This is a genomic window from Pseudooceanicola profundi, assembly GCF_050897955.1.
GTDB lineage: Bacteria > Pseudomonadota > Alphaproteobacteria > Rhodobacterales > Rhodobacteraceae > Pseudooceanicola.
In genome coordinates this window covers 1,388,446-1,611,586 of the sequence record NZ_JBPAXZ010000001.1, presented here as the reverse complement: position 1 = coordinate 1,611,586, position 223,141 = coordinate 1,388,446, and the positions used below count along the sequence as shown (strand labels likewise).

Genomic DNA, 223,141 nt, shown 5'->3' with positions numbered 1-223,141 from the left:
CATCGCTGCGGCCGGCTTCGACGGGATCGAGATCTTCGAACAGGATTTCATCGCGGATATCCGGAGCCCGCGCGCGGTCGGGGACAGAATTCGTGCGGCAGGGCTGGACGTGATGCTGTTCCAGCCGTTCCGTGACTTCGAAGGACTGCCCGAACCGCTCAGGTCGAAGGCGTTCGACCGGGCCGAGCGCAAGTTCGACGTCATGCAGGAGCTTGGGTGCGATCTGGTTCTGGTATGTTCGTCCGTTCATCCGGCCGCGCTTGGCGGGATCGACAGGGCCGCGGCCGATTTTGCGGAGCTGGGCGCGCGCGCGGCACAGCGTGGCCTGCGGGTCGGGTATGAGGCGCTGGCCTGGGGCCGGCATGTCAACGATCACCGCGATGCCTGGGAAATCGTGCGGCGCGCCGATCATGACAATGTCGGGCTCATCCTCGACAGTTTTCATACGCTGGGGCGGGGGATCGATCCGGATACGATCCGGCGAATTCCCGGAGACCGCATTTTCTTTGTTCAACTGGCCGATGCGCCGGCTATCGACATGGACCTGCTGTACTGGTCGCGTCATTTCCGGAACATGCCGGGCGAGGGCGACCTGCGCGTGACCGACTTCATGCGGGCGGTCATGGCCACGGGATATGCCGGGCCAATCAGCCTGGAGATTTTCAACGATCAGTTCCGTGGCGGGTCACCTGCCACCATTGCCAAGGACGGGTTCCGGTCTCTGATAGGGCTAATGGACGAGGTCCAGCGCGTTGAGCCGCAGCTGGTGCCCGACCTCGCGCCGCTGCCTGCTCCGGTTGCGGTTCGGGACACGGCTTTTGTCGAATTTGCGGCCCGCGGCGCAGAGCTTGCCGCGCTGGAGACGCTGCTAGGACAACTTGGGTTCAGCCGGAGTAAACGGCATCTGTCAAAGGCCGTCACGCTCTGGCAGCAGGGGGATATCCGCATCATCCTCAATGCCGAGACAGAGGGGCATGCGGCCACGGCCTGGAATGCGCGGGGCACGACGGTCTGCGACCTGGGCCTGTCCGTCACATCGGCATCCGCAACTGTGGAACGAGCGACAGCCCTGGGCGCCAAGCCGTTTTCTCAGCCGCTTGGGCCGGGTGAGATGCCGATCCCGGCCATTCGCGGGCTGGGTGGCAGCGTCATGCATTTTATCGACGACGGCGCGCTGTCGGAGGTCTGGGACAAGGAGTTCCTGCCGGATGCCGCGTCAGAGATCGCCAGCCGCGTCGGCCTGACCCGGATCGACCATATCGCGCAGACGATGACCTATGACGAAATGCTGTCCTGGTCGCTGTTTTACACGACGCTTTTCGATATGGCCAAGGCGCCCATGGTCGATGTGATCGACCCGGACGGTCTGGTCAGAAGCCGCGCCATCGCGACGCCTTCGGGCGCGTTCCGCATCACGCTGAATGGCGCGGAAACGCACCGGACACTGGCCGGGTCGTTTCTGGCCAAGGGGTTCGGCGGCTCCGTACAGCATGTGGCGCTGGCAACCGACGATATATTTGCGACGGCCGATGCTCTTAGGAGCCTTGGTTTCGAGGCGCTGCCGCTGTCGCCGAATTATTTCGACGATCTTGCCGCGCGCTTCGATCTGGAGCCGGAGTTCCTTGCCCGCATGCGGCAGGAGAACATCCTGTATGATGCCGGCGATGACGGAGAGTTCTTTCAGCTCTATTCCCGCCCGTTCGCCGGACAGCTGTTTTTCGAAATCGTGGAGCGGCGGGGACAGTATGCCGGCTATGGGGCACCGAATGCACCGTTCCGCATCGCCGCCCAGAAACGCCTGCAGAAACCGAAGGGGATACCGGAAGTTTAAATTCGAAATAATGTACGACAAAAACAGTTTTGTAGTACATAACCTATGAGATGACACACCACGTCAAAGGGAGGAAACCAATGACACATCTGACCCGCCGCGCTGCACTTGCCGCGTCTCTTGCCGCCACAACAGCCCTTGCCCTGACGGGCGGGGCCTTCGCACAGGACAAGCCGACCCTGCGGCTGTCTTCGGTCGTATCCGACAACGATATTCGCGCCGAGGCCTTCGCCGAGATTGCCGAAGCCGTATCTGACACGTTCGACATGCAGGTCTTCAACGGCGCCACACTTGTCGCCCAGGGGTCCGAGATGACCTCCATCCAGCGCGGCAATCTGGAAATGGGCCTGATCTCGCCGCAGTCGATTGCGGAACAGATCCCCGCCTGGTCGATCGTCACATCGGCGTATCTTTTCAGTGATGCAGCCCATCTGGACGCAACGTTTGACAGTGATGTCGGCGCGGAACTGAATGCGATGGCCGCCGATGCCGGCCTGCACATCCTCGCCCCGGTCTATTTCGGGACGCGTCAGGTGAACCTGGCACCGGAGACCGAGGTGATGAAACCGGAGGATCTGAACGGTATCACCATGCGGATGCCCGGCGGAGATGCCTGGCAGTTCCTGGGAGAGGCCATCGGCGCCAACCCGACACCGCTCGCCTATGCAGAGGTCTACACGGCGCTGCAGACGGGGGCCATCGACGGTCAGGACAACCCTCTGCCGAACGATTACAACATGAAGTTCTACGAGGTGACGAGCCAGATCGTTCTGACCGGACATCTGATCGGCTTTGACGTTCTTACGATCTCCAAAAAGCTCTGGGACGGGTTCACGGACGAACAGAAAGAGGTTCTGCAATCCGCCGTCGATGCCGCAATCGAGAAATCGACCCAGCGTCACCTCGACCGGGAAGTCGAACTTGTGCAGTTCTTCAAGGATGAGGGGCTCAAGGTGTACGAGCCTGACCGCATCGCGTTCCGTGACTACGCTCAGAAGAAGTACCTCGAATCCGAGTTTGCTGCGAGCTGGCCCGAGGGCATGATCGGGCGCATCAACGCGCTTGCCGAGTAATCACACCAAGAAAATGGGCCGAGCCTGTCTGCCAGTCAGGCTCGGCGCCTTGGAATACGGATATGAATGCCAATTCAGCCAGACCGCTTCGCATCCTTCGCGGGATAGCAGATGCCGTGCCCGCCCTGTTGCTGGCCGCGATGTTCGTCTGTTTTATCATCCAGGTCTTTATGCGTTACGTCATGGGCAGCCCGGTCGGCTGGACGGTCGAGGTTTGCGTCATCGCTTGGCTCTGGATCCTGCTCTGGGGGCAATCGGTGTCGGTCACGGAACATGACGAAATCCGGTTCGATATTGTCTATGGCGGTGTCTCGGCCGGGACGCGGCGCTGGTTCCGGATCATATTTTCGATGTTCCTTGTCGGCATCTACGCTTGGTCTCTGCCTGCGCTGTGGGACTTCGTGACCTTTATGAAGATCCAGAAGACCTCCTATCTCGATATCCGGTTCAACTGGGTCTATTCCGTGGCGCTGATCTTTTCGGTCGTGTCGATCCTGCGATACATGTGGATCTTCTGGCAGGCGGCCGCCCGACAGAAGAGCGGGAGCCTGACGGATATCAGCTCCGGGCGCGAGGATGTCTCGCAATGAGCTGGGAATTCGGGGCCACCGTCGCCCTTATTATCGCCTCTGCCCTGATCGGTCTGCCGATTGGCCATGCCATGCTGGCGTCATCGGTATTTTACCTGATGCTGCAGGGGCAGGATATGTCCATCGCCTTTGAGCAGATGCTGACGGGGCTCTATGGGTCCTACGTTCTGCTGGCGATACCGCTGTTCATCTTTGCGGCTGATCTGATGAATGTCGGGTCGCTGTCGGACAAATTGCTGGATTTCTGTCGCGCTTTGGTCGGCCGGTTTCGCGGCGGGCTGGGCCATGTGAACGTGGTCTCTTCGCTGATCTTCTCTGGCATGTCCGGATCGGCGATCGCGGATGCTGTCGGCATGGGGCGGATCATCATCAACCTGATGACCAAGGACGGCAAATATCCCGGTGCCTATGCGGGCGCGATCACCGCCGCCTCGGCGATCATAGGGCCAATCATTCCGCCATCTATCCCGATGGTTTTGTTTGCGCTGGTCTCCGATACCTCTATCGGGTTCCTGTTCCTTGGCGGTGTCGTGCCCGGGCTGATCCTGGGCGTGCTGCTCATGGCGATGAACGCCTGGCAGGCGCGGCTCCATGATTATCCTGTGGAAGAGCCGGTGCCGCTGCGCGAACTGCCCCGCATCACGCTGCGCGCCGTGCCCGCGCTGCTGATGCCGGTGATCCTGCTGGTCGGGATTTACGGCGGCGTCACAACGCCGACGGAAGCCGCCGCCCTGGCCGCGCTGTATGCCTTTCTCGTGTCGACGGTGTTCTACCGCTCCGTCACGCTCAAAATGGCATATGAAACGGTCCGGCAGAGCGCAAAGTCCACCGCCGCCGTCGGGTTTCTGATCGCGGGGGCGCTGGCGTTCAACTATGTCGTCACCATTGAACAGGTGCCCAATGTGATCCGGGGTGCCCTGGGCGAAACCGAACTGACGCAGGTCAGCTTTCTGCTGATGGTCAATGTCATGCTGCTGGTCTTGGGGTGCCTGCTCGAAGCGAATGCAATTCTGCTGGTGATCGTTCCGATTTTCCTGCCAACCGCTGTCGCGCTCGGGGTGGACCCGGTGCATTTCGGTGTGATCGTGGTCGTGAACACGATGATCGGGCTGGCCACGCCCCCCTATGGGCTGTTGCTTTTTGTGGTCACCTCGATCACCCGCGCGCCGATCCGCGATACGATCCGCCACCTGTTGCCGTTCCTGGCGATCATGGTCGCCGGGCTGGCCATCATCACTTTCATGCCGAACCTCGTGCTGTGGCTGCCACGGCTCTACGGCTACGGCGGATGACCCTGCGGAGCTTTAAATGACTGATACCATCCTGATCATCAACGGTCCGAACCTGGACATGCTGGGGACCCGGCAACCCGAAGTCTATGGCTATGATACGCTTGCCGATGTTGAGGCGCTTTGTCTGAAAGCAGCAGAGGAGGAGGGTGTCGCCATCACCTTCCTGCAAAGCGACAGCGAGGCCGAGATCATGGGCTGGATCAAGCAGGGCCGGGGGAGGACGGCGGGGCTGATCCTGAACCCGGCCGGGTTCACCTCGACCTCCATCGCGATCCTCGATGCGCTGCTGATCTACGACCGGCCGATCATCGAGGTCCATATCTCGCCCCTGTTCCGGCGCGAAGAGTTCCGGCACCTCAGCTACCCGTCCAAGGCCGCCTCGGCCAAGATCGAGGGGTTCGGCATCCGGGGGTATGAATTCGCGCTCCGGAAGCTGGCGGAATGGGCGCGCGCCAAAGGCTGAGGGTCACTGGAAGTCGCCAGATGACAGGATATGTTCGACCCCGCTGCGGATATGCCGGGTCAGCAGGTCGACTGCGGCATCAGCCTGGCGACCGACAACAAGATCCCGCAGGTCGGCATGCTCCTGCGCGGCCGGTTTGCCCCGGAAATTGAGTGCGAGCATGTGGTAGCGCGCAAATCGGTCAAAGACGGAGGCATGCGTGCGGGCAAAGACCGGCCGGCGGCAGGCGGCGATGGTTGCGTAGTGAAACCCCCAGTCCGCGGCGACCCACTGTTCGACCGCATCCTCGGCCTTGTTGATCAGAAGCGTTTCGATCGCGGACAGTTTGTAATGCGCGGCGACGACAGAGGCTTCCCAGTCCAGATCGCCCTGCGCGATCGACTGTCGCAGCGCATCCGTTTCCAACAGTATCCGCAGCTCTGCCAGATCGCGCAATTCAGAGGCGCTGGCCTCGGCCACGCGAAAGCCGCGCTGCCCCTCGGCTGTCACCAGCTCTTCGACGGCGAGCCGGTTCAGGATCTCCCGCATGGCGGTGACACTGGCCTGATAGGTGTCGCGCATGCGGTCGAGCTTGAGCTTTTCGCCGGGCTTCAGTCGGCCGTTCACGATGTGAAGACGGATACGGCGGTGCGCGACCTCGCCGATCGTTTCGCCTTCCTTCGGTTCCGTCTCGAACCGGAGCGTCTGAGCCTTGGCCGTCATTCACATCTGCCCGCATCTGAATTCGGCCAAGTATCCGCGCCCGCCCGGGAAGTGTCCATATCGCCGCGGTGGTCAGCTGTCTGAAACCGGCGGATGGTGCCGGTCAGTCCGGCGTGAACGGGGCGCGGTAAAGTTCCTGCGCGATATCGTCGTCCAGCGGCGTCCGGTAGGTCATCAAAAGGTAGCCCAGAACCGAATAGAACCCGACGGTGGCAATCAGATCGATGACGGCGTGACGGCCGATGGCATCGGCCAGCCGGGCCTCGGCCTCGGGGGATAGCTGCCGCGCGTCTATCAGAGCATCGACCGCCTGCACGATCAGCGCATCTTCGCCCTCTGGCGTGTCGCGGATCGCAGCGATCCGGGCGTCGGACATGCCCAGTTTGCGCGCCCGGCTGACATGCTGGTCCCATTCGTAGCGCGATCCCAGCCGCGCGGCGGTCCGCAGGATCACAACTTCGGACCGGATCGGGCCCAGGGCCGATTGTTTGACGACATGCTGGCGCAGTGGCGCCCAGGCCCGCAAAAGGGCGGGGTGATGCGCCATGGTGCGGTACACGTTCAGCTGCCCTGCGAACCCGTCCAGCATGTCGGAAATTTCGTCGGGCCAATCCGCATCGGCAATCGGCGGGCAGGGGCTATCGGTCATCTTGGGCCTTTCCGGCAGCGAAGTAGGGCGCATAAAGCGACGGTCTGCGGTCTGCCCACAGCCCGGTGGCACTTCGGTACTGCGAAATCGTGGCAAGGTCGATCTCTACCTCAAGAACGGTTTCCTCATCGTGATCGATCCGGCCGAGCATGCTGCCGTCCGGACCCATGGCGCAGGATCTGCCGAAAAACCGTTGGTCGCCCTGCAGACCGGCCCGGTTGCAGGACAGAAAGACCACGCCATTTTCAACCGCCCGGGTATAGGCACGATGCACGAACAGGTCGGGATCTGACACAGGCGCCGCATCAGGACCAAAGGACGCCCAGACCGATGTTATGATCTGTGCGCCCTGCAGTGCCAGGGCGCGCGTGACCTCCGGAAAGCGGATATCGTAGCAGATCTGCATGCCGAGAGTTGTGCCAAGGGCCGGAAAAACCGGCAGCTCCGTGCCGGGGGAGAAGTACAATTTCTCGTTCTGCCACTGGTGCGTTTTGATGTAGGTTCCCGTGGTCCCGTCAGGACGAAACAGCATGGACACATTGTATATGACACCGGCGAGCCGGGTATCGCGCAGGCCCAGCCCGGCGATGATCGTGACCTGAAGTTCGGTCGCGAGGGCCGCCAGGGATGCGATGTCCTCTCCGCCCGGATCGGCGCAGGCGGCGGCCAATGCGGCACCGTAGTGGGGGACAGCGGCGTGGATCGGGCCACCGGGATACAGCGGCTCGACATATCCGGTGTTCGACAATTCGGGGAAGATGATCAGATCCGCTCCCCGTGCGGACTGGTTGCGAATATAGTCGCGCATGCGTCGGAAATTGCGCTCCGGGTCAAGCGGCGTGGCGTCAAACTGAACAAGGTGCGCGGATATCATGCGGGCTCCGTCATCCGGCGGCCGGTGGCAAAGTCCCAGCTGCGTCCCGGGGCCGCCTCCAGCAGGGCCCGAGTGTAATCGCTTTCCGGATGAGACAGAACCCGGGCCGCGGGGCCGTATTCCACAACCGTGCCGTGCTGCATGACAAGCACATCGTCGCAAATCTGTGCAGCTACTCTCAGGTCATGCGTGATGAACAGCAGGGCCAGGTTCCGTTTCGCCTGAACCTCTGCCAGCAGACCGAGGACCTGCGCCTGTACCGAGACGTCCAGCGCCGATACGGCCTCGTCCGCGACGATCACATCGGGGGACATCATCAGCGCCCGCGCTATTGCGATACGCTGGCGCTGCCCGCCGGAAAACTGGTGCGGATAGCGCGCCAGGGCATCGCGGGGCAGGCGGACGACCTCCAGCAGATCAGCTGCCCGGGCCAGGGCGCGGGCACGGCTTTCGCCGGCGTTCAGGGCACCTTCGATCAGGCTCTGCCCGATCCTGAGCCGTGGGTTCAGCGATCTGTTCGGGTCCTGAAAAATCATCTGAACGGCGCGCCGTGCCTCTTCCAGAGAGGCCTGCCCCTGCAGCGGTGCGACATCCTTTCCGTTGATCAGGATCGCGCCGCCAGAGGGGTCTTCGAGCTTTACGACACAACGCGCGAGGGTGGATTTGCCCGACCCGCTTTCCCCCACGATCCCGAGGGTGCGGCCCCGGTTCAGGGTAAAGCTGGCCTCCCTCACGGCCATGACGCGATGACCCGGGCGTCGCAGGATGCGGTCAACCAGCGGCCGGAACGCAAATGTCTTGGACAGGTCGACCAATTCCAGAACCGGGTCCTTTTTCGTCTGCTGGCGGGCTGTCCGGGGGGTCAGCGACGGAACGGCGGCCAGCAGGTCACGGGTGTATTGCGCGCGAGGCTGCGCAAGAACCTGGTCCACCGGGCCGGTTTCGATCACCTCCCCGTTCCGCATGACACAGACGCGATCGGCGATGTCGACGACAACCCCCATGTCATGGGTGATGAAGAGAACGGCCGTGTTCTGCTCTTCCTGCAGTTTGCGGATGAGATCGAGTATCTGCTTCTGGGTGGTCACATCCAGTGCGGTTGTCGGTTCGTCCGCGATCAGCAGGCCGGGTTTGAGGGCCAGCGCCATGGCGATCATGACGCGCTGGCGCTGCCCGCCCGAGATCTGGTGCGGGAAGCTGTCGTAGATGCGGGGCGGATCAGGCAGGTTGACGCTTTCAAAGGCAGCCAGAGCCGCCGCCCTGCGGTCGCCGGCGCGCATGCGGGTGTGGGTCCGGTAAATTTCGTCCATCTGCAGGCCGATGGTCAGAACCGGGTTCAGCGCGGTCATCGGCTCCTGAAAGATCATTGCCATCTGGGCGCCACGCAGGGCTTTGGTCCGGCTCGGGGCCGCGGCAATAATGTCTTCGCCGTGCAGTTCGACAGTCCCGGAGGTGACGCCAAGCTCGCCTTTGGGCAGCAGATCCATCGCCACAAGCGAGGTGACGGATTTGCCCGACCCGCTTTCGCCAACCAGGCAAAGTGTCTCGCCCGGGGCAATGTCGAAAGAGATATCCTTCAGGATGGCATTCGGTTGGCGCCCCGTCGTCGACACGTTCAGGCCGCGGACAGACAGGACAGGCGGGCGGGCGGCTGTCGGGGTCATCAGGCACGTCCTTTCATCTTGGGGTCAAGCCAGTCGCGCAGCGCGTCTCCCAGCAGGTTGATCGACAGAATACAGGCCGACAGGACGATGGCGGGCCAGTAGACGAGCCAGGGGTTCAGCGCGAAATACAGACGCCCCTCGGCCATGATGTTTCCCCATGTCGGGGTTTCGGTCCCGATCCCGACGCCCAGAAAGGACAGGGCGGCTTCCGTCAGGATGGCCGAGGCGTAGATATAGGTTCCCTGCACGATCAGCGGTGCAATCGTGGAGGGCAGGAGGTGGCGCCAGATGATCGTGAGCGGGCCGGTGCCCAGCAGCATCGCGGCCTCGACATAAGGTTCGGACCGGGTCGCCAGGACGCGCGACCGGACAAGCCGGACGACCTGGGGGATTTCGGGCAGCATAATCGCAATGATTACGGTCATCAGCCCTGCCTTGGTCAATGCGACAATGGCAATGGCCAGCAGAATGCCGGGGATTGCCATGAGCCCGTCCATGGCGCGCATCAGCACGGCATCCAGCCCGCGGAACCAGCCCGCCAGCAGACCCAGCGGCAGACCGATCAGAAGGGCGCCAGCCGTGACGCCTGCGCCCACCATCAGCGAAACCCGCGCGCCGTAGACGGTCCGGGAATAGAGATCGCGGCCAAAGCTGTCCGTGCCCATCCAATACACATCATCCGCAGGTTTCAGGCGCATCATGGCATTGAGCTGCGTCGGCTCGAAATTGGCCAGCTGCGGGGCAAAAAGTGCAAGCGCGACAATCGCAATCAGGGTGAGCAGTGCCAGCAGCGTCGTCCAATGCGGGGGAGAGCCCGTCAGGCGCCAACGGGGCACGTCGCGGTTATGTTGCGGAGCGGTCATTGGTAGCGGATCCTCGGGTCGGTCAGCGCGTAGGACAGGTCAATGGCAAGGTTGATCAGCACATAGGTGCCTGCGGTCAGTAGAATGATCGCCTGGATCAGCGGGTAGTCCCGGGCCAGAACGGCGTCGACAACAAGCCGTCCGAGGCCGGGAATGTTGAACACGGTTTCGGTCACGACGACGCCCGAGATCATCATGGCAAACCCGGTGCCCACGACGGTCAGGATCGGGATCGCCGCATTGCGCAGGGCATGCCGGAACAGCACGGTCGCCTCGGGCAGCCCTTTGGCGCGGGCGGTCCTGACGTAGTCTTCCCTGAGGACCTCCAGCATGGAGGCCCGGGTCATACGGGAGATCAGGGCGATATAAATGGACGCCAGTGCCAGACCGGGCAGGAAAATGCGGTGAGCAAAGGGCCAGAGCCCCTCTGCCGGCGGCTTGTAGCCCTGCACCGGGAACCAGCGCAGATGGACGGCAAAGATGCCGATCAGGACATATCCGATGACGAAGATCGGCACGGAGAACCCGATGACAGACATCATCATGACACTCCGGTCGGTCAGCCCACCGTGGCGCCATGCCGCCAGCACCCCCATGGGCAGCGCGACGAGGAGGGTCAGCGCCATTGCCACAAGAGCGAGCGCCACGGTCGGCCCCAGCCGCTGGCCTATCATCTCCAGCACCGGACGGTCCGAGATCAGGGAGCGTCCGAAATCGCCCTGCGCCATCTGACCGATCCAGGTCACGAACTGGACGGAAAGCGGTTTGTTCAGGCCAAGGCTTTCACGGATCGCCTCAAGCTGGTCAAGCGAGGCCTGATCACCCGCGATCGCCTGTGCCGGATCGCCGGGCGTCAGCCGCAGCAGCAGGAAAACAAACACCGCGACAAAGAACATCACGGGAATGGCCATCAAAAGCCGTTTCAGGAAATAGGTGAGCAATGCTCTCTTCCGATATGGGTAGCAGGCAGGAAAGGGCGGCCAAAAACCGGCCGCCCCGATAGAGGCGCAGGGTTATTTGCTGACGCCCCAGAACAGGGTGATCGGACCCGACTGGATGTCCTTGAGATCGGTCCGCCAGGCGGCAACCGATTTGAACTCTCCGGCGTTGAAGTAAAACGAGTCGTCCCAGGCGATCTGCTGTATTTCCTCGGCGATGGCCTTTTGCTCGGCCATGGTGCCGGCCGTCAGATAGGCTGCGCGCAGTTCTTCCATACGAGCGTTGACCGGCCAGCCGGCCCAGGTGTTGTCGTCGCCCGACCCGTTGATCAGGGAATGCACAAGCGGGTTCCAGATCCCGGCCACACCCCAGTAGGTAAAGAAGAAGTTCCAGCCGCCCTCGCTGACAGGTTGCCAGCCGTTCTTGCGCGACTGTAGCGTCGACCAGTCCATCGAGGCGACCTCGACCGTAAATCCTGCCTCGCGCATGCGGTCCGCTGCGACGATGGGCTGGGTGGTCAGGACCGTCAGATCGGTGGGCTGCATCATCAGAACCGGCGTGCCGTCGTAGCCGGACGCCGCCAGCATCTCCTTGGCCTTGGCCATACGGTCCTCTGCGCTGCCTTCCAGGTATTCGGCACCCACGTCAGAGGCGAGCGGCACTTCGCAGCCGTAGATGGACGGGCAGAGCTGATAAAAATCAGGATTGCCGATGGCTGTCTGCATGATGGTTTCCTGATCCAGCGCATACATCACCGCCTTGCGGACCTGCGGGTCGTCGAAGGGGGGCAGGCGGTGATTGAACCGTCCCGTCACCTGAGCGCCGAGCGGGTTCAGGATTCCGGTTTCGACATCTTCGTTCATGTCGAGCAATGGCAGCAGATCGATCGTGACCTGTTCAATCAGGTCCACGTCGCCGGACTGGATCGCGTTGATCGAGGTCTGCATGTCCGGCATGGCCTGCCACACGACCTTGTCGACATTCACAATTTTGGCGCCGGCGGTCCAGCTGGCGGGCTCTTCGCGGGGAATGTAGTCAGCATTTTTGACATATACGGCCTGATCGCCCGGGCGATATTCATCGGCCACAAATTTGAAGGGGCCGGAGCCTATGATCTCGGGGATCTGTTCGCCGACCGGCGTATCTGCCAGCCGTTTTGGCATCATGAAGGCCGGGATCGGCGAGGGTTTCGCAAGCAGTTCCAGCACCGGGGAGAACGGCGATTTCATCTTGATGACCAGCTCGCTGTCGGAGGTGGCCTCGATGCTGTCGACATATTTCATCATGGTCATGGCAGAGCCGTCACGCTGCGACCAGCGATTGAGGGAGGCCACGCAGTCTTCGGCGGTGACCGGCGTTCCATCATGCCACATCAGCCCGTCGCGCAGTGTCAGCGTATAGGTCAGCATGTCATCGGACACGGTGAAATCGGCCATCTGCGGCTGCGGCTGATAGTTTTCGTCCATGCCGAGCAGGGTCTCAAAGACCATGAAGCCATGGGTTCTGACAATCTGTGCCGTGCTCAGATGCGGGTCCAGCGACCTCAGCGGAGCCTGCATCACTGCCGTCAGGGTGGTTTCTGCCCAGGCCGGCAATGCGGCGACCGATCCGGCCAGCAGGGCCGCGGCCCCTAAGGTTTTAAAGTTGAAAAACATATGCTGTCTCCTTGTTGGGGTAGATTTTTTGGTCGGTTATTGGGGCAGGGGCGGTATGCGCGGCGCGTCCTGCCAGGGGTAGGCCGCACCGGTATCGAGCTGTCTGTAAGGGATCAGCCGGACATCGGCGGGGCCAAGATCGGGGGTATCGGCGACCAGGATCGCCTTGGCCCGCGGGGTGTAGAAATCTCGGAAATGGGTTTTCGAGCGCAGAAGGATCACGTCGTAATCCTCGGGCGTTTCACCGAAGATGTAGAAAGGATCGCCATCGACGGCAAAGGCGAAATGCGAGGTGACAGAGATCCGGACTGTCCCGACCTCGATCAGGGCAGTCAGACCGAGGTCGACCGGCGCCCCCTGCTGATACCGGCCGGAGACGGTGAACCGTTTTTCGCCAGCCCAGAGCACCCGGGCCGTCAGGCGCAGCGGCCCGCCGGTTTCCGGCGTGCTCTTGCCGCCCAGGGCCAGTGTCAGCTCGGCGCCGGCGCCGGCAGCGCAGGCGGCTTCCGCGCTCTCCGGGTCGCACAGGAACGGCACCATGACACGCCCGAGATCGGTCTCCAGAACGGCGCGCAGGCCGTGGGTGCTGTCGTTCATGCGGTCGGCATGTTCAAGAATGACCACCGGAGACCCGCCACCGCAGAGGCGCCCGGCCTCTGCCACGGCGTGATCCATCGGGCATACGGGAATGGCGGCCGATATTTCGGCGCGCGCGGTATGGAGTGCCGCAGACAGGCGCGCCGCCTTTTGTTCCGCCGATCGCTGGCCCTGCCAGTCGAGGCATATCACCGACATCCCGGTGTTCGGGCTGTCGGCATAGGCAAAGCCGCCCATGACCGAAATATCGCAATCTCCCGCCGCCTCTTCGGCGCGGGCCTGGGCGATCACACTGGCCAGCGGCTCCAGCGCGGTGGCCGACTGGATCGAGGGGATGACGACACCGGGCCGGGACACGGCGAGGCCGGGGCGGGCGCCGGTCTCGACCATCCGCAGCAGGGCCCGGGCCGCGCGTTCGCCGGTTTCGCCCATGTCGGTATGCGGCGAATGCCGGTAGGCCACCGCAATATCCGCGCCCTCCAAAGTCGCGGTATCGATGTTGCCGTGATAGTCCAGCGCGACGGCGATGGGCAGATCGGGCGCGGCAGCGCGGGCGCGGGCGATCAAAGTTGCCTCGACATCGGCAAAGCCAGGCGCCCAGCAGGCGCCGTGCAGATAGAGCACCAGCCCGTCCAGTTTGCCGGACGTCTTCAGGCCGGTCGCCAGCTCCTGGGCGTAGGCAAGCACGGCGGCATCTTCGGCGGGCCCGAGCGCGCCGAGCAGAGAATGAAACAGCGGGACCATTTCGGCGCCATGCGCCTCCAGCACCCTGAGCGCGCCGCCGGCCACTGTGTTCGTGCCGGCGAACTGGTCCGGGATGGCCTGGCCGCGGACGCAGACGCGTTCGAAATCCGCCAGCCGCGAGGTTCGCGGCACTGCCGTGACAGATTCCAGGTTGAACCCGGCAAAGGCAATCCGGCGGACCATCCGTCAGGCTCCGGTCGCGCTGCGTATGGCGACAGATACGCGGTCGACGATCTGGTCGATTTCGTCTTCGCTGCAGATATACGGCGGGGCAAGCAGGACATGATCGCCCCGCAGGCCATCTATCGTGCCCCCCATCGGATAGCAGAGCAGCCCTCCGGCCATTGCCTCCGACTTGATCTTTGCGTGAATTTTACGGGCCGGATCGAAGGGGGCCTTGCTGTCCTTGTCCGCCACGATCTCGATCCCGCGGAACAGGCCACGCCCCCGGATATCGCCGACATGGGGTGACTGGCCAAGCGCCGCGTCAAGCCCGGCCTGAAGCCGGTCTCCCAGCCGGTTGATCTGTGCCATCATGCCCGGACGTGCCAGAATTTCGACAACCTTGTCGGCGGCGGCGGCGGCGATGGGATGGCCGACATAGGTATGGCCATGCTGGAACTGACCGGAGCCGTCGCGGAACGCGTTGTAAATGGTCTGGGACAGGAGGACGCCACCAACCGGCTGAAAACCTCCGCCCAGACCTTTTGCCACGGTCACGAGATCGGGCAGGATGCCTTCGGCCTCAAAAGCGAACAGATGTCCCGTCCGGCCCATGCCGCACATCACCTCATCGAGGATCAGCAGCACGCCGTATCGGTCGCAGATCCGGCGGATGCGGCGGAAGTAATCGGCGACGGCGGGAACTGCGCCCAGCGTGGCGCCGACCACCGGTTCGGCGACAAAGGCCACGACGCGGTCGGTGCCCAGTTCCTGAATCTTATCCTCCAGCTCCTGCGCCAGCCGGGCGGCGTAGTCACCCGGCGATTCATCCGGGCGCATGTCGCGATAGGCGTAGCAGGGGGCGATGTGATGGGTTTCGGCCAGCAGCGGCTGGAACTGTGCACGGCGCGCGGCATTTCCGCCTGTGGCCAGTGCGCCGAGAGTATTGCCGTGATAGCTTTGCCGTCTTGCAATGATATGGCGCCGCTGGGGCTGACCGATTTCCACAAAATACTGCCTGGCCATTTTGAGAGCGGCCTCCGTCGCCTCGGACCCGCCCGACACCATGTAGAAATGGTTCAGGGGATCAGGGGCGAGCGAGGTCAGGCGTTCGGCAAGCGACTCGGCCACATCCGTCGTGAAAAACGAGGTGTGCGCATAGGCGATCCTGTCCATCTGCGATTTCATGGCATCCAGTACTTCGGGGTCGCCATGACCCAGGCAGCTGACCGCCGCACCGCCGGAGCCGTCGATATAACTCCGCCCTGCGTCATCGGTGATCGTGACGCCCTGGCCCGTTACTGCGCGGGGCAGATCCTGGCCGATTTTGCGATGCAGTAATTTGGTCATGTGTCCATCCGGCCTTCGATCCGGCGCGGCCCGGGAGAATCGCGGGCCGGCCGATGATGGGTTGACCGTTGCAGGCTGACGCAATGAATGCAACAAGTGTTTCACAAAATGATCTCAGGAAACAAATGCTCTTTTTTTGATGCTTGCGAAACGATTAAATCTTCATCGTCCGGCAAAACCGGCCGATTTTCTGCATAAGTGTTGTGTTTCTTCGCGATGCCCTGCACAAGAATGGAACGGGTAGAGCAAAGGTTGAAACAAATGTTGCAGAGGGATGCGCTGCGGGACCGGATCGTCGCGCGATACGAAGATATGTCGCCGCAACTGCAACAGGCGGCACGGTATATCCTTGAACATACTCAGGAAGTTGCTCTGGTCTCCATGCGGGAACTGGCGCGCAATGCCGGGGTGCAGCCGGCCACGATGACCCGGCTTGCCAAATTTCTGGACCTGCCCGGGTTCGACGACATTCGCAGCCATTTTTCCGACGCGCTCCGGCTTCGGGCCGAGGGTTTTGCAGCGCGGGCACGCGAAAGCGATGGCAGGAACGAGGCGGCGGGCAGTGGCCTGGCGCATGATATGCTGCAAAGTCTTTCAGCCCAGATCGCAAGGCTGAGCGATCCGGAGGCGGTGGCCAAACTGGAAGCAACGGCAGAGCTGCTGGGCGGCGCCCGGCGCATCTATGTGCTGGGGCTGCGCTCCTGTCATTCGGTCGCCTGGCATTTCCACTATGTCATGACGCTTCTGGGGGATCGGACCGTACATCTGGACGGCCCGGCCGGGACCGGGGCCGACGGATTGCTGCGTGCCGGGGCCGGTGATGTTCTTTTGGTGATCTCGATCAGCCCCTATGCGCAGCAATCGCTCGAACTGGCGGCTCTGGCGCGCGAAAAGGGCATGGCCGTGGTGGCGATCACCGACAGCGAGGTGTCGCCACTGGTCCCGATTTCGGACCAGGCCATTCTGCATTCGACGGAAAGTCGGACCTTCTTTCATACGCTGACCCCCGCGCTGGCGCTTTCAGAGGTGCTTTGCGGTCTTCTTGCCGCTCAGGATCGCGAGGCGTCTCTCAAGGCGCTGCAGGCTGCGGATCAGCACCTCGGGCGGCTGAATATCTACGCCAATTCCATTCCCCGCCGACGCATCTGAAAGGCCCTGTCATGCCGCAGACCCGCCGTATCGCCGTTGCCCGTCTCTGGCATGAGGCCAATTCTTTCAACCCGGTCATGACGACACTGGCGGATTTCCGGCAGCGCGAATGGACGAAGGGACCGGAGGCTCTGGCGGCGGCGCGCGGAACGGCAACCGAACTGGGCGGGCTGGTCCGGTTTCTGGAGACGCACCGGCATTGGGATGTCACGGTGTCGCGCTGTACCTCTGCGCCGCCGCTTGGCCCTGTCACGGATGCCGCGTTGGCAGAGATTACGGGCGAAATCCTGTCGGACCTCTCCGGGCAGGCCTGGGACGGTGTCTACCTGTCGCTGCATGGCGCCATGGTTGCCGAGGGCGATCTGTCGCCGGATTACCGGCTCATCTCAGAGGTCCGGCGTGTCATTGGCGACGCCCCGCTTCTGGGGGTCAGTTTCGATCTTCACGCCTGTCTCGATCCGTCCCTGATGCGGTCGGCAGATATCATGTCGGGCTACCATACCTATCCGCATGTGGACATGGATGCGGCGGCGCTGCGGACGCTTCAGGCAATGGAGCGTGCCTTCGAAGGCCAGTACCGGCCGTCGATCCGTCTCAGACAGCTCGATTTCGCGCCCTTGTCACATGGCATGCGGACGGCCTCCGGCCCGATGGCCGATCTGGTCCGTCTGGGCGACGCGACCCGTAGGGCCGAAGATTTGGAGGATGTGACCCTGTTTGGCGGGTTCACCTATGCCGACACACCCAACACCCGTGCGATCGTGACCGTGACACATCGGCCAGACCGCGATCCGCTGCCGGCGCTGGACCGGATGTCGGCTGAGTACAGCGCGCGGCGACGAGATTTCCAGATCGATCTGCCGGGGGCAGAGGCCGGGGTCGCCCGGGCTTTGGATCTGGTCGGCGAGGGGGCGCGATGGCCGGTGACACTGGTGGACACGGCGGACAACCCGTTATCCGGCGGGATCGGCGATACCACGGCGCTGCTGCGGGAATTGGTTGCCCGAGGGGCCGATCTGCCGGTTCTGTTCTGTTTCTTTTTCGACCCCGATCTGGTGGAGGCGGCGCATCGGTCCGGTGTCGGTCAGAGCATCGACTGCCTGCTTGGCGGGCGGATTGCGCCGGAGTTCGGCGCGCCGGTGCCGTTCCGGGGCGTCATCGACCGGCTGACGGACGGGCGGTTCTGCAATCGCGGCCCGTTCGAGTTTGGGCGTGAGGTCAATATGGGGCGGACTGCCGTGCTGCGGTCCGGGGCCTTGCGGGTTGTCATCACGGAGACCTGCCAAAGCGCAAACGATCCGGCCTGGTGCGATCTGCACGGGTTCGATCTGAGCGAGTTCGCCCTTTTCGGCATCAAGGCCAAGAACCATTTCCGCGCCGGTTTTGAACCGATCTGCGGCCCTATCATTGAGGTCGACTGCCCGGGGCTGGCGCCGGCGGATATGTCGCTTCTGCCGTATCGCCACGTGCCGGCGTCGTTTTACGCGCGAGACTGAGGCGGGCGGAGCTGCGCCCGGGCAGGATGGCTGCTCTAAAAGGGGCTCAGGCGGATGTCGCTATCGGTGAGGGCGGTCTCGCGGGCTGCGCGCGGATCTGTTCTGCGATCAGCTCGCACAGCACGACCTTGGCGATGCTTGGCGCGATTTCACCGCGTTCGGGAAGGGGAGAAAGCGGTGTGGCGATCAGCAGCGTTTCACACAGTGGCCGGAGGTCGGCGATCTGCCGGCCGGACACCGCAATACGATAGGCGCCGCGCGCTCCGGCCAGACCCAGCAGGCGCTCTGTCTGAGAGGTCAGCCCGGTCTCGGAAATCGTCATGTAGACGGTTTCCGGGCCGGCACCATGGATGATTTCCTCCGCGATCACGGGATCCTGGATGCCCCTGGCCGCCAGTCCCAGCCGGGAAAACCGGTATGCGAAGAGCTGAGCCACCATCCCAGAGACACCCGCGCCAAAAATGTCGATCGTGCGGGTGCTGCGCAGCCGGTCCGCGACCATTGAGATTTCGTCGGGGTCGGTGCCGTCTATCGTGGCGCGTACGGCCCCTGAAATACGCGAGCCGAGGTCGGTGACGCGCGCCTCTGCGCCGCTGCGATAGGCAATGTCCGAGGCCAGCGAGAGTTTGAATTCGTGGTAGCCGTCAAAGCCGAGCCTGCGGCAGAACCGGGCGATGCTGGCCTCGCCACTGCCGGAAAGTTCGGCCAGTGCGGACATCGACGCGCGCACGGTCGCCTCGGGTTCCTTGAGGATGAAATCGGCAATGCGGGCAAGCGCGTCTGGCAGGTCGCTGCGGCTCGACTCGATCAGGCGCAGGACATCGCGGGCCAGGGGGGCGGGCTGGGACATGGGTAACCTCACTTCTTTCGCGGGCGGACACGGGATCCGCCCCGACAGTTTACACAATCACAAACGATGGCACAGAATCTGTCACCCGGTCACATGGCCGGAAATGCCGCCCCGGTGAGGCGGGCGATGGCCGCGGGCAGGTCCCGGGCGGTTTCTGCGATCGTGCTCGCTCCGGCGGCGATCAGCGCCTCGTCATGTCCGGGGGTAATATGCCCGCCCCCCATGAAGCCGATCGCCCGTGCCCCAGCGGCGACCGCACCGGCAATGCCGGAGACGCTGTCGTCGATGACAAGGCATGCGGCAGCCACCGTTCCCATGCTGCGGGCGGCGAAGTGAAACAGGTCGGGTGCCGGTTTGCCCTGCGCGACGTCCTCGGCGCTGAACACGGACTTACCGAAATAACCCGCCAGCCCGGTATGGCCCAGGCTGATTTCAAGCCGCCTGTGATTGCTGTTCGAGGTGACGCAGACAGGGCCGGTCATCGATCCCAGCACCTGTTCGATGCCCTGCACGGGCTGCAGGGACGTCTGCAGGCGGCGGAACAGATCCGCGTCGGACCGGGACAGGTCTTCCGGCGCCAGGTCAACTCCGAAGGCGGCGCGGATCTCGGCGCGGGCACTGTCCTGGCTTTTGCCGGTGAACAGGCGGCTGGCCTCTTGCCAGGACATGGCGATCCCGTGGGTCGCTAGCAGATCGGCCATGCACTGCGCCGCGAGGGGTTCGCTGTCCACAAGAACCCCGTCGCAGTCGAAACAGATCAGCGGTGGAATTGCCGTCATGCGTTACCGTGCCAGCCCAAGCTCGGCGAGGTAGTCTGCCGACGGCCGAATGCCGCTTTTGTCGCGCAGTTCCATGATCAGGCGTGGGGCAGAGGACAGGCGTTCCAGCGCGGCAAAGACCGCGTGCCAGTTGACCGTGCCCTTGCCGATGGCCCAGTGCCGGTCGGCATAGCCGTCGGCATCCTGCAGGTGCACGTGATGCAGAAGATTGCCCGCGCGGTGTACGTAATAATCCACGGGCGGCGCGCCGGTGGAGCCATGGGCATAATGGGCATGGCCGGTGTCGATCGAGACCTGAACGGCGGGGCTGTCGAAACTGCGTGCCAGGTCGCAGCGCGCATCCGGGTCCTTGTCCTCGATATTTTCGAGAACCATCTGCACGTTCAGATCTTCGGCGCGTGCTATGACGGGGTCCAGCGTTTCATGCACAAGGTCGATCCGGTTTTGCCGCGCGTCCGGCAACATGTCGAGATTGTTGTAGCACCAGGTGGTATAGGGGCTGTGAATGACCATCTGCGTCGCGCCGAGCGCCTCGCAGATCGCCAGGCCCTGCTCCATCCGGCGTGTGACCAGCGCGCGCATATCGGGGTCGGGATTGGCGAGGGAGAGGCCCCAGAACGGCCCGTGAATGCCGAGCCGTCCGGTATATCCGTCCAGCAGCGCCCGGGCCCTGTCGACCAGCGGCTGCCAGTCGCCGTTGAGCACCTCTGCCTTGATGAAATCCTGAAGTTCGAGATCGCGCTGATCCGCGATCAGCCAGTCCCGGTGCGTCTCTAGCGTGTCGAGCGGCATGGCCGCGCCAAGTAGGGGGAGGGTGGTCATAGGGGCTCCGTCTGATCTGGCCCGACACGGCGGTTGGGCGAAGTGGGCGCCGGCGTGGAAATCCTGCGCGCTGCCCTCCGGCTAGGATGCGTTTGTGACAGGTTGATTACAAAACTTCACCTTTCTGTGGAAAACTGGAGTGATACTCCACATTTCGCGGAACGTTTATCAAAGCGTCGTCCGGTTGTCACATCCGCAGGGTCTCAACACCGGCAATGGGGCAGCGCGCTATCCGCGATGCCTCTTGCAGTTTCACATGGCCAACACGTCGCGGCCGATATCCAGGAGACAGAGAGATGATCCGACTTAATCGACGTCACGCCCTTGGCCTGATGGGGGCCACTGCCGGTGGCCTTATGCTGCCGTCCTATGTCCGGGCACAGGGCGCGCGCCCTTCGGTCACCGTTGCGGTGCAGAAGATCACCAACAACAACACGCTCGACCCGTGGAACGAACAGTCCAACGTCGGCGAGCGGGTGCTTTACCCCAACCTCTGGGAAGGTCTGATCCTGCGTGACTGGATGGGCAACCAGGGACCCGTTCCGGGCCTCGCGACCGAATGGAAGCGGATCGACGACCGCACTATCGAGCTGAAGCTGCGCGAGGGCGTCAAGTTCCATAACGGGGATGAGATGACCGCTGAAGACGTGGCGTTTTCCTTCTCCAAGGAGCGGCTGTTCGGCGATACCGAACCGGCCGGTGGGAAGACCGTTTTCGCCGAGGATTTCAAACCCGAGACGGCCAAGGACATTCCGGCCAACGTGCCGGGCATCGCGCGCCGCAAGCTGCCCTCGCTTGCCGGGGTCGAGATCGTCGACAAGTACACTGTGCGCTTCCACAATGCGACGCCCGATGTCACGCTGGAAGGCCGTCTTTACGCCGGTGGCCCGCAGATCCTGAACCGCCGTGCCTGGGACGAGGCCGCGACCTATGCCGACTGGGCGGGCAAGCCCGTCACCACCGGCCCGTATTATGTCGATGACTTCCGCCCCGACGTGTCGCTGACCCTGCGCGCGTTTGACGATTACTGGGGTGGCCGTCCGCCGCTGGATACCATCACCTTTGTCGAAGTGCCCGAGGTGGCCAGTCGTGTGAACGGCCTGCTGTCGGGCGAATATGATTTCGCCTGCGACCTGCCGCCGGATCAGATCGGGTCGGTCACCGGAACCGCCGGGTTCGAGGTTCAGAACTCGACCATCTGGAACCACCGGATTTCCGTCTTCAACACCGAAAACGAAATTCTGGCCGATCCGCTGGTGCGCCGGGCGATGACCCATGCGATCGACCGCGAGGCTATTGTTCAGGCGCTCTGGGGCGGGATGACAAATATCCCGGCCGGTCTGCAGTTCGAAAGCTTCCGCACCTCGGACATGTTCATCGAAGGCTGGGCGGCGCCGGAATATAACCCCGAGCTCGCCAAAGAGCTGCTGACACAGGCAGGCTACAAGGGCGATGCGATCCCCTATCGTCTGCTGAACAACTACTACACCAACCAGACCTCCAACGGTCAGATCATGGTTGAGATGTGGAAGCAGGTCGGCCTGAACGTCGAAATCGAGATGAAGGAAAACTGGGGTCAGATCCATGATCCGGCCGGTGTGAAAGGTGTCCGCGACTGGTCTGCCTCCAACACGATCAACGATCCGATCACGCCGATGGTTGTCCAGTTCGGCCCCAATGGGGAAGTTCAGCAGAAGAAAGACTGGACCAATGCAGAGCTGAACGAGCTGTCGCTGGTGATGGAGACATCGACCGATCGCGCCAAGCGCAAGCAGGCCATCGCCCGGATGCTGGAAATCGCCGAACGCGAAGATCCGGCTTATCAAGTGCTGCACCAGAACGCGGTGTTCACCGGCATGCGCTCGGACCTTGGCTGGAAGGCCGCGCCGGCCTTCGCGATGGACTTCCGGGCAGCGAACTGGCCGTCGTCGAACGGCTGATCTGACCGACGAGATTGTCCCCGGCACCAGCCCGGTGCCGGGGGCTTTCGCATGGTCTGACCATGCGACCGCGCAAGGAAACTCCAATGCCGAAAGGACAGGGTATGACCAATCTGGTCGAGATCCGCGATCTGCAGGTCGCCTTTGACGGTGTCTCCGTCCTGCATGGCATCGATCTGGATGTCGCTCCGGGTGAGGCGCTGGGGCTGGTCGGCGAATCCGGCTGCGGGAAATCCGTGACCTGGCTTGCCGCGCTTGGGCTTCTGCCAGCCAAGGCGCGGGTGTCCGGCCATGTCGCCCTGGGGGAGGTGACCCTGACCGGCGCGCCGCGGATGACGCTGGAATCTGTCCGGGGCGGACGGATCGCGATGATCTTTCAGGACCCGTCCTCCTCTCTGAACCCGGTGCTGCGGGTTGGCAAACAGCTGTGCGAGGCGCTGCGCCTGCACCGGGGGCTGACCGGCGTGGCCGCCCGGACCGAGGCGCTGCGCCTGATGGACATGGTCGGCATTCCCGACGCCAAAGGCCGGTTCAACCTTTACCCGCATGAGTTTTCCGGCGGCCAGTGCCAGCGCGTCATGATCGCCATGGCTCTGGCAGGCGAGCCGGACCTGCTGATTGCGGATGAGCCGACCACCGCGCTGGATGCGACCATTCAGGCGCAGATCCTCGATCTGCTGTCGCGGCTGCGGCGTGAGATGAATATGGGGCTGGTCTTTATCAGCCATGATCTTGGCGCCGTGGCGCAGGTCTGTGAACGGGTCTGTGTCATGTATGCGGGCCGCATAGTCGAAGAGGGGCCGGTGGCACAATTGTTCGACACGCCGCGGCATCCTTACACGCGGGGGCTCTTCGATGCGCTGCCCCGGATGAACGGGCCGCGCGTGGCGCTGACACCCATTGCCGGCACGGTGCCCGATCCGCGCAGCCTGCCCGAGGGATGCGCCTTCGCGCCGCGCTGCGCCCAGGCCCAGCCTTTCTGCCAGACGAGCCGGCCCGCGCTTTACCGGCAGCGGGACGGGCGTCACCTGGCATGCGCCTATCCGCTGCCCGAAGCCATGGACGCTCCGGCCGCGGCCCCTGGTAAAGCCAAAGAAGGAGCCGGCGCATGACCGCCCTTCTGGAAGCCCGCGATCTGGTCCGCGTCTATGAAGGGCGCAAGAAGCTCTTCGGTGCGCCCGTGCCCGTCCGTGCGGTCGATGGCATCAGCCTGCGCGTGAACCAGGGCGAAGTCCTGGGTATCGTGGGGGAAAGCGGGTCGGGGAAATCGACGCTGGGGCGGATGCTTCTCGGGGTCGATCCGTCGCAGGGCGGAGAGGTTCGCTATCGCGGAGAGCCCTTGCCGCCTTTTGGGACGCCGCAATGGCGCAGTCTGCGGGCCCGGATGCAGATGATCTATCAGGATCCTCTCGCCGCGCTGGACCGGCGCCTGACCATTGCCGATCAGATCAGGGAACCGCTGGAGATCCACCAGATCGGCGCCGAAGCCGACCGCAGGGCCCGCGTGGCTGAGCTGATGCGATCCGTCGGCCTGCGCCCCGATCAGGCGGGGCGCTATCCACATGAGCTGTCGGGCGGTCAGCGGCAGCGGGTCGTGATCGCCCGTGCGCTGGCCACGGAACCCGATCTGCTGGTCTGCGACGAACCCGTGTCGGCACTGGATGTGTCCATTCAGGCGCAGGTGGTGAACCTGCTGCGGGAGCTGCAGGGGAAGGGCGCGCTTGGCATGGTGTTCATCAGCCACGACCTGAAGGTCGTGCGCAATCTCTGCGACCGCGTGGCCGTCATGTATCTGGGGCGGGTGGTCGAAGAGGGGCCCTCCGAACAGCTGTTCGCCGAACCGCGCCATCCCTATACGCAGGCGCTCATCTCGTCGGTGCCGGAACCGGGGCGGGCGCTCGACAGCCGGGTGATCCTTCAGGGCGAGCCGCCGAACCCGGCGCGCCGCCCCTCCGGCTGTGCCTTTCATCCGCGCTGTTCTCTGGCGTCAGAGATCTGCCGCGCGGATGTTCCGCAACTGGATCAGGTCGGGCCCGGACAGATGGCGGCCTGCCACCATGTCGACACCGCCAGATTCGATGCCGCGTAAGGAGCCGTCATGATCCGCTTTGTCATCATCCGAATGTTCCGCGCGCTGATCACCGTTCTGGGCGTGATGACCTTTGCCTTTGTCGTGCTGCGCATGTCCGGCGACCCGGCCGAGGTCCTGCTGGGCCCTGATGTGCCGCAGTCCGTTATTGACGCGTTTCGCGCGGAATGGGGGCTGGATGCGCCGCTCTGGCAGCAGTACCTGAGCTATCTCAGAGCGATTTTTACCGGGGATTTCGGGGTCTCCATGCGGGACCGGTCCCCGGCGCTTGAACTGGTGCTGGAACGCATTCCCGCTACGCTGATGCTCACGATACCGGCGCTGATCCTGCAGCTGGGGCTGGGTATTCCGGCGGGTATCTATGCTGCGCTTCACCGCGACAGCATGGTGGACCGGGGGGTGATCTTTCTGGCCATCCTCGGGTTTACCATGCCGTCCTTTGTTCTGGGGCTGGTGCTGGTGCTGATCTTTGCCGTGACGCTGGGGATGCTGCCCTCCGGCGGCATGGGAACCTGGCAGCATGCCATCCTGCCGGCGGTGACCATTTCCATCGGCGGCATCGGTGTGCTGGCGCGCTTTTCGCGATCGGCGATGATCGAGGTGCTGGGCCAGCCCTATATCCGCACGGCCTCGGCTAAGGGGGTGACCTGGGGCAATGTGATCCGGGGCCATGCGTTGCCGAATGCCGCCGTGCCGATCGTCACCATCGTAGGCTTCATGGTCGGGTCGCTGATCGCGGGTGCTGTGGTGGTCGAAACGATCTTCTCCTGGCCGGGGATCGGGCGGTTGCTGATCGTGTCGGTGTCCAACCGGGATCTGGCGGTCGTGCAATGCATCCTGCTGCTGATCGCGGCCGCCATGGTCGTGTCAAACCTGATCGTCGACCTGCTGTATGGCTGGCTGGACCCCCGCCTGCGCGCCACCGCCGCCCATTGACAGGAGCGCCCTGATGACCCTCGCCACCCCCGCTGATACCACCCGCAACCCGCGCCGGATGAAACTGCCGCCGCTGGCGGTTCTCTTCGGCCTGACCTGGCTGGGGCTGATGGTCCTGACGGCGGTGTTTGCGGATCTGCTCCGGCCTTACGACATCACGCGGATGGACCTGATGGCGCGGCTGTCGCCTCCGGGCACGCCGGGGCACTGGCTGGGTACGGATGAGCTGGGCCGGGATGTGCTGGCGCGGCTGATCCAGTCCATCCGCGTCTCGCTGGTGATTGCCTTTGGCGCGACGCTGATTTCGGCGGTCTTTGGCACGACGCTGGGGTTCCTCGCGGCGCAGTTTCGCGGTCTGGTCGAACATTTCGTGGTCATGCTGGCCGATTTTCAGGCGGCGCTGCCGTTCCTCATTATGTCACTGGCTGTGCTGGCCTTTTTCGGGTCGTCCATGGTGCTGCTTGTCTGTCTCATGGGGTTTTACGGGTGGGAACGTTACGCGCGTATTGCCCGCGGGCTGGCCATTTCCGCCGGGGCGCAGGGCTATGCCGCTGCGGTTGTGCAGCTCGGGGCGACACCACGCAGAGTGTATATGAAACACATCCTGCCGAATGTGGCCTCGACCCTTATCGTGTCCATGACGCTGACCTTTCCAGAAATCATCCTGATGGAATCGGGCCTGTCGTTTCTGGGGCTGGGGGTGCAGCCGCCCGATACCAGCCTGGGCAATATGGTCGGGTTCGGCCGCGAATACCTCACGACGGCGCCCTGGATCATGCTCGGTCCGGCCGTGGTGATCATGCTGACCACCCTGTCGATATCGCTGGTCGGGGACTGGCTGCGCGACAAGCTCGATCCGACAATACGCTGAAGGAGAAGATCATGACCGCGATCACCGGACACAGGGGGGCGGGCGGCCTCCATCCTGAAAACTCTCTGACCGGCTTTCGCAGGGCGGCGGAGCTTGGGTGCGACGCGATCGAATTCGATGTGCATCCGACACGGTCCGGCGCGCTTCTGGTCATCCATGATGCGACGCTGGAGCGGACAACCTCCGGCCGGGGCGCGGTAACGGATCTGGATGCAGAGGCACAGCGAGATGTGCGGCTGAAGGGCAGTTCGGAGCCCATACCGACGCTGGATCAGGTTCTGGAGACGCTCGCGCCCTGTCCGGCCAAACTGCATGTCGAGATCAAGGCGGATGCGCAGGGTGACCGGTATCCCGGCGTCGTCGGCGCTGTCACCGAGCGCCTGCAGGCGCATGGGCTGGCGTCGCGCGCGGTCCTGACCTCCTTTGACCCGGAGGTGCTGGAGGAGGCTCGCGCGCAGCAGTCTGATATCGGGCGGTTGATCTCGGCCAATGAGGCCTGGATCGAACGCCACGGCGGGCTTGATGCGTTTTTCCGGCGGGTGGAGGGGCTGGCCGATCTGGTGGCGCTGCATCACGGCGTTCTGGGGCCGTCGTTCGACCGGGTGACCTCACGCTGGCCGATTGACAGGCTCTGTGTCTGGACGGTCAATGAGGCCGATGCGATTGCCGGCTGGCTTGATCGCGGTATCGGGCATCTGACTTCGGATCGGCCGGACCTTGCGCTGGCGCTGCGCGAGGCGCGGGCGCCCTTGGCAACGGCCGGGGCAGGCGATGGCGGGCAGGGCAGCCGCTGAGGGCTGGCCCGCGCCGATCAGGCAGCGGGCGCTTTGAGGGAAGCCAGACAGCCGACAAGTGCGGCGTGATCGGCATCGACCATCTGCACGGGCACGCCGTTCAGACTGTCGTAGGGCCGATAGGGGCGTGCCAGCGTTTCGACAAAGACCTGCCGGGCCGGTCCATCCAGAACGGCACGGGCAACGCCCCCGTAGATCGAGACGCCGGCCATCGGCATGAATGCGGTTGTGACGGTGCGGGTCATTTCGGCCATGGCGCGGGCGAAAACCTCTGGTGCGGCGGGGCCGAGACGGGCCTGCAGCCGGGCTAGGCCGCGGCCGGAAAAGAGGTCCTCTGATGTTTCGATGTCACCCGCCAAGTCAGGGGCATGGGCCGATATGCACGCGTGCACCGGAAGTGGAATGGCGGACTGGCCCATCTCCATGGACAGAACGACGGGGCCGGCGCGGCTGGTGCAGCCGGGGGCCACGTTGAAACCGGTCCCGAAGTTCAGAAGAACCCATTGTCCTCCGGGCTGCGCGACGCCCTTGTGCAGCACGGTCGTATCCGAGGCAGACAGATCGGGGACGGACCGTCCTAGCGCCACCAGATCGTTCATGACCTCGACCCGGCCGCCGTTGCATCGGTCGCGCAGCGTCGCGGCAGCGATCGTCCAGTCCCGGTTTGTCATGCGGATGTCGGTGCCGGTCAGCGGTCCTGCCGCAGAGAGCGCGATGGCAGACACCGGGCCCGCCTGGGACAGATAATGGTTGAGGGCATCGTCGAATGCAGCAAAGTCGTCATTGGGCAGGCGGAGCATGCTGTCGGTGTCGATCCGGCCATCGCGGACAAGGGCAAAGCGGGCGTTTGTGCCGCCGATATCTCCGACGAGCCAGGTCTCGGTCATGTCCGGTCTCCTTTTTTTCGGCGAGCATAGACGAAGGTCCGGAATTGAAAATGCCCTCGCGATACTTCCCGGCCGCGCCGGATCGCGATAGGGACAGAAAAAACGGAGACCCACATGACGCCAGAGGCCCGGATTGCCGCCGCCGCCGAAATCCTCGACAGGTTTCTTGCCGGGGAAGCGGCCGAAAAGGCGCTGACCGGTTGGGCCCGGAACAGCCGGTTTGCCGGCTCCAAGGACCGTGCAGCCATCCGCGACCACGTTTTCGACGCAATCCGCTGCCGGCGCAGTCTGGCCGCGCTTGGCGGGGCCGAGACCGGGCGCGGGCTTATGCTGGGGCAGCTGATATCGCAGGGCGCGGATGCCAGTGCCGTATTCACGGGGCAGGGTCATGCACCCGCTGTGCTGACCCCGCAGGAGTCCCGGCACATTGCGGCAACGACTGCCACCGATCTGGAGGACCTGCCCGACCCTGTCCGCTACGATATGCCGGACTGGCTCTGGCCGCTCTGGTGCGCGTCGCTGGGAGATCAGGCGCGGCCCGTGGCGGCGGAGCTTCGGCATCGGGCCGGCACGCATCTCAGGGTCAACCTGCAGCGGGCGGACCGCGCCGAGGCTCAGGCTCAGCTGTCGCGCGAAGGGGTGGAGACCCGGCCCAACCCGATTTGCGACACGGCCCTGAGTGTCGTTTCGGGGGCCCGCAAGGTTGCGGGGACGGAGAGCTACCGGTCGGGGCTGGTCGAGCTACAGGATGCCGCCAGTCAGGCACTGGCCGCGGCGGTCGATGTGCCGGAAGGTGGCCGCGTTCTGGATTATTGCGCTGGCGGCGGGGGCAAATCGCTGGCCATGGCGGCCCGCATTTCGGCCAATTACTGGGCGCATGATGCCAATCCGGGCCGGTTGAAAGACGTCCCGGCCCGGGCTGCACGGGCCGGGGTGACAGTGCATCTGACATCCTCGCCCCAGGGGCCTTTCGACACGGTTCTGTGCGACGTGCCATGTTCGGGCAGCGGATCCTGGCGCCGGGCTACCGAAGGGAAATGGCGACTGACGTCTGAGGAGCTGGGCGCGCTGACGGCGTTGCAATCCGACATTCTGGACCGGGCAGCTGACCTGGTCGCTCCGGGGGGCAGTCTGGCCTATGCCACCTGTTCGGTGCTGACGGCAGAGAATGACGATCAGCTGGCTGCGTTTCTGAAGCGTCGACCGGGCTGGACGATGACAGGCACAACATCCTGGCTACCCGGACCGGATTGCGACGGGTTCTATCTGGCCCAGCTCCGCCGTCCTGTCTGATCAGGCAGAGGACCGGTGTCCGGCCGTCACGGCCTGTCCTGCCAATTGAGGTGCGGAAATCGGGCAGGATGTGTATGATGCACTGCAAAGCCTGTGACGCGAGGCCGGCAGGCCTCTTCCGGGGGGAGCCCGGTGACGTCGCGGGGGCGCCGACGTTTTGGCAATGTCGACGGATGCACGCGGGGGCGACAAAAGCGACCGGGCCAAGGCAAGGTTAAGAAGACGAGGTTATGAAGGCGAGGTTAACCAGTGCTTAACCAATTCAGGGCATCCTGAGATCGGTTGATGAGGAGAAGAATGTCAAACGTTCAGGCACTGGCGGGCCTCACGGGCATGGATCGCGGCCTCCGGGTCGGAGAGGGTCTGCCGTATGAGATCGGCCTGCCGGCGCATCGACATGCGACGCGGTTCTTCATCGTTTCGATTGGTCTTCTGGTACTTGCATTGATCCTGTTGCTGTCTGGCGCGGCGCGGCCTGTGGCGATTTCGTCTTTTGCGGCGGGCGTCACTCTTCTGGCCGGCGCCGTGGCGATCCGCTGGCGCCGGCGGAGGCGGAGCCGGGGTGCCATGCCGGTTGAGCCCCTTGCAAAGACCCCGGCGGAGGCCGCCCTGCTGGACGCGCTGCCCTATGCCGCAATGGTGAGCGATGTGTGTCTGACACGGATGCTGACGAATGCCGCTTCGCGTGACCTTCTGGGGCTTGGCTCTGCAGAGAGCGGCGGATTGCCGGAAATGCTGCGGACGGTCATGCTGACGGCACTGGAAACGGCCGGCAAGGGGGCGCCGGCCAGCTGCATTCTGGACCTGCCGGGACAGGCCGTCAGCGCCCGCGCCGGGCCGGTCGAGGATGGGCGCTATCTGTGGAGTTTCACGCCGGTTGCCGATGACATGTCGCCCAAAACGGGGGCGGAGCATGGCGACTGGGACCGCTTCGAAAACCTTCCGGTCCCGTTGCTCCGGCTCAATGCCGACGGATATCTTCAGAAAGCCAATGCCCGGGCTGTCGCAATGATCGGGCCGGCCTGCCGCGCGGGCGTTCATCTGGGGGAGCTGACAGAAGGGCTGGGCCGGCCGATCAGCGACTGGCTTGATGAGGCCGCCTCCGGCTACCGGCTGGGCAGCCCCGAATTCCTGCGCGTCACCTCTTCTGAACGGGAGACCTTTGTCCAGATTACGCTGGAGCTTATGCAGGAAGGCGAGGATGTGTCGCTGCTGGCCGTTCTTCACGACGCGACGGAGCTGAAAACACTCGAGGCGCAATTCGTGCAAAGCCAGAAGATGCATGCGATCGGTCAGTTGGCCGGCGGGGTTGCGCATGATTTCAACAACCTGCTGACCGCGATCTCCGGGCATTGCGATCTGCTTCTGCTGCGCCACGATCAGGGGGATCAGGATTTTGCCGATCTCATGCAGATCACGCAGAACGCCAACCGGGCGGCCGCGCTCGTCAATCAGCTGCTGGCATTCTCGCGAAAGCAGACCCTGCGGCCCGTCGAAATCGACCTGAGGGAGACGGTGTCGGATCTGACCCATCTTCTTAACCGGCTCGTCGGGGAAAAGATCACGCTGAGCTTCAGTCACGATCCGATGCTGAATGCGATCCGGGCCGACAAACGGCAGCTTGAACAGGTTCTGATGAACCTTGTGGTGAATGCGCGCGATGCGATCACCGGCCGGGGCGAGATACGGATCATCACGGAGGGGCTTCGCGTCACGGAAACGCTGCATCGGGACAGGGCAACCCTGCCGCCGGGAGATTACGTGACGGTGAAGGTTGTCGATACCGGATCGGGCATCTCACCGGACAAGATTGCCAAGGTGTTCGAGCCGTTTTTTACTACCAAGCGACTGGGCGAGGGGACGGGGCTGGGCCTGTCCACCGCCTACGGGATCGTCAAACAGAGCGGCGGATATATCTTTGTCGACAGCACGGTGGGGGAGGGCACCAGTTTTACCCTGGTCTTCCGGGCCTATGTCAGGCCGTCGCATATGATCGAACCGGCCCAGCCGATCGCCGATCCGGCCAGCGCGCGGTTCTCCGAAGGTGTGATTCTTCTGGTGGAGGACGAGGCGCCGGTGAGGGCCTTTGCCGCGCGCGCTCTGAAGCTGCGGGGCTATACCGTGCTGGAGGCCGACAGCGGCGAGGCGGCGCTTGATGTCCTGAGCGATCCGGAGCTCAAGGTCGATGTCTTCGTGACCGACGTGGTCATGCCGGGCCTCGACGGTCCCAGCTGGGTGCAGCGCGCGCTGAAAAGCCGTCCGGGCGTGCAGGTCATCTTCGTCTCCGGCTATGCCGAGGATCATTTTGGCGACCACAAGATGCAGGTTCCGCACTGTATGTTCCTGCCCAAACCATTTTCACTGAGCGAGCTTACCCGCGCAGTCCAGGATGCTCAGGCCGGCGTTTCAGCCGATGCTCTGCCATAGATCAAATTCCGCGCTGTATTTGCGTCGAAGTTTCTGCTCGGTGTCGGCAGACAGGGTCAGCGGCAGGGTGGGAGAGACGTTCTCGCGGTTCAGCGTGATCTTGGTGGCGAGCCTGTCTTCCAGAAACCGGTGCAGCCCGGCGGGGTCTTCGTAGCGGAAGTAGCGCGTCACACAGGTGCCGTTTCCCGCGGGCTCCACGAATTTCGCCTGGCTTCCGACATTGGCATAGCCGGGCTGATCGCCGCGGCAGTATCCGTCGACAAATTCGTCGAAACTGACATCGAAGGTGTTATTCGGACGATCCCGCATGAAGGGGCGCCGCCGGTAGCGATACCACGATCCCAGCCAGTCGATCGGCTCCCGGATCACAGCCAGCACCTCCAGATCCTCGCTGATGAATTTCTCCAGCATCGGACGAAAGAACCTGTTGTAGCGAAATACCGGGGCGTGTTTCAGCTCAGGCGGGTCCGAAACCACCATATCCGCCAGCGGAGCCAGCGCCGTCTGCCAGGCGGTTGTCCCGGTTTTGGGAACGGAGAGGAAGACCAGCCGCGCCTTCGCAAATACAAGCATATGGGACCTTTCGCACTGCCGCCGGTCGTAAACTACTTCTTAATCCGACTCGGAAACAGTGGGGCCACGAAAGATTTTAGTTGAAATGTTCTCTTTTTGATCTCATCTTGGAACAAGAGGCGAACACCGGGCGGCGATTGCTGCCTGTCATCGGGTATGAAATAAGGGGCTCATCACAATGGCAACAGCAGATCTTCTCTCCATGGACAGAAAGCGCGACGAAAATAAGCAAAAGGCGCTGGACAGCGCGCTGGCGCAGATCGAACGCCAGTTTGGCAAGGGTTCGATCATGAAACTGGGCGGCAAAGACGCCATCCAGCAGATCGAAGCAACCTCCACCGGTTCGCTCGGGCTCGATATCGCGCTCGGGATCGGCGGGCTGCCCAAGGGCCGGATCATCGAAATCTATGGCCCGGAGTCGTCGGGCAAAACGACGCTGACGCTGCATTGCGTTGCGGAAGAACAGAAAAAGGGCGGCGTCTGCGCCTTTGTCGACGCGGAACATGCGCTGGACCCGCAATATGCGCGCAAACTTGGCGTCGACCTGGATGAACTGCTGATTTCACAGCCCGATACCGGCGAACAGGCGCTGGAGATTACCGATACGCTGGTACGCTCCGGTGCCGTGTCTATGGTCATCGTCGACTCCGTGGCGGCGCTTACACCTAAGTCCGAACTAGAGGGCGATATGGGCGACAGTTCCGTCGGCGTTCACGCCCGGCTGATGTCCCAGGCGATGCGGAAGCTGACCGGCTCCATCGCGCGATCGAACTGCATGGTGATCTTCATCAACCAGATCCGGATGAAGATCGGCGTGATGTTCGGTTCGCCCGAAACGACAACCGGCGGCAATGCGCTGAAATTCTATTCCTCTGTTCGGCTGGATATCCGCCGCATCGGTGGGATCAAGGAAAAGGACGAGGTCGTCGGCAATCAGACCCGCGTTAAAGTCGTGAAAAACAAGGTGGCCCCGCCGTTCAAACAGGTCGAGTTTGACATCATGTATGGCGAAGGCATCTCCAAGATGGGCGAGCTGCTGGATCTTGGTGTCAAAGCCGGCGTGGTTGAGAAATCCGGCTCCTGGTACTCCTATGGCGATGATCGTATCGGACAGGGTCGGGAAAACGCCAAGGCGTTCCTCAAGGAAAATGACGACGTCGCATGGGAAATTGAAGACAAGATCCGCGCCTCCCACGGTTTGGATTTCGGTGCCAGCGACGAAGAGGCGCCAGACGACGTCTTGGACGCCTGAGGCTTCGGATCGCCCGGTGCAGGGCTGGGCTCCGGGTACGTTTACTTATTTCATCTGACTAGACTCTGAAGAAGTCCGGGGCGGTGCCCCGGGCTTTGGCTTCAATCAGACGCGGCTGGTCGCAGGGCAGCGCATTTGCCTTTACCGCATGGCGCACACGGTTTATTCCCGGCCCAACCGGAAATCCGACCGAAAGACCGCCGACCATGACTGGCCTTGCCGACATCCGCTCGACCTTCCTGAATTATTTCAACAAGCAGGGGCATGAGATCGTGCCGTCCAGCCCGCTTGTTCCGCGCAACGACCCGACCCTGATGTTTGCGAACTCCGGTATGGTGCAGTTCAAGAACCTCTTCACGGGCGTCGAAACCCGCGATTACACCCGCGCCACCACGGCGCAGAAATGCGTGCGGGCGGGCGGCAAGCACAATGACCTCGACAATGTCGGCTATACCGCGCGGCACCATACGTTCTTTGAAATGCTGGGGAATTTCTCCTTCGGGGATTATTTCAAATCCGACGCCATTCCCTTTGCCTGGGAACTCGTGACCAAGGAATTCGGCATCCCCAAGGACCGGCTGCTGGTCACGGTTTATCAATCGGATGATGAGGCGGCGGAGATCTGGAAAAAGGTTGCCGGGATCAGCGATGACCGGATCATCCGCATCGGCGACAAGCCGGACGGGGGCAGTGACAACTTCTGGCAGATGGGCCCGACCGGGCCCTGTGGCCCCTGCACCGAGATCTTCTTCGACCATGGGGAGAAATTCTGGGGTGGCCCTCCGGGCTCTCCCGAAGAAGACGGCGACCGGTTCATCGAGATCTGGAACCTCGTCTTCATGCAGTTCGAACAGTTCGAGGACGGCTCGCGTCGCGATCTGGAAGCGCAGTCGATCGATACCGGCATGGGGATCGAACGGGTGGCCGCGCTGCTGCAGGGCACCAACGACAATTATGCGACCGACCTGATGCGGGCGCTGATCGAGGCGTCGGCCAACCAGACTTCCACCGATCCTGACGGGCCGGGCAAGACGCATCACCGGGTGATCGCCGACCACCTGCGCTCGACCTCCTTCCTGATTGCCGACGGGGTGATGCCGTCGAATGATGGTCGTGGCTATGTTCTGCGCCGGATCATGCGCCGCGCCATGCGTCATGCGCATCTGCTGGGCGCCAAGGATCCGCTGATGTACCGGCTGGTGCCGGAGCTGGTGCGCCAGATGGGCGAGGCCTATCCGGAGCTGCGCGCCGCCCAGCCGCTGATCACGGAGACGCTGAAGCTGGAGGAGACGCGGTTCCAGCAGACGCTCGATCGTGGGCTTAAGCTGCTGGATGACGAGCTGGAGCATCTGGCGGAGGGCGCGGCCCTGCCGGGGGCTGCGGCCTTCAAGCTTTATGATACCTACGGCTTCCCGCTCGACCTCACGCAGGATGCGCTGCGGGAGAAGGGGCGCACCGTCGATACCGACGGCTTCGACAGCGCCATGGCAGAACAGAAGGCCAAGGCGCGTGCCGCCTGGGCCGGGACGGGGGAGAGCGCCGATCTCGCCGTCTGGTTTGACATTGCCGATCAGCATGGCGGCACCGATTTCCTGGGCTACGATACGGAAATCGCGGAAGGTCAGATCCTCGCCCTCATCAAGGATGGGGCCGAGGTGACGGAGCTGAAGACAGGCGAGAACGGCTGGATCGTCACCAACCAGACGCCGTTTTACGGCGAGTCCGGCGGTCAGGTCGGCGATACCGGCTGGCTGCGGCGGCTGGAGGACGAAGATCAGGTCGCGACGGTCACCGACACCCAGAAGATGGGCGGCGGCAAGGTCTTTGCACATAATGTCACGGTCGAAGGCGGGACGTTCAAATCTGGCGATGCGCTGGCGCTGGAGGTCGATCACGACCGCCGCGCGACGATCCGCGCGAACCATTCCGCCACCCACCTGCTGCACGAGGCGCTGCGGGAGGCGCTTGGCGATCACGTCGCGCAGCGCGGCTCGCTTAATGCGCCGGAGCGGCTGCGGTTCGATTTCAGCCATTCGCAGGCCATGACCGCAGAGCAGATCGCGCAGGTTGAGCGGGAAGTGAATGCCTTTATCCGCCAGAATACGCCGGTCGAGACGCGGATCATGACGCCGGACGATGCGCGGGCGCTCGGGGCGCAGGCGCTCTTTGGCGAGAAATATGGCGACGAGGTGCGCGTCGTGTCGATGGGCCGGAAGGACACCGGCAAGGGACAGGACGGCAAAACCTGGTCGATCGAGCTTTGCGGGGGCACCCATGTGTTCCGCACCGGCGATATCGGTGCCTTTGCCCTGACGTCTGAGACGGCGTCGTCGGCCGGGGTGCGCCGGATCGAGGCGCTGACCGGGCAGGCGGCGCTGGCCGAACTGCGCGGTCGCGATGTGGCGCTGAGTCAGATCGAGGGCATGCTGAAGGCCGTGGGCGATGAGGCCGTCACCCGCGTGAAGGCGCTGATGGACGAACGCCGGGCGCTGCAGAACGAGGTCGCGCAGCTGCGCCGCGACCTCGCCATGTCGGGCGGGGCCGGGCAGGGCGCGGCGCCTGAGGCGCGGGAGATCAACGGCGTGAAATTCCTGGCGCAGGCCGTGTCGGGCGTGTCGGGCAAGGACCTGCCGGCGCTGATTGACCAGTTCAAGGCGCAGATCGGATCGGGCGCGGTGCTGCTGATCGCCGATACCGGCGGCAAGGCGGCCGTGGCGGCCGGTGTGACGGATGATCTGACCGATCGGGTTTCGGCCGTCGATCTGGTGCGGGCGGCCGTGCCGGAGCTGGGCGGCAAGGGCGGCGGTGGCCGTCCGGACATGGCGCAGGGCGGGGGGGCGGATGCCTCCAACGCCCCGGCCGCAATCAAGGCCGCCGAGGCCGTATTGGAAGGATAAGACATGCCAGCGCTCTGGATCGCCCACGTCACCGTCACCGACCCCGACAGCTATGCCAAATATGCGGAGCTGGCGGGGCCTGCCATCGCCAAACACGGCGGCAGCTTCATCGCGCGCGGCGGCAAGTTCGTGCAGCTTGAGGGGAAGGAGCGTCCGCGCAATGTGGTCGCGCGCTTCCCTTCGGTCGAGGCGGCGGTGGAGTGCTACAACTCGCCGGAATATCAGGCGGCGCTCGATCATGCGCGGGGCGCGTCGGAGCGGGAGCTGATGGTGGTCGAAACCTCCGAGTGAGGGGGGCTGGCCATTGGCGTTGACCACTGAGCGAGGAGCCGGGTGCGTACTTCTGTTAAAATTTGAGTATTTATGGAAAGATGAAGGGGGCGGTTGTGCCCCCTTCTTTAGTATGGGTTCTTCGGGCTGCGGTCGGCTGAGAGCGTTTGCTGGCGTCGCTGGACGAGCAGTTCGATTGCGTCGGCCAGGTGGATTTCGGCGATATTGTAGTCGCCGCGGTCGACCCGGATGCGATGCGCCTCGATCATGACATCGGCATGGGTGCAGCCGACGGGCGGTTCGAACCTGTAGCAGGCAAGCTCGATCAGCAGGCCCATCGGGTCTTTGAAATAGATCGAGTCCATGAAGCCGCGATCCTTGACGCCGGAATTGCCGATGCCGCGTTCCCGCAGCCTTTCGACTGCCTGGGAGAAGGTCGCATGCGAGACATTGAAGGCAATGTGATGGACGCAGCCCGGTTCCGTCGGGGTTCGGCGCGGGTTCGGCGTACGGTTTTCATTGGTGAAGATGGTGATCAGGCGTCCGTCGCCCGGATCGAAATACAGGTGCCCCTCGTCCGGGTCATCGAGATTGGGCTGGTCGAAAATGAAGGGCATGCCCAGCACGCCTTCCCAGAAGTCGATCGAGGTCTGTCGGTCGGCGCCGGTCAGTGTGATATGGTGCACGCCCTGGGTCTGAAGTTTGCGCATCGGATCCTCCTTGGTTGGCCAACAGATAGGGAACCGGGCGGATTTTGCCACGGATTTGGCTGTGCATCAGCGCGGAGGATCTGTTCGCCGGGCCTCAGGACAGGAGGGCGGCGAGGGCCACGAGGGCAATGCCAATGAGCGAGACGAGGTAGGCATAGCTGCGGATCTTCGGCACGCCGCGGGCGTAGAGCGGGAGGTAGGCCGCGCGGGTGAGCAGGTAGAGCAGGCCGCCCGAGGTGGCGAGCGCGCCACCTGACCCGCGGATCATGACCGCCAGCATGAGCGCGGCAAAGAAGGGCCAAGTTTCCATGTAATTCGCCTGGGCGCGTTTCAGGCGGCCGACAACCGGGGGCAGATCCGGGGCATCGCCGTCGCGGGGGCCCGCGTTCCAGTCGGCGCCGCGTTCCTTCGTCTCGGCGCCGATAGCCGCGAAGATATGGACAAATCCCAGCAGTATCGACAGCAGGAGGAGGGTGAGGGCCATGGCGCATCCTTTCGTTTCCCCGATTGTGGGGCAGGGCGGGTCCGGCGTCGAGGGGGGCGGCGCGATTGCGGACTGGAACTGTGCCGTATCGCGGGGTATCAGGGCGCCGGATCATGAGGGACCGTCCATGAACGATCAGATCAAGCCGCAGCCCGGTATCCTGGAGATCGCCCCCTATGTCGGTGGGGCGAGCCATGTTGCGGGTGTGAGCGATGCCGTCAAACTGTCGTCGAACGAAAACCCCTATGGCGCAGGGGAAGCCGCGCGGGAGGCCTATGCCCGCGCCGCCCATGATCTGCATCGCTATCCCTCGACCGATCATGCCGCGCTGCGGGCGGCGATCGGGGCGCAGTACAAGCTTGATCCGGAGCGGATCATCTGTGGTGTCGGGTCGGACGAGATCCTGAACCTGCTGGCCCAGTGCTATGCCGGGCCGGGGCAGGAGGTGGTCTATACGGAGCATGGCTTCACGCTCTACCCGATCCTGGCGCAGTCCGTGGGGGCGACGCCCGTGAAGGTGAAGGAGCGGGAGCGGGTCGTGGATGTCGATGCGATCCTGGCCGCCTGCAACGAGACAACCGCGCTGGTCTATCTGGCCAATCCGAACAATCCCACCGGCACGATGATCGGCGGCAATGAGATCGCGCGTCTGGCGCAGAGCCTGCCGCCGCAGGCGATCCTCGTACTGGACGGGGCCTATGCCGAATATGTCGAGGGGTACGATGGCGGCGCCAAGCTGGTGGAGCGGTCCGAAAATGTTGTGATGACGCGGACGTTTTCCAAGATCTACGGGCTGGGCGGGCTGCGGATCGGCTGGGGTTACGGCCCGGCGGCGATCATCGAGGTGCTGAACCGGGTGCGCCAGCCCTTCAACTTGTCCAACACGCAGCTGGCTGTGGCCGAGGCGGCGGTGAAGGATCAGGCGCATGTGGTCAAGAGCCGGGAGAACAACACCCGTCTCAGGGCCTGGCTGGCAGAGGCGCTGGCGGAACATGGCGTGCCTTCCGACACTTCCTGCGCCAATTTCATTCTGGCGCGGTTTTCCGACAAGGCGGAGGCGGAGGCCTGCGATGCCTATCTGAAATCGCAGGGTCTGATCGTGCGGCTGGTGGGCAGCTACGGCCTGCCGCACAGCCTGCGGATCACGGTGGGGGACGAATCCTCCTGCCGCCGGGTGGCGCATGCGATCGGGCAGTTCAAAGGTGGCGCGCGATGAGCCAGGTCTACGGGCGGGTGGCGCTGATCGGCCTGGGGCTGATCGCATCATCGATGTACTGGTCGATCAAACGTGGCGGCCTTGCGGGTGAGGTCACGGGTTTTGCACGGTCCGAGGCAACGCGGGAGACGGCGCGCCGGATCGGTCTGTGTGACCGGGTCTGCGACAGCGTGGCCGAGGCCGTGGAGGGCGCGGACCTCGTCGTGCTCTGCGTGCCCGTGGGCGCGATGGGGCCGGTCGCGGAGGAGATGGCGCTCCATCTGAAGGCAGGCGCAACCGTCTCTGACGTGGGATCGGTGAAGAAGGCGGTGATCGAAGCCGTTGCGCCGCATATCCCCGAAGGTGTGCATTTCATCCCCGCCCACCCGCTGGCCGGGACAGAGCATTCCGGTCCTGAAAGCGGCTTTGCAGAGCTTTTCGACAATCGCTGGTGCCTTTTGGTGCCGGTGGAAGGGGCCGACCCGGCAGCGGTCGCGCAGTTGCGCGCCTTCTGGGAGGGGATTGGGTCCAATGTGGAGGAAATGGATGCGGATCACCATGATCTGGTGCTGGCCGTGACCTCGCATACCCCGCATCTGATCGCCTATACGATGGTCGGCGTGGCCGATGATCTGCGGCGGGTGACGGATGGAGAGGTCATCAAATATTCCGCCGCCGGTTTCCGGGATTTTACCCGGATCGCGGCCTCCGATCCGACGATGTGGCGCGATGTCTTCCTGACGAACAAGGAAGCGACGCTGGAGATCCTCGGGCGGTTCACGGAGGAGCTCTTTGCGTTGCAGCGGGCGATCCGCACGGGCGACGGCGATCTGTTGCACGACTATTTCACCCGCACGCGGGCGATCCGCCGGGGCATCATTCAGGCCGGGCAGGACACGGCGGCGCCGGACTTCGGGCGCGGAAAGTCGGTCAAGTGAGACGGGCGCTGGCCGGTGCGGCACTGCTGCTGCTGGCCGTGCCGGTTCTGGCCGAGGTGCCCCGGTCTTCGCTGCGGCCTGTTGCCCGCGATCAGCTGGCGCGGGGTGTCATTGCACAGCCTGAAACCAAGCCGCGCCCGCCGGACCGGCCGGAAACCCTTGGTGTGACGCGCGAGGTGGAGGGCAAGAAATTCCGCCTGTTCGGCGCATTGCGTCCGAAATCGCGGACGCCTCAGATCGAAGAGCAGGGGCGTAAAAACGCCGCCGCACGCAAGCGCGGGGCGGTCTGCGGGGATCTGGATATTCAGGGCGTGGCGATCGGTGTCGTCGGCGGTCCGGGGGCCTGCGGCGTCTCAGATGCGGTGCGGGTCTCTTCGGTAGAGGGGGTGGCGCTGTCGACCCATGCGGTGATGGATTGTACGACCGCAAAGGCGCTGAAACGGTGGATCGACGGCGGGATGAAGCCTGCTATCGATGGCCGGGGCGGCGGCGTGGTCACGATCCGCGTGGCGGCGCATTATGCCTGCCGCAACCGGAACAACCAGAAGGGCGCGAAACTGTCGGAACATGCCAAGGGCAGGGCGATCGATATCTCTGGCTTCACCCTGCGCGACGGTACGACGATCACTGTCCTCGATGGCTGGGGCCGGAAATCCGACGGCCGGGCGCTGCGACAGATGCATCGTGCGGCCTGCGGCCCCTTCGGCACCGTGCTGGGGCCGGAGGCGAACCGGTTTCACCGCGACCATTTCCATTTCGATACGGCGCGGTACAGATCCGGCAGCTACTGCCGTTAACGCAGGCGGAATACGGGCGCAGCGGCAATCGGGAAAACCCCGAAATAGATCCCGCCGTTGCGCAGCGTCAGATCGGCATCCAGCGTGTCCTGACGCCCCTTGGAGGCCGCGACCGCGCCGAGAACACTGCGCAGGGTGCCGGATGTGCCTGCGGTGATCCAGCCGGCCGTTTCGGCCATTGTCAGAAGCTGCTCCCAATTGGTGAGTTTGACCGAGACATCGCCGGTCGCGACACCCTGCGGGTCGATATCGAGCGCGCCGTTCATCCGCAGCTCTGTCCCGGCCCAGGTCAGGCGCTGATCGGTCAGGGTGATCTGCTGCGGCTGCGGGCGGGCCACGTCCAATGCGGTGATGTCCCAGGGGCGGTCGAAGGTGACCGTGGCATCCAGCGTCAGCAGACCCGAAGGGGGTGGCCCCGACTGCTCCGTGGTGAAAAGGGCGACAAGTGAGGCGGGCAGGCGGACGCCCTGCGCCTCGACCCCGTAACGATAGGTGGTCTGAGCCTGACGTTCCGCCGCCAGGTGCAGCTCTGTGATCTCGGCCTGTTCCGCGCCGGAGAGTTTCAGCGCATGGCCTTCGACAACGGCGCGTTCCAGTTCCGGCACCGTGACCTGCGACAGGCGGAGGGAGGCGCGCAGAACATCGCTGGTCACATCGTATTTGCCATAGGGCGTGGCCACGGTCATCTCATGCGGGCCGACGGCAATCAGGTGGTAGGGCTGATAGGCCAGCGCGAGGATCTGGAAGATCGGCAAGTCCCAGGCGAGCCCGGTGTCCGGATCGGCCAGGCTTAGCCCCTGCCAGGTGGCATCGAACCGGTTGGGATAGCCGCGCAGGGCAAAATCGTCATATTCGGCGACCCAGCCTTCGGCCCGGCGCTGTTCAAACCAGAGGGTGAAGGTATTGCGGGCCTGCGAGGCGCCATAGACCCACCAGCCGGACCAGAGCAGCGCCGCACCGATCACGATGAAAAACAGTCGTTTCACGCTTGTCCCTTTTCCCCGGCGCCTCTCCCGTGTTTATAGGGCAAGCAGCAAGGAGGACCAGCGAATTGCCAACCTGGGTATTCGGTTACGGATCACTTATCTGGAACCCCGGTTTCACCCCGGCGGACCAATGTCTGGCGACGCTGGACGGTTTCCGGCGGTCTTTCTGCATGTCCTCCATCCACCATCGCGGCAGCGAGGCGGAGCCGGGGCTGGTGCTGGCGCTCGATACCGCCGAGGGGCATCATTGCCGGGGTCTCGCCCTCTGCATCCCGGAGGCGGAGGAGGCTGAGGTTCTGGAGGTGCTGAGGGAGCGGGAGCTGGTGTCCTCGGCCTATTACGAGACCACCGTGCCGCTCAGGCTGGATGACGGGCGCAAGGTCAACGCGCTGGCCTATGTCGTTGATCGCAGTCACGTCCAGTATTGCGCGGCCCTCACGCTGGAGGCGCAGGCCGAGATCATCGCCCGCGCCACAGGCGGGCGGGGGCCCAATCGTGACTACCTCTGGCAGACCTCGGACCATCTCCGCGAATTGGGGATCGGTGACGAGGAGTTGATCGATTTGTCGGAACGTGTGCGATATCTGGTAGATAGAGGCTTCACTTAAAGCCGGAATTCCCCTAGCGTCTGTCCGAGACAACAGTGTCGGGAGCCGTCCGAATGGACCGACCGGACCGCGAGGCCGAGCCGCAGTTTTCACAACCCGTGCGTCAGGTCATCCTGATGCTGATCGCTCTTGGCCTGGCGGTCACAGCCGGGGTGTTTGCGGCGCCCTCTGTCCTGCCGATCTTTGAATCGAACCCCTGGCTGAACGGCTTGATCGCCTTTGTCTTTGCCGTCGGCATCATCGCCTGTTTCTGGCAGGTGGTGCAGCTTGTCGCATCTGTCCGCTGGATCGAGGCATTCACCAAAGGCACTGTCGACGCGGAAGGCGTGCGGGCGCCGCAGCTGCTGGCGCCGCTGGCGACGCTTCTGAGATCGCGCAATAAACGGATGCAGCTGTCGTCGTCGTCCACTGCCTCTATCCTCGATTCCGTGGCGACGCGGGTCGACGAGGCGCGGGAAATTACACGCTACCTTGTTAATCTTCTGATCTTCCTTGGTCTTCTGGGGACGTTCTACGGGCTGGCCACGACGGTTCCGGCCGTGGTGGACACGATCCGGTCGCTTGCCCCGCAGGAGGGGGAGGGCAGTGTCGACATCTTCAACCGCCTGATGCAGGGGCTGGAGAGCCAGCTGGGCGGTATGGGGGTGGCCTTCGGCTCCTCGCTTCTGGGGCTGACCGGGTCGCTTGTCGTCGGGCTTCTGGAGCTTTTTGCAGGCCATGGTCAGAACCGGTTCTACCGGGAGCTGGAGGAATGGCTGTCGACCATCACGCGGGTTGGTCTGGCGAGTGCCGAGGGCGAGGGCGGAACCGATACGCAGGTGCTGTCTGCCGTGATCGACACGATGAACGAACAGATCGATGCCCTGCAGGAGATGTTCGCGCAGTCCGATGCCAGCCGTCAGGGGACGGATGAACGGATCGGGGCGCTGGTCGAAAGCATTGACCGGCTGAGCCATCGGGTGGGCGAGAACGCACCGCAGAACCAGGCCCTGATGCGGGTCGCGGAGGGGCAGGAGACGCTGGTCGCCCTGCTTCAGCAGCGCGGCGAAGGGGAAAACGTTCTGGATGCGGAAAGCCGGATGCGCCTTCGGTCTATCGATGTCCAGCTGTTGCGTCTGCTTGAGGAAATCTCTGCCGGCCGACAGGAGACGATGGCAGAACTGCGCACCGATATCGCCGCGCTGGCCAGAACTCTGGCGCCCCGCTCGTCGTCCGACCGTCGTCTGGACCCCGTGCCCGGGCGGGAACATGAGGGGTGAGTGATGGCCCTTTCCCGCCGCTCGGGTAACCGGTTTCAGGGGTCGATCTGGCCCGGCTTCGTCGATGCCGTCACCGGCCTGCTGATGGTCCTGACCTTTGTCCTGACGATCTTTATGGTGATGCAGTTTGTTCTGCGCGAAACGATCTCGGGACAGGAGAGCCAGCTGGATGAGCTGACGGCCGAGGTTGCCACGCTGGCGCAGTCTCTGGGTCTGGCGCGGGACCGGGCCTCGACGCTGGAAAGCCGGCTGGGCGAAACCTCTTCGGCCCTGTCGGAGGCCGAGAATGAGATCGCGCAGCAATCGGCGCTGATTGCCACGCTGACGCAGCAGCGCGCCCAGCAGGAAGCGGCGCTGGAGGCCGCGCAGGGCCGGATCAGCGATTTCGAGGCCCAGGTCGCGGCGCTGATCCTGCAGCGCAACGCCGCGCAGGATCGGATCGCGACGCTGAGCGGTGAACGCGACGATCTGATCACCGCTCGGGATGCGCTGAGCGCAGAGCGCGATGCCCTGACAGCCGAACGCGATGCGCTGGTTACGGCGCGGGATGAGCTGAGCTCTGAACGCGACGCGCTGACGACCGCACTGGCGGCCGCGCGCGAAGAGATCGACGCGGGGGCAGAGGCGGCGCGGCTCGCAGCCGCCCGGCGTGAAGCGCTGGAGGCCATGATTGCCGATCTCAACCGGCAGGCGACGGAAGGCGAGGCGCTGCGCGGGACGCTCTCTGATCGGGTGGCCGAACTGGAAGACACGCTGAGCGAGGAAGAGGCGGCCCGGCTGGCAGAGGCCGCCGCCGCCGAAGCGCTGCGGGAGCGGCTGAAAACGTCGGAGGCGGAGCTGACCGCCATGACCCTCGCGCTGGAACAGGAACGGCAGCGGGCGGAGGATACGCTGACCCTGCTGGCCGCCGCGCAGGAAGAAGGCAACGATCTGGATCTGCGGCTGGCGGAGGCGCTGGCACAGCTTGAGGACACCGGCGCACTGCAGGCGCAGCTCGGCGCGGTCAGGTCTGACAGGGATGAGGCGAGGCGCCAGCTGGAACAGGCGCAGACCGCACTGGAAGAGGAGCGGGCACAGGCCGCGGCGCGGGAGGCGGCGCTTTCGGAAGGGGCCGCAAGTCTGACCGACCGCGATGCGCGGATCGCTGAGCTGCAAAGCGCGCTTACCGCCAGCCAGAACGACCTGGCGCAGACCCGGACCCGACTGTCAGAGGTTCAGGGGGCGCTGGATCGGACGCAGGGCGAACTGGCCCAGTCACAGGCGGCACGCGACGCGCTTGAGGCAGAGGGGATTGATCGGGACGAGCTGAAACGCCGGCTTGCCGCGGCACTGGCCGCGAAACTGGCGGCGGAGCAGTCGGAGGCGGAACGACTGACGGAGGCCGAACAGCGGGCCGTTCTGCTGGCGCAGGCGAATGCGGCGCTGGCGGAGCAGGAGGCGGCCTCGGCCGAGGCGCAGCGGCAGACCGAGGTTCTCAACCGGCAGGTGGCGCAGATGCGTCAGCAGCTGTCGCAGCTTCAGGGGCTGCTCGACGATTACAAGGCGCGGGATGCCGCGAACCAGGTGCAGCTGCAGACGCTGGGATCGGATCTGAACGCGGCGCTGGCGCAGAAAGCCGCGGAAGAGCGCCGCCGCCGGCAGCTTGAAGAAGCAGAGCGCAAACGGCTGGAGGCGGAGCGTGCCCAGCTGGAGAAATACAAATCCGACTTCTTTGGTCTGCTCAGGGATGTCTTTGCCGGGCAGGAAGGCGTGCGGATCGTCGGCGACCGCTTTGTCTTTTCCTCCGAGGTGCTGTTCGATCCCGGGCGGGCGGATCTGTCGGAAAATGGCCAACAGCAGATTGCCTCCATCACCGCGACATTGCGGTCGCTGGCGGATCAGATCCCGGAGGGGATCGACTGGATCCTGCGGGTGGACGGACATACGGACAATGTCCCTTTGTCGGGGCTGGGTGAATTTGCCGACAACTGGGAACTGTCCCAGGCAAGGGCGCTGTCGGTTGTGCGCTACATGACCGAATTTCTGGGCTTCCCGCCGGGCCGGCTGTCGGCAAACGGGTTTGGTCAGTATCAACCCATCGCACCGGGCGATACGGAAGAGGCGCGCGCGGCGAACCGGCGGATTGAGCTGAAGTTCACCGAACGCTGAGATATCCCGACGGGCGGATGGCCGGTCGCCGGTCGGGCGAGCAGGATGTGCGCAGGCGGGCTGCGCCTTGCGTGATTAGCCGATCTCGGCGGTGACGACCTTGCGGGACAGCTCTTCCCCGTCACGCCGGAGCACGACGGTGCCGGTATAGGTGCCAGGAGATAGCGGAGCGTGCAGGCGTTTGCCGGAGGCCCGATAGGTCTGTGCCTTTGGCGCCTTGAGCACCTCGGTGTGTTCGAAGAAAGGCCCGTCAGGCCCGTCGATGCGCAAATCCATTTCGTCGCCCTTGCGGGTGCCAAACCCAAAGCCCCAGATCACCAGCGCGGGGGCATTTGCGGGTATGGCATCCAGACCGGCTGTCCCTGCCTTGACGTCGGCATAGTCCGGCACGCCGGTGGCAAAGCCCGCGTTCATCAGCCCGCCGGGCTGATAGGGCAGGTCCTCGGCCCAAAGCGGGGCCTCGGCTGCGCCGCAGCTGTCCGGCGCCGCGTCCGGGCGGAACGGGTCGATCTGCTCGCCGTCGTGGCGGACGGAGATGTGCAGATGTGGAAATTGTGTCCGGCCGGACAGGCCGACCTGGCCCAGGCGGTCGCCGGCCGCGACCTGCTGGCCTTTGCGGACGCTGACGGAGCCGCGTTTCATGTGGCAGTACTGGGTTTCCCAGCCGCCTGCATGTTCGATCACAACGCCATTGCCGCAATCTTTGCCGCCCAGATCGGCCTTGCCATCATAGAGCCGGTCCGGCACGCCGTCCCGTGTTCCCCGAACGCGGCCGGGGGCGGCCGCAAAGACATCGACGCCGGCCTGCATGGCGGCGATCGACGGTAGCCCGAAATCCGTCCCCTTGTGGCCGTCATAGCTGAGGCCGGCGCAGGTGTAGTCGCGGATGCCCGGGCCGGGATCGGAATCGACGTAATTCTGTATGAAACAGGTGTCACCGGGCTGGCAGTCCAGCGGGAGGGTCAGCGACAGAGGTTCGGCTTGGGCCGCAAGTCCGGCCGACAGGGCGGCAGACAGGGCGACTGGCAGGATAACGGGATGGCGCATTGGACTCTCCTGTCTGTCAGGCGGGGGATAGCAGATCCGGCGGCTTTCCGGGATCGCAAATGCGTGAGGTCGGCAGGCGGGCGCCGCTCCCGCTGACGCGGGACGCCCCGCCCGCCGTCCCGTAGAAAAAGGCGCCCGCAGGCGCCTTTTCCGGATCGGTTGTGGGACCGGTCAGTCTGCGGTCAGCAGGGGCGGTTTGTTGCCGGACAGGCGCGGTTTTTCCGGGCCGTCCATCCGCAGGTCGATCTTGCCATCTTTGACGCCGACCTTGACGTTGCCGCCTTTGGTCAGCTTGCCGAAGAGCAGTTCCTCGGCCAGGGGTTTCTTGATGTTTTCCTGGATCACCCGGCCCAGAGGGCGGGCGCCCATCTTGTCATCATAGCCCTTGTCGGCCAGCCATTCGGCCGCCGGCTTGGTCAGCTCGATCGTCACGCCGCGATCCATGAGCTGGGCTTCCAGCTGGAGGACGAATTTCTCGACCACCTGCATGATGACCTCTTTCGGCAGAGGTGCGAAGGAGATGACGGCATCAAGACGGTTGCGGAATTCCGGCGTGAAGGTCCGTTCGATGGCGGCGGTATCCTCGCCCTCCCTCCGGTCGCGGCCGAAACCGATGGCGGCCTTGGCCATGTCGGAAGCCCCGGCGTTGGAGGTCATGATCAGGATCACGTTGCGGAAGTTCACCGTCCGGCCGTTATGGTCGGTCAGCTGGCCGTTATCCATCACCTGCAGCAGGATGTTGTAGACATCCGGATGCGCCTTCTCGATCTCGTCCAGCAGCAGCACGCAATGGGGGTGCTGGTCGACGCCATCGGTCAGCAGGCCGCCCTGGTCGAAGCCGACATAGCCCGGAGGGGCGCCGATCAGACGGGAGACGGCGTGTTTCTCCATGTATTCGGACATGTCGAAGCGCAGGAGTTCCACGCCGAGCGTGTCGGCCAGCTGCTTGGCCACCTCCGTCTTCCCGACACCGGTGGGACCGGCGAAGAGGTAGTTGCCGATTGGTTTTTCGGGTTCCCGAAGCCCGGCGCGCGCCAGCTTGATCGCGCTGGAGAGCGCGTCGATGGCATTGTCCTGGCCGAAGACCACGCGCTTGAGCGAGTTCTCCAGATCCTTGAGCACCTCTGCATCGTCCTTGGTGACGTTCTTGGGCGGGATGCGGGCGATCTTGGCGACCACGGCCTCGATCTCCTTGGTGCCGATGGTTTTGCGGCGTTTGCTTTCCGCGACCAGATGCTGGGCGGCGCCGGCCTCGTCGATGACGTCGATGGCCTTGTCGGGCAGTTTGCGGTCGTTGATGTAGCGGGCCGAAAGCTCCACCGCCATCTTGATCGCGTCATTGGTGTATTTGATGTCGTGGTGATCTTCGAAATAGGGCTTGAGGCCCTTGAGGATCTTTACGGCATCTTCAACGGACGGTTCGCTGACATCGATCTTCTGGAACCGGCGCGACAGGGCGCGGTCCTTTTCGAAATGCTGGCGGAATTCCTTGTAGGTGGTGGAGCCCATGCACCGCAGCTTGCCGCCCTGGAGGGCCGGTTTCAGCAGGTTGGAGGCATCCATGGCACCGCCTGAGGTGGCGCCGGCACCAATCACCGTGTGGATTTCGTCGATGAACAGAACGGCGTCGTCGTGCTGTTCCAGTTCGGTGACGACGGCTTTCAGGCGTTCCTCGAAATCGCCGCGATAGCGGGTTCCGGCCAGCAGCGCGCCCATGTCGAGCGAGTAGATCGTTGTCTTCGACAGGACGGAGGGGGTTTCGCCTGCCACGATCTTGCGCGCGAGCCCCTCTGCGATGGCGGTCTTGCCGACACCGGGGTCACCCACGAGAAGCGGGTTGTTCTTGCGGCGGCGGCAGAGCACCTGAATGCAGCGCTCCACCTCATGTTCGCGGCCGATCAGCGGGTCGATATCGCCGTGGCGGGATTTGGCATTGAGATCGACGCAGTATTTCGCAAGCGCGCTTTCCTTGCTGTCGCCTTCTGGGGTGGAGGCGGCGGCCTGCGGGGCTGCTTCTTCCTCCTCTGCGCCGGTGACGGGGCGGTTTTCGCCGTAGGCCGGGTCCTTGGCCACGCCATGGGCGATGAAGTTCACCGCATCGTAGCGCGTCATGTCCTGATCCTGCAGGAAATAGGCGGCGTTGCTTTCGCGTTCGGCGAAGATGGCCACCAGGACGTTGGCGCCCGTCACTTCGGTCCGGCCGGAGGACTGGACGTGGATCGCGGCGCGCTGGATGACGCGCTGGAAGGCGGCGGTGGGCACCGCTTCCGACCCGTCGATGTCTGTGACGAGGTTCGAAAGGTCCTCCTCCACGAATTCGAGGAGCGTTTTTCGCAGTTCCTCGATATCCACGGAGCAGGCTTTCATCACCCGTGCCGCGTCGGGTTCGTCGATCAACGCCAGCAGCAGATGCTCCAGCGTTGCAAATTCATGTCGCCGCGCATTGGCCAGGGCCAGGGCAGCGTGGATTGCCTGTTCAAGCGTGTTCGAGAATGAGGGCACTCGCATGCTCCTTTTCGATAGGGTTGGAGCGCGGGGTGGTCGGCCCCGGCTTCAACCATGGCCTCATAGTGTTAAAGTTTGGTCGATTGCGGCCCATCTTCAAGGGTTTTCTGGTGCGTTCTCATCACATTTATCTGCTTGACAGCTTATCGGCCTCAGTTTGAAGCGTTTCAGAAGCTGTCTTTGCGGCGCCGGACCTCGGCAAAGACCTCTGCCGGGCTGGCGCCCTCCATCCCGACGGCCTTTTGCACCTCCGGGGTGTGGCAGCGCAGGAAAGGGTTGGTTTTCAACTCTTCGGCGAGTGACACGGGCACCGTAGGCTCTCCCCGGTTGCGCTGCGCCTGAACCTTTTCGGCGCGGGCAAGGTAATCGGGGTTCTCGGGTTCGATCGAGAGGGCGAATTTCATGTTCGAGAGCGTGTATTCATGCCCCGAGTAGATCATCGTCTCGGGTGGCAGGGCTGCGAGTTTCTGGAGCGTGGCGTGCTGCATCTCCATCGTGCCCTCGAAGACGCGGCCGCAGCCCCAGGCCATCAGGCTGTCGGCGGTGAAGACGGCCTTGGCCTTTGGAAAGTGGAAGGCGATATGGCCCAGCGTGTGACCGGGCACTTCGATGATCTCCGTATAGGCGTCGTCGGTGCCGCCGCTCATGTCCGGGGTCAGTTCCAGATCAAGCGGGGGCATCTTGGCGGCCTCCGATTTGGGGCCGGAGACCTTGGAGCCGAATTTCTCCCGGATCGCCGCCGCGCCCTGAGTATGGTCGGGGTGGTGATGGGTGATCAGGACGGCACCGATGCGCCATCCGCGGGCCTCTGCTGCGGCGATGATCGGCTCGGCCTCGGGGGCATCCACAACACAGACGCCATCGGGCCCGTTGACGAGATAGGCATAATTGTCCGAAAGGCAGGGGATGGTGACGATCTCAAGAGCCATGGAAAATGACCTCCGCGTTGTTATGGTGGGGGTAAGGAAACCCATCTAAGGGCGGCTTGCAATGCACCTGGACGTTCAGGACCTGCGCAATTTCTACTACCGGTCCACCCTGGGCCGGGCGGCCCAGACCCATGTGCGGCGGGAATTGCGGGCCCTGTGGCCGGAGGCCAAAGGGCAGACTGTTGTCGGGTTCGGGTTCGCGGTGCCGCTGCTCCGGCCCTATCTGGCGGAGGCAAAGCGGGTTGTCGGGCTGATGCCGGGGCCGCAGGGGGTCATGCCCTGGCCGGCCGGGATGGCCAATGTGTCGGTGCTGTGCGAGGAAACGGTGTGGCCGCTTGAGACTGGGCATGTCGACAAGCTGGTGGTCCTGCACGGGCTTGAGACGTCGGATTATCCGTCGGACCTGCTTCAGGAATGTTTCCGGGTGCTGGGGCCGGGAGGGAAGGTCGTCTTTGTGGTGCCGCACCGGTCGGGCCTGTGGTCGCGGTCCGACAGGACGCCCTTCGGATGGGGGCGCCCCTATAGTCTGAGCCAGCTTGAGGCGCAGCTGAAACGGCACTCCTTCCTGCCCGAACGCTCCGTGCAGGCGCTGTTTCAGCCGCCCTCGCATCGTCGGTTCTGGCGCAAGACGGGGCCGTTCTGGGAAAAGCTTGGCGCGCGGTTGGGCATGGTGATGTCGGGCGGCGTGCTGATCGTGGAGGCGTCGAAACGCGTTCACCTTCCCAGCGGGCCCGGTGAGCCGGTGCGACGGCGGGCCGGGCTGAAGGTGCTGGAGGGGCTGACCGCGCCGGCGGCAGAACCGGCGCGGCGGGTGTTCGGGATCAGGCCGGGATCGTGTGGCCGACGAGGCTGATATCGGTCACGTCAAAGGTCGTGACGCCATTCAGCACGAGCATCCGGGTCATTGTGTCGGCGGTGTCGTGGCTGATGGTGATCGTGATCTCCGTCGATCGGCCATCGGCAGAGAGGGCCGTGGTAATGTCACTGATCGCGTAACCCGAAGCCGGGTCGGGCATTTCGATCACCAGCACATCCTCGTCCAAATCGAAGTCGGTGATGGCCCCGACATCCTGATGTGCCGGAAAGGCGGTTGCGGCAACGTCGGCTTCGGCCGCGCTGCCTGCCTCGGGCAGACCGTTGAGGGTATCGTTGATCTCTGGCACGAAAAGGCTGTTGTCGAGCGTGAAGGTATCCGCGCCGTCACCGCCGGTCAGGGTGGCGTCGATCAGGTCTTCGCTATCGGGGTCAAGGCCATCCAGCACACCGGTCAGCGCGTTCACGGGCAGGGGCGCCCGCAGCAGGGTCAGGCTGTCGTTCCCATCGCCGCCAATCGCGGTGCCCGTGCTGTCAACGACCATCGTGTCATGGCCGGCGCCCCCGTAGGCAATGGCTTCGCCGTTCACGTCGATACTGTCAGCACCATCGCCGCCATAGACCTCGGACTCGTCAAAGGCCCTGATGGTGTCTTCGCCGACGCCGCCATAAAAGGTCGAATCTCCAAACGATGTCGCGAAATCAGCGCCGCTTTCGCCATAGCCTTCGGACGAGCCGAACAGGGCGAAGGTGTCGTTGCCCTGCTGTCCCCGCCCGATGGCATTGTCGCTGAGCGCCAGATAGTCGTCGCCGCTGCCGCCGATTGCCTGCGTATCGTCTTCGGCTTCGATATCGTCATTGCCGCCCTGGCCAAAGACACGTGCCGTGTCACTCAGCTCTATCCGGTCGTCGCCCGCCCCGGCATAGCCGGTCGCGGAATCGCTCAGGGTCATCAGGTCGTTGCCCGCCCCGCCGTAGGCCGAGGCAGACCTGGCCGCGATCACGTAGTCATTGCCGGCCCCGCCGGATGCCATGCCGTTGTCGCCATAGGCGGCCAGCGTGTCATCGCCCGCATCGCCGTATCCGGCGCCTGCGCCGCGCGTAATGACCGAGTCATCTCCGGCGCCGCCATAGGCATCGGCATCGTCAAAGGTTTCCAGGTAATCGTCGCCGGCATCGCCATAGATGACGCCGCTGCCATAACGGCTGACAGTGTCGTCGCCCTGGCCTGCGTGAAAGGCATCCGGCCCGTCATCTCTCAGAACGACGTCATCGTCGCCGTCGGTTGAGGCATCGGTTTCTTCAGAATTTTCAGAAGTATCAATCGCGGTCACAAGGCCGGCGATCAGAAGGAGGAATATCAATGTCATGGAAGGTGTCCGGAAGCGAGAGAGGCGTGAGCACGGTGGCGACCGGCGTCACGCATGCAGATTATCGTTTTTGGGACCAGCTCGGCAACTGGACTTCACACTCAAAAACAGTTGTGTCCCAAACGTGAACAATCCCGGGGAGCACCGCCGATAGCGCGAGCCGCCAATCTGCCAAAATGCCGCAGGCAGGCCGCGCGTCATGGGGTGTTTGCGGTAACGGTCGGACCGGTTGCGCGGCGGTCAGAGCGTGTCCCGGTTAAGGAATCGCTAAAGCAGCTTGGATCATACCGGCCCGGCGGCCGCGAAAGGGGGGGCGCGCCGGACCGTCGCAGAACCGCAATCGCCTGAAAACATTGGTTGCGGTATCAAGGTACCAAGCGGGTTGCTAGGTTAGAAATGCTCTGCTACACCCACGCCGATTTTGCTGCTTTGGCCTTGGCCGAGGCCTAACGCCCCCTGCCAGCGCAGCACTCGCGCCGAAGGGGCCAAGACATCGGAAGGGTGGACGTGTCCGAACCAGCTTCGATCTCCTCCGGCATCGCCGCGCGCTATGCCACCGCGATCTTCGAAATTGCCCGTGACAACAATGACCTCTCTTCGCTGGAATCTGGCGTCGAGGACCTGAACACGGCCCTCGCGGACAGCGCCGACCTGCGCGACCTTATTTCGTCGCCGGTCTATTCCCGCGAAGCCCAGGGCAAGGCAATCGCCGCCCTGGCAGTCAAGATGGGTCTGCCCGCAGTCCTGAAAAACAGCCTCGGCCTGATGGCCGAAAAGCGTCGCCTCTTTGTGCTGCCTCAGCTGGTCACCCAGCTGCAGGAGGCAATTGCCACGCACAAGGGCGAAGTCACTGCCGACGTCGTCAGCGCCAAGGCGCTTACGAAAACGCAGGAAGCAAAGCTTGAGAAAGTGCTGTCGGCCCAGGCCGGCAAGACCGTCAAGCTCAATACTTCCGTCGATGAAAGCCTCATCGGTGGTCTCATCGTGAAAGTGGGCTCGCGCATGATCGACACCTCGGTCAAGGCGAAGCTCGCATCCCTTCAGAATGCCATGAAAGAGGTCGGATAATGGGAATCCAAGCTGCCGAAATTTCTGCGATCCTAAAGGAGCAGATTTCCAACTTCGGACAGGAAGCCGAAGTTGCAGAAGTGGGCCGTGTGCTCTCGGTCGGTGACGGGATTGCCCGCGTCTACGGCCTGGACAGCGTGCAGGCCGGTGAGATGGTCGAATTCCCCGGCGGTATCCGGGGCATGGCGCTGAACCTCGAAGCCGACAACGTCGGTATCGTGATCTTCGGCTCCGACCGCGACATTAAAGAAGGCGACACCGTCAAGCGCACGAACTCCATCGTGGACGTTCCTGCCGGCGAGGCGCTGCTGGGTCGCGTTGTCGACGGTCTGGGCAACCCGCTGGACGGCAAGGGCCCGATCGCGGCCACCGAGCGCCGCATCGCAGACGTGAAAGCGCCGGGCATCATCCCGCGTAAATCCGTGCACGAGCCGATGGCGACCGGCCTCAAGGCCATTGACGCCATGATCCCGATCGGCCGTGGCCAGCGCGAGCTGATCATCGGCGACCGTCAGACCGGCAAGACCGCCGTGGCGCTCGACACGATCCTGAACCAGAAGTCCTACAACGACGCCGCAGGCGACGACGAGAGCAAGAAGCTCTACTGCGTCTACGTGGCTGTCGGCCAGAAGCGTTCCACCGTGGCGCAGCTGGTGAAGAAGCTCGAAGAGACCGGCGCGATCGAATATTCGATCGTCGTGGCCGCCACCGCGTCTGACCCGGCGCCGATGCAGTTCCTGGCCCCCTATGCCGCGACCGCAATGGCCGAGTATTTCCGCGACAATGGTAAGCACGCGCTGATCATCTATGATGACCTCTCCAAGCAGGCCGTGGCCTACCGCCAGATGTCCCTGCTGCTGCGCCGTCCGCCGGGGCGTGAAGCTTACCCGGGTGACGTTTTCTACCTCCATTCGCGCCTGCTGGAACGTTCGGCCAAGCTGAACGCTGATTTCGGCTCCGGTTCGCTGACGGCTCTGCCGGTCATCGAAACCCAGGGCGGCGACGTGTCCGCGTTTATTCCGACCAACGTGATCTCCATCACCGACGGTCAGATCTTCCTGGAAACGGAACTCTTCTACCAGGGTATCCGCCCGGCCGTGAACACCGGTCTTTCGGTGTCCCGCGTGGGGTCCTCCGCCCAGACCAAGGCGATGTCCTCGGTTGCGGGTCCGGTGAAACTGTCGCTCGCCCAGTATCGTGAGATGGCGGCATTCGCGCAGTTCGGTTCCGACCTCGACGCCTCCACCCAGCGTCTGCTGGGCCGTGGCGCGCGCCTGACCGAGCTGATGAAGCAGCCGCAGTACGCCCCGCTGACCAACGCAGAGATCGTGACCGTGATCTTCGCCGGCACCAACGGCTACCTGGACAACCTGCCGGTGTCCTCGGTTGCGCGGTTCGAGGCCGAGCTGCTGAAGTTCATGCGCACCACGAAGAAGGACGTCCTTGACTGGATCACCACCGAGGATCCGAAAATCAAGGGTGAGCCGGCGGACAAGCTGAAGGCAGCGATCGACGAATTCGCCAAAGATTTCGCCTAAAGGAGAGCGCTTATGCCTTCCCTGAAGGACCTAAAACTGCGGATCGAGTCGATCAAATCGACCCGCAAGATCACAAAGGCCATGCAGATGGTGGCCGCCGCGAAACTGCGGCGGGCACAGGATGCCGCCGAAAGCGCCCGGCCCTATGCCGAGCGCTTCAGTGCGGTCCTGGGGCAGCTGGCTGCCTCCGTCGGCGGGTCGGACACTGCCCCGCTGCTGCTGAAAGGCACCGGCAAGGATGACGTGCATATGCTCGTCGTCATGACGGCGGAACGTGGTCTCTGCGGCGGGTTCAACTCCAACATCGTGAAGCTGGCCAAGACCCATGCGCGCGAGCTCCTGTCCCAGGGCAAGACAGTGAAAATCCTCACGGTCGGCAAGAAGGGCCGGGAACAGCTGAAGCGTGACTTTGGCGACAAGCTGGTGGCGCATGTGGATCTGAGCGAGGTGAAGCGGATCGGCTATGCCAATGCGCAGGACATCGCCAAGGACCTGCTGGGCCGCTTTGTCGAGGGGGAATTCGACGTTGCCACGATCTTCTATGCGAAGTTCGAGAACGTCGTGACCCAGAAGCCGACCGCGCAGCAGATCATCCCCGCGTCCTTTGACGCGCCGGAAGAGTCGGATGCCGCGGCCACGCTTTACGATTATGAGCCCGACGAGGAATCGATCCTCGCCGATCTGCTGCCGCGCGGAGTTGCAACGCAGATCTTCGCGGCTCTGCTTGAAAACGGCGCGTCCGAACAGGGTGCGCGGATGTCGGCGATGGACAACGCCACGCGGAACGCGGGCGACATGATCGACAAGCTGACGATCGAATATAACCGTTCGCGTCAGGCCGTCATCACCAACGAACTGATCGAGATTATTTCGGGCGCGGAAGCGCTCTAACGGAACCGGAGACGAAACATGGCAAACGCAAAAGGCAAAGTGACCCAGGTCATCGGCGCCGTTGTGGACGTGCAGTTCGACGATCACCTGCCGGAGATCCTCAACGCACTGACCACCGACAACAATGGCAACAAGCTGGTTCTGGAAGTGGCGCAGCACCTTGGTGAAAACACCGTGCGCACCATCGCAATGGACGCAACCGAAGGTCTGGTCCGCGGCCAGGCCGTGGAAGACACCGGCGCGCCCATCTCCGTTCCGGTCGGCCCCGCCACGCTGGGCCGCATCCTGAACGTGATCGGCGAGCCCGTGGACGAGAAGGGCCCGGTCGAAGCGCAGGAATTCCGCCCGATCCACGCCCCGGCCCCCGATTTCGCCGATCAGGCGACCGAAGCCGAGGTCCTCGTGACCGGCATCAAGGTGATCGACCTCCTCGCGCCCTACGCGAAGGGTGGTAAAATTGGCCTCTTCGGCGGTGCCGGCGTGGGCAAGACGGTTCTCATTCAGGAACTGATCAACAACATCGCAAAGGTGCACTCGGGTCTCTCCGTGTTCGCCGGCGTGGGCGAGCGGACCCGTGAAGGGAACGACCTCTACCACGAGATGATCGAATCCGGCGTTCTGACCCCGGACAACCTGCCGGACTCGAAGATCGCGCTGGTCTACGGCCAGATGAACGAGCCGCCGGGGGCCCGTGCGCGGATCGCCCTGACCGGTCTGACGCTTGCGGAACAGTTCCGCGACGCAACCGGGACCGACGTTCTGTTCTTCGTCGACAACATCTTCCGCTTTACGCAGGCGGGTTCGGAAATGTCCGCACTTCTGGGTCGTATCCCCTCCGCCGTGGGTTACCAGCCGACGCTGGCCACCGACATGGGTGCGATGCAGGAACGGATTACCTCCACGAAGAACGGCTCGATCACCTCGATCCAGGCTGTCTACGTTCCCGCGGACGACCTTACCGACCCGGCACCGGCCACGACCTTTGCCCACCTCGATGCAACCACGGTTCTTAACCGTGCGATCTCCGAGCTTGGCATCTACCCGGCCGTGGACCCGCTCGATTCCACCTCGCGTCTGATGGACCCGCAGGTGATCGGCGAGGAGCATTACCAGGTGGCCCGTGACGTGCAGGGTATCCTTCAGCGCTACAAGTCGCTGCAGGACATCATCGCGATCCTCGGGATGGACGAACTGTCGGAAGAGGACAAGCTGACCGTTGCGCGTGCGCGTAAAATCCAGCGTTTCCTGTCGCAGCCGTTCGACGTTGCGAAGGTCTTCACCGGCTCTGACGGTGTGCAGGTTCCGCTGGAAGACACGATTTCCTCCTTCAAAGCAGTTGTGGCCGGCGAATACGACCACCTGCCGGAAGCGGCCTTCTATATGGTTGGCGGCATCGAGGATGTGAAAGCCAAGGCCGAGAAGCTGGCGGCGGAAGCCGCGTAAGGATCTGACAGATGGCAGATAACATGACCTTCAGCCTCGTGTCGCCGGAACGGAGCCTTGCCTCCGGCCCGGCCACCGCGGTGCAGATTCCGGGCACGGAAGGCGATATGACGGCGATGGCGGGGCATGTCCCCACCATCACCACGCTGCGCCCCGGTGTGCTGCATGTGGAAGGTCCGGATGGAGAGGATGATTACATCGTCTCCGGCGGTTTCGCCGAAATCTCTGCCGATGGGGTGACCGTTCTGGCTGAACGCGCGCTGCATCAGAAAGAGATGACCCAGGATATTTACACCGACTGGGTGAAAGAGGCGAAGGAGGCGCATGAGAAAGCCTCTGACGAGGATGCGCCGGCCGCAGCCAAGCTTCTGGCCGATATGGTGGCCATGGGCGGGCACATCGGACTGGACCCGAACCACGCGAATTTCTGACCCTTCCGGGTTGGACGGATTTGGAAGGCCCCGGAGAGGATCCGGGGCCTTTTGCTTTGCGGGCGTGAACCAAAGGCGCGCCTGCGGCGCATTCTGCTGTGGCGATCCTGCGGGGCAGGATCGCGGTGCCTCCGGCGGGAGTATTTGGGGAAAGATGAAGGGGCGGGTTGCGCTGTTTTTGGAAACAATGGCCCGAATTGATCTGGATTTTCGAGCAAAGCCCGCGAAATGAGGCGGGGAGAGAATTTGGTAAGCCGTTCAATTTTTAGGGAATTGGGGCCGCGGGCTGAACTATTTGCGGAGACAGCTGCCCGGGTATTACCTTTTTCTGCTCCTTATTGTCGCCGGAATTGTCCGCCAGAAACAAGATCGGACAGATGGGACTTAAGAGATGCAAAAGCTCAGTAACCAGTTCATTGGCGTGGATCAGGGAGAGGCGGTGGTCTTTTCCGATTTCGAAAATGGCGGGAATATGTGGACCGGGGAGGGCAGCCGTGAACGACGGCAGCGCGTGAATTTCACGGAGCGCTTCCGCGGCAGGCCGGCGGTGCATTGTTCCGTATCGCTCTGGGATGTGGATACTGCGACCAATGTGCGGGCGGATGTGTCGGCGGACAGTATCGATGCCGACGGCTTTGATATTGTGTTCCGCACCTGGGGAGACAGCAAGATCGCCCGGGCGCGGATCGGCTGGATGGCCATTGGTGCCGTCCGGCATGAGGATGACTGGGACGTCTGAGACGTCCCGCGACGCCGCTTTGCTTGCACCCCGGAGGCGGGCGGCGTATTGAGCGCGAAACGCGCGCTTAGAGGGGGCCTCCGATGGGGTTCAAGATGGGGATCGTGGGTCTGCCCAATGTTGGCAAGTCCACTCTTTTCAACGCATTGACGAAGACGGCGGCGGCGCAGGCTGCCAATTTCCCGTTCTGCACGATCGAGCCCAATGTCGGCGAGGTCGCCGTGCCCGATGCGCGGCTGGACAAGCTGGCTGGGATCGCCCAGTCGAAGCAGATCATTCCGACGCGGATGACCTTTGTGGATATCGCCGGTCTGGTGAAGGGCGCCTCGAAAGGGGAGGGGCTGGGCAATCAGTTTCTGGCCAATATCCGGGAGGTGGATGCCATCGCCCATGTGCTGCGCTGTTTCGAGGATGGCGATGTGACCCATGTGGAGGGGCGCGTTGATCCGGTCGCCGATGCGCAGACCATCGAGACGGAGCTGATGCTGGCCGATCTGGAGAGCATCGAGAAGCGCCGTGCCAACCTTGTCCGCAAGCTCAAGGGCAATGACAAGGAAGCGCAGCAGCAGGACCGGCTGCTGGCCGCCGCACAGGCCGTTCTGGAAGATGGCAAGCCCGCCCGCGTGGTCGATGTGGATGCCGAGGATGCCCGCGCCTGGAAGCTGTTGCAGCTGCTGACGACGAAGCCGGTGCTTTACGTCTGCAACGTGGCCGAGGAAGAGGCGGCGGAGGGCAATGCCCATTCCGCAGCCGTGGCGGAGATGGCGGCGGCCGAAGGCAATTCCCACGTGATCATCTCTGCCCGGATCGAGGAAGAGATCAGCCAGCTCGACTCCGAGGAGGCGGAGATGTTCCTGGGCGAGATGGGACTGGAGGAGGCGGGGCTCGACCGGCTGATCCGCGCGGGCTACGAGCTGCTGCATCTGGAGACCTATTTCACCGTGGGCCCCAAGGAGGCGCGCGCCTGGACAATCCGCCAGGGGACCGCTGCGCCTCAGGCGGCGGGCGTTATCCACGGGGATTTCGAAAAGGGGTTTATCCGGGCGGAAACCATCGCCTATGACGATTATGTGGCCTGTAACGGCGAAGCGGGGGCGCGGGATGCGGGCAAGCTGAGGGCTGAGGGAAAAGGCTACGTCGTCAAGGATGGCGACGTTCTGCATTTCCTGTTCAGTTCGTAAGGGGCGGCCGGGGTTTGCCGGGACAGTTTGACCGGGATGCGGTCCCGGTCACCCGGCGTAGCCTGCCAGGAATTCCATATCGGCGATAGAATACCGGCGCCCCCCGATTTCACAGAAATAATTGTCGCGGATGGCGGCCCGGTCGGGGTCAGCCAGGCCGGTGCCCTCCAGTTTTGCGCTATGCGACGCCATATGCACGTCCTTGTTGGCGAAATGCGGGATCGCGATATCGGCAGGCACTGCGAATGCCTCGCGGAAGGCGGCTTCGTCGGAGAGGAGTGTCTCCATCTTGCGCATGGGAACGCCGTGACCCAGAGCGGTCAGGTTGTAGGCGGTGACGTGATTGCAGGCGAAATAATAGAGCAGGTTGGGCAGGGATGTCGGGAGGTTTGCGGCGATCAGGGGCTGAAGGCCGGCGTTCAGCACCTGTAGAAAACTGTTCCCGTCGCCTTGCAGGACTTTTCGCGCGATCCAGGCGTAGCAGCTTTCGATCTGTTTTTCCGGCGTTCTGACGATCAGCCAGTAGTTCACCTCGCCGATGTCGCAGAGCGGTTTCATCTGCTGGGTTGCAAAGAGGGTGTGCACCGCGACGGGTGTCCTGCCGGCTTGTCTGCTTTCTGTCATGGCTGCCAGAAACTCCGCCGGGGTCTGGCGCGACAGGGCGAGGGATTCCTTCGTCCGGAAATTCTGCGATCCATGTGCCACATCATAGCCGGGCAGGCCGGACAATATGCTGGAGATGGAATGCGTTGCGCTAAAACCTATGGATTCTGCAATGATCATTAACACCACCCGTGACTGCTTGTTCGAACTGTGCCATGTGGGCGGCGCTATTGGTAGTGGATTTGGGCGGGCGGTGGCCTATTTGTAGAATATTGGCCCTGATTTTGTGCTGGGTCCCGGCAAGCGCGGAGATTTAGGGGGCTTCCGAGGGGGCGGTCCTCGGAAGACATTGATCAGGGGGCTGTGTGGCCGCAAAGCGTTGCAGGCTCTCCGGACACTCAGGCGTTGCGTCGTGGGGCGCGGTGGACGACCCGCGAGCACATGCGGCCCAGCCGGCGTTATCTGTTCTTCGTATCACGCCACTGGCGGAAGAGGTCCAGATTCTCGTCCTTGGTCGCGGGGTAAAGTCCGATAATCGTTGCGCCGTCTTTGACCCTTTCGACAACGAAATCCTCATAGGCCGTCATTTCGACAGCTTCATAGGCCACCTCATCCGCGATTTCTGCCGGGATGACGATGACGCAGTCATCGTCGCCGACGATGATATCGCCGGGAAAGACAGGCGCATCGCCGCAGCCGATCGGGCCGTTGATCTCAATCGCTTCGTGCAGGGTGAGGTTGGTCGGGCTGGACGGGGTCACGTGGTAGGCCGGGATATCCAGCGTGGCAATGGTGGCCGCATCGCGGAACCCGCCATCGGTCACAATTCCTGCGCCGCCCCGCATCATAAGCCGGGTGACGAGAATATCGCCGGCAGAGGCGGCGCGGGCGTCTTTCCGGCTGTCGATCACCATGACATGACCTTCGGGGCATTGTTCGATGGCGACACGCTGCGGGTGGTCGGGATTGCGGAATTCGACCAGCTGATTGCGATCCTCGCGGGCAGGCATATACCGCAGGGTGAAGGCGGGGCCGACCATATTGACGCCTTTGCCGCGGATCGGGTGCACACCCTGGATCACCTGATTGCGCAGCCCGCGCTTGAAGAGGGCGGTGGCGAGGGTGGCAACCGACACGCCCATCAGTCTTTCTCGGGTTTCGTGGTTCATTTGTCGGTCCTCCTTGACCGTTTGGCTGTGTTGGGGCCCTGAGATCGTCGGGCTTTCGTTCCCGGGCGGGCTGGCGGATGCGAGGCTTCCTCGCCTTTCTTTGTTGGCCCGGCGGTCGCAGGGGCGCCCCCTGTCCGGGGCGGTGGGGCGCTGCGACGGATCAGGGGATCGCGCGGCCAAACCTTGCGCCCGATTTGCCTGTTACAGCAGGTTGGGCGGGGTCCCGATCTGTTCCGCCGGTCAGATCAACCCGTTGGCCGAGAGGAAGGTCTGCAGCCTGTTCTGCTGCGTCTCTGTCAATGGCCAGGCCGAGGGTGGACGCGTCGGGCCGCAGTCCATGCCGAGGGCCTGCAGCGCGGCCTTCACGCCGGTCACATTGGTGCCGTTCATCTCTTCGGCGCGGATATCCTCAAAGGCGCGCATCTCGCGGATCAGGGAATTGGCGGTCTCGTAATCGCCGCCATCGAGCGCCGTATGGATCGCCATGGACCGCTCCGGCCAGACGTTGATCAGGCCGGAGGTGAAGCCGCGTGCGCCCACAGCATAGAGCGGCGGCGCCCAGACCTCTGCCAGACCGCCGACCCAGACGATGGAGGGATCGCAGGCGGCCTTGGCTTCGGCCAGTTTCAGCGGGTTGGGCGTGGCCCATTTCACGCCCTTGACGCCGGGCACGGAACAGAGATCGGCAATCGCCTTGGTCCCGATGGCGTCATTGCGCAGGTAGAGCATCATCGGCAGCCCGCCGGAGGCCTCGTGCACGGCTTTGACATAGTCGACCGTTCCGCGCGGCGCCACGAAGGGATCGGGCGGCTGGTGGATCATCAGCGCGGAGGCGCCTGCATCGGCAGAGGCCCTGGCCAGGCGGCAGGCATCGCGGATGCCGCGGCCGACGCCCGCCAGAACCGGAGCGCGGTCGCCGACCATCTCGCAGACAGCCTCGGCCATTGCGACGGCTTCGTCGGTCGTCAGGGCGTAGAATTCGCCGGTATTGCCGTTGACGACAGGGATGTGCATCCCGGCCGCCAGAGCCCGGTCGATGATCGGGGCGAGCTTTGCCGGGGCAATTTCACCCGCCTCGTCATAGGGGGTGACGAGAATGCCGGAAATGCCGGTCAGCGCCTTGTCGAGATCGTGGGCCATTGGGACCTCCTCAGAAAATGTCGGGCTCGCCCGCGACCTTGCCGAAGCCGCGTTCGAGGTAGTCGAAGTCGCAGCCCTTGTCGGCCTGCAGCACATGTTTGGAGAACATCCAGCCATAGCCGCGTTCGAATCGCGGCTTCGGCGGGGTCCAGGCGGCACGGCGCTTCTCCAGCTCCTCCTCCGGGACCAGCATGTCCAGCGTCCGGTTTGGTACGTCGAGCTTGACGATATCGCCGGTCCTGAGCAGCGCGAGCGGCCCGCCGACGAAGCTTTCGGGTGCTACATGCAGCACGCAGGCGCCGTAGGAGGTGCCGGACATCCGCGCGTCGGATATCCGCAGGAGATCGCGATGCCCCTGTTTGATCAGCGCTTTGGGGATTGGCAGCATGCCCCATTCTGGCATGCCGGGACCGCCCTGCGGCCCGGCGTTGCGCAGCACCATCACGGTGTCGGGCGTGACCTCGGCATTCTCGTCATCGACCCATTTCTTCATCTCGGGATAGCTGTCGAAAACGACGGCGGGGCCTTCGTGCTGGTAATATTTCGGATCGCAGGCGGCGGGCTTGATCACCGCGCCGTCCGGGCAGAGGTTGCCGCGCAGCAGCGCCAGCGAGCCCTCGTGGTAAACCGGGTTCGACAGCGGCCGGATCACGTCGTCATTATAGACAACCGCGCCTTCCAGGTTCTCGCCCAGGGTCTTGCCGGTCACAGTGATGCAGGACGTGTCCAGCCGGTCCTCCAGCTGCTTCATCAGCGCGCGCAGACCGCCCGCGTAGAAGAAATCTTCCATCAGGTAGTCCTTGCCGGAGGGACGGACGTTGGCGATCAGCGGCGTGGTCCGGCCAAGTGCGTCGAGGTCATCGAGGGTGAAATCCACCCCGGCCCGGCGCGCCATGGCGATCAGGTGCACTACGGCATTGGTCGAACAGCCGGTGGCCATGGCGGTGATGGCGGCGTTCTGGACGGAGGCGCGGGTGACGATCTTGTCAGGCGTCAGCTCTTCCCAGACCATCTCGACCACGCGGCGGCCGCAGTCTGCGGACATGCGCTGGTGGCCCGAATCGACCGCCGGGATGGACGATGCGCCCGGCAGGGTCAGCCCCATGGCGTCGGTGATTGCCGTCATGGTGGAGGCTGTGCCCATGGTCATGCAGGTGCCCGCAGAGCGCGCGATGCCGCCCTGGATGCCCAGCCATTCCTCATCGGTGATATTGCCGGCGCGGCGCTCGTCCCAGTATTTCCAGGCGTCCGATCCGGAGCCGAGGATCTTGCCCGCGTAATGGCCGCGCAGCATCGGACCGGCGGGCAGGTAGATCATCGGCACACCGGCAGTCAGCGCGCCCATGACGAGGCCCGGCGTGGTCTTGTCGCAGCCGCCCATCAGCACAACGCCGTCGAACGGGTGGGAGCGGATCATCTCTTCCGTCTCCATGGCCAGCATGTTGCGGTAGAGCATGGAGGTCGGCTTGGTGAAGGACTCGTCGACGGAGAGCGACGGCATCTCCACCGGCAGGCCGCCCGCCTGCGAGACACCCCGTTTCACATCCGCCGCGCGTTCGCGGAAATGGCTGTGGCAGGAATTGATCTCTGACCAGGTGTTGAGGATGCCGATGATCGGTTTGCCGCGAAATTCCTCCTCGGAAAAGCCCAGCTGCATCATCCGGGAGCGGTGCCCGAAAGATCGCAGGTCATCGGGGGCAAACCAGCGATCGCTGCGCAGGGCTCGCTTTGCCTGATTGTCCGAATTCGACATGACTATCCTCCCATCGGCGCCGGTGATTCACCGCTTATGTATGCGTATACATTTCAAAAGGTCAACGGGCGCTCGGATTATTATTTCAAAATAAACAGATATGAAGGCCTATTGACAGGAGATGGTCTGTCGTGGTCCAACTCACTGTATGCGCATACATTGCGTTGCTGGTCGTGGAGGAGCACGGGCGGCAATTGAACCAGCGGTCGGCATCGACCATCCCGGAGGAGCAAAATGAGACTTTCCCGCAGAACCCTTCTTGCCGCAGTGTCTGCCGCGGCGCTTGTCGCGCAGCCTGTTACGGCGTTTGCCCAGGACCTGCCCCGCAATATCCGCATGGTGATCGGGTCCAAATCGACCGGCGGCGACACCTATCAGAATTCCGCCATCGTTGCGGATGCGCTGTCCGAAAAACTGGGTGTGAACATCAAGGTCGACGCGGTCGGCGCGTCGGAAGCGTTCAAGGCGCTGGCACGTGACAAGCGCGGCACGACGATCATGATTTTTCATGACCAGTCCTATCTGGGCAATCTCTATGGCGTGTCGGGCTATGACGATCCCTTTGCCGGATATGTCGTCGGCCCGACCGTGGCGATCAACCCGGGCAATGCCTATCTGGTCCCCGCGAACAGCCCCTACCAGTCGATGGAAGACATCCTGAAGGCCGCAGAAGCCGGAACCAAGGTTCGCGTCGCCATTCAGCCGGGCGGTGTGTCTGAAATCGGGTTCTCGGCGATGAAGAACGCGGCCAAGGTCCGCGCGCCGGGGTCGGAAGAAAATATCGTTGCCGTGAACACGGGGTCCCAGTCCGACAAGAACCAGGCGATGTGGGATAACCTGGCCGATGTGATCAATGGATCGATCCAGGCCAATGAGCAGTTTACCCAGCTGCCTGCGGATGATCAGAAGGCCATGCGGTTCGTCTGGATCACCGCGCGCCCCGCGACGCTGGAACAGGCGCCGGAGGCCGGCATGGGCGGCACGACCCGCGACGACATGCTGGCCTATGCCAGCCCGGAAACCAGCGTGACGCTCAACGGGTCCGAAGATTTCACCTTCGATAAAGAGTTCTTCATGCTCTTCAACTCTGAGATGGACCCCGCGATCATCGAGACGATTGATGCCGCGCTGGGCGAGATCTTTGCGGAAGGCGAGATCCAGAAGCGCCAGAAAGAAGCGTTTTTCATCCCGAACTATCTGCCTGCGGCAGAGGCGCGTCAGCATCTGACGTCCAAACGGGATACCTACGGGAAAGTTATCGCCGACATTACCGAAGGGTCGTGACCGGCTGATCTGACCCAAGCGCCCGGCCGGGGTTCCGGCCGGGCATTTCCTGTTGCGAACCAGGGAGGAGACCATGGGCCGTTTGACCCAGGTGACGATCGATTTCGAGACGTCCCATCTGCTATTTCCCACCATCATCGCCATCGTGCTGGGCCTGCTGGGCCTTGCCATCGTCATCCGTGACCGCGGGCGCATCGCCGCCGCGGGCGGCTACTGGGCGGGGATCTGGCGGGATATGGACAAGCCGCGGTTCCTTGGCGCAATCGGGCTGAGCCTGCTTTACTTTTCGCTCATGGTGCCGGTCGGGGATATCTGGCCCAACACCGGGCGCGGTTTCCTCTACTGTTCGATCCCTTACGTCTTTCTGACGGGGGTCCTCTTTATGCATGACCGCAGCCCGCGCAGCCTGCTGCCGCTGGCCATCGTCGCTCTGGCCGGGCCGATTTTCGTCTGGTGGCTGTTCACCTATCCGCTTTTCCTGACACTTCCCTGAGGCCGCGATGTTCGAGATCATCACCCCTATGTTCCTGTCGCTGGTCATCGGCGGCACGCTGGTCGGCATCATTTTCGGCGCCATTCCCGGTATGACAGCCACGATGGCCGTGGCCGTCTGTCTGCCGCTGACCTATTCGCTTGGCCTGGAAAACGGGCTGGGGCTGCTGCTTGGCCTCTATGTCGGCGGCATCTCGGGCGGACTTGTTCCGGCGATCCTGCTGGGGATACCGGGCACGCCTTCGTCCATCACGACAACCTTTGACGGCTATCCCATGGCCCGCAGAGGGGAAGGGGAGAAGGCGCTGAGGATCGGCATCATCTCTTCCTTTGTGGGCGGTATCATCAGCCTGATCGTACTTGATCTTTTTGCGCCGACGCTGGCGGATTTCGCGATCAAATTCTCCTATGTCGAGAAATTCCTGATCATCTTTTTCGCACTCACCGTGATGGCCGCTTTGTCCTCGGATATGCTGCTGGGTATTTTTTCGGGCGTGCTGGGCATCTTTGTCGCGCTGATCGGAACTTACGACATCTCGAACGGCGGGAACGGCAAGCTGCGGCTGGTGCCTCCGGGAACGGAGTACTGGCTGGAAAGCGGGTTTTCCCTTCTGCCGGTTCTGATCGGGCTTTTCGGGCTGGCTGCAATATTGGAGCAGGCCGAGATCGGCGTGCCCAAGGGGCATTCCATCAAGGATATCGAGGTCGGGAAGTCCTCCGGTTTTTCCTTTTCGGTGTTCAGGGGGCAGGGGATCAACCTGACCCGGTCGTCGCTGATCGGCACCTTCGTCGGTATCCTGCCCGGCGTCGGAGGGTCCGCCGCCTCGATCATCTCCTACACCAATGCCAAGACATTCTCGAAACATCCCGAAACCTTCGGCAAGGGGGAGCCGGCCGGGATCATCGCCTCGGAATCGGGAAATAACGGTCTGACCGGCGGGGCGCTGGTGCCGCTGCTGTCTCTTGGCATCCCTGGCGATTCCACCACGGCGCTGCTGATCGGGGCCTTTACCCTGCAGGGGATTCAGGTCGGGCCGCTGTTCATCGGTAATAATCCGACGACATGGGACGCCATGATCATCGCCATGCTGATCGCCAATGTGGCCATGCTGGTGATGATGTATGTGGCGATCCGTTATTTTGCGCTGGTCGTGACCATTCCCAAGCACATCCTGTTTCCGGTGATCCTGATGATGTGCGTGATCGGGGCCTATACGATCAACTACGGCATCATGTTCGATGTCTGGACGCTATTGATTTTTGGGCTATTCGGCTGGCTGGCCGTCAAGCTGCGGCTGGAGATCGCGCCCTTTATCATCGGTTTCATCCTTGGGCCCTCGGCCGAGGTCTATTTCGTCAAAAGTCTCGAAAGTTTTGGCGATGTGACGATCTTTTTCACCAAAAGCTGGATCGCCGTGCTTCTGTGGTTGCTCATTATCGGGTCGGTCGCCGGGTCCGTCATCCTGTCGCGACGTGCGAAACGCGAACCTGCGGCGAGCTGACACTTGTAATCGGAGGATCGGGCCAGAACTATGCCGCTTATGGACGGAGAAACGGATCCCAGGCCGGACAGCGGCGACAGGCGCCAGCGGGCAGTGACGATGGAGACCGTTGGCAGGATTGCGGGCGTGTCGCAGGTCACGGTGTCGCGCGCGCTGAGCGATCCGTCGAAAGTGTCGGCCAAGACATTGCAGAAAATCCATGAGGCGATCGAGGCGACAGGCTTTGTCCCGAACGCGATCGCCGGGGCGCTGGCGTCGAACAAGAGCAAGCTGATCACCGCTCTGGTGCCATCGATCACCAATATCGTTTATTCGTCGATGATCCGGTCGTTCAGTCTGCGGATGCGCGACGCCGGTTATCAGATCCTACTGTCGGAAACCGGGTTCGACCCTGAGGATGAAGAACAGGCCATCGCGGCCCATCTGTCGCGCCGCCCGGATGCCATCCTGCTGACCGGGATTCATCATTCGGCCCAGGCCCGCAGGATGCTGCTGGCCTCGGGCCTGCCGGTTGTCGAGGTCTGGGATTTTACCGAAACTCCGATCGATATCTGCGTCGGCTTCCGCCATGCCGAGACGGGCTTTGCGGCAGCCGATTTCGCGGTCGCTCAGGGGTATGGGCAAGCTGCCGTGATTGCGGCCGGGGACGAACGGGCACGCCGCAGGAAAGACGCGTTTCGCACGCGGTTCGAAGAGAAAACCGGGACGACCGTCTGCGAGTTGAATTTCGAGGCCGGCGCGACGCTGGCGCGGGGCCGCGAGGGTCTGTCCTCCCTTCTTGACGAGATGGGGTTCCGCACGGGCGTGGTGTCCTGCAGTTCGGACATTCTTGCCCATGGTGTGATTGTCGAAGCCAAGGCGCGCGGGTTGCGCATTCCTGAAGACATAGCGGTTATCGGGTTCGGCGATCAGGAGTTTGCGGCAGATACCGAGCCGTCGATCACCACCATCAAGGTTGATCGTGAAGCATTCGGACGTTCGGCGGCCGATGCCATTCTGGCCCGGATAAACGGGGGCGGGCACCGGGTCGATGCGATCGACCTCGGGTTCGAGATTATCCGGCGCCGGTCCGCCTGACCGGTCTGCGACATGGCTCGGTTTCGGGCACAGTCGACCGCCGGTGTTCTGTCAGGGTTGGCATCCTCCCTGCGTGATGCCGCGTCGCTCAGGGCCCGAAACGCGACGGGCCCGGCTGTCCTGAATCGGGGCCGGGACTGCCGTTAAATTCCCGGCAGATAAGGAGAGCCCCGTTGTTGCGGGCCGGTCTGACCCCGCCGGCGGGACGAGATCTGTTGCATGGCAGGCCGCCATGCATGGTTGCTCGGGACTTGCCACTATTCGCCGGCCAGCGCGCGGCTCCAGAAATCCCATGATTTGGAGCATTGCGGGCAGACAGTTTTGCGTCGCGCGCGGTCTCAGGGTGGTCTGTTTTTGGGTGGAAGCGCCGAATTGGCTGAAAAAGCCTCTTGTTCAGCCTTGTTTGCAACGTTAGACGGATCGACGGAGACGTGGCCGAGTGGTCGAAGGCGCTCCCCTGCTAAGGGAGTAGGCGGGAAACCGTCTCGAGGGTTCGAATCCCTTCGTCTCCGCCAGAAACCCGTGTTTTTAGGGGTTTGGGAAGCCTAAACCACAAGGTTTCCACAGTTATGCCTTAGGTCCATCAACATCTGGCCCCAAGGGGCCGAGACCGGTGAGTACATTCGCCCGATCATCCTGTTTCAGGCGCAGAGTGCTTCCAAGACGGACCCAACCCGACTGAGTTGGGTGAAGATCGAGGAGCACCTGACGGGTGATCGACGGATCTCCGAAGAATTCTGATGACGGGTGCGCCGATCTCGGGCGGCTGGGGCTGACCTGCAATGCGGAGGGACGGGCGCTCTGAGGTGGGTCACACCGCCGCCACGCCCTGATCCTTCACGCTTTCCATGCTGACATAGGTAGAGGTCGCCGCGACATGCGGCAGGGCAGAGATCGTCTGGCCGAGAATGCGGCGGTATTCGGTGATGTCACGGGTCCGGACCTTCATCAGGTAGTCAAAGCCGCCGGCGATCATGTGACATTCCTCGATCTCCGGCACGTCACGGACGGCGTGGTTGAAGGCCGTCAGCGCCTTTTCCCGGGTATCGGTCAGGCGTACTTCGACGAAGGCCACGTGATCCACTCCCAGCCGCCGGGCGGAAAGCTGGGCGGAATAGCCGAGGATCACGCCCTCCGCTTCCAGCCGTTTGACCCGAGCGGCGACCGGGGTCTTGGAGAGGCCCACGCGCGCGGCGAGATCGGTCATGGAGATGCGGGCATCTGCGTTCAGAATGCGGAGGATATCCCGGTCTATGCGGTCCAGATCGGCCGCGATCTTCGCTTCGTTCATATCTTTCGCCTATAAAAGTGTTAAAATTCGTCCGATTTGACCTTCAATTTGGAGAATACAGGGAAAACGGCTTTCTTGAAGCCTGTATCATCGCACTATCTGTTTTCCTGAGGCGCGACATGATCGATTTCGACCTGCGGTGGGACCGCGATAAATTCCGCAATGAAGCCCAGCTGCTGGCAGAGCTGACCGCGCAGGCCGGGCTGGATGACGCGGCCCGGGCGGAGATTTCCGCCAATGCCGCCGGCATGGTCCGCGCGATCCGGAAGGAGGCCAAGACCGGCATTACCGAGGCATTCCTTGTCGAATACGGGCTCTCGACCGAGGAGGGTCTGGCGCTGATGCGGCTGGCAGAGGCGCTGTTGCGCGTGCCGGACCTTGGCACGATGGAGGCGCTGATCGAGGACAAAATTACCCCTGCCGACTGGGGCAAACATGCTGGTCATTCCTCGTCGTCGCTGGTCAATGTCTCGACCCGCGGGCTGCAGCTGACGCGGTCGCTGCTGGCGCCGAAGGATGACCTGACGGTGCGCGGTGTGCTGAAGCGGGTCAGTGAGCCGGTGATCCGCCGCGCGGTGGTGCAGGCGATGCGGGAAATGGGCCGCCAGTATGTGCTGGGCGAGACGATTGCGGGCGCGATGCGCCGTGCCGCCCGGCAGGAGGCGCGCGGTTACACCTATTCCTACGACATGCTGGGTGAGGCCGCGATGACGGCGGAGGATGCGGAGCTCTATGCCTCCGCCTATTCCCGCGCGATCACGGCCATCGCGGCGGCCTGCACACATGGCGATATCGGCCGTAACCCTGGGATCTCCGTCAAGCTGTCGGCGCTGCATCCGCGTTATGAGGTTGCCCAGAAGGACCGGGTCATGGCGGAGCTGGTGGCCTCGCTGTCGCGTCTTTGCCGTCAGGCCGCGAAGGCGGGTATGGGGTTGAATATCGATGCGGAGGAAAGCGAGCGGCTGGCGCTGTCGCTGGAGGTAATCGAGAAGGTTCTTGAGGATCCGGAGTTGGGCGACTGGCAGGGGTTCGGCGTGGTCGTGCAAGCCTATGGGCGGCGGGCAGGTCATGTGATCGATAGTATCTACGAAATGGCCGGGCGCAGCGGGCGCCGGATCATGGTGCGTCTGGTCAAGGGCGCCTATTGGGACGGCGAGATCAAGAAGGCGCAGACGGAGGGGTTGGAGGATTTCCCGGTCTTCACCCGCAAGGCGGCCTCGGATGTCAGCTATATTGGCAATGCGCGGCGGCTGATGCGGATGGCGGACCGGCTCTATCCGCAGTTTGCGACGCATAATGCGCATACGGTTTCTGCCATCCTGAAGATGGCGGCGATGGAGGGGCTGTCGACCGACCAGTATGAATTCCAACGCCTGCACGGGATGGGCGAGGTGCTGCATGACAAGGTGCGGCGTGACCATGGTACGCGTTGCCGGATTTACGCGCCGGTGGGGGCACATCGCGATCTGCTGGCCTATCTGGTGCGGCGGCTGCTGGAAAACGGCGCGAATTCGTCTTTCGTGAACCAGATTGCCGATACCTCCGTTCCGGCGGAGGATGTGACCGCCTGTCCCTTTGCGGAACTTTCCACGCCCGTGTCCCCGGATGAGCCGGAGGTTGTGCCACCGGCGGCGATGTTCGGGGCGGGGCGGGTCAATTCCAAGGGGTTTGATCTGTCTGACCAGATACTACTGAAAGAACTGTCGGAACAGAAATCTTGGGCCGTGGACGTCGCGCCGATCACGCGGGGCGACATCTCCACCCCTGTGGCGCGGCCCGTCACGAACCCGGCGACGGGCGCCGTCATCGGACAGGTGGCAGAGGCCACGGCAGAGGATGTCGCGCAGGCGCTCGACGCTGCGCGGCCCTGGGATGTAGCCCCAGCAGAACGTGCGCGGGTGCTGCGTGCGGCGGCCGATCTGTACGAACAGGATCATCAGGAGATCTTTGGCCTGCTGACGGCCGAGGCTGGCAAAACCCTGCGCGACGGCGTGGCGGAACTGCGGGAGGCGGTGGACTTTCTGCGCTATTATGCCGGTCAGGCGGAGGCGCTCGACGGCGAGGCGCGCGGGCTGTTCACCTGCATTTCCCCATGGAACTTCCCATTGGCCATTTTCACCGGTCAGATCGCGGCCGCGCTGGCTGCCGGCAATGGTGTGCTGGCGAAACCGGCGGAATCGACGCCGGCCATTGCCGCCTGGGGTGTTGCGCGGCTGTTGCAGGCGGGTGTGCCTGCCTCGGCGCTGCAGCTTCTGCCGGGCGCGGGGTCGGAGATCGGGGCTCAGCTGACCTCTGACCCGCGGATCGGCGGCGTGGCCTTCACAGGCTCCACCGCGACGGCCCGGCGCATTCAGGCGTCGATGGCTGAGTCCCTGGCCCCCGGCACCCCGCTGATTGCGGAGACCGGCGGGCTGAACGCGATGATCGTCGACAGCACGGCCCTGCCCGAACAGGCGGTGCGGGATATCGTGATCTCCGCCTTCCAGTCGGCGGGCCAGCGCTGTTCGGCGCTCAGGTGCCTCTATGTGCAGGAGCATGTGGCAGACCGGATCGAGGGCATGATCATCGGCGCGATGAACGAGCTGCGGCTGGGCGATCCGGCGCTGCTGACCACCGATGTCGGTCCTGTCATCACGGCAGAAGCCAAGGCGAAGATCGACGCGCATGTGGCGGCCGCGCAGGCGTCGGGTCAGCTGATCCACCAGATCGCCGCGCCCTCGGGCGGGCATTTTGTGGGGCCTGCGCTGATCCGGGTGTCGGGCATTGCGGATCTGAAGGAAGAGATATTCGGGCCGGTGCTGCATATCGCCACCTATAAGGCCGGGACGATCCCTGAGGTGGTCCGCGAAGTGAACGCCACGGGCTACGGGCTGACCTTCGGATTGCACACGCGGATTGACCGGCGGGTGGAGGAGGTCGCGGCCTCTGTCCATGCCGGGAATGTCTATGTGAACCGCAACCAGATCGGTGCGATTGTCGGGTCTCAACCCTTCGGCGGCGAGGGGCTGTCGGGCACCGGGCCAAAGGCGGGCGGTCCGAACTATGTGCCGCGTTTCCGCGTGGTTCGGGCGGAGCAGGCCGTGGGGGCGAGCGTATCCGCCCCGGACCTCACCGCGCTTATGTCCGGGGTTTCCCTGACCTCGGCGCCGGTGACGGCCACGGATCTGCCCGGGCCGACCGGTGAAGTGAACCGGCTGATGACCTTTGCGCGTCCGCCGGTGCTCTGCCTCGGGCCGGGGGCGGAGGTCGCTGCGGCGCAGGTGCAGGCCATCGAGGCCATGGGCGGCGTGGCCGTCGCGGCAGAGGGGCTGGAGCCTGAAGCGCTGGAACAGGCCGATGCGATCGGCGGGGTGATCTGGTGGGGGGCGGCGGACAGGGGCCGCGACCTGTCCAAAGCACTGGCCCGACGTGCCGGGCCCATCGTGCCGCTGATCTGCGACCGTCCCGATACCGCCCATGCGGTGATGGAGCGGCATGTCTGCATCGACACCACGGCAGCGGGCGGCAATGCGACGCTGCTGGCGGGCGGTGCGGGGTAAGCCTTACAGGATATCGGCGCGGGCCATGTCCGCGACCGCAAAGTCGATCAGGGCGCGCAGCTTGCGGGGCAGGGCGCGCCCTTCGAGATAGACGATGCTGACCGGCCCGCCTTCGCCCTCGTAATCCTCCATCAACCGCACGAGCCGCCCGGCGCGCAGGTCGTCGCAGATGGCAAAGCGCGGGGCAAAGGCGATGCCGTGGCCGGCCATTGCCAGCTCTGCCGAGGCGCGGGCGGAATTGGCGAGGAACCGGCCTTCGACGCGCACGACATGTTCTTCGCCGTCCCGGGTGAAGACCCATCGGCGCGGGATGCGGCGGTTGGTGTCGACGATACAGGCGTGCCGCGTCAGATCCTCCGGCACCGTCGGGGCGCCGTGCCGGGCGATATAGTCGGGGCTGGCCACGATCATCGTGCTGAGCCGCCCCAGCTTGCGCGCCTTGAGCGAGAGCATATCGGTCTGGCCGATCCGGAAGGCCAGGTCGATGCCGTCGCTGGCGAGGTCCACGTAGCGGTCGGTCAGGCGCAGGTCGAAGGTCAGGTCGGGATTGTCGGCCGCAAACCGGCCCAGCAGGGTGGCCACATAGATCTCGCCAAAGGTCATCGGGGCGGAGATGCGGATGACACCGGAGAAGCCCTTGGAGCCTTCGGTCACCTCCGCCAGCATCTCGTCAAACTCATCCAGCAGGGCAGGCGCGCGGGCCAGCAGGTCTTCGCCCGCAGGTGTCAGGCCAACCTTTCGGGTGGTGCGCTGGAACAGGCGCGCGCCCAGCCGCGCCTCCAGCTCTGCCACGTATTTGGAGGTCAGCCGGTTCGAGACGCCCAGCTGATCCGCGGCGGCGGTAAAAGATCCGGTCTGGGCCGTGGCCACGAAAGCCTTCAATTCGTCAATGATATCCATGGGATGAAATTCGGAACGATTTGTGGATGGTCATTCTATATCATCGCTATTTTGTTGAACGGCATCAAGGTTCATCTTCGTCGCATCCAACACGCGCCGGACGATCCCCAATCGCTCGCGGCCAGACCAAAGGACAGTACAATGACGACCTATTCCAATTCCGACTATGCCGCCACGGCGCTGCGCGTCTCCACCGGTATCCTGTTCCTCGCGCATGGGATGATGAAGATCACCGTCTTCACCATTCCGGGCACGGTGGGCTTTTTCCAGAGCCTCGGCCTGCCCGGGTTCCTCGCCTATCTGACGATCCTTGCCGAAGTTCTGGGCGGCATCGCCCTGATCGCCGGTGTGGCCACGCGGCTGGTGTCGCTGGCGCTGATCCCGGTGCTGCTGGGCGCGACCTGGGCGCATTCGGCCAATGGCTGGTCTTTCTCCGGTGAGGGCGGCGGCTGGGAATATCCGTTGTTCTGGACGGTGGTTCAGGCCACGCTAGTGCTGCTTGGCAGCGGTGCCTATGCCGTGAAAATTCCCGCGCTGCAAAAGACGCTGGGGCAGTTTGCCTGACATTCCGGGGCCGTCCGCCGCGGCGGCCCCAACAAGACCCGAAGGAGGTCTGACATGAGTACCGTAACCTCTCTGAACGAGCTGAAGACCCGGCTGGCGCCTTCGGACCGCATGCCGCTGGTCTTTCTGGGCCATGGCAGCCCGATGAACGCGATCGAGGACACGGCATACAGCCGCGCCTGGACGAAGCTGGGCCAGAGCCTGCCGCGCCCCTCGGCGATCCTTGTCGTCTCCGCCCACTGGATGACGAAGGGGACGACGCTGGTCGATATCTCCCGCATGCCGCGAACGATCCATGATTTCTACGGCTTCCCGGATGAGCTCTTTGCGCAGAAATACCCGGCCAAGGGCGATCCTGCGCTGGCCAAGGAGGTCGTGTCGCTGCTGGCCTCGCACCATGCCGAAGAAGACGAGACCTGGGGCCTCGATCACGGCGCCTGGTCGGTGCTGAAGTTCCTTTATCCCGAGGCGGATGTGCCTGTCTTCCAGGTCTCCATCGATATGTCGCGGGACCTCGACTACCAGCTGGAAATCGGCAAGACGCTGTCCGAGCTGCGTGACCGTGGCGTGCTGATCCTGGGCTCCGGCAACGTGGTGCATAACCTGCGCGCCATGCGGTTCGGCGGCAAGCCGCAGGATTTCGCACTGGAGTTCGACAATCTCTTTGCCGACCGGATGGAAGCGCGCGATTTCAACGCGCTGGCCGACCGGGGCAAGCTGGGCAACCTGCTGCGCATGGCGCATCCGTCGGTCGATCATTACCTGCCGGCGCTGACCATCGCGGGGGCGTCTGATGCGCGGGACGATCTGACCTTCATGACCGATACAATCGACCTTGGCTCCGTCTCCATGCGGTCCTACGTCTTTCACGCAGCCTGAGGAGAAGATTATGCTTGTGGATGGTGTGTGGCAGGAAAACTGGCAGCCGGTGCAGAAGGCGGACGAGAAGGGGCGGTTCGTGCGCCAGGTGTCGAGCTTTCGCAACTGGATCACGCCCGATGGCTCTGCCGGGCCGACGGGCGAGGGCGGTTTCAAGGCAGAGGCGGGGCGCTACCGCCTCTATGTTGCGCTGATCTGTCCCTGGGCGTCGCGGGCGCTGATGGGGCGCAAGCTGAAGGGGCTGGACGGGATCATCCCGCTGACGGTCGTCGCGCCCGCGCTGACCGATCAGGGCTGGGAATTCGGCGGCTACAGGGGCGCGGATGAGGATCCGCTGTTTGGCGCGCGCTATATGCACGAGCTCTATACCCGGGCCGATCCGACCTTCACGGGGCGGGCGACGGTTCCGGTGCTCTGGGACATGAAGCAGAATGTCATGGTGAACAATGAAAGCGCCGATATCCTGCGCATGTTCGACACGGCGTTCGAGGGGATCGTGCCCTCCGACCTGCGGCTCTATCCGGAGGCTTACGCGGCAGAGATCGATGCGCTGAATGCCACCGTCTACGACCGGCTCAACAACGGGGTCTACAAGGCGGGCTTTGCCAGCTCGCAAGGAGCCTATGACGAGGCGGTGGATGGTGTTTTCGCGACGCTCGACGATCTGGAGGCGCGGCTGACCGGCGATTACCTCTTTGGTGTGACGATCACGGAGGCTGATATCCGGCTTTTCGTCACGCTGATCCGGTTCGACGCGGCCTATCATGGGCTCTTCAAGACGAACCGGCGTCAGATCGCGGATTATCCGCGCCTCTCGGCCTATATGGAGCGGATCCTCACCCTGCCCGGCGTGGCAGAGACGGTGAACATGGATCACATCACGCGCGGCTATTATTCGATCAAGGCGCTGAACCCGACGCGGATCCGTCCGACCGGGCCGGCACATATCGCGGCCCTGCTGGATCGCGCCGGTGCGGCTGGTCTGTAAGCCCGCAGGGGGCAGCGCTGCGCCGTGAATTTGCGGGTGACGTCATGCCGCGGGCCGGGCGCGGCGGATTGCCAATTCCGGACGGGCTTCGTACTGTGATGGCGCAGCGATGGCGGCCGGGGCGCCCTGTCGCCGCGCCACACACTCCTCATCCGAAAGAAAGACTTCCTATGAATGCGCATCCGCTTTGGGCCCATGTCGAGGCTGTACAGGACCGGTTCCGGGCTCTCAGCGACAGGGTCTGGGCCACGCCCGAAACCTGCTATGGCGAAAAGCGCTCTGTCGCTGCTCATATCGAAGAGCTGCAGCACCATGGGTTCCGGGTGCAGGAAAATCTGGCCGGTATCGAAACCGCTGTCATGGGCGAGGCCGGAGAGGGCGGTCACGTCATCGCCTTTCTGGGGGAGTTCGATGCGCTCGCGGGGCTGAGCCAGCAGGCGGACCTGGCCGAGAAGGTGCCACTGGAGCCGGGCGCAAACGGGCATGGCTGCGGGCACAATTTGCTGGGGTCTGCCGCGATGATGGCGGCGACGGCGGTCAAAAACTGGCTGGAGGCGACTGGAACGCCGGGGCGCGTCCGATACTACGGTTGTCCGGCGGAGGAAGGCGGCGCGGCCAAGGCGTTCATGGTCCGGGATGGCGCGTTCGACGATGTCGATATCGCGATCTCCTGGCACCCGGGCAGTATCCCGGGGCTGTTCAAAGGCAGTTCCCTGTCCAATGCCCGCGTCGATTTTACATTTGAAGGCAAGGCCTCCCATGCCGCCGCCGCGCCGCATCTGGGGCGCAGCGCGCTGGACGCGGCAGAGCTGATGAGCGTCGGCATCAACTATATGCGGGAGCATATGCCCGATGAGGCACGGATTCATTATGCCATGATCGACGGCGGCGGGATTTCTCCCAACGTGGTGCAGTCTCATACCAAGGTCCGCTATGTTGTCCGGGCTGCCACCGCGCCGGAGATGCTGGCGCTGTTGGACCGGGTACGCAAAGTGGCGGCAGGCGCGGCGCTGATGACGGAAACCTCGGTGTCCGACAAGGTGCTGGCTGCCGTGTCGAACCTCGTTTTCAATGCGCCGCTGGGCGATCTGATGCAGGATCATCTGCACCGTCTTGGCCCGGTTCCCTTTACCGAGATGGACCGCGCCTATGCCGCGCGCTTTCAGGCGACGCTCAGCGAAGACGATATCCTGGCGGCCTATCGCTCGGCCGGACTCACAGAAGAGCATCGCATTCCGCTGGCCGATTTTGTCATCCCGCGCGAGGCGCCGGTGATGGAAATGGGCGGATCAACCGATGTGGCGGATGTCAGCTGGGTTGTGCCAACGGTCCAGATGTGGGGCGCCAACCACGCGATCGGCACGCAGCTGCACAGCTGGCAGGCCGTCGCGCAGGGCAAAGGCCAGCCCGCGATCCGCGGCATGGTCCATGCGGCATGCGTCATGGCGGCGACCGGGGCGGATGCGATCCGTGATCCGGAGCTGATCGCGCGCGCCAAAGAGGATCTCGCGCGTCGCGTTGGCCCCTCGGGCTATGTCTCGCCACTGCCCGCCAACGCCGTTCCGCCGGTTGCCGAAATGGCCTGATCTGACCCGGAACCGACGCCCAGCTGCCCTGGAGCGCACTGTCGCATTACCACGCGCCCGCTGCCACGGGACAGGTGTGCGCTGTCCTGCCGACTGGTGCGCGTTGCGCCCTTCGTCGCGATGTCATTTCTGGGCTTCGGGTCGGTCCGCGTCGCGCCAATGCGGCCCTGATCGGGTGTCTGGTCAGTGTTGAAGGCGCGCTCCTTCCAAGGCGCCATCCAGTCGCTGGACAGAGAGGGTCATCCACCGTTTTGCGCCCGAAAACACTGCGCCCCGTATGGTGATGCGCAATCTCCTAGTCGGATCTCCAGTCGTGTCACAGTGTGAAATTATGTTTGCTTGTTGACACATCAGCCCGAGCGACGTACCAATTTCAACAGCTGCTGCGTTGTCTGGGGAGGATCAACATGACGGCATTCAGGCTGGGCCCCTTTTCGATTCAGAGGATCGAAGAGGTGCTCGAACCGGGCTATTCTCCGGAATTCATGCTCAGAGGGTTTGAGCAGACCATGTTCGACCGGCACCCGGATGCCGGCAGCGACAGCTTTTACGACCGTGCCAGCGGTCGGTCCTGGAGCAGTATCCACTCCTGGCTCATCCGGGACGGCGAAACGACCATCCTTGTGGATAGCTGTTCGGGGAACGGCAAGGCGCGCGCATTGCCTGTTTTTGAACGGTTCCATATGCTCGACCTTCCCTATCTGGAAAACCTGGCCGCAGCGGGCGTCACGCCAGACGATGTCGATATCGTATTCTGCACCCATCTCCACATTGATCACGTGGGCTGGAATACCCGCGACACCGGAGGGCGGTGGGTCCCGACTTTTCCGAACGCACGATATATTTTCGGACGGGCGGAATATGAGCATTGGGCGCCGGGCGGCAAAGGGCCTGTGGCCTTTCCCGACAATGTGGCGGTCATTGCGGACAGCGTTACACCCTGCGTCGAGGCGGGCGTCGTAGATTTTGTCGATGATGGTGATTTGATTTACCCCGGCCTCACTGTGAAGGCCGCCCCCGGGCACACGGCGACGCAGCTGATGTTGTGTCATGACGAACCGGGCGCCGCTTTTGTCGTTTCGGCCGACGTGCTGCATCATCCGATCCAGATATATGAACCACATGTGACAAGCCGCTTTTGCGAAGATCCGGTTGCAGCAGAGGCCACCCGCCGGTCGTTGCTGGCATGGGCCGCCGACCGGAATGCGCTGGTGCTGCCGATGCACTTTGGATGGCCTCATGCCATCAGGGTACGTCGGCGCGGAGCCGGATTTACCTTTGTTACCGAAACTCCGGAGGCCCGCGTGGCCTGAGCGGCCTGCCGACCGAGCCGGCACAGACAGGCCGCCAGTGGCGGCAGAAAGAACGAGGTCCCGATGGGATATACGATTGTCGAAAAAATCCTTGCCCGCGTATCCGACCGCGACCACGTCAAGGCCGGCGACGAGGTCATGGCAAAGCCGGACTACGTGCATGCCTATGACTTTCCCGGCTATACCGACGTTTACTTCAAGCAGATGAAAGAGGATTTCGGGATCGAGAAGGTGGCGGAGCCCGAGCGCTACGCCATGTTCATCGACCACATGGTTCCGGCCTGCACGCCCAAGGAGGAAGAGCTGCACATCGGCACCCGTCAGTGGTGCAAGGAGAACGACGTGCCACTGTTCGAACGGCGGGGTATCGGGCATCAGGTCGCCTCGGAGGTCGGCTATGCCGTCCCGGGCGCCTTCGTGGTGCATTTCGACGGCCATATCAGCCAGCTCGGGACCTTCGGAACGCTCGCCATGGGCATCCGGCGCAATCTGCTGGAGGCGCTGGTCAAGGAACGTATCTCCATCAAGGTGCCGCAGACGGTGCGCGTGAACTTGCACGGAACGCTGCAGAAAGGGGTGATGGCGCGGGATGTCTTCCACCACCTCGTGCGGGAAATGGGGCCAGCCTCCTGTCGGTTTCAGGTGCTGGAGATCGGCGGACCGGGTTTGGATCAGCTCTCGACCGAGGGGCTCCAAACGATCACCGGGCTTGCCATGTTTACCGGGGCTGTGACGGCCATCGTCAACCCGGACCAGAAGCGGCTGGACTATGCCCTGCCTCGCGCCCGGAAGAAGCTGGACCCGGTTTATTCGGACCCGGATGCTGAATATTCGATTGTTCATGACATCGACATGTCGAACCTCGAACCGTTGGTGGTTATCCCGCCGACGCCGTCAAATACGCGGGAATTAAAGGATTATCTCGGGCTCGACCTCAATCTTGGCTACCTCGGATCCTGCGCCTCGGGCCGGATCGAGGACATTGCGGTGGCCGCGCAGATCCTTGAGGGCAAGACGGTGGCGCCCGGCTTCCAGCTGAACGTGGTGCCGACCAGTCAGGAGATCATGGCCGAGGCCGGTCGGCGCGGTTACCTGTCGATCCTGGCGGAAGCCGGTGCCTTTGTCTCGGCCCCGAGCTGTGACTACTGTTTCGGACGGATGGGAACCATGTCCCCGAACCAGCGGGCGGTCTCCACGGGTACGCTGAATGTACGGGGGCGTATGGGCTCGCCTGACAGCGAGATTTACCTCTGCAATGCCGCGACGGTTGCCGCCTCTGCCCTTGAAGGCAAGATCGCGGACCCGCGGAAATATCTGTGAGGAGGGCGCGATGAGTTTGGATAACCTGCGCGGTCGCGTCGCCTTTATCTTCGAGGAAGAGGATTTCGACGTCGACCAGATCGTCGGCGTGAAGAACATCAAGATCCAGGATCTCGATGAACTGGCCGCTGCCGCGATGGAAAGCTACGATCCGGATTTCGCCAGCAAGGTGCAGCCGGGCGACATTCTGATCGGCAATCACAATTTCGGCTACGGCCACCCGCATTATCCGCCCATGAAGGCGATGCGGCACCTCGGGATTGCCGGGGTCGTCTGCGAGAGCTTTTCGCCCGGCTACTGGCGGGGAGAGATCTCAATGGGGTTCCCGCAGGCGACCTGTCCCGGCGTGCTGTCGCATGTCAGCCGATGGGACGAGGTGGAGGTCGACTGGGATGCCAATGAATTTCGCAACCTGACGACTGGCACAACCCTGCCCATCGATCCGTTGTCGAATGCAGACCGCGCGATGCTCACCCATGGCGGGCTGATCGGATACCTTAAACGCCCGCAGGACGATGCGGCGCAGCCCAGTCAATGACCCGTCACTGAAAGGAAACTCTATGACCAATGATCTGAGAAAAGGTTACCGGGAGCGCCTGCTTGCACAGAAGACGATCTGGACGGGCGGCTGTTATGACGCGCTGTCCGCGAAGATGATCGAAAGGGCCGGGTTCGACGCGGTCATGACATCGGGCTTCGGCGTCTCAGCGTCCCTGCTGGGGATGCCCGATGCGGAGCTTTACACGATGACAGAAAACGCGGGCGTTGTGCGCAATGTGGTCAACGCGACCTCTATCCCCGTGATCGCCGACATGGATACGGGCTATGGCAATGCGATCAACGCGATGCGCTCGATCCGTGAATTCGAGAACACCGGCGTCTGCGCCGTCATCATGGAAGACCAGGTGGCGCCCAAGCGTTGCCCGATCTGCGTCAGCGGTGTTGAGGTCATCCCGGCGGAGGAAGCGGCCAAAAAGATCGAAGCTGCCGTGGAAGCCCGCCGCGACCCGAATATGGTGATAATTGCGCGGACCGATGCGGCGACACCGGAAGATGCTATCCGTCGTGCCAAAATGTACGTGGCGGCGGGCGCGGATGTGATCCAGCCGATCAGCGCCTGCTTCAAGACGTTCGAGCAGTTGCAGGCCCTGCGGGAGGCTGCGGGCGTACCGCTGTCGCTCCAGATCCTTGGTTGGCTGGAGAAGGACCTGACACCTGAACAGATCGAAAGCGTCGCCGGGATGGCGACCTTCGCGCTGGTGCCGCTGATGACCGCGGCGCAGGCAATGGCCGACAATCTGGCACAGCTGCGCAGGGATCTCACCTCGAAGAACCTGCCGCACGCCCGGATGGATCACCTCGACTTCATCGAGATGATCGGGTTCCCGGAGGTAGAGGAACTTCAGCTCAAATACCTGGAAACTGACGCAAAGACGCGCGCCGCCTGACCGGGGCGGCACCCGGTGCCAAGAGGGGGGCCGCGCATTGGCCCCCCTTCGGGCAGCCCGTGTCTAGGGCCAGAGCAGCGCCGCATATCCCAGATACCCCAGCACCAGCACCGCGCCCTCTCTGCGTCCGATGCGCAGCCCGGTTGCGGCAAAAACCAGAAGAAGACCCGAGACGCCAACCATGACCGGAGCGTCAAATCGCTGGATCTGGGCCGGCACGGTCGAGGGAGCGATCAGCGCCGTCGCACCGCCGATCCCAAGAATGTTGTAGATATTGGAGCCGACGACATTGCCGAAGGCCACATCGCCCTGCCGTTTCAGCGCGGCGATGACGGATGTGACGAGTTCGGGCATGGAGGTCCCTACGGCCACGATGGTCAGGCCGATCACGGTTTCCGATATGCCGAAGCTGCGGGCGATCGCGACCGCCCCGCTGACGAGAAAGGACCCGCCCAGAATGACCAGCGCCAGCCCCGCCGCGGCGATCAGCAGCGGGACGGCGACGCTGCGTTGACCGGCCTGCGGGGTCAGCGCGGGATCGGCGCCGGTGAGAGCGACGGTTTTGTCATGGACCGCACCGCCGCCGGAGGGGCCGCGTTCCTGCCGGATGACAAACCAGATGTAGCCGACGAGAACCGCCAGCAGCCCTGTGCCCAGACCGCGCCCCATCGGCACAAGTACAGCAAGTCCGGCAAAGGCCAGCGCCACCGACACCATCACCACCGCGTCCCGCCGCAGGGCGGACCGCGCGACAAGGATGGGGCAGATCAAAGCAGAGACCCCGGCGATCAGCAGGATATTGGCGATGTTGGACCCGACGATATTGCCAAAGGCGATACCGGGAGACCCCCCCAGCCCCGCCTGAACGGAGGTCACCAGTTCCGGCATGGAGGTGCCGAAACCGACCAGCGTCAGACCGATCACGAGGGGTGAGATACCGATGCGTCCGGCGACCTCCACTGCGCCACGGACCAGCAGCTCTCCGCCCGCCACCAGCAGGATCAGTCCGCCCAGAAGCGGAACCCAGGTTTCAGTCATGATTGGTTCTCTCCGTGCACCAGGGACGGTGCCGGTGAGAGATGGCGTGGCCGCCGGTCCTTCGCAAGCCGGGACGGGAAGGATATTTTCGCATCCAGACAGGCCACCTTCGGGGCAGGCGGGTCAGGTCAGGTAGGCTTCCAGAACCTCCGGATTTTCCCGCAGGTCCTGCGGCGGCCCTTCCACCAGGATTTCGCCGCGCCGCATGACGTAGCCGTAATCGCAGACCGACAGGGCAAGTTCCGCGTTCTGTTCGACCAGCAGGATAGACTGCCCCTGCCGGTGCAGTTCGACGATGGCGTCGAAGACGAGGTCGACGACCGACGGCGCCAGCCCCATGGATGGCTCGTCCAGCAGCAGCACCTCAGGTCGCGTCATCAGCGCCCGGCCGATGGCCAGCATCTGCTGTTCCCCGCCCGAGAGCAGCCCGGCATGCTGGCGCCGCCGCTCCTTCAGGCGGGGAAAGAGCGTGTAGACCCGCTCAAGGATCGCCGGGTCGTTGTTGCGGCCCGAGAAGGTGGAGAGGGTCAGGTTCTCCTCCACCGTCAGAGGGGCCACGACCATCCGGCCCTCGGGGACCAGCGCGAGGCCCGCGCGCACCACACGATGGACTGACCGGCGGGAGATATCGTGTCCGGCGAGGGTGATCTTCCCCTCGATCGGCCGGTGCAGACCGGCGATAGAGCGCAGGGTGGTCGACTTGCCCGCCCCGTTGGAGCCGAGGATAACGCAGAGCCGGCCCTTGCCGACCGAGAGGTCGATCCCGCGCACGGCCCGGATCGCGCCGTAGCTGGCGCTGAGTTTGCTGACTTCAAGCATGGGTTTTCTTCCGTCCGAAGTAAGCGGCCTGCACCTCCGGGTCGGCGAGGCAGGTCCGCGGGTCGCCCTCGGCCAGCTTCTGACCGAAGTTGATGACCGTGCAGCTTTCGCAGAACTCGGTGACGAGGCTCATATTATGTTCCACCATCAGCACGGTGAGGCCTGTGTCGCGCAGCTCCACCACAAGCCTGCCGATCTCTGAGGCCTCTGACTGGTTCATGCCGGCGGCGGGTTCATCGAGCAGGATAAGCTTGGGATCTGACCCGAGCGCGCGGGCGATCTCCACCCGCCGCTGTTCCCCGTATGACATGGTTTCCGCCAGCTCGTCGGCGCGGTCGGCCAGGCCGACGCGGTCAAGCAGCGCGAGCGCCCGCTGGCGGGAGCGTTTCCACGCCGCCTTGCTGGAGGGCAGGCCAAGGAAGGACTGCAACAGCCCGGTGTCGCGACCGAGGTAGCAGCCGGTCATGACCTGTTCCAGCGCCGACATACCGCTGAAGAGGCGCACGTTCTGGTAGGTCCGCGCGATGCCCAGGGCTGCGATATCATGCGTGGGCAGCCCATCCGTGCGGGTGCCATCAAAATGGATCTCGCCCTCTGTCGGGGTGAACATGCCGGTGATCATGTTGATCACAGTCGTTTTTCCTGCCCCGTTCGGCCCGATCAGCCCGTGCACGGCGCCGCGGGGGATGCCCATGCTCAGGCTGTTCACGGCGACCACGCCACCGAAGCGCATCGTGACCTCGCGCAGGTCATGCAACGCCGTCGTGTCGGGGCGGAGCTCTGTCAGCGTCGCGCTCATTCGGCGGCCTCCTTCTTGGTCAGGGGTGTGCTGCGGCTGGCTTCACGGTCACGGGCGGCGCGCCGCAGCTTGCGGGCACGCGGATCGACCAGCCCGCGGGGCAGGTAGATCATGATGACCAGAAGCACGACGCCTTTCGCCACATCCTGGATCGCCGGTACGATGGCCTGCATCGTCGTGGGCAGCGCGGTGAAGATGAAGGCGCCGACGATGGGCCCCATCCAGTGAAACGACCCGCCCAGCACGGTAGAGGCGATCATGGTAAAGGCCGCGCCCAGAAAGAAGGTATCGGCAGAGATATATTGCAGCGTCGTTGCCATGCCCGCACCGCCGATACCGCCGACCGCGCCTGAGATCAGAAAGGCGATCAGCTGGATGCGCCGGACAGAGATGCCCATGGTCCCGGCCGCCGCCGGATCCTCGCGCACGGCCCGCGTGGCAAGCCCGTACCAGGAGTGGTGCAGTCGGTAGAAGACGAGCGCGGCCAGGGCCAGCCAGACCAGCAGCTCCAGCACCGATACCCGCATTGGCACGAGCAGGCCGTTCACGCCGCCGGTCAGGGTGGGGGTGTTCAGGACAGTGACCCGCGTGATCAGCACCAGCGCAAGCGAGGCCAGCGCCATCCAGTGGGTTTCCAGCCGCAGGAAGAACCCGGCCAGTAAAGCGCTGGCGAGCGCGCCGGCAAGGCCCGCGACGAGGAAGGCCAGCCAGATCGGGCTGCCCGTCAGGGCAATCAGCTGGGCGGCGGAAAAGCCGCCCACGGCCGCGAAGACGATGGTGGTGAAGCTGAGGATCCCCGCCGACAGCACCGCGTACATACTGAGGGCGAAGAAGGAGTTCACCAGGCAGAAGGCGATGGTGACCGAATAGGCGTACCAGAAGTTTTCAAGTGCTTCCAAGGTTCAGGCCCTCACGAAGTTGCCGCTCCCGAACAGGCCGCGCGGCCGGAAGAACAGGAAGGTCAGGAGGAGGATATAGGTAAAGCCATCGCGGAAGGTCGAAGACAGGTACTGTGCGACGAAGACTTCGCTGATGCCCAGCAGGATGCCGGCGATGATAGTGCCACGAACGTCGTTGAACCCGCCGACGACAACCGCCGCAAAGCCCTTGAGCAGCAGCCCCTCGCCCAGCATGTAGCTAATATTTGAGGTGGCCGCCCCGCCCAGGACCCCGGCCAGGCCCGAGGTGGCCCCGGCCAGGAAGGCGGTCAGCAGGATGATCATCCGCGCATTGACGCCTGAAAGCGCCGTGGCTTCCTCGTTCCAGCCCACGGCGCGCATGGCGGCACCGATGCGGGTATGCTGGATCATGGCGTGAATGCCTATGCCAACGATAAGCATCGCGAGGATGATGATCACCTGCATCTCCGGTACCCGGATTGCGCCGATGGAGATCAGGCCATCCGGGTATTCGCCGGGCCGGAAGGCCCAGCTCTGGTGCCCTGTCGCCTCTCCGGCGAGGGCGTCGAGGATGATCAGGAAGGCGATGGAGGTGATAAGTGCCCCCAGCATGCCTCCCTTCCTGTTCCGGAGCGGCTGAAACCCGACCTGGTCGACGATGACGGCGATGATCCCGCCCCCGGCCACACCGATGGCCACGGCCACCGGGAAGGGCACGCCGAACCAGTTGACGGAGTAATACCCCAGGATAGCGGCCCAGCTTGCGTAGGCGCCATGCGCGGCATTGAGAATGCCAAGCGTGGCAAAGACCAGGCCGAAGCCGATGCCGAAGAGCGCGTAGAGCGATCCCAGCGAGATGCCGTTAATCAGCTGCTCCAGAAACAGGATCATGTCAGTCGGCGCCCCAGAGTTCGATCTGGCCTTCTGGCGTCCAGTTGACGATCAGGGTTTGCGGCGTGCGCGCTTGCCCGTTCTCGATCTCCTGGCCGTCGTAAAGGTTGTGGTCGATGCTCTTGGTGGCCCAGATCGCCTTCGCCAGGGCCTCTCTTTCGGGTTTGCCGTCAAGCGTCTTTAGGGCCTGGGCGATCAACTGGATCGCGGTGTAGCCCTGCGCTGCGTAGACATCCGGCAGGTTGCCATGCTTGGTCTGATAGGCTTCGATAAAGCCGACGGCCATGTCGCTGTCCGACACGCCAGGCTGAAAGGACAGGGCAAAGGGGATGCCGGCCACGGTGGTGCCCGATTTTTCAAAAATGGCGGGCGGAGAGATCACTTCGGAGGTCGCGATCTGCCCCTCGTATCCGCGCTGGCGCAGGGCGGTGATGATACCCACGGCGGCCTGCTGCGTTGTCATGACAAGGATCATGTCCGGGTTGGTGGCGATGGCCTGCGTGGCCGGGCCGGTGAAATCGGTGTCATTCCCGAGTGTCGTGATTTCGGCAACGGTTTCAGCGCCGGCACCTGCCAGAACCTCCTGCATCGCTTTGGCGCGGGCCATGAAGATGTCGTTGTCGCCAGCAAAGAAATAGGCAACGCTCTTTGGTTTGAGGTCGGCGACGAGCCTTTCAGACAAGGCCACTTCCTGTGGCCCGGGCAGCGCCACGACAGAGGAGACAAAGGGTTCCTGCGGCAGTCCGTCCCGGGTTGCGCCGTAGATGACCAGAGGCAGCTTCGAATTCATTGCGATCGGACTGACCGCTGCGGCAATAGAGCTTAGAATGCAGCAGGTTGCGGCCAGAACCCGGCGATCCGCGCCAAACTGGTTCATGGCCTGAACCGCGCGGGCGGCGTCACTGCCGCTATCCTTGACCTGAAGGTTTATCGTGACGCCTTCGCCGGCCCAGCCGTTTGCGTTGATCTCTTCCACGGCGAGGTCTGCGCCATTGTGAAACGAGACGCCCGCCGCGGCCAGCGGGCCGGTGTCATCACTCACAATGCCAAAACGATATTCGCCGGCGTCCGGCGCGGCGGCAACCGATCCGCCAAGGGTAAGACCGGCCGCGACGCCAAGCGCGACAGCCGTGTTCAAATGCTTTCCAAGTTTCATGTTTTCCTCCCATTGTGCCCAGCCCGCCGGGACAGAGAGAGGGAGCGCCGGATCCTCCAATCCGGCGCCGGGGCGCCCTGTGGGCGCTGATCCTTCCTCCCTTGTCCGCACAGGGTGCGGCATAGGCAGGAGCGTGGCAAGTTTCATCTGGTAAGTCAACTGGCAAAAAGCATGTCAACAGATGAAACGATCAGGCCGGGCCTTGTCCAATCTGTTGCGCGATCCGCCCGGCAGTTTGCTGAACTTGTTTCAGATAGGCTGGCTCACCGTCGCGAACCATCTGAGGGGTAAGTCCGGCGATGGAGATCGAACAGACCGGCAGGCCGTCATGTCCCATGACCGGCACGGCCAGCGCGGTCAGTCCTTCCACAACGTCGTCTACGGCGCATTCCCAGCCGCGACGGCGGATCAGGTTCAGGTGCGCGCGCAATTCCGCAAAGTCGATGATGGATTTCCGGCTCATCTGCTGCATCGAACCGCGAAACAGATGTTCGATCTGGTCTTCGGGCTGGTATGCGAGGAAAAGCTTGGGCGCGCCGCCACAGTTCAGGGGCAGGGTGCCGCCCACAGCCCACCAATGAACCTCGATTCCGCGCATGTCGTGGACACGATCCAGACAGACAGCCGCGCCCTCCTTGAAGACAGAGAGGAAGGCCGTGACACCAAGCGCGGCTGACAAATCTTCGAGAGCCGGGCGTGCAATTGCGCGGAGATCCTGCGAATGCTCAACATTCGCGGCAAGTTCACGGATGGCCCGGCCAAGACGGTATTGATGCGTGGTTGGGTCCTGACTTATGAAATCGCGTCCCATCAGGGTGATCAACAAGCGGCGTGTTGTTCCCTTGTCCAGTCCTGTTTGTGAACTGACCTCTGCCAGCGACTGCAATCCTTTGCCAGCAAATGAGTTTAAGACGTCCAGTGCGCGCGTCACCGCACGGACATTGGGGACGGAACTCTTTTTTTCCTGTTCTATCATCGGCGACCTTTCCAGAACCTCCGGAGCACCGGAGTCCAGCTGATGTTACAGGGTGAAATGCACATCGAAAAGGAATATGCGCCGGAATATCGTGTTGCATTGTGACATGAGTATTGTCAGTTGACATATCTCCCGAGCTCCGTTTTCGTTGGAAATGGCAAAGGGGAGGCGCCGCAATGACTGATATTAACACCCATATCCGGGCCGATGATTTTCTCGCGTTGGACGTGTTGTCCCGTGAGTTGGGCGAGGACATCGTAGATGCCAGCCTGCAGACACGGACCTATTATGCGAATGACGTGTTCTGGCAGCCGGGGATCGTCCCGCTTGCCGTCGTCTCTCCCCGGACCGCGCAGGAGGCAGCGCATGCCGTCGCGCTGGCCACAGGCGAAGGGCTATCGGTCGTGCCAAGGGGCGGCGGCATGTCTTACACCAAGGGGTATCTGCCCGACCGGACGGATGCCATCATCATGGATATGCGTCAGCTGAACCGGGTGACAGAGGTCAACGCGCCCGACAGGTTTGTTACGGCTGAGGCCGGCGTGACCTGGGCTGATCTGAACGCGGCATTGAAGGGCACAGGCCTGCGGACCGGGTACTGGGGGCCTTTGTCCGGTCTGAATGCCACAATCGGCGGGGCCTTGTCTCAGAACAGTGCCTTTTTTGGCTCGGCGCAAAATGGAACGGTGGCCGATTGGGTGATGGGGGTCAGCGTTGTGTTGGCCAATGGTCAGCTTGTCACGACAGGGTCGGGAGGGCGGCAGGCGACCCGGCCTTTCACACGATATGGCGGGCCGGATATGACCGGCATGTTTCTGGGCGACAACGGCGCTATGGGGATCAAGACCGGGGCGACATTATCCCTGATCCCGCAGCCGCCGGAGCAGGGATTCCTGTCTTTCGGGTTCAACACTCTGGCCGCGATGGCCGATGCCCAGGTCCAGATGGCCCGGACAGGGCTTGTTGCGGAAGGGTTCGGAATTGACCGGAACAAGGCGCGCCATTCTGCCAGTGTGAACCGGATATCTGAAAATCTGACAGCGCTGGAACATGTTGCAGGTCAGGGCAAATCTTTTTTGGGCGGGCTGAAGGACGCGGCGGCGGTCGCAGTCTCCGGACTCGATTTCATCAACCGGCATGCTTACACTCTGCACATCGTGACAGAAGCATTCAGCCCAGCGGAGCGCGACGCCAGATTGGCTGCCTTGTCCAAAATCGGGGCGCAAAACGGCACCGCGCTTCCGGACAGCGTGCCGCGGGTTATGCGGGCGCGCCCCTTTGGCCCGGTCAGGGGCATGCTGGGTGCGGACGGAGAACGCTGGGTGCCGATTCACGCGGTTTTTCCTCTGTCCATGGCGCAGGATGTCGTCGAAGCGAACGATGCGTTTTTTGCTGATCGCGCGGAGGAGATGGCCGGCGCCGGGATCACCTATTCAGTCATGACAATGACGGTTGGTGCCGAATTCTTTATCGAACCGGCCTTCTACTGGCAGGATGAGCTGACACCGCTTCATGTCGCATCGGTCGGCAAGGCCGTCCAGTCGGACTGGAGCAGGCGCTCCGCCAATGAAACTGCACGCCGGGCAGTTATCGAGCTTCGGAATGCGACGCAGGATCTGTATATCGGGCTGGGCGGAGTGAACTGGCAGGTCGCGCGGGACTATCCCTTCCAGTCAGTGCTGAAACCGGAAACCGCGGCGCTGCTCAGGACGTTCAAGGCTGCGGTCGATCCTGCCGGGCTCATGAATCCCGGTGCGCTGGGGCTCTGAGCCCAGACGATGGCGCTGTCAGGATGCGACCACGATCTGCGAGACGAGTTCAGCGGTGTTCTGCACATTGAACTTTTTCATGAGCTTGGCGCGGTGAACCTCCACCGTCCGGTGCGAAATGCCCAGTTTCTGGCCGATCTGCTTGGATGTCATGCCGTTGCCGATCATCGGGGCGATTTCGCGTTCCCGCGGCGTGAGCTGGACAGAGCGGTAGGGGCGGTCACCAATCTTTTCAAAGCACCAGATCATCAGGGCAAACGGGTCTTTGGGGGACAGGGTGATCCCGCGGGCGCGGGCATAAAAGACCTCCTGATCACTCGTCTGCATAAACCGCTCGTCTTCGTAATAGGCTGTGCCGCCAAGCTTCAGGGCGTTTTCGCACAGCTGGCCAATACGTCTGAAATCCGCCGTCGACGGGTAGAGGCGCTGAACCGAACGCCCGACCAGATCGGCGCGCCCAAAGCCGAACATCCTTTCGGTTGCGCCGTTGATTTCGACGATCCGCCGGTATCGCAGCACCAGATGCGCGACAGGAGATTCCCGGAAGGCCAGCAGGGCGGCCTGTTGGGATGAGGAGATATCGGTCCCTGAAGTCACGGCGGAAACCTCTCTGATGCTCCACGTAGTTCTCTACGTAGTTTCACGGATTTTTCCAGACGGTTCAACGTGGCATCATGGCGGGCAGGAGCGGGAGGAGACATCATGACAGACACCATATGCATCGTCGGTTCGGGCCATACAAAATTCGGCCGGCTGGAGGAGACGCTGGAACAGATGATCGTGGCCGCGACCCGCGAGGCTGTCGCGGAGGCGGAGATCGATCCCAGTGAGATTGACGCGGTCTTTCTCGGGCATTTCAACTCCGGCATGGTGTCGGACGGATTTGCGTCCTCGCTGATCCATCAGGCCTTTCCCGAACTTCGCTTTGTGCCCGCCGCCCGGGCCGAAAATGCCTGTGCCTCCGGCTCTGCCGCGATCCATGCCGGGATCAATGCGATCCGCGCCGGTCAGGCCCGGACCGTGCTGGTTGTCGGGGCCGAGAAAATGACGCATCGGACAACCGAAGACGTCACAACCGCGCTGGCCGGCGCCGGGTATCAGAATGATGAGGCGGAAAAGTCCCTGAGCTTTCCGCAGGTGTTTGGCGTGGCCGCCCGCGGCTATTCCGACCGGTATCAGAGCCCGCTGGACGCCATGGCGCGGATTTCCGTCAAAAACCATGGCAATGCCATGCTGAACCCGCTGGCGCATATGCGTCGCGAGTTCACCTTCGAAGAGGCGAGCCAGGTCAGCAACAAGAACCCGGAGATCGCTCCGCCGCTGCGTCTGACGGATTGTTCTCTGGTAACGGACGGCGCGGCGGCGCTGGTTCTGACGACAGAAGAAAACGCGCAGAATTTTCCCAAATCGGTGCGGTTTCGGTCCGCGGTTCATGTCAGTGATTACCTGCCGATGTCGCGGCGGGACTTTCTGGCCTTCGAAGGACCGGAGCTGGCCTTTCGCAAAGCGTTCGAGGAGGCCGGGGTCACGGCGGGCGACGTGGATTTTGCGGAGGTGCACGACTGTTTCACCATCGCGGAGCTGCTGACATACGAGGCGATGGGGCTGACCGCAAAGGGACAGGGGCATCGCGCGCTGGAAGAGGGCACGGTTTACCGGGGCGGAGCCCTGCCGGTGAACCTGTCCGGCGGGCTCAAGGCCAAGGGGCATCCTGTCGGCGCGACGGGCGTTTCGATGCATGCGATTTCGTTCCGCCAACTGACCGGACAGGCCGGGGATATCCAGGTGCCGGATGCCCGGCTTGGCCTTGTGTTCAATATGGGCGGTGCCGCCGTGGCCAATTATGTGTCGGTGCTGGAAAGCCAGAAAGCCTGACCGCGATGAACCTTGCGACCTGGCTGCACCAGAGCGGGCGCGTCCGGCCCGATGCCCCGGCGATCCGGTTCGGCGACGATCTGCATGCCACCTATGGCGCCTTGGCGTTCCGCAGCTGGGCGATTGGCGAATTCCTCAGGGCCGAGCATGGGGTGGAACCGGGCGACCGGATCGCGATCTTTGTAAAGAACTGCCCGGAATATCTTGAGCTGCTTTACGCGGTGCTTTGGATCGGCGCGGTGGTTGTGCCGATCAACCACAAACTGCACCGGCGCGAGGCGCACTGGATTATCGGCAATGCCGAGGCGCGGCTTGTCTTTACCGCGGGTGGTGACGTGTTTGACGGGGCGGAGGCGCTGCCGGACGGATGTACGGAGATTGGCCTTGCGTCAGAGGGTCTGGTCCGGTCCGTGTCTCAGGCCAGTCCCGACGGGTATCGGGCCCCGGTTGACGTGGCCGACGATGCGGTGGCGTGGCTCTTTTATACCTCCGGGACGACGGGGCGCCCGAAAGGTGTCATGACCACACATCGCAATCTGCGGATGATGGCGACGAGCTATACGCTCGATGTGGACCCGGCGCTGCCGGAGGATCATGTGCTTTACGCTGCTCCGATGTCGCACGGCGCCGGGCTTTATAATTTTCAGTTCGTCCGGGTCGGCGCCTGTCATGTTGTGCCTCGCTCGCAGGGCTTTGACCCGGCCGAGATCGAGGACCTGGCGCAGCGCCTTGGCGGGCTGGTGTTCTTTGCGGCCCCGACGATGGTCAAGCGGCTGATCGCGCAGGCTAACCGGTCGGGGTACCGCGGCCAGGGTATCCGCACGGTGATCTATGGCGGCGGTCCGATGTATGTCGCCGATCTGGAACAGGCGCTCGCTGTCTTCGGGCCGAAATTCGTTCAGATATACGGTCAGGGTGAAAGCCCTATGACGATCACGGCCATGAACCGTGCCATGGTGCTGGGCGACGGCATGCCCGGCCAGGCCGCGCGGCGGGCCTCTGTCGGGGTGGCGCAGTCCTGTGTCGAGGTCCGCGTCGTGGACGAGCAGATGCGCAGCCTGCCGCCGGGCGAGGTCGGTGAGGTGGTAGTGCGTGGCGATACGGTCATGGCCGGCTACTGGCGCAATGATCAAGCCACGGCAGATACGTTGCGCGATGGCTGGCTGTGCACAGGGGATCTGGGCCGGATAGATGCCGACGGCTTTCTGACGCTGACCGACCGCAGCAAGGACGTCATCATTTCCGGCGGGACAAACATCTACCCGCGCGAGGTTGAGGAGGCGATCCAGAGCCATCCGTCCGTCTACGAAGTTTCGGTGATCGGCGCCCCGCATCCGGAGTGGGGGGAGGAAGTCGTGGCCTTTGTCGTCTTTGCGGATGCAGGCCATGTGGCGACCGAGGAGCTGGACGACTGGTGCCGCAGGCAGATCGCCTCTTTCAAGAAGCCGAAACGCTATGTGGTTGTGCAGGCTTTGCCCAAGAACAGCTACGGCAAGGTTCTCAAGACCGATCTGAGAGAGCAGGCGGATCAGAAGGCGGTCCCGTCACGCGGCTGACCGGATTTCGGGATCAAGATACATGTCGACCCTGATCCGTCTGTCTGGCCGGACATGGGGCGAAAGCGAAAGGGAAGGGGAGAGATGTTCAGCTTTGACACTGGTGTTGCTTTGATTACCGGCGGTGGTTCGGGGATCGGTCAGGCCGTGGCCGTAAGCCTGGCGGGCGCGGGCGTTCCTGTTGTGGTGGCGGATGTCAATGCGCGCGGGATCGACGAGACGCTGGCCCATATCCGGACCAAAGGCGGAGAGGGGCTGGGCGTCGAGCTCGATGTGACACAGGCTGCGTCAGTCGATCGCGCCTTTGGTGCCGCGGAGGACTGGAAAGGGCCGGTGACATCGCTGGTCAATAGCGCGGGTATCCTGAAAGTGGAGCCGTTCGAGCATTTTCCCGAGGCTGCGTTTTCACAGGTTCTGAACGTCAATGTCACCGGCAGTTTCCAGTGTGCTCAGCGCGCGGCATCGGGCATGAAGGCCGCCGGTTTTGGCCGGATCGTGAACCTGTCATCCGTATCTGGTTACCGCGCCGGGGTCGGCCGCGCCGCCTATGGCACCTCAAAGGCTGCGATCAACGGGCTGACGCGCCAGATGGCGCTGGAGCTGGGCCGGTACGGGATCACCGCCAATGCGGTTGCCCCCGGCCCCACCGTCACAGCCATGACGGAGCCCGTCTATAATGCGGAGACCAAGGCGTCGCTGCTGCCGATGATCCCGGCCGGGTATCTGGCCGACCCGGAGGATATTTCGGCCGCGATCGTATTCCTGCTGTCGCGGCAGGCCCGCTATATCAACGGCCAGACCCTGGCTGTGGACGGCGGCTATCTGGCGTCTGGCATGTTGCAGACGGCTGAGCTGAAGCTTTGAGGCCGGTCCGGGCTGGCCGCATCCTTCGTGCGTCCGCGTCGTGGCATGGCCGGCGGTGCGAAGCTGTTGGGGGACAGGGTCACGCCATGCCTGCTGCCGACAACCCGGTCATCCAGCGCTGAGCCTGATCCAAGGGTTCGCCGCGTGCCTGCCTGAGCTTTGCTTCATCTGCCATTGTCCATCCCGGATGCCGCGCCGCAAAATCCGACAGGGTCTGACGAGCCTGCCGGATTTGACCGAGTTCCGCCTGCAGGATCGCGGTCAACTTGGTGCTTTCGGGGGTCGGGGTGGCGATTGTGGTCAGGCCGTTCAGTGCGCTCTGCGTCTCGCCGGATTGCCATTGCTGCCTGGCATCGAGGTAGTCCAGTTCGGGATCGCCTCCCGAAGCAATGGCTCTGCACTGTGAAATGCAGTCCTGCGCGGCACCCAGATCACCGAGGTGAAGGTGCGCGTTGATCATCCCTTTTAGAACCATTGTGGAAGACGGGTTGAGCTGTCCCGCGCGTTCATAGGCCGAAACGGCGCGTGCCGGCTGTCTCATTCCCATCAACGTCTTTCCGATCGCGTAATGCGCGAGGTAATTTTCGGGGGCGAGAGCTATCGCGCGGGATGCATGGCTCTGCGCCAGCTCCACCGCCTTGTCGGTGTCATGGGGCAGCCAACCGGCATCAATCCCCGTGCGGTATGCCAGCGCCTGTCCGAAATGCCCCCATGCCGCATCGGGGAACCGGTCCAGCGCCGCCTGTTGGTCGCGGATATTGCGGCGGAGCGCCTCAGCGGATCGGTGGCGGATCATACGGCTGCGCGCCGCATTTTCGATCAGCATGGCGCTGATTTCACCGCGGTCGAGCCGCGCCTCGGCCATGTCGATAAGGCGGGCACCCAGAAAACCGGCGACCCGCCGTCCGACGAGCCGCGTCAATGTCAGTAGCTCTGCGAGATCAAAGTCGAATTCCTCGGTCCAGATGCAGGAGCCGGAATGCGTCACCAGCAACCGGATCACGACGCGGACACAGGTTCCGTCGCTCATGTAAGAGCCGGTTAAGCTGAAATTCGCATCGGCAGTGGATGACCAGTGCGCACGGCCGCTGGCGGGGCCTGCTGTTCGTACGGTCAGCTCCGGGTAGCGGGCCAGAGCCGTGACAATGGCTTCGGTCAGGACAGCGCGGAATTCGGAGGGCAACCTCCGGTTCCGGCACAGGTTTTCAAAAGGGTGCACCAAAATGACCGGCGCCTGTCCCGGCTTTTCGATTTCGGCTTCGGCGGCGCGGGTCAGCCTGCGGTGTCGGGCGCGCTGGGTCGCCGCGTCTGGTTCAGGTATGACAAGCCGATAGCCCCGCCCGGGTATGGTTTCCAAAATCCGCTTGTCGGTATCCGCAATGGCGCGGCGGATATCGGCAATGGATTGCGAGATATTGTCGTCAGAGACATGGCTGACATGCCACGCGGCGGCGATCAGGACTGGCCGCGTGACCACTTGGTTCCTGTGAACAAGCAGGCAACGCAGGACGTCGCGGGATCTGTTGCGCAATGCGATTTCCGTGCCAGAGCGGTCCCTGAGCCGCCCCGTGTCCAGATCGACGACTGCCGCGCCGAGCGCGATTTCGGACGATTTCAGAACATTTCGTTTGAACAGGCGCAAGGCGGCTCCTCCCCTTGCAGCATAGCACCATTGATCCGCCGAAACGACGCAAAGCTTTGCGCCGCCGGCTTACGGAGGTCCCCGATGACAAACATGACGACCCGAATTCTGGCGCCAGTCGCTGCGATCTGTCTGGCTGCCGGGCCAGTCGGTGCCCATTCGCTGGATGCGATGCTCAGCGAGCTCGATCCCGCGACGCTTGGCGACGTGAATTTTCCGATCTCCTGCAATGACGAGGCGCAGTCGGCCTTCGACATCGGTCTGCTGCTTCTTCATCATATGATGTATCGGCAGGCCGATGGGGCGTTTCAGGCGGCGGCCCAGGCGGATCCGGACTGCGCCATGGCGCAATGGGGCATTGCGATGACGAAGTTTCATCCGCTGTGGCCGGGCGGGCCAACGCCCGCGGAAACTGCGGCGGGCCAGGCGGCCGTCCAGCGGCTGCAGGGCCTGGAGCCGGGAACCGCGCGGGAACAGGCCTATATCGATGCGATGTCGGCTTTTTACGCCGGCGAAGACCTGACGTTCCGCGAAAGGCTGGCGGCCTGGGCGGTGAAACAGCGGACCCTGGACGATGCCTATCCGGACGATCCAGATGCGGCCGCCTTTGATGCGCTGGCGCAGCTGACCATGGCGCCACGAGGGCCGGATGCTGTGCCGGAGCTGATGGACGCCGGCGCACGTATGGATGCGTTGCGGGCGGCCGCGCCCCGCCACCCTGCGGGCTATCACTACGCCATTCATGCCTATGATCATCCGGCTCTGGCCGGAAAGGGGCTGGAGGTGTCGCGCGCTTACGACAGGATCGCCCCCGAGGTTCCACATGCCCTTCATATGCCCTCGCATATTTTCACCCGGCTGGGGTTGTGGCAGGAATCGGCCGAGTGGAACGCGCGCAGCGCTGCGGCCGTGCTGGATCAGCTGCATGACGATGTGATCGCAGACCACTATCCGCATGCGATCGACTATGCGGTCTACGCGCATCTCCAGGCCGGTGATGTGCGCAAAGCCGAGGCTCTGCTGGCGGATCTGGCGCGGCACCCCAATCTGGAGGATACGTTCGGATCGGCCTATGCAACGGCTGCCGCCCCCGCGCGCGTGCCGCTGGAAACCGAAAATTGGGCCGCCGCGGCGGCGCTGACAAGCGAGATGAACCCGTCAATCACTTGGGGCCGCTACCCTCAGGCTGTTGCTATGCGGTGGTTCGCCAAGGGACTTGGCGCCGCCCGGTCCGGAAACCCGGACGGCGCCCGGGCCGCCGTTGCCGAACTGAACGGCCTGCGCGCTGTCATGGCTGAACGGGGCATGGGATACTGGGTGACATTGTCGGACGGGCAAATCGGGTCAATCTCTGCCTGGCTTGCATTTATGGAGGGCAATCCGGAACAGGCCGTCGCCCAGTTGCGGGATGCGGCGGATAAGGAAGATGCCATGGGCAAGGCTCCGGTCACGCCCGGGCATGTACTGCCGGCACGCGAGCTTCTGGGGGATTTGTTGCTGGTTCTGGGCGATCCGGTCGGGGCGGCGGAGGCCTACGAGGCTTCACTTTCGCAATCGCCGAACAGGGCCCGCAGTCTCGCCGGGCTGGAACAGGCGACGGCCAGATAGGTGCGACAGACCTGACGGAAGACCAAAGGCGCCGTGCCCGCCCCGCGCGAGGTGTGCACGGCCCTCGGTTGTGACATGGCGGCCAATTCGGCGCGGCGCCGGAGGGATTGCGGCCTGCCGGTGGCCGCGAAGCAAGGCGGTGACACGGTTGGGTTTCGTCTGAAAGTTGCTCATGGCCGCTCTGTGCGGTACCGATTTGCCTGTGGCCCGTGTCGGACCGGAATATCCGGTCGCGATGCGTCGGCGAATGTGGTGCCAGGAGGAGGGGCCGGGGTTCGATCATGCAGCAGTTTTATTTCAATACGACCAAATCCATTGTGTTTCGACCCGGCGCGTCTGCCGAGCTGGCCGATGTCGCCGGCCCGCTTCTGGGGGAGCGGATATTGTTCGTCACCGATCCGGGGCTGCGTAAGCTGGGGCTGTGCGACAAGGGCCTGGCGTCCCTGCAGGAGGCCGGGCACGAGGTCATCGTTTACGATCAGGTCGAGGCGGACCCGTCCCGTGCAACGCTGGAGAAGGCGGTTGAGGCGGGCAAAGGCTGCACCGGGGTTGTGGGCTTTGGCGGCGGGTCGTCGCTGGACGTGGCCAAGATCGCCGCGCTTTTGCTGGGCTCGGGCGAGGATCTGGACGCGGCCTGGGGCGTCGGACAGGCCCGCGGCCCGCGCCTGCCACTGGTTCTGGTGCCAACAACCGCCGGAACGGGGTCCGAGGTCACGCCGGTGTCGATCATCACGGTTGGAGCAGAGGAAAAGCGCGGTGTGTCTTCGCCGGTGATCCTGCCGGACATTGCGGTTCTGGATGCGGATCTGACGCTTGGCCTGCCCGCCTCCATCACGGCCGCCACAGGTGTGGACGCCATGGTGCATGCGATCGAGGCCTATGCCTCTGCCAATGCCAACAACAATCCGCTCAGCAAAATGCTGGCGCGCGAGGCGCTACGGCTGCTGGGCGCGAATATCCGCACGGTTGTGGCCGATCCCGGCAATGTCGATGCGCGCGGCGCGATGCTGCTGGGATCGATGCTGGCCGGGCAGGCCTTTGCCAATTCGCCGGTCGCGGCCGTGCATGCGCTGGCCTATCCGATTGGCGGAACCTTTCACGTGCCGCACGGACTGTCGAACGCGCTTGTCCTGCCGCATGTGCTGCGGTTCAACGCGCCGAACGCCTATGCGCTCTATGCCGAGATCGCGGCGGATGCCTTTCCCGAGCTGGCACAGGTCGAGGGGGCGCAGACGCGCTGCGCGGCCTTCATCGACGCTCTGGCCGAGCTGGCGCAGTCGCTGAACATGCCGACCCGGCTCCGCGAGGTCGACATACCCGAGGGCGCGCTGGCGAAGATGGCCAGCGACGCGATGCTTCAGCAGCGGTTGCTGGTGAACAATCCGCGGTCGGTGAGCGAGGCTGACGCGCTGTCGATATACCGGGCCGCCTGGTAATGGCCGCGCCGCGTCCCCGCCGGTCTGACTATGTGATCTTTCGCCCGATGCAGACCCGCTGGATGGATAACGACGTCTACGGGCACATGAATAATGTCGTGCATTATTCCCTGTTCGACACCTCGGTAAATGCCTGGCTGATCGAACAGGGGCTTCTCGATCCGGCCACCAGCGAAAGCTATGGCCTGGTTGTCGAGACGGGGTGCAAATATTACGCCGAAATGCAATTTCCCGATGCAGTGCATGCCGGTCTGCGCATCGCGCGGATCGGCAGCTCCTCCGTCCGGTTCGAGATCGGGTTGTTTCGCAATGAGGAGGAAGAGGCCGCAGCCGAAGGTTTCTTTGTGCATGTCTATGTCGATCGCGCGACGCATCGCCCGGTGGCCATCGAAGGCGCGCGCCGTTCCGCGTTTGAGACGCTTCTCGTCTGATCGACATTGGTCAGGTCTGCGTGCTGATCGTCGTGAAAACGATGCGAGTGAATCCGGACAACACGGCCTCGGGACGTTTGCGGTGCATTGGCGCGCGGTTTAGAAATCACTTTTCGCCGAGGAGACAGGGCCACCAATTCTCCGCTGAATATCGAAGGGTTCGGTCCGCTTCTGCGGGCGCCGCCAGGTGACGCAGGGCAGCGGGAAACTGCCGGGCGTGGCATGGATGGGGCACCATCCAACGCATTACGATTTTAAGGAAAACATGGCTGGGGTGGTAGGATTCGAACCTACGGTACACGGTACCAAAAACCGCTGCCTTACCACTTGGCTACACCCCAACGGTGGAGCGCTGATTACTCTGGTCGCACCAAGGGTTCAAGCCCTTTTCCGGCAAAAATTTTGGCGTCGATCCGGTATCTGCAATTCGCCCTCCGGTCGCGGGCGCCGGCGGGTCACTGCCGTTAGTCGACTGTCTCGGTCGGATCGACGCCCCAGATCGTGTCGCGGGGAATCCAACCTTTGTAGCCAGCGACGGAGACCCGGCACCATTCCGGCATGCAGCGGTCGAGCCTTGCGATCACGCCAAGTTCAAGCTTGGCCGTGGTGGCGCTGATCTGTTGCGGGCGAACATGCATTTCCAGCATGTCGGTGCGGATCAGAACGGTTCGGACACCGGATATCAGGGAATGATGGATCCAGCCGCCAACACCTTCCTGGTCCTGCACGCGGCGCCAGTGGCCATATTCCGCAGTAACCTGAAGCGGCATGTTGCGGCGCGTAAAGACCCAGTCGATCCGGTGGGTTCGGCTTGGGCCGCGGCGGACGTTGCCTTTCGATGCCTTCAGCGAGACATAGCGCGGAAGGGGCAGCTTGGTGACCGGGCCGATGCCCTCTGACCCCGTCAGGGCCGTTTCCGGATGGACGTCGGCCGGATCATCAGCCGGGTCCGCTTCCTCGCCGCTGGCGAGAACGGTTTGCTGCGCGGGCTCGGGCTGGGGAGACGGCACAGGCACGGAGGCAGAGGCTTCGGTTAGAAGCGCGGGGGGAATGATGGCTGGCGGCGAAATGGAGGAGATTGCCTCATCCGTCGGATTTGCCAGGCCGTAGCTGCCGAGCATAGACAGGGCAAGCACAAGCCCGCTGATCCGGATATTTTTCATTCTGCCGCCCGAAATTTCTGCCAATTGTGAGGGGGTTCTTGTGCCGCCCTGATCTTTCCGCCACTTTGCCTCGTATTGCGGAGCTATGGAAGTCGAGGGAGGACAGGATGGCAAATCGGCGTCTGAGTGTTGTCGTTACGCGACGCTTGCCCGAGCGGATCGAGGCGCGCATGGCCGATCTGTTCGATGTCACCTTGGGGCCGGCAGATCGCCCGATGACAAAAGCCGAACTGGTAGAGGCCGTTAAGACCGCAGATGTTCTTGTGCCCAATCTGCGCGACCAGATCGACGCAGGCCTGATCGGGCAGGCGGGAGAGAACCTGCGTTTGATTGCCAACTACGGCGCAGGGGTCGACCATATCGATGTGGCCACCTGCCGGACGCGGGGGATCCTGGTGTCGAATACGCCCGGTGTGGTCACAGACGATACGGCCGATATGACCATGGCGCTGATCCTGGCTGTGACCCGCCGCATCCCGGAGGGGCTGGCGGAGATGCAGCAGGCGAATTGGGAAGGCTGGAGCCCCAAGGCGCTCTTGGGCGGGCGCATCGCGGGACGCCGGTTGGGTATCCTGGGAATGGGCCGGATCGGGCAGGCCGTGGCGCGGCGCGCCAGCGCCTTTGGGATGCAGGTTCATTACTTTAACCGCCGGCAATTGCGGGCGGATGTCGAACAGGAGCTGAACGCGACCTATTGGGAGAGCCTCGACCAGATGATCGCGCGGGTCGATGTGCTGTCGATCAACTGCCCGCATACGCCGTCGACCTTCCATCTGATGAACGCGCGCCGGCTGAAGCTGATGAAACCGGATGCAGTTATCGTCAACACCTCCCGCGGGGAGGTTCTGGATGAACATGCGCTGATCCGGATGCTGAAGGCGGGCGAGATCGCCGGCGCCGGGCTGGATGTGTACGAATTCGGTAAGGAAACGACGACCGCGCTCAAAGACCTGCCCAATGTGGTGCTGCTGCCGCATATGGGATCGGCCACCCGCGAAGGCCGCACCGAAATGGGCGAAAAAGTCATCATCAATATCAAGACCTTCGCCGACGGGCATCGGCCGCCTGATCAGATCGTGCCCGGAATGCTCTGACGTCAGACGTTCACTTTTTATTCGGACATTGGTGCAAAAACGGCGGAACAGCCCGGCTTTGGGGCTGTTCTGACGAACGCCGGAGGAACCTTTGCGCCGCGAATTTGGACCCGATCTTCTGTCGTGCGCCCTGATGGGCGCCATACCGCTTTTTACAAGGATACCGATGACGTTTCGAGACGCGCGCGCGGGCGGCGCGTCGCGGCGATTCATGCGGCGTAGCCAGGCTGGAGGGGACCAGTGCCGCAGGATGATTTCGTAAAGGGGATTGCGGCCGCCGTTGCGGTCATGCCGGGAATTGTTGTCCTTCTCGATGCCGCGGGGGGGATGCGCGGCCTCAGCGTTGCGGCGCGGGCCTGGCTGGGCGATCAGGCGCAGGACGGCGCCAATCTGGAGCTGCTGGCGGTGCAGGTGCCGGATATTCTGTCGTCGCAGCAATTGCGTTTTGCGACCGCGGTCAGCCGTGCGGGTCGGGCTGTGCATTTTGCCTGCCGGCGGGTCGGGCGGCCGGCCGATGGCGGGCCGTTTGTCCTGCTCCAGGAAGATCGACGCGTCAGGGGCGGGCCTGACCGGGTGCAGCAACTGGCGGAGGAGGAGCAGAAGGAACGGGAATACAGGCTCCGGCAGGAAGCGGAAAGATGGCGCAGCCTGTCGATGACAGACCCCATGACGGGGCTGCTGAACGCCACCGGGTTCCGGGCCGAAGCCGCACAGCTGATGCGCCGGGTGTCGTCCGGCACAGTCATGTACCTTGATCTGAACGGGTTCAAACAGGTCAACGACCGCCTTGGACATGCGTCAGGGGACTGGGTGCTGACCAATCTGTCCCGCAGACTCCGTGCCTCGGTGCGGTTGGGAGACCTGACCGGGCGGATGGGAGGAGACGAATTCGCCGTGTTCATGCCGGACTGCCCGGCCGACGAGTTGCCCGTTATCGTAGAGCGTTTGCAGGCCATCATGCGATACGAGTTCGAACCGGAAGAGACCGGTTTCGAAACCAGCCTTATCGTCGCCTCCGCAATCGGCGTGGCGCGCTATCCAGAGGAGGGACGGTCGCTGCACGATCTGATCTGTCTGGCCGATGCCCGGATGTACCAGGACAAATCCCGGTCAGGCTGCAGGGGCGAGGAGGTGGCGCAGCTGCAGTTGGCCTGAACCTGCGTTACCGGTTGTTGCCCGGAACCCAGAGCACATCTTTCTGACCGTTGTCATTGGCAATTCGGCTGGCCACGAAAAACCAGTCCGAAAGACGGTTCAGATATTTGACCGCCACCGGGTTGCAGCCTTCCGACTGCAGCAGGGCGACAGCGTGACGCTCTGCCCGGCGCGAGACGGTCCGGCACAGATGCAGATGGGCGGCTGCTGGGCTGCCTCCGGGCAGCACGAAGCTGCGCAAAGGGGTCAGGTGGCCGTTCATTTCGTCGATTTCGTGTTCAAGCCGGTCCACCTGGGAGGGGACCATCCGCAGCGGCGGATATTCGGCTGTTGCATCATTGTCGTGATCCGGGCGGCAAAGGTCTGCACCGAGGTCGAAGAGGTCATTCTGGATCCGCATGAGCGCGGCGTCGAGAGCCGGGTCGGCATGCAAGCGGGCAATGCCAACCGTCGCGTTCGTTTCGTCGACCGTGCCGTAGGCTTCGACCCGGGCGGAGGGTTTGGCAACCCGCGATCCGTCGCCGAGCGCTGTGTCGCCGGCATCGCCGGTACGGGTGTAAATCTTTGACAGGACGACCATACTCAGCTCCCGCCGCGCAGCCAGACGAAGAGAAGGATCAGCAGGACCGCCACGAATTGCGCGATGATCCGCAGCTGCATGACTTTATTGGCGCGTTTGCCACCGACCCCGGCCGCAAAGCCGCCAATCCCGAACAGCAGAATTCCGGCGACGAGAAGCACTGCGATGGCGACAACGATGAACAGCGGGTCATGTAACATGGGCGGGTTCCTTTCCCGTCTAGATGTAGCCCGCCCCCCGGCAAAAGCGAAGCGGCCATATCGGCGCATCTCATCCGCGGCTGAGAATCGCGTCCAGTGCCGTTGTCGGCAGAAGCCGGCGCGCCAGTGCCATCGCGGTGGTCGGCACCGTCACGCGGTAGCGCGGCCTGGGGCGGCGCGCTTCAAGAGCGCGGCGCAGCGTTTCGGCCACGGCCGAGGCCGGAAGCTCGAATGGGTCGCGGCCTTCGGGTTTGTACAGGCGCGGACGTAATTTTGCGGCATATTGCGCGGCGCGGGGCGACGCCTGCCAGTCGATGAACCGCTCGAACAGCGGCTGGCTGTTGGCGCGAATGCGAGAGGTGATCGGGCCCGGCTCCAGCAGAATGACATGGATGGGGGTGTCGCGCATCTCGATCCGCAGCGTATCGGTCAGGCCTTCCATCGCGAATTTCGAGGCGACATAGGCGGAGCGCCAGGGGGCGGCCACAAGGCCAAGCACCGAGGAGCAGTTGACGATGCGGCCATATCCCTGCCGGCGCATGACAGGCAGAACCTGCCGGGTCAATTCATGCGGGCCAAAGAGGTTGGTCTCAAATACATGGCGCAGCCCGTCGACAGGCAAGTCTTCGTTTGCGCCGGGCAGGGCCACGGCGCCGTTGTTATAAAGCGCGGACAGCGTGCCCCCGGTTGCCGTGAGCACGTGGTCAAGCGCGGTCTGCATGGAGGCCGGGTCGCAATAGTCGAGCTGAAACGCCGTCAGGCCCTCGTCCTGCAGTTTTTCGACATCGGTCTGCTTGCGGCATGTTGCAAAGACCTGCCACCCGGCCTGAGACAATCCATGCGCGGCAGCATAGCCGATCCCGGAGGAACAGCCGGTGATAAGAACGGAGCCTTTTGAGACCGGTTTCAGACGCTTATCCAAACGTTCTGCATGGGTGCCCCGGCCCGGGTTTCGCTGATCGGGTGCTCACTCTGACGAGGCGGTGACGAGGAAATCGGCCATCCAGCCAACCTGACCTGTGTCGTTTACCCGCAGTTCGAGCCAGCCATTGCCCGGTTCTGACAGAACTTCGACCTCCTGACCGCGGGTCAGGCGGTCGACAATGGCGTAGTTGGTGCCGGGGCCGTTCCGCATATTGACGCGGTTGCCGGTGACTTCACGGATGTCAGTAAAGGCGTTTTCGGCTGTCGGCGCAGGCTGCGGCGGCGTTGCGAAGGCCGCGAGCACCGCGGGGTCTACCGCGGCCAGCTCTGTCTCATCCGGTTCGCGTGGCGACACTTCAAGGCTGGAAAAAGAGGCGCGGGTCACTTCGGGCGCGGCTGTCGTTTCCGGACGGGTCACGGACGCGGCCGGCTGCAAAGACGCGATCTGCGCGGGTTGAGCGGAGACGCTATCCTGTGCATCCGCTGTTTCCACGCCGCCTGCGGGTTCAAAATCGGCCCCGCCACTCATTTCGTAAAACGCCCAGCCCATAAAGATAAATGTTAGAAATACAAATTTATTCATCGTCCAATTCCCATGTGGCTAGATCATGCCAACGCACTCGCATCGCTGTAGTTTCAATTTACTTCGATTCGGTGTGCGGCACGATGCATGTTCTTCCGGCAAAACGCGCCGGCGTGACATTAAAGCAATCTTTACGATCTCTGCGGTGCAGGCTACACAGTATCTATGAGCGATATGATCGACGACCCCAACATGGGCGGTGCCGAGAGCGCCGAACCGCTGTCCCGCGCCATCGGTGACCGCTATCTGACCTATGCGCTGTCGACGATCATGAACCGGGCCCTGCCGGATGCGCGGGACGGGCTGAAACCGGTGCACCGCCGAATCCTCTATGCGATGCGCGAACTGCGGCTGTCGCCCAGCGGGCGATTCCGGAAATCCTCGAAGATCTCCGGCGATGTGATGGGCAATTATCACCCGCATGGCGATCAGGCGATCTATGACGCGATGGCCCGGCTCGCCCAGGATTTCAACGTCCGGTATCCGCTGGTCGACGGGCAGGGGAATTTCGGCAATATCGACGGGGATAACCCGGCTGCGTCGCGCTATACAGAGGCCCGCCTGACCGCCATCGCCGAGGCGATGATGGAGGGGCTGGACGAGAATGCCGTCGATTACCGGGACAATTACGACGGCACGCTCACGGAGCCTGTGGTGCTGCCCGCCGCCATTCCGAACCTGCTGGCCAATGGCGCCTCGGGCATCGCTGTCGGCATGGCGACGAACATCCCGCCGCATAACATCGACGAGCTCTGCAATGCCTGCTTGCATCTGATCAAGACGCCGGATGCGCGGGACGAGACGCTGCTGAACTACGTGCCGGGGCCGGATTTCCCGACAGGCGGCGTGCTGGTCGAACCGCGCGACTCGATCGCGGAGACCTATCGCACCGGGCGCGGGTCGTTCCGCCTGCGCGCGAAATGGGAGACGGAGGATCTGGGCCGGGGCACCTGGCAGATCGTGGTCACCGAGATCCCCTATCAGGTGCAGAAATCCAAGCTGATCGAACGCATCGCCGATCTGATCCAGACCAAGAAGGTGCCGATCCTCGCCGATATCCGCGACGAGAGCGCGGATGACGTGCGCATGGTGCTGGAGCCGCGGTCGAAGGCCGTCGACCCGGACGTGCTGATGAACATGCTCTTCCGCAATTCCGATCTGGAAGTGCGGTTCAGCCTGAACATGAACGTGCTGATCGACGGCGTGACCCCCAAGGTCTGTTCGCTGAAAGAGGTGCTACGCGCCTTCCTCGATCACCGGCGGGAGGTGCTGATCCGGCGCTCCACCCACCGGATGGAAAAGATCGACCACCGGCTGGAAGTGCTGGAAGGCTTTATCATCGCCTTCCTGAACCTCGACCGGGTGATCGACATCATCCGTTATGACGACGACCCCAAGGCCGCGCTGATGGCCGAAGACTGGTCCGTCTCGCGGCCCCGCGCCACGTCGGAAGCGGATTATGTCAGCCCCATCGGTCTGGATGCGGAAGGGGAGCTGACGCCGGTGCAGGCGGAGGCGATCCTGAATATGCGCCTGCGGTCCCTGCGGCGCCTGGAAGAGATGGAGCTGATCCGCGAGCGTGACGCGCTGATGGAAGAGCGCGCGGGTCTTGAGGATCTGCTGGACAGCGACAGCCTGCAGTGGGACCGGATTGCCGATCAGGTCCGCGAGGTGAAGAAGAACTTCGGTGCCAAATCCGAGGGCGGCGCGCGGCGTACGCTGATCGAAGAGGCGGCAGAGGTCGAGGACGTGCCGCTGGAGGCCATGATCGAACGGGAGCCGGTGACGGTCGTCTGTTCCAAGATGGGCTGGATCCGGGCGATGCGCGGTCATATCGACCTGACGCAGCAGCTCAAGTTCAAGGATGGCGACGAAGGCCGGTTCATCTTCCATGCGGAGACGACGGACCGGCTACTGGTCTTCGCCTCCAATGGGCGGTTCTATACGCTGTCCGCTGCCAACCTGCCCGGCGGGCGGGGCACGGGCGAACCGCTGCGCCTGATGGTCGATCTGCCCAACGAGGCGGAGATCGTGGATATCCTGATCCACCGCCCGGGCGAGAAGCTGATCGTGGCCTCGTCGGCCGGGGACGGTTTTGTCGTGGCAGAGGACGAGGTTCTGGCGCAGACACGCGCCGGCAAGCAGGTGCTGAACGTCAAGGATCAGGTGCGCGCCACGATCTGCCGCAAGGTGTCGGGCGATGCCGTGGCCGTGGTGGGCGACAACCGCAAGGTGCTGGTCTTCATGCTGGACGAGCTGCCGGAGATGGGCCGGGGCAAGGGCGTCCGGCTGCAGAAATACAAGGATGGCGGTCTGTCCGATGTGACCACGCTGACGCTGTCCGAGGGGCTGAGCTGGCATGATCCGGCGGGGCGGACCCGGACGGAACATGATCTGACCGAATGGGTCGCCAAACGGGCCACGGCCGGGCGCATGGCACCGCGCGGCTTCCCACGGGACAATAAGTTCACCTGAGGCGGCCTTGGCTTAATCCGCCTCGACTGAAAAGCCTTTGAAAATCAGAACGGCGCCGATGCTCTCATCTTCGGCGTCACGCGGTGGAACCGGGTGGCAGTCGATGGTCAGGTGGTGGCGGCCATAGGGGCCCGATGCCCTGCGGTTTTCATTTGCGGTTATCGTATCGTCGATCAGTTTGGTGAGTTCGACAAAATCGAAACGGGGTCCCACGACATCGAGCGACCTGTTGATGTCGTGGTCCTGCATCTGGAATTCCTGACCGATCAGTTCCGAGAACCGCCGGATGCGGCGGCCACTGTCGACGACAATCACCCCGACGCTGAGAAGGCGCAGAACAAGGTCGGTGTTCGAATTCAGGTCCGAAAGCTCCTCGATCTTCTGCTCGTGTTCGGCGGTCACTGTCACCAGCTCTTCGTTGACGGCGTGGAGTTCCTCGTTCGAGCTCTGGAGTTCTTCGTTGGAGGCTTGAAGTTCCTCGTTGGAGGCCTGCAGTTCTTCGTTGGACGCCTGCAGCTCCTCTCCGCTGGCCTCAAGCCTTTCGGTGACCTGCTGCAATGTTTCCTCCGTCAGGCGGAGGTCCCGTTCCAGTTCGGAAATACGGCGTGACAGGAAGGTGGCATCGTCGCCGGCCGCGACGATCGGAACGAGTTCGCCATCGCTCTCTCCGCCGGAGTCGTCGTCCTGTTCCAGTTTGATGGAAACAAGCAGAAACCGCACGGAAGACACGCGTTCAAGCGGTTCAATCTTCAGGCTGCAGTAGTGCACCTGATCGCCGTCGAATTCGACCTTAACCCGACGAACATAGCTTTCCATCTTGTTCTGGCGCAGCTTTTCGATGCCGACGTTGATCGAAAAATGAAGCGCCGGATGCACGATATCCTCAACCGTCCAGTCCGCGAGGTTGTTCATCGTGTCGATGAAAACGCTGGCCGCACCGAACCAGCTGAGCACGCGCCCATCTGCCGAGATCAGGATCGAGGACGGCGCGTAGCGTTTGAGCAGCGCATCATAGCCTTTGATCAGCGTATCGCGGCTGCGCATGTCGACCTTGTCGATGATCGCCGGGACGGTCGGTCTGCGTAAATCCATATAGGCCTGTTTGCTGGTGTCCGGGCGGGGCGCCGGGCGATGGCGCTCTGCCAGCAGTGACCGGTCGATGCCGGTTCTGGACGATGCCTTGCGATAAAGCCGCCAGCGTTGATTGACGGTTGCGAATTCCTCGCTGTGCGGGCCCAGCGTTTCGGAGGGGCCGAGCAATAGAAATCCGTTTTTCTTCAGACCAAACATGAACATGGAGATCATGCGGGCGCGGGGTTCGGAATTCAGGTAGATCAGCAGGTTCCGACAGGAGATCAGATCGAGATGCATGAAGGGTGGATCGCTGAGCGAATCATGCACCGAAAAAATCAGTTTCTGCCGCAAAACCGGATCGACGAGATAATTGCCCTGGCTGCGGTGAAAATATCTGTCGCGCAGGCTCGGGTCCATTTTTGACAGGGATTCCTCGGTATAGACACCGGCCGAGGCGATATCGATAGACCGGCGGTGCACGTCCGTTGCAATGACGCGGAACCGTCCGTCCGAGCCCGCCACGCGCATGGCTTCGCTCAGTTCGATCGCGATAGAATAGGCTTCTTCTCCGCTGGCGCAGGCCGGGACCCAGACGCGAATTGGGTCCTCTCCGGATTTTTCTCTGACCAGAACATCCAGAGCGCTGGTTCTCAACGCCGCGATTGCATCGGGATTTCGGTAGAATTGTGTAACGCCGATCAGAAGATCCTGATACAGCTCGTCGATCGCATTGGGATTGGCAGTCAAAAGCTCTCGATATTCTTCGATGCTGTGAAAGCCGTAAAGCTGTTGCCGTCGCTCTATTCGGCGTTGCACGAGATCTGGTTTATAGGCTCCGAAATCTATTCCGGTATGCCGTTTCAGAATTTCCTGAACCTCTTTTGACATCTGGGTCGTCAGTTCAGAGTATTGATTGGATTGTTCCTTGCCGTGCTTGAATATCTCGTCAATCACTTTGGGCATTTCGGATGCCGGCAAAATCCGGTCTACGGCACCTGCCTTAAGAACGGCTTGCGGCATGGAGTCAAAATCGGCTTCTTGAGGTGTCTGAACAAGAACTGTAGCGCCTGCCGAATGCAGGGCTATCGCACCCTGTTTCCCATCCGACCCAGACCCGGACATAATAATACCGACGGTTTTTGCAGGGTTTCTGTCGCAGATCGACCGCATGAAGTAATCGATTGGGAGGTGGGGGAGATCGTTCCCTTTTTCGTAGGCGTTGATGGAGAATTTTCCATCGGACAACTTTACGAATTCGCTTGGTTTGTTGAGGTAAACGGTGTTCCGCTCTACTTCGAGCCCCTCTTCGACATGGCGGATGCGAAGGTGCGTCTGGCGCTCCAGCAGGCTTTTCATCATGGATCGGTAATCGGGAGAGAGGTGCTGGATAACGACGAAGCACCAATTCGTTTCATTACTTACAGAATTAAAGAAATTTTCTAGCGGTTCCAACCCGCCGGCCGACGCACCCAGTGCGATAAGTGGTATGTCGCGTGTACTCGACCGAGATTCGTTAACCATTTGTCACCTTGCTATACCGTGTTGTTTAACGGCATTGACGTATGTGAGCTTTTGGCCAGTAAAGGGATGGAGACAGAGTTTGGCAAGAGTGTTGATTGTCGACGACAGCGAGGAGTACGTTAACGTTTTCCGTAGCGGGCTGGAGGCACTGGGGCATCAGGTGTCATCTGCGTCACAGGCTGATGCGGCAATGGAGCAAATGGCGGAAGCCGCGCCGGAGATCATTTTTCTTGATGTTGTAATGCGGGGCGGCGGCGCCTTAACGCTGGTGCATGAGATCCGGAAAATCGACCGTACGACGCCAATCGTGATCATTTCCGGTGTTTCAGGCGTGATCCTGAGCCCATTGTTTCAGGAAGGGTTCGCGCTCGCGCAGGCGCGGGTCAGAAAATCTGCGTCGCTCTACGAGATTAACAATGTCATTCTGGCGTTGACCCAAACATGAGGCGGGGCGGCCGGTATACCAGAGGTGCCCTCGGTGAACCCAGGGGGGCTTTGGTAGTCGGGCGCGATACCCCACATCAAGTTCGCAGCTTTGTGCCCGGTCCCCGCGACATATCCCGGGCGTGCTGCGTCCTGGTCATTTGCATTGCAGTCGGCAATCTGGGACTGGGCTGGGCATTGCATATCAATACAGCGATACGTTTGTCCGAGGATTTTCCGGCCATGGTGCCGACAACGGCGGTCGCATTCCTTGGGCTGGCGCTGTCGCAGCTGACAGGGATGACACGCAGGCGTGCCGTTCCGGTTTTCGTCTTGGCGACTGTCGCGGTTACGATCCTTGTCGGGATCCTGACCCATGATTTTACCGGAGCGCCATCGCAACGCGTTTCCGTGGCGACGATGCTCGCCCTTGGTTTGCTGGCGGGTGCCCAGATCTCGGTCGTCTGGCACCGGCTGCTGCGTCGCCGGCTGCATTCGCTTCTCTCGGCTTTGTCCTGCCTGATCGGATTTGCGGGCTGCGGGAGCTACGCGATCGGCGTGGAGGTCCTGCAAGAGGGGCAGGCCTTTGCGGGTCTGTCGCTGCTGACCAGCATTTGTATCGTTTTGATGGGGCTTTCGATGGCCTTTGCGCATCCTGTGTCCAGCTGGATTTCGCCGCTCTTCGGGGATGGGCCGGGAAGCCGGTCTGCACGTCGGCGGATGCCGCTGCTTCTGGGGGCAACCGGTGGCGCCCTTGCGATCGCGGTCGTGTCCATCGAAAGATCCTACATGAGCGCCGGCGTCGCCATGATGCTGTTTGCCTCGGCCATCGTTTTTCTGCTTGTCATGGTGCTTTTGATTGATGCCGCGCATCAGAACCACCTGTCACATCTTTCGGATATGGCGCTGCGACGCATGCGGGCGGTGTTGTCGGGGCTGGATTTGGCCGTTCTCGTGATCGACCCCCGGCAGGAGGTGATTTTTGCCAATGCGGCGGCGGAACGCAGGTTCGGGCAGGCGCCCGATCTGGCGGTGCGGCTGCAAGGGATGCGGGTGCACCGACTGGATGACCGGGCACCGCTCACGGGGGACGACCATCCTTATCGGCGCGCCCTTGCCGGTGAGACGGGGGCGCTGTGTGGCTGGATGGATGAGGCCGGTCAGGAACGCGTGCTCCGCTTCGATCGATATGCGCCGGAGGAGGAACTTCCCGGCCATATCGTGCTGGCGATCCATGAGGTGACGGAGATCTGGGGGCTGCACAGCCGGATGCTGATGGTCGAAAGGGTCAATGCGGTCCGTCAGGTCGTGGGCGGGGTCGCGCATGAACTGGCCAATATCTTTGGTGTGATCCGTCTGGCCATGGACGGCGCCGACCTGTTGGAGGGCAAAGGCGCCGAGGCGACACAATCGGCCATTCGAACGGCGTCAGATCGGGGTGCGCGACTGGCAGACCGGATGCTGGACATGAGCCGGGTTCAGGAGGGTTCCGGCGGTAACGGAGATCTGACGCAGGCGATCAAGGCCGGCGGCGACCTGGCTCTGAAGGCCATGCCGCCCGATATATCGCTGGTTTGCAAGGTGCCGGACCAGCCGCTGCCAGTGCGCGGAACGCAGAGTGAGCTCGACCTCGCGATCCTCAACCTCATTTTGAACGCGCGGAATGCTATTGGAGAGAGCGCGGCGGGGGAGGGTGGAGAGGTGACAGTGCGCGCCTGGGTGGACGGCGACTGGGGGGTCCTGAGTGTCGAAGACAACGGGCCCGGCATGAGCGACAACGTACTGGAGCGCGCGCGAGAACCGTTTTTTTCCACCCGTCGCGATGTCGGAGGAACGGGGCTGGGACTGGCGATCGTCGACGGTCTGGCGCAACGCGTGGGCGGCAGGCTCGATCTTGAGGCAGCTGCGGAAGGCGGGCTGTGCGTCCGCCTGTGGTTGCCGATATCGAGCGCAGACACGGGACTGCAGGGCGCGCGCGACGGGGGGGACACAACAGAGGTGCCCCGCCTGGACGGGCTGTGCCTGCTTGTTGTAGAAGACGACCCGGAATTCAAAATTTTGCTTGCGGACATGCTCGAAATGCTGGGCGCAGAGGTCAGCCGGGAGGTGTCGGCGTCCAGGGCGCTGGAGCGCCTGCGCTCGGGTATGATCCCGGATCTGTTGCTCACCGATTACGTGCTGCCCGGGTCGATGGACGGGATAGCGCTGGCGAGAGAGGCCGTGCGGCTGTGTCCGGGGCTGCCCGTGATGTACCAGTCCGGATATGCCGAGAGCATGGTGGAAGAGCAAAATCGGGTTCCTGGAATCTGGCTGCGAAAACCGGTTAATCTGCGGTTTCTGGCCAATTCCATCCTGGTCGCGACAGGCCGGGATCAGCCGGTGGGCAAAACGTAGACGTCACGGGCTTGGTCCAGCTCACTGCCCGCGATGGGTTTGGCCAAGGCGTAGCCCTGGCCTGCGTCGCATCCCAGTTCCCGAAGCAGACCGACCTGTGACTCACGCTCGATCCCCTCGGCGATCACCCGGTATCCAAGCTTACGCGCCATGGCCATGATCGCCTCGACGACGGCGCGGTCGCGATTGCCGGCATGCAGTCCGTCGACAAAGAACTTGTCAATTTTCAAAGCGTCAATCGGCCAGTCGGCCAGATGGCGCAGGCCGCCGTATCCGGTGCCGAAATCGTCGAGCGCGATGTTCGCCCCGCGCGCCCGGAGTTCATTCAGGGAGCGAAAGACCTGACCGTTGGTTTCGCCCAGCATGATCTGTTCGGTCACTTCGATCACCAGCGTCGTCCAGCTCAATCCGCTGTCGTAGACGGCCGACTGCACCTCGAAGGCGAATTCGGGGTTCATCAGGTCGAAATGCGTGACATTGAGCGCCAGTTTCAGCGGCCGGCCGCGCGGCGCGATATGCTGCATATAGTCCGCAAAGGCACGGCTCATGATGGTGCGGGTCAGGGTTTCTGCCAGGGTATGGTCGCGGAAGACGGCGCCAAATTCGCTTGGCCCCTGCAGCGCCCCATCAGCCGTGCGCCAGCGCGCCAGTACTTCAAAGCCTTCGCACTGCCCGTTGTGCAGATTGATGACCGGCTGAAAATAGGGAAGGATCCGGTCTTCTTTCAGCGCGGCGCGGAATTTCTTGCCAAGTTCGGCATTGTTGTAGCGGTCGTGCCTGCTGGGGTGGAAAATCACGCTGGCGCTCCGGCCGGATGCCTTGGCCGCATAGAGGGCGGCATCGGCGGACTGGAACAGGGCGTCATATCCATCGCCGTGGGCCGGACACTGGCTGGCCCCGATACTGATCCGCCCGAGGTCGGGTTTGCCAAGCAGGGCGCAGGCCCTCTGAACCGAACTGCGACAGCGCGACAACAGGCCTTCGAGGTAGGAGCGTCCGGAAGGGGGGAGGTGACAGATGATGCCGAATTCATCGCCGCCCAGTCGCCCGATCACGCTGGTATCGGGGAAGGAGGACCTGAACGATTTGGACACCGTTTTCAGGTACATATCCCCGAACTGATGGCCATAGAGGTCGTTCACGAGCTTGAAGTGATCGATGTCGACCATCACCATCGCCAGCGGCGATTTCGTTTCGATCAGCGACAGCGCCTTTTCCTTGAAGGAGGGCGCATTCTCCAGTTTCGTCAGCGGGTCGACCTCTGCCATCCGCTGCAGGCGAGAGGCGCGGTCGTTCAGCGCATGTATATCCAGTTCCAGCCCGGCGATACTGTCGGAGGCGACGATCAGGGTTTCCACACATTGGGCCATCAGGCGCCAGGTATCGCGGATCGCGATATTCGGCGCGGCCGTGTCAGGCCAGGCGAAGGCAATAGCACCCAGCCTTTCAGATGTGGAACGGGTGAAGGTCAGGGCGAAGACGGAATAGGACCGGCCTGCATCCTGGATCGGCGACAGCTCCACGATATCGGCCGGCGCCGGGCCGGCGCCATGCGCGCGTTTGCAGGCCAGACGGCAATGCGCAAGAAGCGCCGCGCCAAGTGGGGTTGCCGGGGCAAGGGACGCGGCGGGGCTCTGGCTGTTCTGGCGATGCGACCGCACGTAAATGGCGGCCGCCGTTGCGCCTGACATTTTCACGGCAGTTTCGCGCAGCACTTCGAGAAGGACCAGAAAATGGTCCTTGTCCAATTCGCGCGGCGAATCGGCAAACATGGTCATCGCCTGCGTGGTCACGTCCGCAGCCCCAATTGTTCCCCTGTCTTCATAAAGCATTTGTGATGAAGAATTAACAAACGATTAACAGCGCGCCCTGAACCGGGCATTGCACGTTATCTCCGGGTCAATTTCCCGGTCTTGGATGGGCCGTCATCCAGACCCCGCCTTCCGGCCGTGTGGTCAGGATCAGCACCGGCTTCGGCGTGCGCCCCGGAACCGCGGCAAAGCGGAACCGGGACAGCAGGGTCGCCAGAATGATCACCGCCTCCTGAATGGCAAAGCCCGCGCCGATACATATGCGGGGGCCGTCTCCAAACGGCAGATAGGCGTATCTGTCGATCGATGCCCCGGTAAATCGCTCCGGCCTGAATGTGTCAGGGTCCTGCCAGAGCAGATGGTTCCGGTGCAGGGCATAGATCGGGATCATCACCGTATCGCCGGGCCGGATGTCACGGCCGCAGAGGGTATCTGCGGATTGTGCCGTCCGCGATATCAGCCCGGCCGGGGGATAGAGGCGCAGCGCCTCGTCGATAATGGCGCGCGTCAGCGGCAGATCGGCGATATCGGCCTGTGTCGCGGTCCGTCCGCCCAGCCGGTCTGCCGCCTCCTCCGCGGCGGCGGTCTGGATGTCGGGCGCCGTGCCGCACAGATAGAGTGCCCATGCCAGGGTGAGCGCCGTTGTCTCATGTCCGGCGACGATGAACGTCAGAAGGTTGTCGCGCAGTTCGGCCGTCCGCATGCGCCGGCCGGTGTCCGGATCTTCGCCCGCCAACAGCAGATCGAGCAGGTCCGGCGGGCCCGGTCTGGTCCGGCCTCCGCTCTGCCTGCTGGCAATCGCTGTGTCGGCCACGGATTTCATCCGCGCGACGGCCCCGCCCGATGTCATGCGACCGGGGCGGGGGACCCAGCCCGGCAGGCCCAGCATATCCAAAACGGAAACGCGCCCGGCCGCATCGATGTAGCCGTCGATCGCCCGGTGCATCGCCGCCTGGTCGAACTGACCGTCGCCCGACAGGGTGACATCGGTGATCACCTGAAAGGTGGCACGCACCATTTCCTGATAGATATCGACGGCACGTTTGGGGCCGGACAGGTGCAGGCGATCGCTGCACGCCTCTGCCGCGGCGGTCATGAGCGGGGACAGATTGGCGATGTTGCGATGGGAAAAGGCCGGTGCGGCTGCGCGTCTCTGCCAGCGCCAATGCGCGCCCTCGGCGACAAACATGCTGTTGCCGATGGCCGGCCGCAGCAGGTTTTTTGTCACGACGGATTTGGGATAATCCTCGACCCGCTCCAGCAGCACCCGGCGCAATGCGGTGGGGTCCATGATCATGTGCCAGCGCGCGCCGGTCTTGCCGGAAACGATCGGCTGACGCACGGCCAGCTCCGGGATGATGTCCAGCAGGTTGGAGCGTGCGGCGCGGAGGCTGCCAAAGAAGCCAAGCGGTCGCGTCACGAGATCGGCCTTGACCGGATGGGGCAGCGGCGGAGCCGCCGTGATCGTATCGGTGACAGGATAGCTCATGGATGAAATATGGCCCTCACATCTCTGCGATCAATAACGCCGCTGACCCGTTTGCGTGAGGGCCAAGGTTTGCAACGCGCTCAAGGGTGGGATATGCCTTGCCGGCATTGCGCGCAGGCGCCTAGGAGGACTGGATGATCCGAACTATCTTATCTGCGTTCCTGCTGGTGGCCGTGGCTGCCTGCACCAATTCCAGGGATCTGGGTGAGCCTCCTGTCGATCTGGGCAATTTCCGTCTGGGTCACAATATCGTGGTCACCTCCAAGATGCGGCAGGCCGGATTGTCACGCGATGCGACCGAGGAGGAATGGCACGCCGCCATGACCGATGCCATCGCCGAAAGGTTCGGCCGGTACGAAGGCGACCGTCTGTACCATCTTGGTGTCTCTGTCGAAGGGTTTTCCATCGCGCCGCCGGGGGTGCCCATTGTCGTGTCCCCCAAGAGCATCCTTATTATCCGGGCGACCGTCTGGGACGATGCCCTGGGAAAGAAGCTGAATGAACAGGCCAAGCAGTTCACAGTGTTCGAGTCGTTTTCCGGCGACACTCTCGTGGGATCCGGTCTGACGAAGACCAAGCAGGAGCAGATGGTGAACCTGTCGCGCAATGCCGCGAAACAGATCCAAAACTGGCTGGTCGCGAACCCGGACTGGTTTCCCGGCATAGGGGAGGCGCCAGAGGCATCGGCCGCCGCTGCCGCCGTGACCGGGGCGGGGACCGAAGAGGCCTCCACATCTGATGACGCGCTGGCGGAGTCCCTGGCGGCCGCGCCGAGCGACAGCGGCGATGAGGCTGCGTCCGGCACCGGCACCGAAGGTGCTGCGGAAACCTCAGCAGAGACGCGCCTGCCGGTGGTGCCCGGGGCTGCAGACTCTGCAGCCGACCCGGTTGTGGAAGAGCTGGAGGCCGGGGTCCTCGAAGAGGCGGAGAGCTGACGCTTCCCTGCCGCCGCGACGCATTGGACCCGTAGAAGGGGCCAGGCTGACCGCAACCTGTCGCAGATGGCTTGATAATCCTGCGGGAAGGTTCTAAATCGCCCGCGGAGTAGAACCGGGCCGAGGGCGGCCCCCCAGATCACGAGGCGCCTGAGACGTATGGCAAAGCAAAAGTTTGAGCGCGGCAAGCCGCACTGCAACATCGGCACGATCGGTCACGTTGACCACGGCAAGACGACGCTGACGGCGGCGATCACGAAATTCTTCGGTGAATTCCGTGCCTACGACCAGATCGACGGTGCACCGGAAGAGAAAGCCCGCGGCATCACGATCTCGACCGCACACGTGGAATACGAGACGGACAACCGTCACTATGCGCACGTCGACTGCCCCGGCCACGCCGACTACGTCAAGAACATGATCACCGGTGCGGCGCAGATGGACGGCGCGATCCTGGTTGTGAACGCAGCTGACGGCCCGATGCCGCAGACCCGCGAGCACATCCTGCTGGGCCGTCAGGTCGGCATCCCCGCCATGGTCGTCTTCCTGAACAAGGTCGACCAGGTGGATGACGAAGAGCTGCTGGAACTGGTCGAGATGGAAGTCCGCGAACTGCTGACCGAATACGACTATCCTGGCGACGATATTCCGATCATCGCGGGCTCTGCCCTGGCCGCTCTGGAAGGCCGTGACGACGCGATCGGCGAGACCAAGATCCGTGAGCTGATGGCGGCTGTCGACGAGTACATCCCGCAGCCGGCCCGTGCCGTTGACCAGCCGTTCCTGATGCCGATCGAAGACGTGTTCTCGATCTCCGGCCGCGGCACGGTTGTGACCGGCCGTGTCGAGCGTGGCGTGGTGAACGTTGGCGACGAGCTTGAAATCGTCGGCATCAAGGACACGCAGAAGACGACCTGCACCGGTGTGGAAATGTTCCGCAAGCTGCTGGACCGTGGTGAAGCCGGCGACAACATCGGCGCGCTGCTGCGTGGTATCGACCGCGAGCAGGTCGAGCGCGGTCAGGTTCTGTGCAAGCCGGGTTCGGTGAAGCCGCACACGAAGTTCGAAGCCGAAGCCTACATCCTGACGAAGGATGAAGGTGGCCGTCACACGCCGTTCTTCGCGAACTACCGCCCGCAGTTCTACTTCCGCACGACGGATGTGACCGGCACGGTTCAGCTGCCCGAGGGCACCGAAATGGTGATGCCCGGCGACAACCTGAAGTTCACGGTTGAGCTGATCGCCCCGATCGCGATGGAAGAATCGCTGCGCTTCGCCATCCGCGAAGGCGGCCGGACCGTGGGGTCTGGCGTCGTGTCGAAAATCCTCGAGTGATCTCGGGAGATGGGTGCCGAGCACCCATCCTACACGCTGACACAGCGCCGGGAACGGTGCGGTAGGATGGGTGATCTCACCCATCCGGAATAGAACCGGAGCGCCGGAGACGGCGCTCCGGTTTTGCATTGTATCTGGACCAGCACCGGGTCGCCCGGCGGCCTTTGGTCCGGTTTCCGGTTGGGGGCTTTCCCTTTGCAGCCGGGGCTCTACTCTGGTTCGGGACCGAACCTGATGTGTGACCCCAATGACCAATGCGACATCTCCTGTCATATTTTCCTTCGCCCTGACCGGCCCCGAGCGTGGCGAGCAGCTGCACGGCGCCGATATTGCGCGCTGTCTGAAAGAGAAAACGCTGGGCTGGGTGCATCTTGGTGCGGATAATCCGCAGACGCCCGCCTGGATCGCGCAGCAGATGGATTATCTGGACGAGACGGTGATCGAGGCCCTGACCCAGCCCAGCACCCGGTCTCGCGCCTCGCGTATCGGACATGGGGCACTGGTGGTGCTGCGCGGCCTCAACCTCAATGAAGGCAAGGATCCTGAGGATATGGTGGCCATCCGGATCTGGGCCGAGGCGGAGCGGATTGTCACCCTGTCGCGCCAGCGGGTGCGGGCCCTGGAAGATCTTGCGCATGAGGTGTCGGGCGGGCAGGGGCCGGAGAGCACGGGGGAATTCCTGGCGCTACTGGCCGAACGACTGAATGCCCGGCTGGAGCCTTTGATCACCGATCTCGATCAGGAAACGGATTCGCTGGAGACGCAGGTGGTCAGCACGCCCGATCAGGATCTGCGCCACCGCATCGTCGCCATGCGGTTGCAGGTCATTGAGCTGCGCCGCCATATGGCACCACAGCGAGAGGCGCTGGAGCAGCTGGAGAGCGAGGATATGCCCTTTTCCGACGATAACGACCGGCGTCATATGCGGGAGGCGCGGGAAAAGCTGGTCCGGCTGGTCGAAAACCTCGACGAGATGAAAGACAGTCTGGCTGTGTTGCGCGAAGAGCTGTCCGGGCAGCTGTCGGACCGGCTGAACCGGCATATGTATATCCTGTCGATCCTGTCGGCGATCTTTCTGCCGCTGGGCTTTCTGACCGGGCTTTTAGGGATCAACGTGGGGGGCATGCCCGGGGCCGACAATCCGACGGCCTTCTGGATGGTCTGCGGCGGGCTTGTGTTGGTGGTGGTTTTTCAGATCCTCATCCTGCGCCGTGCACGCTGGCTGTAGGGCGGGCGGGCAGGACTGGCCGGCCAAGAGGGGATGCGCGTTGCGCATATGACGGGCAATCAGGCGCCGCGCGCGGCGTCCCGTGACCAGCGGCCGACAGGGGCACATGCCATTCGGGGCGCGTGTATGGGCGGCGGACAGGGGGCCGGGGTCTCCTAGCGACGCCTGATCCCCCGCCAGCAGCGTTTCGCAGCCGGTGCCATTGGCAGCGATGACGTGGTGGTGGTCGAACAGCAGGTGATAATAGACGAGGCTGTCGCCGGTCAGATCCTCCGGCCCGATCTGTGACACGCCGGGCAGGTTTAGCAGGGCATGGGCCGGCACCAGAACTTCGGGTGCGCCGAACATGCGCTGTGCAATCCGTGATCTGACCAGAACGCGGTGCTGCCGTGACAGGACCAGGTCGTCCGCAGGGACGCCTGCGCCAAGCGCCCCCGCGGCAATGCGCACCGGGCAGAGCTTTGGATTGGCCCTGATCCGCGCCCTGTCGATCCGGGTCGTAGTCAGACGCAGCAGGGGGCGGGGTCCGTCTCTGTCTGTCAGGACCAGATCGCCGGTTTTCAGGTTCTCCACCGCCACCGCGCCCTTGGAGGTGCCGATCATCACCCCAGCTGTAAAGCACGAAATGTTGCTGAAGCCCGCGCCACTGTTGGTGGACGGGGGAGGCCAGGCGGCGATTGTATAGGTGACGCCTGCCAACAGCGGCTCGGTCGTGACAATGCCCTGAACGTCGTTGTCATCGGACCCGAAGGTCATCCCCCAGATCTCAATCAGGGACCCGTCCGATCCATCGACGGCAAAACGCCAGGCGGTTTCCAGAGGGGTGCCGTTGCCATAGGTGCCGTTCTCGGCCTCGATCGTCGCGAGGGGGTCGTCAAAATCAATGATCTGTTGGGTGGTGTTGTTGTCCGACAGGGCCATGTCGGTATTGCTGTCGAACACCTCAAGGTGCTGATAGGCCGCAACGCTGGTAAAGGTAAAGCTGTCGCCAACCACAAAGCTCGGCGCATCGCTGTCCGGAAACGGGTCATCCCCGGTCCAGGCGAAATCGGCCTTGTTGTAGAATCTGATGTTGGTCGACGGCATCGGCTAACGGGGGTGGTGTATTTGTATACAGGTCCGTTTGCGGGCCAATTCCGTCGCAAATGTGGCTACAATTGTAAAATGCATGAGCATTGTTGCAGAAATCGACGTTCCGTTCCCGCATGCGGCGTCGGCCCTTCTCGCGCTGCAAGTCATAGTTGAGATGGCGGGCAAATCTGCACGATTTTCTTTCGCGCGCACTTCCCGCTTGATCTTGTCCGCGCGCTGCCCTATCCCACGCCACGGCCTAGGGGTATAGCTCAGTTGGTAGAGCATCGGTCTCCAAAACCGAGGGTCGCGGGTTCGAGTCCTGCTGCCCCTGCCATTGTTTCCAAACAACTTTTTGCACCCGGCAGTTAGAGCCGGGTAGAGCAATTGGGCGCTCAGTTGGGAGTTTTCGTTCCCGCTTCGTGCGCCTCCCTCTTGCTGAGAGCCGATTCTGCCAGTCGGGCATCGCGGCTCAGGTAGTGTGCGTCTAGGATCGCTGCCACGTCCCGCAGGCTATGCCCCGTGAAGGTGGCGATCTCCGCTTCGTTACAATCGGCAAGGGCGAGGCGCGTGACTGCGGTGCCCCGCAGATCGTGGAAGGTGAGGTCCGTCACCTTGGCCTTCGCTCGTGCCTTCTGCCACTCGGTGTTAAACCCGTCGATGGTCCAACTCGTGCCCTTCGTCGTGGTCAGGATGGTCACCGCCTTCTTGTCCTTGGCAGCTTCGTCCAGAGCGGCCTTCAAGGCGTTGCTAACCGGGATGACTACGCGCCTGCCGGTTTTCGACTGACGCAGGCGGATATGCGTGCCGTCATAGGCGCTCCACGTCAGGCGCAGGAGGTCGCCTTTGCGTTGGCCGGTCCAAACCGCCATGAGGTAGGCGAGAGCGATCCGGGGCGGTGCGACCTTGAGGAAAGCGGTTTCATCAGCTTCGGTCCAGATCGACTCCGCGCGCCCAGAACGGTAGAGCTTGCCCGGCCGCTCGCAGGGGTTGCAGAGGATCAGGCCACGGTCAGCAGCCCATGCCATGATCGCAGCGAAGGTGGCGAAGGTGTAGTCGGCCTGACGACGGGACTTCAGCGCCAGCTTGTCACGCCACGCCAGAAACTCAGCGCGGGTGCGCCGGTCGGGCAGGGCGGACAGGGGGAAGTCGCCAAACTCGCTTTCGATCAGCTTGATATGGCGGATGTAGTCTTTGCGGGTTCGGGCGGCGAGGTCGATGAACTTTGGAGAATCTTGGTAGGTATTCAGCACGGCTTGCAGGGTGCCGCTGGGCTGCTTCGCCTTCTCTGCGACGGCCGCGTTGTATGCAGCGACGAACTCCGGGTCTCCGGGCTTGCCCGGCAGGCGCGGCCCGCCCTTCCACGCATAGTAGTAGGTGACAGAGCTTCCGTCGGCGAGTTTCTTGGCAACCCGGTTGATGCCCTTAAGTCTGACGCGCATCTTTCCTCGCCTTCCATTTGTCGAACTCGTTCCCGGTCGGTTCATCGGCGGGAGCGCCTGCTGTTACGCGAATGGTCCCGTCTGGTGCGACTTCGAAACCACTTACGGACAGCCCAGCGGAGAGGGCGGCTTTTACCGCCCTCTCTACGTCGGACTGCCGGAAGGTCGAAGCGCGACGGGCCATCTGGTCAACCGTCGAGCCGGACGTTGACGCTGGCGCTCGGGTTCGCTGCGGTCGTCACTGCGATGCCGACGCGGGAGTTGCCCCCTTCGTTGTCGTCATCGGTGACGATGCTTTCCGCATCGTCCCAATAGACCGGATCGCCCACGGCGAAGACGGCCGTGCTCAGCTTCGGCATGTCGAAGACGCCCACGGTGGCGAGGTCGAGGTCATCGCCGATTGCAGCGTAGCCGCACGCGATCCCGAACAGGCTGCCGATCAGCACACCATCGCCCGCCGACGCTGTGGCGGCCGCCGTGATCGTGATGTGCTTCCCTTCTTGAATATAGTTCCGCATGTCAGATTCCTTTCGAGGTGTTGAAGCGGATCATGTTGGGCAGCCGCCGGGTGGCGGCCGCTATTTCGCTGTCGAGGGCTGCGAGGGCGGCTTTCATCTCGCTATCGCTGCGATACTCGACCTCTTCGCCCGACGAGTCTCTGACCCGGCGAACGCCAGCGGACCGAGCCCGCATAAGCGCGTCGCGTGCCGCCTGAAGTTCGCTAAGGGTCAGGCTCATGGCTCAACCCGAGATGTGGTCGAGGCGCGTCCAGCCCCGCCATTCGAGGAAGGCGAGCGCGAGGTCGAGGCGGATTTTGAACTGGATAGCGTCCACTTCGAAACCCCACCGCGACTCCGTCATCGGCCCCGGCTGGCCTGCGAGCGAACCGCGCACGAACCCATCCATCGTCGCCGGGTCGGCGATCAGGTAGGACGTGGCGGCGTCGGTCAGGCGGGGTTCGGTAACGATGGTGAGCCGACCGGCCAACGGGTTGACGTTGCCCGCTTCCGCCGCCGTGACGCTTGCCAGAGCACGGATCGCGGTGGGTTCGAACTCGGTCGGGACCAGCCAGAGGCTCGGGGTCCGGCCGATCATCACGTCGCCCTTGCCCTTGCGTTTGGGCATAGCGGACCGGGCTGCCAGCAGGGAGTCGATGACCGTGTTCACCGAGACGGTATCGAGTTCTTCGATGTTGCCCCGGCTCGCGTGGAAGACGGGGTTGCCGTCCGCCATGGTCGGGCCTGCGTGCGTCGCCTGTTCCAGATACGCGACCGCGCGGTCCGCAACATCAGCAGCAAGGCGGCGGCCCTGAGCCTGCGACATGTTCGCGAGTGCCCCGCCGCCGTTGATATAGGCGTAGCGCGAGATGTCGGTGATGCCGCCGATGGTGAACAGGCGGTAGGTCTCGCCGGTCTCGTCAACGTAGGAGTGCTTGAACTCGCCCTGTTCCGAAACCTTGTCCACGCTGAGCGTGGTCCAGTCCACCATGGCTTCGGTGACCGGCCGGAAGTCGGGCAGGGTCCGGCTCCCCATCGTCGCCACAATGGGCGATGCCGCCGCTTCGTAGGAGCGGCGGACCGAGATGCCAACGGCGTCCCCGGCAATCAGGGGCAGGTCCGACGTTCCGAGCGCACGGGTCATCGACTCGAAGCCGGTGATCCGGTGACCGGAGCGGCGCAGGTATTCAGCCTGCATCTCCTGCCAGTCGAAGCCCGCCAGATCGCGGGCCGCGCCTTCGGTCGGCCGCTCTCCGGTCAGGTGGCCGGTGATCGCTTCGGTCATGGCGCGGCGCAGGTTGGCCGGATCGTCCGTCGTCGTGGCGTTGTGCCCGGTGGTGCGGATGGTAACCGGCGGCCGGGCAGCCCGGATCGCAATCGCGGTTTCGCGACCGTCAGCGCGAATTTCGTCGTCGCTGATTTCATCCCCGGCGCTTTCCATGCGGGTCTGCCAGTCTTCGGGCAGGTTGTGAGCGGCCGCAACGCGGGCGATCAGCCCGGCGCGGCCGTCTTCGATATTGTCCTTCGGCATCTGATCGCTCCTGAAGGTTGCTCCCGGGTCCGCCGGGACGGCGACGGCCGAAACTTCCCTGATTTGCCATGCGGAGGCCGTCTTGATCCGCTGGCGGGTTTGGGGATCGGTGCTTTCGATCCAGCGGGTCACCACGTATCCGACGCTCACGCCCCGGATGGTGCCTTCCCTGATCTTCTGAACTGTGCTCGCCGCGTCCGGCGCGTCCGACAGGTGGATAGTGGCTACCAGCGCGCCGATCTCTGTCCGCACTGACTCCACAACACCGATCACGTCGCGTGCGCTGTGCTGCCGGTGTCCGTCCAGAACCGGAGCGCCGATGAGCCGCGAGGAGTCCAGACCCGCCGGGTCCAGCCTTTCCACATAGCCATTGCGGGCCACGGGGGCGAAGGTGCTGATGGTCGCGTCCACCGTGCCGGACTGCGTGTCCAGCGACGACGGTGCCAGCGTGGCGTGACGGGTCAGCGTTTCGAGAACAGGCGCAGGCATTTTTCGAAAACTTTCGTTTGGCGGTCCAACTTCCGGCCCGTATCGGGGCAACGGACGAAGGCGGCCCGGTTGATGTTCATCGTGAGGCGCGGAAGCGTCGCGGGGTCCGGCTGCCACGGTCGGAGGTAGACTCCTCTAGGCATCGGTTTTCTCCCCCGGACGTTCAGCCTTTGGCGGAGCACCAAAGCTCAGGCCAAGTTCTGCTTCGCGCTTCCGGTCGGCAGCGATCTCGGCATCCAGCGTTTCAACGTTGTAGCCAAGTTCGGCTACGGCCTGTCGGCGCGACAAGAGCCCGAGGCTGAGCATCGTCGCGGTAGCATCGGCATCCTTGGCCGGATCGAGCCACGGCATCGGCGGCGGGTAGTGCTCCGCCGAGAGGTATGCCGCCGGGTCGGCCTCGAAGTCCGGCGCTGCGATTTCGCCTCGCAGAACCAGCGACGTTACCGACCGGGCGAAGATCGGATCGCACATCTGCGGGATGATCGTATCGAACTGGATTTGAGCGAGGCGCTGCTTGAAAGCGATCATGCCAGCCCGCAGGCTGCCGTAGGACGCTTCCCGCAGATCGTTGCTGACCAGATGGGCCGGGACACCGAGACCAGCGCTCACCGCGCGAATTTGGTGGCCCACGAACTCTGCGGTCTGCTGCGCCTGCTGCGGCGTGCTGAAGCGGATGTCGAAGCCGCCCGGCAGGCGTTGAAGGGTGCCCGGTTCCAGCGAGGGCAGCGCTTCGCCGTCGAACGGATCGCCGCCAGAGTTGTTCTGATCCACGAGGAAACCCGCAAACAGAGCGGCCGTTTTAGCTCCGACCAGCAGAGCATCTTCCAGCCCGTCGATTTCGGCGAGACGCAGGAGGATCGGCGCGAGCCAAGAGGTTCCGCGAACCTGTCCGGCGGCCAGCGGGGCGAAGAGGTGGATCACGTCTTCGGCGGGGACGATGGTGGTTTCGCCGGAGTAGGCGAACGCTTCGGTGGGGCGCGATTTCAGGAAACGATATCCGGTGCGGCGGCCTTGCGCGTCGAAGTGAACTCCGGCCACGGAATAGGTGCCGTTTGCGTGTTCAACGGTGTCGGACTCGTCGCACATTTCCGCCGGAACCAGCCTCAGGCGCAGGCCCTCCGGGTGGTCCTCGAAGATCAGGAATGCTTCGCCGTCCGCGATCATCGCCCGGACCGCAGCTGACATGAGCCCCCATAGCGACGTGCGGCACTCCACATCGGCAACCTTGGCCCATTGAGCGAAGGCAGCGCCGATCTCGGTTCGAACAGCCGGGTCGAGGTGCTGAGCGGAGGGGGTAATACCCGTGCCCGTCAGACCAGTCACCAGTGCGTTGACACCGTTCTGTGCCCATCCGTTGTTCGCGTAGAAGAACCGGGCGCGGGACCGGAGCGGTCCGGCGGCTGCCAGCGTCTCCGGGCCGGTCCGGCCGAAGCTCGGGTTCGCGGACCAGCGGCGACCCCCGGCAGCGGCTTCAAATGCGCGCACCCGCGCCGGGGCAGCCGGGCGGGTCCAAATGCGTTCGATAGTGCGGGCGAACGGGAATGCCATGGCTTAGCCGTCGGCCTCGATGTCGTCGAGGATTTCGCGGATCAGGCGCGAAGCGTGCAGCGAGAAGGTGGCGACGGGCTCTTCCGGTGCAGCGTCTGCGAACACTCGATCCGCGACGGCGGCCGATGCCGGATCGTCATCCGGCCAACCGGCAGCGAAGCCGAGGCGGCTGCCACGGAAGAGGCGGAGGTTGAAGTCGAAGGTCTCTCCGTCGCGGACGCGGGCAACCCCTTCTTCGATGGGCGTCATGGCGCGTTCGCCGCCTTCCACGACTACTCGCCGGGCCGGGCCGGTGGGCTGGTTCTGCATCGCCCGCGCAAGTGCATCCAGAACCCACCTGTCGGACAGGAGGCCGCTGGCTACGTGCAGCAGGCGCAAAGCGCAGACGCTGGGCAGGCTGTAGAGGTCTGCCCGGCCCTGCCGGTCGGCGGGCGACAGGTAATGGCGCTGGGTGAGGTTGCGGAGCGCTTTGTCGAGCGCGGCTTTTTCCTCATCCGGGACGGAGTCGATCCGTCCGAACGAGGCTGCGGCTTCTTTGATCGTGTGCATAAAGGGGCTCCCATAAACTTATCGACTCTATAACTCAGAAATAAGTTGTTTGGCAAGGCTAAATTCGCTACCACTCGAGTCGGCGCGTCGGGGGGCGCGTCATGTCGAGAGCCAATGCGGGGGGCGGACTGCGGTTCGCCCCTCGTCGCATCAGAGGAAGCACATGCAGATCATAGCGTTTGATTTTGACCCGGAGTCGGGAAGAATGGTGCCCGTGACGGCAGAGGTTCTTCGCGAACAAACGGAATTTTGGACTTTGCCGCCCTCGGGGCTCACGACATGGGAGCGCGAAGAGTGGCGAAAAGGCCGGAAATTCGGCCTTTCCAAAGGTATGAGTGCTGAGAAGGCTTGGTATTTCGCAAGCTGGGGCATCGCCCGAGCACGGGGCCGATGAGTCGTTAGTCTAACTCTTCTAGATCACAGTCGCGCGGCAACTAAGCTTTCTATATCGTCCAGCGTTGAGGCCTTGGCGCAGAACCCGATATGCATCATGATGTTAGTTCTGGATATGGCTTTTGACGTGGGCGCGGGTTGAACAAGTATATCGCCATCGGCAGTCACCTGCGGTCCTGAGTGTAGGAGGCCGAGAAAGTAGATCGATGGGCCTCCGATTTGAATCCCCATACCCGCGACACCTTCTGGTCCGTCGAGAATCGGTACCATGCCATCGAAATATGCGAAAACAGGTGATCCAGACGATCCACCGAACGCGGCGATATCAACAACAAAATCTGTCCTGCCTTGAAAGTTGATAGTGTATGGCGCTGCGAGTATGCCTCTACGCATTACTGGCATGTTGTTTTGTTCATCGGCCAATCCGTTCGGGAACCCAATCATCAAAACGGATGTTCCCGCTGTGAGGAAAGGGCTGAGGGCTCCCGGGGGGGCAATTCTGGAATCAATCGAGAGCATGTAGGGGTCGAGGCCTGACTTTGCCTTGAAGTCTTCCAGAAGCGGAGCGCAGGCGATAGCGGTGACATCCACGCCGGGATCGGGGTGGTCGAAAATCGTTACCGAATTTATGTCGAATTTATATCTATAAGCGGGTCCAAAGTGCCTGCTTCCGTCCGGGTTTCTTTTCGCAATTTCAATAACGCACCAAGTGGCATCTTTTAAAACATGCTTGTTTGTGACGATCAGCGGAACAAACTGGCCCTTTTCAGTGCCAGCGCTAGAGGTGTAATAGAATCCGGTGCCTACATTGGTCTTTGTCGGGTCCGAGTTTCCCGAAATTATCCGTATGACGCAGTAAGGCAGTCCCGCAAACCCTTCAGTGCGTCCTGCGGTCAGACCCTGATCTTTATTTTCCTCGGTCAAAGCTCAAACTCCCGAAAGCCATTTGCTTCGAATGACCGTAAGCGATTTCTTCGCTCCGGTCACGCTCGCAACCTCTTCTTCGCGTCGGTCAAGATTCAACCCAACAAGGGTTCGGGCGGCAAGGGCGTAGGTTACGGCATCAAGTGTCTCAGCGCGCTTCCCGGCAATCCGCTCGAAGCGGCGGACCGGCTGCCCCTTGTAGTATCTCACCACGCGGCGTTCCGAGGTCAGTTGCTCGAAGAAAACAGGTTCCAGATCGGCCGAAAACCGGAATGTGTCGCCACGTGCGAGCCGATTGAACAACTGGGCTTTCACCGCGTCTACGCCAACAAGAAAGAGGGGGGCTCCATTGCTCCGGGACCGTTGAAGGAAGGGCCGTGAGAAGCCCGGCACGCCCTTTCCCGAGACGATCCGGCGGCCGAACCGCGACCGGGTGAAACTGTGAACGAGGTCGGCGTGCCCGCCGTCGCCGGAGTCGATCACGGCCGCGTCGCAGCGCAGCACGCCACCGGCCGGATGTCGCCAGATCGTTTTCAGCGCATCGTCCAGTTCAAGCCATGTTGTGTCGGCGTCGATTGCGCCCCAAATGACGGAATGGGCGAGCACGTATGTTTCGTCGCCCTTACCGTGCCCGAGGAAGACTAGTTCCAGCCTGTCATCCTGACAATCTACCCCGGCTGTGATGACCAGAACTTCGGAAGGCAGTCGGTCGGGCAGCCCGAACGGTTCGCGCTTTGCGGCAAGCTCGTGTTCGTCCAGATCGTCCTGGGCTTCGCGCCATGGCTCGCCAAGCGTCAGGTTCACGAAGGTCTGCAAAGTAGCCGGGTTGTCCTTTGCTCGCAGAAATTCGGCCGCCAAGATGCCCCATGCGGCGTTCGCGTGGGGGCTGACGAGGGCGTTCACCTTAAATCCCGCGTGGCCGGTGACATGCGGTGCGGTCACGCGCCAGCGGCCGCCTTCCACCATGGCAGCCTTCAGCCGTTCGGCGATAAGGGTTTGGCACGAAGGGCAGCGCCATGCGGCCCCTGCGGGTTGCCCCTCGGGCCATTCTATCGCGGACCATTTGACCTCATTGAATGCTCCGCAGTTCGGGCACGGAACTTCGAACACGCGCTGATCGGATTCCGCATAAAGTCGGCTGACAGGGCCATGGTCGAAGACGGGCGTGCTGCCCGCCAGTATCTTCCGATCCGGGAAGGCGAGGGTCCGCATCTCCGCCAACTTGATCGGGTCACCTTCCTGCCCGATTTCAAAGCCGTCGATCTCGTCCAGCAACAGCACCTTGGCATTGTGGCGACGCAGGTTCCGGGGTGATTTCGCGGCCACCAGCTTCAGGCTGCCCCCGGCGAACCGCTTTGCCAGAAGGGTGCTGCGGCCGGTCTCGTCGGCTTCAGCGTCCAGCAGGCCCCGCAACGCCGGGCTAGCGTCGAAGGTGCCTTCGATGTCGCCTACAGCATAGTCCCTGCAATCGTCCTGCGTCGGTAGCACGGCCAAGATCGGGCAAGGGGCGTTGCCAACGTAGTTGGCGATCACGGCCGTCAACAGGCTAGTGTAGCCGATCCGCGCAGACTTCTGGACCGTGATCCGGGCTATCGCCGGGTCGTCAATGGCTTCGCAGATTCCGCGCTGATAGTTCCAGAGGCGGACCTTGCCGGGCAGGGCCGAAACCGTTGCGGGAAAGTGGATCGTTGACTCGATCCATTCCGCCAGCGGCAGCACCGGCGGCGGCTTCAGAGCGGCGAGCGCACGGCGGCGTGTCAAGGTGAGTGCGTCACCCATCGGACAGTTCCTCCAAGACTGCCCGAACCTCGCGGTCCAACGTTTCCACATCGTGAGCGGTGAGGTGACCGAGGCGGCTGGCGGCGCGGGTGGGCAAGGCGAGAAGAGCGGCCCGAACGTCTCGGAGCACGCTCGCCCACTCGCGCTCTACGTCGCCAGCAGCAAGAAGATCGCCAGCGGCTTTTCGGTTCTGAAGTTCGATCTTCTCAGCGCTGGCGCGCGCCAGCCTAACCTTTTGCTCGTTCAGTTCCGGGTTCGCGGCGAGGGTGCTTCCACGGGAGCGGATGGAGTCGACGTAGGCCCGGACTGCGGGTTTCAGGTCGAAACCTCCATCTTCACGGCGCGGTATCTTTCCATCTCGGGCGTGAGCATTCACCCGCGCTGCGCTGAGGCCGAGATAAATTCCGAGTTCGGCGGCAGTGATCCCCGGCGTTCCGGCCATAGCAATGATCCCGGATTCCTCTTCGATGCTGATAGGGCTGAAGGTCATAGCGTCATCTTCTTATGGTAATGGCGGGAACCGTGGGAACGGTGGGAACGGCAGGAACCGTGGGAAAACGGATTCCCGATTTCGAAATTTCTGTTGGGGGCCGAAATGTCGCGGTCAGCGCTCCCCCCGGGACGCCCCCCGCGTAAGGTAGCTGCTACTTTACCGACTTTCCCACGGTTCCCGCCGTTCCCAGCGGGGCACGAACGGGCAATGTCACATGTGTCACATGCCTTCCGGTTAACCCTCCATGCGCATGTGTGTGTGCGCGCGCGCGCAATAGCGATAGAACCGGAAAGCATGTGACTCATGTGACAAACACTAAGTTTCAATGGCTTAGACAAGGCTCGCAATCTCCTCGTCGTCGCTCTTCAGGCGCAAACCCACGAATCCGCGCTGCCGGTTTGTCCTCACGCGGCCCTTGCTCTTGAAGCCATTCCCCGAGAGCCTTTCAGCGAAGTCGCCCTTGGGGTCTCCGGCGTATACACCTGCTGCCGCCGCAAAGCGGTCCCACGACTTGAACAGGTCCGAGGTGGACTCCTCGCAGTCGCTCCCCAGCACGCATTCCTCCCGCAGCCACCGGGTGAAGGGGTCCTGTTCTTCGAAGTATTGCTGTGTAGCTCGCTCCACTACGCCCGGCCGCCCGAGCCCGTCCCGCTGCCAGTCCAGCGCACCAGAAATTGCCCACGACAGGATGCCGGGCCACTCCTGTTTCAGTTTGTCGGTCAGGTGCTCATCGCGTGTCGCGGGCGGGTGATCGAACGGCAGGATCAGGAAGCGTCTCTTGATCGCGGAGTCCACGTTTTCGAGTGCCGGGGCGTTGTTGCCCACGATGGTCAGCTTGAAGGCCGGACGGAAGTCGAAGCTATCCTGGCGCATGAACCGGGCGGTGATGGTGTCTCCGCCGGTCAGGCTCTTGATGCGGTTCTCCGCCCAACGCGACCCGCGTTCCGTCTCGCTCGCATAGGCCATTCTCGGCCCGTGCAGTCGGGCCAGTTCTTCCGGGTGCGCCTCGTGCTTCTTCGCCGTCAACGTGGATGTGGCAACGCCGATAGAATACTCCCCCATCACTTCGGCCAACACCATGATCGCCGTTGTCTTGCCTGAGCCGCCGGGACCAAAGATGAAGAGCAATACTTGCTCGCGCGTCGCGCCTGTGAGGTTGTATCCGGCCCACCGCTGGAAGAAGCTCACAGCATCAGTGTCACCGCCGAGGGCTTGGTCGAGGAAAGCGAGCCACTGCGGGCAATCTCGCTTGGGGTCGAAGTCGTCCAACGGGATCGGCGGGACTGCGGTGCTCTTAGAGATATAGTCTTCCGGTCTACCGTGCCGAAGCTGACCCGTTGTCAGGTCTACAACCCCACCGGGGGTGCCCAGCAGCATTGGCGCAGCATCCCATGACGTGGCGGTGAACGAGAACTCACGTGCAGCACGCGCCCCGCGTTCGATTGCCTCCCATGCCGGGACTGACTTCAGGGCGCGAGCCCTCGGGTCGCGGGCAGCCATCTCGACCGCCACGGCGCGGGAGTAGTGAAGCGCAAGCTTGGTCTTCTCCCGTCGCCAGATGTTGCCATCGAAGCGGAACCACCGCCCGGCATCATTGTCGAAAAGCATTTCCCCAGCGTAGGTCGCGGCGAAGGCTTTGATTGCTCCGTCGTGGTCGAGTGCAAAATCTTCGAAGGGGTCTTCAGTCTGGGGTTCTTCGCCGCCCGGGTGCTGGTGTCGCCAGCACCAGTCGAAGTCTTCTTCCCACTCTTCACGCGGTCGTGTGGCGATTTTGGCGGCCTCGCGGCCGTAGACCTGCGCCAGAAGCTCGGGGATGGACCGGACGCGATCATGCCAGCGTGTATCACGGGCCTCTTCCGGCACTTCATTGAACGCCGCCAGCAGCTTTTCCCCGACCCGCAGCAGCGGCTCACCCAATGCCGCCCAATGGCCAGCCAGACGGATTGCCGACATGTGATAATCGGTGCTGGTGCGGATTGCTTTCAGCGCCGCCGCTTCGTCCAGACGGCCATCCTTTCCGTTTGCCTTAGCGATGCGGCCCGGCTTCCCTTTCGCCACGGCATCAAGCTCGGATGCGGTATTTAGATACCGCCCGTCGACCACGATGGTTTCGACAGGCGGGCTGCCTTCTTCCGTGCCGAAGTAGTAGGCTTGGCTGAGCGTGAAGGACTCCGCCGCCAGAGCGCCGCCCAGCACACCGTTCAACCGGGCCATGTGCTTTGCTCGCTCTTCGGACTTCAGGGGGCTGCTGAAGGGGCACAGGACGCGCCAGCGCGGCCCTTTGCCCGCCTTCATGTGGCTGGCGGTGGTGTAGATCAGCGCGAGGATGTCCGCGTTCCTCAGCCGATTAGCAGCTTCCTCAGGCGTCATCGTCCCGGCGTCGTGGTCGCCTTCAACGCCAGTGACCGACTCCACATTGGCATCATGGCGCAGGCATCGTTTCGCCGTTCGGTTCGGGCCGAAGGTCGCCAGCTTGATCCACGGCAGGAACCCTTTCTCATCGGCAGTCTTGGCCCGGATCATGGCTTCAATTTCGATGAGCGATGCGGATCGTTCGATCTTTCGATATGCGAACTCGTCCGCGAAGATGGTGAAAGCGAAGGGTCGATCTTGCCCCGGGCGATCTTTGGAGGTATTATGATACTCAGGCATTGCTTCCTCGCGTGTCGAATTATTGGCCCCCGCTGGTGTGCTGCCCAGCGGGGGCCTTCTCGTTTCACGGGAAGGTTTGGTCGGCCCTCATTCTAACTGGAAACCCTCGGCTGTTACAGAGGGGATAGAGGCCCGGCGGCCCGCCCGATCAGTTGGCGTTTCTGCTCTAACCCATTGATGTAAAAGGGGGGCAAAATGCCCCGGTTGGGCAGAAAGTCGTTTGTTTTCAACTGAGCGTGTTGGACTCCAAAACCGAGGGTCGCGGGTTCGAGTCCTGCTGCCCCTGCCAGTTTTTTTGGAAATCATTGTCGTTGATGTGCTCTTTCCGGGCGCGTCCTTGTTCGGGCTGAGTGCGGGACTGATCGCACCGGCTGCGCCGGTCCGATCCGGGGGGCGCTGCCCCCCGCCAGCAAAGCGGGGCTTTGCCGCCCCCCGGGATATATCAGGACCAGAGAAGGCAGGGGCGGGGCAGCACTGCGGAGGTCGCTTGAATTCGGGGGGCGGGCCGGTTATGTCACCGAACGGTTCCGGCGCAGGGCGTGGAGCCCGAGACGTGGCGAGAGAGAGTGCTGACATGGCCAATCCGATCCAGTTCATCAACCAGACCCGGGCCGAGATCGCCAAGGTTTCCTGGCCGACACGGCGCGAAGTTCTGCTGACCACCGTGATGGTTTTCATCATGGCCACGTTGACGGCCGTGTTTTTTGCGCTGGTTGATCTGGGGATCCGCAGCGGGCTTCAGGGAATTCTGGGGCTGTTCGGCTAGCTCAGGCGGAGCGGCTGCGGCGCGAAAGCCTTGCCTTGGGACGCTCGAATCGCTAGGTGACGGCCAATCCCCCTGACATGGCGCGCCGCGATTCGAGTAGCGCGCCGCTTTTTTTGGGGCGAGGCGGGCCGTGGTTCGCGAGGCAATGGAATACCCGGCACAGGCCGGTCGAAAAAGGATCGAAGCGAGATGGCAAAGCGGTGGTACTCGGTCAGTGTTCTCTCGAATTTCGAGAAGAAGATCGCCGAGCAGATCCGGACCTCCGTGGCTGAAAACGGGCTGGAGGACGAGATCGAGGAAGTTCTCGTTCCGACCGAAGAGGTCATCGAGATCCGCCGCGGCAAGAAGGTGACGACGGAGCGGCGTTTCATGCCCGGCTATGTGCTGGTGCGCATGGAGATGTCGGACCGTGGCTATCACCTGATCAATTCGATCAACCGCGTCACCGGGTTCCTGGGCCCGCAGGGCCGTCCGATGCCGATGCGCGATGCCGAGGTCTCTGCGATCCTGGGCCGTGTGGCCGAGGGCGAGGAAGCGCCGCGCACGCTGATTCATTTCGAGGTTGGCGAGAAGGTCAAGGTCAACGACGGTCCGTTCGAAGACTTCACCGGCATGATCGAGGAAGTGGACGACGACAATCAGCGCCTGAAGGTGTCGGTGTCGATCTTTGGTCGCGAGACCCCGGTCGAGCTGGAATATACCCAGGTCACCAAGCAGGCTTGACGGCATGGCGGCGGGGGCATTCGACAGGGCCCTCGACGCGCTTGACGACCTGACGGGACAGGCTGATCCGGATCTGGCCGGGCTGTCCCGGACCCTGTCTTCTCTCAAAGAGACGCGCCCGGCGGAGCTGACTGCGGCGCAGGCGCGGCGGCTGATCGGGGGCTGCACCGCGCTGCTCGGGATCGGGCCTTTGCCATTTCGTCCGGCGGGCGGGGAGCTGTGGCAGCTGCAGCGCCTGACCTATCAGGCAGAAGAGCTGCTGTTGGGCTGTTTTGTCGATCAGGGCGCCGAGCACCGGGATTTCGTTCAGCATAGTGTAACGCGGGATCTGGCCTTTGGCCGGACACCGGCGGAGGGGGCACCGCGCGCTGCGGTCCCGCTTGCCCATATCGCGCTGGACCGGGCGGAGGCGACGTTGCTGATGGCGCCATTCCTTGCGGCGATGGAGCGGGCGCTGGCCGAAACCCCCTATGCCCATCTGAAATTCTGCTGGTCGGTGATGGAGGCCCCGCTGCCGCCGTTTTTCGGCGTGGTGCAGGACTGGCTGGCCGGGCTGGATGCCAAGGGGCGGGGGCAGGGCAGTCATCAGGCGTTGGCGCGGGCCTTTGCGCTGGTGTCGCTGGCCCGGGAGGGCAAACAGAAGCTGACCTGGGCAAATTGCGAGGCTCAACTGCTGCCACAGCTGGAGGATCCGCATCCTCTGGTGGCGGGGGCGGCCGGGCGCTATCTGGGGCAGCTGTACAACGAGCCCGAGCGGAATTTCGTGCGCAGCGCGCCGGAGCCGATGGCCTGGATGCTGGACCACCTCAGGGCCTTGCCGGTGAATCGTCGCGTGGTGGCTGGCGGCTTTCTCGACGGGTTGAACGTAGAATTCGACGGGGCCTTTTCGCGGCTGAGGTCGGATGCGCCTGGCTATGATATTGACGGCTGGGTGCTCGATATCTTTGCCGAGGGCGAGGCGGAGCCTTACCTGCCCTCGGCGCAGTCCTTCTGGTTCTATGTCCATGAGGAATATGCCTATGACCCGCCCTTTGTGATGCGGCTGATCGAGGCCGGGCACCTCTGGGAGGCGATGATGTGCGCGACAGAGGCGGGGCTGTCGGTCGAGGGGATGCGCCCGGTGCTGGAGCGGCTGGCGGCATCTCCGGATGAGGAGATCGCCGGGGCCGCCCGGGCTGCGCTTGGCGCGTCGGACGGCTGAGCGGTCCCGGATCGCCAAAGCCTGTTGCCATACGGGGGCAATGGCTTTAAGGGGTGCCACTCGTGCTGGGTCTCCGATTCCGGTGCATTCATTCGTGGGAGGCGCGGCGGTCGCGACCGTCAGACCTGACCACGCACACATATCCCGAAGGGCGCGCCCGGAGGGAGAGGCGTAGGATGGGTGATTTCACCCATCGCACGCGATGATACAGGAGATGGCCCATGGCCAAGAAGCTGATTGGCAGCCTCAAGCTGCAAGTGCCTGCCGGGCAGGCAAACCCGTCCCCGCCGGTTGGCCCCGCACTGGGTCAGCGCGGGATCAACATCATGGAATTCTGCAAGGCGTTCAACGCCAAGACGCAGGACATGGAGCCTGGCGCACCGTGCCCGACCGTGATTTCCTACTACCAGGACAAATCCTTCACGATGGAAATCAAGACGCCGCCCGCGTCTTATTACCTCAAGAAGGCCGCCAAGCTGAAATCCGGCTCCAAAGAGCCCGGCAAGTCGACGGCTGGCACCGTGAGCCTGGCTCAGGTCAAAGAAATCGCCGAAGCGAAGATGAAGGATCTGAACGCGAACTCCGTCGAGGGTGCGATGCAGATCATCATGGGCTCCGCCCGGTCCATGGGCATTGAGGTGAAGTAAGATGGCAAAGCTCGGAAAACGTACCACCGCTGCCCGTGAAGCTTTCGCCGGCAAAGAAAACATCTCTGTCGAGGAAGCCGTTACGCTGATCAAGGCGAACGCCAATGCGAAATTCGACGAAACCGTCGAGATCGCGATGAACCTCGGCGTCGATCCGCGCCACGCAGACCAGATGGTCCGCGGCGTTGTCGGACTGCCCAATGGTACCGGTAAAGACGTGCGCGTTGCCGTCTTCGCCCGTGGCCCCAAGGCGGACGAAGCCTCTGCCGCTGGTGCCGATATCGTTGGCGCCGAAGACCTGATGGAGACCATCCAGTCCGGCAAGATCGAGTTCGACCGCTGCATCGCGACCCCGGACATGATGCCGATCGTTGGCCGTCTGGGTAAGATCCTCGGCCCGCGTAACCTGATGCCGAACCCCAAGGTCGGCACGGTGACGATGGATGTGGCCGATGCCGTGAAAGCGGCCAAAGGCGGCGAAGTTCAGTTCAAGGCCGAGAAGGCCGGTGTCGTGCATGCCGGTGTCGGCAAGGTCTCCTTCGACGAGGCCAAGCTGGTCGAGAACATCCGCGCCTTTGTGGATGCCGTCTCCAAAGCCAAGCCGGCGGGCGCCAAGGGCACCTACATGAAGAAGGTCTCGCTGTCTTCTTCCATGGGCCCGGGCGTGAGCATCGCCGTGGAAAGCGCGACCGGCAACTGAGCCGATCCAAATTGAGAATCATGAAAGGCGGTGCCCCCGGGTGCCGCCTTTTTTTGTGACGTATTGATGACGATGACGGCGGCATCCGCGCAAGGGCGGGTGGATACCGGCTGTCACATTCAGGTTTTGCCGGTCGCGCAGGCTCCTCACGTATTTGTCAGTGGGGGCAATGAAATGGTTGATACCAATCAGGCGCAGGACAGCGCCGCACTCGAACATTCAAAAGGCGGCTGGTTGCAGTGGGTCATGGTCGCCGGGCTGATCTATCTGCTGATCTGTGCCGTGGGCCTTATCGGCTCCGGTTTCAAACTGGCGACGGGCGATCAGGCGAAAGAGCTGTTTGCCTTTGCGACCAATCCCTTTGCCGGGCTTGTCGTGGGCACGGTGGCGACGGCGCTGATCCAGTCGTCATCGACCGTGACATCGATCATCGTGGGGCTCGTCGCGGGCGGTCTTCCGGTTGCCGTGGCGGTGCCCATGGTGATGGGCGCCAATATCGGCACCTCGATCACCAATACGATCGTCAGCCTTGGCCATGTCCGGGAAAAGAAGGAATTCGCCCGGGCCTTTTCCGCAGCCACGGTGCATGACTTCTTCAACCTGCTGTCGGTTGTCATCTTCCTGCCGCTGGAGATCGCTTTTGGTCTGCTTGAAAAGATCGGCAAGGCGCTGGCGTCGGTCTTTGTGGTGGGCGATGCGGATATGGGGGGCATGAATTTCGTCAAAGCGGCGACGGCTCCGGTCACGGATACGATCAAGCATCTGTTTGAGCCGATGGGGTCGACCGTGGGCGGTGTCGGGCTGATCGTGGTGGGGATCGTGCTGATCTTCCTGTCGATCCATTACGTCGGCAAGCTGCTCAAGGCGCTGATGGTCGGCAAGGCCAAGGACATCATGCATACGGCCATCGGCAAGGGGCCGATCTCCGGCATCTTCTCGGGCACGCTGGTGACGGTTCTGGTGCAGTCCTCCTCCACCACCACCTCGCTGATGGTGCCGCTGGCGGGGTCTGGCGCCTTTGGGCTGAAACAGATCTACCCGTTCACGCTGGGGGCCAATATCGGCACCTGCATTACCGCGCTTCTGGCGGCCACTGCGGTGACCGGCGATACGGCGGCGGCGCTGCAGATTGCCTTCATTCACCTGACCTACAATGTGCTGGGCGTGATCCTGATCTTCGGTCTGCCGTTCCTGCGGTTCCTGCCGGTCAAATCGGCCGAATGGCTGGGGGTGACGGCGGCGGATAATAAACTTGTCGCCCTTTTGTACATATTGGGTGTGTTCTTTGTTGTGCCGGGGCTCTGCCTTGGTGTGACCAGCCTGATCTGAGGAGGGGATGATGTCCGATTTCAAAGTAATGCCGAAAGACAAGCTCAAGGCGCTGATTGGAGAGACCGAGGTCACGCTGGCCCAGCTGAAGGACGAGATGGAGCGGCGCGACGAGGCCGATCAGGAGCGCGAGATCGCCAATCTGGACGAACATATGAAGAATGCGGAGCTGAGCCTGCAGACCATCCGCGATTTCTTCCGCGTGCTGGTCGAGGACTTCAAGGCCCGGAGCTGATCCGGGACTGTCTAGCCTGCCTGAGACCTGCCGATGTCCCGGCAGGTCTTTTCCAGTTCTGCCGTCTTGTGCCGGGCGGCGGCGAGAGCCGCCTCCTCGGGCAGGCCCTCGACGGCGGCGCTGGCCAGTTTCTCCAGGCTGTATGTCGCAACCAGGCTGGTGCCTTTCAGCAAATCCCGGCTGAGGGCAAGAATGGCCAGGTAATCGAGGTGATTGCCCAGCAGACCGGCGCCTGCGGCCTCGCCACCGGCGGCATTCTCCCGGCAGGCATCGACATCGACCGACAGAAAGGACCGGCAGACGGTCGGGCGATCGTCATACGCGCGGCAATTACGGGTTTCGGGATCCAGGGCGGCGCAGGCGCCCGGGTGCCACTGTCGCCCGTCAGGGTGCCCGGCGAGAGGGGCGAGGGCGCGATGCAGCTGGCGCGCCTCGCTGGCGGTGATCAGGCCGCCGTCGCCTTCGGTCAGGATGCAGCAGAAGGCGCAGCCCGACGCGCAGGCGGCATTGGCAAGGATGGGCGGGTTTTCCCGACGCAGCTCCTCGCCTGTAAGGGCCGCGAGGCGCTGCGCAACGGCGCCGCTGACCAGATCGGCAAGGATATCCCGGGTCTTTTGCCCCCGCCGTTCCAGGGCCGCCAGCCAGGCGTCGAGAATGCGCCGCCCGCGCGCCTCCTGATCCGGCGGCAGGCCGCGCGCCCGGGCCTTGACGAGCCGCTGACGCAGCCCGGCAATATCCGCTGGAAGGGCAGGCCTTTTCGTGCTGGGCATCGCGGCTCCTGAGCCTGGCTAAATTTATGTGGCGGCGAAAGGAATTAACGGGTATATTATCGGTCATGCGCTGTCCAGCATGTCGTTGATCGACATATTGCCCGGACAGGTGGGACCATGGGTTCGGCGGAGGCAGGCTAATTGCCGCCGTCTGCCATTTTTCTGTGGTCCGGGTCTTTACTCCCGCGTGAATCAGACGTATTGGACACCTCTGTCATTCCGGGGCCTTTGTGTCCCGCGTGACGATTCGTCCGAGACGGTGGGTTGGAGCAATCCTGTAATTCCTGCCTGAGACGGGTAAGACCCAAGTTTCTTCGGATGTTCCCAGTGAGCACCCGGGGCGAGATTGGACGGACCCGTAAGGACCCGCATGGCCGGGGCTTCATGTTCCGGCTGAACTGAGCCGGAGGGTCTGACCCTCCACATATGGAGTGAAACTGTGGATAGAGCCCAGAAAGAGAAAGTGGTCGAGGAACTCGGCCAAATCTTCGAAAGCTCTGGCGTTGTGGTGGTTGCCCACTACACCGGCCTCACGGTTGCAGAGATGCAGTCGCTTCGTGCAAAGGCCCGTGAGGCCGATGCCAGCGTCCGCGTCGCCAAGAACAGGCTCGCCAAGATCGCCCTGGACGGAAAACCCTGCGAAAGCATCGGGTCGCTCCTGACGGGCATGACCGTTCTGACCTTTTCCGAGGACCCTGTCGCAGCAGCGAAAGTGGCCGAGGACTTCGCCAAGGAAAACAAGAAGTTTGAGATCCTTGGCGGCGCAATGGGTGAGAACGCACTCGACCGTGCCGGCGTTGAAGCCGTGTCGAAGATGCCGTCCCGCGAGGAGCTTATCGCTTCCATCGTCGGCTGCATCGGCGCACCCGCTTCGAACATCGCTGGCGCAATTGGCGCACCTGCTTCGAACATCGCCTCCATCCTGTCCACGATCGAGGACAAGGCGGCGTAAGCAACCTGTTAGCTGGCGTAGGGTTGAACACCCCATCGTTGGAACACATCTAAAGATACGGAAACAGTAAAATGGCTGATCTGAAGAAACTTGCTGAAGAGATCGTTGGTCTGACCCTTCTCGAAGCACAAGAACTGAAAACCATCCTCAAAGACGAGTACGGCATCGAGCCCGCAGCTGGCGGCGCTGTCATGATGGCGGGCCCGGCAGGCGGCGACGCCGGCGGCGCAGCTGAGGAAGAAAAAACCGAATTCGACGTCATCCTGAAGTCGGCCGGCGCTTCCAAGATCAACGTGATCAAAGAAGTCCGCGGCATCACCGGTCTTGGCCTGAAAGAAGCCAAAGAGCTGGTCGAAGCCGGTGGCAAAGCCGTCAAAGAAGGCGTGTCGAAGGACGAAGCCGAAGAAATCAAAGGCAAGCTGGAAGCAGCTGGCGCCGAAGTCGAAGTCAAGTAATCGGCTTGCGGAAGATGGGTGCAGAGCACCCATCCTACGCTTTGTGACAAGGCTGGACCCGGAAATCCGGGTTCAGCCGAACCTGTCTCAGAGAGGGCTTTTGCGAAAGCCCTGCCTAAGGCGCGGTTCGCAGGATCGGGAGGCCACCATTCGGGAGGTGGCCAGGCATTGATCCGGACCCCCTGTTTCTGATGGGCGCAGTGTCGGAGCCCGGCGACACCTGTTCCCGCGCGTGAAACGAAAGGTGACTTACGTCATGGCTCAGACCTACCTTGGTCAGAAACGTCTCCGGAAATACTACGGTAAAATCCGCGAAGTCCTTGAAATGCCGAACCTCATCGAGGTTCAGAAAGCCTCCTACGATCTGTTCCTCAAATCGGGCGACCAGCCCGAGCCGACCCCCGGCGAGGGCATCATGGGCGTGTTCCAGTCGGTTTTCCCGATCAAGGATTTCAACGAGACCTCGATTCTCGAGTTCGTGAAATATGAACTCGAAAAGCCTAAATATGACGTTGAGGAATGCCAGCAGCGCGACATGACCTACAGCGCTCCGCTGAAGGTCACTCTGCGCCTGATCGTGTTCGATATCGACGAGGATACCGGCGCCAAGTCGGTCAAGGACATCAAGGAACAGGATGTCTTCATGGGCGACATGCCCCTGATGACCCCCAACGGCACGTTCATCGTGAACGGGACCGAACGTGTGATCGTGAGCCAGATGCACCGTTCGCCCGGCGTGTTCTTCGACCATGACAAGGGCAAGACCCATTCCTCGGGCAAGCTGCTGTTTGCCTGCCGGATCATCCCGTATCGCGGGTCCTGGCTGGATTTCGAATTTGACGCCAAGGATATCGTGTTCGCCCGGATCGACCGCCGCCGGAAACTGCCGGTGACGACGCTGCTCTATGCGCTTGGCATGGATCAGGAAGGCATCATGGATGCCTATTACAACTCCGTCGATTACACGCTGCGCAAAGGGCAGGGCTGGGTGACGAAGTTCTTCCCGGAACGCGTTCGCGGCACCCGTCCGACCTATGACCTTGTCGATGCCGATACCGGTGAAGTGATTGCCGAAGCCGGCAAGAAGGTGACCCCGCGTGCCGTCAAGAAGATGGTCGACGAAGGCAATATCCAGAACCTGCTGGTGCCGTTCGAGCGTATCGTGGGCAAATTCGTTGCCAAGGATATCATCAACGAGGAAACCGGCGCGATCTATGTCGAGGCCGGCGACGAGCTGACGCTGGAATACAGCAAAGACGGCGAGATCACCGGCGGCACGATCCAGGATCTGCTCGAGGCTGGCATTACGGATATCCCGGTGCTCGACATCGACAATATCCAGGTCGGCCCCTACATGCGCAACACCATGGCGCAGGACAAGAACATGAACCGCGAAAGCGCGCTCATGGATATCTACCGCGTTATGCGTCCGGGTGAGCCGCCGACGGTTGAGGCCGCCTCTGCGCTCTTCGATCAGCTGTTCTTCGACTCGGAGCGCTACGACCTGTCGGCCGTGGGCCGGGTGAAGATGAACATGCGTCTGGCACTGGATGCGGAAGATACCGTCCGCACCCTGCGCAACGAAGACATCGTGGCTTGCGTCAAGGCGCTGGTCGACCTGCGTGACGGACGTGGGGAGGTTGATGACATCGACCACCTCGGCAACCGTCGTGTTCGCTCTGTTGGCGAGCTGATGGAGAACCAGTACCGCGTCGGTCTGCTCCGCATGGAGCGCGCGATCAAGGAACGTATGTCCTCGGTCGAGATCGACACGGTCATGCCGCAGGATCTGATCAACGCGAAACCGGCGGCGGCGGCTGTGCGCGAATTCTTCGGCTCCTCGCAGCTGTCGCAGTTTATGGACCAGACGAACCCGCTTTCGGAAGTGACGCACAAGCGTCGTCTTTCCGCGCTTGGGCCGGGCGGTCTGACCCGCGAACGTGCAGGCTTTGAGGTGCGTGACGTTCACGCCACGCACTACGGGCGCATGTGTCCGATTGAGACGCCGGAAGGTCCGAACATCGGTCTGATCAACTCGCTGGCGACCTTTGCCCGCGTGAACAAGTACGGCTTTATCGAGACCCCGTATCGCCGGGTTGAAAACGGTCATGTCACGGATGACGTGAAATACATGTCCGCGACCGAGGAAATGCGTCACACCGTGGCGCAGGCGAACGCCAACCTCGATGAAAACGGCAACTTCCAGAACGAGTTGGTCAACACCCGTCAGCAGGGGGAATACACCCTCGCACCGCGTGAAAACGTGGACCTGATCGACGTGTCGCCCAAGCAGTTGGTGTCCGTTGCGGCCTCGCTCATCCCGTTCCTTGAAAATGACGACGCCAACCGCGCCCTGATGGGCTCGAACATGCAGCGTCAGGCGGTTCCGCTTCTGCGGGCCGAGGCGCCGCTGGTCGGCACCGGGATCGAAGGCGTCGTGGCGCGTGACTCGGGTGCGGCCATCATGGCGAAACGTGGCGGGATCATCGACCAGGTCGATGCCCAGCGTATCGTTGTACGGGCGACCGAGGATCTGGAGCTCGGCGATGCCGGCGTGGACATCTACCGTCTGCGCAAGTTCCAGCGTTCCAACCAGAACACCTGTATCAACCAGCGTCCGCTGGTGAAGGTGGGTGACACGGTCAGCAAGGGCGAAGTTGTCGCCGACGGCCCCTCCACCGATATCGGTGAACTGGCGCTCGGCAAGAACGTCATCGTCGCCTTCATGCCCTGGAACGGCTACAACTACGAAGACTCCATCCTGATCTCCGAGCGGATTTCCCGCGACGACGTCTTCACCTCGGTCCATATCGAGGAATTCGAAGTTGCCGCGCGTGACACGAAGCTCGGGCCGGAAGAGATCACCCGCGATATCCCCAACGTCGGTGAGGAAGCCCTGCGCAACCTCGACGAGGCGGGCATCGTCTACATCGGTGCCGATGTGGAGCCGGGCGATATCCTCGTGGGCAAGATCACTCCGAAGGGCGAAAGCCCGATGACGCCGGAAGAAAAGCTCCTCCGCGCCATCTTCGGGGAAAAGGCATCGGATGTCCGTGACACCTCGCTTCGTGTGAAGCCGGGCGATTACGGGACCGTTGTCGAGGTCCGCGTCTTCAACCGCCACGGTGTGGAAAAGGACGAACGTGCCCTGCAGATCGAGCGTGAGGAAATCGCGCGTCTCGGCCGTGACCGGGACGACGAGTTGGCGATCCTCGACCGCAACATCTACGCCCGTCTGCGGGACCTGATCCTCGGCAAGACCGCGGTGAAGGGGCCGAAGGGCGTCAAGCCGAATTCCGTGATCGACGAGGAGCTTCTCTCCTCGCTGCCGCGGTCGCATTGGTGGCAGCTGGCGTTGGCCGAAGACCAGGATGCCCAGATCGTCGAAGCCCTGAACGAGCAGTACGAGGTGCAGAAGCGCGCGCTCGACGCCCGGTTCGAGGACAAGGTCGAGAAGGTGCGCCGGGGCGACGACCTGCCGCCGGGTGTGATGAAGATGGTCAAGGTCTTCATCGCCGTGAAGCGCAAGCTTCAGCCGGGCGACAAGATGGCCGGCCGTCACGGCAACAAGGGTGTGATCTCCCGCGTTGTTCCGATGGAAGACATGCCGTTCCTCGAAGACGGGACGCCGGTCGACTTCTGTCTGAACCCGCTGGGCGTGCCTAGCCGTATGAACGTCGGTCAGATCCTTGAGACGCATATGGGCTGGGCCTCCCGCGGGCTTGGTATCCAGGTTGATGACGCGCTGGCGGCCTATCGCCGCTCGGGCGACCTGACGCCGGTCAAGGATGCGCTCAAGATCGTCTATGGCGACGAGGTCTATGACGAAGGCTTCGCCGATATGGACGAAGACCGGATGATCGAAGCGGCGGGCAATGTGACCCGCGGCGTTCCGATCGCGACCCCGGTTTTCGACGGCGCGAAAGAGGCGGACATCAACGACGCGCTTGAGCGGTCGGGCTTTGACACTTCGGGCCAGTCGGTCCTGTTCGACGGTCGGACCGGCGAACAGTTCAGCCGCAAGGTCACCGTGGGTGTGAAGTACCTGCTGAAGCTGCATCACCTGGTGGACGACAAGATCCACGCCCGTTCGACCGGGCCGTACTCGCTCGTCACGCAGCAGCCGCTGGGTGGTAAGGCGCAGTTCGGTGGTCAGCGTTTCGGGGAGATGGAGGTCTGGGCTCTGGAAGCTTACGGCGCCGCCTACACCCTGCAGGAGATGCTGACGGTGAAGTCGGACGACGTGGCCGGCCGGACCAAGGTCTATGAATCGATCGTGAAGGGCGAGGATAATTTCGAAGCCGGCGTTCCGGAGAGCTTTAACGTGCTCGTGAAGGAAGTCCGCGGCCTCGGCCTGAATATGGAACTCCTGGACGCGGAGGATGAGGAATAACGACGGGTGCAAGCACCCATCCTACGGCTCACGTAGGATGGGTGATTTTCACCCATCGCCTCTCCCCTCCCGCCCTGTCATCTAGGATAAAGACATGAACCAGGAACTGACCAACAACCCGTTCAACCCGCTGACGCCGCAAAAGGTCTTTGACGAGATCAAGGTGTCGCTGGCCTCGCCCGAGAGGATCCTCTCATGGTCCTATGGCGAAATCAAAAAGCCTGAGACGATCAACTACCGGACCTACAAACCGGAGCGTGACGGCCTCTTCTGCGCCCGTATCTTTGGGCCGATCAAAGATTATGAATGCCTCTGCGGCAAATATAAGCGCATGAAGTATCGCGGCGTTGTCTGCGAGAAATGCGGTGTGGAAGTCACGCTGCAGAAGGTTCGCCGTGAGCGTATGGGCCATATCGAACTGGCCGCGCCCGTCGCGCATATCTGGTTCCTGAAGTCCCTTCCGTCGCGGATCGGCCTGCTGCTGGACATGACCCTGCGCGATCTGGAGCGTGTGCTCTATTTCGAGAACTACGTCGTGATCGATCCGGGTCTCACCGATCTCACCGAAGGTCAGATGCTGACCGAGGAAGAGTTCATGGATGCCCAGGATGCCTATGGCATGGACGCCTTCCAGGCGAACATCGGTGCCGAGGCCATCCGTGAGATGCTGGCCAAGATCGACCTCGAATCCGAGGCCGAGAACCTGCGCGCGGATCTGGCCGAGGCCACCGGCGAGCTGAAGCCCAAGAAGATCATCAAGCGCCTGAAGGTTGTGGAAAGCTTCCTGGAATCCGGCAACCGTCCGGAGTGGATGATCCTGACCGTGATCCCCGTGATCCCGCCGGAACTGCGTCCGCTGGTCCCGCTGGATGGTGGCCGGTTCGCGACGTCGGACCTGAACGACCTCTATCGCCGTGTGATCAACCGGAACAACCGTCTGAAGCGTCTGATCGAACTGCGCGCGCCCGATATCATCGTCCGCAACGAAAAGCGGATGCTGCAGGAATCGGTCGATGCGCTGTTTGACAACGGCCGTCGCGGCCGCGTCATCACGGGCCAGAACAAGCGCCCGCTGAAATCGCTGTCGGACATGCTGAAGGGTAAGCACGGCCGCTTCCGTCAGAACCTTCTCGGGAAACGCGTCGACTTCTCCGGCCGGTCTGTCATCGTGACGGGTCCGGAACTGAAGCTGCACCAGTGCGGCCTGCCAAAGAAGATGGCGCTGGAACTGTTCAAGCCCTTCATCTACTCGCGTCTGGAGGCCAAAGGTCTGTCCTCCACCGTGAAGCAGGCGAAAAAGCTGGTGGAGAAGGAACGCCCGGAAGTCTGGGATATCCTCGACGAGGTTATCCGCGAACACCCGGTCCTGCTGAACCGCGCTCCGACGCTGCACCGTCTGGGCATCCAGGCCTTTGAACCCACGCTGGTCGAAGGCAAGGCGATCCAGCTGCACCCGCTCGTCTGTTCGGCCTTCAACGCCGACTTCGACGGTGACCAGATGGCCGTTCACGTGCCGCTCTCGCTGGAAGCCCAGCTGGAAGCCCGCGTGCTGATGATGTCGACGAACAACGTTCTGTCGCCCGCCAACGGCGCGCCGATCATCGTTCCGTCGCAGGATATGATCCTCGGTCTCTACTACACCACGATCATGCGTGAAGGCATGGTGGGCGAGGGCATGTCCTTCGCCTCCATCGAAGAAGTCCAGTATGCGCTCGACAGCGGTGCCGTGCACCTGCATGCCAAGATCAACGCGCGGATCGCGCAGATCGACGAAGAGGGCAACGAAGTCATGATGCGCTTCGAGACGACGCCCGGCCGGGTCCGTCTCGGTGCCCTGCTGCCGATGAACGCGAAGGCGCCCTTTGCCCTCGTGAACCGTCTGCTGCGGAAGCGCGAAGTGCAGCAGGTCATCGACACCGTCTACCGCTACTGCGGTCAGAAAGAGTCGGTCATCTTCTGTGACCAGATCATGACCATGGGCTTCCGTGAAGCGTTCAAGGCCGGCATTTCCTTCGGCAAGGACGACATGGTGATCCCGGAAACCAAGTGGACCATCGTCGAAGACACCCGCGAGCAGGTGAAGGACTTCGAACAGCAGTACATGGACGGCCTGATCACTCAGGGCGAAAAGTACAACAAGGTTGTCGATGCCTGGTCGAAGTGTAACGACAAGGTCACCGAAGCCATGATGTCGACCATCTCGTCGGTGCATACGGATGAGAACGGCGCCGAGATGGAGCCGAACTCGGTCTACATGATGGCCCACTCCGGTGCCCGGGGTTCCGTCACGCAGATGAAGCAGCTGGGCGGGATGCGCGGCCTGATGGCGAAGCCGAATGGCGACATCATCGAGACGCCGATCATCTCGAACTTCAAGGAAGGTCTGACCGTTCTTGAATACTTCAACTCGACCCACGGTGCCCGGAAGGGTCTGTCGGATACGGCTCTGAAGACCGCGAACTCCGGTTACCTGACGCGTCGTCTCGTCGACGTGGCACAGGACTGCATCGTCCGCGAAGTGGATTGCGGCACCGACCGCGCCGTGACCGCGGAGCCTGCGGTGAACGACGGCGAAGTCGTTGCCACCATCGGCGAGCGTGTGCTGGGCCGTGTCGCGGCCGAGGATGTTCTCCGCCCCGGCACCGAAGAGGTGCTGGTCGCGCGGGGTACGCTGATCGACGAACGCTGTGCCGACATGATCCAGGATGCCAATGTCCTGTCCATGCGCATCCGCTCGCCGCTGACCTGTGAGGCCGAGGATGGCGTCTGCGCAACCTGCTACGGTCGCGATCTTGCACGCGGTACGATGGTGAACCAGGGCGAGGCCGTGGGCATCATCGCGGCACAGTCGATCGGTGAACCCGGCACGCAGCTGACGATGCGGACCTTCCACATCGGCGGCGTGGCCCAGGGTGGTCAGCAGTCCTTCCTTGAAGCTTCGGCGGACGGGACAGTGGCGTTCGAATATCCGAACCTGCTGGAAAATGCCGCAGGCGACATGCTGGTCATGGGCCGCAATATGAAGCTGCGGCTTCTGGACAGCACCGGGACCGAACGGGCCAGCCACAAGCTGGGCTATGGTACGAAGATCTTCGTCAAGGAAGGCGAGACCGTTTCGCGCGGCGACAAGCTGTTCGAATGGGATCCCTACACGCTGCCGATCATCGCCGAAAAGGCGGGGCAGGTGCGCTATGTCGACCTCGTCGCCGGTATCGCCGTGCGCGAGGATACCGACGAGGCCACCGGCATGACGCAGCGCATCGTGTCGGACTGGCGCGGCTCGCCCAAGGGCAATGAGCTGAAGCCGGAACTGCTGATCCTCGGTGATGACGGAGAGCCCGTCCGCAACGAGGCCGGCAACCCGGTGACCTATCCGATGTCGGTGGATGCGATCCTTTCGGTCGAAGATGGCCAGACCATCAAGGCCGGCGACGTCGTCGCGCGTATCCCGCGCGAAGGGGCCAAAACGAAGGACATCACCGGCGGTCTGCCGCGGGTGGCGGAACTCTTCGAGGCGCGTCGTCCCAAGGACCACGCCATCATCGCGGAGATCGACGGCTACGTTCGCTTCGGGCGCGACTACAAGAACAAGCGCCGCATCGCGATCCAGCCCTCCGACGAGAGCATGGAGCCGGTGGAATACATGGTGCCGAAGGGCAAGCACATCCCGGTGCAGGAAGGCGACTTCGTGCAGAAGGGCGACTACATCATGGACGGCAACCCCGCGCCGCATGACATCCTGGCCATCATGGGTGTCGAAGCGCTGGCCGAATACATGATCAACGAGGTGCAGGACGTCTACCGGCTGCAGGGCGTGAAGATCAACGACAAGCACATCGAGGTGATCGTTCGCCAGATGCTGCAGAAGTGGGAGATCTCGGAGTCCGGCGACACGGTGCTGCTGAAGGGCGAAACGGTCGACAAGATCGAGTTCGACGAGGCAAACGAAAAGGCACTGGCCCGTGGCGGTCGTCCGGCAGAGGGTCAGCCGATCCTGCTGGGTATCACCAAGGCGTCGCTGCAGACGCGGTCTTTCATCTCCGCCGCCTCCTTCCAGGAGACGACGCGGGTGCTGACCGAGGCTTCGGTTCAGGGCAAGCGCGACAAGCTCGTTGGCCTGAAAGAGAACGTCATCGTCGGCCGCCTGATCCCGGCGGGCACGGGCGGGGCCACGCAGCGCGTGCGCCGCATCGCGTCGGAGCGGGACAATGTCGTGCTGGACGCACGCCGGGAAGAGGCCGAACAGGCCGCAGCTCTGGCGGCACCCACGCAGGACGATGTCGTCGGTGGTGATGAGTTCGATACTCTGGTGGAAACGCCGGAAAGCCGGGACTGATCCGACGGATTGCTGAGTTCAAAAGGCCCCCGGTGTTTCCGGGGGCCTTTTTCTTTGGCGGGTGAGGCAGAGGGGCGCTGCCCCTCGGCGCGTACCGCGCCTCATCCCGGAGTATTTTGGAAAGATGAAGGGACGGGCCGCGCTTCATCTTTCCAAAAATACTCAACTTCAGCCTTCCCAACCCGCGCGTGGCCGGGCGGAGGCGCTGATCCACAAAACATGGCGTGCGCCGCAGGCGCTCCGCTGGATCTTCCTTTCGGGCGCGGCGCGTGCGACATCGGAGAAAAGCGGGGGTGGCGTGGTCGAGTTCAGCGGATTTCAGATGGTCGGGGTCATGCGGTTTTCCGTCCTGACAACCGATTTCAACACAAGAAAGCGGGGTGGTCCGGATGAGATTGCGGCGCGCATTTTCCGTGAAGAGGCGATGGACCTGCGGTTTCGTCTTTTCGAGGCGCTGACATTACCGACCCTTCTGCAGCAGAGCGATCCGGAGTTTCATCTGGTTATCCTGACATCGGATCAGATGCCGCGGCCCTATCTGGACCGGCTGCGCGATCTGGTGGCCGTGCATCCCGGCATCGAGGTCTGGCCGGCACCCGTGGACAGGCATTACCAGCTCTTGAAGCAGGCCTATGAGCGGGTGCCGGAGGATGGGTCCGGGCATCGGCTGTCTTTCCGGATCGACGATGACGATGCGGTGGACCTGGAGATGGTCGAACGGGCCAAACGCATCGGGCGGCATCTTCTGACGGCGCAATCCGACGATACCCCGACGATGCTATGCTGGAACAAGGGCTTCTATTTCACCATCGACGCCGACGAGGGGAACAGTCTTACGGATTGCTATCTGCGTGCGCCTCTGGCGATCGGGACGACCCTGATGCACCGGCCGGGGGCGGCTCATAATCCATACCGGTTCAATCACAGGAATTTCCCGGCGCATTACAATACTTATACGGATATTTCCCTCCCCGGGTTCATCCGGTCGATCCATGCCGACAATTCCTCGACCCCGCATCTGGAGCCACGGCGGGGCGAGCTGAAACCCATTCGGGTTGAGCGGCAGATCAGGCGTCATTTCGGGCTGGACGCAAAGGCGTTGCTGGAGCTCAAGCTTGGAGGAGGGGTATGAGCGACAATCTGAAGGCCGCGCTGATCATGTCGGCCTCGATGGCGCTATTCACCATCAACGACGCCTTCATGAAGTCCCTGGCCGATGTGCTGCCCCTGCATCAGATCCTCATGCTGCGCAACGGGGTGGTGACGGCGATCCTGGTGGCCATGGCCTGGCGCGGGGGCGCGTTGCGGCGGCCGATGTCCCGGCGGGATCTGGCGCTGACGGTCTTGCGGGGGCTGCTTGAGGCTGCGACGGCCTCGTTCTTTCTGACCGCGCTTTTCCATCTGCCGCTGGCGAATGCGACAGCGATCGTCCAGTCCTCGCCGCTGGCGGTCATGCTGGTGGCTGCTCTGGTGCTGGGCGAGAAAATTGGCTGGCGGCGTGGTCTGGCCGCAGCTCTCGGGTTTTTCGGAGTTCTGCTGATTGTCCAACCGGGGGTGCAGGGGTTCAACCGGTATGCGGTCTTTGCATTGCTGTCCGTTCTGACGATCGTGGCGCGGGATATCGTGACGCGGAAACTCTCGTCCGCGGCGCCGACGCTGGTGGTGGCGGTGGTGACATCGGGCATTGTTGGGGTCGTCTCAACCGCGGTGACGCTGGGCGCCGGCTGGGTGCCGGTGAGTGCGGGCAGCGGCGGCCTTATAGCCGGGGCCATTGTTGCGGTGTTGGGCGCCTATCTTGCCTCGGTGCAGGCGATGCGGATCGGCGACGTGAGTTTTGTCTCGCCCTTCCGCTATTCGGCGCTGATCTGGGCGCTGGTGCTGGGCCTAGTCGTTTTTGGCGACTGGCCGGCGCCGTCGATTTTGATCGGGGCGGTGATCGTCGTCGGCTCCGGGGTCTATTCCTTCTGGCGGGAGGCCATCCGGACGCGGCGTTCTGCGGCGGAGGCGGCGCGGGTGGCGCGGCAGCGGGCGGCGCGGCCGGGGGCTTAACCGACGTCGACGAAAACCCGGCGGATGGCATCGGCGTCGATGGCAAAGCGCGCCTCGAATTCGCCTTCCTCCTCCCGGGTGAGGGGCGTAACCTTGAAGGCTTTCACCGGTTTCTGGCGGCTGTCGTTCCAGCCGTTATGCGTGCGCACCCACATATGCGGGTCGGTGAAGGTCACGGCGGGGGTGAACTGGGGCAGGCGTTCGTGCATGAAATTCATGATGGTCAGCCCGTCGCCGGCGCGGATATGCATGCCCATGGCGGCCGGGTAGAAGGGGCGGTAGAGCGATCCGGCGGCGATGCCCTTGCCCGACATTTCCGCGATATAGCCGCGGTTCCAGTCGAAGGTGACGGCGCGGTGGCTGGCGCAGATCGTATGGGTCTCTTCGGCCACACGGCGGAGCTGTTCGATGAAATCTACCGAAAAGGCATCGTCATCGTCGTGGCGGAATTGCAGGCAGGGTTCCTTGCGATTGCCGCGCGCGTCGTTCAGCAGCTCTTTCATCACCTCACGATGATTGCGGGGCGGCTGGGCCTCGATCCGGATCTGGGGGATATCGGCGCAGAGCTTTTCAAGCCGCCTGCGGTGATGCGCTGGCAGCTGGTCGCCGATGACGATGATCAGCTCGAAATCGGGATCGGTCTGGTCGCGGATGCAGGGGAGCGCCACGGTTTCCATCAGGCGGAACCTTTCCTCCAGCCGGTGTTCGGCATAGAGAAAGGCGATGCGGTCCTCGATCGTTTCATGTTCGACCTGGAACCCGCCTAGAGCGGGGTAGGAAAACCGGCATAGCCCGATAACCTGCATGGCACACATACCTCTTTGACCTGCCCGTGACCGTCCGGCCACGATGTCAGCGGCGGCGCATCGTGGCAAGGGCCGAGCGGGGGAGGGGGCTTGTTGACAACCCTGGCGACTCTGCGTATACGCGCGCCAATCGGCTGAGGGGATCTCCCCGCCGCCAATCGAATCGAAGTGGTCAAGATCCGGGTTGCAACGCCCCGATCCTCTGGAAAACCCACCGCGTCGTTCCCTGTGATCATGGGGACGCATGCGGTTTTTTATGCGTTGCGTGGACGCGCGCAGCGTGAAGAGAAACAGCACCGCAGGGTGCGCACATATGTGAGAGATGGGGACCAACGCCCGATGCCAACGATCCAACAGCTGATCCGGAAACCCCGGCAGCCCAAAGTAAAACGCTCCAAATCCCAGCACCTGGAACAGTGCCCGCAGAAACGCGGCGTCTGCACCCGGGTCTACACCACCACCCCGAAGAAGCCGAACTCGGCTATGCGGAAAGTGGCCAAGGTGCGTCTGACCAACGGCTTTGAAGTCATCAGCTACATCCCGGGCGAAAGCCACAACCTTCAGGAGCACTCCGTGGTCCTGATCCGTGGCGGCCGTGTGAAAGACCTTCCGGGCGTCCGTTACCACATTCTCCGCGGCGTGCTGGATACCCAGGGCGTCAAAGACCGTAAGCAGCGTCGTTCGAAGTACGGCGCGAAGCGCCCGAAATAAGAGGAATCTGAGAGATGTCCCGCCGTCACGCCGCTGAAAAACGCGAAATCCTGCCCGACGCCAAATATGGTGACCGGGTTCTGACGAAGTTCATGAACAACCTGATGGTTGACGGTAAGAAATCCGTCGCCGAACGGATCATCTACAATGCCCTCGACCGGGTCGAAGCCAAGGTCAAGCGCGCACCGGTCGAGATCTTCCACGAAGCGCTCGACAACATCAAACCGTCGGTCGAGGTTCGCTCCCGCCGGGTTGGTGGTGCAACCTACCAGGTTCCGGTCGAAGTGCGCCCCGAGCGTCGTGAAGCGCTGGCCATCCGCTGGCTGATCAACGCCTCCCGCGCCCGCAATGAAAACACCATGGAAGAGCGCCTGGCGGGTGAACTTCTGGATGCCGTGAACTCGCGTGGTTCTGCCGTCAAAAAGCGTGAAGACACGCACAAGATGGCCGATGCGAACAAGGCATTCAGCCACTACCGCTGGTAATCCTTCTCTAATTCCTCGACCAAAGGCTGCATATCATGGCACGCGACTATCCCCTCCAGCGGTACCGGAACTTCGGTATCATGGCGCATATCGACGCCGGCAAGACCACTTGCTCGGAACGGATCCTGTTCTACACCGGCAAGTCGCACAACATCGGCGAAGTGCATGATGGCGCCGCCACCATGGACTGGATGGAGCAGGAGCAGGAGCGTGGCATCACGATCACGTCCGCCGCAACGACGACTTTCTGGCAGCGCCAGGAAGAGCCGACCGCTGACGGCACCTCCGACACCAAGTACCGGATGAACATCATCGACACTCCCGGCCACGTCGACTTCACCATCGAAGTCGAACGTTCGCTGGCCGTGCTCGACGGTGCCGTCTGCGTTCTGGACGCAAACGCCGGTGTTGAGCCGCAGACCGAAACCGTGTGGCGTCAGGCTGACCGCTACAAGGTTCCGCGGATCGTCTTCGTCAACAAGATGGACAAGATCGGCGCCGACTTCTTCAACTGTGTGAAGATGGTCGAGGACCGTACCGGTGCGCGTGCCGTTCCCGTTGCCCTGCCCATCGGTGCAGAGAACGAGCTGGAAGGCCTGATCGATCTGGTCACCATGGAAGAGTGGGTCTGGAAAGGCGAAGATCTGGGCGCGTCCTGGTCCAAAGAGCCGATCCGCGACTCCCTCAAGGCGCAGGCTGATGAGTGGCGCGGCAAGATGATCGAAGCGGCCGTCGAAGAAGACGACGACGCGATGATGGCCTATCTCGAAGGCGAAGAGCCCGATATCGACACGCTGCGCAAGCTGCTCCGCAAGGGCACGCTGGCACTGCATTTCGTGCCGGTTCTGGGCGGCTCCGCGTTCAAGAACAAAGGTGTGCAGCCGCTGCTGAACGCCGTGATCGACTACCTGCCCAGCCCGCTGGACGTGGTCGATTACATGGGCTTCAAGCCGGGCGACGAAAACGAAGAGCGGAACATCGCGCGCCGTGCGGACGACAACATGGCCTTTGCGGGCCTCGCGTTCAAAATCATGAACGACCCGTTCGTCGGCTCCCTGACCTTCACCCGCCTCTATTCCGGCGTGCTGAAGAAGGGCGACTCGATCCTGAACTCCACCAAGGGCAAGAAAGAGCGCATCGGTCGTATGATGATGATGCACTCCAACAACCGTGAGGAGATCGAGGAAGCCTTCGCAGGCGACATCATCGCGCTGGCCGGTCTGAAAGACACGACCACGGGTGACACGCTCTGCTCGGAAAAAGAGCCCGTCGTTCTCGAAACGATGACCTTCCCCGAGCCGGTGATCGAGATCGCCGTCGAGCCGAAGACCAAAGGCGACCAGGAGAAGATGTCCCAGGCGCTGGCCCGTCTGGCAGCCGAAGACCCGTCCTTCCGCGTGGAAACCGACCTCGAGTCCGGTCAGACCATCATGAAGGGCATGGGCGAACTTCACCTCGACATCCTCGTCGACCGCATGAAGCGCGAGTTCAAGGTTGAGGCGAACATCGGTGCGCCGCAGGTGGCATACCGTGAGACGATCTCCAAAGAGGTGGAGCACACCTACACCCACAAGAAACAGTCGGGTGGGTCCGGTCAGTTCGCAGAGGTCAAGCTCATCATCACCCCGACAGAGCCGGGCGAAGGCTATTCCTTCGAATCCCGTATCGTCGGCGGCGCCGTGCCGAAGGAATACATCCCCGGCGTCGAAAAGGGCATCAAGTCGGTCATGGACTCCGGTCCTCTCGCAGGCTTCCCGGTGATCGACTTCAAGGTTGCGCTGGTCGACGGCAAGTTCCACGACGTGGACTCCTCGGTTCTCGCGTTCGAAATCGCGGCTCGTATGGGCATGCGGGAAGGCATGAAGAAGGCCGGCGCGAAGCTGCTGGAACCGATCATGAAGGTCGAAGTGATCACCCCGGAAGAATATACCGGCGGCATCATCGGTGACCTGACCTCCCGTCGTGGCCAGGTCTCCGGTCAGGAGAACCGCGGTAATGCGATCGCGATCGACGCGAACGTGCCGCTGGCCAATATGTTCGGCTACATCAACACTCTGCGGTCCATGTCTTCGGGCCGGGCGCAGTTTACGATGCAGTTCTCGCATTACGATCCGGTGCCGCAGAACATCTCCGACGAGATCCAGTCGAAATACGCATAACGGCGGGGCGGCGCGGCCGCCCGCCCCAAACCGTAGGATGGGTGCTGGCACCCATCGGAAAGAAAAAGGGAATTGAACCATGGCAAAGCAAAAGTTTGAGCGCGGCAAGCCGCACTGCAACATCGGCACGATCGGTCACGTTGACCACGGCAAGACGACGCTGACGGCGGCGATCACGAAATTCTTCGGTGAATTCCAGGCCTACGACCAGATCGACGGTGCCCCGGAAGAGAAGGCGCGCGGGATCACGATCTCGACCGCACATGTGGAATACGAGACGGACAACCGTCACTATGCGCATGTCGACTGCCCCGGCCACGCCGACTACGTCAAGAACATGATCACCGGTGCGGCGCAGATGGACGGCGCGATCCTGGTTGTGAACGCAGCTGACGGCCCGATGCCGCAGACCCGCGAGCACATCCTGCTGGGTCGTCAGGTCGGCATTCCCGCCATGGTCGTCTTCCTGAACAAGGTCGACCAGGTGGATGACGAAGAGCTGCTGGAACTGGTCGAGATGGAAGTCCGCGAACTGCTGAGCGAGTACGACTATCCGGGCGACGATATTCCGATCGTGGCAGGGTCCGCCCTGGCCGCTCTGGAAGGCCGTGACGACGCGATCGGCGAGACCAAGATCCGTGAGCTGATGGCGGCTGTCGACGAGTACATCCCGCAGCCGGCCCGTGCCGTTGACCAGCCGTTCCTGATGCCGATCGAAGACGTGTTCTCGATCTCCGGCCGCGGCACGGTTGTGACCGGCCGTGTCGAGCGTGGCGTGGTGAACGTTGGCGACGAGCTTGAAATCGTCGGCATCAAGGACACGCAGAAGACGACCTGCACCGGTGTGGAAATGTTCCGCAAGCTGCTGGATCGTGGTGAAGCCGGCGACAATATCGGCGCGCTGCTGCGCGGCATCGACCGCGAGCAGGTCGAGCGTGGTCAGGTTCTGTGTAAGCCGGGTTCGGTGAAGCCGCACACGAAGTTCGAAGCCGAAGCCTACATCCTGACGAAGGATGAAGGTGGCCGTCACACGCCGTTCTTCGCGAACTACCGCCCGCAGTTCTACTTCCGTACGACGGATGTGACCGGCACGGTTCAGCTGCCCGAGGGCACCGAAATGGTGATGCCCGGCGACAACCTGAAGTTCACGGTTGAGCTGATCGCGCCGATCGCGATGGAAGAATCGCTGCGTTTCGCCATCCGCGAAGGCGGCCGGACCGTGGGGTCTGGCGTCGTGTCGAAAATCCTCGAGTGATCTCGGGAGATGGGTGCCGAGCACCCATCCTACACGCTGACACAGCGCCGGGAACGGTGCGGTAGGATGGGTGATCTCACCCATCCGGAATAGAACCGGAGCGCCGGAGACGGCGCTCTAAACAATAAGGGTTCGACGAGGGGGCCGGGTGGTCCGGCTTCCTCCTCTCAACTCAAACGCCGAAAAAGGCTGAATTGACATGTCTGGTCAAACAATCCGTATCCGGCTGAAAGCATTCGACTATCGCGTCCTGGATGCTTCCACGCAGGAAATCGTGAGCACGGCAAAGCGCACCGGCGCCACCGTCCGTGGTCCGATCCCGCTGCCGAACAAGATCGAGAAGTTCACGGTTCTCCGTGGCCCTCACGTCGACAAGAAATCCCGCGATCAGTTCGAGATCCGCACGCATAAGCGTCTGCTCGACATCGTGGATCCGACCCCGCAGACGGTGGACGCGCTGATGAAGCTCGACCTCGCCGCCGGCGTGGATGTCGAGATCAAGGTGTAAGGGAGGGATCTGAGATGCTCCGTTCCGGTATCATCGCAAAGAAAGTCGGCATGACCCGTCTCTTCATGGAAGACGGCAAGCAGATCCCCGTGACCGTTCTTCAGCTGGACAAGCTGCAGGTCGTTGCACAGCGGACCGCCGATGCACATGGCTACACCGCCGTCCAGCTGGGCGCCGGCACGGCCAAAGCCAAACGCACCTCCAAGGCGATGCGCGGCCATTTCGCCGCTGCCTCGGTTGAACCCAAGCGCAAGATCGCGGAATTCCGCGTGGACCCCGAGAACCTGATCAATGTGGGCGAGGAAATCACCGCCGACCACTATTTCGAAGGTCAGTTCGTCGATGTCTGCGGCACCTCGATCGGTAAGGGTTTTGCCGGTGCCATGAAGCGCCACAACTTCGGTGGTCTTCGGGCTTCGCACGGTGTCTCGATCTCTCACCGGTCGCATGGCTCGACCGGTCAGTGTCAGGACCCGGGCAAGGTGTTCAAGGGCAAGAAGATGGCAGGCCATATGGGTGCCGTCCGTGTCACCACGCAGAACCTGCAGGTCGTCAAGACCGACAGCGAACGTGGCCTGATCATGATCAAGGGCGCGGTTCCCGGCTCCAAAGGTGGCTGGGTCACCGTCAAGGATGCGGTCAAAAAGCCGTTCCCCGAGAATGCGATCCTGCCCGCCGCTCTGAAATCCGCCGCTGAAGAAGCTGCCAAAGCCGCCGAGGAAGCTGCAGCCGCAGCCGCCGCAGAGGCCGAAGCAGAAGCCAAGCGTCTGGCAGAAGAGCAGGCAGCCCAGGAAGCTGAAGCTCTGAAAGCCGCCGAAGCCGATATCGAGGCCGACAAGGCCGAGGGCGGCGACGCAGAGAAGAAGGAAGGCGAGGAATGAAACTCGACGTGATCAAACTGGACGGCTCCGCGGCCGATTCCGTCGATCTCAGCGACGAGATCTTCGGCCTGGAGCCCCGTGCCGACATCCTGCACCGCGTTGTCCGTTGGCAGCGTGCGCGTCAGCAGCAGGGCACCCATTCGACCCTTGGTCGGTCGGAAGTGTCCTACTCGACCAAGAAGATCTATCGCCAGAAGGGCACCGGCGGCGCACGCCACGGGTCCCGCAAGGCACCGATCTTCCGCAAGGGTGGTATCTACAAGGGCCCGACGCCCCGCTCGCACGAGCATGACCTGCCGAAGAAATTCCGCAAACTTGGCCTGATGCATGCGCTGTCGGCCAAGGCGAAGGAAGGCTCGCTGGTCATCATCGATACGGCGGAGTCCGACGGCAAGACCGGCGCCCTGGCCAAACAGGTCAAGGCACTGGGCTGGAAGCGTGCCCTCATCATCGACGGCGCCGCCGTCAACGAAGGCTTTGCCAAGGCCGCGGCGAACATCGCCGGGCTGGACGTGCTGCCCTCGATCGGCGCCAATGTCTATGACATCCTGAAGCGTGACACCCTGGTGATCACGAAGGCGGGTGTCGAAGCACTGGAGGCTCGACTGAAATGAGCGCGAAGGCAGAACATTACGACGTGATCCGCAAGCCGGTCATCACCGAGAAGGCAACCATGGCCTCTGAAGCCAATGCCGTTGTTTTCGAAGTGGCGCCGGATGCGAACAAGCCGCAGATCAAAGAAGCTGTTGAGGCGCTCTTTGGTGTGAAGGTGAAGGCCGTGAACACGACCGTCACCAAAGGCAAGGTCAAGCGGTTCCGGGGCATCCTCGGCAAGCGCAACACCGTGAAGAAGGCCTATGTGACCCTCGAAGAGGGTAACACGATCGACGTGTCGACCGGCCTCTGATCGGAGAATTGGCGGGGCAGGGTGCCTGGCATCCGGCCTCGTGATTTCGAAAGGTCCTCGCGATTGCGGGGGCCTTTTTTCATTGAGGTTGGACCCTGTTGCGCAAGATGCCAGAGCGGGGTTGACCTGAGGCCGAACTGGTTCTAAACGAGCCCATCCGCAAAGCCCCGGATTCGTCCGGGGCTTCGTTATTGATTGCGGACACGATAAACCGGGGACCTTCGGGGCCCTATAACCACGATGGGTGCAAGCACCCATCCTACATAGCGGTTCCTGCCACAGCAGGCGCCGCACAGCTAAACGGAAGACAGAAAGCATGGCACTCAAGTCGTATAAGCCGACGACGCCGGGCCAGCGCGGGCTGGTGCTGATCGACCGTTCGGAGCTCTGGAAAGGACGCCCCGTCAAAGCCCTCACCGAGGGTCTGACGAAAAATGGCGGCCGGAACAACACCGGACGGATTACGATGCGCCGCAAGGGCGGCGGGGCGAAACGCCTCTATCGGATCGTCGATTTCAAGCGCACCAAGTTCGACATGGCGGCAACCGTCGAGCGGATCGAATATGACCCGAACCGGACCGCATTCATCGCGCTGATCAAGTATGAAGATGGCGAGCAGGCCTATATCCTTGCTCCCCAGCGTCTCGCAGTTGGCGACTCTGTCGTCGCGGGCACCAAGGTCGACATCAAGCCGGGCAATGCTATGCCCTTCTCCGGCATGCCGATCGGTACTATCGTTCACAATATCGAGCTGAAGCCCGGCAAGGGTGGCCAGATCGCACGCGCCGCGGGCACCTATGCCCAGTTCGTCGGCCGTGACGGTGGCTACGCCCAGATCCGCCTGTCTTCGGGGGAACTGCGTCTGGTCCGCCAGGAATGCATGGCAACCGTCGGTGCCGTGTCCAACCCGGACAATAGCAACCAGAACATCGGTAAAGCCGGCCGCAACCGCCACAAGGGCATCCGCCCGAGCGTCCGCGGCGTCGTGATGAACCCGATCGATCACCCCCATGGTGGTGGTGAAGGCCGGACTTCGGGTGGTCGTCACCCCGTCACGCCCTGGGGCAAGCCGACCAAGGGTGCACGCACCCGTGACAAGAACAAAGCGTCCTCGCGGCTTATCGTCCGCTCCCGGCACGCCAAGAAGAAAGGGCGCTAATTTATGTCTCGCTCTGTTTGGAAAGGCCCCTTTGTCGATGCTTACGTGCTGAAGAAAGCCGAAGCATCGCGCGAATCCGGGCGCAATGAAGTGATCAAAATCTGGTCCCGTCGTTCGACGATCCTGCCCCAGTTCGTGGGTCTGACGTTTGGCGTCTACAACGGCCAGAAGCACGTTCCGGTGAACGTGACCGAGGACATGATCGGCCAGAAGTTCGGTGAATATTCGCCGACCCGTACCTACTACGGGCATGCTGCCGACAAAAAAGCGAAGCGGAAGTAAGTCATGGGCAAGGAAAAGAACCCCCGCCGCGTGGCCGATAACGAAGCAATGGCAAAACTGCGCATGCTTCGCACGTCCCCGCAGAAACTGAACCTGGTCGCCGCGATGATCCGTGGCAAGAAGGTGGACAAGGCCCTGACGGACCTGACCTTCTCGAAAAAGCGGATCGCAGAGGATGTGAAGAAATGCCTTCAGTCCGCCATCGCGAATGCTGAGAACAACCACAACCTCGACGTTGATGAACTGATCGTCGCAGAGGCCTATGTGGGCAAGAACCTGATCATGAAACGTGGCCGTCCGCGTGCCCGTGGCCGTTATGGCAAGATCATGAAACCGTTCTCGGAAATCACCATCAAGGTGCGTCAGATCGAGGAGCAAGCCTAATGGGTCAGAAAGTCAATCCGATCGGCATGCGCCTGCAGGTGAACCGCACCTGGGACAGCCGCTGGTACGCCGATACCAAGGATTTCGGTGATCTTCTTCTGGAAGACGTCAAAATCCGTGAGTTCATCAAGGAAGAGTGCAAGCAGGCCGGTGTGGCGCGCATCATCATCGAGCGCCCGCACAAGAAGTGCCGTGTAACCATTCACACCGCCCGTCCGGGTGTCATCATCGGCAAGAAAGGCGCGGATATCGAAGTTCTCCGCGGCAAGCTGGCCAAGATGACCGACAGCGAACTGCACCTGAACATCGTCGAAGTCCGCAAGCCGGAACTGGACGCTGCTCTGGTCGGCGAGTCCATCGCCCAGCAGCTCGAGCGCCGGGTGTCCTTCCGCCGCGCGATGAAGCGGGCCGTGCAGAACGCCATGCGCATGGGCGCCCTGGGTATCCGGGTGAACGTGGCTGGCCGTCTGGGTGGCGCGGAAATCGCACGGACCGAATGGTACCGCGAAGGCCGTGTGCCGCTGCACACGCTGCGCGCCGACATCGACTACGCCCTGTCCGAAGCAATGACCCCCTACGGGATCATCGGTATCAAGGTGTGGATCTTCAAAGGCGAGATCATGGAGCATGATCCCCAGGCCCGCGATCGCAAGGCCCAGGAACTCCAGGATGGTCCCGCACCCCGTGGCGCCGGTGGTGGCAACCGCCGCGACCGCGACCGGTAAGGAGTAAGGGATATGCTTCAACCGAAACGCACTAAGTTCCGCAAGCAGTTCAAAGGCCGGATCAAGGGCGAAGCCAAAGGCGGCTCCGACCTGAACTTCGGGACCTTTGGCCTGAAGGCGACCCAGCCGGAGCGCGTCACCGCGCGCCAGATCGAAGCCGCACGTCGTGCCATGACGCGTCACATGAAGCGTCAGGGCCGTGTCTGGATCCGGATTTTCCCGGATGTGCCGGTGACCTCGAAGCCGACCGAAGTCCGTATGGGTAAAGGTAAAGGCTCCGTCGATTACTGGGCTTGCAAGGTCAAGCCGGGCCGCGTGATGTTCGAACTGGACGGTGTGTCCGAGGACATCGCCCGCGAAGCGCTGCGTCTGGCTGCTATGAAGCTGCCGATCAAGACGCGCGTCGTGGTCCGCGAAGACTGGTAAGCGACAAACTTGTTTGTCGCTCGGCGGTGTGGACATGTGCCCCGGCACATGTCGGGCCGCCACCCGGTCAGAGATAAAGAAACCCCCGCTGTCGCCAGCGGGGGTTTTTTTCTTTTGGTGCCTGGGGGAGGGGATCAGGCGATTGTCGCCTTGACGGTTTCCGACAGTGGCGTCGTCGGGCGGCCGATCAGGGCCGAGAGCGCCTTGCCGTTTTCATACAGTGCGCCGTTCTTCGCGGCCGTATCGAAGCCCGCGAATGCCTGGGCCATCGGGGCGGGGAAACCGGCGCCCGTCAGCACCTCTGCATAGGCGGCTTCGGGCATGTCGGCATAGGGGATGTCTTTGCCGCTCTGCTTCGACAGCTCCGCCGCGAGGTCGGTCAGGGTGTAGGCCGTGTCGCCGGCCAGCTCATAGGTCTTTCCGGCCTCGGCCTTGCCGGCCAGCACGACAACGGCGGCATCCGCATAATCTTCGCGTGCGGCTGAGGAGATCAGGCCATCGCCGGCGCTGCCGACAAAGGCGCCATGTTCCAGTGCGGAGGGGATCGAGGCCGCGTAATTCTCCGTATACCAGCCATTGCGGAGCAGGGTGACCGTCAGGCCGGAGGCGGCGAGCATGGCTTCCGTCTCCCGATGTTCGCCGGCGAGGGACAGTTCAGAAGTGTCGGCATGCAGGACGCTGGTATAGACGATATGGCCGACGCCCGCCGCCTTGGCCGCGTCGATCACCGCCTTGTGCTGCGGCACGCGTTTGCCAATTTCGCTGGCCGAGATCATCAGCAGCGTGTCGACGCCGGCGAGGGCAGGGGCCAGCGTTGCGGGCTGGTCATAGTCGAAGGCGCGCGTCTCCACGCCCAGATCAGCAGCCTTTTCGGGAGAGCGGGCGAGGGCGATCACCTCCGCACCCTGCGCTTTCAGTTTGGAGATCACGAGGCGGCCCAGCTGTCCGGTGGCCCCTGTCACGGCGAATGTCATGTCGAATTTCCTTTTGATTTGCGACTGGGGGTGATGTACGAAGTGAGCTTACAAAAAGTAAGTACGCACAGAAATGTAAGTATGGAAAAACCTGCCATGACCCTGTCGGAAAAGCTGCGGAAGGGCGATCTGCTGTCCGCGAACTGTCCCTCAAGGGACGTTCTGAAACATGTGACCAGCCGCTGGGGCGTGCTGGTCCTGATCGCGCTGGAGATGGAGACATTGCGGTTCAGCGCCCTGCGCCGCCGTGTGGGGGGCGTCAGCGAACGGATGCTGGCGCAGACGCTGAAATGGCTGGAAGGCGACGGGCTGGTGGAGCGGATCGAATATGACGTGGTGCCGCCGCATGTCGAATACCGGCTGACGCCGCTGGGCGTTGAGGCGGCGGAAAAGGTCCGCCTGCTTGCCGACTGGATCGAGACGAGCCTGCCGCAGATCGCGCAGCATTGGGATGTGGCGGCGGAATAGCCCGCCGCCCTCAATTTAATGCGTGCGCCGGCCCGATCCGGGGCCGGGCGCGATCACGGGCCTGTTACACCCCGTATTTCTTCCGCAGTTTGTTGATCAGCGATTTCTGAGTATTGCCTTTGGACACCTTTTGCGCGTCTTGCGATTGCGGGTACCAGTGGCCCTTGTTACCGCTCCACATCATCCAGACCGTGCCGTCCGGCACAGTGACATAGTCCTTGCAGGCTTCGTGTTTGACGGAAGTGATTTTGCCGTCTTTCGGGCCGGTCCAGACGGTTTCATTGCACATGCGGCTGGCTGTCGTGACATACCATTTGCCAACCCCGACCCATTCCTTGCTTTCGCCCGTCCCGAGGTATTCGCCGGACGGTCCGTAATAGGCCGTCCCGCCATTTTTCCAGGTTGCCGTTTTGCCGGCGAGAAGTTGGATGATCTCCTGCGGTGGGGTTTTCGTCGAGCCTTTGGGCTTTGCTTCAGACAGGGCCGGAGATGTGGCCGTGGCGGCGATGAGGCAGGCCGTTGCTGTAATCTTTGTAAAATTCACGATGTCCTCCACTGATTAAATGCGACAATGCCTTTTAGTAGACCGGCTTGTTGACGTTAGGTCAACAATGCCGTGGCACGGCGGCTCCCCTCGCCAATGAGGGCTCTGTGCTCTATGCCGTCGGAAGACATCATCTGTGCTGACGAGGCTGCCCATGTCCGAGCTGAAATCGCTTTTTGCCACCCAACTCTATCGTGCCCGGCTGAACGAACACGGGCCCGGTGTGGATGCTGATGAGCTGGAGTCGTCCTGCTATTCAATCGCGGAGGATGACGAGGCCGGGCAGGAATGGTGTGAGGCGAACGGCTATCCGGGCTATACCTCCTATGCCTCGCTGACCGATCTGCCCTGGCGGTTCCCGATCTTTGCCGATGTGGTCAAGGCGCTGGATGCCCATGTCGCGGCGTTTGCAGAGATGTGCGAGTTTGATCTCGGCGACCGGGGGCTGGTTCTGGAGGATCTCTGGATCAATATCCTGCCCGAAGGGGGGACCCATTCCAGCCATATTCACCCGCATTCGGTGATCTCCGGCACGACCTATGTGGCCATGCCCGACGGTGCCTCCGCCCTGAAGCTGGAGGACCCGCGCCTGCCGATGATGATGGCCGCGCCCACCCGCCGCAAAGGCGCGCGGGAAGAGCTGAAGCCCTTCATCTATGTTGCGCCCGAAGTCGGGGAGGTGCTGCTCTGGGAAAGCTGGCTGCGCCATGAGGTGCCGATGAACCTGAGCGAGGACGACCGGATTTCCGTCAGCTTCAACTACAAGTGGGAATGACCGGGCTCAGTAGAGCTGATCCGTGTTGGACGTATGAATGAGATCGTCCAGCTCTTCCAGAGAATGGGCGAGCTGGGAATGCACCTTCATCATCTCTGCCAAGGTCGGCACGTCCGAAGTGTCCGGCCAGTGCTCCGGCTGCCAGGCGCGGGAGCGGATGAAGGCCTTGGGGCAATGGGAGAGGACCTGGTCGACCCGGATCAGCGTGACCAGCCCCGCCGGACGGCCATTGACGGCAAGCTGTTTAGACAGGGGGGCGTCCCGCACCACCGCGCCATGGCCCCGTACGCGGAGGGTGTCGCCATGGCCGGGGATCAGGAACAGAAGGCCGATATGGCCCGTGCGCATCACGTTCTCATGGGCATCCATCCGGTAATTGCCGGGCCGGTCGGGCAGGGCCAGCGTCTTGTCGTCCAGCACCTGAATGAAGCCCGGCGGGTCGCCACGGGGCGTCACGTCGAGGCTGCCATCCGGCCGCCGCGTGGTCAGGATCGCCAGTGGTGAGGCGGCGATGAAGCGGCGGGCGAGATCGTCGATATGGTCGATCTCCTTGTCCCGGACGAATTCAGAGGGCATGCGGTATTCTTCCCGCAGGGCCTCAACGGTGTCGAAGTGTCGGTCGACGGGGCGGCCAAAGACAGTTTGGGACATGGGGCGACCTCTCTGTTTGGCAAAAGTATGCACGAGAGGGGCGGCCGGAGGCGATCATTTTGCCAGGTATTTGAATTTGGCTGTTTCTTTGGACGTCGGTGCAGAGAGATTGCGCAGCCTTAAGCTATTGGCGCCGCCGGGTTCATTCTGACTGGCCGTAGCGTGGCGGATGCGGCATCAGGGACGAAACACCAGCCGCAGGAGATGAGCTTGGACCCCCGATCGCTAGAAATGACCGTCCTGATGACGCCGGATATGGCCAATTTCAGTGGCAAGGTTCATGGCGGTGCGCTGCTGAACCTGCTGGACCGCGTGGCCTTTTCCTGCGCGTCACGCTTTTCCAAACGCTATGCGGTCACACTGTCGGTCGATCAGGTGACGTTCAAAGAGCCGATCAATGTGGGCGAGCTGGTGACTTTCCGTGCTTCGGTGAACCACGCCGGTCGCACCTCGATGGAGGTGGGTATCCGGGTGGAAGCGCAGGAGATCCGGTCGGGCAAAAGCCGGCATACCAATTCGTGTTACTTCACCATGGTTGCCGTGGATGAGGACGGTAAGCCTGCCGAAGTGCCGGAGCTGCAGATCCTGACGGAGGTCGAGGAGAAGCGCAACCGCGCCGCCCAGCTGCGCAAAACCCTTCGCAAGCAGGTGGCTGAAGAAATGGCCAAGGCGGCGAAAGGTTAATCTGGCGCGAATTCGCATCTGGTGTCGCCACAGATAACCTAACTTCCCGATACAATATGGGGTGTATCCCCTTGACGCAAGTGATTCAAATATGCCGCTCTTAGACGGCGACTTGACGCCGTAGGTCTAGCTTTGAAGTACAAGTAAAACTACCTTGACAGCATGAGTGCAGCCGACGCCCAGCTTCCGTACAATCGACGCGTCCTTGAATGGGCGCGTGTTCGTACCGGCATGGCAGTGGAAGAAGTCGCGAAAAAGATCAATGTCGCTGCTCAGAAGGTGGTTGACTGGGAGGCCGGGGAGTCCAAGCCTACAGCGCGACAAGGCAGGATGCTGGCGGCTGCCTACGATCGACATTTCCTAGAATTTTTCTCTGACAAGATACCGGAGCTCTCCGAAGTAGTGCTTGTGCCTGACTACAGGACCTTCAAGGGAAAAGGCGCGCCGGGACCAAAGGAAAAACGGTCAATGGTTGCCGTGCAGGAATGGGCAGAAGAGCAAAGGCTGAACGCTCTTGCGATTATCCAAGAACTTGGTGATCAGCCACCCATTTTCTCTAAAAACCTCCGGTTTAGCCTTGACGCAGACGTTGAAATTGCTGCGGAAATCAGCCGGGAAGCAATGGGCCTCACTATTGAGGATCAGCTCCAGATCAAGAAATCACTTAGATACACATTCCCGGAAATCCTTCGCGATAAGATAGAAGGCATGGGAGTGCTGGTGCTCAAGCAAAGTGGGATTACCAAGCTTGGTGCGAGAGGGATTTGTCTATTTGCCGAGCCGCTTCCTGTAATTGTCTATGGGAATGAATCTCCGGGCGCGCAGGCGTTCACCCTAGCCCACGAACTGGGGCACGTGCTACTTGGATCAAGCGGCATAAGCGGCCAGCCCCGTCTTGGCGGCAAATCGGGCCACAAGGCAATTGAAGATTGGTGCAACAGATTTGCTTCGGCATTTCTTGCACCCAAAGATTCCATAGAACGGGCCATAGAAAAACCCTCCAAGCCACTGGATCGAATTGACACAGTCGTTCTTGGCGACCTTGCTGAGATGTTTGCTATGAGCCGCCACGCAATGCTCATTAGGCTTATTGGGCTAGGCTATGTGCAGCCGCAATTCTATTGGAAAACAATGCGTCCAATCTTTCTTAGAGAAGAGGAAGATCACAAATCTTTCGGACGCCCTCCATATTATGGAAAAAGATACGTCAACGCTAAGGGCCGCTATTACACTGGACTTGTGATGACTGCTTGGAGTGGCGGGTATGTTACCGCCCATAACGCAGCTGAGTACATGGGTATCAAGAACTTCGAGCACCTCAAGGACATCCGCGAGGACTATGGATTTTGACCCACAAGTACTGCCTCGATACGTCCGGCTTTTCCAATCCTCTAATGGACATGCCAGAGGACATTCACAAGACGCTGTGGCCAAGCGTAGTTTCGAAGATTGACGCACATTTATTCTGTTGGAATATGGAAATTGCTGCTGAGATGAGTTCCATCCAGGGGGCCGTGGGCGCTGCACTCAACAATTGCAACGGTTCATGCTGCTTTGTGGAGGGTGAGGGTAGTTGGAATTGGGCGTCCTACATCGCCACCAACAACGCATGGCGGACTCGATTCAAGCCGTACATATCTGAATACAACGGCAATCGCAAAAACACGATTGGACTAAATGACTTATCCATTGTTGCGCTTGCTCACACGCTTGAACTTCCCGTGGTCAGCATGGAGGCCCCCAACATGGGGCAGCCTAGCCAAACCAAATTGCGAATACCGGATCTGTGTAAGGTGGTCCACGTACAGCACTTCAACTTCACTCAGCTTTGCCGAAAAGAGGGGATCAGCGGATGAATATGTCCTTGATGCAGGCTTTGAACGAAGATCGTCTAGACGACTACATCGCCCAAGAAGAGGCGCGCGGCGTCGGCCCGATCTGCGCGGCGGAGTTTGATGAAGCAGCCGCGACAGTGATCAAAACGCCGCCACAAGACGATCAAACATCAGGTTCACCTCGCCGCGATGGTTCGCGCGGAAAGTGAATTCGTCCAGATACTTTCGCATGTGCCGCTGACTGATCGAAACGTGGGTGCCACGGATCGAGTGCTTGAAGTGACGCCAGAAGCTTTCGACGTGGTTCGTATGGTGAAGCGTATCGGTGTCAGCATCATACACAGCCCACTCTTTCGCCCCATGCTTGACCGCGACGTGCGAATAGCCGTGCTCTTTCAGTAAACGATAGCTATAGAGCTCGTCGGTCGAGACGGTCGAACCGGCCTCAACAGTCTTTAGAGTTTCATCTCGCAGGGTATTCAGCTTCACGTCAGGGATAATCTCGGTCACGAGACGCCCACCACGCTGTTTGAAGCCCATAACAATGGTCTTACCAGCAGCGCCACGTCCACGTTTGCCGGGACGCTTCCCGCCAACATAGGCTTCGTCAATCTCGACATGACCTTGCAGCATCGCCTTGAGGTCGTGCTTGTCCATTTGCTCCCGGATTTTATGGCCAATCCGCCATGCGGTCTTGTACGTGACACCAAGTTGGCGCTGGAGTTCCTTACCGGAAACGCCATGACGGGTCGTGACAAACAGATAGATCGCATAAAACCACACCTGGAGCGGCGTCCGGGTGTCTTGAAAGATGGTGTCAGCGGTGGGATACACATGATCCCCGCAAGCCGCGCAGGCCCACGCACGGCGGCTACTCATGCGGTGGAAGGTGCTTTCAACGCCACAGGCTCTGCACACATGCTTGTCGCCAAAGCGGACATTGAAGATGTGCTCAAGGCAGGCTTCATCATCCGGGAAGCGCTTGAAGAATTCGCGGACGCTGAAATCTGGGGTGGCTGACTTACTCTTTTCCATGACCTCAATATAGGATCATGGACTACTTGCGTCAAGGGGATACACCCCTACAATATTGCCTATCGTCACCGACGATTTTTCCGGTTAGGGGGCAGATAGGGAGGTGGTGTCGGATCCGGTGACGTGCCGGGTCTGCCTATGACCGGAAGAACGGACCGCCACGCGCGGTCAGACGATAAGAAAAAGAATACATATGTCTGACACACTGCCGCGCCCGGTTCTTACGATGCGCTTGGACATGGGACCTGCCAAGCAGATCTCCGGAGGGACGGGCGAAATCCGCATGATCTACAATGTGCGGGGCGGGGAGTTTCAGGGCAGCGGCCTTCGCGGCGTTGTTATGCCGGTGGTGGGCGACTGGGTCAGTGTCAAAGACGGCTCGGTGACAATGGATGTGCGGGTCAAACTGCGGACCGAGGCCAGTGCCGATATCCTGATGTCCTATGAGTCGATTGCCGACCTCGATGCCGTCGGGCGGGCGCTGTTGACGTCGATCCCCGAAGCCGCGCGGGCGCAACATTTTTTCCGTGTTACTCCGACCTTCGACACAGGCGCGCCGTCGTTGCGCTGGCTCTGTGATATGACGTGTTTTGCTATCGGGCTGCGGTTCGATGATGCGATCCACTACCACGTCTATCCCTACTGATGTGTCCGTGTTCCGTCCACGGCGGGCGAAGGATGAGAAAACCCAGCCTGAGGGCTTGCCACAAAAGGGAATCCCGCCTATACGGCGCGCTCATCATGACTCCACCGGAATCAGGGTGACCCGCCGCAACCGCGGTCAGGGCCCTCCGGTGATGTTGAAAAAAGGAATGTTTCATGAGCGCGCAAGAGCTTCGCGACAAGACCCCCGATCAGCTGCGGGAGCAGCTGACCGAGCTGAAGAAAGAGCAGTTCAACCTGCGCTTTCAGCAGGCCACCGGCCAACTGGAGAACCCCGCACGTATGCGTGCCGCGCGCCGCGAGGCCGCCCGCGTCCTGACCGTGCTGAACCAAAAAGCCGCTGCGGCTGCTGAATAAGGGAAGACCCAGATGCCCAAACGTATTCTTTCCGGCGTCGTGACCTCCGATGCCAACGCCCAGACCGTCACCGTGTCGGTGGAACGCCGCTTCACGCACCCGGTTCTGAAAAAGACCATCCGTAAGTCCAAGAAGTACCGGGCTCACGATGAGCAGAACACCTTCAAGAAAGGTGACGAGGTCCGCATTCAGGAATGCGCGCCGAAATCGAAGACCAAGCGCTGGGAAGTGATCGTCGCGTAAGCGGCAGCTTAACAGCTTAATCGAAACCCTGGGGAAAAGGGCATACTGCACGCCCCCCCAAAGGTCGGGAGAAACCAAATGATCCAGATGCAGACCAATCTGGATGTCGCTGACAACTCCGGTGCTCGCCGGGTTCAGTGCATCAAGGTCCTCGGCGGTTCGCACCGCCGTTATGCGTCGGTTGGCGACATCATCGTTGTTTCGGTGAAAGAAGCCATTCCGCGCGGCCGTGTGAAAAAGGGTGACGTCCGTAAGGCCGTCGTCGTTCGCACCGCCAAGGAAGTCCGTCGTGAAGATGGTACCTCCATCCGCTTCGACCGCAACGCCGCCGTCATCCTGAACAACGCAGGTGAGCCGGTCGGCACCCGTATCTTCGGGCCGGTTGTGCGTGAGCTGCGTGCCAAGAACTTCATGAAGATCATCTCGCTCGCTCCGGAGGTGCTGTAATGGCTGCGAAACTCCGCAAGGGTGACAAGGTCATCGTGATTGCCGGCAAAGACAAAGGCAAGACCGGGGAGATCACCCAGGTTCTGCCGCAGGACGGCAAAGCCGTTGTCGAAGGCATCAACATGGCCATCCGCCACACCCGTCAGTCCCAGACCCAGCAGGGTGGCCGGCTGCCGAAGGCGCTGCCGATCGAGCTGTCGAACCTGGCGCTCGTCGATGCAAACGGCAAACCGACCCGCGTTGGCTTCCGCATGGAAGGCGACAAGAAAGTCCGTTTCGCCAAGACCACGGGGGACGTGATCGATGCTTGATACCGCAAACTACACCCCGCGTCTGAAATCCGCCTACCGCGACAGCATCCGTGCCGCGCTGAAGGAGGAATTCGGCTATACCAACGACATGCAGATCCCGCGTCTGGACAAGATCGTCCTGAACATTGGCTGTGGTGCCGAAGCGGTGAAAGACAGCAAGAAAGCCAAATCGGCGCAGGAAGACCTGTCGACGATCGCTGGCCAGAAAGCTCTGATCACCACCGCGAAAAAGTCGATCGCTGGTTTCCGCGTCCGTGAAGAAATGCCGCTGGGTGCAAAAGTGACCCTGCGCGCTGACCGGATGTACGAATTCCTCGACCGTCTGATCACGATCGCAATGCCCCGTATCCGCGACTTCCGCGGCGTCTCGGGCAAGAGCTTTGACGGCCGTGGCAACTATGCCATGGGCCTGAAAGAGCACATCGTGTTCCCCGAGATCAATTTCGACAAGGTCGATGAGGTCTGGGGCATGGACATCGTGATCGCGACCACTGCGAAGACCGATGCGGAAGCCAAGGCGCTGTTGAAGCACTTCAACATGCCGTTCAACAGCTGATCGCGGGAGACAGAGATATGGCTAAAAAATCCATGATCGAGCGCGAGAAAAAGCGCGAGCGTCTGGTCAAGAAGTATGCCGCTAAGCGTGCTGCTCTGAAAGAAATCATCAACGACGAGTCCAAGCCGATGGAAGAGCGTTTCCGCGCGACCCTGAAGCTGGCGGAACTGCCCCGCAATTCCTCCGCGACCCGTCTCCACAACCGTTGTCAGCTGACCGGCCGTCCCCATGCTTACTACCGTAAGCTGAAGGTCTCCCGGATCATGCTGCGGGAACTCGGCTCCAACGGCCAGGTCCCCGGCCTCGTGAAATCCAGCTGGTAAGGAGGGCTGAGATATGAACGATCCTATCGGCGATATGCTCACCCGTATCCGCAACAGCCAGCTGCGCGGCAAATCCGTTGTCTCCACCCCGGCGTCCAAGCTGCGGGCTTGGGTTCTGGATGTGCTGGCGGACGAAGGCTATATCCGCGGCTATGAAAAAGGCACTGACGAGCGTGGTCATCCCACCCTCGAAATCAGCCTGAAATACTACGAAGGCGCCCCTGTCATTCGTGAGCTGAAGCGTGTTTCCACGCCCGGCCGTCGCGTTTACATGAGCGTCAAGGACGTCCCGCAGGTCCGTCAGGGCCTCGGTGTGTCGATTGTCTCCACGTCCAAGGGCGTGATGTCGGATGCAGCAGCTCGTAGCCAGAATGTTGGCGGCGAAGTTCTCTGCACCGTCTTCTAAGGAGGTCTGAAATGTCTCGTATTGGTAAAAAACCGGTCGAGCTGCCCTCGGGCGTCACCGCGACGATCTCGGGCCAGACCGTGGAAGTGAAGGGGCCGAAAGGCACCCACAGCTTCACCGCCACCGACGATGTGACGATTGCGCAGGACGACAATGTCATCACCGTCACGCCGCGCGGCTCTTCCAAGCGTGCGCGCCAGCAGTGGGGCATGTCCCGTACCGTTGTCGCGAACATGGTGCAGGGTGTGACCGGCGGCTTCAAGAAAGAGCTCGAGATCACCGGTGTGGGTTACCGCGCCGCTGTTCAGGGCAACACCCTGAAGCTGAACCTCGGCTACTCGCATGACGTCGATTTCGACATTCCGGCCGGTGTGACCATCACCTGCCCGAAGCAGACCGAAATCGTGATCGAAGGCTCCGACCCGCAGCTCGTGGGTCAGGTTGCGGCAAACATCCGCGACTGGCGCCGTCCCGAGCCCTACAAAGGCAAGGGGATCAAGTACAAGGGTGAGTTCATCTTCCGCAAGGAAGGCAAGAAGAAGTAAGGACGCAACAGATGGCTACGACAAAACGCTCGCTGTTCCTGAAGCGCCGCCTGCGCGTCCGGAACAAACTCCGCAAGGTGAACGCTGGTCGCGTTCGTCTTTCGGTTCACCGTTCGAACAAGAACATCAGCGTCCAGCTGATCGACGATGTGAATGGCGTGACGCTTGCGTCCGCTTCCTCGCTCGAGAAAGACCTGGGCGTTGTCGGCAAGAACAATATCGACGCGGCAACCAAGGTCGGCGCGGCGATTGCCGAACGGGCCAAGGCGGCCGGTGTGGAAGAAGCATACTTCGACCGCGGCGGTTTCCTCTTCCACGGCAAGGTGAAGGCTCTGGCCGACGCTGCGCGTGAAGGTGGTCTGAAGATCTGACGGGGCGATGGGTGCACAGCACCCATCCTACCGCGTCTCAGGGGATGGCGATGGTGTTTATCGTCCGTCCCGTAGGATGGGTGATACCACCCATCCTGCCAGAGGGCCAAACGGCCCCGATGATCCGGGACGCCGTCGCAGGGCGGTTTCACCAAGGATCGACACAACCGGGTCGCCGATTGGCACAGGACCCACGATGAAAAGGAGAGCCCATGGCTCGTGATGACAACCGGGGCGGCAACCGTCGCGACCGCGAGGAAGCCCCCGAATTTGCAGATCGCCTTGTCGCGATCAACCGTGTGTCCAAGACCGTCAAGGGTGGTAAGCGCTTCGGCTTTGCCGCGCTCGTCGTCGTGGGCGACCAGAAAGGCCGCGTCGGCTTTGGCAAAGGTAAAGCGAAAGAGGTCCCCGAGGCCATTCGCAAAGCCACCGAGCAGGCGAAGCGCCAGATGATCCGCGTTCCGCTGCGCGAAGGCCGCACGCTGCACCACGACATGGAAGGCCGTCATGGCGCCGGTCGTGTCGTCATGCGCACCGCCCCGCATGGTACCGGTATCATCGCCGGTGGTCCGATGCGCGCCGTGTTCGAAATGCTGGGCATTCACGATGTGGTCGCCAAGTCGATCGGCTCGCAGAACCCCTACAACATGATCCGCGCCACGCTGAACGGTCTCCAGAAAGAGTCCTCGCCCCGTCAGGTGGCGCAGCGTCGTGGCAAGAAAGTGGCTGACATCCTGCCCAAGCGCGATGACGCGCCGGCCGAGTCCAGCCATGTCGCCGAGGAGGCATAATCCATGGCTACTATCGTTGTGAAACAGATCGGCTCTCCGATCCGCCGTCCCGCCAAGCAGCGCGCCACGCTGGTTGGCCTGGGCCTGAACAAGATGCACCGCACCCGGGAACTGGAAGATACCCCTTCGGTTCGCGGCATGGTCCGGTCGATCCCGCATCTGGTCGAGATCATCGAAGAAAAGGCCTGAGAAAGGCGACAGGATCCCATCCGGATCCTCGGAAAATGACAAACGCCCCGGTCCACTTGGCCGGGGCGTTTTGCTGTCGGGGCTGTGCATGCAGTGTCAGGAACCCGGCACGAATGCGCAGGATTGCGGATCGCCCGGGTCTTTCATTTTACGGCGCGGAGGGGCACATCTGACAGATGAGCCGAGGAGCCGACATGACCATTCCCTACTCAGCCTACCGCCACCATCCCGCCCTGCGCGGCCTGATCCGCGATCCGGCGGAGAGCTTTTTCCGCGATCTCGACCTGACGGAGCTTGACCGGCGCATGGCAGAGCGGGGCGTGCCGCAGCCCTGGCGCCGCACGGATGAGGAGCGGGAGGCGATCCGGCACCAGTTCTTCGCCGGGCAGGAGGGCGACGTCTGGGTCTTCGCCTATGGCTCGCTCATGTGGGACCCGGCGATCCTGTTTGACGAGGTGCGACGGACGCGGTTGCCCGGCTATAAGCGCTCCATGTGCCTTGTTGATCGCCGTGGCGCGCGCGGGACGGCGGAGGCGCCGGGGCTGATGGCCGGTCTGGCCGAGGGCGACGCCTGCGAGGGGCTGGCCTTCCGCATCCCGGCGGAGATTGCCGATGCGGAGACGGAACGGCTCTGGCGGCGGGAGATGATGTCGCATGCCTATGTGCCCGTACTGGCGCCGGCGGAGACGCGGCAGGGCCCGGTCAATGTGGTGGCCTTTGTCGCCGACCCGAGTTCCGAGATGATCGAGACCGATCTGCCGCATCCGCTGCAGGTCGAATATATCTCGCAGGGGGAGGGGATGCTGGGCACGAGCCTCGAATATCTCGAAGGTATGCTGCGGCAGTTCCATGCGCTGAAAGTCGAGGATCCGGAGCTGGAACAGCTCCTGTGTGACGTGATGGCGCGGAGAGCTGCGGCGGAATGACCTGGTCAGCCGCGCCGGCGGGCGTCCTCCGGACGGGTGAAGGGCAGCGCCCCGTAGAGCGGACAGCCCAGCGTCTCCTGCAGGGCATCGACCAGTTCCTGCACCGTATTGGCAGAGACATACATGCCGCCGGTGCTGTCGGCGAGGCAGCGGGCGACCGACTGATCGCCGGCGCTGATCTCCTGCTCCGGATTGTCCCAGGTCCAGAAATCGACGATGGCGCGAAAGCCGATGACATGGATGGTGAGGTCGCGCGCTTCGGCCGCCAGCGTCGCGCCAAGCGCGCAGGGGCGGCCGCCGCAGGTTTCGTTGCCATCGGTCACCACGACGATGACGCCGGGTTTCTTGTGGTAGTTCAGGACATCCGCGGCCGTCTGCACCGATGCGGCAAGCGGCGTCAGACCGCCCGGGGAGATGCCGTTGACATCCGCGATGACCGGCTCCGCCGCATCGGCCCGGGGCGGAAAGCGCAGGTGGATGCCGGAGCAGCTGTCGCCATCATTGGGCCCGTAGATCAGCAGGCCGATGCGCCGGGTGGGCGCGATCTGCGGCATGGCGCGGGCCACGGCCTGACGGGCCTCCGCGATGCGGGTGATCTGGCGGGGGTCGAAGCCGAATTCCACCATGGACCCGGAGCCGTCGAAGACGAGCATCGCGTCGGTCGCGCATTCGCCCGAAGGGCCGCCAGCGGCGGGCAGGAAGCTCGCCGTGACAAGGGCCAGGCAAAGGAGCGAGGTGCGGATCATGGTAAAGTTGACCATAGGTCACCTTGTCGATCAACGCTTTTGCGTGGCCCGCCCGCCCGGTGCCTTTAAAACGCTGCGAGAGGCGACATGAAACTGGATGACCAGCACGAAAATCCCGGAGCAACCAAGAGATGGATGCGCTGAATGTCGAGGCTCCGGAGCTGGAACAGCTCCTGTGTGACGTGATGGCGCGGAAGACCCGGGCAGCAGGGTGGTCGGACCGTCGCATTTATTTTCCGATGGCGGGAATAGATGGCCCGGCGAGGTGTATCTCTCATGTCTGCGATGGGCAGACGGTTAAGATGTGAGAGAGACAATGTTCAAAATCATGATGTCCGCGACCGTTCTGGCCGCTGCCGCAACCGGTGCTCTGGCGGATCAGCAGGGGGCGCTGGTTCAGACCGCGAAACTGGGCGATGCGCTGTATCTGGTCGATGTGGCCAAGATGACGCTGTACACGTTCGACAAGGATGCCGACGGTCAGTCCAATTGCTACGACATGTGTGCCAAGAACTGGCCGCCGCTGATCGCAGCCGAGGGGGTATCGCTGCCGGCGGGCTATGCGACCACCACGCGCAAGGACGGGGCGATGCAGGTGACCTATAAGGATCAGCCGCTGTATCTCTGGGTCAAGGATATGAAGCCCGGCCAGCAGACGGGCGAAGGTGTCAACGGCGTCTGGCATATTGCGCGTCCGTAAGGGCTGAGGATCGGGCGCGGCGGAGCCAAGCCGCCGCGCCCGGACGGAGGGGTGATGACGGGGTTCAAGGATCAGCTTCAGGCATGCCTGCCGGACCTCTGGCGGTTTGCCTTTGCATTGACGCGGGATCGCGATGCGGCGGATGATCTGGTGCAGGATTGTCTGGAGCGCGCGTTGAAGAAGCAGCATCTGCGGGCTCCGGGGCGGGCCTTGCGGCCCTGGCTGATGACGATGCTGCGCAATATTCATCGCAATGACCGTCGGCGGCCGGTCTTGCGGGGGGCGGATCTGGCCGAGGATATTGCCGACCCGGCCGGGCCTGACCGGGCGGAGGACCGTCTGGAGCTGTCCCGGCTGATCGACCGCGTGGCGAGGCTGCCGGAAGACCAGCGCGTGCCACTATTGTTCGTGGTCGTCGGCGGGATGAGCTATGCGGAGACAGCGGAGGCGCTGGACATTCCTCTGGGGACGGTGATGTCGCGGATCGCGCGGGCGCGCGCCGCATTGAGAAGCGATCCGGTCCCCGGCCGGGCCGTGCTGAGGAGCGTGCAATGACACCGGATGCGGAGCTTTTGATCCATCTCTATGTCGATGGCGAGCTGACAGAGGAAGAGGCGCGGGCCTTCGAGAGGCGCATGGAAGAGGATGCCGATCTGGCAGCCCGGGTGGCGGACCTCCTGTCGCAGAATGACCGGATTCGATCGGAGATCCCTATGCCGTCGGAGGGGCATCTGAACCGGTTGCTGGAGGGCGCCGGGTCCAACCCGGACAGGTCTAACCCGGACGGCGTGCGGCGTTTTGCGCCGCTGGCGCCGCTGGCCCGGATCGCGGCGGCGGTCGGGCTGCTGGCCCTCGGTGGGGCCGGGGGCTTTGGCCTTGCCACACTTGGGGGCGGGGTGGCACCTGTCGCGGATCTGGATACGACCGCGACGCAGGCCCATGTGCTCTATGCCGCCGAGGTGGTGCATCCGGTCGAGGTGACGGCAGGGCAGCGCGACCATCTGGATGGCTGGCTGTCCAATCGCCTCGGGGCGGAGATCGCCGCCCCGGATCTGACGGGGCAGGGATATGATCTGGTTGGCGGGCGGCTGCTGCCCTTTGCGGGGCAAGGGGCGGCGCAGTTCATGTACGAAACCGGCGACGGGTCGCGCCTGACACTTTATGCTGTCACAACCGATGCCCCGGCGCAGAGCTCCTTCCGGTTCCGGCAGGAGGGCGCGCTGATGGCGGTGACCTGGCAGGAAGGCATCTGGCGCTATGCGCTGGTCGGCGTGGCCGGGCGTGCGGCGATGGCGGAGATTGCGCAGTATATTCACGGAGCCCGGCTGTGAGGCGGGTCATGACGCTTGCACAGCACATGGCTGAGCGTTATACGCCCCCGGTGGCCGACTGCGGCCCGATTCACATAACCAAGAAATGCCGTGTCCCCTCCATTTCGCTTCAGGAGGGTGTTCCGGCCAAGGAGAAGCGACATGAAACTGCATGAACTGCGCGACAATCCCGGCGCAACCAAGAAACGGATGCGCGTTGGCCGTGGTCCGGGCTCCGGCAAAGGTAAGACCGGTGGCCGTGGTATCAAGGGTCAGAAATCCCGTTCGGGCGTTGCGATCAAGGGCTATGAAGGCGGCCAGATGCCGCTCTACCAGCGTCTGCCCAAGCGTGGCTTCAACAAGCCGAACCAGAAATCCTACGCCGTGATCAACCTGGGCATCATTGCCAAGTTCATCGAGGCGGGCAAGCTGGACGCCGGTTCCATCACCGAGGACAGCCTCGTGGCCTCCGGTGCCGTGCGCCGCAAGCTGGACGGCATCCGCGTGCTGGCCAAGGGCGAGCTGACGACGGCCGCCACCATCGAAGTGACCGGTGCCTCCAAGGCAGCGATCGAAGCGGTCGAAAAGGCCGGCGGTTCGCTGAAGGTCACAGCTGCGCAAGCCGCAGAGTAAGCGGTTGTGGGCGGTCTCCGGGCCGCTTACATAACCCCTAGTTTTCCAAAAGCGCCGCCGTGCCGGAAGACCGGTCCGGCGGCGTTTGTCTGAAAGAGAGAGCCTCATGGTATCCGCAGCAGAACAAATGGCGGCCAACACGAGCTGGGCCGCGCTCGGCAAGGCGACCGACCTGCGAAAGCGCATCTTCTTCACCATCATCCTTCTGTGTGTGTACCGTCTGGGCACCTGGATTCCGGTACCGGGCATCGACGGCGCGGCCCTGCGGGAATTCATGGAAGGCGCGGGGCAGGGGATCGGCGGTATCCTGTCGATGTTCACCGGCGGCGCTCTCGGCCGGATGGGTATCTTCGCCCTCGGTATCATGCCCTATATCTCGGCCTCGATCATCGTTCAGCTGCTGGGCTCCATGGTGCCTGCCATGGAACAGATGAAGAAAGAGGGCGAGCAGGGCCGCAAGAAGATGAACCAGTACACGCGGTACGGCACCGTGGGTCTGGCGACGCTGCAGTCCTACGGTCTGGCCGTGTCGCTGCAGAACGGCGATCTGGTGCAGGCCGATATTCCGTCCTGGTTCTTTATCACCACCTGCATGGTCACGCTGATCGGCGGCACGATGTTCCTGATGTGGCTGGGCGAACAGATCACGGCGCGGGGCCTTGGCAACGGTATTTCGCTGATCATCTTCGTCGGCATCATCGCGGAACTGCCAGCAGCGCTGGCGCAGTTCTTCGCCTCCGGCCGGTCCGGGTCCATTTCTCCGGCTGTGATCGTGGGCGTCATCCTGATGGTGACGGCGACAATTGCCTTCGTGGTCTTCATGGAGCGCGCCCTGCGCAAGATCCACATCCAGTATCCGCGTCGTCAGGTCGGTATGAAGGTCTATGACGGTGGGTCCTCGCATCTGCCGATCAAGGTGAACCCTGCGGGCGTGATCCCGGCGATCTTTGCCTCGTCGCTGCTGTTGCTGCCGGTCACGATCTCGACCTTCTCGGGCAATTCGACCTCGCCCGTCATGTCGACGATCCTTGCCTATTTCGGACCGGGCCAGCCGCTCTACCTGCTGTTTTTTACAGCAATGATCGTGTTTTTCGCGTATTTCTACACGTTCAACGTGGCGTTCAAGCCGGACGACGTGGCCGATAATCTGAAGAACCAGAACGGCTTTGTTCCCGGCATCCGGCCGGGCAAGAAAACGGCCGAATATCTGGAGTATGTCGCGAACCGCATTCTGGTGCTGGGCTCTGCCTACCTTGCGGCAGTTTGTCTCCTTCCGGAGATTCTGCGTAGCCAACTGGCCGTTCCTTTCTATTTTGGCGGCACATCCGTCCTGATTGTGGTTTCCGTCACGATGGATACGATCCAGCAGGCACAGAGCCATCTGCTGGCGCATCAATATGAAGGGCTGATCGAGAAATCGCAGCTGCGCGGCAAGGGCAAAGGCCGCACGAAACGGAGGGGGGCAGCACGCCGATGAACATTATTCTTCTTGGACCGCCGGGCGCCGGCAAGGGGACCCAGGCCCGGAAGCTGGTCGAAGACCGGAACATGATCCAGCTCAGCACCGGAGACATGCTGCGGGAGGCGCGGTCTTCGGGCACTGAGATGGGCAAGAAAGTCGCCGAGGTCATGGACAGCGGCAAGCTGGTCACCGATGAGATCGTCATCGGGCTGATCCGCGAGAAGCTGGAAGGCGACCATGGCGGCGGCTTCATCTTTGATGGCTTCCCCCGGACGCTGGCCCAGGCCGATGCGCTGGAGGCCCTGCTGGCCCATATGGGCGAGACGCTGGATGCCGTGATCGAGCTGCGCGTGCGCGACGAGGCGCTGGTGGCGCGGATCGTCGGCCGGTCGACCTGTGGGTCCTGCGGTGAAGTCTATCACGACGAGACGAAACCCATTCCGGCCGACGGCAAATGCACCGTCTGTGGCGGGACGGAATTCAAGCGTCGCGCGGATGACAATGAGGACAGCCTCAAGACCCGTTTGATGGAATATTACAAGCAGACCTCGCCGCTGCTGGGCTATTACCACGCGAAGGGCAAGCTGAAACGTGTTGACGGGCTTGCCGAAATGAATGTGGTTGAGGCCTCGATCAAGGCGATCCTCGACGCCTGAAAAGACTCGTAAGTGGAATCTTTGAAAACCCCGCCCGGTGTCATCCGGGCGGGGTTTTTGCTTGTGACGCCAAAATTCGGCCTTTCCGATTGACGTATTCACAAAATGGCATATGTCTGACGGAAGATAACAGGAGAATCACGATGTTCACGCGCACCAGCCCGTCCACCGGCGCAGGCTCCCCGGAGGTAACGGGGTTTTACGACAAGGATACCGGCAGCATCATGTATGTGGCCGCATGCCCGGTGACGAAACGTGCCGCGCTGATTGATGTCGTACTGGACTTTGACCCGCAGTCGGCAAAGACGCGGACGGACAGCGCGCAGGAGGTTCTGGATTTCGTGACCGCTCAGGGGCTGACGGTCGAGTGGGTGCTGGATACCCATCCCCATGCCGATCACATGATGGCCTCTGCCTGGCTGAAGGAGCAGACCGGGGCGCCGGCGGCGATCGGGGCGAAGGTACGGGATATCGCAGCGCTCTGGGCCGGGATTTACAACCTGCCCGATGCCTTCGATCCGGATCGCGATTTTGACCACCTGTTCGAGGATGGCGAGAGCTTTACGGTGGGGGAGGTCGAGGTCTCCGTCATGTTGCATCCGGGGCATACGCTGGGCTCGGTCAGCTATGTCATGGGCGATGCGGCCTTCGTCCACGACACCTTCATGCATGTCGATTCCGGAACATCCCGGGCCGATTTTCCCGGCGGTTCTTCGCGCGATCTTTACGAATCCCTGCAATCCATTCTGTCGCTGCCGGATCAGACGCGGCTCTTTGTCGGGCATGATTATCCGCCCGTGGGGGAGCGTAAGGACCCGGCCTGGGAGGCTACCGTTGCGGATCACCGGGCCAACAACAAACATATCGGCGGCGGCGTTTCCATGAGTCAGTTCAGGGCCTTGCGCGACGAACGTGATGCAACGCTGAAACTTCCCGACCGGATGCTCTATGCGCTGCAGGTCAATCTGCGCGGCGGCCGTCTGGCGCCCGTGGAGGATGACGGCCAGAGCTATTTCAAGATTCCCGCCAACACGTTCTGAGGAGACCTTCATGCAGATCGAAGAGACAGAGACCGGGCCGTTGGAAGTCTGGACCCCGGCCGAGGTTGAGGCCGCGCTTGAGAAGGGCGAGATCGCCGTGATCGACGTGCGGACACCGCAGGAGTTCATGTTCGAACATATCGAAGGCGCGCTGTTGATGCCGATGTCGGGTTTCCGGGCAGACCGGCTGCCGTCACAGGACGGCAAGCGGCTGCTGTTTTACTGCGGCTCGTCGATCCGGTCCGGCAAGATGGCACAGAAAGCCATGGCCGCAGGGCTAACCCCGGTGGCGCATCTTGAGGGCGGGTTCGCCAATTGGAAAGCCGCCAAGATGCCCTATATCGGCACCGACATGGCCTCCGGCGCGCCCAAGAAGGTCACGCCGTAAACGGGCTGAGGCATAGGCCCGCCAGATAGAGGCATATTCCAAAGCTCAGGTGGTTCCAGAGGCTGCGGCGCCGCGCGGACCAGGGGGCTGGAGTACGTGCGGCGGCAATGCCGAAGCCGAAGGCCGGTTGCATTACGAAAAAGGGAAAGGCCACCGTCAGGAAGCCCGTCAGTAGGGCCGGGACGGGTGTGGGGCGGGTCAGCCAGTCACTTCCGGCGACCAGCAGCAGGGCGGCGGCGAAGATTACGCCGATCGCGTAGTGAGCGGTGATGCCGATGGCGGCCTCTCCCGTGGCGGGCGGGCTCTGCCTGATGTCCTGATGGCGGAGGCGTCCGCGGGCGATCCCTGCGATCCAGCGTCCAACGGGCGCGTATCGGGGGGCGGGGATGCCAAGGGTGCGTTCCTGCCCCCAGTTGAGAAGGTCGTGGAAGGCTGTGGCCGTCAGGCCAAGCGCGAGTGCAGAGGGCAGCAGGTCAATCATGACAGAAATCCTTTCGAATTGATCGAGCGGCTGTTAGCCTGCCACTTCAAGTCGACTTGAGGTCAATCATGAAAATGCTGGATATTGCGGAGGTCGCGCGCCGGTCTGGCTGGCCCGCCTCGACCCTCCGCTACTGGGAGGAGCGGGGGCTGATCCAATCCGACGGGCGGCACGGGCTGCGGCGGATTTTTGACCCGCAGGTGCTGGATATCATCGCAGTGATCGGACTGATGAAATGGGCGGGCTTCAGCCTTGAGGAGATCGCGGCCTGGACCCGGCGCGATGGCCGGGTTGAAATTGACCGGGCAGCGCTGACAACCCGGGCCGAGGCGCTGGATGCTCAGGTCGCGCGGCTGACGGTGCTGGCGCAGATGCTGCGGCATACGGCGCAATGTCCGGCGCCGTCGCATCTGGACTGCCCGAGCTTTCAGCGGATGCTGGCCGAAGTGCGGCCGGGCGGGCAGGGGAAGGCCGGCTGAGCTGTGTCGCCCTTGATTTTTCCGGCGGTCCGGTGTTTGATCTGACAACCAGCGGCATTTTCCGTCCGATCCGGAAAATCTCGGCTCAGGGGCTTGACCCTGAGGCTGTTCACCCATACCACGCGCTATCTCGCGGTGTCGCCGATTCCCGGTGCGATTCCGTGTTTCGTCATATGACCCTTGGCCGGTCGCCGTCGTGCGCTGGCCATGTGTTGTGAAAAAAGGGCCTGGCATTACGGGCTCGCAACCAAAAGGAAGACCGATTTGGCACGTATCGCCGGCGTCAACATCCCGACTGCAAAGCGGGTTCCCATCGCCCTGACCTATATCACCGGCATTGGCCCCGCCTCTGCCAAGGCTATCTGCGACGCAACAGGTATCGACCTGACCCGCCGCGTCAATGAACTCTCGGACAGCGAAGTGCTCTCCATCCGTGAGCATATCGATGCGAACTACACTGTCGAAGGCGACCTTCGCCGCGAAGTGCAGATGAACATCAAGCGTCTGATGGACCTCGGCTGCTACCGCGGCCTGCGCCATCGCCGCAACCTCCCCGTCCGCGGTCAGCGGACCCACACCAATGCCCGCACCCGCAAAGGCCCCGCAAAGGCCATTGCAGGCAAGAAGAAGTAAGGGGAGCGCACAGATATGGCACGTGATACCCGCCGCGTTAAGAAGAAGGTTTCCAAGAACATCGCCGCTGGCGTTGCGCATGTGAACTCTTCGTTCAACAACACCAAAATCCTGATCTCCGACGTTCAGGGCAATGCCATCTCCTGGTCGTCCGCCGGGACCATGGGCTTCAAGGGTTCGCGTAAGTCGACCCCCTATGCCGCCCAGATGGCTGCCGAAGACGCGGGCCGCAAGGCACAGGAACATGGCGTCAAGACGCTGGAAGTCGAAGTTCAGGGCCCCGGTTCGGGTCGTGAATCGGCTCTGCGCGCTCTGGCCGCTGTCGGTTTCAACATCACCTCGATCCGTGATGTGACCCCGATCGCGCATAACGGCTGCCGCCCGCCGAAGCGCCGCCGCGTCTGATTTTCGCACGAGATTGCCGGAGGCTGCGTTTGGCGTGGCCTCCTGTCGTCATTTAACCTCGGGTGTTTCGTCCTAAAGGACATGGGGGCGGAACGAGCATGGAGGGACGTACATGATCCACAAAAACTGGGCAGAGCTGATCAAGCCGACGCAGCTGGACGTTAAGCCGGGCTTCGACCCCGCGCGTCAGGCGACCGTGGTTGCCGAACCGCTGGAGCGTGGCTTTGGCCTCACGCTGGGCAACGCGCTGCGCCGCGTGCTGATGTCGTCGCTGCAGGGGGCTGCCATCACCTCCGTGCAGATCGACAATGTGCTGCACGAATTCTCCTCCATCGCGGGTGTCCGCGAGGATGTGACGGATGTCATCCTGAACCTCAAGGGCGTGAGCCTGCGCATGGATGTCGAGGGGCCCAAGCGCCTGTCGATCAATGCAAAAGGTCCGGGTGTCGTGACTGCGTCTGAGATTTCCGAATCTGCCGGGATCGAAGTGCTGAACAAGGATCACGTGATCTGCCACCTCGACGACGGCGCGTCGCTCTTCATGGAGCTGACGGTGAATACCGGTAAGGGCTATGTCCCCGCCGACCGCAACAAGCCGGAAGATGCGCCGATTGGCCTGATTCCGATCGATGCGATCTATTCGCCGATCAAGAAGGTGTCCTATGACGTGCAGCCCACCCGTGAGGGCCAGGTGCTGGACTATGACAAGCTGACCATGAAGATCGAAACCGACGGGTCCATCACGCCGGATGATGCCGTGGCCTTTGCCGCGCGTATCCTGCAGGACCAGCTGTCGATCTTCGTGAACTTCGACGAGCCGGAATCGGCCTCCCGCGCGGATGACGACGACGGTCTGGAGTTCAACCCGCTGCTGCTGAAGAAGGTCGACGAGCTGGAGCTGTCGGTCCGGTCGGCAAACTGCCTGAAGAACGACAATATCGTCTATATCGGCGACCTGATCCAGAAGACCGAAGCGGAGATGCTGCGCACCCCGAACTTCGGCCGCAAGTCCCTGAACGAGATCAAGGAAGTGCTTTCGGGCATGGGCCTGCACCTCGGCATGGATGTCGAGGACTGGCCGCCGGACAATATCGAAGACCTGGCCAAGAAGTTCGAAGACCAGTTCTGAGGCGGATGGGTGGAAGGCACCCATCCTACGGGACCCGGCGGTCTTCTCCGCATGGTTCCGATACCGATGGGACGCAACGCGCCCATCACCCGTAGGATGGGTGATTTCACCCATCCCCGGACCCCGGGCTTTCAGCCCCAAGGAGAGTCTCCCCGCCAGGGAGGCCGGACAAAGCAAAACCGCCCGTAGAGGGCACATATTTGGAGAAATGAAATGCGTCACGCACGTGGCTATCGCCGTCTGAACCGGACCCATGAACACCGCAAGTCGATGTTCTCGAACATGTCCGCCTCGCTCATCGAACATGAGCAGATCAAAACCACCCTGCCCAAGGCCAAGGAACTGCGTCCCATCGTGGAAAAGCTGATCACCCTTGCCAAAAAGGGCGACCTGCATTCCCGCCGTGTCGCGGCCTCCCGCATCAAGCAGGACGACGCCGTGAAGAAACTCTTCGAAGTTCTGGGCCCGCGCTATGCAGAGCGTAACGGTGGCTACATCCGCATCATGAAAGCCGGCTTCCGCTATGGCGACATGGCCCCGATGGCGATCATCGAATTCGTGGATCGCGACACGGCCGCCAAAGGCGCCGGCGACAAGGCCCGCGTCGCGGCTGAAGAGGCGGCTGAGGAGTAATCTCCCGCCCGTCTGTCGATCCCGAGACCCTCGCCCTGCGGCGGGGGTCTTTTCGTTTCGGCCCCTCACTTCACCGCGCGAAAACCGCCCGGTGGCTTGCATCCCGGGGCCGCGCGGAACATATCCGGTCTATTCGTCCCGTCAGGAGCCTGCCCGCATGATCCGTTCCGCTCTGGTTGCCCTCTGTCTCCTTTACCCGGCCGCGCCCGTCCTGGCCGAGAGCCTTATCCCCCGCAGCCAGGCCGAGATCTCCATGAGTTTCGCGCCGGTGGTGAAACAGGCGAGCCCGGCAGTGGTCAATATCTACGCCCAGAAGGTGGTCGAGCGCCGCCGCTCTCCCTTCGCCAGCGATCCGTTTTTCAGTGATTTCTTCCGCGATCTGGGCCCGTCGCGGCCGGAGGTGCAGAATTCGCTGGGCTCCGGGGTGGTGCTGACCGACGACGGCGTGATTGTGTCGAATTACCACGTGGTGGGGGAGGCGGACGATATTCGGGTTGTGCTGCATGACCGGCGCGAATTCGCCGCAGAGGTGCTGCTGGCGGATCAGGAGTCTGACCTCGCCATTCTCAAGCTTGTGGATGCGCCAAAGGACATGGCGCATCTGCAGCTGCGCGACAGTGACACGGTCGAGGTGGGCGAGCTGGTGCTGGCCATCGGCAACCCCTTCGGCGTCGGGCAGACCGTCTCCTCGGGTATCGTGTCCGGTCTGGCACGGTCGGGCACGGCTCTGGGCTCCGGCCGGGGCTATTTCATCCAGACCGATGCGCCGATCAACCCGGGCAATTCCGGTGGCGCGCTGATCGATCTCAATGGCGATCTGATCGGGGTGAATACCTCTATCCTCAGCCGCTCCGGCGGGTCGAACGGCATCGGTTTTGCCATTCCCGCCAAGCTGGTGGCGCAGTTTGTCGATCAGGCGCGTGACGGCAAGACCCGGTTCGAACGGCCCTGGGCGGGCATGGGCGGGCAGGTGGTCGATGCCGCCATGGCAGAGACCTTGGGATTGGACGTCCCCGGCGGCGTGATCGTGGCCAAGTTGCATCCCGCCAGCCCCTTTTCCGAAGCCGGAATCGTGGTCGGCGACGTGATCCGCGCGGTAGATGGCCTGCCGGTGAACACCCCGCCCGAGATGCTGTTCCGCATGTCCGTCGCGGGCCTCGGCGCCGATGCGGAGGTCAGCTATGTCCATGACGGCCGCGAAAAAGAGGCCACCGTGCATCTGATCGCCGCCCCCGAGGACCCGCCGCGCGCGCCGGTAACCACAGGCCGCGACGCCCCCATTCCGGGCCTCTCGGTGGAGACGGTGAACCCTGCCGTGGTCGCGGAGCGTGGGCTGACGGGCGATATCGACGGCGTGATCGTGACCGAACCGGGCGCAATCGGCGCCCGGGTTGGCCTGCTGCGCGGGGATATCCTGCTCGCCGTGAACGGAGCGGAGGTGGCGGATGGCGCCGCGATGGAGGCGGAGATGGCAGCCGCCCGCAAAAGGCTCGATCTGACGCTGATCCGGCAGGGGCGGCAGATGGTGCTGCGGCTGCGTCTCTGATGGCGGATCTCTTCGACCAGCCCGGTGCGGCACAGGGCGGGCCGCGCCCGCTTGCCGACCGGCTCCGTCCGCGCGCCCTGTCCGAAGTGATCGGCCAGCAACAGGTGCTGGGCACGGAGGCGCCGCTGGGTGTCATGCTGGCCTCGGGCTCTCTGTCCTCGCTGATCTTCTGGGGGCCGCCGGGTGTGGGCAAGACCACAATCGCCCGGCTGCTGGCGGATGAGACCGATCTGGAGTTCGTGCAGATCTCGGCGATCTTCAGTGGCGTGGCCGACCTCAAGAAGGTGTTCGAAGCGGCCAAGCAGCGGCGGCGGGCCGGGCAGGGCACGCTCCTCTTCGTTGACGAGATTCACCGGTTTAACAAGGCGCAGCAGGACGGGTTTCTGCCCTATATGGAGGACGGAACGATCCTTCTGGTTGGCGCCACGACCGAGAATCCCTCGTTCGAGCTCAATGCTGCTCTGCTCAGCCGGGCCCAGGTGCTGGTCCTTGAACGACTGGGCGAAACCGATCTGGAATCCCTGATCTGCCGGGCCGAGGCGGAGCTGGGCCGCCCCCTGCCGCTGGCCCCCGACGCCCGGATGGCGCTGAAGGAGATGGCGGATGGCGATGGCCGCGCCCTGCTGAACCTGGTCGAACAGGTGGCGGCCTGGAAGGTCGCCGCTCCGCTCGACCGCGACGCGCTCTCCGCCCGGCTGATGCGCCGGGCCGCCAAATACGACAAATCGGGAGAGGAGCATTACAACCTCATCTCTGCCCTGCACAAATCCGTCCGCGGGTCGGACCCGGACGCGGCGCTCTACTGGTTCGCGCGGATGCTGGCGGGGGGGGAGGACCCGCGCTTCCTCGCCCGCCGCATCACCCGGATGGCGGTGGAGGATATCGGCCTCGCCGATCCGCAGGCGCAGACAATCTGTCTGGACGCCTGGCAGGTCTACGAACGCTTAGGCTCTCCGGAGGGGGAGCTGGCTCTGGCGCAGGCGCTGGTCTACCTTGCGCTCGCGCCCAAATCCAATGCCACCTACGTGGCCTACAAGGGGGCCGTGGCGCTGGCCCGCAAGACCGGCAGTGCCATGCCGCCCAAACATATCCTGAACGCGCCGACCTCCATGATGAAGGATCAGGGCTATGGCACGGGCTATGCCTATGACCATGATGCGGAGGACGGCTTCTCCGGTCAGAACTACTTCCCCGATGGCGTGCCGCGCCCCGACCTTTACCAGCCGGTGGAACGCGGTTTTGAACGTGACCTGAAAAAGCGCCTCGACTATTTCGCCAAGCTCCGCGCCCGCCGTCAGCAGGACTGACCTGTCTTTTTCTTGCTGGAAATATCCCGGGGGTGGCCGACAAATGCATCGCATTTGTCGGTAGGGGGCAGCGCCCCCCTCCTGCCTCAGCCACATTGACTCCGGCCCGTTCCGGGGCCATGACCGCGCCATGATACCAACCCTGCTTCAAGTTGCTCTCGGCGGTGCCCTCGGTGCCTCGGCCCGGTACCTGACCGGCCTTGCCACGCTGCGCCTGATGGGGCCCGGCTTTCCCTGGGGCACGCTCACCGTGAATATTCTCGGCTCCTTCCTGATGGGGGTGATCGTGGTCACGCTGGGCCATCTCAGCACCAACCGGTTTGCGCCGCTGCTGATGACCGGGCTGCTGGGCGGGTTCACAACCTTCTCGGCCTTCTCGCTTGATGCGGTGTCGATGTGGGAACGGGGCGAGACGACCCAGTCGGCGGTCTATGTGCTCGCCTCTGTCCTGCTGTCGATCGCGGCACTGGCGCTGGGGCTTCTGGCCACTCGGGCGGTGACGGCATGAGCGGGGTTCAGATGATCACGGTCGCGGCGGAGGATGCCGATCAGCGGCTTGACCGCTGGCTCAAGCGGCTGTTTCCGCAGCTCACGCAGGGCCGGATCGAGAAGATGTGCCGCAAGGGCGACCTGCGCGTCGACAAGGGCCGGGTGAAACCCGCGACCCGCCTTGAGGCGGGGCAGGTGGTGCGCGTGCCGCCGATCCCGGATGAGGAGGCGCCGGCGCCCAAGCCGCAGCCCTCTGTCTCCGATGCGGATGCGGAGATGATCCGCGCCTGTGTGCTCTGGAAAGACAACCATGTGATTGCGCTGAACAAGCCTGCCGGTCTGCCGACGCAGGGTGGCAGCGGCCAGACGCGTCATGTCGACGGCTTGTCGGAGGCGCTGAAATTCGGGCTGGAGGAGAAACCGCGGCTGGTGCACCGGCTGGACAAGGATACCTCTGGCGTCTTGCTGCTGGCACGGACGCGGGTGGCGGCGCAGGGGCTGACGGCGGCGCTGCGGCACCGGGCGACGCGCAAGATTTACTGGGCCTTGGTGGCCGGCGTGCCGACGCCTTACCTGGGCGAGATCCGCTATGGCCTCGTGAAGGCCGGCGGGCATGGCAAGGGAGGGGAGGGCGAGAAGATGCGCGCCGTTCACCCGTCCGAGGTGCGCGACGTGGAAGGTGCCAAACGGGCGCATACGCTTTACGCGACGCTCTACCGGGTGGCCAGCCGTGCCTCTTGGGTGGCGATGGAGCCTTTGACGGGCCGGACGCACCAGCTGCGCGCGCATATGGCGGAGATCGGGCATCCGATCATCGGCGACGGCAAATACGGCGGCTCGGCGCAGGAGAACCTCGGCGATGGCTGGGGGGCGCAGCTGGGCGGGGTGATCTCCCGCAAGCTGCATCTGCATGCGCGGTCGATGACCTTTGAGCATCCGGTGACGCATAAGCCTGTGACCGTGACCGCACCGCTGCCCCAGCACATGGCCGACAGCTGGGAGACGCTGGGCTGGACCGAGGATCTGGCCGCCGATGACCCGTTCGAGGAGCTGATGAAATGACCCGACTCGTAATCTTCGATGTCGATGGGACTTTGGTGGACAGTCAGGCGGATATCCTGGCCTCCATGACGGCGGGTTTCGCCTCTGTCGGGATGGCGGCCCCGGCGCGGGAGGCGGTGCTGGGCATTGTGGGGCTGTCGCTCGATCATGCGATGCTCAAGCTGGCGCCGGAGGCGGATGACACCACCCGCGGCGATATGGTCGAGGGGTACAAGCGGGCCTATCAGGGCCTGCGCATGACGAACGGCGCAGCGTCGAGCCCGCTTTATCCCGGGATCGCGCAGGTGGTGGCCGCGCTGTCGGAAGAGCCGGAGACCCTGCTGGCGATTGCCACGGGCAAGTCGCGGCGCGGGCTGCTGGCGCTGATCGACAATCATGGCTGGGATGGCGTGTTCCAGTCGATCCAGGTGGCCGATGATCATCCGTCGAAGCCGCATCCGTCGATGGTCATGACGGCGCTGGCGGAAACCGGGGTCGCAGCGGATCGCGCGGTGATGATCGGCGATACCACCTATGATATGGAGATGGCGCGCGGGGCAGGGGTGCCCTTCCTCGGCGTGAGCTGGGGCTACCACCCGCCGCATATGCTGGCGCATGCCGCTGCCGTGGCGGAGCGGGTCGAAGACCTGCCCGCACTGATCACCCGGATCACGGGGGCGGCATGAGCGAGTGGGCGCCGAAACGGTTCTGGAAGGTTACGGAGGTCGTGACCTCCGGTGACGGCTATGGCGTGACGCTGGATGGCCGCGCGGTGCGGACGCCCGCCAAGGCGCTGCTGGTGCTGCCGAGCCGGGCCATGGCTGAGGCCGTGGCGGCCGAATGGGAGGCGCAGGCAGAGGTTGTGGACCCGCGCAGCATGCCGGCGACGCGCGGTGCCAATGCGGCGATCGACAAGGTGGCCGTGCAGTTCGACGAGGTGGCGGAGATGTTGATCGCCTATGGCGACAGTGATCTGCTGTGCTATCGTGCCGACAGTCCGGAAGAACTGGTGGCAAGACAGGCGGCCGCCTGGGACCCGTTGCTGGACTGGGCTGCGGCGACATATGGCGCGCGGCTGGAACCCCGGACGGGGATCATGCACGAGGCGCAGTCCGAGGCAGCGCTGGCAAAGCTGGGTGCGGAAGTGCACCGGATGACGGCGTTTGAGCTTGCCGCGTTTCACGATCTTGTCAGCCTTTCAGGCTCTCTGGTGATAGGGCTGGCGGCGGCGCAGGGGGCCTGGCCTGCGGAAGAGCTCTGGGACCTGTCGCGGATCGACGAGAGCTGGCAGGAAGAACAGTGGGGCGTGGATGAAGATGCTGCGCAAACCGCCGCAATCAAACGAGAATCGTTTCTGAACGCGAAACGGTTCTTTGACGCGTCCCAAAGCAGTGACGCGATTTAACCAATTTTGTTCGGTTTTTTTGACCGGATGGTTCATCGCTGCCCCGCAACGGGCAGATTGCCGTTAAGTTATCGCCGGATCGTTTGATTTTCGTGATGACGCCCTTGACCGTTTCGAATGTTTACGACCAAACTCTCGGCATACTGGAAGGGGGAGACCTTCACAGTGTCTCTGCCGGACCTGTGAGTCCGGCTTGAACCGTCCGAATACGGGCGGGCAAACAGGAAGAGGTAAATATGAAAAAATCCGTTCTTTTTGGCGCGCTGACCCTTGCTGGCCTGGCGGCTGGCGCAGCTGGCGCAGCCACGCTTGACGACGTCAAGGCTCGTGGCACGCTGAACTGCGGCGTGTCCACCGGCCTGACCGGCTTCTCCGCACCTGACGCCGATGGCGAATGGGGCGGTTTTGACGTCGCTGTCTGCCGTGCCGTCGCCGCCGCCGTTTTTGGTGATGCGAAAGCCGTCGAATTCGTTCCGACCACCGGCAAAACGCGCTTCACCGCGCTGGCCTCGGGCGAGATCGACATGCTGGCGCGTAACACCACCTGGACACTGTCGCGCGATGCTGACCTGAAATTCACCTTCGTCGGTGTCAACTACTACGACGGTCAGGGCTTCATGGTCCCCAAAGAGCTGGGCGTGTCTTCGGCCACGGAACTGGACGGCGCGACCGTCTGCATCCAGACCGGCACGACCACCGAGCTGAACCTTGCGGACTTTTTCCGTAAGAATTCCATGAGCTACGAGCCGGTTCCGATCGAAACCAACGCCGAAGCGCAGCAGCAGTACCTTGCCGGTGCCTGCGACGTTTACACGACGGACGCCTCCGGTCTGGCCGCAACCCGTGCCACGTTCGAAGCGCCGGCCGACCACGTCGTTCTGCCTGAGATCGTCTCCAAAGAGCCGCTGGGCCCGCTGGTCCGTCATGGCGATGACGAGTGGGGCGATATCGTCCGCTGGTCGCTGAACGCGATGATCGCAGCAGAAGAGCTGGGCATCACCTCGGCCAATGTCGGCGAAATGAGCGCCGCTGCAGGCGATAACCCGGAAATCAACCGTATCCTCGGCACCGAGGGCAATATGGGCGAGATGCTGGGTCTGGATGCCGCTTGGGCCAAAAACATCATCGAACAGGTCGGCAACTACGGCGAAGTGTTCGAAGCCAACATCGGCGAATCCACCCCGATCGGCCTGGCGCGTGGTCTGAACGCGCAGTGGACCGATGGCGGTCTGCTTTACACGCCGCCGTTCCGTTAAGGATGGCGGAAAGGGCGCGGTGAAAACCGCGCCCTTTTCATATCTGCTCCGGGAAGAACCCGGATCATTTCACCGGCCATGACGCGAAGACGTCCTAATAATCAGGCCGGACAACGGGGATATAGGAATGGCAACTCTCACCGACCCGCCGGCGGAGTCCTTTAAGCTATCTATGTTGGTCTACGATACGCGGTATCGTGCGATCACATTCCAGATCATCGCTCTGGTGGTGTTTCTGACCTTCATCGGATGGCTGATAAACAATACAGCACAGAACCTTGCCGATCTTGGCAAAGAACCGTCTTTCGGTTTCCTCTGGGACCCGGCAGGCTACGACATCAACCAGAAATTGATCGAGTATAACAACCAGATGCCGCATTTCCGCGCGGCGATGGTCGGCTTGCTCAATACGCTGCTGGTTGCGTTTCTGGGATGTGTCACCGCCACGATCGTGGGGGTCATTGTCGGCGTACTGCGCCTGTCCAACAACTGGCTCGTCGCCCGCATCATGACCGTCTATGTGGAGATGTTCCGCAATGTGCCGGTGCTGATGTGGATCGTCCTGGCCATGGCGATCCTGATCGAGAGCCTGCCCGCGCCAAATGCGTTCCGGGGTGAAAATCCCGAAGCAAGCATGTCGCTCTTCGGCTCTGTGGCGATCACCAACCGGGGGGTCTATGTCCCTGGTATCGATTTCACCCGCTCTGTCGGGGCGCTGGACTGGGTCATCGTGCTGGCCGTTCTGGCAGCGTCGATTTTTGCCATTACCCGCATTCGCGCCAGTGCAGATGCAAAACAGGAGGCGACCGGCCTCCGACCCAAGACCGGGCTCCTTCAGGCGGCGGTTTTTGTCCTGCCGACGCTGATCGTCATGCTGATCCTCGGGGCGAGCCTGAATATACCTGAGCTCAAGGGGTTCAACTTTCAGGGCGGGGTGTACATGCGCAACTCGCTCATTGCGCTGTGGCTGGCCCTGTCGCTCTACACGGCTGCGTTTATCGCCGAGAATGTCCGTGCGGGTATCCTCGCGATTTCCAAGGGCCAGACCGAGGCGGCTGCCGCCCTTGGCCTCAGGCCCCGGCGAATCATGAGCCTGGTGATCCTGCCGCAGGCCCTGCGGGTTATCATTCCGCCGCTGATTTCGCAGTATCTCAATCTGACCAAGAACTCCTCGCTCGCCATTGCGGTTGGCTACATGGATATCACGGGCACGCTGATGGGGATCACGCTGAACCAGACGGGGCGGGAGCTTGAGACCGTTCTGCTGGGGATGCTGGTCTATCTGGTCATCTCGCTGGCGATTTCGGCCGCGATGAACGTCTACAACAACAGTGTCAAACTGGTGGAGCGCTGAGATGAGCAATACGCATGCAGATACAGTGGCCTATGTCCGGGACACGATGCTGCCCCAGCAGGAGCCACCGGCAACGACCATCGGCGCGGTGGGCTGGGCGCGGGTGAACCTGTTCTCCGGCTGGTTCAATACGGTGGTGACCATCGTGTCGCTGGCGTTTGTGGCCTTCCTTGCCTACGAGATCCTGCCCTGGTTCATCTCTCCGACCTGGAAGGCGGAGTCGCTGACCCAGTGCCGGGAGATCCTGGCGGGGCTGGGCGACGACCGGGGCGCCTGCTGGGGTGTGATCCGGGAGCGCTGGCAACAGCTCTTGTTCGGGTTCTACCCATCCGAGGAATACTGGCGGCCGGTGCTGGCGCTGGTGCTGCTGTTCGTCGCCGTGGCGCCGATCCTGTTCGCGCAGTTCGTCCCGGCCAAGCTGCTTGGCTTTTCCGCGGTCTACCCGTTCCTGGCGGTCTGGCTGCTTTGGGGCGGGACCATCTGGGGCGTGCTGCTGGCCGCGCTTGGGTTCGTTCTGGCGTTCTTTGTGTTCCGCTATGCGTCCAGAGCGATCGCGCCTGCCATGGCGCTGCTGGCAGCTGTGGTTGCGGCGCTCATCTGGTGGATGGTCCTGAGCCCTGCGCTGGAGCCTGACCTGTCGCGCATCCTGCCTATCGGCATCCACGAGGTGCAGTCGCGCGAATTCGGCGGCTTCATGCTGTCGATCACCATTGGGGTGACAGCGATCATGTGTTCGCTGCCGCTGGGCATCCTGCTGGCGCTTGGCCGCCGGTCGGACCTGCCGCTGGTCAAGGCGATCTGCGTGGGTTTCATCGAATTCATCCGGGGCGTTCCGCTGATCACGCTGCTCTTCGTAGCTTCGGTCCTGCTGAACATCTTCCTGCCGCCGGGCACGAATTTCGACATCATCCTGCGGGTGATGATCATGGTGACGCTGTTTGCATCGGCTTACATGGCCGAGGTGATCCGCGGCGGCCTCGCCGCGCTGCCGAAGGGCCAGTATGAGGGGGCGGATTCGCTTGGCCTCGATTACTGGCAGTCGCAGCGGCTCATCGTCATGCCGCAGGCGCTGAAGATCTCGATCCCGGGCATCGTGTCGACCTTCATCGGGGTGTTCAAGGACACCACGCTGGTGTCGATCATCTCGATGTTCGATCCGATCGGGCTGTCGAACGCCATCCGGGCCGACACGGCCTGGAACGGCGTCTACTGGGAGCTGTTCATCTTTATCGGCGCCGTCTTCTTCATCTTCTGTTTCTCCATGTCCCGCTATTCCATGTATCTGGAGCGCAAGCTTCAGACCGGGCACCGCTAAGAGGAAAACCCCTATGTCTGAACCTGCAATGGACACTGCTGTCGATCGCTCGAAACTCAAGGTCTCTGACGAAGTCGCGATCGAGATTTCGCAGATGAACAAGTGGTACGGGACCTTCCACGTGCTGCGCGACATCAATCTGACCGTGAACCGGGGCGAGAGGATCGTCATCGCGGGGCCCTCGGGCTCTGGCAAGTCGACGATGATCCGCTGCATCAACAGGCTTGAGGAACACCAGTCCGGCAAGATCATCGTGGACGGGACGGAGCTGACCTCCGACCTGAAGAACATCGACAAGATCCGGTCCGAGGTTGGCATGTGCTTCCAGCACTTCAACCTCTTCCCGCATCTGACGATCCTTGAGAACTGCACGCTGGCGCCGATCTGGGTGCGGAAAATCCCCAAGAAGGAAGCGGAGGCCACGGCCATGCACTTCCTCGAAAAGGTGAAGATCCCGGACCAGGCAAGCAAATACCCCGGCCAGCTCTCGGGCGGTCAGCAGCAGCGTGTGGCGATTGCCCGCTCGCTCTGCATGAGGCCGCGGATCATGCTTTTTGACGAGCCGACCTCGGCGCTTGACCCGGAGATGATCAAGGAAGTGCTCGACACCATGATCGAGCTGGCGGAAGAGGGCATGACCATGCTCTGCGTGACCCATGAGATGGGCTTTGCCCGTCAGGTGGCGAACCGCGTGATCTTTATGGATCAGGGCCAGATCGTGGAACAGAACGAGCCGGAAGAGTTCTTTAATAACCCCAAGAGCGAGCGGACCAAGCTGTTCCTGTCGCAGATCCTCGGTCACTGAGCGGGGAGGGGGAGGGGGCGCTGCCCCCTCGGCGCGATGCGCCTCACCCCCGGGATATTTTCGGCAAGAAAAAGCGGATGCAGGCCCTTCGGGGCCTGTTTTCTTTAGTCCTGCTTGTCGCCGGTCAGTTCGCGCGGGGTGATGAAGTTGACCACGCGGCCAGTGCCGAAATGGGCGGCATGCCAGTCCTCTATCGGCAGGTCGAGCACGAGGGTGGCGCCGGTCGGGAAATCGGCAAAGCGGCCGTGGGGTGGGGGCGCGGAGACGAGGCGGCCGGCGAAGGCGGCGATGCCGTCGTTATGGCCGATCATCAGGATCGTGTCGCCCTCGCCGCTCTGCAGGGTTTCGAGCATCGCCTCGGGCCCGCTGAGATAGAGCCGCGGGTCGATCCGCATGTCACAATCGAGCTTCAGACGTTTGAAGGTGGTCTGGGTGCGTCTTGCATCTGACACCAGTGCCAGATCGGGCAGGATATCCTGGCTCCGCAACCATTTGCCAAGGGCTTTCGCGGCTTTCCGACCACGTGGATTGAGCGGGCGGTCCCGGTCTTCCAGCAGGGGATCGTCCCAGCTGGATTTCGCGTGCCGCATCAGGACGAAACGCTTGGTCATGGTCAAGGGGGCCCGGGATCAGAGGAAATGATGCATATGGTAGGCTGAATGCGCGGAAAACCTGCCATGGTTCCTGCCGCGAGGGCAAGCGCGGCGGGCCAGGCAGCCGTGGGACATGCAGTCATTTCCCCCTGGCTGTTGCAGGAAAGTCCTGCAGGCCCGGGTATCATATCCATCTGGTCCAAAGGCGGAGACCGGGCAGGCGGAGAGGCAGGGGCGGGTTGTGCAGCTGTCACAGGGGGAGGAGACCGGGGCGGGCAGTTCCTTGACCGGGTGGGGCAGCGCGAGGGCGGCGCGAAAGGACAGCCAGAGGCCGGTCTGCGGATGGACAAGCATGCCGAGGGGGGAGGCGAAGGCGCGCTCTGACGCCCGGGCCCAGTCGACAAAGTTATGGTGTGGCGGCCCGCCGAAGGGAAAGAGGGGGTGAGCACCGATGTCCCGGGCGAGGCTGCCGGCAATGCGGCGCGACCAGCGATCCATCGGATCGGGCGCGCCATCGCGGAACTCAGGGCTTTGCGTGAAGGCAGGCCAGAATGCAGGCTCGTCCGGCGAGAGCAGAAGCAGGCAAGCTGTGCCCGGGGGCAGGTCATCGCGCTGGTCGCAGGTCTGTTTGTCCAGCGCGCAGAGGATGGTCAGATTGAGGGTTCGGGCGGCGGACTGAAGGTCTGAAAAACTCCGGTCCGCGGCCTGTGTCATGTCAGTCGCCGCGGATGAGGGAGCCGGCGCCGTGTTCGGTGAAGAGCTCCAGCAAGGTCGCATTGGGGGCCCGGCCGTCCAGAATGACAACCGCCCGGACGCCGCGTTCGATCGCATCGAGGGCCGTTTCGGTCTTGGGGATCATGCCGCCTGCAATCGTCCCATCGGCTGTCATCTGCCTGATCTGGGCTGCCTTGAGTTCGGTCACCACCTCGCCCTCGGCATTCTTAACGCCAGCGACGTCAGTCAGCAGGAGCAGACGGTCGGCCCTGAGCGCGCCCGCAATGGCGCCCGCGGCCGTGTCGCCGTTGATATTGTAGGTCTCGCCGTCGCGGCCCATGCCGAGCGGGGCGATCACGGGAATGATATCCGCGGCGAACATGGCCTTGAGGATGGTTGTGTCGAGCTCTACCGGCGTGCCGACGAGGCCAAGCTCCGGATTGTCGGGCTCGCAGATCATGAGCCGCGCGTCCTTGCCCGAGAGGCCCACGCCCTTGCCGCCCATATCGTTGATCGCCTGCACGATCCGCTTGTTGATCCGGCCGGAGAGCACCATTTCAACCACTTCGACAGTGGCCTGATCGGTGACACGCTTGCCGTTCACAAATTCGGATTTGATCTGAAGACGCTCCAGCATCTCGTTGATCATGGGCCCGCCGCCATGCACGATGACCGGGTTCACGCCGACCTGCCGCATTAGGACGATATCGCGGGCAAAGATCTCCATCGCGTCATCGTCGCCCATGGCATGGCCGCCGAATTTCACCACGACAATGGCACCTTCGTAGCGTTGCAGATAGGGCAGTGCCTCGGAGAGGGTGCGGGCAGTGGCGATCCAGTCGCGATCCATGGCGGTCTGTTTTCTCATTGTGCAAATCTCATTCCGGTGAACTCCGGTCGTTCCCCAAGGTGATAGGGCCAAGTCCCGCCGGTGCCAAGGTGGCAGTGGCGCAATTCCGCCACAGCCTATGGGGGAATTTTGACGGCACGGGACCCGAGGCCCATATGCCGCGTTGTCGTAGTGAAGGTGCGCTGAGCGCCACATGAATAAAAGGAGACGACCCTATGAACCGTACAAAAATCGCAATTCTCGGTTCCGCAGTTTTTGTCACCATGGGAGGCGCGGCAGTTGCAGGTAGCCCGACCCCCGCACCGGCCGATCCGGTGATCGTCGAGCCGGTTGTGCCGGTCATGCAGACCGGTGACTGGACCGGCGGCTATTTCGGTGGCTCGCTGGGCTATGCCGATATCGACGGCGGCGGCGCATCCGGTGACGGCGTCATCGGCGGTCTGCAGCTGGGCTACGACTACGATTTCGGGTCCTTCGTGGCTGGTGCAGAGCTTGAAGCTCTGGGCAGCGATGTCGACCTGGGCGGTGTGTCGCTGGACAATATGTACCGTCTGAAGGCGCGCATGGGCTATGACGCCGGTCCTGCTCTGATCTATGCAACCGGTGGCTATGCCAATGCGGACAGTTCGATCGGGAATGACGACGGCTGGGTGGCCGGTGTCGGCGCCGAATACATGATGACCGACAAGGTCAGCGTCGGCGGCGAATACCTCTACCACGAGTTCAACGATTTCAACGGATCGGGGACAGACGTGACCGGCAATACCTTTGCCGCCCGTGTGAACTACCGGTTCTGAGCGTCACTCCAGCCCTGCGATGATCGATCGCAGGGTTGCGATCCCCTCGCCCTTTTCGGAGGAGGTGAGAACCAGCTCCGGATAGGCGGCGGGATGACGCGACAGGGCCTCGCGGGTGACCGCGAGGCTTTTTTCCAGTTCGGATTTCCGCACCTTGTCGATTTTCGTCAGCACCGCCTGGAAAGTCACGGCGGCGCTGTCGAGAAGCGACATGATTTCCTCATCCACCTTCTTGGCGCCATGGCGGGCGTCGATCAGCACGAAGGTGCGGCGCAGGGTGACGCGACCGCCGAGGTATTGCTTCAGCAGGCGCTGCCATTTCTCGACCACGGGCAGGGGGGCATTGGCATAGCCATAGCCCGGCAGGTCGACGAGATAGCCATGCTCTCCCATCGTGAAAAAGTTGATTTCCTGCGTGCGGCCGGGGGTGTTTGAGGCGCGGGCGAGGTTTTTGTGGCCGGTCAGGGCGTTGATCAGGCTGGATTTCCCGACGTTGGAACGGCCGGCAAAACAGACCTCGATCCGGTCGGCGGGGGGCAGGCCGTCCATGGCGACCACGCCTTTGACGAACTGGGTCTCGCCGGCGAAGAGCAGGCGGCCCGCTTCGGCGGCCTCGCGATCGGGTTCCTCGACGGCGGGGAAGGGCAGGCTCATAGCACGGTAACCTCATCGCCGGGCGCAATCTCTCCCGACCGGGTCACAATAGCATAGACGCCGAAATCCTGATGGCCCCAGGTGTCGCGCAATATCTTCATCGTGTCCACGTCGCGCTGGCCCGTCTCCGGGTTGGCATGGGTGGCCTTGCAACGGGTGATGCGTTCCCGGATCTCGAGCTCTGCCTGTCCGATGCGCAGGGTCCGCCCGATCAGGTCGAACTCCTCGAGCGGCGCCCAGCCCTCAATCCAGAGGTTGCCGCGGAACCGGTGCGGCGACATCGGCGTGCCCGCCGCGTCGCTCAGCGCATCAAGCGACCCGGTGCCCAGGATCGAAACGAAAGGATCGGGCCAGTCGGTCATCGCCTGGCCGGGCACATGCACGACGCGGTCCGGCTGCGGCTGGTCTTCGGGCCAGAGCGGGGTCAGCCAGTCGATCAGCGCCTGCTGTTCGGCCATAGGGTCGACCGTCAGTTCCGCAGCCTTGGGATGGGTGAAGGTCACCTTGCCGGTCGCGTCTTCGGTGCGGGCGGCAATGGCCATCAGCTCCGCCCCGGTGACACCGCGCAGGAAGTTCATCTTGCGCTGCCATTCCGTCGGCTGGCCCTCGAACTTGGCGGCGGTATGGGCCACGGCCCAGTGCCGGTCGAAGGGCAGGGCGCGCCCCTCGGTCAGGGCCACCCGGTCCAGCGGTTCGTAACCGATGGCCTTGACCGGGTGACGGATGAGGGAGGCGAGCTGCGCCACCTTACTTGCCCTCGGCCTTGCTCTTTCGGCTGAAGCTTTTGCGGATATTGCCGAAGACATCCGGTTTGAACCCGTGGCTGCGCATGATGATATACTGCTGGGTGAAGGTGATCGTGTTGTTGGTGATCCAGTAGAGCACCAGGCCAGAGGCGAAATTGCCCAGCATGAACATGAACACCCAGGGCATCCAGGCAAAGATCATCTGCTGCGTCGGATCGGTGGGCGCCGGATTCAGCTTCTGCTGCAGCCACATGGAGATACCCAGCAGGATCGGCAGGATGCCGAGGCTGAGGATGGCGAGGAAGCTTTCCGGATCCGGTGCCGCGAAAGGCAGCAGGCCGAAGAGGTTCAGGATCGACGACGGGTCCGGCGCCGAAAGGTCGCGGATCCAGCCGATCCAGGGCGCGTGGCGCAGTTCCAGCGTGACGAAGATCACCTTGTAGAGGCTGAAGAAAATCGGGATCTGCAGAAGGATCGGCAGACAGCCGGAGGCCGGGTTCACCTTTTCCTTCTTGTAGAGCTCCATCATCTCTTTCTGGAGCTTCTGGCGGTCGTCGCCTGCCCGTTCCTTGAGCTTCTCCATCTCCGGTTGAAGCTCGCGCATCTTGGCCATGGAGGCGTAGGATTTATAGGCCAGCGGGAAGAGCAGGAATTTCAGCAGAACTGTCAGCGCAACGATGGACCACCCCATGTTGCCGATATGGCTGTTGAGCCAGTGCAGCACCGCAAAAATCGGCTTGGTCAGGAAAAAGAACCAACCCCAGTCAATCGCATCGAGGAAGCGGGTCACCCCTTCGTCGTTCTGGTAATGCTTGATGGTTTCCCATTCCTTGGCGCCGGCGAAGAGGCGGCTGTCGGAGGTCGCGGTGGCGCCTGCCGCGACATCGACCTGCGGCAGCACGGCGTCGGTCTGGAAGATATTGGCGGAAGGATAGTATTTCGCGGTGGAGCGGAAGGCGCCATCCGGGACAATCGTCGACATCCAGTAATGGTCGGTAAAGCCGATCCAGCCGCTCTCCTCGACCTCGGTCCGGTCGGCGGGGGCGCCTTCACGGTCGTCGCGGTCGAAATCCTCCATCTTGCTGTATTTTTCTTCCTGCAGCTCGCCGTCGGACATGCGGATCATGCCCTCGTGCAGGACGAAGAAATTCTTGAGATTGGTTGGCTCGCCATGTCGACGCAGCAGCGCATAGGGGCGCAGGGACACGGCCGTGTCCGTCGTGTTCTCGACCGATTGTGCGACAGTGAACATGTAGTTGTCGTCGACTGAGATGGTGCGGCTGAAGATCAGGCCGGCGCCATTGTCCCAGGTCAGGGTGACCGGGGTTTCCGTGGTCAGGGTCGCATCTGCGGGGGCGGACCAGAGCGTATCGGCACCCGGCACGGCGTCGCCTTCGACGCCGGAGACGGGGACCCAGCCGTAGACCGCATAGAAGGGGTTCGGCGCGCCTTCGGGGCGAAGGACGGTGACTTCCTCCGCTCCTGCATCAAGAGAGGCGAGGTAATCCTTGAGTTTCAGGTCGTCGATGCGGCCGCCGCGCAGGTTAACGGAGCCGTTGAGCCGCGGCGTGTCCACAGCGAGACGGGGCGCATCAGTCTGAGCTGCAGTCTGGGTGTCGCTGGGCACTGTGGCACCGGCGGGCGCGGTGTCGGCGGTAGGGGCCGCCGGGCCGCCGGCCGCGGGGGCGTCTGCCTGCGTATTTTCGACCGCTGCTGTGTCGTTGGGATCATTGGCGGTGTCCGGCGGCGGGAACACAACGAACCAGACCACGATCACGATGAAGCTGAGCACCGTGGCCAAGAGAAGGTTTCTGTTCTGGTCGTCCATTGACTGGGTCCCGTGCCGAGAAATTGGTAGGCCGGTTCAACAGAGGCGGGCGGCAAAGGTCAAGGGGGGATTGGTAAAACGTGAGGTATCGGCCCCCATCGCGGGAGGCGCCCGGTCCTGTGACGCGGCCGCGGGGCGATCTCAGCCGCCGCCGCGCATGATCCTAGGGGGCGGTAGGAATTTTGCGCTTTGCTCCCTGACCCAGGGCGCGACCGAATCGAATGGCATGGGGCGCGCGATCCCGAACCCCTGCACGTGGTCGCAGCCCAATTGCGCGAGGGTCACGTGTTCGCTGGGTGTTTCTACCCCTTCGGCCAGCGTGTCGAGGCCGAGGCGTTCCGACATGGTGAGGATGGCTGCAATCATGCGCTGCTGTTCGGGATCGCGATCGACTTTCATCACAAAGCTGCGGTCGATCTTGATCCGAGCGACGGCGAAGCGGCGGATGGAGGAGATAGAGGCATGCCCCGTCCCGAAATCGTCAAGGTCGATACGGCATCCCAGTTTTGACAGGCCATTAACGTTGAGCACGACGACATCCTCCGGAGAGGAGGCGATGACGGTTTCCAGCACCTCGACCGTCAGGCGTTCCGGGGCGAGGCCGTGACGGTCCAGTTCCCATTTGACCTTTTCGATAAGCTTGGGATTGCGAAGCTCATAGGGGGAAAAATTCACACCGACCTGGGGGATGTCGACCCCCATACCATCCCATCTGTTGAGAGCGGTCAGCGCGGCTGAAAGCATCACCTCGCCCAGGCGGCAGAGATGGCCGGATGCCTCCAGCACCGAGAGGAATTCAGAAGGCGCGACAAAGCCCCGATCGGGATGGTGCCAGCGGGCCAGGGCTTCCATACCTGTGACGAGGCCGGTATCGGTCGAAATCTGCGGCTGGAAAAAGGGATAAATCTGCCCGGCCTCAAGCGCGGCGACGACATCGGCCCCGCGAACCAGCACATTGTGCCGGGATTTTTTCATTTCTTTCGCGTAACTTCTTACGGCGGAGGGGGCGTTCATTTCCGCTTCCTCAAGCGCGCTGAGGGCACAGTCGAGCAGGGCCTGCCCCCTTGGTTCATTCGCCCGGGACGCCAGACAGAATCCAATCGATGCGGAGGCATAGATCACGGTGTTGTCGAGAGCGGTCGGTTCCTCCACCGCGATCTGGATACGGGAGGCGAGCTGGATCGCGCGTTCCGTGTCGAGATGGGCGGAGGGGGCGATGGCAATGCCGAACCGGGCCGGGCCCAGCCGACAGATGATATCATCGGCCCGCACTGCCTTGCGAATACGCATTGCGGTCTGGTTCACCACATGATCAGCCGCAGCGCTTCCGTAACGGTCTGATATCACATCGAAATCGTCGAGGCTGAGCACAAAGCATGCCCCGCCACGCAGAGGTCGGTCCGGCCCGGCGATCCGGTCCAGCGCGGAGACAAGCGCGTCGCGCAGCGGCAATCCCGTGACACCGTCGGATGCGGGCGTGGGCCGTGCCCGCGGTGCGCCGAAGACGCCGGATATGGCAAAAATCCCGGGCAGGGTCAGGCTGGCGGCAATCAGCCAGGCTTCGCCACCAAACCAGAACGCGCCCAGAGCCAGCGCGGGAACAAAGGCCACCACAGGCGGGCCGGTCAGCAGGCGACCTGCCGATTGCCGGCTTTTGCGAACCAAGTCCTGGATGCGCCCGTTCATACACGGCCCCCTGTGTGACTGTGGGGCAAGCTAGCTGCAGATAATCAACAGCAGTTTAACGCAGGCGCGGGATTTCCGTTTCTGTTTCCTCCGGCCCCGCAACCGGGTTCGGTCGCAGCAGCCCGGCAAAGTCGAAGAGCTTGGGGTCGAGCATATGCGAAGGGCGGATATTGGTCAGCGCCTTGAACATGACCTGACGCCGGCCGGGGCTGTTCTTTTCCCAGCCGTCGAGGATCTGCTTTACCTGCTGGCGCTGCAGTCCGTCCTGCGACCCGCAGAGGTCACAGGGGATGATCGGGTAATTCATGGACCGCGCGAATTTCTCGCAATCGACCTCGGCCACATGGGCGAGGGGGCGCAGGACAAACAGATCGCCTTCCTCGTTCACCAGTTTCGGCGGCATGGTGGCGAGCCGCCCGCCGTGGAAGAGGTTCATGAAGAAGGTTTCGAGGATATCGTCGCGATGATGGCCCAGCACCACCGCCGAACAGCCTTCCTCCCGCGCGATGCGGTAGAGGTTGCCGCGGCGCAGGCGGGAACAGAGGGCGCAATAGGTGCGGCCCTGGGGGACCTTGTCGACGACGATGGAATAGGTGTCCTGATATTCGATCCGGTGCGGTACCTGCATACGTTCAAGGAATTCGGGCAGGACAGTGGCCGGAAAGCCCGGCTGGCCCTGATCGAGGTTGCAGGCCAGGATCTCCACCGGCAGCAGGCCGCGCCATTTCAGCTCGTAGAGGACGGCGAGCAGCGTATAGCTGTCCTTGCCGCCCGAGAGGCAGACGAGCCATTTCTCCGGGCTGCCATCAGGGCGGGTGCCGACCATGCCATACTGATCCACCGCCTCGCGCACATGTTGCACGATGCGTTTGCGCAGCTTCTTGAATTCGGTGCTTTTGGGGGCACCGTGGAAGAGCGGATGGATATCGTCGGCTTCGTCGAACATGGGGCCGCATATCGCATGTTGGCGGCGCCGGGGGAAGGGGCTTGCAAGGGTCTTGCGGTCCGGGGGGGCGCGGGCCTCTATGGGGCAGGAGGTCGGGGTATGGCGGATTTTGACGTGGCGGTCCTCGGGGCCGGGATCGTGGGGGTGAGCACGGCGCTCTGGCTGCGGATGCGCGGGCATGCCGTGGTTCTGGTGGATCCGGCCGTGCCGGGCTCCGGCACCAGTTCCGGGAATGCCTGCACGATTGCGACCTATGCCTGCCTTCCGGTGAATGACCCGTCTGTTCTGAGCGGGTTGCCGGGGCTGCTTTTCGGTGGGGATAGTCCGCTGTCGGTGTCCTGGTCCCATGCGCTGCGCAACCCGCGCTGGATGCTGTCGTTTCTGGCCAATTGCCGGGCAGGGCGGTCGCAGGCGATATCCGAAGCGCTGGCCCGGCTGCTGGCACATGCGGAGGCGGGGCTTATGCCCCTGATCGAAGAGGCGGAAGCCGAGGATCTGATCCTGTCGCGCGGTCAGATCTCCGTCTGGTCGACGGAGCAGGGGGCGGAGGGGGCGGAGGCAGGGTTGCGGCGGCGCGCGGCTTTGGGTGTGGCCTACCGGGAGCTGACGATGGGGGAGTTGCGGGACATGGAGCCGGGGCTGGGGCTGGAAGCCCGGCGGGCGGTGCATTTTCACGACGCGCGGCATGTGCCCGACCCGCTGGCGCTGGTGCAGCGATTTCACGCGAGATTTGGGGCGCTGGGTGGGGAGACGCTGGTGGCGCGCGCGGTGGAGTGTCGGGAGAGCGCGGAAGGTGTCCGGATCACGCTGGACGACGGGCGGGAGGTCGGCGCCGGACATGCGGTCATCGCAGCGGGTGCCTTTTCGCATCGGATCCGGGGCGGCGGGGCGGAGTGTATGCCGCTGGGCACGGAGCGGGGCTATCATCTGATGTATTCGGGGGAGGCACATCGCGTGACCCGGCCTGTCGGCTGGGGGGAGGGCGGGTTCTATGCCGTGCCAACCGATCTGGGCCTGCGGCTGGCCGGAACGGTGGAGATCGCGGCGCGGGAAGCGCCGGTCAATGCCGGGCGGCTCGACTATCTCGCGCGGCGGGGGCGGGAGATGTTCGCCGGTTTGCCGGAGCCTTCGTCCCACTGGATGGGATATCGTCCGACCCTGCCGGATTCGCTGCCCGCGATCGGGCGGGCGCCGGGCGGGCAGCGGGTGATCCATGCCTTCGGGCATCAGCACCTGGGGCTGACGCTGGGCGGGATCACGGGCCGGATCGTGGCCGATCTGGTGGAGGGGCGGGCGCCGAACATGGCGCTCACGGCCTATGACCCGGCGCGGCGGTTCGTCTGAGTGTCAGGTCGTGTCCAAGGGTCAGTCGGGCACATCATCCACGCCCATGCCGCCCCAGGGGTGGCAGCGGGCAATGCGGCGGGCGGCGAGCCATCCGCCCTTCAGCCCGCCATGTTTCCGCAGGGCTTCAAGCGCATAGGCGGAGCAGGTCGGGTCATATCGACAGTTGTGCCCGACCCAGGGCGAGAAGATCGCGCGATAGGCCCGGACCGGCAGGGACAGGAGCCAGGCCAGGGGGGTCATTGGCCGTGGATCTTCTTCAGCGCATAGGCCAGATCGCCCTGCAGATCGGTGAAGGGCCGCTCTGCCGTGGCCCCGGCGCGGCCGATCAGCACGTAGTCCCAGCCGGCGCGGCCGTGCTGTGACAGGACCAGCCGGGCGACCTCTCTCAGGCGCCGTTTGGCGCGGTTGCGGGCGACAGCATTGCCGACCTTCTTGGAGCAGGTGAAGCCGACGCGGATGCCCTCTGCCGGTTCATCCTCCCGCCGCTGACGGGCCTGCACCATCATCCCCGCCGTGCCCTGACGCCGCGCCCGGGCGGCGGCCAGGAAATCGGAACGGTTGCGCAGGATTTGCAGGGGCTGCATCGGGGCTTGGTCCTATCCGGGCCCGCCAGTCGACGGGCCGGTGAGAATGACCGCCCGGAGGCGGACAAGCGAAAACCGCCCGGGCGCGGGGCCGGGGCGGTTCATCATCTGTGCCAGTCCGGTCCCGCGCGACGCGGGGCGAAACTTATGCGCTCAGCGACTTGCGGCCGCGGGCACGACGTGCGTTCAGCACCTTGCGGCCGGCTTTGGTCGCCATGCGGGCGCGGAAACCGTGACGCCGCTTGCGCACGAGGTTCGAGGGTTGGTAGGTGCGTTTCATCGCTCCATCTCCGTCTGCTTGCGCCTGAGTGGCGGGTTCAGTCGCGGGGCCGGGTCACGGGTTCAGGGAATCGCGCCGCCGGTTCGCGGGTGTATCGAAGCCCGCTCTATAGGGAGGTGACAGGAGCATGTCAAACCTGCAGGTGACGGATCGGCAAGATTTTTGCGCCGGTATTCCTGACGCTGCCGGGGGCTTTTCAGCGGATCGCCGGCGTCGCATTCTGCACCATGTTATGGCTGTCCGCAAAAAGGAGGCCCGCATGGCCCGTGTTTTCCCCGGCCAAGGCAGGCTGCGCCGGCTCGCCCCATTGCTGGTGCTGGCTGTGCTGGCCATCGGGGCGGCCGTGGCGCTGCGGGGGGAGCTGAGCTATGCCGCGCTGGAGGCACGGCATGCAGCGCTGGCGGAATACCGGGACGCCCATTACGGGCCATCCGTCCTGATTTTCATCGGTATTTATGCGGCGATCGTCACGTTGTCCCTGCCGGGGGCGACAGTGTCGACATTGACGGGCGGGTTTCTCTTCGGGGTCTGGCCCGGGACGCTGATCAATATGGTTGCGGCGACGCTGGGGGCGTCGGTGCTGTTTGTCGTTCTCAGGGCCGGGCTGGGCCGGGGGCTGGCGGCGCGGATCGAGGCGGGCGGGGGACGGGTGGCCGAGGTCAAGCGCGGGCTCGACCGGAACCAGTGGCCGATGCTGTTCTTTATCCGACTGGCGCCGGTCATCCCGTTTTTTGTCGCCAATGTGCTGCCGGCGCTTCTGGATGTACCTCTGCGCCGGTTCGTCATCTCGACGTTTCTCGGGATCCTGCCGGGGGCGCTGATCTATACCTCCGTTGGTGCGGGGCTCGACCGGGTGCTGGCAGAGGGGGGCGCGCCGGATCTGGGCCTCGTCTTTGAGCCATATGTTTTCCTTCCCCTGCTGGGGCTGGCGGGGTTGTCCCTGCTGCCGGTGATCCTGCGGCGGCGGCGGACATGAGCCAGGCCGACCTCATCGTGATCGGCGCCGGGGCGGCTGGGCTGTCAGTCGCCGCCGGGGCGGCGCAGATGGGGGCGCGGGTTGTGCTGGTCGAGGCGGGGGAGATGGGCGGCGACTGTCTGAACCACGGCTGTATTCCCTCCAAATCGCTGATCGCCGCGGCGGCGCGCGTGCAGATGGCGCGGGACGGATTCCCGGGAATGGTCGCAGCTGAGCCCGAGGTCGATTTTGCCGCGGTCATGGATCATGTCAGGACAGTTATCGCGGGGATCGCGCCGCATGACGGACAGGCGCGGTTCGAACGTCTGGGTGTGCGTGTGATCCGAGGTTGGGCACGGTTCGTCGGGCCGGACAGCGTCGCGGTGGGTGACGAGGTTCTGCGCGCCCGCAGGATCGTTATCGCCACGGGGTCGCGACCTGCGGTGCCGGTGGTGCCGGGGCTCGACCGGGTGGCCTATCTCACCAATGAAACGGTTTTTGCGCTGACGGCCCTGCCGGCGCATCTGGCGGTGATGGGGGCCGGGCCGGTTGGCGTGGAGCTGGCGCAGGCGTTTCGCCGACTTGGGGCAAAGGTCACACTGATCGACCGCGGTGCGATGCTGAAGCGGGAGGACCCGCAGGCCGTTGCCGTCGTTCGGGCGGCGCTGCTGCGCGACGGCGTGGCCGTGCTTGAGGAGTGCGCCCTGTCCTCGGTGGCGGCCGATGGTGCGGCGATCCGGCTGGAGACGGCGATGGGGCCGGTTGTGGCCACTCACCTGCTTGTCGCGACGGGGCGGGAGGCCAGCGTGGCGGGGCTGGAGTTAGGGGCGGCGGGCATTGCTGGGGATGCGCGCGGCATCCCGGTCGACCGGCGGCTGCGCACGGTCAACCGCCGGGTCTTTGCCGTGGGTGACGTGGCTGCGGGCCAGCCGAGATTCACCCATGTCGCCGGTTTTCATGCCGGGGTGGTGGTCCGTCAGGCGATGCTGGGGCTGCCTGCGCGCGCCGACCGCGCCATTGTCCCCCGTGCGACCTATTCGGCGCCGGAGCTGGCGCAGGTCGGGCTGACCGAGACGGAGGCGCGGGCGCGGCATGGCGACATTGCCGTCATCACGAAGCCGTTCGACGAAAATGACCGGGCGCGGACCGATCTTGGCACGGGCGGATGGATCAAGCTGGTGATCCGGCGCGGGCAGGTGATCGGGGTCACGCTGGTCGCACCGGCCGCGTCGGAGCTGATCGCGCCCTGGGCTGTGAGCCTGTCGCAGGGGCTGGCGCTGCGGAGGATCGCGGGAACGATCCTGCCGTATCCGACACGGTCAGAACTGGGCAAAGCGGCGGCGGGGGCCTATTTCTCTGCTAAACTCTTTGGTAATCCCTTGATTGAACGGGTCGTGCGGCTGATCCAGCGCATGATCCCCTGATCCAGTTTCGGACGCCCTATGTTACGCTCGCTTTCCGGTCGCTTCCTGATCCTCACGGTGCTCTTCGTGATGCTGGCCGAGATTGTGATCCTTGTGCCGTCGGTCGCGCGGTTTCGGCAGGATTACCTGTTGTCGCGGCTTGAGAGGGCTCAGATCGCCTCGCTCGCCGCTCTGGCCGACGATATGGTGAATGCCGATATCGAGGAAGAGCTGCTGCGCAATGCCGAAGTGTACAATATTGTGCTGCGGCGGGACGAGGCGCGGCAACTGGTGCTGTCCTCGCCGGTGCCCGAGGAGATCTCGGCGACCTATGATCTGCGGACGGACGGGCCTATCGCCCTGATGAAAGATGCGGTGGCCGTGCTGATGGACCCTGCGCCCCGTGTGATCCGGGTTATCGGCAACCCGGTGCGGGAGGCCGGGCTGCTAATCGAGGTGACCATGCCCACGGCCGGCCTGCGCATGGCCATGATCGACTATGGCTGGCGGATCCTCGGCTTGTCTTTCGCCATTTCGGTGATCACAGCGGTGTTTCTGTTTCTCGCCGTTCGGGCGCTGATCGTGCGCCCGATCAAACATGTCATCGAACAGATGCAGAGCTATGCCGCCGCACCGGAAGATGCGCGCAGGATCATCGAGCCGGGCGCCGGTGTGACGGAACTGCGCGAAGCCGAACAGGCGCTGAAACAGCTGGAGACGGAGCTGACGGGCGCGCTGAAACAGAAGGAACGGCTGGCGCAGCTGGGCGGTGCGGTGGCCAAGATCAGTCACGACCTGCGCAATATCCTGACCTCGGCCCAGCTGTTCACGGATCGGATCGAGCAGAGCGAGGACCCGACGGTCCGGCGGCTGGCGCCGAAGCTTGTGAACTCCATCGCGCGGGCGGTGAGCCTGTGCGAGAATACGCTGGCATTTGGCCGGGCAGAGGAGCCGGCGCCGCGGCTTGTGATGGTCAATCTTGCCGAACTTGTCGGCGATGTGATCGACGGAGAGCGGCTGGCCGTGGGCGAGGCCGATGTTTCCTTTTCCGAAGATATCCCGGCGGTGATGCGGGTTCGGGCCGATCCGGAGCAGCTGCACCGTGTGCTTCTGAACCTCGTCCGCAACGCGCGCCAGGCCATTGTTGCAACCGGCAAATCGGGCGAGATCTCGGTTGCCGCGCGGGAAGATGATCATGATTGGGTCGTGACCGTCACCGATACGGGGCCGGGGCTTCCGCCCAAGGCGCAGCAGAACCTGTTCACGCCGTTCCAGGGCGGTGCCACACGCGGCGGGGCGGGTCTGGGGCTGGCAATTTCTTCGGAGCTGATCCGGGGTCACGGCGGCGCGCTGAAGCTTGAGCGCTCTGGCGAGGACGGCACCTGCTTTCGTGTGGTGCTGCCGAAATCGGTGGCGGACCTGCCCCGGGCGGCAGAGTAACGCCGGCCCGGCCCGCGGCGGAGCCGGGATCGAAAAAGGCCAAATTTTTCGCTTGAACTCGTGCCGACCGGCGGGTAGATGCACGCCCTACGGACCGATAGCTCAGCTGGATAGAGTACTTGACTACGAATCAAGGGGTCGGGGGTTCGAATCCTCCTCGGTCCGCCACCTTGATCTTCTCAGACATCGATAGATTGACCTCGCAACGCGGCGAGGGACGATTTTCTGCGCTTCAGCCAGCTTGATGACTGTTGCCGTTTTGGGATCAAATTTCGTTATTTTGGGCGCTTGTTTCCGGATGCCGGAGCTGACGTCCTATACCGTTTTGCCTCGTCTGTGTTCGAAAAATATCGGTAAAACATCGGCTTGCGATATTTCTGCAAGGGGCGGGCGGTGATGTTTCCACCAAAACAACCCGTGACAATTATATTGGCCGTAAGGCAGGGGGTGATCTGCCCAAAAGTGGTGATGGCGTTGACAGGATTCTCGTCGGCGCCACCTGTCAGGAGCTTGTCTGCGCCCGGTGCAAAGCCACATCTCCTCATGTGCAATTCTGCAAGGTAAACTGTTCGGTTTAGCTGTTTCGGCCTCCCGCCAGCCGGGATATGGTCGGCGTTCTGAAGAGGAGGGCCCGGTATGCCACCTATCCTGCAGGTAAAAGACCTGAAAAAGACCTATGAGGGCGGGTTCGATGCGCTCAGGGGCATTGATCTGGACATAGAAGAGGGGGAGATTCTGGCGCTGCTGGGCCCGAACGGTGCAGGCAAGACAACGCTGATCTCTACCATCTGCGGCATTACCGTGCCGAGCTCCGGCACGGCGACCGTTGCGGGGTATGACATCATCTCCGACTACCGGCAGGCGCGATCCGCGATCGGGCTGGTGCCGCAGGAGGTGAACCTGGAACCGTTCGAGACGGTGTTCAACACGGTCCGCCTCAGTCGCGGCATCTTTGGACTGCGCCGGAACGATGCGTTGATCGAGGACATCCTGCGCAAGCTCTCGCTCTGGGAGAAGAAGGACAATCAGGTCAAGGAGCTGTCAGGCGGGATGAAGCGCCGGGTTCTGATCGCCAAAGCGCTGAGCCATGAGCCGCGCGTGCTGTTCCTGGACGAGCCGACTGCGGGCGTGGACGTCGCCCTGCGCAAGGATATGTGGGAGATCGTGGCCGATCTGAAACGGCAGGGTGTGACCATCATCCTGACCACCCATTACATCGAAGAGGCGGAGGCGATTGCCGACCGGGTCGGCGTGATCTCCAAGGGGCAGATCCTTCTGGTGGAGGACAAGCAGGCGCTTATGCAGCGCATGGGCCGCAAGCAGCTGGCCATCGAGCTGCGGGAACCGCTGGCCGCCATCCCCGAAAGCCTGAAACTACATGATCTGAGCCTGTCGGAAGACGGCAGCGTGCTGACCTACAGCTATGACACGAAGAAGGAGCGGACGGGGATCACCACGCTGCTCTCGGCGCTGTCGGCAGAGGGGATCGTGCTGCGGGACCTCTCGACCAGCCAATCGTCGCTGGAAGAGATCTTCGTGGACCTTGTCGAGGAGGGCGCGGCATGAACCTGATTGCCATCTGGTCTATCTATCGTAATGAAATGATGCGGTTTTTTCGGACTCTGCTGCAGAGCTTCATCTCTCCCGTCATCTCGACCTCGCTTTATTTCGTGGTCTTCGGCACGGCCATCGGCAGCCGGATCGAAACGGTGGAGGGCGTGCCCTATGGCGCCTTCATCGTGCCGGGGCTGATCATGCTGTCGGTCATGATGCAGTCGATCTCCAACGCGTCCTTCGCCATCTACTTCCCCAAGTTCATCGGCACGATCTACGAGGTGCTCTCGGCCCCGGTGAATTTCCTTGAGGTGGTTGTGGGCTATGTCGGCGCGGCGGCGACCAAGTCGCTGTTTATCGGGCTGGTGATCCTCGGCACGGCGTCGCTTTTCGTCGATCTGACGATCGCGCATCCCTTTGCGATGATCGCCTTCCTCGTGCTGACCTGCGTGTCCTTTGCGCTGATGGGGTTCATCATCGGGATCTGGGCGAAGAATTTCGAACAGCTGCAGCTGGTGCCCTTGCTGGTGGTCACGCCGCTGGTGTTCCTGGGCGGGTCTTTCTACTCGATCTCCATGCTGCCGCCGATCTGGCAGAAGATCACGCTGTTCAATCCGGTGGTCTATCTGATCTCGGGGTTCCGCTGGGCGTTCTTCGATATGTCGGACGTGTCGGTGGCGGTCAGCCTCGGGGCGATTGCGCTGTTCACCGCGCTCTGCCTGACGATCACCTGGCTGATTTTCAAGACCGGCTGGCGCCTGCGCGACTGACCCCGCTGCCGCATGGCAGAATGAATTCGCGCCTCTGCGCGCCCCGTCCCTTGTCGAAGGGGGCGGGGGCCTCTACATCGCTGGCATGAGCGTTGTGAACCGTTTTATCAAACGCCCGCCCGTGGTCTCCGTGATCCGGTTGCAGGGCATGATCTCCTCGGGGCCGCGTGGCCCGCTGAGCGATGAGGCCATCGGGCCCGCGATTGAAAAAGCTTTCCGTAAGGGTAAGCCCGCAGCGGTGGCGCTGGTGATCAATTCACCGGGCGGCTCGCCGGTGCAATCCTCGCTCATTGCGGCGCGTATCCGGCGGCTGGCGGAGGAGAAGTCCGTTCCCGTTTACGCCTTTGTCGAGGATGCGGCGGCCTCGGGCGGTTACTGGCTGGCCTGTGCGGCGGATGAGATTTACGCGGACCGGACCTCTGTCGTCGGCTCCATCGGTGTGATCGCGGCGTCTTTCGGGGCGCATGTTCTGCTGGCTCGTCAGGGGGTGGAACGGCGAGTGCATACGGCGGGCAAGTCGAAAAGCATGATGGATCCCTTCCGGCCGGAAAAGGAAGAGGATGTGGAGCGGCTGAAGGGCCTGCTCGACGATATCCACGCAGCCTTTATCGACCATGTGAAGGGACGGCGCGGGGACCGGCTGAAAAGCGACGCGGATCTCTTCACCGGGGAGGTCTGGCTCGCAGGCAAGGGGCAGGCGCTTGGCCTGATCGACGGGATCGACCATGTGACCCCCTTCATGAAAGCGAAATTCGGGGAGAAGGTGCGCTTTCGCCGCTACGGGCCCAAGCGCGGCTTCTTCTCCCGCTTCGGTGCGATGGTCTTTGGCGATGCGCTGGCCGCGATCGAGGAGCGGGCGGCCTATGCCCGTCTGGGCCTCTGAGGTGAAGCGCGTATCGTGATTCTGAAAGTCGTCATCCTCTTCCTCGTGGCCATGGGCGTGCTGGCCATGTTCGGCAAGCTGAAGGCGCCACGTCTCATGTCGAACAAGTGTAAGCGGTGCGGTCGGTACAAGATCGGAAAAGGGCCCTGTCCCTGTGAAGGAGGCAAGCGATGATCCTGCCGTGGATACTTTGTGCGGTGGGGCTTGTTATCCTGCTGGTTGCCGGTGACCTGCTGGTACGGGGCGCGGTGAACCTGAGCCTTCGCATCGGTATTCCGGCGCTGATCGTGTCGCTGACAGTGGTCGCCTTCGGCACCTCCGCGCCGGAGCTTCTGATTTCCGTTCAGGCGCTGACGGAGGGCAAGCCGGGGCTCGCGCTTGGCAATGTCGTGGGATCGAACACAGCCAATGTGCTGATCGTGCTGGGCCTGCCCGCGATCATCTCCCGCATGCATACCAGCAAGCTGGATACCAAACGCAGCTACGTCATGATGCTGGTGGTTTCGGTGTTGTTCATCGGTCTGGCATTTTTCGGCACATTTACCTGGGTGTCCGGCCTTATCCTGCTGGGCGTACTGGCGCTGATCCTGGGCGATCAGTTCTACGAGGCGCGCTGCCATATGTCTGATGCGAAGGCCGCGGCTGCAGAAGAGGAAGAGGTCGAGGGGGCCGATCCCAGCCTGCCGTGGTGGCGCATTCTGGGATATCTGGCGATCGGTCTTTGCGGTCTGCCCTTTGGCGCCGATCTGCTGGTCGAAAATGCGTCGATCATCGCGGCGGCCTTTGGTGTGTCTGATGCGATGATCGGGCTGACGCTGGTGGCTTTCGGCACCTCTCTGCCAGAGCTGGCAACAACCGTCATGGCCGCGATGCGGCGTCAGGCGGATGTGGCCCTGGGCAATGTGATCGGCTCGAACGTTTTCAACCTCCTGGCGATTATCGGGATCGCGTCCCTGATCGGGCCGATCCCGGTGGCACCCGAATTCCTGCGTTTCGATCTCTGGGTCATGTTCGGGGCAGCCCTGATAATGGCGCCCTTTGTCCTGCTGGGATGGGATCTTGGTCGCAGGTGGGGAATTGTTCTCAGTGCCCTATATATTGCCTATATCGCATTGGTTTTCATCTAGCGGGGCGTTCGATGGGGCAACGGACTGCGCTGGTTACGGGCGCTGCCCACCGGCTTGGCAAGGCAATCGCACTGGATCTGGCGGCGCAGGGATATGACGTCGCCGTGCATTACAATGGTTCGGAAGAGGCGGCGCAAGCTGTCGCGCTCCGGATCAGGGAGATGGGCCGGAGCGCGATCACGCTTCAGGCGGATCTGACGCAGGAGGCCGAGGTTCAGCGGCTGGTTCCGGCGGCGGTGGAAGGTCTGGGTGCCCCGCTGCTCTGCCTTGTGAACAATGCGTCCCTGTTCGATCGCGACGATATCTGGACGGCCACCCGCGACAGCTGGGACCGGCATATGGAATGCAATCTCCGCGCGCCCTTTGTTCTGAGCCAGGGTTTCGCGGCACAGGTGCCGGACCCGCTGCCTGACCGGCATGGCGAGCCGGTGGCTCAGGGGCTGATCGTCAATATGCTGGACCAGGCGGTGCAGAAACTGACGCCGAATTTCATGACCTATCTGCTGAGCAAGACAGGGCTGTGGACTTTGACGCAGACGATGGCGCAGGCGCTGGCGCCGCGGGTCCGGGTCAATGGCATCGGGCCCGGGCCGACGCTCAAGAATGCGCGGCAGGATGAAGCGGCCTTCCGTAAGCTGCGGCGTCTTACCGTTCTTGAGCGGGGAACCGACCCCGACGACGTGCTTGCGACCCTGCGGTATTTCCTGTCCACGCCTGCGGTCACAGGTCAGCTGATCTGCCCCGATGGCGGGCAGCGGCTGGCATGGAAAACCCCCGATATCCAGTGGGAATTATGACTGCGCGATGGTTCCGTTAGGTTAGTTTGTACACCTGGTCACGGAGCGTCACACAGCCGTTACCAAAACGTTAATGTTTTCATTGTCTTGTCGGGGGGGTGATTTTAAAATTCATAAATTACAGTGGTTTGTGGTGGCGGTCAAAAAATGTGCAATCAATTGAGGCGCCTGAAATATCTGGGTTTTTTCTGAAAGGAAATTACCTGTCCCCAAAGTTATCCCCAGCTTTCGTGGAAACCTTTCCTCTTGTCCTCGGGTAGGATTATTTGCAGCTCTGGGGGAATCGCCAGAGAATTCGATATGACTGAAAATCAGGCTGAACATCTCACCGGCCATCGGTTGATCCACTCGCTTCTGGCAACGCTTGATTCGTCGCCGGGCGTCTACCGGATGCTCGATGCGGAGAGCCGTGTGCTCTACGTCGGCAAGGCGCGCAACCTGAAGGCGCGGGTGTCGAACTATGCCCGGCCCTCGGGCCATTCCGGCCGGATCGCCCGGATGATCCGCGAGACGGCCTCGATGATGTTTCTGACGACCCGGACAGAGACGGAGGCGCTGCTGCTGGAGCAGAACCTGATCAAGCAGCTCAAGCCGCGCTACAATGTGTTGCTGCGGGACGACAAGAGTTTCCCCAATATTCTGGTGACCGGCGACCATGCCTTTCCGCAGATCCTCAAGCATCGGGGGGCGAAGAAGCGGAAGGGGGATTATTATGGCCCCTTTGCCTCTGCCGGGGCGGTGAACCGGACGTTGAACCAGTTGCAACGCGTGTTTTTGCTGCGGACCTGCGGGGATTCCATGTTCGACAGCCGCACCCGGCCCTGTCTGCTGTATCAGATCAAGCGGTGTTCCGCGCCCTGCACGGGCGAGATATCGGAGGCGGATTACGCAGCTTCGGTTGCAGATGCGGAGCGGTTTCTGTCCGGCCGGTCGACACAGGTGCAGGAACGGCTGGGCGCAGAGATGCAGAAGGCCTCGGAAGAGCTGGAGTTCGAACGCGCGGCCGCCCTGCGCGACCGGATCAAGGCGCTGACCAGCGTGCAGTCCGTGCAGGGGGTGAACCCGCGCACAACGCCGGAGGCGGATGTGGTGGCGCTTCATATGGAGGGCGGGCAGGCCTGCGTGCAGGTCTTCTTCATCCGTGCCAACCAGAACTGGGGCAACCGCGACTTTTATCCGCGCGTCGGGGCCGATGTGGACGAGGCAGAGGTGCTGGAGGCCTTCCTGGGCCAGTTCTACGATACCAAGGAGCCGCCGAAGCTGATCCTGCTGTCGCATCCGATCGAGAATGCCGATCTGATGCAGGAAGCTCTGGGCGACAAGCTGGGCCGCAAGGTGGAGCTCCTGGTGCCGCAGCGGGGCGAGAAGGCGGAGCTGATCGAGAGCGCCGCCCGCAATGCCCGTGAAAGCCTGGCGCGCAAGATGTCGGAGAGTGCGACGCAGGCGAAGCTTCTGGCCGGTGTGGCGGAGGCCTTCGGGCTGGAGGGGCCGCCGCAGCGGATCGAGGTTTACGACAACTCTCACATCATGGGCACCAATGCCGTGGGCGGCATGATCGTGGCGGGGCCCGAGGGGTTCCTGAAATCGCAGTACCGCAAATTCAACATCAAGGGGGAGGAGCTGACGCCGGGCGACGACTTCGGGATGATGAAGGAGGTGCTGCGGCGGCGGCTCTCGCGCCTGCTGAAGGAGGATCCGGAGCGGGTGTCGGGGATGTGGCCCGATCTTTTGCTGATCGACGGCGGCGCGGGGCAGGTCTCGGCCGTGCAGGAGATTCTCGAAGAGCTGGGCGTGGCCGATGTGCCGATGGTGGGGGTTGCCAAGGGGGTGGACCGCGACCACGGCAAGGAAGAGTTCCACCGGCCCGGTCAGCGGGCCTTTGCGCTCAGGATGAACGATCCGGTGTTGTATTTTATCCAGCGTTTGCGGGATGAGGCGCATCGGTTCGCGATCGGCACGCATCGGGCGAAGCGGGCGAAATCGGTGATGGCGACGCCGCTGGATGAAATTCCGGGGGTGGGAGCGACGCGGAAGCGGGCTCTGCTGACGCATTTCGGCAGTGCCAAGGCGGTGTCGCGGGCGGGGCTGGCGGATCTGAAGGCCGTGGACGGCATTTCCGACAGTATTGCCGAGACCATATATGCGCATTTCCACGAGAAAACGTGACAGCCGCCCGGTCGCAGCGCTGGCCTTGCCGGGCGTGATCCAGCGGCGCGCCTGCGGCGCACAGCTTTTCCGGCGATCCTGCGGGGCAGGATCGCGCGGCCTCCGGCGGGAGTATTTGGGCCAAGATGAAGGGGCGGGGTTGTCCTCTCCCGGGAAGGGGGCTTTCCTGTGCGGGCCGGGCGGGCTATGTCCTGCGGCATGACACTGACCATTCCCAACCTGCTGACGCTGTTCCGGCTGCTGGCCGCGCCCGGGGTTGTGCTGGCCTTTGTGTTTTTGCCCCGTCCCATTGCAGACTGGGTGGCGCTGGTGCTGTTCATCCTCGCCTCTGTCACCGATTATATCGACGGCTATCTGGCGCGGAAGTGGCAGCAGATCAGCAAGATCGGCACGATGCTGGACCCGATTGCCGACAAGGCGATGGTGGTGATTGCGCTGCTGGCGCTGGGGGTGTGGTCGCCGCTGGCCAAGGTGATCGCGGTGCCGGCGGCGGTGATCCTGTTCCGCGAGGTCTTCGTTTCTGGCTTGCGGGAGTTTCTGGGCGATGTGGCGGGGACGCTGAAGGTCACGAAGCTGGCCAAGTGGAAGACCGCGGTACAGATGGTGGCGATTGCGGTTCTGATCCTGCAGGGCGTGTTCAATCACCATCTGGGGATGGCGGTCTTTGGCATGGATGCCCAGACCATTTCGGATGTGCTGAACGGGGGCGAGGCGGATCCGGTTGGATTGCGCGGCATGATGTTCCGGGCGGAATGGGGGGGCTATCTTGGGATCGCGTTGATCTGGGTGGCAGCAGTTCTGACCGGGGTTACCGGCTGGGACTATTTCGTCAAGGCGCGGCGCCATCTGGGAGGTCAGTGATGCAGGTGCTTTATTTTGCCTGGGTGCGGGAACGGATCGGGCTGCCCAAGGAAGAGCTGGAGACGGGGGCGGCCACGGTGGCCGGTCTGATCGAGGAGCTGCGCGCGCGGGAGCCGCGTTATGCGGCGGCCTTCGAGGACCTCTCGGCCTTGCGGGTGGCGCTGGATCAGGAGCTGTCGGACTTTGACGCGCCGCTGGCAGGCGTGCGGGAGGTTGCCTTCTTCCCGCCGATGACGGGCGGCTGAGATGCGGCTGGCGGTTCAGGAGGCGGCGTTCGATTTCGGGGCGGAGGCCTCGGCTTTCGCCAGCGGGCACCGCGATCAGGGGGCCATCGTCACCTTTACCGGGCTTGTGCGCGGCGATGGCGGGCTGAGCCGCATGGAGATCGAGCATTATCCCGGGATGACGGAGGCGGCGATCGAAGCGATCGCTCTTGAGGCGCAGAGCCGCTGGTCGCTGGGCGATGTGCTGGTGATCCACCGCTATGGCGTGCTTGAGCCGGGCGAGATGATCATGATGGTCGCCACTGCGGCGCCACACCGGGCCGATGCCTTCGAGGCAGCGGAATTTCTGATGGATTACCTGAAAAGCCGCGCCCCCTTCTGGAAGAAGGAGATCGGCGCGGATGGCGCGACCTGGGTGGCGGCCAAGAGCGCGGATGAGGACGCGCTGACGCGCTGGTAGCTGCCGTTCGGTCCTCTGAGGACCGGGCAGGGCGCAGACAGGCTCAGCCGGCCTTGGTCACCCGTTCGACATAGGCGCGGAGATCCTCGGCTTCATGGCGGGCCTCGCGCAGGCCTTCCATCGCGGCGGCCAGTTCGGCTTCCGTCTGGCTGAGCTGGTTGGTCAGTTCCGCCTCGCGTTGCTGAAGGTAGGTGATCGCCTGATCGCGGACCTCTTCGGCTTCATGCAGCTCGTGTGCCATGCGCTCCAGCTCGCCCATGTCGGATTTCGAGACGCGGGTAAACCGGTGGATCAGCCAATAGGAAAACCAGCCAAGGCCGAAGGCTATGAACAGGATGATCGCCGTGGCGATCACGAACTCAGTTCTGTTCATCGGCTGATGTCTCCTCGGCGGGGCCTTCTTCTTCGGTGACCTCTTCTGCGACGGATTGCTCTGCAGATTCAAGCGTCGTCTGGACCTGATCCGCCTCTGTCATCCGGATCAGAGAAAATTCAATGCGGCGGTTCGCTTCGCGGCCCTCTTCGGTCTGGTTGTCGGCGATGGGGTTTTCTTCGCCATAGCCGCGGGACAGCATGTCGCGCGTCTTGACGCGGCGGTCGCGCAGCTGGGCCAGGACGGTGTCGGCCCGGTCCTGACTGAGCTGCAGGTTCATGCTTTCGCGCCCCTGGCTGTCGGTGAAACCGGCGATTTCCATGCGGATCTGGCCACATGTTTTCAATATGTCGGCAATGTCGTTGAGGATCGACACACTGTCCGCCGTCACCGTGGCCGATCCGGGTTCGAAATTGATCTTGCGATCGTTCTGGATCGCCTGAACATCGGCCAGGCATTCTTCGGGTGTGGGGATGCCGAGGAGCGGGTCGAGCTTTTCCTCATAGGTGACATCAATGTCGAAATCCTGACCATCGCCCAGCCGTTCGGAGAGCAGCCGCGCGATTTCCGCGCTGCTGTTCTTGTCGCCGGTGTTGCCGCTGACCGCGATCCGGTCCGGTTTGACAGTGACCACGCCGTTGTTGAGCTGTGCCAGCGCTTGCAGGCCCGCCAGAACGCGTATCGACCAGACTTCCGGCAATGTGTCGTCCAGACGGGCGGCGAAATAGACGGCATCCACCCCGAATTCGGCCTTGGCGTAGCTGTCGGCTGCGGTCCGGGACAGTTCGTCGCGGATACGGCCCCGCAGCTGAACCTGACCTTCGGGTGAATATGTCGCGATGAATTCTGCGGGGCCGGTTTCCTTCGCCTCGGCGGGTTCGAGCAGGACGGCATGCAGGGTAAAGACCTCTGGCAGGTCGTTCTCAAGTTCCCCCACGACACGGTCGAAGCTGGCCGGATCGGTGGTTTCCGCGGCCAGCAGGCTGACATCGGCATCCGACATGGTGACGCTGCCCTGGCCCAGCTGACCGAGAGACCGGATCGCAGCGCTCGCGGCGTCGGCCCAGGCGGTCGATGGCACGCCCAGGCCAAGCGTGCAGGCCGTCCCGGCAGGTGCGCCCGCGCCGGTTCCCGCGGCCAGGATACGGTCGCGGGCCCGCGGCGTGTCGGCCGAACAGGCATCGAAACGGGCGCCGTCGTCGTCGATTGTAAACCGCAGCGTGAAGGGGGCGATCACCGGGCGGGGCGCGGCGATATCAAGGGTCAGGGTGATCGGCCCCGGTACCTTTCGCCGGATGGCGGTTTCAAGCTGCCGCTTGTGTTCGGGGCTTTCGGCGATG

The 223,141-nt window shown here is 62.9% G+C and carries 217 protein-coding genes, 4 tRNA genes and 1 pseudogene (2 of these 222 running past the window's edge); 145 read left to right on the top strand and 77 right to left on the bottom strand.

The genetic code is table 11. The features are described 5' to 3' along the window. From ACRARG_RS08025 to ACRARG_RS08005, 5 genes are all read left to right on the top strand, one after another. Window positions 1-1,831: the 3' portion of a bifunctional sugar phosphate isomerase/epimerase/4-hydroxyphenylpyruvate dioxygenase family protein gene (locus ACRARG_RS08025; protein ID WP_432689472.1), read on the top strand. It extends 59 nt beyond the left edge of the window; only the last 1,831 of its 1,890 coding nucleotides appear in the window; its start codon lies off the left edge, out of view; the stop codon is at window positions 1,829-1,831. A gap of 80 nt (window positions 1,832-1,911) precedes the next feature. Further along, on the top strand, window positions 1,912-2,904 hold the full coding sequence (gene dctP, locus ACRARG_RS08020; RefSeq protein ID WP_432689471.1) for a TRAP transporter substrate-binding protein DctP: 993 nt from the start codon (window positions 1,912-1,914) through the stop codon (window positions 2,902-2,904). Between the two features lie 116 nt (window positions 2,905-3,020). Beyond that, window positions 3,021-3,494 (top strand): TRAP transporter small permease, encoded by a 474-nt coding sequence (locus ACRARG_RS08015; RefSeq protein ID WP_432689470.1) that lies wholly within the window; start codon window positions 3,021-3,023, stop codon window positions 3,492-3,494. Further along, window positions 3,491-4,786, top strand: coding sequence for a TRAP transporter large permease (locus ACRARG_RS08010; protein WP_432689468.1), 1,296 nt, complete (start codon window positions 3,491-3,493; stop codon window positions 4,784-4,786). The genes ACRARG_RS08015 and ACRARG_RS08010 overlap by 4 nt, the downstream gene beginning before the upstream one ends. A gap of 16 nt (window positions 4,787-4,802) precedes the next feature. Next, complete coding sequence (locus ACRARG_RS08005) at window positions 4,803-5,249, top strand: type II 3-dehydroquinate dehydratase (protein WP_432689467.1); 447 nt, start codon at window positions 4,803-4,805, stop codon at window positions 5,247-5,249. A 3-nt stretch (window positions 5,250-5,252) separates the two neighbouring features. Here ACRARG_RS08005 and ACRARG_RS08000 read toward each other — a convergent pair whose 3' ends face one another. The 9 genes from ACRARG_RS08000 to ACRARG_RS07960 all read right to left on the bottom strand — a co-directional run bounded on the left by ACRARG_RS08000 (window position 5,253) and on the right by ACRARG_RS07960 (window position 15,448). Next, a complete protein-coding gene (locus tag ACRARG_RS08000) occupies window positions 5,253-5,951 on the bottom strand; it encodes a GntR family transcriptional regulator (RefSeq protein WP_432689465.1) in 699 nt (232 codons plus the stop codon). Window positions 5,952-6,054: 103 nt separating this feature from the next. Beyond that, window positions 6,055-6,600 carry a carboxymuconolactone decarboxylase family protein gene (locus ACRARG_RS07995; RefSeq protein WP_432689464.1) on the bottom strand — a complete coding sequence of 182 codons (546 nt, stop codon included), beginning with the start codon at window positions 6,598-6,600 and terminating at the stop codon, window positions 6,055-6,057. Continuing rightward, window positions 6,590-7,474 carry a carbon-nitrogen hydrolase family protein gene (locus ACRARG_RS07990; protein ID WP_432689462.1) on the bottom strand — a complete coding sequence of 295 codons (885 nt, stop codon included), beginning with the start codon at window positions 7,472-7,474 and terminating at the stop codon, window positions 6,590-6,592. The genes ACRARG_RS07995 and ACRARG_RS07990 overlap by 11 nt, the downstream gene beginning before the upstream one ends. Then, window positions 7,471-9,138, bottom strand: coding sequence for a dipeptide ABC transporter ATP-binding protein (locus tag ACRARG_RS07985; protein WP_432689461.1), 1,668 nt, complete (start codon window positions 9,136-9,138; stop codon window positions 7,471-7,473). The genes ACRARG_RS07990 and ACRARG_RS07985 overlap by 4 nt, the downstream gene beginning before the upstream one ends. Continuing rightward, window positions 9,138-10,001, bottom strand: a complete 864-nt coding sequence (locus ACRARG_RS07980) for an ABC transporter permease (RefSeq protein WP_432689460.1) — start codon at window positions 9,999-10,001, stop codon at window positions 9,138-9,140. The genes ACRARG_RS07985 and ACRARG_RS07980 overlap by 1 nt, the downstream gene beginning before the upstream one ends. Next, window positions 9,998-10,942, bottom strand: coding sequence for an ABC transporter permease (locus ACRARG_RS07975; protein ID WP_432689459.1), 945 nt, complete (start codon window positions 10,940-10,942; stop codon window positions 9,998-10,000). The genes ACRARG_RS07980 and ACRARG_RS07975 overlap by 4 nt, the downstream gene beginning before the upstream one ends. Window positions 10,943-11,014: 72 nt before the next feature. Then, on the bottom strand, window positions 11,015-12,595 hold the full coding sequence (locus tag ACRARG_RS07970) for an ABC transporter substrate-binding protein (RefSeq protein ID WP_432689458.1): 1,581 nt from the start codon (window positions 12,593-12,595) through the stop codon (window positions 11,015-11,017). 36 nt (window positions 12,596-12,631) lie between these two features. Next, a complete protein-coding gene (locus ACRARG_RS07965) occupies window positions 12,632-14,119 on the bottom strand; it encodes a M81 family metallopeptidase (RefSeq protein WP_432689457.1) in 1,488 nt (495 codons plus the stop codon). A 3-nt stretch (window positions 14,120-14,122) separates the two neighbouring features. Continuing rightward, on the bottom strand, window positions 14,123-15,448 hold the full coding sequence (locus tag ACRARG_RS07960) for an aspartate aminotransferase family protein (RefSeq protein ID WP_432689456.1): 1,326 nt from the start codon (window positions 15,446-15,448) through the stop codon (window positions 14,123-14,125). A gap of 261 nt (window positions 15,449-15,709) precedes the next feature. Here ACRARG_RS07960 and ACRARG_RS07955 point away from each other — a divergent pair, with 261 nt between their 5' ends. After that, window positions 15,710-16,597 carry a MurR/RpiR family transcriptional regulator gene (locus ACRARG_RS07955; protein WP_432689455.1) on the top strand — a complete coding sequence of 296 codons (888 nt, stop codon included), beginning with the start codon at window positions 15,710-15,712 and terminating at the stop codon, window positions 16,595-16,597. Window positions 16,598-16,608: 11 nt separating this feature from the next. Further along, window positions 16,609-18,093, top strand: a complete 1,485-nt coding sequence (locus ACRARG_RS07950) for a M81 family metallopeptidase (RefSeq protein WP_432689454.1) — start codon at window positions 16,609-16,611, stop codon at window positions 18,091-18,093. Between the two features lie 46 nt (window positions 18,094-18,139). Here ACRARG_RS07950 and ACRARG_RS07945 read toward each other — a convergent pair whose 3' ends face one another. From ACRARG_RS07945 to ACRARG_RS07935, 3 genes are all read right to left on the bottom strand, one after another. Continuing rightward, window positions 18,140-18,943 (bottom strand): MurR/RpiR family transcriptional regulator, encoded by an 804-nt coding sequence (locus ACRARG_RS07945; protein ID WP_432689452.1) that lies wholly within the window; start codon window positions 18,941-18,943, stop codon window positions 18,140-18,142. An 89-nt stretch (window positions 18,944-19,032) separates the two neighbouring features. Continuing rightward, window positions 19,033-19,722, bottom strand: coding sequence for an HAD family hydrolase (locus ACRARG_RS07940; RefSeq protein ID WP_432689451.1), 690 nt, complete (start codon window positions 19,720-19,722; stop codon window positions 19,033-19,035). Between the two features lie 3 nt (window positions 19,723-19,725). Then, the gene (locus ACRARG_RS07935) at window positions 19,726-20,544 is read right to left on the bottom strand and encodes a sugar phosphate isomerase/epimerase family protein (protein ID WP_432689450.1); all 819 of its coding nucleotides are present in this window, start codon (window positions 20,542-20,544) and stop codon (window positions 19,726-19,728) included. Between the two features lie 296 nt (window positions 20,545-20,840). On the opposite strand from ACRARG_RS07935, the gene ACRARG_RS07930 reads away from it, so the two are divergent. The 6 genes from ACRARG_RS07930 to ACRARG_RS07905 all read left to right on the top strand — a co-directional run bounded on the left by ACRARG_RS07930 (window position 20,841) and on the right by ACRARG_RS07905 (window position 27,174). Beyond that, the gene (locus ACRARG_RS07930) at window positions 20,841-22,484 is read left to right on the top strand and encodes an ABC transporter substrate-binding protein (protein ID WP_432689449.1); all 1,644 of its coding nucleotides are present in this window, start codon (window positions 20,841-20,843) and stop codon (window positions 22,482-22,484) included. 86 nt (window positions 22,485-22,570) lie between these two features. Next, window positions 22,571-23,596 carry an ABC transporter ATP-binding protein gene (locus ACRARG_RS07925; RefSeq protein WP_432689448.1) on the top strand — a complete coding sequence of 342 codons (1,026 nt, stop codon included), beginning with the start codon at window positions 22,571-22,573 and terminating at the stop codon, window positions 23,594-23,596. Continuing rightward, entirely contained in the window at window positions 23,593-24,573 is a 981-nt protein-coding gene (locus ACRARG_RS07920) for an ABC transporter ATP-binding protein (RefSeq protein ID WP_432689447.1), read from the top strand. The genes ACRARG_RS07925 and ACRARG_RS07920 overlap by 4 nt, the downstream gene beginning before the upstream one ends. A 9-nt stretch (window positions 24,574-24,582) precedes the next feature. After that, window positions 24,583-25,509, top strand: coding sequence for an ABC transporter permease (locus ACRARG_RS07915; protein WP_432689446.1), 927 nt, complete (start codon window positions 24,583-24,585; stop codon window positions 25,507-25,509). Between the two features lie 13 nt (window positions 25,510-25,522). Continuing rightward, window positions 25,523-26,380: an ABC transporter permease gene (locus ACRARG_RS07910; protein WP_432689445.1), complete on the top strand. Its 858-nt coding sequence runs from the start codon at window positions 25,523-25,525 to the stop codon at window positions 26,378-26,380. Between the two features lie 11 nt (window positions 26,381-26,391). Beyond that, a complete protein-coding gene (locus tag ACRARG_RS07905) occupies window positions 26,392-27,174 on the top strand; it encodes a glycerophosphodiester phosphodiesterase family protein (RefSeq protein ID WP_432689444.1) in 783 nt (260 codons plus the stop codon). Window positions 27,175-27,191: 17 nt separating this feature from the next. Here ACRARG_RS07905 and ACRARG_RS07900 read toward each other — a convergent pair whose 3' ends face one another. Continuing rightward, the gene (locus ACRARG_RS07900) at window positions 27,192-28,061 is read right to left on the bottom strand and encodes a glucokinase (protein WP_432689443.1); all 870 of its coding nucleotides are present in this window, start codon (window positions 28,059-28,061) and stop codon (window positions 27,192-27,194) included. Window positions 28,062-28,175: 114 nt separating this feature from the next. Here ACRARG_RS07900 and ACRARG_RS07895 point away from each other — a divergent pair, with 114 nt between their 5' ends. Together ACRARG_RS07895 and ACRARG_RS07890 are read left to right on the top strand one after the other, a co-directional pair. Beyond that, on the top strand, window positions 28,176-29,354 hold the full coding sequence (locus ACRARG_RS07895) for an RsmB/NOP family class I SAM-dependent RNA methyltransferase (protein WP_432689442.1): 1,179 nt from the start codon (window positions 28,176-28,178) through the stop codon (window positions 29,352-29,354). A 297-nt stretch (window positions 29,355-29,651) separates the two neighbouring features. Beyond that, on the top strand, window positions 29,652-31,781 hold the full coding sequence (locus ACRARG_RS07890; protein ID WP_432689441.1) for an ATP-binding protein: 2,130 nt from the start codon (window positions 29,652-29,654) through the stop codon (window positions 31,779-31,781). Here the strand turns inward: ACRARG_RS07890 and ACRARG_RS07885 are convergent. Further along, on the bottom strand, window positions 31,761-32,354 hold the full coding sequence (locus tag ACRARG_RS07885; protein ID WP_432689440.1) for a sulfotransferase family 2 domain-containing protein: 594 nt from the start codon (window positions 32,352-32,354) through the stop codon (window positions 31,761-31,763). The genes ACRARG_RS07890 and ACRARG_RS07885 overlap by 21 nt on opposite strands. Window positions 32,355-32,532: 178 nt before the next feature. On the opposite strand from ACRARG_RS07885, the gene recA reads away from it, so the two are divergent. The 3 genes from recA to ACRARG_RS07870 all read left to right on the top strand — a co-directional run bounded on the left by recA (window position 32,533) and on the right by ACRARG_RS07870 (window position 36,794). Further along, window positions 32,533-33,606 (top strand): recombinase RecA, encoded by a 1,074-nt coding sequence (gene recA / locus ACRARG_RS07880; RefSeq protein WP_432689439.1) that lies wholly within the window; start codon window positions 32,533-32,535, stop codon window positions 33,604-33,606. A 206-nt stretch (window positions 33,607-33,812) separates the two neighbouring features. Next, entirely contained in the window at window positions 33,813-36,503 is a 2,691-nt protein-coding gene (gene alaS / locus ACRARG_RS07875; RefSeq protein ID WP_432689438.1) for an alanine--tRNA ligase, read from the top strand. 3 nt (window positions 36,504-36,506) lie between these two features. Next, window positions 36,507-36,794: a DUF1330 domain-containing protein gene (locus ACRARG_RS07870; RefSeq protein ID WP_432689437.1), complete on the top strand. Its 288-nt coding sequence runs from the start codon at window positions 36,507-36,509 to the stop codon at window positions 36,792-36,794. Window positions 36,795-36,901: 107 nt separating this feature from the next. Here the strand turns inward: ACRARG_RS07870 and ACRARG_RS07865 are convergent, their stop codons facing one another. Together ACRARG_RS07865 and ACRARG_RS07860 are read right to left on the bottom strand one after the other, a co-directional pair. Beyond that, window positions 36,902-37,483, bottom strand: a complete 582-nt coding sequence (locus ACRARG_RS07865) for a VOC family protein (protein WP_432689436.1) — start codon at window positions 37,481-37,483, stop codon at window positions 36,902-36,904. 94 nt (window positions 37,484-37,577) lie between these two features. Further along, on the bottom strand, window positions 37,578-37,967 hold the full coding sequence (locus ACRARG_RS07860; RefSeq protein ID WP_432689435.1) for an MAPEG family protein: 390 nt from the start codon (window positions 37,965-37,967) through the stop codon (window positions 37,578-37,580). Between the two features lie 127 nt (window positions 37,968-38,094). Here ACRARG_RS07860 and hisC point away from each other — a divergent pair, with 127 nt between their 5' ends. The 3 genes from hisC to ACRARG_RS07845 are packed head-to-tail and all read left to right on the top strand — an operon-like array spanning window position 38,095 to window position 40,897. Continuing rightward, window positions 38,095-39,183, top strand: a complete 1,089-nt coding sequence (hisC, locus tag ACRARG_RS07855; RefSeq protein WP_432691334.1) for a histidinol-phosphate transaminase — start codon at window positions 38,095-38,097, stop codon at window positions 39,181-39,183. Further along, the gene (locus ACRARG_RS07850) at window positions 39,180-40,100 is read left to right on the top strand and encodes a prephenate/arogenate dehydrogenase family protein (protein ID WP_432689434.1); all 921 of its coding nucleotides are present in this window, start codon (window positions 39,180-39,182) and stop codon (window positions 40,098-40,100) included. The genes hisC and ACRARG_RS07850 overlap by 4 nt, the downstream gene beginning before the upstream one ends. After that, window positions 40,097-40,897, top strand: coding sequence for an extensin-like domain-containing protein (locus ACRARG_RS07845; protein WP_432689433.1), 801 nt, complete (start codon window positions 40,097-40,099; stop codon window positions 40,895-40,897). Before ACRARG_RS07850 ends, ACRARG_RS07845 begins: the two co-directional genes overlap by 4 nt. On the opposite strand, the gene ACRARG_RS07840 is transcribed toward ACRARG_RS07845, so the two are convergent. Continuing rightward, a complete protein-coding gene (locus ACRARG_RS07840) occupies window positions 40,894-41,883 on the bottom strand; it encodes a DUF2125 domain-containing protein (RefSeq protein WP_432689432.1) in 990 nt (329 codons plus the stop codon). The two genes, ACRARG_RS07845 and ACRARG_RS07840, sit on opposite strands and share 4 nt — an antisense overlap. Before the next feature lie 65 nt (window positions 41,884-41,948). Here ACRARG_RS07840 and ACRARG_RS07835 point away from each other — a divergent pair, with 65 nt between their 5' ends. The 3 genes from ACRARG_RS07835 to ACRARG_RS07825 are packed head-to-tail and all read left to right on the top strand — an operon-like array spanning window position 41,949 to window position 45,898. Then, window positions 41,949-42,491 (top strand): gamma-glutamylcyclotransferase, encoded by a 543-nt coding sequence (locus ACRARG_RS07835; RefSeq protein WP_432689431.1) that lies wholly within the window; start codon window positions 41,949-41,951, stop codon window positions 42,489-42,491. 53 nt (window positions 42,492-42,544) lie between these two features. Next, window positions 42,545-43,750: a biopolymer transporter ExbB gene (locus ACRARG_RS07830; protein ID WP_432689430.1), complete on the top strand. Its 1,206-nt coding sequence runs from the start codon at window positions 42,545-42,547 to the stop codon at window positions 43,748-43,750. Window positions 43,751-43,753: 3 nt separating this feature from the next. Next, window positions 43,754-45,898 carry a peptidoglycan -binding protein gene (locus ACRARG_RS07825; protein WP_432689429.1) on the top strand — a complete coding sequence of 715 codons (2,145 nt, stop codon included), beginning with the start codon at window positions 43,754-43,756 and terminating at the stop codon, window positions 45,896-45,898. Between the two features lie 75 nt (window positions 45,899-45,973). On the opposite strand, the gene ACRARG_RS07820 is transcribed toward ACRARG_RS07825, so the two are convergent. The 3 genes from ACRARG_RS07820 to gloB all read right to left on the bottom strand — a co-directional run bounded on the left by ACRARG_RS07820 (window position 45,974) and on the right by gloB (window position 50,379). Then, window positions 45,974-46,945 (bottom strand): M23 family metallopeptidase, encoded by a 972-nt coding sequence (locus ACRARG_RS07820; RefSeq protein WP_432689428.1) that lies wholly within the window; start codon window positions 46,943-46,945, stop codon window positions 45,974-45,976. 171 nt (window positions 46,946-47,116) lie between these two features. Continuing rightward, window positions 47,117-49,447 carry an ATP-dependent Clp protease ATP-binding subunit ClpA gene (gene clpA, locus ACRARG_RS07815; RefSeq protein WP_432689427.1) on the bottom strand — a complete coding sequence of 777 codons (2,331 nt, stop codon included), beginning with the start codon at window positions 49,445-49,447 and terminating at the stop codon, window positions 47,117-47,119. A 170-nt stretch (window positions 49,448-49,617) separates the two neighbouring features. After that, on the bottom strand, window positions 49,618-50,379 hold the full coding sequence (gloB, locus tag ACRARG_RS07810; protein WP_432689426.1) for a hydroxyacylglutathione hydrolase: 762 nt from the start codon (window positions 50,377-50,379) through the stop codon (window positions 49,618-49,620). Window positions 50,380-50,440: 61 nt separating this feature from the next. Between gloB and ACRARG_RS07805 the strand changes: the two genes are divergently transcribed. After that, window positions 50,441-51,232: a class I SAM-dependent methyltransferase gene (locus ACRARG_RS07805; protein WP_432689425.1), complete on the top strand. Its 792-nt coding sequence runs from the start codon at window positions 50,441-50,443 to the stop codon at window positions 51,230-51,232. Here ACRARG_RS07805 and ACRARG_RS07800 read toward each other — a convergent pair. Beyond that, on the bottom strand, window positions 51,201-52,562 hold the full coding sequence (locus ACRARG_RS07800) for a hypothetical protein (RefSeq protein ID WP_432689424.1): 1,362 nt from the start codon (window positions 52,560-52,562) through the stop codon (window positions 51,201-51,203). The genes ACRARG_RS07805 and ACRARG_RS07800 overlap by 32 nt on opposite strands. Window positions 52,563-53,069: 507 nt before the next feature. On the opposite strand from ACRARG_RS07800, the gene ACRARG_RS07795 reads away from it, so the two are divergent. From ACRARG_RS07795 to ychF, 7 genes are all read left to right on the top strand, one after another. Further along, on the top strand, window positions 53,070-53,630 hold the full coding sequence (locus tag ACRARG_RS07795; protein ID WP_432691333.1) for a F0F1 ATP synthase subunit delta: 561 nt from the start codon (window positions 53,070-53,072) through the stop codon (window positions 53,628-53,630). Next, window positions 53,630-55,168, top strand: coding sequence for a F0F1 ATP synthase subunit alpha (gene atpA, locus ACRARG_RS07790; RefSeq protein ID WP_432689423.1), 1,539 nt, complete (start codon window positions 53,630-53,632; stop codon window positions 55,166-55,168). Before ACRARG_RS07795 ends, atpA begins: the two co-directional genes overlap by 1 nt. A 12-nt stretch (window positions 55,169-55,180) precedes the next feature. Continuing rightward, complete coding sequence (locus ACRARG_RS07785) at window positions 55,181-56,059, top strand: F0F1 ATP synthase subunit gamma (RefSeq protein ID WP_432689422.1); 879 nt, start codon at window positions 55,181-55,183, stop codon at window positions 56,057-56,059. A gap of 18 nt (window positions 56,060-56,077) precedes the next feature. Beyond that, complete coding sequence (gene atpD, locus ACRARG_RS07780; RefSeq protein ID WP_432689421.1) at window positions 56,078-57,502, top strand: F0F1 ATP synthase subunit beta; 1,425 nt, start codon at window positions 56,078-56,080, stop codon at window positions 57,500-57,502. An 11-nt stretch (window positions 57,503-57,513) separates the two neighbouring features. Continuing rightward, window positions 57,514-57,933 (top strand): F0F1 ATP synthase subunit epsilon, encoded by a 420-nt coding sequence (locus ACRARG_RS07775; RefSeq protein WP_432689420.1) that lies wholly within the window; start codon window positions 57,514-57,516, stop codon window positions 57,931-57,933. Between the two features lie 391 nt (window positions 57,934-58,324). Next, the gene (locus ACRARG_RS07770) at window positions 58,325-58,672 is read left to right on the top strand and encodes an H-type lectin domain-containing protein (protein WP_432689419.1); all 348 of its coding nucleotides are present in this window, start codon (window positions 58,325-58,327) and stop codon (window positions 58,670-58,672) included. 83 nt (window positions 58,673-58,755) lie between these two features. Beyond that, on the top strand, window positions 58,756-59,853 hold the full coding sequence (ychF, locus tag ACRARG_RS07765; protein WP_432689418.1) for a redox-regulated ATPase YchF: 1,098 nt from the start codon (window positions 58,756-58,758) through the stop codon (window positions 59,851-59,853). 48 nt (window positions 59,854-59,901) lie between these two features. Here the strand turns inward: ychF and ACRARG_RS07760 are convergent, their stop codons facing one another. The 4 genes from ACRARG_RS07760 to araD all read right to left on the bottom strand — a co-directional run bounded on the left by ACRARG_RS07760 (window position 59,902) and on the right by araD (window position 64,518). Next, complete coding sequence (locus tag ACRARG_RS07760) at window positions 59,902-60,636, bottom strand: hypothetical protein (RefSeq protein ID WP_432689417.1); 735 nt, start codon at window positions 60,634-60,636, stop codon at window positions 59,902-59,904. A gap of 278 nt (window positions 60,637-60,914) precedes the next feature. Beyond that, a complete protein-coding gene (locus tag ACRARG_RS07755) occupies window positions 60,915-61,625 on the bottom strand; it encodes a ribonuclease activity regulator RraA (RefSeq protein WP_432689416.1) in 711 nt (236 codons plus the stop codon). A 240-nt stretch (window positions 61,626-61,865) separates the two neighbouring features. Then, entirely contained in the window at window positions 61,866-62,765 is a 900-nt protein-coding gene (locus ACRARG_RS07750) for a dihydrodipicolinate synthase family protein (RefSeq protein ID WP_432689415.1), read from the bottom strand. Between the two features lie 10 nt (window positions 62,766-62,775). Further along, window positions 62,776-64,518, bottom strand: a complete 1,743-nt coding sequence (gene araD, locus ACRARG_RS07745) for an L-arabinonate dehydratase (RefSeq protein ID WP_432689414.1) — start codon at window positions 64,516-64,518, stop codon at window positions 62,776-62,778. 234 nt (window positions 64,519-64,752) lie between these two features. Between araD and ACRARG_RS07740 the strand changes: the two genes are divergently transcribed. The 5 genes from ACRARG_RS07740 to ACRARG_RS07720 all read left to right on the top strand — a co-directional run bounded on the left by ACRARG_RS07740 (window position 64,753) and on the right by ACRARG_RS07720 (window position 69,388). Continuing rightward, entirely contained in the window at window positions 64,753-65,802 is a 1,050-nt protein-coding gene (locus ACRARG_RS07740; protein WP_432689413.1) for a type 2 periplasmic-binding domain-containing protein, read from the top strand. Window positions 65,803-65,875: 73 nt separating this feature from the next. Beyond that, window positions 65,876-66,295, top strand: a complete 420-nt coding sequence (locus tag ACRARG_RS07735) for a tripartite tricarboxylate transporter TctB family protein (RefSeq protein ID WP_432689412.1) — start codon at window positions 65,876-65,878, stop codon at window positions 66,293-66,295. 7 nt (window positions 66,296-66,302) lie between these two features. After that, the gene (locus tag ACRARG_RS07730) at window positions 66,303-67,796 is read left to right on the top strand and encodes a tripartite tricarboxylate transporter permease (RefSeq protein ID WP_432689411.1); all 1,494 of its coding nucleotides are present in this window, start codon (window positions 66,303-66,305) and stop codon (window positions 67,794-67,796) included. Between the two features lie 39 nt (window positions 67,797-67,835). Next, window positions 67,836-68,873, top strand: coding sequence for a LacI family DNA-binding transcriptional regulator (locus ACRARG_RS07725; protein ID WP_432689410.1), 1,038 nt, complete (start codon window positions 67,836-67,838; stop codon window positions 68,871-68,873). A gap of 425 nt (window positions 68,874-69,298) precedes the next feature. Next, a tRNA-Ser gene (locus ACRARG_RS07720) sits at window positions 69,299-69,388 on the top strand. 296 nt (window positions 69,389-69,684) lie between these two features. Here ACRARG_RS07720 and ACRARG_RS07715 read toward each other — a convergent pair. Then, window positions 69,685-70,164, bottom strand: coding sequence for an Lrp/AsnC ligand binding domain-containing protein (locus ACRARG_RS07715; RefSeq protein WP_432689409.1), 480 nt, complete (start codon window positions 70,162-70,164; stop codon window positions 69,685-69,687). A gap of 119 nt (window positions 70,165-70,283) precedes the next feature. On the opposite strand from ACRARG_RS07715, the gene putA reads away from it, so the two are divergent. Then, window positions 70,284-73,703: a bifunctional proline dehydrogenase/L-glutamate gamma-semialdehyde dehydrogenase PutA gene (gene putA, locus ACRARG_RS07710; protein WP_432689408.1), complete on the top strand. Its 3,420-nt coding sequence runs from the start codon at window positions 70,284-70,286 to the stop codon at window positions 73,701-73,703. 3 nt (window positions 73,704-73,706) lie between these two features. Here putA and ACRARG_RS07705 read toward each other — a convergent pair whose 3' ends face one another. Further along, window positions 73,707-74,603 (bottom strand): LysR family transcriptional regulator, encoded by an 897-nt coding sequence (locus ACRARG_RS07705; protein ID WP_432689407.1) that lies wholly within the window; start codon window positions 74,601-74,603, stop codon window positions 73,707-73,709. A 141-nt stretch (window positions 74,604-74,744) separates the two neighbouring features. On the opposite strand from ACRARG_RS07705, the gene ACRARG_RS07700 reads away from it, so the two are divergent. The 8 genes from ACRARG_RS07700 to ACRARG_RS07665 all read left to right on the top strand — a co-directional run bounded on the left by ACRARG_RS07700 (window position 74,745) and on the right by ACRARG_RS07665 (window position 82,701). Next, complete coding sequence (locus tag ACRARG_RS07700) at window positions 74,745-75,167, top strand: DoxX family protein (protein WP_432689406.1); 423 nt, start codon at window positions 74,745-74,747, stop codon at window positions 75,165-75,167. Window positions 75,168-75,221: 54 nt separating this feature from the next. Beyond that, window positions 75,222-76,046, top strand: a complete 825-nt coding sequence (gene ygiD, locus ACRARG_RS07695) for a 4,5-DOPA-extradiol-dioxygenase (RefSeq protein WP_432689405.1) — start codon at window positions 75,222-75,224, stop codon at window positions 76,044-76,046. Between the two features lie 10 nt (window positions 76,047-76,056). Then, on the top strand, window positions 76,057-77,034 hold the full coding sequence (locus ACRARG_RS07690) for a glutathione S-transferase family protein (protein WP_432689404.1): 978 nt from the start codon (window positions 76,057-76,059) through the stop codon (window positions 77,032-77,034). Between the two features lie 170 nt (window positions 77,035-77,204). Next, window positions 77,205-78,620, top strand: coding sequence for an amidohydrolase (locus ACRARG_RS07685; RefSeq protein ID WP_432689403.1), 1,416 nt, complete (start codon window positions 77,205-77,207; stop codon window positions 78,618-78,620). Window positions 78,621-79,027: 407 nt separating this feature from the next. Further along, a complete protein-coding gene (locus ACRARG_RS07680; RefSeq protein ID WP_432689402.1) occupies window positions 79,028-79,933 on the top strand; it encodes an MBL fold metallo-hydrolase in 906 nt (301 codons plus the stop codon). A gap of 63 nt (window positions 79,934-79,996) precedes the next feature. Beyond that, a complete protein-coding gene (locus tag ACRARG_RS07675) occupies window positions 79,997-81,253 on the top strand; it encodes a 3-isopropylmalate dehydratase large subunit (RefSeq protein ID WP_432689401.1) in 1,257 nt (418 codons plus the stop codon). Window positions 81,254-81,263: 10 nt separating this feature from the next. After that, window positions 81,264-81,791 carry a 3-isopropylmalate dehydratase small subunit gene (locus tag ACRARG_RS07670; RefSeq protein WP_432689400.1) on the top strand — a complete coding sequence of 176 codons (528 nt, stop codon included), beginning with the start codon at window positions 81,264-81,266 and terminating at the stop codon, window positions 81,789-81,791. Between the two features lie 22 nt (window positions 81,792-81,813). Then, window positions 81,814-82,701: an isocitrate lyase/PEP mutase family protein gene (locus tag ACRARG_RS07665; protein WP_432689399.1), complete on the top strand. Its 888-nt coding sequence runs from the start codon at window positions 81,814-81,816 to the stop codon at window positions 82,699-82,701. Window positions 82,702-82,764: 63 nt separating this feature from the next. Here the strand turns inward: ACRARG_RS07665 and ACRARG_RS07660 are convergent, their stop codons facing one another. The 7 genes from ACRARG_RS07660 to ACRARG_RS07630 form a co-directional block, all read right to left on the bottom strand. After that, on the bottom strand, window positions 82,765-83,739 hold the full coding sequence (locus ACRARG_RS07660; RefSeq protein WP_432689398.1) for a calcium/sodium antiporter: 975 nt from the start codon (window positions 83,737-83,739) through the stop codon (window positions 82,765-82,767). A 123-nt stretch (window positions 83,740-83,862) separates the two neighbouring features. Then, entirely contained in the window at window positions 83,863-84,558 is a 696-nt protein-coding gene (locus ACRARG_RS07655) for an ABC transporter ATP-binding protein (RefSeq protein ID WP_432689397.1), read from the bottom strand. Continuing rightward, complete coding sequence (locus ACRARG_RS07650) at window positions 84,551-85,357, bottom strand: ABC transporter ATP-binding protein (RefSeq protein ID WP_432689396.1); 807 nt, start codon at window positions 85,355-85,357, stop codon at window positions 84,551-84,553. The genes ACRARG_RS07655 and ACRARG_RS07650 overlap by 8 nt, the downstream gene beginning before the upstream one ends. Beyond that, window positions 85,354-86,256: a branched-chain amino acid ABC transporter permease gene (locus ACRARG_RS07645; RefSeq protein ID WP_432689395.1), complete on the bottom strand. Its 903-nt coding sequence runs from the start codon at window positions 86,254-86,256 to the stop codon at window positions 85,354-85,356. The genes ACRARG_RS07650 and ACRARG_RS07645 overlap by 4 nt, the downstream gene beginning before the upstream one ends. Before the next feature lie 3 nt (window positions 86,257-86,259). Next, entirely contained in the window at window positions 86,260-87,147 is an 888-nt protein-coding gene (locus tag ACRARG_RS07640; RefSeq protein ID WP_432689394.1) for a branched-chain amino acid ABC transporter permease, read from the bottom strand. Between the two features lies 1 nt (window position 87,148). Next, complete coding sequence (locus ACRARG_RS07635) at window positions 87,149-88,303, bottom strand: ABC transporter substrate-binding protein (RefSeq protein WP_432689393.1); 1,155 nt, start codon at window positions 88,301-88,303, stop codon at window positions 87,149-87,151. Window positions 88,304-88,493: 190 nt separating this feature from the next. Then, window positions 88,494-89,279 carry an IclR family transcriptional regulator gene (locus ACRARG_RS07630; protein WP_432689392.1) on the bottom strand — a complete coding sequence of 262 codons (786 nt, stop codon included), beginning with the start codon at window positions 89,277-89,279 and terminating at the stop codon, window positions 88,494-88,496. 176 nt (window positions 89,280-89,455) lie between these two features. Between ACRARG_RS07630 and ACRARG_RS07625 the strand changes: the two genes are divergently transcribed. Next, window positions 89,456-91,048 carry an FAD-binding oxidoreductase gene (locus tag ACRARG_RS07625; protein WP_432689391.1) on the top strand — a complete coding sequence of 531 codons (1,593 nt, stop codon included), beginning with the start codon at window positions 89,456-89,458 and terminating at the stop codon, window positions 91,046-91,048. 18 nt (window positions 91,049-91,066) lie between these two features. On the opposite strand, the gene ACRARG_RS07620 is transcribed toward ACRARG_RS07625, so the two are convergent. Beyond that, a complete protein-coding gene (locus tag ACRARG_RS07620; RefSeq protein ID WP_432689390.1) occupies window positions 91,067-91,645 on the bottom strand; it encodes a LuxR C-terminal-related transcriptional regulator in 579 nt (192 codons plus the stop codon). Window positions 91,646-91,750: 105 nt separating this feature from the next. Between ACRARG_RS07620 and ACRARG_RS07615 the strand changes: the two genes are divergently transcribed. The 3 genes from ACRARG_RS07615 to ACRARG_RS07605 all read left to right on the top strand — a co-directional run bounded on the left by ACRARG_RS07615 (window position 91,751) and on the right by ACRARG_RS07605 (window position 95,343). Further along, window positions 91,751-92,923, top strand: a complete 1,173-nt coding sequence (locus ACRARG_RS07615; RefSeq protein WP_432689389.1) for an acetyl-CoA acetyltransferase — start codon at window positions 91,751-91,753, stop codon at window positions 92,921-92,923. Window positions 92,924-92,928: 5 nt separating this feature from the next. Then, window positions 92,929-94,479 carry a class I adenylate-forming enzyme family protein gene (locus ACRARG_RS07610; RefSeq protein ID WP_432689388.1) on the top strand — a complete coding sequence of 517 codons (1,551 nt, stop codon included), beginning with the start codon at window positions 92,929-92,931 and terminating at the stop codon, window positions 94,477-94,479. A gap of 84 nt (window positions 94,480-94,563) precedes the next feature. Further along, window positions 94,564-95,343 (top strand): SDR family NAD(P)-dependent oxidoreductase, encoded by a 780-nt coding sequence (locus tag ACRARG_RS07605; RefSeq protein WP_432689387.1) that lies wholly within the window; start codon window positions 94,564-94,566, stop codon window positions 95,341-95,343. 79 nt (window positions 95,344-95,422) lie between these two features. Here ACRARG_RS07605 and ACRARG_RS07600 read toward each other — a convergent pair whose 3' ends face one another. Next, window positions 95,423-96,985: a winged helix-turn-helix domain-containing protein gene (locus ACRARG_RS07600; RefSeq protein ID WP_432689386.1), complete on the bottom strand. Its 1,563-nt coding sequence runs from the start codon at window positions 96,983-96,985 to the stop codon at window positions 95,423-95,425. Between the two features lie 84 nt (window positions 96,986-97,069). On the opposite strand from ACRARG_RS07600, the gene ACRARG_RS07595 reads away from it, so the two are divergent. The 3 genes from ACRARG_RS07595 to ACRARG_RS07585 all read left to right on the top strand — a co-directional run bounded on the left by ACRARG_RS07595 (window position 97,070) and on the right by ACRARG_RS07585 (window position 100,460). Next, window positions 97,070-98,593 carry a hypothetical protein gene (locus ACRARG_RS07595; protein WP_432689385.1) on the top strand — a complete coding sequence of 508 codons (1,524 nt, stop codon included), beginning with the start codon at window positions 97,070-97,072 and terminating at the stop codon, window positions 98,591-98,593. Between the two features lie 281 nt (window positions 98,594-98,874). After that, complete coding sequence (locus ACRARG_RS07590) at window positions 98,875-100,029, top strand: iron-containing alcohol dehydrogenase (protein WP_432689384.1); 1,155 nt, start codon at window positions 98,875-98,877, stop codon at window positions 100,027-100,029. Then, window positions 100,029-100,460 (top strand): acyl-CoA thioesterase, encoded by a 432-nt coding sequence (locus tag ACRARG_RS07585; protein WP_432689383.1) that lies wholly within the window; start codon window positions 100,029-100,031, stop codon window positions 100,458-100,460. The genes ACRARG_RS07590 and ACRARG_RS07585 overlap by 1 nt, the downstream gene beginning before the upstream one ends. Window positions 100,461-100,726: 266 nt before the next feature. On the opposite strand, the gene ACRARG_RS07580 is transcribed toward ACRARG_RS07585, so the two are convergent. Next, window positions 100,727-100,801 (bottom strand) — tRNA-Gln (locus ACRARG_RS07580). A 123-nt stretch (window positions 100,802-100,924) separates the two neighbouring features. After that, the gene (locus tag ACRARG_RS07575) at window positions 100,925-101,623 is read right to left on the bottom strand and encodes an SH3 domain-containing protein (RefSeq protein ID WP_432689382.1); all 699 of its coding nucleotides are present in this window, start codon (window positions 101,621-101,623) and stop codon (window positions 100,925-100,927) included. Between the two features lie 107 nt (window positions 101,624-101,730). Between ACRARG_RS07575 and ACRARG_RS07570 the strand changes: the two genes are divergently transcribed. Both ACRARG_RS07570 and ACRARG_RS07565 read left to right on the top strand, forming a co-directional pair. Beyond that, window positions 101,731-102,717, top strand: a complete 987-nt coding sequence (locus ACRARG_RS07570; protein WP_432689381.1) for a 2-hydroxyacid dehydrogenase — start codon at window positions 101,731-101,733, stop codon at window positions 102,715-102,717. Between the two features lie 240 nt (window positions 102,718-102,957). Next, the gene (locus tag ACRARG_RS07565) at window positions 102,958-103,872 is read left to right on the top strand and encodes a GGDEF domain-containing protein (RefSeq protein ID WP_432689380.1); all 915 of its coding nucleotides are present in this window, start codon (window positions 102,958-102,960) and stop codon (window positions 103,870-103,872) included. Between the two features lie 7 nt (window positions 103,873-103,879). On the opposite strand, the gene ACRARG_RS07560 is transcribed toward ACRARG_RS07565, so the two are convergent. From ACRARG_RS07560 to ACRARG_RS07545, 4 genes are all read right to left on the bottom strand, one after another. Then, on the bottom strand, window positions 103,880-104,452 hold the full coding sequence (locus tag ACRARG_RS07560) for a cob(I)yrinic acid a,c-diamide adenosyltransferase (protein WP_432689379.1): 573 nt from the start codon (window positions 104,450-104,452) through the stop codon (window positions 103,880-103,882). A 2-nt stretch (window positions 104,453-104,454) separates the two neighbouring features. Then, on the bottom strand, window positions 104,455-104,652 hold the full coding sequence (locus tag ACRARG_RS07555) for a twin transmembrane helix small protein (protein ID WP_432689378.1): 198 nt from the start codon (window positions 104,650-104,652) through the stop codon (window positions 104,455-104,457). Between the two features lie 70 nt (window positions 104,653-104,722). Then, window positions 104,723-105,574, bottom strand: coding sequence for an SDR family NAD(P)-dependent oxidoreductase (locus ACRARG_RS07550; protein ID WP_432689377.1), 852 nt, complete (start codon window positions 105,572-105,574; stop codon window positions 104,723-104,725). Window positions 105,575-105,619: 45 nt separating this feature from the next. Continuing rightward, window positions 105,620-105,994 carry an SH3 domain-containing protein gene (locus ACRARG_RS07545; RefSeq protein WP_432689376.1) on the bottom strand — a complete coding sequence of 125 codons (375 nt, stop codon included), beginning with the start codon at window positions 105,992-105,994 and terminating at the stop codon, window positions 105,620-105,622. A gap of 330 nt (window positions 105,995-106,324) precedes the next feature. Here ACRARG_RS07545 and ACRARG_RS07540 point away from each other — a divergent pair, with 330 nt between their 5' ends. Next, window positions 106,325-108,634 carry a DNA topoisomerase IV subunit A gene (locus tag ACRARG_RS07540; RefSeq protein WP_432689375.1) on the top strand — a complete coding sequence of 770 codons (2,310 nt, stop codon included), beginning with the start codon at window positions 106,325-106,327 and terminating at the stop codon, window positions 108,632-108,634. A 12-nt stretch (window positions 108,635-108,646) separates the two neighbouring features. Here ACRARG_RS07540 and ACRARG_RS07535 read toward each other — a convergent pair whose 3' ends face one another. Next, the gene (locus ACRARG_RS07535; protein WP_432689374.1) at window positions 108,647-111,229 is read right to left on the bottom strand and encodes a chemotaxis protein CheB; all 2,583 of its coding nucleotides are present in this window, start codon (window positions 111,227-111,229) and stop codon (window positions 108,647-108,649) included. Window positions 111,230-111,317: 88 nt separating this feature from the next. Between ACRARG_RS07535 and ACRARG_RS07530 the strand changes: the two genes are divergently transcribed. Both ACRARG_RS07530 and ACRARG_RS07525 read left to right on the top strand, forming a co-directional pair. After that, the gene (locus ACRARG_RS07530; RefSeq protein WP_432691332.1) at window positions 111,318-111,674 is read left to right on the top strand and encodes a response regulator; all 357 of its coding nucleotides are present in this window, start codon (window positions 111,318-111,320) and stop codon (window positions 111,672-111,674) included. Between the two features lie 221 nt (window positions 111,675-111,895). Next, a complete protein-coding gene (locus ACRARG_RS07525; RefSeq protein WP_432689373.1) occupies window positions 111,896-114,046 on the top strand; it encodes a two-component system sensor histidine kinase NtrB in 2,151 nt (716 codons plus the stop codon). On the opposite strand, the gene ACRARG_RS07520 is transcribed toward ACRARG_RS07525, so the two are convergent. Continuing rightward, complete coding sequence (locus ACRARG_RS07520) at window positions 114,025-115,839, bottom strand: putative bifunctional diguanylate cyclase/phosphodiesterase (RefSeq protein WP_432689372.1); 1,815 nt, start codon at window positions 115,837-115,839, stop codon at window positions 114,025-114,027. The two genes, ACRARG_RS07525 and ACRARG_RS07520, sit on opposite strands and share 22 nt — an antisense overlap. 106 nt (window positions 115,840-115,945) lie before the next feature. Beyond that, the gene (locus ACRARG_RS07515; protein WP_432689371.1) at window positions 115,946-117,346 is read right to left on the bottom strand and encodes a cytochrome P450; all 1,401 of its coding nucleotides are present in this window, start codon (window positions 117,344-117,346) and stop codon (window positions 115,946-115,948) included. A 134-nt stretch (window positions 117,347-117,480) separates the two neighbouring features. Here ACRARG_RS07515 and ACRARG_RS07510 point away from each other — a divergent pair, with 134 nt between their 5' ends. The 3 genes from ACRARG_RS07510 (at window position 117,481) to ACRARG_RS07500 (ending at window position 120,844) form a co-directional block, all read left to right on the top strand. After that, complete coding sequence (locus tag ACRARG_RS07510; protein WP_432689370.1) at window positions 117,481-118,281, top strand: hypothetical protein; 801 nt, start codon at window positions 117,481-117,483, stop codon at window positions 118,279-118,281. Window positions 118,282-118,440: 159 nt separating this feature from the next. After that, complete coding sequence (gene tuf / locus ACRARG_RS07505; protein ID WP_432689369.1) at window positions 118,441-119,616, top strand: elongation factor Tu; 1,176 nt, start codon at window positions 118,441-118,443, stop codon at window positions 119,614-119,616. A 247-nt stretch (window positions 119,617-119,863) separates the two neighbouring features. After that, a complete protein-coding gene (locus ACRARG_RS07500; RefSeq protein WP_432689368.1) occupies window positions 119,864-120,844 on the top strand; it encodes a zinc transporter ZntB in 981 nt (326 codons plus the stop codon). 183 nt (window positions 120,845-121,027) lie between these two features. On the opposite strand, the pseudogene ACRARG_RS07495 reads toward ACRARG_RS07500, so the two are convergent. Next, a pseudogene (locus tag ACRARG_RS07495) lies at window positions 121,028-121,600 on the bottom strand (Hint domain-containing protein); the annotation flags it as partial. A 576-nt stretch (window positions 121,601-122,176) separates the two neighbouring features. Between ACRARG_RS07495 and ACRARG_RS07490 the strand changes: the two are divergent. Beyond that, window positions 122,177-122,252, top strand: a tRNA-Trp gene (locus ACRARG_RS07490). Between the two features lie 58 nt (window positions 122,253-122,310). Here the strand turns inward: ACRARG_RS07490 and ACRARG_RS07485 are convergent. The 10 genes from ACRARG_RS07485 to ACRARG_RS07440 all read right to left on the bottom strand — a co-directional run bounded on the left by ACRARG_RS07485 (window position 122,311) and on the right by ACRARG_RS07440 (window position 134,212). Beyond that, the gene (locus ACRARG_RS07485) at window positions 122,311-123,357 is read right to left on the bottom strand and encodes a tyrosine-type recombinase/integrase (protein WP_432689366.1); all 1,047 of its coding nucleotides are present in this window, start codon (window positions 123,355-123,357) and stop codon (window positions 122,311-122,313) included. 188 nt (window positions 123,358-123,545) lie between these two features. After that, window positions 123,546-123,875, bottom strand: a complete 330-nt coding sequence (locus ACRARG_RS07480) for a DUF2190 family protein (protein ID WP_432689365.1) — start codon at window positions 123,873-123,875, stop codon at window positions 123,546-123,548. Window position 123,876: 1 nt separating this feature from the next. Next, window positions 123,877-124,095 (bottom strand): phage head-tail joining protein, encoded by a 219-nt coding sequence (locus ACRARG_RS07475; protein ID WP_273281110.1) that lies wholly within the window; start codon window positions 124,093-124,095, stop codon window positions 123,877-123,879. Between the two features lie 3 nt (window positions 124,096-124,098). After that, window positions 124,099-125,874, bottom strand: coding sequence for a phage major capsid protein (locus tag ACRARG_RS07470; RefSeq protein ID WP_432689364.1), 1,776 nt, complete (start codon window positions 125,872-125,874; stop codon window positions 124,099-124,101). 135 nt (window positions 125,875-126,009) lie between these two features. Then, the gene (locus ACRARG_RS07465; protein ID WP_432689363.1) at window positions 126,010-127,422 is read right to left on the bottom strand and encodes a phage portal protein; all 1,413 of its coding nucleotides are present in this window, start codon (window positions 127,420-127,422) and stop codon (window positions 126,010-126,012) included. Window positions 127,423-127,425: 3 nt separating this feature from the next. Continuing rightward, window positions 127,426-127,971, bottom strand: a complete 546-nt coding sequence (locus ACRARG_RS07460) for a hypothetical protein (RefSeq protein ID WP_432689362.1) — start codon at window positions 127,969-127,971, stop codon at window positions 127,426-127,428. Window positions 127,972-128,388: 417 nt separating this feature from the next. Next, window positions 128,389-129,288 carry a S1 family peptidase gene (locus ACRARG_RS07455; RefSeq protein ID WP_432689361.1) on the bottom strand — a complete coding sequence of 300 codons (900 nt, stop codon included), beginning with the start codon at window positions 129,286-129,288 and terminating at the stop codon, window positions 128,389-128,391. 3 nt (window positions 129,289-129,291) lie between these two features. Beyond that, on the bottom strand, window positions 129,292-131,067 hold the full coding sequence (locus ACRARG_RS07450) for a phage terminase large subunit family protein (RefSeq protein ID WP_432689360.1): 1,776 nt from the start codon (window positions 131,065-131,067) through the stop codon (window positions 129,292-129,294). Then, window positions 131,060-131,557 carry a hypothetical protein gene (locus ACRARG_RS07445; RefSeq protein ID WP_432689359.1) on the bottom strand — a complete coding sequence of 166 codons (498 nt, stop codon included), beginning with the start codon at window positions 131,555-131,557 and terminating at the stop codon, window positions 131,060-131,062. The genes ACRARG_RS07450 and ACRARG_RS07445 overlap by 8 nt, the downstream gene beginning before the upstream one ends. 333 nt (window positions 131,558-131,890) lie before the next feature. Next, window positions 131,891-134,212, bottom strand: coding sequence for a phage/plasmid primase, P4 family (locus ACRARG_RS07440; RefSeq protein ID WP_432689358.1), 2,322 nt, complete (start codon window positions 134,210-134,212; stop codon window positions 131,891-131,893). 574 nt (window positions 134,213-134,786) lie between these two features. Between ACRARG_RS07440 and secE the strand changes: the two genes are divergently transcribed. From secE to ACRARG_RS07405, 7 genes are all read left to right on the top strand, one after another. Continuing rightward, window positions 134,787-134,978 carry a preprotein translocase subunit SecE gene (gene secE / locus ACRARG_RS07435; protein WP_432689357.1) on the top strand — a complete coding sequence of 64 codons (192 nt, stop codon included), beginning with the start codon at window positions 134,787-134,789 and terminating at the stop codon, window positions 134,976-134,978. A 189-nt stretch (window positions 134,979-135,167) separates the two neighbouring features. Next, window positions 135,168-135,701 carry a transcription termination/antitermination protein NusG gene (gene nusG / locus ACRARG_RS07430; protein WP_188475749.1) on the top strand — a complete coding sequence of 178 codons (534 nt, stop codon included), beginning with the start codon at window positions 135,168-135,170 and terminating at the stop codon, window positions 135,699-135,701. Between the two features lie 4 nt (window positions 135,702-135,705). Then, on the top strand, window positions 135,706-136,902 hold the full coding sequence (locus ACRARG_RS07425) for a hypothetical protein (protein ID WP_432689356.1): 1,197 nt from the start codon (window positions 135,706-135,708) through the stop codon (window positions 136,900-136,902). 221 nt (window positions 136,903-137,123) lie between these two features. Continuing rightward, entirely contained in the window at window positions 137,124-137,549 is a 426-nt protein-coding gene (rplK, locus tag ACRARG_RS07420; protein WP_432689355.1) for a 50S ribosomal protein L11, read from the top strand. A gap of 1 nt (window position 137,550) precedes the next feature. Continuing rightward, window positions 137,551-138,249 (top strand): 50S ribosomal protein L1, encoded by a 699-nt coding sequence (gene rplA, locus ACRARG_RS07415; protein ID WP_432689354.1) that lies wholly within the window; start codon window positions 137,551-137,553, stop codon window positions 138,247-138,249. Between the two features lie 174 nt (window positions 138,250-138,423). Beyond that, on the top strand, window positions 138,424-139,578 hold the full coding sequence (locus tag ACRARG_RS07410) for a Na/Pi symporter (protein ID WP_432689353.1): 1,155 nt from the start codon (window positions 138,424-138,426) through the stop codon (window positions 139,576-139,578). A 10-nt stretch (window positions 139,579-139,588) separates the two neighbouring features. Next, window positions 139,589-139,813 (top strand): hypothetical protein, encoded by a 225-nt coding sequence (locus ACRARG_RS07405; protein WP_432689352.1) that lies wholly within the window; start codon window positions 139,589-139,591, stop codon window positions 139,811-139,813. A gap of 11 nt (window positions 139,814-139,824) precedes the next feature. Here ACRARG_RS07405 and ACRARG_RS07400 read toward each other — a convergent pair whose 3' ends face one another. Next, a complete protein-coding gene (locus ACRARG_RS07400) occupies window positions 139,825-140,583 on the bottom strand; it encodes a YkgJ family cysteine cluster protein (RefSeq protein ID WP_432689351.1) in 759 nt (252 codons plus the stop codon). Between the two features lie 439 nt (window positions 140,584-141,022). On the opposite strand from ACRARG_RS07400, the gene rplJ reads away from it, so the two are divergent. The 6 genes from rplJ to ACRARG_RS07370 all read left to right on the top strand — a co-directional run bounded on the left by rplJ (window position 141,023) and on the right by ACRARG_RS07370 (window position 152,768). Beyond that, window positions 141,023-141,535 carry a 50S ribosomal protein L10 gene (gene rplJ / locus ACRARG_RS07395; protein WP_432689349.1) on the top strand — a complete coding sequence of 171 codons (513 nt, stop codon included), beginning with the start codon at window positions 141,023-141,025 and terminating at the stop codon, window positions 141,533-141,535. Window positions 141,536-141,606: 71 nt separating this feature from the next. Beyond that, window positions 141,607-141,990: a 50S ribosomal protein L7/L12 gene (rplL, locus tag ACRARG_RS07390; RefSeq protein WP_432689348.1), complete on the top strand. Its 384-nt coding sequence runs from the start codon at window positions 141,607-141,609 to the stop codon at window positions 141,988-141,990. 256 nt (window positions 141,991-142,246) lie between these two features. Beyond that, a complete protein-coding gene (rpoB, locus tag ACRARG_RS07385; protein WP_432689347.1) occupies window positions 142,247-146,383 on the top strand; it encodes a DNA-directed RNA polymerase subunit beta in 4,137 nt (1,378 codons plus the stop codon). 94 nt (window positions 146,384-146,477) lie between these two features. Then, window positions 146,478-150,719: a DNA-directed RNA polymerase subunit beta' gene (gene rpoC, locus ACRARG_RS07380; RefSeq protein WP_432689346.1), complete on the top strand. Its 4,242-nt coding sequence runs from the start codon at window positions 146,478-146,480 to the stop codon at window positions 150,717-150,719. A gap of 124 nt (window positions 150,720-150,843) precedes the next feature. Beyond that, window positions 150,844-151,851, top strand: coding sequence for a glycosyltransferase (locus ACRARG_RS07375; protein ID WP_432689345.1), 1,008 nt, complete (start codon window positions 150,844-150,846; stop codon window positions 151,849-151,851). Beyond that, the gene (locus ACRARG_RS07370; protein WP_432689344.1) at window positions 151,848-152,768 is read left to right on the top strand and encodes a DMT family transporter; all 921 of its coding nucleotides are present in this window, start codon (window positions 151,848-151,850) and stop codon (window positions 152,766-152,768) included. Before ACRARG_RS07375 ends, ACRARG_RS07370 begins: the two co-directional genes overlap by 4 nt. Here the strand turns inward: ACRARG_RS07370 and ACRARG_RS07365 are convergent. Continuing rightward, the gene (locus tag ACRARG_RS07365) at window positions 152,765-153,574 is read right to left on the bottom strand and encodes a putative rhamnosyl transferase (RefSeq protein ID WP_432689343.1); all 810 of its coding nucleotides are present in this window, start codon (window positions 153,572-153,574) and stop codon (window positions 152,765-152,767) included. The genes ACRARG_RS07370 and ACRARG_RS07365 overlap by 4 nt on opposite strands. 339 nt (window positions 153,575-153,913) lie before the next feature. Between ACRARG_RS07365 and rpsL the strand changes: the two genes are divergently transcribed. From rpsL to rplP, 13 genes are all read left to right on the top strand, one after another. Then, window positions 153,914-154,285, top strand: a complete 372-nt coding sequence (gene rpsL, locus ACRARG_RS07360; RefSeq protein ID WP_008883423.1) for a 30S ribosomal protein S12 — start codon at window positions 153,914-153,916, stop codon at window positions 154,283-154,285. A gap of 14 nt (window positions 154,286-154,299) precedes the next feature. Then, the gene (gene rpsG, locus ACRARG_RS07355) at window positions 154,300-154,770 is read left to right on the top strand and encodes a 30S ribosomal protein S7 (RefSeq protein ID WP_432689342.1); all 471 of its coding nucleotides are present in this window, start codon (window positions 154,300-154,302) and stop codon (window positions 154,768-154,770) included. Window positions 154,771-154,805: 35 nt separating this feature from the next. Next, window positions 154,806-156,929 carry an elongation factor G gene (gene fusA, locus ACRARG_RS07350; RefSeq protein ID WP_432689341.1) on the top strand — a complete coding sequence of 708 codons (2,124 nt, stop codon included), beginning with the start codon at window positions 154,806-154,808 and terminating at the stop codon, window positions 156,927-156,929. Window positions 156,930-157,008: 79 nt separating this feature from the next. After that, a complete protein-coding gene (gene tuf / locus ACRARG_RS07345; RefSeq protein WP_432689339.1) occupies window positions 157,009-158,184 on the top strand; it encodes an elongation factor Tu in 1,176 nt (391 codons plus the stop codon). A gap of 199 nt (window positions 158,185-158,383) precedes the next feature. Then, window positions 158,384-158,692 carry a 30S ribosomal protein S10 gene (gene rpsJ / locus ACRARG_RS07340; protein ID WP_432689338.1) on the top strand — a complete coding sequence of 103 codons (309 nt, stop codon included), beginning with the start codon at window positions 158,384-158,386 and terminating at the stop codon, window positions 158,690-158,692. A 14-nt stretch (window positions 158,693-158,706) separates the two neighbouring features. After that, window positions 158,707-159,573, top strand: coding sequence for a 50S ribosomal protein L3 (gene rplC, locus ACRARG_RS07335; protein ID WP_432689337.1), 867 nt, complete (start codon window positions 158,707-158,709; stop codon window positions 159,571-159,573). Then, window positions 159,570-160,187, top strand: a complete 618-nt coding sequence (rplD, locus tag ACRARG_RS07330; protein WP_432689336.1) for a 50S ribosomal protein L4 — start codon at window positions 159,570-159,572, stop codon at window positions 160,185-160,187. Before rplC ends, rplD begins: the two co-directional genes overlap by 4 nt. Continuing rightward, complete coding sequence (locus ACRARG_RS07325; protein WP_432689335.1) at window positions 160,184-160,480, top strand: 50S ribosomal protein L23; 297 nt, start codon at window positions 160,184-160,186, stop codon at window positions 160,478-160,480. Before rplD ends, ACRARG_RS07325 begins: the two co-directional genes overlap by 4 nt. A gap of 316 nt (window positions 160,481-160,796) precedes the next feature. Beyond that, window positions 160,797-161,639 carry a 50S ribosomal protein L2 gene (gene rplB, locus ACRARG_RS07320; protein WP_432689334.1) on the top strand — a complete coding sequence of 281 codons (843 nt, stop codon included), beginning with the start codon at window positions 160,797-160,799 and terminating at the stop codon, window positions 161,637-161,639. Between the two features lie 3 nt (window positions 161,640-161,642). After that, window positions 161,643-161,921 (top strand): 30S ribosomal protein S19, encoded by a 279-nt coding sequence (gene rpsS / locus ACRARG_RS07315; protein WP_085628850.1) that lies wholly within the window; start codon window positions 161,643-161,645, stop codon window positions 161,919-161,921. Between the two features lie 3 nt (window positions 161,922-161,924). Next, window positions 161,925-162,305, top strand: a complete 381-nt coding sequence (rplV, locus tag ACRARG_RS07310; RefSeq protein WP_432689333.1) for a 50S ribosomal protein L22 — start codon at window positions 161,925-161,927, stop codon at window positions 162,303-162,305. After that, a complete protein-coding gene (rpsC, locus tag ACRARG_RS07305) occupies window positions 162,305-163,030 on the top strand; it encodes a 30S ribosomal protein S3 (RefSeq protein ID WP_432689332.1) in 726 nt (241 codons plus the stop codon). The genes rplV and rpsC overlap by 1 nt, the downstream gene beginning before the upstream one ends. 12 nt (window positions 163,031-163,042) lie before the next feature. Continuing rightward, a complete protein-coding gene (gene rplP / locus ACRARG_RS07300) occupies window positions 163,043-163,456 on the top strand; it encodes a 50S ribosomal protein L16 (RefSeq protein WP_432689331.1) in 414 nt (137 codons plus the stop codon). 134 nt (window positions 163,457-163,590) lie between these two features. Here the strand turns inward: rplP and ACRARG_RS07295 are convergent, their stop codons facing one another. Further along, window positions 163,591-164,430, bottom strand: coding sequence for an SDR family oxidoreductase (locus ACRARG_RS07295; RefSeq protein WP_432689330.1), 840 nt, complete (start codon window positions 164,428-164,430; stop codon window positions 163,591-163,593). Between the two features lie 81 nt (window positions 164,431-164,511). Here ACRARG_RS07295 and ACRARG_RS07290 point away from each other — a divergent pair, with 81 nt between their 5' ends. Next, entirely contained in the window at window positions 164,512-164,898 is a 387-nt protein-coding gene (locus tag ACRARG_RS07290; protein ID WP_432689328.1) for a winged helix-turn-helix transcriptional regulator, read from the top strand. Between the two features lie 64 nt (window positions 164,899-164,962). Here ACRARG_RS07290 and ACRARG_RS07285 read toward each other — a convergent pair whose 3' ends face one another. Beyond that, complete coding sequence (locus ACRARG_RS07285) at window positions 164,963-165,442, bottom strand: DUF995 domain-containing protein (protein ID WP_432689327.1); 480 nt, start codon at window positions 165,440-165,442, stop codon at window positions 164,963-164,965. A 154-nt stretch (window positions 165,443-165,596) separates the two neighbouring features. Between ACRARG_RS07285 and ACRARG_RS07280 the strand changes: the two genes are divergently transcribed. Continuing rightward, window positions 165,597-166,217 (top strand): TIGR02466 family protein, encoded by a 621-nt coding sequence (locus ACRARG_RS07280; protein ID WP_432689325.1) that lies wholly within the window; start codon window positions 165,597-165,599, stop codon window positions 166,215-166,217. A gap of 6 nt (window positions 166,218-166,223) precedes the next feature. Here the strand turns inward: ACRARG_RS07280 and ACRARG_RS07275 are convergent, their stop codons facing one another. Then, complete coding sequence (locus ACRARG_RS07275) at window positions 166,224-166,868, bottom strand: MSMEG_1061 family FMN-dependent PPOX-type flavoprotein (protein ID WP_432689324.1); 645 nt, start codon at window positions 166,866-166,868, stop codon at window positions 166,224-166,226. A 210-nt stretch (window positions 166,869-167,078) separates the two neighbouring features. On the opposite strand from ACRARG_RS07275, the gene ACRARG_RS07270 reads away from it, so the two are divergent. From ACRARG_RS07270 to ACRARG_RS07260, 3 genes are all read left to right on the top strand, one after another. Continuing rightward, a complete protein-coding gene (locus ACRARG_RS07270) occupies window positions 167,079-167,552 on the top strand; it encodes an acyl-CoA thioesterase (protein WP_432691331.1) in 474 nt (157 codons plus the stop codon). A 162-nt stretch (window positions 167,553-167,714) separates the two neighbouring features. Continuing rightward, complete coding sequence (locus ACRARG_RS07265; protein ID WP_432689323.1) at window positions 167,715-168,902, top strand: ImmA/IrrE family metallo-endopeptidase; 1,188 nt, start codon at window positions 167,715-167,717, stop codon at window positions 168,900-168,902. Then, entirely contained in the window at window positions 168,899-169,408 is a 510-nt protein-coding gene (locus ACRARG_RS07260; protein ID WP_432689322.1) for a DUF4411 family protein, read from the top strand. The genes ACRARG_RS07265 and ACRARG_RS07260 overlap by 4 nt, the downstream gene beginning before the upstream one ends. 120 nt (window positions 169,409-169,528) lie before the next feature. Here the strand turns inward: ACRARG_RS07260 and ACRARG_RS07255 are convergent, their stop codons facing one another. Beyond that, window positions 169,529-170,422, bottom strand: a complete 894-nt coding sequence (locus tag ACRARG_RS07255) for an IS1595 family transposase (protein WP_432689321.1) — start codon at window positions 170,420-170,422, stop codon at window positions 169,529-169,531. A 193-nt stretch (window positions 170,423-170,615) separates the two neighbouring features. On the opposite strand from ACRARG_RS07255, the gene ACRARG_RS07250 reads away from it, so the two are divergent. The 13 genes from ACRARG_RS07250 to ACRARG_RS07190 all read left to right on the top strand — a co-directional run bounded on the left by ACRARG_RS07250 (window position 170,616) and on the right by ACRARG_RS07190 (window position 176,550). Further along, a complete protein-coding gene (locus tag ACRARG_RS07250) occupies window positions 170,616-171,068 on the top strand; it encodes a DUF3237 domain-containing protein (RefSeq protein WP_432689320.1) in 453 nt (150 codons plus the stop codon). 173 nt (window positions 171,069-171,241) lie between these two features. After that, on the top strand, window positions 171,242-171,442 hold the full coding sequence (gene rpmC, locus ACRARG_RS07245; protein ID WP_432689319.1) for a 50S ribosomal protein L29: 201 nt from the start codon (window positions 171,242-171,244) through the stop codon (window positions 171,440-171,442). A gap of 12 nt (window positions 171,443-171,454) precedes the next feature. Next, window positions 171,455-171,685: a 30S ribosomal protein S17 gene (gene rpsQ / locus ACRARG_RS07240; RefSeq protein ID WP_432689318.1), complete on the top strand. Its 231-nt coding sequence runs from the start codon at window positions 171,455-171,457 to the stop codon at window positions 171,683-171,685. A 78-nt stretch (window positions 171,686-171,763) separates the two neighbouring features. Further along, window positions 171,764-172,132: a 50S ribosomal protein L14 gene (gene rplN / locus ACRARG_RS07235; protein ID WP_009805806.1), complete on the top strand. Its 369-nt coding sequence runs from the start codon at window positions 171,764-171,766 to the stop codon at window positions 172,130-172,132. Next, entirely contained in the window at window positions 172,132-172,443 is a 312-nt protein-coding gene (gene rplX, locus ACRARG_RS07230) for a 50S ribosomal protein L24 (RefSeq protein WP_432689317.1), read from the top strand. The genes rplN and rplX overlap by 1 nt, the downstream gene beginning before the upstream one ends. Continuing rightward, a complete protein-coding gene (rplE, locus tag ACRARG_RS07225; protein WP_432689316.1) occupies window positions 172,436-172,999 on the top strand; it encodes a 50S ribosomal protein L5 in 564 nt (187 codons plus the stop codon). The genes rplX and rplE overlap by 8 nt, the downstream gene beginning before the upstream one ends. Before the next feature lie 17 nt (window positions 173,000-173,016). Next, window positions 173,017-173,322 (top strand): 30S ribosomal protein S14, encoded by a 306-nt coding sequence (rpsN, locus tag ACRARG_RS07220; RefSeq protein ID WP_432689315.1) that lies wholly within the window; start codon window positions 173,017-173,019, stop codon window positions 173,320-173,322. A 13-nt stretch (window positions 173,323-173,335) separates the two neighbouring features. Next, entirely contained in the window at window positions 173,336-173,728 is a 393-nt protein-coding gene (rpsH, locus tag ACRARG_RS07215; protein WP_432689314.1) for a 30S ribosomal protein S8, read from the top strand. Window positions 173,729-173,739: 11 nt separating this feature from the next. Beyond that, window positions 173,740-174,273, top strand: coding sequence for a 50S ribosomal protein L6 (rplF, locus tag ACRARG_RS07210; RefSeq protein WP_432689313.1), 534 nt, complete (start codon window positions 173,740-173,742; stop codon window positions 174,271-174,273). Window positions 174,274-174,284: 11 nt separating this feature from the next. Further along, complete coding sequence (gene rplR / locus ACRARG_RS07205; protein ID WP_432689312.1) at window positions 174,285-174,644, top strand: 50S ribosomal protein L18; 360 nt, start codon at window positions 174,285-174,287, stop codon at window positions 174,642-174,644. A 212-nt stretch (window positions 174,645-174,856) separates the two neighbouring features. Beyond that, window positions 174,857-175,435, top strand: coding sequence for a 30S ribosomal protein S5 (gene rpsE, locus ACRARG_RS07200; protein WP_432689311.1), 579 nt, complete (start codon window positions 174,857-174,859; stop codon window positions 175,433-175,435). Between the two features lie 3 nt (window positions 175,436-175,438). Continuing rightward, window positions 175,439-175,624, top strand: a complete 186-nt coding sequence (rpmD, locus tag ACRARG_RS07195) for a 50S ribosomal protein L30 (RefSeq protein WP_432689310.1) — start codon at window positions 175,439-175,441, stop codon at window positions 175,622-175,624. A gap of 194 nt (window positions 175,625-175,818) precedes the next feature. Next, window positions 175,819-176,550: a gamma-glutamylcyclotransferase gene (locus tag ACRARG_RS07190; protein ID WP_432689309.1), complete on the top strand. Its 732-nt coding sequence runs from the start codon at window positions 175,819-175,821 to the stop codon at window positions 176,548-176,550. Between the two features lie 5 nt (window positions 176,551-176,555). Here the strand turns inward: ACRARG_RS07190 and ACRARG_RS07185 are convergent, their stop codons facing one another. Further along, complete coding sequence (locus ACRARG_RS07185; RefSeq protein WP_432689308.1) at window positions 176,556-177,311, bottom strand: vWA domain-containing protein; 756 nt, start codon at window positions 177,309-177,311, stop codon at window positions 176,556-176,558. 316 nt (window positions 177,312-177,627) lie between these two features. Between ACRARG_RS07185 and ACRARG_RS07180 the strand changes: the two genes are divergently transcribed. From ACRARG_RS07180 to ACRARG_RS07145, 8 genes are all read left to right on the top strand, one after another. Further along, window positions 177,628-177,996: a COG4315 family predicted lipoprotein gene (locus ACRARG_RS07180; RefSeq protein ID WP_432689307.1), complete on the top strand. Its 369-nt coding sequence runs from the start codon at window positions 177,628-177,630 to the stop codon at window positions 177,994-177,996. Between the two features lie 54 nt (window positions 177,997-178,050). Beyond that, window positions 178,051-178,551, top strand: a complete 501-nt coding sequence (locus tag ACRARG_RS07175; RefSeq protein WP_432689306.1) for a sigma-70 family RNA polymerase sigma factor — start codon at window positions 178,051-178,053, stop codon at window positions 178,549-178,551. After that, entirely contained in the window at window positions 178,548-179,327 is a 780-nt protein-coding gene (locus ACRARG_RS07170) for an anti-sigma factor family protein (RefSeq protein WP_432689305.1), read from the top strand. The genes ACRARG_RS07175 and ACRARG_RS07170 overlap by 4 nt, the downstream gene beginning before the upstream one ends. 141 nt (window positions 179,328-179,468) lie before the next feature. Further along, a complete protein-coding gene (rplO, locus tag ACRARG_RS07165; protein ID WP_432689304.1) occupies window positions 179,469-179,939 on the top strand; it encodes a 50S ribosomal protein L15 in 471 nt (156 codons plus the stop codon). A gap of 106 nt (window positions 179,940-180,045) precedes the next feature. Further along, complete coding sequence (secY, locus tag ACRARG_RS07160; RefSeq protein WP_432689303.1) at window positions 180,046-181,416, top strand: preprotein translocase subunit SecY; 1,371 nt, start codon at window positions 180,046-180,048, stop codon at window positions 181,414-181,416. Then, window positions 181,413-182,057 (top strand): adenylate kinase, encoded by a 645-nt coding sequence (locus ACRARG_RS07155; protein WP_432689302.1) that lies wholly within the window; start codon window positions 181,413-181,415, stop codon window positions 182,055-182,057. Before secY ends, ACRARG_RS07155 begins: the two co-directional genes overlap by 4 nt. 143 nt (window positions 182,058-182,200) lie before the next feature. After that, on the top strand, window positions 182,201-183,097 hold the full coding sequence (locus ACRARG_RS07150) for an MBL fold metallo-hydrolase (protein ID WP_432689301.1): 897 nt from the start codon (window positions 182,201-182,203) through the stop codon (window positions 183,095-183,097). A 10-nt stretch (window positions 183,098-183,107) separates the two neighbouring features. Then, window positions 183,108-183,485 (top strand): rhodanese-like domain-containing protein, encoded by a 378-nt coding sequence (locus ACRARG_RS07145; RefSeq protein ID WP_432689300.1) that lies wholly within the window; start codon window positions 183,108-183,110, stop codon window positions 183,483-183,485. Here the strand turns inward: ACRARG_RS07145 and ACRARG_RS07140 are convergent. Beyond that, on the bottom strand, window positions 183,475-183,966 hold the full coding sequence (locus ACRARG_RS07140; RefSeq protein ID WP_432689299.1) for a DUF2938 domain-containing protein: 492 nt from the start codon (window positions 183,964-183,966) through the stop codon (window positions 183,475-183,477). The two genes, ACRARG_RS07145 and ACRARG_RS07140, sit on opposite strands and share 11 nt — an antisense overlap. Before the next feature lie 74 nt (window positions 183,967-184,040). On the opposite strand from ACRARG_RS07140, the gene ACRARG_RS07135 reads away from it, so the two are divergent. The 15 genes from ACRARG_RS07135 (at window position 184,041) to ACRARG_RS07065 (ending at window position 197,763) form a co-directional block, all read left to right on the top strand. Then, on the top strand, window positions 184,041-184,445 hold the full coding sequence (locus ACRARG_RS07135; protein ID WP_432689298.1) for a helix-turn-helix domain-containing protein: 405 nt from the start codon (window positions 184,041-184,043) through the stop codon (window positions 184,443-184,445). A gap of 264 nt (window positions 184,446-184,709) precedes the next feature. After that, window positions 184,710-185,078, top strand: coding sequence for a 30S ribosomal protein S13 (gene rpsM, locus ACRARG_RS07130; RefSeq protein WP_432689297.1), 369 nt, complete (start codon window positions 184,710-184,712; stop codon window positions 185,076-185,078). Window positions 185,079-185,093: 15 nt separating this feature from the next. Continuing rightward, entirely contained in the window at window positions 185,094-185,483 is a 390-nt protein-coding gene (rpsK, locus tag ACRARG_RS07125; protein WP_009805788.1) for a 30S ribosomal protein S11, read from the top strand. A 112-nt stretch (window positions 185,484-185,595) separates the two neighbouring features. Further along, the gene (locus ACRARG_RS07120) at window positions 185,596-186,612 is read left to right on the top strand and encodes a DNA-directed RNA polymerase subunit alpha (protein ID WP_432689296.1); all 1,017 of its coding nucleotides are present in this window, start codon (window positions 185,596-185,598) and stop codon (window positions 186,610-186,612) included. A 213-nt stretch (window positions 186,613-186,825) separates the two neighbouring features. Next, window positions 186,826-187,245: a 50S ribosomal protein L17 gene (gene rplQ, locus ACRARG_RS07115; RefSeq protein WP_432689295.1), complete on the top strand. Its 420-nt coding sequence runs from the start codon at window positions 186,826-186,828 to the stop codon at window positions 187,243-187,245. 157 nt (window positions 187,246-187,402) lie between these two features. Next, the gene (locus tag ACRARG_RS07110) at window positions 187,403-188,791 is read left to right on the top strand and encodes a trypsin-like peptidase domain-containing protein (RefSeq protein WP_432689294.1); all 1,389 of its coding nucleotides are present in this window, start codon (window positions 187,403-187,405) and stop codon (window positions 188,789-188,791) included. Continuing rightward, window positions 188,791-190,098 carry a replication-associated recombination protein A gene (locus ACRARG_RS07105; protein WP_432689293.1) on the top strand — a complete coding sequence of 436 codons (1,308 nt, stop codon included), beginning with the start codon at window positions 188,791-188,793 and terminating at the stop codon, window positions 190,096-190,098. The genes ACRARG_RS07110 and ACRARG_RS07105 overlap by 1 nt, the downstream gene beginning before the upstream one ends. Window positions 190,099-190,228: 130 nt before the next feature. Next, window positions 190,229-190,606 (top strand): fluoride efflux transporter CrcB, encoded by a 378-nt coding sequence (gene crcB, locus ACRARG_RS07100; protein WP_432689292.1) that lies wholly within the window; start codon window positions 190,229-190,231, stop codon window positions 190,604-190,606. After that, window positions 190,603-191,649: an RluA family pseudouridine synthase gene (locus tag ACRARG_RS07095; RefSeq protein ID WP_432689291.1), complete on the top strand. Its 1,047-nt coding sequence runs from the start codon at window positions 190,603-190,605 to the stop codon at window positions 191,647-191,649. Before crcB ends, ACRARG_RS07095 begins: the two co-directional genes overlap by 4 nt. Beyond that, window positions 191,646-192,314 (top strand): HAD-IA family hydrolase, encoded by a 669-nt coding sequence (locus ACRARG_RS07090; protein ID WP_432689290.1) that lies wholly within the window; start codon window positions 191,646-191,648, stop codon window positions 192,312-192,314. Before ACRARG_RS07095 ends, ACRARG_RS07090 begins: the two co-directional genes overlap by 4 nt. Beyond that, window positions 192,311-193,033, top strand: coding sequence for an ATP12 family chaperone protein (locus ACRARG_RS07085; protein ID WP_432689289.1), 723 nt, complete (start codon window positions 192,311-192,313; stop codon window positions 193,031-193,033). The genes ACRARG_RS07090 and ACRARG_RS07085 overlap by 4 nt, the downstream gene beginning before the upstream one ends. Before the next feature lie 236 nt (window positions 193,034-193,269). Next, window positions 193,270-194,289 carry an amino acid ABC transporter substrate-binding protein gene (locus ACRARG_RS07080; protein WP_432689288.1) on the top strand — a complete coding sequence of 340 codons (1,020 nt, stop codon included), beginning with the start codon at window positions 193,270-193,272 and terminating at the stop codon, window positions 194,287-194,289. Between the two features lie 127 nt (window positions 194,290-194,416). Beyond that, entirely contained in the window at window positions 194,417-195,643 is a 1,227-nt protein-coding gene (locus tag ACRARG_RS07075) for an amino acid ABC transporter permease (protein WP_432689287.1), read from the top strand. 1 nt (window position 195,644) lies between these two features. Beyond that, window positions 195,645-196,958 (top strand): amino acid ABC transporter permease, encoded by a 1,314-nt coding sequence (locus ACRARG_RS07070; RefSeq protein WP_432689286.1) that lies wholly within the window; start codon window positions 195,645-195,647, stop codon window positions 196,956-196,958. A gap of 13 nt (window positions 196,959-196,971) precedes the next feature. Then, window positions 196,972-197,763 carry an amino acid ABC transporter ATP-binding protein gene (locus ACRARG_RS07065; protein WP_432689285.1) on the top strand — a complete coding sequence of 264 codons (792 nt, stop codon included), beginning with the start codon at window positions 196,972-196,974 and terminating at the stop codon, window positions 197,761-197,763. Between the two features lie 104 nt (window positions 197,764-197,867). On the opposite strand, the gene ACRARG_RS07060 is transcribed toward ACRARG_RS07065, so the two are convergent. From ACRARG_RS07060 to argB, 3 genes are read right to left on the bottom strand one after another with little or no spacing between them, the layout of a single operon-like run. Then, complete coding sequence (locus ACRARG_RS07060) at window positions 197,868-198,374, bottom strand: SixA phosphatase family protein (protein WP_432689284.1); 507 nt, start codon at window positions 198,372-198,374, stop codon at window positions 197,868-197,870. Between the two features lie 18 nt (window positions 198,375-198,392). Further along, complete coding sequence (locus ACRARG_RS07055; protein ID WP_432689283.1) at window positions 198,393-199,070, bottom strand: ferredoxin; 678 nt, start codon at window positions 199,068-199,070, stop codon at window positions 198,393-198,395. Between the two features lies 1 nt (window position 199,071). Further along, window positions 199,072-199,938 (bottom strand): acetylglutamate kinase, encoded by an 867-nt coding sequence (argB, locus tag ACRARG_RS07050; protein ID WP_432689282.1) that lies wholly within the window; start codon window positions 199,936-199,938, stop codon window positions 199,072-199,074. A 197-nt stretch (window positions 199,939-200,135) separates the two neighbouring features. Between argB and ACRARG_RS07045 the strand changes: the two genes are divergently transcribed. Beyond that, window positions 200,136-200,717: an outer membrane protein gene (locus ACRARG_RS07045; protein WP_432689281.1), complete on the top strand. Its 582-nt coding sequence runs from the start codon at window positions 200,136-200,138 to the stop codon at window positions 200,715-200,717. 3 nt (window positions 200,718-200,720) lie between these two features. Here ACRARG_RS07045 and yihA read toward each other — a convergent pair whose 3' ends face one another. The 5 genes from yihA to ttcA form a co-directional block, all read right to left on the bottom strand. Further along, window positions 200,721-201,371, bottom strand: a complete 651-nt coding sequence (gene yihA, locus ACRARG_RS07040; protein ID WP_432689280.1) for a ribosome biogenesis GTP-binding protein YihA/YsxC — start codon at window positions 201,369-201,371, stop codon at window positions 200,721-200,723. Then, window positions 201,368-202,117, bottom strand: a complete 750-nt coding sequence (locus ACRARG_RS07035) for an MOSC domain-containing protein (protein ID WP_432689279.1) — start codon at window positions 202,115-202,117, stop codon at window positions 201,368-201,370. Before ACRARG_RS07035 ends, yihA begins: the two co-directional genes overlap by 4 nt. A gap of 1 nt (window position 202,118) precedes the next feature. Beyond that, window positions 202,119-203,945 carry a membrane protein insertase YidC gene (gene yidC, locus ACRARG_RS07030; RefSeq protein ID WP_432689278.1) on the bottom strand — a complete coding sequence of 609 codons (1,827 nt, stop codon included), beginning with the start codon at window positions 203,943-203,945 and terminating at the stop codon, window positions 202,119-202,121. A 141-nt stretch (window positions 203,946-204,086) separates the two neighbouring features. Further along, complete coding sequence (locus ACRARG_RS07025; protein WP_432689277.1) at window positions 204,087-205,631, bottom strand: putative bifunctional diguanylate cyclase/phosphodiesterase; 1,545 nt, start codon at window positions 205,629-205,631, stop codon at window positions 204,087-204,089. A gap of 55 nt (window positions 205,632-205,686) precedes the next feature. Next, entirely contained in the window at window positions 205,687-206,577 is an 891-nt protein-coding gene (gene ttcA / locus ACRARG_RS07020) for a tRNA 2-thiocytidine(32) synthetase TtcA (RefSeq protein ID WP_432689276.1), read from the bottom strand. A gap of 99 nt (window positions 206,578-206,676) precedes the next feature. Here ttcA and ACRARG_RS07015 point away from each other — a divergent pair, with 99 nt between their 5' ends. Further along, a complete protein-coding gene (locus ACRARG_RS07015) occupies window positions 206,677-207,921 on the top strand; it encodes an NAD(P)/FAD-dependent oxidoreductase (protein ID WP_432689275.1) in 1,245 nt (414 codons plus the stop codon). A gap of 21 nt (window positions 207,922-207,942) precedes the next feature. On the opposite strand, the gene yidD is transcribed toward ACRARG_RS07015, so the two are convergent. The 3 genes from yidD to rpmH all read right to left on the bottom strand — a co-directional run bounded on the left by yidD (window position 207,943) and on the right by rpmH (window position 208,788). Then, complete coding sequence (gene yidD, locus ACRARG_RS07010) at window positions 207,943-208,164, bottom strand: membrane protein insertion efficiency factor YidD (protein ID WP_432689274.1); 222 nt, start codon at window positions 208,162-208,164, stop codon at window positions 207,943-207,945. Beyond that, window positions 208,161-208,508: a ribonuclease P protein component gene (rnpA, locus tag ACRARG_RS07005; protein ID WP_432689273.1), complete on the bottom strand. Its 348-nt coding sequence runs from the start codon at window positions 208,506-208,508 to the stop codon at window positions 208,161-208,163. Before rnpA ends, yidD begins: the two co-directional genes overlap by 4 nt. Window positions 208,509-208,653: 145 nt before the next feature. Continuing rightward, on the bottom strand, window positions 208,654-208,788 hold the full coding sequence (rpmH, locus tag ACRARG_RS07000) for a 50S ribosomal protein L34 (protein WP_043868490.1): 135 nt from the start codon (window positions 208,786-208,788) through the stop codon (window positions 208,654-208,656). 259 nt (window positions 208,789-209,047) lie between these two features. On the opposite strand from rpmH, the gene ACRARG_RS06995 reads away from it, so the two are divergent. The 14 genes from ACRARG_RS06995 (at window position 209,048) to ACRARG_RS06930 (ending at window position 221,428) form a co-directional block, all read left to right on the top strand. Further along, window positions 209,048-209,764, top strand: coding sequence for a TVP38/TMEM64 family protein (locus tag ACRARG_RS06995; protein ID WP_432689272.1), 717 nt, complete (start codon window positions 209,048-209,050; stop codon window positions 209,762-209,764). Further along, on the top strand, window positions 209,761-211,167 hold the full coding sequence (locus tag ACRARG_RS06990) for a dihydrolipoyl dehydrogenase family protein (protein ID WP_432689271.1): 1,407 nt from the start codon (window positions 209,761-209,763) through the stop codon (window positions 211,165-211,167). Before ACRARG_RS06995 ends, ACRARG_RS06990 begins: the two co-directional genes overlap by 4 nt. Window positions 211,168-211,185: 18 nt before the next feature. Continuing rightward, entirely contained in the window at window positions 211,186-212,586 is a 1,401-nt protein-coding gene (locus ACRARG_RS06985; protein ID WP_432689270.1) for a sensor histidine kinase, read from the top strand. A 91-nt stretch (window positions 212,587-212,677) separates the two neighbouring features. Beyond that, window positions 212,678-212,754: transfer RNA gene (locus tag ACRARG_RS06980), tRNA-Arg, on the top strand. Window positions 212,755-213,222: 468 nt separating this feature from the next. Then, the gene (locus tag ACRARG_RS06975; protein WP_432689269.1) at window positions 213,223-214,152 is read left to right on the top strand and encodes an ABC transporter ATP-binding protein; all 930 of its coding nucleotides are present in this window, start codon (window positions 213,223-213,225) and stop codon (window positions 214,150-214,152) included. After that, window positions 214,149-214,910, top strand: coding sequence for an ABC transporter permease (locus ACRARG_RS06970; protein WP_432689268.1), 762 nt, complete (start codon window positions 214,149-214,151; stop codon window positions 214,908-214,910). The genes ACRARG_RS06975 and ACRARG_RS06970 overlap by 4 nt, the downstream gene beginning before the upstream one ends. Before the next feature lie 85 nt (window positions 214,911-214,995). Next, window positions 214,996-215,793, top strand: a complete 798-nt coding sequence (locus ACRARG_RS06965; RefSeq protein ID WP_432689267.1) for a S49 family peptidase — start codon at window positions 214,996-214,998, stop codon at window positions 215,791-215,793. Window positions 215,794-215,808: 15 nt separating this feature from the next. Further along, a complete protein-coding gene (locus ACRARG_RS06960) occupies window positions 215,809-215,967 on the top strand; it encodes a hypothetical protein (protein ID WP_432689266.1) in 159 nt (52 codons plus the stop codon). Next, complete coding sequence (locus ACRARG_RS06955; protein ID WP_432691330.1) at window positions 215,967-216,920, top strand: calcium/sodium antiporter; 954 nt, start codon at window positions 215,967-215,969, stop codon at window positions 216,918-216,920. The genes ACRARG_RS06960 and ACRARG_RS06955 overlap by 1 nt, the downstream gene beginning before the upstream one ends. Before the next feature lie 11 nt (window positions 216,921-216,931). Continuing rightward, window positions 216,932-217,717, top strand: coding sequence for an SDR family oxidoreductase (locus tag ACRARG_RS06950; RefSeq protein ID WP_432689265.1), 786 nt, complete (start codon window positions 216,932-216,934; stop codon window positions 217,715-217,717). A 300-nt stretch (window positions 217,718-218,017) separates the two neighbouring features. After that, window positions 218,018-219,883 carry an excinuclease ABC subunit UvrC gene (gene uvrC, locus ACRARG_RS06945; protein WP_432689264.1) on the top strand — a complete coding sequence of 622 codons (1,866 nt, stop codon included), beginning with the start codon at window positions 218,018-218,020 and terminating at the stop codon, window positions 219,881-219,883. Window positions 219,884-220,081: 198 nt separating this feature from the next. After that, window positions 220,082-220,744, top strand: coding sequence for a CDP-diacylglycerol--glycerol-3-phosphate 3-phosphatidyltransferase (gene pgsA / locus ACRARG_RS06940; protein ID WP_432689263.1), 663 nt, complete (start codon window positions 220,082-220,084; stop codon window positions 220,742-220,744). Continuing rightward, window positions 220,744-220,989: a molybdopterin converting factor subunit 1 gene (gene moaD / locus ACRARG_RS06935; protein ID WP_432689262.1), complete on the top strand. Its 246-nt coding sequence runs from the start codon at window positions 220,744-220,746 to the stop codon at window positions 220,987-220,989. The genes pgsA and moaD overlap by 1 nt, the downstream gene beginning before the upstream one ends. A gap of 1 nt (window position 220,990) precedes the next feature. Further along, the gene (locus ACRARG_RS06930; protein ID WP_432689261.1) at window positions 220,991-221,428 is read left to right on the top strand and encodes a molybdenum cofactor biosynthesis protein MoaE; all 438 of its coding nucleotides are present in this window, start codon (window positions 220,991-220,993) and stop codon (window positions 221,426-221,428) included. A 43-nt stretch (window positions 221,429-221,471) separates the two neighbouring features. On the opposite strand, the gene ACRARG_RS06925 is transcribed toward ACRARG_RS06930, so the two are convergent. Continuing rightward, a complete protein-coding gene (locus tag ACRARG_RS06925) occupies window positions 221,472-221,801 on the bottom strand; it encodes a hypothetical protein (protein ID WP_432689260.1) in 330 nt (109 codons plus the stop codon). Then, window positions 221,788-223,141: the 3' portion of an OmpA family protein gene (locus ACRARG_RS06920; protein ID WP_432689259.1), read on the bottom strand. It continues 566 nt past the right edge of the window; the window shows 1,354 of its 1,920 coding nt (coding positions 567-1,920); its start codon lies beyond the right edge, outside the window; the stop codon is at window positions 221,788-221,790. The genes ACRARG_RS06925 and ACRARG_RS06920 overlap by 14 nt, the downstream gene beginning before the upstream one ends.

What these genes read in the sequence shown, in the direction of transcription:
- ACRARG_RS07465 (WP_432689363.1), bottom strand. Translation starts at nt 127,422, where the DNA reads ATGGCATTCCCGTTCGCCCGCACTATCGAACGCATTTGGACCCGCCCG.
- dctP (WP_432689471.1), top strand. Translation starts at nt 1,912, where the DNA reads ATGACACATCTGACCCGCCGCGCTGCACTTGCCGCGTCTCTTGCCGCC.
- rplX (WP_432689317.1), top strand. Translation starts at nt 172,132, where the DNA reads ATGGCTGCGAAACTCCGCAAGGGTGACAAGGTCATCGTGATTGCCGGC.
- alaS (WP_432689438.1), top strand. Translation starts at nt 33,813, where the DNA reads ATGACTGGCCTTGCCGACATCCGCTCGACCTTCCTGAATTATTTCAAC.
- ACRARG_RS07275 (WP_432689324.1), bottom strand. Translation starts at nt 166,868, where the DNA reads ATGTCCCAAACTGTCTTTGGCCGCCCCGTCGACCGACACTTCGACACC.
- ACRARG_RS07705 (WP_432689407.1), bottom strand. Translation starts at nt 74,603, where the DNA reads ATGGATATCATTGACGAATTGAAGGCTTTCGTGGCCACGGCCCAGACC.
- ACRARG_RS07150 (WP_432689301.1), top strand. Translation starts at nt 182,201, where the DNA reads ATGTTCACGCGCACCAGCCCGTCCACCGGCGCAGGCTCCCCGGAGGTA.
- ACRARG_RS07940 (WP_432689451.1), bottom strand. Translation starts at nt 19,722, where the DNA reads ATGACGGCAATTCCACCGCTGATCTGTTTCGACTGCGACGGGGTTCTT.
- ACRARG_RS07955 (WP_432689455.1), top strand. Translation starts at nt 15,710, where the DNA reads ATGTTGCAGAGGGATGCGCTGCGGGACCGGATCGTCGCGCGATACGAA.
- ACRARG_RS06925 (WP_432689260.1), bottom strand. Translation starts at nt 221,801, where the DNA reads ATGAACAGAACTGAGTTCGTGATCGCCACGGCGATCATCCTGTTCATA.
- ACRARG_RS07265 (WP_432689323.1), top strand. Translation starts at nt 167,715, where the DNA reads ATGAGTGCAGCCGACGCCCAGCTTCCGTACAATCGACGCGTCCTTGAA.
- rpsQ (WP_432689318.1), top strand. Translation starts at nt 171,455, where the DNA reads ATGCCCAAACGTATTCTTTCCGGCGTCGTGACCTCCGATGCCAACGCC.
- ACRARG_RS07930 (WP_432689449.1), top strand. Translation starts at nt 20,841, where the DNA reads ATGATCCGACTTAATCGACGTCACGCCCTTGGCCTGATGGGGGCCACT.
- ACRARG_RS07500 (WP_432689368.1), top strand. Translation starts at nt 119,864, where the DNA reads ATGACCAATGCGACATCTCCTGTCATATTTTCCTTCGCCCTGACCGGC.
- secE (WP_432689357.1), top strand. Translation starts at nt 134,787, where the DNA reads ATGGCCAATCCGATCCAGTTCATCAACCAGACCCGGGCCGAGATCGCC.
- ACRARG_RS07075 (WP_432689287.1), top strand. Translation starts at nt 194,417, where the DNA reads ATGGCAACTCTCACCGACCCGCCGGCGGAGTCCTTTAAGCTATCTATG.
- ACRARG_RS07400 (WP_432689351.1), bottom strand. Translation starts at nt 140,583, where the DNA reads ATGCCCAGCACGAAAAGGCCTGCCCTTCCAGCGGATATTGCCGGGCTG.
- argB (WP_432689282.1), bottom strand. Translation starts at nt 199,938, where the DNA reads ATGAGAAAACAGACCGCCATGGATCGCGACTGGATCGCCACTGCCCGC.
- ACRARG_RS07770 (WP_432689419.1), top strand. Translation starts at nt 58,325, where the DNA reads ATGCAAAAGCTCAGTAACCAGTTCATTGGCGTGGATCAGGGAGAGGCG.
- recA (WP_432689439.1), top strand. Translation starts at nt 32,533, where the DNA reads ATGGCAACAGCAGATCTTCTCTCCATGGACAGAAAGCGCGACGAAAAT.
- atpD (WP_432689421.1), top strand. Translation starts at nt 56,078, where the DNA reads ATGGCAAACGCAAAAGGCAAAGTGACCCAGGTCATCGGCGCCGTTGTG.
- rnpA (WP_432689273.1), bottom strand. Translation starts at nt 208,508, where the DNA reads ATGCAGCCCCTGCAAATCCTGCGCAACCGTTCCGATTTCCTGGCCGCC.
- ACRARG_RS07775 (WP_432689420.1), top strand. Translation starts at nt 57,514, where the DNA reads ATGGCAGATAACATGACCTTCAGCCTCGTGTCGCCGGAACGGAGCCTT.
- ACRARG_RS07890 (WP_432689441.1), top strand. Translation starts at nt 29,652, where the DNA reads ATGTCAAACGTTCAGGCACTGGCGGGCCTCACGGGCATGGATCGCGGC.
- ACRARG_RS06970 (WP_432689268.1), top strand. Translation starts at nt 214,149, where the DNA reads ATGAACCTGATTGCCATCTGGTCTATCTATCGTAATGAAATGATGCGG.
- ACRARG_RS07085 (WP_432689289.1), top strand. Translation starts at nt 192,311, where the DNA reads ATGAGCGAGTGGGCGCCGAAACGGTTCTGGAAGGTTACGGAGGTCGTG.
- ACRARG_RS07760 (WP_432689417.1), bottom strand. Translation starts at nt 60,636, where the DNA reads ATGATCATTGCAGAATCCATAGGTTTTAGCGCAACGCATTCCATCTCC.
- uvrC (WP_432689264.1), top strand. Translation starts at nt 218,018, where the DNA reads ATGACTGAAAATCAGGCTGAACATCTCACCGGCCATCGGTTGATCCAC.
- ACRARG_RS07860 (WP_432689435.1), bottom strand. Translation starts at nt 37,967, where the DNA reads ATGGCCCTCACCCTCCTCCTGCTGTCGATACTGCTGGGATTTGTCCAT.
- ACRARG_RS08000 (WP_432689465.1), bottom strand. Translation starts at nt 5,951, where the DNA reads ATGACGGCCAAGGCTCAGACGCTCCGGTTCGAGACGGAACCGAAGGAA.
- ACRARG_RS07255 (WP_432689321.1), bottom strand. Translation starts at nt 170,422, where the DNA reads ATGGAAAAGAGTAAGTCAGCCACCCCAGATTTCAGCGTCCGCGAATTC.
- ACRARG_RS07655 (WP_432689397.1), bottom strand. Translation starts at nt 84,558, where the DNA reads ATGCTTGAAGTCAGCAAACTCAGCGCCAGCTACGGCGCGATCCGGGCC.
- ACRARG_RS07820 (WP_432689428.1), bottom strand. Translation starts at nt 46,945, where the DNA reads ATGCGCCATCCCGTTATCCTGCCAGTCGCCCTGTCTGCCGCCCTGTCG.
- hisC (WP_432691334.1), top strand. Translation starts at nt 38,095, where the DNA reads ATGAACGATCAGATCAAGCCGCAGCCCGGTATCCTGGAGATCGCCCCC.
- ACRARG_RS07915 (WP_432689446.1), top strand. Translation starts at nt 24,583, where the DNA reads ATGATCCGCTTTGTCATCATCCGAATGTTCCGCGCGCTGATCACCGTT.
- ACRARG_RS06950 (WP_432689265.1), top strand. Translation starts at nt 216,932, where the DNA reads ATGGGGCAACGGACTGCGCTGGTTACGGGCGCTGCCCACCGGCTTGGC.
- ttcA (WP_432689276.1), bottom strand. Translation starts at nt 206,577, where the DNA reads ATGTTCGACGAAGCCGACGATATCCATCCGCTCTTCCACGGTGCCCCC.
- ACRARG_RS07945 (WP_432689452.1), bottom strand. Translation starts at nt 18,943, where the DNA reads ATGTCCCAGCCCGCCCCCCTGGCCCGCGATGTCCTGCGCCTGATCGAG.
- rpsN (WP_432689315.1), top strand. Translation starts at nt 173,017, where the DNA reads ATGGCTAAAAAATCCATGATCGAGCGCGAGAAAAAGCGCGAGCGTCTG.
- ACRARG_RS06975 (WP_432689269.1), top strand. Translation starts at nt 213,223, where the DNA reads ATGCCACCTATCCTGCAGGTAAAAGACCTGAAAAAGACCTATGAGGGC.
- rplE (WP_432689316.1), top strand. Translation starts at nt 172,436, where the DNA reads ATGCTTGATACCGCAAACTACACCCCGCGTCTGAAATCCGCCTACCGC.
- ACRARG_RS07510 (WP_432689370.1), top strand. Translation starts at nt 117,481, where the DNA reads ATGATCCGAACTATCTTATCTGCGTTCCTGCTGGTGGCCGTGGCTGCC.
- ACRARG_RS07280 (WP_432689325.1), top strand. Translation starts at nt 165,597, where the DNA reads ATGTCCGAGCTGAAATCGCTTTTTGCCACCCAACTCTATCGTGCCCGG.
- rplQ (WP_432689295.1), top strand. Translation starts at nt 186,826, where the DNA reads ATGCGTCACGCACGTGGCTATCGCCGTCTGAACCGGACCCATGAACAC.
- rplR (WP_432689312.1), top strand. Translation starts at nt 174,285, where the DNA reads ATGGCTACGACAAAACGCTCGCTGTTCCTGAAGCGCCGCCTGCGCGTC.
- ACRARG_RS07730 (WP_432689411.1), top strand. Translation starts at nt 66,303, where the DNA reads ATGTTCGAGATCATCACCCCTATGTTCCTGTCGCTGGTCATCGGCGGC.
- ACRARG_RS06985 (WP_432689270.1), top strand. Translation starts at nt 211,186, where the DNA reads ATGTTACGCTCGCTTTCCGGTCGCTTCCTGATCCTCACGGTGCTCTTC.
- rpoC (WP_432689346.1), top strand. Translation starts at nt 146,478, where the DNA reads ATGAACCAGGAACTGACCAACAACCCGTTCAACCCGCTGACGCCGCAA.
- ACRARG_RS06930 (WP_432689261.1), top strand. Translation starts at nt 220,991, where the DNA reads ATGCGGCTGGCGGTTCAGGAGGCGGCGTTCGATTTCGGGGCGGAGGCC.
- ygiD (WP_432689405.1), top strand. Translation starts at nt 75,222, where the DNA reads ATGAGTACCGTAACCTCTCTGAACGAGCTGAAGACCCGGCTGGCGCCT.
- rplC (WP_432689337.1), top strand. Translation starts at nt 158,707, where the DNA reads ATGCTCCGTTCCGGTATCATCGCAAAGAAAGTCGGCATGACCCGTCTC.
- ACRARG_RS07090 (WP_432689290.1), top strand. Translation starts at nt 191,646, where the DNA reads ATGACCCGACTCGTAATCTTCGATGTCGATGGGACTTTGGTGGACAGT.
- ACRARG_RS07290 (WP_432689328.1), top strand. Translation starts at nt 164,512, where the DNA reads ATGGAAAAACCTGCCATGACCCTGTCGGAAAAGCTGCGGAAGGGCGAT.
- gloB (WP_432689426.1), bottom strand. Translation starts at nt 50,379, where the DNA reads ATGGCTCTTGAGATCGTCACCATCCCCTGCCTTTCGGACAATTATGCC.
- ACRARG_RS07605 (WP_432689387.1), top strand. Translation starts at nt 94,564, where the DNA reads ATGTTCAGCTTTGACACTGGTGTTGCTTTGATTACCGGCGGTGGTTCG.
- ACRARG_RS07410 (WP_432689353.1), top strand. Translation starts at nt 138,424, where the DNA reads ATGGTTGATACCAATCAGGCGCAGGACAGCGCCGCACTCGAACATTCA.
- rpsH (WP_432689314.1), top strand. Translation starts at nt 173,336, where the DNA reads ATGAACGATCCTATCGGCGATATGCTCACCCGTATCCGCAACAGCCAG.
- ACRARG_RS07470 (WP_432689364.1), bottom strand. Translation starts at nt 125,874, where the DNA reads ATGCCTGCGCCTGTTCTCGAAACGCTGACCCGTCACGCCACGCTGGCA.
- ACRARG_RS07665 (WP_432689399.1), top strand. Translation starts at nt 81,814, where the DNA reads ATGACCAATGATCTGAGAAAAGGTTACCGGGAGCGCCTGCTTGCACAG.
- ACRARG_RS07025 (WP_432689277.1), bottom strand. Translation starts at nt 205,631, where the DNA reads ATGAACGGGCGCATCCAGGACTTGGTTCGCAAAAGCCGGCAATCGGCA.
- ACRARG_RS07170 (WP_432689305.1), top strand. Translation starts at nt 178,548, where the DNA reads ATGACACCGGATGCGGAGCTTTTGATCCATCTCTATGTCGATGGCGAG.
- ACRARG_RS06995 (WP_432689272.1), top strand. Translation starts at nt 209,048, where the DNA reads ATGGCCCGTGTTTTCCCCGGCCAAGGCAGGCTGCGCCGGCTCGCCCCA.
- atpA (WP_432689423.1), top strand. Translation starts at nt 53,630, where the DNA reads ATGGGAATCCAAGCTGCCGAAATTTCTGCGATCCTAAAGGAGCAGATT.
- rpsG (WP_432689342.1), top strand. Translation starts at nt 154,300, where the DNA reads ATGTCCCGCCGTCACGCCGCTGAAAAACGCGAAATCCTGCCCGACGCC.
- rplK (WP_432689355.1), top strand. Translation starts at nt 137,124, where the DNA reads ATGGCCAAGAAGCTGATTGGCAGCCTCAAGCTGCAAGTGCCTGCCGGG.
- ACRARG_RS07525 (WP_432689373.1), top strand. Translation starts at nt 111,896, where the DNA reads ATGGTGCCGACAACGGCGGTCGCATTCCTTGGGCTGGCGCTGTCGCAG.
- ACRARG_RS07585 (WP_432689383.1), top strand. Translation starts at nt 100,029, where the DNA reads ATGGCCGCGCCGCGTCCCCGCCGGTCTGACTATGTGATCTTTCGCCCG.
- pgsA (WP_432689263.1), top strand. Translation starts at nt 220,082, where the DNA reads ATGACACTGACCATTCCCAACCTGCTGACGCTGTTCCGGCTGCTGGCC.
- ACRARG_RS06965 (WP_432689267.1), top strand. Translation starts at nt 214,996, where the DNA reads ATGAGCGTTGTGAACCGTTTTATCAAACGCCCGCCCGTGGTCTCCGTG.
- ACRARG_RS07755 (WP_432689416.1), bottom strand. Translation starts at nt 61,625, where the DNA reads ATGAACCACGAAACCCGAGAAAGACTGATGGGCGTGTCGGTTGCCACC.
- ACRARG_RS07970 (WP_432689458.1), bottom strand. Translation starts at nt 12,595, where the DNA reads ATGTTTTTCAACTTTAAAACCTTAGGGGCCGCGGCCCTGCTGGCCGGA.
- rplB (WP_432689334.1), top strand. Translation starts at nt 160,797, where the DNA reads ATGGCACTCAAGTCGTATAAGCCGACGACGCCGGGCCAGCGCGGGCTG.
- ACRARG_RS07725 (WP_432689410.1), top strand. Translation starts at nt 67,836, where the DNA reads ATGGACGGAGAAACGGATCCCAGGCCGGACAGCGGCGACAGGCGCCAG.
- rplF (WP_432689313.1), top strand. Translation starts at nt 173,740, where the DNA reads ATGTCTCGTATTGGTAAAAAACCGGTCGAGCTGCCCTCGGGCGTCACC.
- ACRARG_RS07650 (WP_432689396.1), bottom strand. Translation starts at nt 85,357, where the DNA reads ATGAGCGCGACGCTGACAGAGCTCCGCCCCGACACGACGGCGTTGCAT.
- ACRARG_RS07925 (WP_432689448.1), top strand. Translation starts at nt 22,571, where the DNA reads ATGCCGAAAGGACAGGGTATGACCAATCTGGTCGAGATCCGCGATCTG.
- ACRARG_RS07680 (WP_432689402.1), top strand. Translation starts at nt 79,028, where the DNA reads ATGACGGCATTCAGGCTGGGCCCCTTTTCGATTCAGAGGATCGAAGAG.
- ACRARG_RS07060 (WP_432689284.1), bottom strand. Translation starts at nt 198,374, where the DNA reads ATGACCAAGCGTTTCGTCCTGATGCGGCACGCGAAATCCAGCTGGGAC.
- ACRARG_RS07935 (WP_432689450.1), bottom strand. Translation starts at nt 20,544, where the DNA reads ATGACCACCCTCCCCCTACTTGGCGCGGCCATGCCGCTCGACACGCTA.
- ACRARG_RS07110 (WP_432689294.1), top strand. Translation starts at nt 187,403, where the DNA reads ATGATCCGTTCCGCTCTGGTTGCCCTCTGTCTCCTTTACCCGGCCGCG.
- ACRARG_RS07485 (WP_432689366.1), bottom strand. Translation starts at nt 123,357, where the DNA reads ATGCGCGTCAGACTTAAGGGCATCAACCGGGTTGCCAAGAAACTCGCC.
- ACRARG_RS07450 (WP_432689360.1), bottom strand. Translation starts at nt 131,067, where the DNA reads ATGGGTGACGCACTCACCTTGACACGCCGCCGTGCGCTCGCCGCTCTG.
- rplV (WP_432689333.1), top strand. Translation starts at nt 161,925, where the DNA reads ATGGGCAAGGAAAAGAACCCCCGCCGCGTGGCCGATAACGAAGCAATG.
- ACRARG_RS07700 (WP_432689406.1), top strand. Translation starts at nt 74,745, where the DNA reads ATGACGACCTATTCCAATTCCGACTATGCCGCCACGGCGCTGCGCGTC.
- ACRARG_RS07905 (WP_432689444.1), top strand. Translation starts at nt 26,392, where the DNA reads ATGACCGCGATCACCGGACACAGGGGGGCGGGCGGCCTCCATCCTGAA.
- ACRARG_RS07735 (WP_432689412.1), top strand. Translation starts at nt 65,876, where the DNA reads ATGGGCCGTTTGACCCAGGTGACGATCGATTTCGAGACGTCCCATCTG.
- ACRARG_RS07180 (WP_432689307.1), top strand. Translation starts at nt 177,628, where the DNA reads ATGTCCGCGACCGTTCTGGCCGCTGCCGCAACCGGTGCTCTGGCGGAT.
- ACRARG_RS07950 (WP_432689454.1), top strand. Translation starts at nt 16,609, where the DNA reads ATGCCGCAGACCCGCCGTATCGCCGTTGCCCGTCTCTGGCATGAGGCC.
- crcB (WP_432689292.1), top strand. Translation starts at nt 190,229, where the DNA reads ATGATACCAACCCTGCTTCAAGTTGCTCTCGGCGGTGCCCTCGGTGCC.
- ACRARG_RS07640 (WP_432689394.1), bottom strand. Translation starts at nt 87,147, where the DNA reads ATGATCCTGTTTCTGGAGCAGCTGATTAACGGCATCTCGCTGGGATCG.
- ACRARG_RS07635 (WP_432689393.1), bottom strand. Translation starts at nt 88,303, where the DNA reads ATGAAACTTGGAAAGCATTTGAACACGGCTGTCGCGCTTGGCGTCGCG.
- ACRARG_RS07515 (WP_432689371.1), bottom strand. Translation starts at nt 117,346, where the DNA reads ATGAGCTATCCTGTCACCGATACGATCACGGCGGCTCCGCCGCTGCCC.
- ACRARG_RS07920 (WP_432689447.1), top strand. Translation starts at nt 23,593, where the DNA reads ATGACCGCCCTTCTGGAAGCCCGCGATCTGGTCCGCGTCTATGAAGGG.
- rplL (WP_432689348.1), top strand. Translation starts at nt 141,607, where the DNA reads ATGGCTGATCTGAAGAAACTTGCTGAAGAGATCGTTGGTCTGACCCTT.
- ACRARG_RS07140 (WP_432689299.1), bottom strand. Translation starts at nt 183,966, where the DNA reads ATGATTGACCTGCTGCCCTCTGCACTCGCGCTTGGCCTGACGGCCACA.
- ACRARG_RS07155 (WP_432689302.1), top strand. Translation starts at nt 181,413, where the DNA reads ATGAACATTATTCTTCTTGGACCGCCGGGCGCCGGCAAGGGGACCCAG.
- ACRARG_RS07370 (WP_432689344.1), top strand. Translation starts at nt 151,848, where the DNA reads ATGAGCGACAATCTGAAGGCCGCGCTGATCATGTCGGCCTCGATGGCG.
- rplP (WP_432689331.1), top strand. Translation starts at nt 163,043, where the DNA reads ATGCTTCAACCGAAACGCACTAAGTTCCGCAAGCAGTTCAAAGGCCGG.
- rplA (WP_432689354.1), top strand. Translation starts at nt 137,551, where the DNA reads ATGGCAAAGCTCGGAAAACGTACCACCGCTGCCCGTGAAGCTTTCGCC.
- ACRARG_RS07985 (WP_432689461.1), bottom strand. Translation starts at nt 9,138, where the DNA reads ATGACCCCGACAGCCGCCCGCCCGCCTGTCCTGTCTGTCCGCGGCCTG.
- ACRARG_RS07900 (WP_432689443.1), bottom strand. Translation starts at nt 28,061, where the DNA reads ATGACCGAGACCTGGCTCGTCGGAGATATCGGCGGCACAAACGCCCGC.
- yidD (WP_432689274.1), bottom strand. Translation starts at nt 208,164, where the DNA reads ATGACCCCCCTGGCCTGGCTCCTGTCCCTGCCGGTCCGGGCCTATCGC.
- rpmD (WP_432689310.1), top strand. Translation starts at nt 175,439, where the DNA reads ATGGCTACTATCGTTGTGAAACAGATCGGCTCTCCGATCCGCCGTCCC.
- ACRARG_RS07690 (WP_432689404.1), top strand. Translation starts at nt 76,057, where the DNA reads ATGCTTGTGGATGGTGTGTGGCAGGAAAACTGGCAGCCGGTGCAGAAG.
- ACRARG_RS07805 (WP_432689425.1), top strand. Translation starts at nt 50,441, where the DNA reads ATGCACCTGGACGTTCAGGACCTGCGCAATTTCTACTACCGGTCCACC.
- ACRARG_RS07740 (WP_432689413.1), top strand. Translation starts at nt 64,753, where the DNA reads ATGAGACTTTCCCGCAGAACCCTTCTTGCCGCAGTGTCTGCCGCGGCG.
- ACRARG_RS07660 (WP_432689398.1), bottom strand. Translation starts at nt 83,739, where the DNA reads ATGACTGAAACCTGGGTTCCGCTTCTGGGCGGACTGATCCTGCTGGTG.
- ACRARG_RS07870 (WP_432689437.1), top strand. Translation starts at nt 36,507, where the DNA reads ATGCCAGCGCTCTGGATCGCCCACGTCACCGTCACCGACCCCGACAGC.
- rpsC (WP_432689332.1), top strand. Translation starts at nt 162,305, where the DNA reads ATGGGTCAGAAAGTCAATCCGATCGGCATGCGCCTGCAGGTGAACCGC.
- ACRARG_RS07960 (WP_432689456.1), bottom strand. Translation starts at nt 15,448, where the DNA reads ATGACCAAATTACTGCATCGCAAAATCGGCCAGGATCTGCCCCGCGCA.
- ACRARG_RS07590 (WP_432689384.1), top strand. Translation starts at nt 98,875, where the DNA reads ATGCAGCAGTTTTATTTCAATACGACCAAATCCATTGTGTTTCGACCC.
- ACRARG_RS07570 (WP_432689381.1), top strand. Translation starts at nt 101,731, where the DNA reads ATGGCAAATCGGCGTCTGAGTGTTGTCGTTACGCGACGCTTGCCCGAG.
- ACRARG_RS07095 (WP_432689291.1), top strand. Translation starts at nt 190,603, where the DNA reads ATGAGCGGGGTTCAGATGATCACGGTCGCGGCGGAGGATGCCGATCAG.
- ACRARG_RS07630 (WP_432689392.1), bottom strand. Translation starts at nt 89,279, where the DNA reads ATGATAGAACAGGAAAAAAAGAGTTCCGTCCCCAATGTCCGTGCGGTG.
- ACRARG_RS07325 (WP_432689335.1), top strand. Translation starts at nt 160,184, where the DNA reads ATGAGCGCGAAGGCAGAACATTACGACGTGATCCGCAAGCCGGTCATC.
- ACRARG_RS07375 (WP_432689345.1), top strand. Translation starts at nt 150,844, where the DNA reads ATGAAGGGACGGGCCGCGCTTCATCTTTCCAAAAATACTCAACTTCAG.
- ACRARG_RS07365 (WP_432689343.1), bottom strand. Translation starts at nt 153,574, where the DNA reads ATGCAGGTTATCGGGCTATGCCGGTTTTCCTACCCCGCTCTAGGCGGG.
- fusA (WP_432689341.1), top strand. Translation starts at nt 154,806, where the DNA reads ATGGCACGCGACTATCCCCTCCAGCGGTACCGGAACTTCGGTATCATG.
- ACRARG_RS07105 (WP_432689293.1), top strand. Translation starts at nt 188,791, where the DNA reads ATGGCGGATCTCTTCGACCAGCCCGGTGCGGCACAGGGCGGGCCGCGC.
- secY (WP_432689303.1), top strand. Translation starts at nt 180,046, where the DNA reads ATGGTATCCGCAGCAGAACAAATGGCGGCCAACACGAGCTGGGCCGCG.
- ACRARG_RS07800 (WP_432689424.1), bottom strand. Translation starts at nt 52,562, where the DNA reads ATGACATTGATATTCCTCCTTCTGATCGCCGGCCTTGTGACCGCGATT.
- ACRARG_RS07995 (WP_432689464.1), bottom strand. Translation starts at nt 6,600, where the DNA reads ATGACCGATAGCCCCTGCCCGCCGATTGCCGATGCGGATTGGCCCGAC.
- ACRARG_RS07145 (WP_432689300.1), top strand. Translation starts at nt 183,108, where the DNA reads ATGCAGATCGAAGAGACAGAGACCGGGCCGTTGGAAGTCTGGACCCCG.
- ACRARG_RS07615 (WP_432689389.1), top strand. Translation starts at nt 91,751, where the DNA reads ATGACAGACACCATATGCATCGTCGGTTCGGGCCATACAAAATTCGGC.
- ACRARG_RS07625 (WP_432689391.1), top strand. Translation starts at nt 89,456, where the DNA reads ATGACTGATATTAACACCCATATCCGGGCCGATGATTTTCTCGCGTTG.
- ACRARG_RS07885 (WP_432689440.1), bottom strand. Translation starts at nt 32,354, where the DNA reads ATGCTTGTATTTGCGAAGGCGCGGCTGGTCTTCCTCTCCGTTCCCAAA.
- ACRARG_RS07715 (WP_432689409.1), bottom strand. Translation starts at nt 70,164, where the DNA reads ATGAACGAAGCGAAGATCGCGGCCGATCTGGACCGCATAGACCGGGAT.
- ACRARG_RS07065 (WP_432689285.1), top strand. Translation starts at nt 196,972, where the DNA reads ATGTCTGAACCTGCAATGGACACTGCTGTCGATCGCTCGAAACTCAAG.
- moaD (WP_432689262.1), top strand. Translation starts at nt 220,744, where the DNA reads ATGCAGGTGCTTTATTTTGCCTGGGTGCGGGAACGGATCGGGCTGCCC.
- rpsE (WP_432689311.1), top strand. Translation starts at nt 174,857, where the DNA reads ATGGCTCGTGATGACAACCGGGGCGGCAACCGTCGCGACCGCGAGGAA.
- ACRARG_RS07575 (WP_432689382.1), bottom strand. Translation starts at nt 101,623, where the DNA reads ATGAAAAATATCCGGATCAGCGGGCTTGTGCTTGCCCTGTCTATGCTC.
- ACRARG_RS07990 (WP_432689462.1), bottom strand. Translation starts at nt 7,474, where the DNA reads ATGATATCCGCGCACCTTGTTCAGTTTGACGCCACGCCGCTTGACCCG.
- ACRARG_RS07675 (WP_432689401.1), top strand. Translation starts at nt 79,997, where the DNA reads ATGGGATATACGATTGTCGAAAAAATCCTTGCCCGCGTATCCGACCGC.
- ACRARG_RS07785 (WP_432689422.1), top strand. Translation starts at nt 55,181, where the DNA reads ATGCCTTCCCTGAAGGACCTAAAACTGCGGATCGAGTCGATCAAATCG.
- ACRARG_RS07440 (WP_432689358.1), bottom strand. Translation starts at nt 134,212, where the DNA reads ATGCCTGAGTATCATAATACCTCCAAAGATCGCCCGGGGCAAGATCGA.
- ACRARG_RS08010 (WP_432689468.1), top strand. Translation starts at nt 3,491, where the DNA reads ATGAGCTGGGAATTCGGGGCCACCGTCGCCCTTATTATCGCCTCTGCC.
- ACRARG_RS07250 (WP_432689320.1), top strand. Translation starts at nt 170,616, where the DNA reads ATGTCTGACACACTGCCGCGCCCGGTTCTTACGATGCGCTTGGACATG.
- ACRARG_RS07175 (WP_432689306.1), top strand. Translation starts at nt 178,051, where the DNA reads ATGACGGGGTTCAAGGATCAGCTTCAGGCATGCCTGCCGGACCTCTGG.
- ACRARG_RS07685 (WP_432689403.1), top strand. Translation starts at nt 77,205, where the DNA reads ATGAATGCGCATCCGCTTTGGGCCCATGTCGAGGCTGTACAGGACCGG.
- yidC (WP_432689278.1), bottom strand. Translation starts at nt 203,945, where the DNA reads ATGGACGACCAGAACAGAAACCTTCTCTTGGCCACGGTGCTCAGCTTC.
- ACRARG_RS07480 (WP_432689365.1), bottom strand. Translation starts at nt 123,875, where the DNA reads ATGCGGAACTATATTCAAGAAGGGAAGCACATCACGATCACGGCGGCC.
- tuf (WP_432689339.1), top strand. Translation starts at nt 157,009, where the DNA reads ATGGCAAAGCAAAAGTTTGAGCGCGGCAAGCCGCACTGCAACATCGGC.
- araD (WP_432689414.1), bottom strand. Translation starts at nt 64,518, where the DNA reads ATGTCGAATTCGGACAATCAGGCAAAGCGAGCCCTGCGCAGCGATCGC.
- ACRARG_RS07850 (WP_432689434.1), top strand. Translation starts at nt 39,180, where the DNA reads ATGAGCCAGGTCTACGGGCGGGTGGCGCTGATCGGCCTGGGGCTGATC.
- ACRARG_RS08005 (WP_432689467.1), top strand. Translation starts at nt 4,803, where the DNA reads ATGACTGATACCATCCTGATCATCAACGGTCCGAACCTGGACATGCTG.
- ACRARG_RS07610 (WP_432689388.1), top strand. Translation starts at nt 92,929, where the DNA reads ATGAACCTTGCGACCTGGCTGCACCAGAGCGGGCGCGTCCGGCCCGAT.
- nusG (WP_188475749.1), top strand. Translation starts at nt 135,168, where the DNA reads ATGGCAAAGCGGTGGTACTCGGTCAGTGTTCTCTCGAATTTCGAGAAG.
- ACRARG_RS07750 (WP_432689415.1), bottom strand. Translation starts at nt 62,765, where the DNA reads ATGGCCCACGATCTCGACAAGGCGCTGACCGGCATTTCCGGCATTCTC.
- ACRARG_RS07895 (WP_432689442.1), top strand. Translation starts at nt 28,176, where the DNA reads ATGACGCCAGAGGCCCGGATTGCCGCCGCCGCCGAAATCCTCGACAGG.
- rpoB (WP_432689347.1), top strand. Translation starts at nt 142,247, where the DNA reads ATGGCTCAGACCTACCTTGGTCAGAAACGTCTCCGGAAATACTACGGT.
- ACRARG_RS07670 (WP_432689400.1), top strand. Translation starts at nt 81,264, where the DNA reads ATGAGTTTGGATAACCTGCGCGGTCGCGTCGCCTTTATCTTCGAGGAA.
- ACRARG_RS07460 (WP_432689362.1), bottom strand. Translation starts at nt 127,971, where the DNA reads ATGCACACGATCAAAGAAGCCGCAGCCTCGTTCGGACGGATCGACTCC.
- rpsS (WP_085628850.1), top strand. Translation starts at nt 161,643, where the DNA reads ATGTCTCGCTCTGTTTGGAAAGGCCCCTTTGTCGATGCTTACGTGCTG.
- ACRARG_RS07555 (WP_432689378.1), bottom strand. Translation starts at nt 104,652, where the DNA reads ATGTTACATGACCCGCTGTTCATCGTTGTCGCCATCGCAGTGCTTCTC.
- ACRARG_RS07055 (WP_432689283.1), bottom strand. Translation starts at nt 199,070, where the DNA reads ATGACACAGGCCGCGGACCGGAGTTTTTCAGACCTTCAGTCCGCCGCC.
- yihA (WP_432689280.1), bottom strand. Translation starts at nt 201,371, where the DNA reads ATGAGCCTGCCCTTCCCCGCCGTCGAGGAACCCGATCGCGAGGCCGCC.
- ACRARG_RS07045 (WP_432689281.1), top strand. Translation starts at nt 200,136, where the DNA reads ATGAACCGTACAAAAATCGCAATTCTCGGTTCCGCAGTTTTTGTCACC.
- ACRARG_RS07595 (WP_432689385.1), top strand. Translation starts at nt 97,070, where the DNA reads ATGACAAACATGACGACCCGAATTCTGGCGCCAGTCGCTGCGATCTGT.
- ACRARG_RS07080 (WP_432689288.1), top strand. Translation starts at nt 193,270, where the DNA reads ATGAAAAAATCCGTTCTTTTTGGCGCGCTGACCCTTGCTGGCCTGGCG.
- rplD (WP_432689336.1), top strand. Translation starts at nt 159,570, where the DNA reads ATGAAACTCGACGTGATCAAACTGGACGGCTCCGCGGCCGATTCCGTC.
- ACRARG_RS07980 (WP_432689460.1), bottom strand. Translation starts at nt 10,001, where the DNA reads ATGACCGCTCCGCAACATAACCGCGACGTGCCCCGTTGGCGCCTGACG.
- ACRARG_RS07540 (WP_432689375.1), top strand. Translation starts at nt 106,325, where the DNA reads ATGAGCGATATGATCGACGACCCCAACATGGGCGGTGCCGAGAGCGCC.
- ACRARG_RS07535 (WP_432689374.1), bottom strand. Translation starts at nt 111,229, where the DNA reads ATGGTTAACGAATCTCGGTCGAGTACACGCGACATACCACTTATCGCA.
- ACRARG_RS07965 (WP_432689457.1), bottom strand. Translation starts at nt 14,119, where the DNA reads ATGGTCCGCCGGATTGCCTTTGCCGGGTTCAACCTGGAATCTGTCACG.
- ACRARG_RS07560 (WP_432689379.1), bottom strand. Translation starts at nt 104,452, where the DNA reads ATGGTCGTCCTGTCAAAGATTTACACCCGTACCGGCGATGCCGGCGAC.
- ACRARG_RS07405 (WP_432689352.1), top strand. Translation starts at nt 139,589, where the DNA reads ATGTCCGATTTCAAAGTAATGCCGAAAGACAAGCTCAAGGCGCTGATT.
- ACRARG_RS07865 (WP_432689436.1), bottom strand. Translation starts at nt 37,483, where the DNA reads ATGCGCAAACTTCAGACCCAGGGCGTGCACCATATCACACTGACCGGC.
- ACRARG_RS07445 (WP_432689359.1), bottom strand. Translation starts at nt 131,557, where the DNA reads ATGACCTTCAGCCCTATCAGCATCGAAGAGGAATCCGGGATCATTGCT.
- ACRARG_RS07185 (WP_432689308.1), bottom strand. Translation starts at nt 177,311, where the DNA reads ATGGTCAACTTTACCATGATCCGCACCTCGCTCCTTTGCCTGGCCCTT.
- rpmC (WP_432689319.1), top strand. Translation starts at nt 171,242, where the DNA reads ATGAGCGCGCAAGAGCTTCGCGACAAGACCCCCGATCAGCTGCGGGAG.
- ACRARG_RS07910 (WP_432689445.1), top strand. Translation starts at nt 25,523, where the DNA reads ATGACCCTCGCCACCCCCGCTGATACCACCCGCAACCCGCGCCGGATG.
- putA (WP_432689408.1), top strand. Translation starts at nt 70,284, where the DNA reads ATGATCGATTTCGACCTGCGGTGGGACCGCGATAAATTCCGCAATGAA.
- rplN (WP_009805806.1), top strand. Translation starts at nt 171,764, where the DNA reads ATGATCCAGATGCAGACCAATCTGGATGTCGCTGACAACTCCGGTGCT.
- rpmH (WP_043868490.1), bottom strand. Translation starts at nt 208,788, where the DNA reads ATGAAACGCACCTACCAACCCTCGAACCTCGTGCGCAAGCGGCGTCAC.
- ychF (WP_432689418.1), top strand. Translation starts at nt 58,756, where the DNA reads ATGGGGTTCAAGATGGGGATCGTGGGTCTGCCCAATGTTGGCAAGTCC.
- tuf (WP_432689369.1), top strand. Translation starts at nt 118,441, where the DNA reads ATGGCAAAGCAAAAGTTTGAGCGCGGCAAGCCGCACTGCAACATCGGC.
- ACRARG_RS07825 (WP_432689429.1), top strand. Translation starts at nt 43,754, where the DNA reads ATGGCCCTTTCCCGCCGCTCGGGTAACCGGTTTCAGGGGTCGATCTGG.
- ACRARG_RS07475 (WP_273281110.1), bottom strand. Translation starts at nt 124,095, where the DNA reads ATGAGCCTGACCCTTAGCGAACTTCAGGCGGCACGCGACGCGCTTATG.
- ACRARG_RS06990 (WP_432689271.1), top strand. Translation starts at nt 209,761, where the DNA reads ATGAGCCAGGCCGACCTCATCGTGATCGGCGCCGGGGCGGCTGGGCTG.
- ACRARG_RS07425 (WP_432689356.1), top strand. Translation starts at nt 135,706, where the DNA reads ATGGCGGCGGGGGCATTCGACAGGGCCCTCGACGCGCTTGACGACCTG.
- ACRARG_RS07015 (WP_432689275.1), top strand. Translation starts at nt 206,677, where the DNA reads ATGGCGGATTTTGACGTGGCGGTCCTCGGGGCCGGGATCGTGGGGGTG.
- rpsL (WP_008883423.1), top strand. Translation starts at nt 153,914, where the DNA reads ATGCCAACGATCCAACAGCTGATCCGGAAACCCCGGCAGCCCAAAGTA.
- ACRARG_RS07295 (WP_432689330.1), bottom strand. Translation starts at nt 164,430, where the DNA reads ATGACATTCGCCGTGACAGGGGCCACCGGACAGCTGGGCCGCCTCGTG.
- ACRARG_RS07120 (WP_432689296.1), top strand. Translation starts at nt 185,596, where the DNA reads ATGATCCACAAAAACTGGGCAGAGCTGATCAAGCCGACGCAGCTGGAC.
- ACRARG_RS07135 (WP_432689298.1), top strand. Translation starts at nt 184,041, where the DNA reads ATGCTGGATATTGCGGAGGTCGCGCGCCGGTCTGGCTGGCCCGCCTCG.
- ACRARG_RS07830 (WP_432689430.1), top strand. Translation starts at nt 42,545, where the DNA reads ATGGACCGACCGGACCGCGAGGCCGAGCCGCAGTTTTCACAACCCGTG.
- rpsK (WP_009805788.1), top strand. Translation starts at nt 185,094, where the DNA reads ATGGCACGTGATACCCGCCGCGTTAAGAAGAAGGTTTCCAAGAACATC.
- ACRARG_RS07070 (WP_432689286.1), top strand. Translation starts at nt 195,645, where the DNA reads ATGAGCAATACGCATGCAGATACAGTGGCCTATGTCCGGGACACGATG.
- rpsJ (WP_432689338.1), top strand. Translation starts at nt 158,384, where the DNA reads ATGTCTGGTCAAACAATCCGTATCCGGCTGAAAGCATTCGACTATCGC.
- ACRARG_RS07190 (WP_432689309.1), top strand. Translation starts at nt 175,819, where the DNA reads ATGACCATTCCCTACTCAGCCTACCGCCACCATCCCGCCCTGCGCGGC.
- rplO (WP_432689304.1), top strand. Translation starts at nt 179,469, where the DNA reads ATGAAACTGCATGAACTGCGCGACAATCCCGGCGCAACCAAGAAACGG.